This window comes from Bartonella alsatica (genome assembly GCF_013388295.1).
Classification (GTDB): Bacteria; Pseudomonadota; Alphaproteobacteria; order Rhizobiales; family Rhizobiaceae; genus Bartonella; species Bartonella alsatica.
Window position 1 is genome coordinate 1467400 of the sequence record NZ_CP058235.1, and the last position, 191718, is coordinate 1659117.

General features: G+C 36.6%; 158 protein-coding genes, 8 tRNA genes and 6 pseudogenes (1 of these 172 only partly in view). 103 read left to right on the forward strand and 69 right to left on the reverse strand.

The window, feature by feature from the left end; all coding sequences use genetic code 11:
- The 10 genes from HWV54_RS05980 to panB form a co-directional block, all read left to right on the forward strand.
- A protein-coding gene (locus tag HWV54_RS05980) for a RelA/SpoT family protein (protein ID WP_005865720.1) crosses the window boundary here: on the forward strand, positions 1-1176 show its 3' portion. Its footprint begins 1050 nt before the window's first position; only the last 1176 of its 2226 coding nucleotides appear in the window; its start codon lies off the left edge, out of view; it ends in the stop codon at positions 1174-1176.
- Positions 1177-1192: 16 nt separating this feature from the next.
- The gene (gene pyrE, locus HWV54_RS05985; protein WP_005865718.1) at positions 1193-1771 is read left to right on the forward strand and encodes an orotate phosphoribosyltransferase; all 579 of its coding nucleotides are present in this window, start codon (positions 1193-1195) and stop codon (positions 1769-1771) included.
- A gap of 94 nt (positions 1772-1865) precedes the next feature.
- Positions 1866-2468 (forward strand): DUF2062 domain-containing protein, encoded by a 603-nt coding sequence (locus HWV54_RS05990; RefSeq protein ID WP_005865717.1) that lies wholly within the window; start codon positions 1866-1868, stop codon positions 2466-2468.
- Positions 2465-2866, forward strand: a complete 402-nt coding sequence (gene acpS / locus HWV54_RS05995) for a holo-ACP synthase (protein WP_005865715.1) — start codon at positions 2465-2467, stop codon at positions 2864-2866. The genes HWV54_RS05990 and acpS overlap by 4 nt, the downstream gene beginning before the upstream one ends.
- An 81-nt stretch (positions 2867-2947) precedes the next feature.
- A complete protein-coding gene (lepB, locus tag HWV54_RS06000; protein WP_005865713.1) occupies positions 2948-3760 on the forward strand; it encodes a signal peptidase I in 813 nt (270 codons plus the stop codon).
- Positions 3741-4448: a ribonuclease III gene (gene rnc, locus HWV54_RS06005; RefSeq protein ID WP_005865712.1), complete on the forward strand. Its 708-nt coding sequence runs from the start codon at positions 3741-3743 to the stop codon at positions 4446-4448. The genes lepB and rnc overlap by 20 nt, the downstream gene beginning before the upstream one ends.
- A complete protein-coding gene (gene era, locus HWV54_RS06010) occupies positions 4441-5346 on the forward strand; it encodes a GTPase Era (protein ID WP_005865710.1) in 906 nt (301 codons plus the stop codon). The genes rnc and era overlap by 8 nt, the downstream gene beginning before the upstream one ends.
- Position 5347: 1 nt before the next feature.
- The gene (gene recO, locus HWV54_RS06015; protein WP_005865708.1) at positions 5348-6067 is read left to right on the forward strand and encodes a DNA repair protein RecO; all 720 of its coding nucleotides are present in this window, start codon (positions 5348-5350) and stop codon (positions 6065-6067) included.
- 51 nt (positions 6068-6118) lie between these two features.
- Entirely contained in the window at positions 6119-6988 is an 870-nt protein-coding gene (gene panC / locus HWV54_RS06020; protein ID WP_005865706.1) for a pantoate--beta-alanine ligase, read from the forward strand.
- Positions 6975-7793, forward strand: a complete 819-nt coding sequence (gene panB, locus HWV54_RS06025; protein WP_005865704.1) for a 3-methyl-2-oxobutanoate hydroxymethyltransferase — start codon at positions 6975-6977, stop codon at positions 7791-7793. The genes panC and panB overlap by 14 nt, the downstream gene beginning before the upstream one ends.
- 448 nt (positions 7794-8241) lie before the next feature.
- Here the strand turns inward: panB and HWV54_RS06030 are convergent, their stop codons facing one another.
- Together HWV54_RS06030 and ygfZ are read right to left on the reverse strand one after the other, a co-directional pair.
- Positions 8242-8853 carry a YfbR-like 5'-deoxynucleotidase gene (locus HWV54_RS06030; protein ID WP_005865702.1) on the reverse strand — a complete coding sequence of 204 codons (612 nt, stop codon included), beginning with the start codon at positions 8851-8853 and terminating at the stop codon, positions 8242-8244.
- Positions 8853-9719 carry a CAF17-like 4Fe-4S cluster assembly/insertion protein YgfZ gene (gene ygfZ, locus HWV54_RS06035; protein WP_005865700.1) on the reverse strand — a complete coding sequence of 289 codons (867 nt, stop codon included), beginning with the start codon at positions 9717-9719 and terminating at the stop codon, positions 8853-8855. The genes HWV54_RS06030 and ygfZ overlap by 1 nt, the downstream gene beginning before the upstream one ends.
- A gap of 62 nt (positions 9720-9781) precedes the next feature.
- On the opposite strand from ygfZ, the gene HWV54_RS06040 reads away from it, so the two are divergent.
- Positions 9782-11110, forward strand: a complete 1329-nt coding sequence (locus HWV54_RS06040; RefSeq protein WP_005865698.1) for a dihydroorotase — start codon at positions 9782-9784, stop codon at positions 11108-11110.
- Between the two features lie 191 nt (positions 11111-11301).
- Here HWV54_RS06040 and HWV54_RS06045 read toward each other — a convergent pair whose 3' ends face one another.
- Entirely contained in the window at positions 11302-11673 is a 372-nt protein-coding gene (locus HWV54_RS06045; RefSeq protein ID WP_005865696.1) for a TIGR02301 family protein, read from the reverse strand.
- Positions 11674-12160: 487 nt separating this feature from the next.
- Here HWV54_RS06045 and cysS point away from each other — a divergent pair, with 487 nt between their 5' ends.
- The 5 genes from cysS (at position 12161) to pssA (ending at position 18046) form a co-directional block, all read left to right on the forward strand.
- The gene (gene cysS, locus HWV54_RS06050) at positions 12161-13669 is read left to right on the forward strand and encodes a cysteine--tRNA ligase (protein WP_005865694.1); all 1509 of its coding nucleotides are present in this window, start codon (positions 12161-12163) and stop codon (positions 13667-13669) included.
- A gap of 42 nt (positions 13670-13711) precedes the next feature.
- Complete coding sequence (locus HWV54_RS06055; protein WP_005865692.1) at positions 13712-14383, forward strand: DUF421 domain-containing protein; 672 nt, start codon at positions 13712-13714, stop codon at positions 14381-14383.
- Positions 14384-14501: 118 nt separating this feature from the next.
- Positions 14502-16385, forward strand: coding sequence for an ABCB family ABC transporter ATP-binding protein/permease (locus HWV54_RS06060; RefSeq protein ID WP_005865690.1), 1884 nt, complete (start codon positions 14502-14504; stop codon positions 16383-16385).
- A 114-nt stretch (positions 16386-16499) separates the two neighbouring features.
- A complete protein-coding gene (locus HWV54_RS06065; protein ID WP_005865688.1) occupies positions 16500-17198 on the forward strand; it encodes a phosphatidylserine decarboxylase in 699 nt (232 codons plus the stop codon).
- An 8-nt stretch (positions 17199-17206) separates the two neighbouring features.
- A complete protein-coding gene (gene pssA, locus HWV54_RS06070) occupies positions 17207-18046 on the forward strand; it encodes a CDP-diacylglycerol--serine O-phosphatidyltransferase (RefSeq protein ID WP_005865686.1) in 840 nt (279 codons plus the stop codon).
- A gap of 75 nt (positions 18047-18121) precedes the next feature.
- On the opposite strand, the gene HWV54_RS06075 is transcribed toward pssA, so the two are convergent.
- The 9 genes from HWV54_RS06075 to rpsF all read right to left on the reverse strand — a co-directional run bounded on the left by HWV54_RS06075 (position 18122) and on the right by rpsF (position 26979).
- Positions 18122-18871 (reverse strand): SDR family NAD(P)-dependent oxidoreductase, encoded by a 750-nt coding sequence (locus HWV54_RS06075; protein WP_005865682.1) that lies wholly within the window; start codon positions 18869-18871, stop codon positions 18122-18124.
- A 2-nt stretch (positions 18872-18873) separates the two neighbouring features.
- The gene (gene purF / locus HWV54_RS06080; protein ID WP_005865680.1) at positions 18874-20367 is read right to left on the reverse strand and encodes an amidophosphoribosyltransferase; all 1494 of its coding nucleotides are present in this window, start codon (positions 20365-20367) and stop codon (positions 18874-18876) included.
- Positions 20368-20453: 86 nt separating this feature from the next.
- A complete protein-coding gene (locus HWV54_RS06085) occupies positions 20454-21023 on the reverse strand; it encodes a CvpA family protein (RefSeq protein ID WP_005865678.1) in 570 nt (189 codons plus the stop codon).
- Between the two features lie 124 nt (positions 21024-21147).
- Complete coding sequence (radA, locus tag HWV54_RS06090; RefSeq protein WP_005865676.1) at positions 21148-22542, reverse strand: DNA repair protein RadA; 1395 nt, start codon at positions 22540-22542, stop codon at positions 21148-21150.
- A gap of 6 nt (positions 22543-22548) precedes the next feature.
- Positions 22549-24039 carry a replicative DNA helicase gene (locus tag HWV54_RS06095; RefSeq protein ID WP_005865674.1) on the reverse strand — a complete coding sequence of 497 codons (1491 nt, stop codon included), beginning with the start codon at positions 24037-24039 and terminating at the stop codon, positions 22549-22551.
- 538 nt (positions 24040-24577) lie between these two features.
- A complete protein-coding gene (rplI, locus tag HWV54_RS06100; RefSeq protein ID WP_005865672.1) occupies positions 24578-25162 on the reverse strand; it encodes a 50S ribosomal protein L9 in 585 nt (194 codons plus the stop codon).
- A 25-nt stretch (positions 25163-25187) separates the two neighbouring features.
- Positions 25188-26168, reverse strand: coding sequence for a hypothetical protein (locus tag HWV54_RS06105; RefSeq protein WP_005865670.1), 981 nt, complete (start codon positions 26166-26168; stop codon positions 25188-25190).
- 155 nt (positions 26169-26323) lie between these two features.
- Positions 26324-26572 carry a 30S ribosomal protein S18 gene (gene rpsR / locus HWV54_RS06110; protein ID WP_005865668.1) on the reverse strand — a complete coding sequence of 83 codons (249 nt, stop codon included), beginning with the start codon at positions 26570-26572 and terminating at the stop codon, positions 26324-26326.
- On the reverse strand, positions 26572-26979 hold the full coding sequence (rpsF, locus tag HWV54_RS06115; RefSeq protein WP_005865666.1) for a 30S ribosomal protein S6: 408 nt from the start codon (positions 26977-26979) through the stop codon (positions 26572-26574). The genes rpsR and rpsF overlap by 1 nt, the downstream gene beginning before the upstream one ends.
- A 344-nt stretch (positions 26980-27323) precedes the next feature.
- On the opposite strand from rpsF, the gene HWV54_RS06120 reads away from it, so the two are divergent.
- From HWV54_RS06120 to gmk, 7 genes are all read left to right on the forward strand, one after another.
- Positions 27324-27911, forward strand: a complete 588-nt coding sequence (locus HWV54_RS06120; RefSeq protein WP_005865664.1) for an undecaprenyl-diphosphatase — start codon at positions 27324-27326, stop codon at positions 27909-27911.
- 77 nt (positions 27912-27988) lie between these two features.
- Positions 27989-28933: an ACP S-malonyltransferase gene (gene fabD / locus HWV54_RS06125; RefSeq protein WP_005865662.1), complete on the forward strand. Its 945-nt coding sequence runs from the start codon at positions 27989-27991 to the stop codon at positions 28931-28933.
- A 19-nt stretch (positions 28934-28952) separates the two neighbouring features.
- A complete protein-coding gene (gene fabG / locus HWV54_RS06130) occupies positions 28953-29690 on the forward strand; it encodes a 3-oxoacyl-[acyl-carrier-protein] reductase (protein WP_005865660.1) in 738 nt (245 codons plus the stop codon).
- 238 nt (positions 29691-29928) lie between these two features.
- Positions 29929-30165, forward strand: a complete 237-nt coding sequence (locus HWV54_RS06135; RefSeq protein WP_005865658.1) for an acyl carrier protein — start codon at positions 29929-29931, stop codon at positions 30163-30165.
- Between the two features lie 100 nt (positions 30166-30265).
- The gene (gene fabF, locus HWV54_RS06140; RefSeq protein ID WP_005865656.1) at positions 30266-31528 is read left to right on the forward strand and encodes a beta-ketoacyl-ACP synthase II; all 1263 of its coding nucleotides are present in this window, start codon (positions 30266-30268) and stop codon (positions 31526-31528) included.
- Positions 31529-31642: 114 nt separating this feature from the next.
- Positions 31643-32752 (forward strand): endolytic transglycosylase MltG, encoded by a 1110-nt coding sequence (mltG, locus tag HWV54_RS06145; protein WP_005865654.1) that lies wholly within the window; start codon positions 31643-31645, stop codon positions 32750-32752.
- A 57-nt stretch (positions 32753-32809) separates the two neighbouring features.
- Positions 32810-33475, forward strand: coding sequence for a guanylate kinase (gene gmk, locus HWV54_RS06150; RefSeq protein ID WP_005865652.1), 666 nt, complete (start codon positions 32810-32812; stop codon positions 33473-33475).
- 47 nt (positions 33476-33522) lie between these two features.
- On the opposite strand, the gene rsmA is transcribed toward gmk, so the two are convergent.
- The 6 genes from rsmA to lptF all read right to left on the reverse strand — a co-directional run bounded on the left by rsmA (position 33523) and on the right by lptF (position 41065).
- Positions 33523-34353: a 16S rRNA (adenine(1518)-N(6)/adenine(1519)-N(6))-dimethyltransferase RsmA gene (gene rsmA / locus HWV54_RS06155; RefSeq protein WP_005865650.1), complete on the reverse strand. Its 831-nt coding sequence runs from the start codon at positions 34351-34353 to the stop codon at positions 33523-33525.
- Entirely contained in the window at positions 34344-35357 is a 1014-nt protein-coding gene (gene pdxA / locus HWV54_RS06160; protein ID WP_005865649.1) for a 4-hydroxythreonine-4-phosphate dehydrogenase PdxA, read from the reverse strand. Before pdxA ends, rsmA begins: the two co-directional genes overlap by 10 nt.
- Entirely contained in the window at positions 35357-36313 is a 957-nt protein-coding gene (locus tag HWV54_RS06165; protein WP_005865647.1) for a SurA N-terminal domain-containing protein, read from the reverse strand. Before HWV54_RS06165 ends, pdxA begins: the two co-directional genes overlap by 1 nt.
- Positions 36314-36425: 112 nt before the next feature.
- Positions 36426-38786, reverse strand: a complete 2361-nt coding sequence (locus HWV54_RS06170; protein ID WP_005865645.1) for an LPS-assembly protein LptD — start codon at positions 38784-38786, stop codon at positions 36426-36428.
- Positions 38787-39878 (reverse strand): LPS export ABC transporter permease LptG, encoded by a 1092-nt coding sequence (gene lptG / locus HWV54_RS06175; RefSeq protein WP_005865643.1) that lies wholly within the window; start codon positions 39876-39878, stop codon positions 38787-38789.
- Positions 39875-41065 (reverse strand): LPS export ABC transporter permease LptF, encoded by a 1191-nt coding sequence (gene lptF / locus HWV54_RS06180; RefSeq protein ID WP_005865642.1) that lies wholly within the window; start codon positions 41063-41065, stop codon positions 39875-39877. Before lptF ends, lptG begins: the two co-directional genes overlap by 4 nt.
- 387 nt (positions 41066-41452) lie before the next feature.
- Here lptF and HWV54_RS06185 point away from each other — a divergent pair, with 387 nt between their 5' ends.
- Together HWV54_RS06185 and HWV54_RS06190 are read left to right on the forward strand one after the other, a co-directional pair.
- Entirely contained in the window at positions 41453-41899 is a 447-nt protein-coding gene (locus HWV54_RS06185) for a DNA polymerase III subunit chi (RefSeq protein WP_040296450.1), read from the forward strand.
- Between the two features lie 159 nt (positions 41900-42058).
- On the forward strand, positions 42059-42322 hold the full coding sequence (locus tag HWV54_RS06190) for a hypothetical protein (RefSeq protein WP_005865638.1): 264 nt from the start codon (positions 42059-42061) through the stop codon (positions 42320-42322).
- Here HWV54_RS06190 and HWV54_RS06195 read toward each other — a convergent pair.
- On the reverse strand, positions 42319-43608 hold the full coding sequence (locus HWV54_RS06195) for an MFS transporter (RefSeq protein ID WP_005865636.1): 1290 nt from the start codon (positions 43606-43608) through the stop codon (positions 42319-42321). The genes HWV54_RS06190 and HWV54_RS06195 overlap by 4 nt on opposite strands.
- Before the next feature lie 1259 nt (positions 43609-44867).
- On the opposite strand from HWV54_RS06195, the gene bafA (HWV54_RS06200) reads away from it, so the two are divergent.
- From bafA (HWV54_RS06200) to ndk, 4 genes are all read left to right on the forward strand, one after another.
- Positions 44868-47426, forward strand: a complete 2559-nt coding sequence (gene bafA, locus HWV54_RS06200) for a BafA family autotransporter (protein ID WP_005865633.1) — start codon at positions 44868-44870, stop codon at positions 47424-47426.
- 426 nt (positions 47427-47852) lie between these two features.
- Positions 47853-48170: an AIDA repeat-containing protein gene (locus HWV54_RS07100; RefSeq protein ID WP_005865631.1), complete on the forward strand. Its 318-nt coding sequence runs from the start codon at positions 47853-47855 to the stop codon at positions 48168-48170.
- Between the two features lie 287 nt (positions 48171-48457).
- Positions 48458-50221 (forward strand): BafA family autotransporter, encoded by a 1764-nt coding sequence (bafA, locus tag HWV54_RS06205; protein WP_425483881.1) that lies wholly within the window; start codon positions 48458-48460, stop codon positions 50219-50221.
- Positions 50222-50635: 414 nt separating this feature from the next.
- Positions 50636-51058 carry a nucleoside-diphosphate kinase gene (ndk, locus tag HWV54_RS06210; protein ID WP_005865627.1) on the forward strand — a complete coding sequence of 141 codons (423 nt, stop codon included), beginning with the start codon at positions 50636-50638 and terminating at the stop codon, positions 51056-51058.
- 103 nt (positions 51059-51161) lie between these two features.
- On the opposite strand, the gene pgsA is transcribed toward ndk, so the two are convergent.
- From pgsA to HWV54_RS06225, 3 genes are all read right to left on the reverse strand, one after another.
- Positions 51162-51743: a CDP-diacylglycerol--glycerol-3-phosphate 3-phosphatidyltransferase gene (gene pgsA, locus HWV54_RS06215; RefSeq protein ID WP_005865625.1), complete on the reverse strand. Its 582-nt coding sequence runs from the start codon at positions 51741-51743 to the stop codon at positions 51162-51164.
- Positions 51744-51817: 74 nt separating this feature from the next.
- Positions 51818-53803 carry an excinuclease ABC subunit UvrC gene (gene uvrC / locus HWV54_RS06220; RefSeq protein WP_005865623.1) on the reverse strand — a complete coding sequence of 662 codons (1986 nt, stop codon included), beginning with the start codon at positions 53801-53803 and terminating at the stop codon, positions 51818-51820.
- Positions 53804-54221: 418 nt separating this feature from the next.
- The gene (locus HWV54_RS06225; RefSeq protein WP_005865621.1) at positions 54222-55070 is read right to left on the reverse strand and encodes a 23S rRNA (adenine(2030)-N(6))-methyltransferase RlmJ; all 849 of its coding nucleotides are present in this window, start codon (positions 55068-55070) and stop codon (positions 54222-54224) included.
- A gap of 1628 nt (positions 55071-56698) precedes the next feature.
- Here HWV54_RS06225 and tatA point away from each other — a divergent pair.
- The 9 genes from tatA (at position 56699) to HWV54_RS06270 (ending at position 65023) form a co-directional block, all read left to right on the forward strand.
- On the forward strand, positions 56699-57010 hold the full coding sequence (gene tatA, locus HWV54_RS06230; RefSeq protein WP_005865619.1) for a twin-arginine translocase TatA/TatE family subunit: 312 nt from the start codon (positions 56699-56701) through the stop codon (positions 57008-57010).
- 56 nt (positions 57011-57066) lie between these two features.
- Positions 57067-57507 carry a Sec-independent protein translocase protein TatB gene (gene tatB / locus HWV54_RS06235; RefSeq protein ID WP_005865618.1) on the forward strand — a complete coding sequence of 147 codons (441 nt, stop codon included), beginning with the start codon at positions 57067-57069 and terminating at the stop codon, positions 57505-57507.
- Positions 57504-58286, forward strand: a complete 783-nt coding sequence (tatC, locus tag HWV54_RS06240) for a twin-arginine translocase subunit TatC (RefSeq protein ID WP_005865616.1) — start codon at positions 57504-57506, stop codon at positions 58284-58286. The genes tatB and tatC overlap by 4 nt, the downstream gene beginning before the upstream one ends.
- 60 nt (positions 58287-58346) lie before the next feature.
- Positions 58347-59624 (forward strand): serine--tRNA ligase, encoded by a 1278-nt coding sequence (gene serS / locus HWV54_RS06245; RefSeq protein ID WP_005865614.1) that lies wholly within the window; start codon positions 58347-58349, stop codon positions 59622-59624.
- 131 nt (positions 59625-59755) lie between these two features.
- Positions 59756-60415, forward strand: coding sequence for a protein-L-isoaspartate(D-aspartate) O-methyltransferase (locus HWV54_RS06250; protein WP_005865612.1), 660 nt, complete (start codon positions 59756-59758; stop codon positions 60413-60415).
- A gap of 168 nt (positions 60416-60583) precedes the next feature.
- On the forward strand, positions 60584-61753 hold the full coding sequence (locus HWV54_RS06255; protein WP_005865610.1) for a M23 family metallopeptidase: 1170 nt from the start codon (positions 60584-60586) through the stop codon (positions 61751-61753).
- Positions 61754-62093: 340 nt separating this feature from the next.
- Positions 62094-62546, forward strand: coding sequence for a preprotein translocase subunit YajC (gene yajC, locus HWV54_RS06260; RefSeq protein WP_005865608.1), 453 nt, complete (start codon positions 62094-62096; stop codon positions 62544-62546).
- Between the two features lie 481 nt (positions 62547-63027).
- Positions 63028-63414, forward strand: coding sequence for an Mth938-like domain-containing protein (locus tag HWV54_RS06265; protein WP_005865606.1), 387 nt, complete (start codon positions 63028-63030; stop codon positions 63412-63414).
- A 742-nt stretch (positions 63415-64156) separates the two neighbouring features.
- Complete coding sequence (locus tag HWV54_RS06270) at positions 64157-65023, forward strand: phytoene/squalene synthase family protein (RefSeq protein ID WP_005865602.1); 867 nt, start codon at positions 64157-64159, stop codon at positions 65021-65023.
- 678 nt (positions 65024-65701) lie between these two features.
- Here HWV54_RS06270 and HWV54_RS06275 read toward each other — a convergent pair.
- Entirely contained in the window at positions 65702-67591 is a 1890-nt protein-coding gene (locus HWV54_RS06275; protein ID WP_005865600.1) for a peptidyl-prolyl cis-trans isomerase, read from the reverse strand.
- 155 nt (positions 67592-67746) lie between these two features.
- Here HWV54_RS06275 and tpiA point away from each other — a divergent pair, with 155 nt between their 5' ends.
- The 13 genes from tpiA to HWV54_RS06340 all read left to right on the forward strand — a co-directional run bounded on the left by tpiA (position 67747) and on the right by HWV54_RS06340 (position 81850).
- Positions 67747-68520: a triose-phosphate isomerase gene (gene tpiA / locus HWV54_RS06280; RefSeq protein ID WP_040296390.1), complete on the forward strand. Its 774-nt coding sequence runs from the start codon at positions 67747-67749 to the stop codon at positions 68518-68520.
- 89 nt (positions 68521-68609) lie between these two features.
- Positions 68610-69065 (forward strand): preprotein translocase subunit SecG, encoded by a 456-nt coding sequence (secG, locus tag HWV54_RS06285; RefSeq protein ID WP_005865596.1) that lies wholly within the window; start codon positions 68610-68612, stop codon positions 69063-69065.
- Positions 69066-69192: 127 nt separating this feature from the next.
- Complete coding sequence (gene pyrG, locus HWV54_RS06290) at positions 69193-70821, forward strand: CTP synthase (RefSeq protein ID WP_005865594.1); 1629 nt, start codon at positions 69193-69195, stop codon at positions 70819-70821.
- A gap of 35 nt (positions 70822-70856) precedes the next feature.
- Positions 70857-71696: a 3-deoxy-8-phosphooctulonate synthase gene (gene kdsA, locus HWV54_RS06295; RefSeq protein ID WP_005865592.1), complete on the forward strand. Its 840-nt coding sequence runs from the start codon at positions 70857-70859 to the stop codon at positions 71694-71696.
- Between the two features lie 65 nt (positions 71697-71761).
- A complete protein-coding gene (gene eno / locus HWV54_RS06300) occupies positions 71762-73030 on the forward strand; it encodes a phosphopyruvate hydratase (RefSeq protein WP_005865590.1) in 1269 nt (422 codons plus the stop codon).
- Between the two features lie 95 nt (positions 73031-73125).
- Positions 73126-73533, forward strand: coding sequence for an NINE protein (locus HWV54_RS06305; RefSeq protein WP_005865588.1), 408 nt, complete (start codon positions 73126-73128; stop codon positions 73531-73533).
- 910 nt (positions 73534-74443) lie between these two features.
- Positions 74444-74761 (forward strand): FtsB family cell division protein, encoded by a 318-nt coding sequence (locus HWV54_RS06310; protein WP_005865586.1) that lies wholly within the window; start codon positions 74444-74446, stop codon positions 74759-74761.
- 140 nt (positions 74762-74901) lie between these two features.
- Positions 74902-75942 carry a pyruvate dehydrogenase (acetyl-transferring) E1 component subunit alpha gene (gene pdhA / locus HWV54_RS06315; protein ID WP_005865584.1) on the forward strand — a complete coding sequence of 347 codons (1041 nt, stop codon included), beginning with the start codon at positions 74902-74904 and terminating at the stop codon, positions 75940-75942.
- A 16-nt stretch (positions 75943-75958) separates the two neighbouring features.
- Entirely contained in the window at positions 75959-77323 is a 1365-nt protein-coding gene (locus HWV54_RS06320) for a pyruvate dehydrogenase complex E1 component subunit beta (protein WP_005865582.1), read from the forward strand.
- Positions 77324-77337: 14 nt separating this feature from the next.
- A complete protein-coding gene (locus HWV54_RS06325) occupies positions 77338-78663 on the forward strand; it encodes a pyruvate dehydrogenase complex dihydrolipoamide acetyltransferase (protein ID WP_005865580.1) in 1326 nt (441 codons plus the stop codon).
- A 224-nt stretch (positions 78664-78887) separates the two neighbouring features.
- Positions 78888-80348, forward strand: coding sequence for a dihydrolipoyl dehydrogenase (gene lpdA / locus HWV54_RS06330; RefSeq protein WP_040296389.1), 1461 nt, complete (start codon positions 78888-78890; stop codon positions 80346-80348).
- Between the two features lie 75 nt (positions 80349-80423).
- Positions 80424-81386: a lipoyl synthase gene (lipA, locus tag HWV54_RS06335; RefSeq protein ID WP_005865577.1), complete on the forward strand. Its 963-nt coding sequence runs from the start codon at positions 80424-80426 to the stop codon at positions 81384-81386.
- A gap of 2 nt (positions 81387-81388) precedes the next feature.
- A complete protein-coding gene (locus tag HWV54_RS06340; RefSeq protein WP_005865575.1) occupies positions 81389-81850 on the forward strand; it encodes a type II toxin-antitoxin system RatA family toxin in 462 nt (153 codons plus the stop codon).
- A 92-nt stretch (positions 81851-81942) separates the two neighbouring features.
- Here HWV54_RS06340 and HWV54_RS06345 read toward each other — a convergent pair whose 3' ends face one another.
- From HWV54_RS06345 to rirA, 3 genes are read right to left on the reverse strand one after another with little or no spacing between them, the layout of a single operon-like run.
- A complete protein-coding gene (locus tag HWV54_RS06345; protein WP_005865573.1) occupies positions 81943-82431 on the reverse strand; it encodes a CinA family protein in 489 nt (162 codons plus the stop codon).
- The gene (locus HWV54_RS06350) at positions 82428-83621 is read right to left on the reverse strand and encodes a bifunctional 2-C-methyl-D-erythritol 4-phosphate cytidylyltransferase/2-C-methyl-D-erythritol 2,4-cyclodiphosphate synthase (RefSeq protein ID WP_176953571.1); all 1194 of its coding nucleotides are present in this window, start codon (positions 83619-83621) and stop codon (positions 82428-82430) included. Before HWV54_RS06350 ends, HWV54_RS06345 begins: the two co-directional genes overlap by 4 nt.
- Before the next feature lie 21 nt (positions 83622-83642).
- Positions 83643-84089, reverse strand: a complete 447-nt coding sequence (gene rirA, locus HWV54_RS06355) for an iron-responsive transcriptional regulator RirA (RefSeq protein WP_005865570.1) — start codon at positions 84087-84089, stop codon at positions 83643-83645.
- A gap of 176 nt (positions 84090-84265) precedes the next feature.
- Between rirA and HWV54_RS06360 the strand changes: the two genes are divergently transcribed.
- From HWV54_RS06360 to HWV54_RS06395, 8 genes are all read left to right on the forward strand, one after another.
- The gene (locus tag HWV54_RS06360) at positions 84266-86521 is read left to right on the forward strand and encodes a sensor histidine kinase NtrY-like (RefSeq protein WP_005865568.1); all 2256 of its coding nucleotides are present in this window, start codon (positions 84266-84268) and stop codon (positions 86519-86521) included.
- Positions 86522-86530: 9 nt separating this feature from the next.
- On the forward strand, positions 86531-87889 hold the full coding sequence (gene ntrX / locus HWV54_RS06365) for a nitrogen assimilation response regulator NtrX (protein WP_005865566.1): 1359 nt from the start codon (positions 86531-86533) through the stop codon (positions 87887-87889).
- Between the two features lie 4 nt (positions 87890-87893).
- Positions 87894-89270 (forward strand): Trk system potassium transporter TrkA, encoded by a 1377-nt coding sequence (trkA, locus tag HWV54_RS06370; RefSeq protein ID WP_005865564.1) that lies wholly within the window; start codon positions 87894-87896, stop codon positions 89268-89270.
- A gap of 10 nt (positions 89271-89280) precedes the next feature.
- Positions 89281-90090, forward strand: a complete 810-nt coding sequence (locus HWV54_RS06375; RefSeq protein WP_040296387.1) for a glycosyltransferase family 32 protein — start codon at positions 89281-89283, stop codon at positions 90088-90090.
- A 140-nt stretch (positions 90091-90230) separates the two neighbouring features.
- Complete coding sequence (gene clpP, locus HWV54_RS06380; protein ID WP_005865559.1) at positions 90231-90854, forward strand: ATP-dependent Clp endopeptidase proteolytic subunit ClpP; 624 nt, start codon at positions 90231-90233, stop codon at positions 90852-90854.
- Between the two features lie 207 nt (positions 90855-91061).
- The gene (gene clpX, locus HWV54_RS06385; RefSeq protein WP_005865558.1) at positions 91062-92336 is read left to right on the forward strand and encodes an ATP-dependent Clp protease ATP-binding subunit ClpX; all 1275 of its coding nucleotides are present in this window, start codon (positions 91062-91064) and stop codon (positions 92334-92336) included.
- A gap of 178 nt (positions 92337-92514) precedes the next feature.
- Positions 92515-94938, forward strand: a complete 2424-nt coding sequence (lon, locus tag HWV54_RS06390; RefSeq protein ID WP_005865556.1) for an endopeptidase La — start codon at positions 92515-92517, stop codon at positions 94936-94938.
- Between the two features lie 232 nt (positions 94939-95170).
- A complete protein-coding gene (locus HWV54_RS06395) occupies positions 95171-95449 on the forward strand; it encodes an HU family DNA-binding protein (protein ID WP_005865554.1) in 279 nt (92 codons plus the stop codon).
- Positions 95450-95975: 526 nt separating this feature from the next.
- On the opposite strand, the gene trmFO is transcribed toward HWV54_RS06395, so the two are convergent.
- Positions 95976-97370 (reverse strand): methylenetetrahydrofolate--tRNA-(uracil(54)-C(5))-methyltransferase (FADH(2)-oxidizing) TrmFO, encoded by a 1395-nt coding sequence (gene trmFO, locus HWV54_RS06400; protein WP_005865552.1) that lies wholly within the window; start codon positions 97368-97370, stop codon positions 95976-95978.
- A gap of 164 nt (positions 97371-97534) precedes the next feature.
- On the opposite strand from trmFO, the gene HWV54_RS06405 reads away from it, so the two are divergent.
- From HWV54_RS06405 to HWV54_RS06430, 6 genes are all read left to right on the forward strand, one after another.
- Positions 97535-97617 (forward strand) — tRNA-Leu (locus HWV54_RS06405).
- A 129-nt stretch (positions 97618-97746) separates the two neighbouring features.
- Positions 97747-99174, forward strand: a complete 1428-nt coding sequence (tig, locus tag HWV54_RS06410) for a trigger factor (protein WP_005865550.1) — start codon at positions 97747-97749, stop codon at positions 99172-99174.
- A 125-nt stretch (positions 99175-99299) separates the two neighbouring features.
- Positions 99300-100799 carry an Asp-tRNA(Asn)/Glu-tRNA(Gln) amidotransferase subunit GatB gene (gatB, locus tag HWV54_RS06415; protein WP_005865549.1) on the forward strand — a complete coding sequence of 500 codons (1500 nt, stop codon included), beginning with the start codon at positions 99300-99302 and terminating at the stop codon, positions 100797-100799.
- A gap of 187 nt (positions 100800-100986) precedes the next feature.
- Complete coding sequence (locus HWV54_RS06420) at positions 100987-101385, forward strand: NADH:ubiquinone oxidoreductase subunit NDUFA12 (protein ID WP_005865547.1); 399 nt, start codon at positions 100987-100989, stop codon at positions 101383-101385.
- Positions 101386-101465: 80 nt separating this feature from the next.
- Positions 101466-101891, forward strand: coding sequence for a DUF2155 domain-containing protein (locus tag HWV54_RS06425; RefSeq protein ID WP_005865545.1), 426 nt, complete (start codon positions 101466-101468; stop codon positions 101889-101891).
- 586 nt (positions 101892-102477) lie between these two features.
- Positions 102478-103200, forward strand: a complete 723-nt coding sequence (locus tag HWV54_RS06430; protein WP_005865543.1) for a rhomboid family intramembrane serine protease — start codon at positions 102478-102480, stop codon at positions 103198-103200.
- Between the two features lie 3 nt (positions 103201-103203).
- Here HWV54_RS06430 and HWV54_RS06435 read toward each other — a convergent pair whose 3' ends face one another.
- Positions 103204-104034: a TrmH family RNA methyltransferase gene (locus tag HWV54_RS06435; protein ID WP_005865541.1), complete on the reverse strand. Its 831-nt coding sequence runs from the start codon at positions 104032-104034 to the stop codon at positions 103204-103206.
- Positions 104035-104240: 206 nt separating this feature from the next.
- Here HWV54_RS06435 and HWV54_RS06440 point away from each other — a divergent pair.
- The 12 genes from HWV54_RS06440 to rpoC all read left to right on the forward strand — a co-directional run bounded on the left by HWV54_RS06440 (position 104241) and on the right by rpoC (position 118317).
- Positions 104241-104324, forward strand: a tRNA-Tyr gene (locus tag HWV54_RS06440).
- Positions 104325-104351: 27 nt separating this feature from the next.
- Positions 104352-104425, forward strand: a tRNA-Gly gene (locus HWV54_RS06445).
- Positions 104426-104608: 183 nt separating this feature from the next.
- Positions 104609-105784 (forward strand): elongation factor Tu, encoded by a 1176-nt coding sequence (tuf, locus tag HWV54_RS06450; protein ID WP_005865050.1) that lies wholly within the window; start codon positions 104609-104611, stop codon positions 105782-105784.
- Between the two features lie 45 nt (positions 105785-105829).
- Positions 105830-105905: transfer RNA gene (locus HWV54_RS06455), tRNA-Trp, on the forward strand.
- A 205-nt stretch (positions 105906-106110) separates the two neighbouring features.
- Positions 106111-106323: a preprotein translocase subunit SecE gene (gene secE, locus HWV54_RS06460; RefSeq protein ID WP_005865539.1), complete on the forward strand. Its 213-nt coding sequence runs from the start codon at positions 106111-106113 to the stop codon at positions 106321-106323.
- A 20-nt stretch (positions 106324-106343) separates the two neighbouring features.
- The gene (nusG, locus tag HWV54_RS06465) at positions 106344-106874 is read left to right on the forward strand and encodes a transcription termination/antitermination protein NusG (RefSeq protein WP_005865537.1); all 531 of its coding nucleotides are present in this window, start codon (positions 106344-106346) and stop codon (positions 106872-106874) included.
- Positions 106875-107004: 130 nt separating this feature from the next.
- The gene (gene rplK, locus HWV54_RS06470) at positions 107005-107433 is read left to right on the forward strand and encodes a 50S ribosomal protein L11 (protein WP_005865535.1); all 429 of its coding nucleotides are present in this window, start codon (positions 107005-107007) and stop codon (positions 107431-107433) included.
- Between the two features lie 4 nt (positions 107434-107437).
- On the forward strand, positions 107438-108136 hold the full coding sequence (gene rplA, locus HWV54_RS06475; protein WP_005865533.1) for a 50S ribosomal protein L1: 699 nt from the start codon (positions 107438-107440) through the stop codon (positions 108134-108136).
- A gap of 368 nt (positions 108137-108504) precedes the next feature.
- Complete coding sequence (rplJ, locus tag HWV54_RS06480; RefSeq protein ID WP_005865531.1) at positions 108505-109023, forward strand: 50S ribosomal protein L10; 519 nt, start codon at positions 108505-108507, stop codon at positions 109021-109023.
- Between the two features lie 100 nt (positions 109024-109123).
- Positions 109124-109495, forward strand: coding sequence for a 50S ribosomal protein L7/L12 (gene rplL, locus HWV54_RS06485; RefSeq protein WP_005865529.1), 372 nt, complete (start codon positions 109124-109126; stop codon positions 109493-109495).
- Between the two features lie 286 nt (positions 109496-109781).
- Positions 109782-113933 (forward strand): DNA-directed RNA polymerase subunit beta, encoded by a 4152-nt coding sequence (gene rpoB / locus HWV54_RS06490; RefSeq protein ID WP_005865527.1) that lies wholly within the window; start codon positions 109782-109784, stop codon positions 113931-113933.
- 172 nt (positions 113934-114105) lie between these two features.
- Entirely contained in the window at positions 114106-118317 is a 4212-nt protein-coding gene (gene rpoC, locus HWV54_RS06495; RefSeq protein ID WP_176953567.1) for a DNA-directed RNA polymerase subunit beta', read from the forward strand.
- Between the two features lie 1965 nt (positions 118318-120282).
- On the opposite strand, the gene HWV54_RS06500 is transcribed toward rpoC, so the two are convergent.
- The 4 genes from HWV54_RS06500 to HWV54_RS06515 all read right to left on the reverse strand — a co-directional run bounded on the left by HWV54_RS06500 (position 120283) and on the right by HWV54_RS06515 (position 123530).
- A tRNA-Thr gene (locus HWV54_RS06500) sits at positions 120283-120358 on the reverse strand.
- A 184-nt stretch (positions 120359-120542) separates the two neighbouring features.
- Complete coding sequence (gene accC, locus HWV54_RS06505; protein WP_005865523.1) at positions 120543-121901, reverse strand: acetyl-CoA carboxylase biotin carboxylase subunit; 1359 nt, start codon at positions 121899-121901, stop codon at positions 120543-120545.
- Positions 121902-121915: 14 nt separating this feature from the next.
- Positions 121916-122404, reverse strand: coding sequence for an acetyl-CoA carboxylase biotin carboxyl carrier protein (gene accB, locus HWV54_RS06510; protein WP_005865521.1), 489 nt, complete (start codon positions 122402-122404; stop codon positions 121916-121918).
- Positions 122405-122657: 253 nt separating this feature from the next.
- Positions 122658-123530: a DsbA family protein gene (locus HWV54_RS06515; protein WP_005865519.1), complete on the reverse strand. Its 873-nt coding sequence runs from the start codon at positions 123528-123530 to the stop codon at positions 122658-122660.
- Positions 123531-123855: 325 nt separating this feature from the next.
- On the opposite strand from HWV54_RS06515, the gene glpD reads away from it, so the two are divergent.
- The 3 genes from glpD to cobT all read left to right on the forward strand — a co-directional run bounded on the left by glpD (position 123856) and on the right by cobT (position 128516).
- Positions 123856-125388 carry a glycerol-3-phosphate dehydrogenase gene (glpD, locus tag HWV54_RS06520; RefSeq protein WP_005865517.1) on the forward strand — a complete coding sequence of 511 codons (1533 nt, stop codon included), beginning with the start codon at positions 123856-123858 and terminating at the stop codon, positions 125386-125388.
- Between the two features lie 753 nt (positions 125389-126141).
- Positions 126142-127122, forward strand: coding sequence for a tRNA dihydrouridine(20/20a) synthase DusA (dusA, locus tag HWV54_RS06525; protein ID WP_005865515.1), 981 nt, complete (start codon positions 126142-126144; stop codon positions 127120-127122).
- A 386-nt stretch (positions 127123-127508) separates the two neighbouring features.
- Entirely contained in the window at positions 127509-128516 is a 1008-nt protein-coding gene (gene cobT, locus HWV54_RS06530; RefSeq protein ID WP_005865513.1) for a nicotinate-nucleotide--dimethylbenzimidazole phosphoribosyltransferase, read from the forward strand.
- 32 nt (positions 128517-128548) lie between these two features.
- On the opposite strand, the gene HWV54_RS06535 is transcribed toward cobT, so the two are convergent.
- From HWV54_RS06535 to topA, 6 genes are all read right to left on the reverse strand, one after another.
- Entirely contained in the window at positions 128549-129028 is a 480-nt protein-coding gene (locus HWV54_RS06535; RefSeq protein ID WP_005865511.1) for an Lrp/AsnC family transcriptional regulator, read from the reverse strand.
- A 19-nt stretch (positions 129029-129047) separates the two neighbouring features.
- On the reverse strand, positions 129048-129683 hold the full coding sequence (locus HWV54_RS06540) for a uracil-DNA glycosylase family protein (RefSeq protein ID WP_005865509.1): 636 nt from the start codon (positions 129681-129683) through the stop codon (positions 129048-129050).
- Positions 129684-129707: 24 nt separating this feature from the next.
- Positions 129708-130262 (reverse strand): thermonuclease family protein, encoded by a 555-nt coding sequence (locus tag HWV54_RS06545; protein WP_005865507.1) that lies wholly within the window; start codon positions 130260-130262, stop codon positions 129708-129710.
- A 322-nt stretch (positions 130263-130584) separates the two neighbouring features.
- The gene (rpmG, locus tag HWV54_RS06550) at positions 130585-130752 is read right to left on the reverse strand and encodes a 50S ribosomal protein L33 (RefSeq protein WP_005865506.1); all 168 of its coding nucleotides are present in this window, start codon (positions 130750-130752) and stop codon (positions 130585-130587) included.
- A 1315-nt stretch (positions 130753-132067) separates the two neighbouring features.
- Positions 132068-134356, reverse strand: coding sequence for a ribonuclease R (rnr, locus tag HWV54_RS06555; RefSeq protein ID WP_005865504.1), 2289 nt, complete (start codon positions 134354-134356; stop codon positions 132068-132070).
- A gap of 3 nt (positions 134357-134359) precedes the next feature.
- The gene (gene topA / locus HWV54_RS06560) at positions 134360-136948 is read right to left on the reverse strand and encodes a type I DNA topoisomerase (RefSeq protein WP_005865502.1); all 2589 of its coding nucleotides are present in this window, start codon (positions 136946-136948) and stop codon (positions 134360-134362) included.
- 262 nt (positions 136949-137210) lie between these two features.
- Between topA and HWV54_RS07105 the strand changes: the two genes are divergently transcribed.
- Complete coding sequence (locus HWV54_RS07105) at positions 137211-137417, forward strand: hypothetical protein (protein ID WP_005865500.1); 207 nt, start codon at positions 137211-137213, stop codon at positions 137415-137417.
- On the opposite strand, the gene dprA is transcribed toward HWV54_RS07105, so the two are convergent.
- Genes dprA through HWV54_RS06580 form a run of 4 tightly spaced genes read right to left on the reverse strand, consistent with a single transcriptional unit; the run spans position 137347 to position 141443 of the window.
- Positions 137347-138579, reverse strand: a complete 1233-nt coding sequence (gene dprA / locus HWV54_RS06565) for a DNA-processing protein DprA (RefSeq protein ID WP_005865499.1) — start codon at positions 138577-138579, stop codon at positions 137347-137349. The genes HWV54_RS07105 and dprA overlap by 71 nt on opposite strands.
- The gene (gene plsY, locus HWV54_RS06570; RefSeq protein ID WP_005865497.1) at positions 138551-139171 is read right to left on the reverse strand and encodes a glycerol-3-phosphate 1-O-acyltransferase PlsY; all 621 of its coding nucleotides are present in this window, start codon (positions 139169-139171) and stop codon (positions 138551-138553) included. The genes dprA and plsY overlap by 29 nt, the downstream gene beginning before the upstream one ends.
- Positions 139172-139188: 17 nt before the next feature.
- Positions 139189-140484, reverse strand: coding sequence for a dihydroorotase (locus tag HWV54_RS06575; RefSeq protein ID WP_005865495.1), 1296 nt, complete (start codon positions 140482-140484; stop codon positions 139189-139191).
- The gene (locus HWV54_RS06580; RefSeq protein ID WP_005865494.1) at positions 140481-141443 is read right to left on the reverse strand and encodes an aspartate carbamoyltransferase catalytic subunit; all 963 of its coding nucleotides are present in this window, start codon (positions 141441-141443) and stop codon (positions 140481-140483) included. Before HWV54_RS06580 ends, HWV54_RS06575 begins: the two co-directional genes overlap by 4 nt.
- Before the next feature lie 125 nt (positions 141444-141568).
- On the opposite strand from HWV54_RS06580, the gene HWV54_RS06585 reads away from it, so the two are divergent.
- Positions 141569-143197 carry an acyl-CoA dehydrogenase family protein gene (locus HWV54_RS06585; protein ID WP_005865492.1) on the forward strand — a complete coding sequence of 543 codons (1629 nt, stop codon included), beginning with the start codon at positions 141569-141571 and terminating at the stop codon, positions 143195-143197.
- Here HWV54_RS06585 and ruvX read toward each other — a convergent pair.
- Entirely contained in the window at positions 143182-143661 is a 480-nt protein-coding gene (gene ruvX / locus HWV54_RS06590; protein WP_005865490.1) for a Holliday junction resolvase RuvX, read from the reverse strand. The two genes, HWV54_RS06585 and ruvX, sit on opposite strands and share 16 nt — an antisense overlap.
- A gap of 139 nt (positions 143662-143800) precedes the next feature.
- Between ruvX and gatC the strand changes: the two genes are divergently transcribed.
- Together gatC and gatA are read left to right on the forward strand one after the other, a co-directional pair.
- Positions 143801-144088, forward strand: coding sequence for an Asp-tRNA(Asn)/Glu-tRNA(Gln) amidotransferase subunit GatC (gatC, locus tag HWV54_RS06595; protein WP_005865488.1), 288 nt, complete (start codon positions 143801-143803; stop codon positions 144086-144088).
- 31 nt (positions 144089-144119) lie between these two features.
- Positions 144120-145604 (forward strand): Asp-tRNA(Asn)/Glu-tRNA(Gln) amidotransferase subunit GatA, encoded by a 1485-nt coding sequence (gene gatA, locus HWV54_RS06600; RefSeq protein ID WP_005865487.1) that lies wholly within the window; start codon positions 144120-144122, stop codon positions 145602-145604.
- 77 nt (positions 145605-145681) lie between these two features.
- Here the strand turns inward: gatA and HWV54_RS06605 are convergent, their stop codons facing one another.
- From HWV54_RS06605 to HWV54_RS06625, 5 genes are all read right to left on the reverse strand, one after another.
- Positions 145682-146392 carry an ABC transporter ATP-binding protein gene (locus HWV54_RS06605; RefSeq protein ID WP_005865485.1) on the reverse strand — a complete coding sequence of 237 codons (711 nt, stop codon included), beginning with the start codon at positions 146390-146392 and terminating at the stop codon, positions 145682-145684.
- Complete coding sequence (locus HWV54_RS06610; protein ID WP_005865483.1) at positions 146379-147161, reverse strand: ABC transporter ATP-binding protein; 783 nt, start codon at positions 147159-147161, stop codon at positions 146379-146381. The genes HWV54_RS06605 and HWV54_RS06610 overlap by 14 nt, the downstream gene beginning before the upstream one ends.
- Complete coding sequence (locus tag HWV54_RS06615; RefSeq protein WP_005865482.1) at positions 147158-148216, reverse strand: branched-chain amino acid ABC transporter permease; 1059 nt, start codon at positions 148214-148216, stop codon at positions 147158-147160. The genes HWV54_RS06610 and HWV54_RS06615 overlap by 4 nt, the downstream gene beginning before the upstream one ends.
- A complete protein-coding gene (locus tag HWV54_RS06620; protein ID WP_005865480.1) occupies positions 148217-149293 on the reverse strand; it encodes a branched-chain amino acid ABC transporter permease in 1077 nt (358 codons plus the stop codon).
- Between the two features lie 119 nt (positions 149294-149412).
- Positions 149413-150546 carry an ABC transporter substrate-binding protein gene (locus HWV54_RS06625; protein ID WP_005865479.1) on the reverse strand — a complete coding sequence of 378 codons (1134 nt, stop codon included), beginning with the start codon at positions 150544-150546 and terminating at the stop codon, positions 149413-149415.
- Positions 150547-150864: 318 nt separating this feature from the next.
- Between HWV54_RS06625 and HWV54_RS06630 the strand changes: the two genes are divergently transcribed.
- The 4 genes from HWV54_RS06630 (at position 150865) to HWV54_RS06645 (ending at position 153831) form a co-directional block, all read left to right on the forward strand.
- Complete coding sequence (locus tag HWV54_RS06630) at positions 150865-151440, forward strand: cold-shock protein (protein ID WP_005865477.1); 576 nt, start codon at positions 150865-150867, stop codon at positions 151438-151440.
- 257 nt (positions 151441-151697) lie between these two features.
- Positions 151698-152222 (forward strand): DUF192 domain-containing protein, encoded by a 525-nt coding sequence (locus HWV54_RS06635; protein WP_005865475.1) that lies wholly within the window; start codon positions 151698-151700, stop codon positions 152220-152222.
- Positions 152219-153004 (forward strand): alpha/beta fold hydrolase, encoded by a 786-nt coding sequence (locus tag HWV54_RS06640; protein ID WP_005865473.1) that lies wholly within the window; start codon positions 152219-152221, stop codon positions 153002-153004. Before HWV54_RS06635 ends, HWV54_RS06640 begins: the two co-directional genes overlap by 4 nt.
- Positions 153005-153618: 614 nt before the next feature.
- Positions 153619-153831: a DUF3126 family protein gene (locus tag HWV54_RS06645; RefSeq protein WP_040296449.1), complete on the forward strand. Its 213-nt coding sequence runs from the start codon at positions 153619-153621 to the stop codon at positions 153829-153831.
- A gap of 47 nt (positions 153832-153878) precedes the next feature.
- Here HWV54_RS06645 and radC read toward each other — a convergent pair whose 3' ends face one another.
- The 3 genes from radC to sfsA are packed head-to-tail and all read right to left on the reverse strand — an operon-like array spanning position 153879 to position 156231.
- Complete coding sequence (gene radC / locus HWV54_RS06650; protein ID WP_005865469.1) at positions 153879-154673, reverse strand: RadC family protein; 795 nt, start codon at positions 154671-154673, stop codon at positions 153879-153881.
- Between the two features lie 17 nt (positions 154674-154690).
- Positions 154691-155521 carry a type I methionyl aminopeptidase gene (gene map, locus HWV54_RS06655; protein WP_005865467.1) on the reverse strand — a complete coding sequence of 277 codons (831 nt, stop codon included), beginning with the start codon at positions 155519-155521 and terminating at the stop codon, positions 154691-154693.
- Between the two features lie 8 nt (positions 155522-155529).
- Positions 155530-156231, reverse strand: coding sequence for a DNA/RNA nuclease SfsA (gene sfsA / locus HWV54_RS06660; protein ID WP_005865465.1), 702 nt, complete (start codon positions 156229-156231; stop codon positions 155530-155532).
- Positions 156232-156537: 306 nt separating this feature from the next.
- On the opposite strand from sfsA, the gene HWV54_RS06665 reads away from it, so the two are divergent.
- The 4 genes from HWV54_RS06665 to ttcA all read left to right on the forward strand — a co-directional run bounded on the left by HWV54_RS06665 (position 156538) and on the right by ttcA (position 160116).
- The gene (locus HWV54_RS06665; RefSeq protein WP_005865463.1) at positions 156538-157374 is read left to right on the forward strand and encodes an RNA methyltransferase; all 837 of its coding nucleotides are present in this window, start codon (positions 156538-156540) and stop codon (positions 157372-157374) included.
- A complete protein-coding gene (murI, locus tag HWV54_RS06670; protein ID WP_005865461.1) occupies positions 157367-158188 on the forward strand; it encodes a glutamate racemase in 822 nt (273 codons plus the stop codon). The genes HWV54_RS06665 and murI overlap by 8 nt, the downstream gene beginning before the upstream one ends.
- A gap of 174 nt (positions 158189-158362) precedes the next feature.
- A complete protein-coding gene (gene rpsD, locus HWV54_RS06675) occupies positions 158363-158980 on the forward strand; it encodes a 30S ribosomal protein S4 (RefSeq protein WP_005865459.1) in 618 nt (205 codons plus the stop codon).
- A gap of 257 nt (positions 158981-159237) precedes the next feature.
- On the forward strand, positions 159238-160116 hold the full coding sequence (ttcA, locus tag HWV54_RS06680) for a tRNA 2-thiocytidine(32) synthetase TtcA (RefSeq protein WP_005865458.1): 879 nt from the start codon (positions 159238-159240) through the stop codon (positions 160114-160116).
- Between the two features lie 40 nt (positions 160117-160156).
- On the opposite strand, the gene rimO is transcribed toward ttcA, so the two are convergent.
- On the reverse strand, positions 160157-161470 hold the full coding sequence (gene rimO, locus HWV54_RS06685) for a 30S ribosomal protein S12 methylthiotransferase RimO (RefSeq protein WP_005865456.1): 1314 nt from the start codon (positions 161468-161470) through the stop codon (positions 160157-160159).
- A 228-nt stretch (positions 161471-161698) separates the two neighbouring features.
- Positions 161699-162412, reverse strand: coding sequence for a transcriptional repressor LexA (lexA, locus tag HWV54_RS06690; protein ID WP_005865454.1), 714 nt, complete (start codon positions 162410-162412; stop codon positions 161699-161701).
- 815 nt (positions 162413-163227) lie between these two features.
- Between lexA and HWV54_RS06695 the strand changes: the two genes are divergently transcribed.
- Positions 163228-163303, forward strand: a tRNA-Lys gene (locus HWV54_RS06695).
- A 60-nt stretch (positions 163304-163363) separates the two neighbouring features.
- Here HWV54_RS06695 and HWV54_RS06700 read toward each other — a convergent pair.
- From HWV54_RS06700 to HWV54_RS06710, 3 pseudogenes are all read right to left on the reverse strand, one after another.
- Positions 163364-164420: pseudogene (locus HWV54_RS06700) on the reverse strand (tyrosine-type recombinase/integrase).
- Positions 164421-164422: 2 nt separating this feature from the next.
- Positions 164423-164663 (reverse strand): annotated as a pseudogene (locus HWV54_RS07210) (hypothetical protein).
- Between the two features lie 111 nt (positions 164664-164774).
- Positions 164775-165278 (reverse strand): annotated as a pseudogene (locus HWV54_RS06710) (lambda exonuclease family protein); the annotation flags it as partial.
- On the opposite strand from HWV54_RS06710, the gene HWV54_RS06715 reads away from it, so the two are divergent.
- The 4 genes and pseudogenes from HWV54_RS06715 (at position 165255) to HWV54_RS07115 (ending at position 167384) form a co-directional block, all read left to right on the forward strand.
- The gene (locus HWV54_RS06715; protein WP_040296385.1) at positions 165255-165596 is read left to right on the forward strand and encodes a hypothetical protein; all 342 of its coding nucleotides are present in this window, start codon (positions 165255-165257) and stop codon (positions 165594-165596) included. The pseudogene HWV54_RS06710 and the gene HWV54_RS06715 sit on opposite strands and share 24 nt — an antisense overlap.
- Positions 165597-165800: 204 nt before the next feature.
- Positions 165801-166115 (forward strand): annotated as a pseudogene (locus tag HWV54_RS06720) (hypothetical protein).
- Between the two features lie 14 nt (positions 166116-166129).
- The gene (locus HWV54_RS07110; RefSeq protein WP_005865449.1) at positions 166130-166432 is read left to right on the forward strand and encodes a DNA adenine methylase; all 303 of its coding nucleotides are present in this window, start codon (positions 166130-166132) and stop codon (positions 166430-166432) included.
- 584 nt (positions 166433-167016) lie between these two features.
- Positions 167017-167384 (forward strand): annotated as a pseudogene (locus HWV54_RS07115) (XRE family transcriptional regulator).
- Positions 167385-167476: 92 nt separating this feature from the next.
- Here the strand turns inward: HWV54_RS07115 and HWV54_RS06730 are convergent.
- From HWV54_RS06730 to HWV54_RS06740, 3 genes are all read right to left on the reverse strand, one after another.
- Positions 167477-167551 (reverse strand) — tRNA-Val (locus tag HWV54_RS06730).
- A gap of 97 nt (positions 167552-167648) precedes the next feature.
- Positions 167649-168011 (reverse strand): cell cycle two-component system response regulator CpdR, encoded by a 363-nt coding sequence (gene cpdR, locus HWV54_RS06735; protein ID WP_005865448.1) that lies wholly within the window; start codon positions 168009-168011, stop codon positions 167649-167651.
- 794 nt (positions 168012-168805) lie between these two features.
- A complete protein-coding gene (locus HWV54_RS06740; RefSeq protein ID WP_005865447.1) occupies positions 168806-169723 on the reverse strand; it encodes a serine aminopeptidase domain-containing protein in 918 nt (305 codons plus the stop codon).
- A 278-nt stretch (positions 169724-170001) separates the two neighbouring features.
- On the opposite strand from HWV54_RS06740, the gene HWV54_RS06745 reads away from it, so the two are divergent.
- The gene (locus HWV54_RS06745; RefSeq protein WP_005865446.1) at positions 170002-170460 is read left to right on the forward strand and encodes an Hsp20 family protein; all 459 of its coding nucleotides are present in this window, start codon (positions 170002-170004) and stop codon (positions 170458-170460) included.
- Between the two features lie 549 nt (positions 170461-171009).
- Here HWV54_RS06745 and HWV54_RS06750 read toward each other — a convergent pair.
- A tRNA-Pro gene (locus tag HWV54_RS06750) sits at positions 171010-171086 on the reverse strand.
- Between the two features lie 495 nt (positions 171087-171581).
- Between HWV54_RS06750 and HWV54_RS06755 the strand changes: the two genes are divergently transcribed.
- Positions 171582-171959 (forward strand): iron-sulfur cluster assembly accessory protein, encoded by a 378-nt coding sequence (locus HWV54_RS06755; RefSeq protein WP_005865445.1) that lies wholly within the window; start codon positions 171582-171584, stop codon positions 171957-171959.
- A 62-nt stretch (positions 171960-172021) separates the two neighbouring features.
- On the opposite strand, the pseudogene HWV54_RS06760 reads toward HWV54_RS06755, so the two are convergent.
- From HWV54_RS06760 to HWV54_RS06795, 8 genes and pseudogenes are all read right to left on the reverse strand, one after another.
- Positions 172022-172443: pseudogene (locus tag HWV54_RS06760) on the reverse strand (MazG nucleotide pyrophosphohydrolase domain-containing protein).
- 27 nt (positions 172444-172470) lie between these two features.
- On the reverse strand, positions 172471-173400 hold the full coding sequence (locus tag HWV54_RS06765; RefSeq protein ID WP_040296384.1) for a lipid A biosynthesis lauroyl acyltransferase: 930 nt from the start codon (positions 173398-173400) through the stop codon (positions 172471-172473).
- A 6-nt stretch (positions 173401-173406) separates the two neighbouring features.
- A complete protein-coding gene (locus HWV54_RS06770) occupies positions 173407-174435 on the reverse strand; it encodes a zinc-binding dehydrogenase (RefSeq protein ID WP_005865442.1) in 1029 nt (342 codons plus the stop codon).
- A gap of 68 nt (positions 174436-174503) precedes the next feature.
- Entirely contained in the window at positions 174504-175778 is a 1275-nt protein-coding gene (locus tag HWV54_RS06775) for a beta-ketoacyl-ACP synthase (protein ID WP_005865441.1), read from the reverse strand.
- A 14-nt stretch (positions 175779-175792) separates the two neighbouring features.
- The gene (locus HWV54_RS06780) at positions 175793-176968 is read right to left on the reverse strand and encodes a beta-ketoacyl-ACP synthase (protein WP_005865440.1); all 1176 of its coding nucleotides are present in this window, start codon (positions 176966-176968) and stop codon (positions 175793-175795) included.
- 10 nt (positions 176969-176978) lie between these two features.
- Complete coding sequence (locus HWV54_RS06785; RefSeq protein WP_005865439.1) at positions 176979-177263, reverse strand: acyl carrier protein; 285 nt, start codon at positions 177261-177263, stop codon at positions 176979-176981.
- A 186-nt stretch (positions 177264-177449) separates the two neighbouring features.
- The gene (locus HWV54_RS06790) at positions 177450-179777 is read right to left on the reverse strand and encodes an NADP-dependent malic enzyme (RefSeq protein WP_005865438.1); all 2328 of its coding nucleotides are present in this window, start codon (positions 179775-179777) and stop codon (positions 177450-177452) included.
- Between the two features lie 615 nt (positions 179778-180392).
- Positions 180393-184955: a coiled-coil domain-containing protein gene (locus HWV54_RS06795; protein ID WP_005865437.1), complete on the reverse strand. Its 4563-nt coding sequence runs from the start codon at positions 184953-184955 to the stop codon at positions 180393-180395.
- A 709-nt stretch (positions 184956-185664) separates the two neighbouring features.
- Between HWV54_RS06795 and hfq the strand changes: the two genes are divergently transcribed.
- The 4 genes from hfq to HWV54_RS06815 all read left to right on the forward strand — a co-directional run bounded on the left by hfq (position 185665) and on the right by HWV54_RS06815 (position 190429).
- On the forward strand, positions 185665-185904 hold the full coding sequence (gene hfq, locus HWV54_RS06800) for an RNA chaperone Hfq (protein ID WP_040296383.1): 240 nt from the start codon (positions 185665-185667) through the stop codon (positions 185902-185904).
- Between the two features lie 54 nt (positions 185905-185958).
- The gene (gene hflX, locus HWV54_RS06805) at positions 185959-187302 is read left to right on the forward strand and encodes a GTPase HflX (protein WP_005865435.1); all 1344 of its coding nucleotides are present in this window, start codon (positions 185959-185961) and stop codon (positions 187300-187302) included.
- A gap of 142 nt (positions 187303-187444) precedes the next feature.
- On the forward strand, positions 187445-189214 hold the full coding sequence (locus tag HWV54_RS06810; protein WP_005865434.1) for a GumC domain-containing protein: 1770 nt from the start codon (positions 187445-187447) through the stop codon (positions 189212-189214).
- 138 nt (positions 189215-189352) lie between these two features.
- Complete coding sequence (locus tag HWV54_RS06815) at positions 189353-190429, forward strand: COX15/CtaA family protein (RefSeq protein WP_176953568.1); 1077 nt, start codon at positions 189353-189355, stop codon at positions 190427-190429.
- A 20-nt stretch (positions 190430-190449) separates the two neighbouring features.
- Here HWV54_RS06815 and argC read toward each other — a convergent pair whose 3' ends face one another.
- Positions 190450-191385, reverse strand: coding sequence for an N-acetyl-gamma-glutamyl-phosphate reductase (gene argC, locus HWV54_RS06820; protein ID WP_005865432.1), 936 nt, complete (start codon positions 191383-191385; stop codon positions 190450-190452).
- Positions 191386-191718 lie beyond the last annotated feature (333 nt).

Consider the following 191718-nt stretch of genomic DNA (forward strand, 5'->3'; position numbering starts at 1 on the left):
TCGAGGTTATCAAACGAAACCAATGCCTATGCATGGCTACGACAAACGATTCAATCTTTATCAGATGGAGACAATCCAGAAGAATTTTTAGAACATACAAAGCTTGAACTTTTTCAAGATCAAGTTTTCTGTTTTACTCCAAAAGGCCGATTGATTGCGTTTCCAAAAGGTGCAACACCTATTGATTTTGCTTATGCAGTCCATACTGACATTGGTGATTCTTGTGTAGGAGTAAAAATCAATGGTCGCATTATGCCTTTGATAACTAAATTAAAAAATGGTGATGAAGTTGATATTATACGTTCACAAGCTCAAGTTCCGCCAGCAGCGTGGGAATTTCTGGTTGTAACCGGGAAAGCACGTTCAGCCATTCGTAGAGCAACTCGGGCAGCAGTACGTAAGCAATATTCAGGTTTGGGATATCGTATACTCGAACGTTCGTTTGAATATATGGGAAAACAATTTTCAAAAGATATTGTGAAACAAGTTTTGCCGCGTTTGGCACGCAAAGATGTAGAAGATGTATTGGCCGCTGTTGGGCGTGGTGAACTACTTTCAGCTGATGTGATGAAAGCGGTTTATCCTGATTATCAAGATCATCGTATAGTACAAAAGTCGACTTTTAAGTCTGGGGAAGAAGGCTGGTTTAACATTGAAAATGCACAAGGTATGATTTTTAAAGTTCCAGAAAATGAAAAAGAGGCAACTATGGTGAAGCATCAATCCAAAGCATTACCTATTCGAGGAACCCGTGGAGATATTCCTGTGCAATTTTCTCCTGAAGGAGCAGTACCCGGAGATCGAATTGTTGGCATTATGCAACCAGGAGCAGGGATTGTTATATATCCAATACAGTCTTCAGCTTTGATGGCGTATGATGATCAGCCAGAACGATGGATTGATGTCCGTTGGGATATTGATGCTCAAATGAGTGAACGTTTTCCTGCTCGGATTAATATTTTGGCTGTCAATAACCCTGGCTCTTTAGCTGAAATTACACAAGTAATTTCTGCCAATGATGCTAATATCCAAAATTTATCTTTTGTCCATATAGCGCCAGATTTTACAGAAATTATGATTGATCTAGAAGTTTGGGATTTAAAACATTTGAATCGTATTTTTTCTCAATTAAAAGAGGCTGGTTCGGTTAGTGCAGTACGGCGGGTTCATGGATAAAAAGAGAGATTTTGCGATGAATACACAAGATGTAATTGATATTTTTAAGCAAGCAGATGCTATTTTGGAAGGGCATTTTATTTTAACATCAGGCCGTCATAGTGCTATTTATATGCAAAAGGCGAAAGTATTCATGCATGCTGACTTAACGGAAAAGTTATGTTGTGGATTGGCTGAAAAAATCAAAAAATCTATCACGGGAAAAATTGATTATGTAGTTGGTCCCGCAATTGGAGGCCTTATCCCCTCGTATGAAACTTCACGTCACCTTGGTATTCCTTCTCTTTGGGTAGAACGTGTAAATGGTGTATTTCAGTTACGACGTTTTGAAATTAAGAAAGGTGCGCGGGTTGTGATTGTTGAAGATATTGTAACGACAGGGCTCTCCATACGTGAGACAGTTGAAGCTTTAGTTGCAGCAGAAGCAGATGTGGTAGCAAGTGCGTGTATCCTTGATCGTTCTGGCGGTAAGGTTGATGTCGGAGTTCCATTGATTGCACTTGCTGAATATGAGATAGCATCTTATGCTAGTGATGCACTCCCTGCTGAACTTGCTATGCTTCCGGCGATCAAGCCAGGAAGTCGAAATATTTAATTGTTTTTCTGTTTTTTTTTGTGCAAAAGCTTGGGGAAATTAATTTGAATCACACGGATTATTTCATTATCACAAGATGTATGTTGAGAGTCATATGCTTTTTCGTCGTCGAGAACCAGTAGATTTTATAAAGCGTATTCGACTTTGGTTATGGCCACGTCGTTCATTGTCTCGTTCATTTTGCTATATACGTAAACGTATTTTGCGTATATCAGCAACACCGCATAAGGTTGCATTAGGTTTTTCTATCGGTATTTTTTTAGCTTGTTCACCTCTCTTTGGGATGCATATAATTTTAGCAATATTTTTTTCTTGGATTTTGCGTGGGAACTTTGCTGCAGCGATTATTGGAACGGTTTTTTCTAATCCACTTACATTTTTGCTGATTATTATGGCCGATTATAAGATAGGCTATTTCTGTTTATCGCTTTTTAGTAATGTAAATGAAATTTCTCTTTCTCAAATTCAAATTTTGTTTAGTGGCTTGACGTTGTCAAATGTATCACAGCTTTTTAAAGGTGCATGGGACTCCATTATGAAACCAATGATTTTAGGTGGTACTCTTTTGGGTTTTATTTTTGGTGGCTTATCTTATATAGGTGTCTACAGGGCTATTGTCCGTTTTCAACAAAAGCGGTATCAAAAGATTATTAAAAAAAAGCGTTTGGGGCAAAGAAATTCAGGTGATGTCTTATGATTATTGGTCTTGGGAATGATCTGATTGATATAAGACGCATTGAGAAAATGTTGATTCGTTATGGTGACCGTTTTGTTCAGCGTATTTTTACCGACATCGAGCAGATCAAATCTACAAATCTTCAAAAAAGATCTTCTTCTTACGCTAAAAGATTTGCTGCCAAAGAAGCATGTGCTAAGGCTTTGGGAACAGGAATCGCTTGTGGTGTAGGTTGGAAAGACATGGGAGTAGTCAATTTACCATCCGGAAAACCAATCATAAAACTAACAAATTGTGCGCAAATGCACTTACAAAAGTTATTGCCTCCTTATTATGAAGCCATCATACATTTGAGCATAACGGATGATTTTCCTTGGGCGCAGGCATTTGTTATTATTGAAGCGCTTCCGCGTGGATAGATATTATGGAAGATTGTGCTTTTGTTATTTGAACATTATGATAAAAAGTGAATTATATCTGTGATGGGAAGGTGCTCTATAATGATCCAGAAAGAAAAAATGCATAAAAAGGAAGAAAAAGGCGGAATTTTTGAATTTATTTTAGTTTTGATACAAGCTTTGTTTTTAGCAGCGCTTATTCGTACACTTTTTTTTCAGCCTTTCAGTATTCCTTCCGGTTCTATGCGTCCTACTTTGCTTGTGGGAGATTATCTGTTTGTTTCTAAATATGCATATGGATATTCTCGTTTTTCCATTCCCTTTTCTCCTCCTATTTTTTCGGGACGTATTTGGGCATCTCAGCCTCAACGTGGGGATGTTGTAGTGTTTCGTTTACCGAGTGATCCGAATATTGATTATATAAAACGCGTTGTTGGACTACCAGGTGATCGTATACAAGTTCGTCAAGGTGTTCTTTATATTAATGATGAGGCTGTTTCACGCCACTTTATGGGGAAGATTGATAATTCTGATATAACAGAGATTAATTACCCTGTTAACGTTTATCGTGAGACTATGCCGAATGGTGTTAGCTACGATACACTTGATTTAGCGTTTATTCCGCAGGTTGATGACACAAAAGTCTTTGAAGTTCCATCAGGTCATTATTTTATGATGGGGGATAACCGCGATAATTCAGACGATAGTCGTTTGGATGTCGGCTATGTGCCAGAGGAGAATCTTATTGGTCGAGCAAGTGTAATCTTTTTCTCTATTAGTAATGGTTCAAGTGCTTGGCAGATTTGGCGCTGGCCATTTGATATCCGTTGGAACCGTTTGTTTTCTTTTATCAATACTGTTCATGATTTGCCGCTTATCAAGCAAGGAATCAATAATGAAGCGTCCAATGATTGATCAGCTTGAGAAGCTGACGGGGCATCGCTTTAAAGATGAAGAGAGATTAAAAAGAGCATTAACACATTCTAGTGTTCAAGATTCGGAACAGGGGAATTATGAGCGACTGGAATTTTTAGGTGATCGGGTTCTGGGACTTTTGATTGCAGAAATGCTGTATCAATTTTTTCCGCAGGCAAGTGAAGGTGAATTGTCGGTACGTCTAAACGGTTTGGTGAATGCCCGGACATGTGCTGATATTGCACGAGAAATGGGTTTGTCTGATATGATCTATGTAGGTTTTGAGATGAAAAGCTTCGAAGGGCGTCGACTCATTAATATGCATGCTGATGTGGTAGAAGCTTTGATTGCTGTGATGTATCTAGATGGGGGGTTGGAGAGCGTTCGACCTTTTATTCAAAGATATTGGCAAAATCGGGCAAAACAAATGGATGCTGGTCGACGTGATGCCAAGACAGAGTTACAGGAATGGGCTCATATGCAAGGCAATGCGCAACCATATTATCGAGTTATAAATCGTTCCGGTCCAGATCATGATCCTGTTTTTATGGTAGAAGTAAGCATTGCTGGTTTTGCTCCAGAAATTGGGCAAGGAAGTTCTAAAAGATACGCCGAAAGAATAGCAGCTGAGAAAATTTTACGACGAGAGGGTATATGGGAAACAATGGAAAAAAGTGATTATGAATGACGTTATTAAAACGCGTTCTGGTTTTGTTGTACTTATTGGGATGCCTAATGCTGGAAAATCAACATTAGTTAATCAGTTAGTTGGAACAAAGGTCTCAATTGTAACGCATAAGGTACAAACGACACGAACTTTGATCCGTGGTATTGTCATTCATGATAATACGCAAATTGTATTAGTAGACACTCCAGGTGTTTTTCGTCCTCACAAGCGATTAGAACGTGCGATGGTATCTATTGCTTGGAAAAGCGTTAAGAATGCTGATGTTCTTTTAGTTTTGATTGATGTTCAAAGTGGTCTTTCGGATGATGTTTACACAATGTTAGATATTGTCAAAAATGTTAAACAGGATAAGATTCTCGTCCTTAATAAGATTGATACAGTTGCTAAAGAATCTCTTTTGGCATTAACCGCAAAAATTAATGAGCGTGTAAAATTTTTACATACATTTATGATTTCTGCTCTAAAAGGTTCTGGTTGTAAAGATTTGCTTTACGCGTTGAGTACAATGATGCAGAAGGGGCCATGGTATTATCCAGAAGATCAAATTTCAGATATGCCCATGCGCCATCTCGCTGCTGAAATTACGCGCGAAAAACTTTTTCTTCGCCTTCACGATGAACTCCCTTATTCTTCGACAGTTGAAACAGAGAACTGGGAAGAACGCCGAGATGGTTCAGTTAAAATTAATCAGGTTATCTATGTAGAGCGTGATAGCCAGAAAAAAATTGTTTTAGGAGCAAAAGGCGATACAATTAAGGAGATTGGTCAGGCAGCACGTAAAGAATTAATGGAAATCATGGATCAGAAAGTTCATCTTTTTCTTTTTGTAAAAGTGCGTGATAATTGGGACAGCGATCCGGAACGTTATCGTGAAATGGGATTGGATTTTCTAAAATAAAATGAAATGGAAAGAACAAGCCATTATCCTTGGTACACGCCAATATGGTGAAACAAGTGTTATTCTCGAAATTATGACGCGTCAGCATGGCCGTTATATGGGGATAGTAAAAGGGGGACGTTCACGTCGTATGGCAGCTCTGCTGCAACCTGGAAATTTTGTTGAGGCTGAATGGTGGGCACGTTTAGATGAACATTTAGGACTTCTTCGACTGGAGGCACTTGATTTTCATGCGGCACGATTAATACTTTTACCAGAGGCGCTTTATGCTTTGCAGTTGATAGCGTTCCATTTGCGTCTTCTTCCTGAGCGTGATCCACATCCCTCTTTATATGATATTTTACATCTTTTTATGCAGAGTTTTGATGAGCGATTTGTAAACGCTGAATTACTTGTACGCTTTGAAATGCGGTTTCTTGAAGAACTCGGTTTTGGCCTTGATTTATCTCGTTGTGCTGTAACAGGAAGCCTGGAAAAACTTTGTTATGTATCACCAAAATCAGGGCGTGCTGTTTGTGAGGAAGTGGGGCGTCCTTGGAAAGAAAAGCTTTTAATTCTACCACAGTTTCTTGTGCAAAGAACGACTCGGCCTGTAGATTTTAGTGACGTAATTAATGGTTTTGCTTTAACAGGATTTTTTTTAATGCGTCATGTCTGGGAACCACGGGGTATAAAACAGCCATCAATTCGCACTAATTTGATAGAATTGTTTGAGCGGTGATTTTAGATGCAAGCATAAATTTGTTAATTTAATTATGAAAAGTATATAAAAATGCGAATCTTGAAAACGATTTCTGAAGTACGCCAATATATCGCCGAAGAACGACGTTTAGGATTTTCAATTGGTTTAGTTCCCACTATGGGAGCGTTACATGAAGGTCATCTCGCCTTAGTAGAGCAAGCAAGGATAATGTGTGACCGAATACTGGTTTCTGTTTTTATCAATCCGAAGCAATTTAGTTTTCATGAAGATTTTGATAAATATCCAAGAGATTTAAAGGGCGATTGTGCTTTGTTGAAAAAAGCAGGTGTTGAATATGTTTTTGCACCGTCTGTAGAAGAAATGTGGCCACCAGGAAATGAGACAATTGTGAAGGTGGAAAAATTGTCACGTATATTAATCGGAAGATTACGTCCAGGGCATTTTTGTGGTGTGACCAGCGTTGTTGCTAAACTTTTTAATATTGTGCAGCCAGATAAGGCTTTTTTTGGAGAAAAAGATTTTCAACAAATCTTTATTATTCGTCGTATGGTTGAGGATTTAGCTTTTCCTATTGAAATTATTGGTGTGCCTATTTTACGCGATTCAGATGGTGTAGCTAGCTCTTCACGTAATCGGCTTTTAACATTGGAAGAACGCAAGGCGGCAAAAATTATTCCCGAAAGCGGTCAAGCTGCTGAAAGGCTTTATCGCCAAGGGGAACGTTCTGTTAATAAATTATGTAAAATTGTTCGTGATATTTTACAGCGTGAATCACGTGCAATTATTGAAGCAGTGGATTTAAGGGATTTGGAAACATTATGTGTTGTTCGGGGGAAATTGAATAAACCTGCAATTTTGCTTCTAACTGTCCGTTTTGGAGCAGTGAGGCTTATTGATCAATATATATTGCAAGAGAAGGTTGAAAATGAGTACACATAATCAAACCGTAAAGCGTATAACTTCTGCTGAAATACGATCAAGAAAAGGGCAACAGCCAATTGTTTCTTTAACGGCTTATCAGGTTTATACTGCACGGATTGCTGATCCCTATTGCGATGTACTTTTGGTTGGTGATAGTGTTGGGATGGTGGTATATGGGTTTGAGACAACTCTTCCTGTGAGTTTAGATATGATGATTTTGCATGGCCAGGCGGTTATGCGTGGATCTCAAAAGGCCCTTGTAGTTGTTGATATGCCTTTTGGTTCTTATGAAGAAAGTCCAGAACAGGCTTTTTCCAATGCGTCACGTATTCTTGCGCAAACAGGGTGTGGTGCGATTAAGCTTGAGGGTGGTATTTATATAGCGGAAACGATTGATTTTTTGTGTAAACGCGGTATTCCGGTTATGGGCCATATTGGTCTCACACCTCAAGCAGTGAATCGTTTTGGTGGCTTTAAAACGCAAGGACGCGATAAAAGTGATTGGCAACAGATTGAAGCGGATGCAGCAGCTATTGAAGAAGCGGGGGCCTTTGCTGTTGTTTTGGAAGGGATCGTAGAGCCATTAGCAGTGAAGCTCACGCAGATGCTTTCTATACCTACTATTGGTATTGGGGCATCTAGTCAGTGTGATGGGCAGATATTGGTGATGGAAGATATGTTAGGTTATGGAACTTGTATCCCTAAATTTGTACGCCGATATGGTATTCTTGAACAGGAAATGAAGACAGCGATCAAAAACTATGCAGCTGATGTTAAATCACGTGCTTTTCCATCTGAAGCAGAAGTTTATAAACTTAAATAAAGGTCAGGAAAAATCAAAAGCTCTATACATCTATAATAAATGCTTGTTACTGGAGATTAATATAAATTTTTTATGAAAAAATTTTGTTTTTATCGGATTCTATCTTATAAATCTAAAAAACAGAATAATATTTGGCTCAAACATTTGCTCAATAATGCCACGAAAACATTGTAATCTCATTGATCATATAACTAATCGATCAGATTGAATGTGCTAAAAATACGTATAAAGAAATATTCGTTGTCGGAGAGTAATGTATAAGGATAACACTTTTTATGTTTTTTGAATATTATTGCTTGTAGGGGTAAAATGATATTCTTCTAAAGTTATAGATAATTGCATGATGTGTCTTTTTATCCTTATAAAGGAAGAACAATTCTAAAGTGAAAACGTTGTATGTTTTTTAGATATGACAAAGAGTAAATGACCAAAAAAATTGTTAATAGAGTTACTGAATATCGATCTCCTTAAAACGAATTAAAAAGGCTTTTTCAATTTGTTGTGTAGAGTATGGTTGCAAATTAAGATCATCGCGTAAAATATTATTCGGAGAACCAAAATAGCGAAGAGCTTCTTCTGTATTAAATCCAGCAAGTGTAATAGCTTCGTAAAATGCTGCAATCCGATCAGCTTGTTTAATTTTTTTTAAGAGCTTTTGAGAAGGATCAACCGGAAGCGCAAAGCGCATATGGATAGCATCTTGTATGCGTTTTTCAATGATTTCATATTGTCTTCCTATGACAGCTTTAAAGGGTGAAATGATATCACCAATAACATATTCTGGTGCATCATGAAGAAGAGCACATAGGCATTCACAACTACGTGATTGAGGATAAAGCTTCTGAAATATTTGTTCTACCAATAGTGAGTGTTGTGCAACAGAATAGGCGTAGTTTCCGTGTGTTTGACCGTTCCAACGAGCAACACGGGCAAGTCCATGGGCGATATCTTCTATTTCGACGTCAAAAGGAGAAGGATTTAGGAGATCAAGCCGCCGGCCAGAAAGCATTCTTTGCCAAGCGCGTGTTTCTCCATTTTGTGATAATTCAGCTTTAGCCATTAGTGAGTTTCCACAGGACTTTTAGGAAAGGTAAAATTCATATTTTCAGCAATGCTGATTGTGACGGGAATATTTTTTACTGTAAACGTGATATTGTTATCCATTGCATCTTTGACATGGTCAATACGCATTAAAGCTAAAGCTTCCTTCGCAGCACATGTTCCCAGGTAACCAAGTACTTTGGTTCCTGCTTCAACGCTGGATTTTGAAGTGAGTTCATGCTGGCTTTTTACAAGCAAAATACGGCGACGTGCTATGTGACGGTGATGCATTCGCGAAACAATTTCTTGTCCAATATAACATCCTTTATTAAGTGCTAATCCGTTGATTTGATCATAATTAATATCATGGGGAAAAACTTTTCCTATTTCATAGTCTTTATTGCTTTCTGCGATTGCATAACGAATACGCAATCGGTCCCAATTATCATGATATTCAGGAGCTGGAAAGGACGTTTTCCCATAGATTCGTATTATTTTTTCATTTTGTGGAAAGCGCTTATCAATAAAACTTGAATCAGAATTTAAAGTATCTGATTTATTATTCCAAGAAACTGTAACAAGTTCTTGTAATGGTTTTGTAATTTCTACTTTTTTATGTAGCTTATAGAGGAGCAGGCGTTTGTAGAGAGTATCAGCTAAAGATACAACGATATCAATAAAATAACCGTTATCTATTTTGCCAATAAGAAAATCAGTAATAATTTTTCCTTGTGGGGATAAAAGAGCTCCAGGGAAAATTTCTTGTGGGCCGATTTTGGTCACATCTGTTGTAATAAGAACCTGCAGAAAATGTGTTGCTTCTTCACCAATAACTTTAATAATTCTACGGTTATTAAAAAGAATAGCATTTTGTTTTTCAATCATGGTTCTTGCCTTTCTACACGAAGTTACATAATCGATAAAAAAGATATGTAAGGAGTACGGCTATGTCTAAAATATTTGATACAATTTTAAAAGGTGCAACATTGGTTAATCATGATGGAATAAACAAACGTGATATTGGTATTACAAATGGCCGTATTGCTGAAATTGGGAATCTTACATGTGCATCTGCTGGGGAAGTAATTGATTGTACAGGACTGCATATTTTGCCGGGGATTATCGATAGTCAAGTTCATTTTCGCGAGCCCGGCAGTGAACATAAAGAAGATTTAGAAAGTGGCTCCTATTCTGCGGTTTTAGGGGGAGTTACGGCAGTGTTTGAAATGCCTAATACCAATCCATTAACCACATCGGAAGAAGCATTGTTTGATAAGGTAAAACGGGGATTTCATCGCATGCATTGTGATTTTGCATTTTGGGTTGGAGGAACGCGTGAAAATACAAATGAATTGGCTGAGTTAGAAAGATTGCCTGGTGTTGCTGGAATTAAAGTATTTATGGGGTCATCTACCGGGAATCTTTTGGTAGATGATGATGAAAGTGTGCGTCTTATTTTGGAGAACATACGCCGTCGTGCAGCTTTTCATTCTGAAGATGAGAAAAGGCTCAGAGAGCGTAAAATATTACGTATTGAAGGAGATGCATCATCGCATCCAATTTGGCGTGATGAGATTACAGCATTAAAGTGCACACAACGCTTGGTGAAAATTGCGCATGAAACGAAGGCACGTATTCATATTTTACATCTTTCTACTGCGGAAGAAATTGATTTTCTGAAGAAACATAAGGATGTCGCAACAATTGAAGTTACACAGCATCACTTGACTTTAACTGCTGATGCTTATCAGCGTTTTGGTACATTGATTCAAATGAATCCACCGATCCGCGAAAACCGCCACTGTGAAGCTCTTTGGTATGGTATCCAGCAAGGTATTGTTGATGTGTTAGGTTCTGATCATGCTCCTCACACGCTTGAAGAAAAACTTCAACCTTATCCCGCTTCACCTTCAGGGATGACAGGTGTGCAAACAACAGTAGCAGTTATGCTAACACATGTAAATGCAGGAAAGTTATCTCTTGAACGCTTTGTTGATCTCACATCGCATGGCCCTAGTCGCATTTTTGGTATAAGCTGTAAAGGACGTATTGCTGTTGGATATGACGCTGATTTGACCATTGTTGATCTTAAACGGGAAGAAATTATTACGAATGCATTGATTGGTTCGCGTGCAGGTTGGACTCCTTATGATGGTAAAAAGGTTAAAGGTTGGCCTGTTGGGACCATTATTCGTGGTATGCGTGTTATGTGGGAAGGTGAAATTGTCACACCTTCCCAGGGTGAGCCTGTTAGATTTATAGAGGCTTTGGTGTAACCAAATAAAATTATAAAATAGCTTTATTTATGCTAAAGTGTGCTCATGGTGATTTTATCGGACGAAGATAAAAGCGTATTGAGAGGTTATTCTTAAAAAATTGCCATATTTATATCATAGCCAATTTATTGATTTATCCATTTTTTGTCAGTGGGATAGCTCAAATTGAGGATTTAATACTTTTGTACAGTTTAATTGTTATAATGCGCGAGAAGGCTTTCAGATAAAGCTCTTCCTTCTTTAATATATCTTTGATTTGCTTCAATTGCCGATTGTGTACAATGATGATAATTGGCTGAAAAAGCACGGTATGCTTCATTAAACGCTTCGTAAAAATAAGCACGTCTTTGAGGCATTGGATGTTCTGCCTCAATCATTGCATTCATGTAATCATACCATTGGTTTGTGGGGGTACTGCAAAGATTTTGTAAAAAGTGCAAAGATCCCAAAATTTCTGCTAGCCGTATCAATTTTGTTTCATAGGGTGGTAATTGTCGTGCAAATGTTGATGTCAAAACTAAAAAAAATATTAAAAAAGTGTTTTTTATCAAAATATTACGCATTAATTTGTTTTACTTCCTTTTAATAAGTTTTGGGACGATTACAATCGCCGATAAAGTGGTACCGATAAAATAGTTTTTTGCATCATTACCAACAGTAGGCATGTTATAAAATTTAGGGCATGAAAGATAGTAAGGAAAGCGTCATAGAGATATTGAAAATTCTCATAAAGATTTGTGTGATTAAAAATTTCAAATTTTCTGTATACTATCTGTTTTTTGTATGAATTTACATTGTATTGAGCATTTTAGGTTTTTTATCTGTGATAATTTTCTCATAAAGGAAAAGCATGTATCGATAGAATACTCTTCCAATCAAATAAAATGGATTGTTTTTGTAACAGAAGGTGGGTACAGCTTAGATGAAATGGGGGAGCTATGGGAATCTTACATAAGCTATACGAAAGTTTTAATTAAATCACATAGTACAATGATTTTGGTAAGATTCACCTTGAGAAGCGGCGAGTCGTATCGTTAACGGAGTATAATGATGAGTGAGTTGCGATTTTATAATACGCTTACACGTAAAAAAGAGAATTTTATACCGATAGATGCGACGAAAGTACGTTTATATGTCTGTGGTCCGACGGTTTATGACTATGCACACATAGGTAATGCACGCCCTATAATTGTTTTTGATATTTTATTTCGCTTATTACGATATATTTATGGCAATGATCATGTTATATATGCGCGTAATATTACAGATGTAGATGATAAAATTAATATACGAGCAGCCTGCGAGTATCCAGAGTTATCACTTAATGAAGCTATTCGTCGATTGACGGAGCGTACATATTCTCAATTTCAACAAGATACAATAGCACTTGGATGTTTATTGCCAACCAGTCAACCACGCGCGACTGATCATTTAGAGGAAATGCGCAATTTTATTGAAAGGTTGCTTGAAAAGGGGCACGCTTATAAAGCGGAAAATCATATATTATTTTCTGTGAAAAGCATAAAAAAACATCCTTATTATGGAGAATTTGCAAACCGTTCATTAGATGAAATGAGAGCGGGTGTACGTGTCGATGTTGCTACTTATAAAAGAGATGAGATGGATTTTGTTTTATGGAAGCCTTCTACGGAAGGAGAACCAGGTTGGGCATCACCGGCAGGAATTCCTGTTTTGGGCCGTCCAGGTTGGCATATTGAATGTTCTGCAATGTCGATGGCAAAGTTATTAGCTCCCTATGGTGGTGGTTTAACCTGTGATAATCCGACAGCAAATATTTTTGATATTCATGGCGGTGGAATTGATTTGATTTTTCCTCATCATGAAAATGAAATTGCACAAAGTTGTTCAGCTTTTGGGACTGAAAGAATGGTTAATCTTTGGATGCATAACGGTTTTTTGCAGGTTGAAGGTAAGAAAATGTCGAAAAGCCTGGGTAATTTTATTACTATTCGTTCTGTCTTAGAAAGTGATTTTAGAGAGTTTAATAGTAGTTTAACAGATGAAATGAAACAAAATTGGGCTGGTTTGTCTGCGCGTTTTTCGATGTTACAAACGCATTATCGTGAACCATTAAATTGGACAGCTCAACGTTTAACACAATCTAGTAGAGAATTATATCGTTGGTATGAATTGCTTCGTTGTGAAAGCAGATGTTTAGAGAAAAAAGAAGCTCTCGATGAATCTTTCATAGATACATTAAGTGATGATCTTAACACTGCCAGTGCACTTACTCTTTTAAGGCAATTTTATAAAGCAGGGAGAGCTGCTGCTCTCGCAAATGGAATGAATTTATTAGGGTTACTACGGCAAGAGTGGGTTAAGGAAGTAGAATGTCCATTATTTATGTGCAAAACTTCCCTTGATGAAAAATTTATTGATCAGTGCATTGCCGAAAGGCTGCGACTTATCCATAATAAAGAGTGGGCAGCTGCGGATATAATTCGTGATGATCTTGCCGCCAAGGGGATTATCTTAAAAGATAGCAAGGATCCACAAACTGGTGAGCGTATAACCGTATGGGAAATAAAACGGTTCTAATTCCCGTATTCCAGCAGCTTTCATAACTGAGGAGAAAGTTTGATGGAATTTTTATCTTATTACGGATATGTTGCACTTAAATTGATTGTAGGCCTTATCGCCTTCCTCTTAATTTTAAGAACCACAGGGCGTGGTAGTCTTAGTCAAATGACACCAGTTGATTTGGTAAGCAATTTTGTGATGGGGAGCATCATTGGAGGTGTTATTTATAATCAAAATATCAGCAGCATTCAATTATTGCTTGTCTTATTCATTTGGCAAACTTTAATTACTTCTTTTAATTTGTGTGCACGCCATTCGGTCTTTTTTCGGCATCTTGTTATGGGGCGGAGTGTTGCATTAGTTTTAGATGGTGTTTTTCAAATGGATGAAATTAAGAAGTTGGGTATCAGTGTAAATGATTTAATTACAATGTTGCGTATTAAAAGCTGTAATTTACATGAAGCAGCTTTTGTTCGTTTAGAGACCAATGGCGATTGTACTGTTATTAAAAAAGAAGAAGGAAAAAAAGCTACTATTTTAGTGCAAAGTGGAGAAATTATTGATGATGGTCTTAAAGAAATTGGTAAATCAAAGAAATGGCTTCAAACCGAATTGAAAAAAAAGCATATAAAGGTTGAGAATTTATTTGCAGCAGAGTGGTATGAGAATACAGACCAGAATAATAAGTCTTATAGTGGATTATTTCTTGTTCCTTTTTCAAAAACAGTCTAACTTTAAACTACAAATAATGTATAGGCTTACTGGAAGCTTAGAATAGAAGTCATATGGCCTGTAAATAACCACAGGGGTATTTAATTGGTTGAGTGGATGATAGAGAAGTAAGAATTTTATGAAACACAATGAGATGATAAAAACTGTATCGTCAGATGCAGGGCGAACTCTATCTACACTTTACAATTTATGGCCTTATATGTGGCCCAAAGATCGGCACGATCTAAAAATGCGTGTACTATGGGCAATATTTTATCTTGTTTTAGCCAAGCTGATTCTCATTTCTGTACCATATTTCTTTAAATATGTTACGAATGCGCTTGATGTGAATGTTGAGCTACCCACATGGCTTCCATCCAATTTAGTTGTTCCTATTATGCTAGTTTTAGCCTATAACACCGCACGTATTGTTCAAGCTGGATTAAATCAGTTGCGTGATTCCCTTTTTGCAACTGTTGGGCAGCATGCTATTCGCCAATTAGCCTATAAGACTTTTGTACATATTCACGAATTATCTTTGCGATTTCATTTGGAAAGACGAACTGGTGGACTTTCTCGTGTGATTGAACGTGGCACAAAAGGAATTGAAGCTATCGTCAGATTTTCAATTCTGAACACAATACCAACGATTTTAGAATTTTTTTTGACAGCATTTGTATTTTACATCAACTATGGATGGTATTATTTATTTATAGTTATAATAATAGTTGGTTTATATACTTGGTTTACAATCAAAGCGAGCGATTGGCGCATTCGTATTCGGCAAAAAATGAATACAGCAGATACTGAAGCTAATACACATGCTGTTGATTCTCTTTTGAATTTTGAAACGGTTAAATATTTTTCTAATGAAATTCTGGAAGCGCGTCGGTTTGATTCTTCTATGGCAAGTTATGAAAATGCCGCAACGAAAATTTGGACATCATTAAGCTGGCTTAATTTTGGTCAGGCTCTTATTTTTGGTATTGGAATGACTATTCTAATGTTGATGTCAGCGTACGAAGTTTTTCATAAGACCCAAACTTTGGGGGATTTCGTGTTTATTAATGCACTTTTAATACAGCTTTCTATTCCGCTAAATTTTATTGGTTCAATTTATCGTGACATTCGACAAGGATTAACCGATATTGAAGCCATGTTTGATCTTTTAGATGTTCAGCAAGAAGTCGTTGATAAATCAGACGCCAAATCATTGGTGGTAGGAAGTGGTACTATTCGGTTTAATCAGGTAAATTTTTCCTATGATTCAACTCGACAGATTCTCAAAGAAGTTGATTTTGAGATTCCTGGCGGCAAAACAGTTGCAATCGTCGGTCCATCAGGTGCTGGTAAATCGACTATTTCTCGATTACTTTTTCGATTTTACGATGTTGATTCAGGATCTATTACGATTGACGGACAAGATATCCGTGATGTAACGCAAAAAAGTTTGCGTGAAGCTATTGGCATGGTACCGCAGGATACGGTGTTATTTAACGATACGATTGCTTATAACATTTGCTACGGGCGTCCAAGTGCTACGGATGAAGAAATACACAAAGCTGCTGAAATGGCACAGATCTTAAAATTTATTGAGATGCTTCCGGAAGGTTTTCAATCTATGGTAGGTGAGCGTGGTCTCAAGTTGTCAGGTGGTGAAAAACAACGTATAGCTATTGCGCGTACACTGTTGAAAGCTCCGCCACTTCTTATTCTGGATGAAGCAACAGCCGCTCTTGATACGGCAACAGAGCAAGAAATTCAACAAGCATTGGATATTGTAAGCCGTGGACGCACAACATTGATAATTGCTCATCGTCTTTCTACTGTTATAAATGCTGATGAAATTTTGGTTCTCAAAAATGGACGTATTATTGAAAATGGGACGCATGCAGAGCTTTTATACAAGAAAGGTCTTTATGCTTCAATGTGGAATAAGCAGCTTGAAGCATCAAAAGCGGAAGAAAAGTTACGTAAAATACGTGAAGAAGATGAGTTGGGTGTTGTTAATCGTAAAAAATGAGCTGCACAAATGTGGTATGTATCTATATAAAGTGATTAATTAAGTGACGTAAACGGACACGAAGAACGAAGAAATTTATTACTGGTTTAAGTTATACTATGAATAGGAAATTATATGAGTATTTTACAATCTGTCCATAATAGCTTTGTACCAATTCATAAAGAGGGTTACCCTTTTATTGTAGTATTTTTTATTATTTCACTCATTTTGGGTTGGGTATGGAGTCCATTATTTTGGTGTGGTCTTATTCTCACTGTATGGTGTATATACTTTTTTCGTGATCCAGATCGTGTAATTCCTTTGAATTCAGATTGGATTATGTCGCCTGCTGACGGGCGTATCTCATTCGTTGAACCGTGTATTCCTCCTGAAGAATTAGGATTAGGTAAAGAAGAAATGATCCGTATTTCTGTGTTTATGGATATTTTTTCATGCCATATCAATCGTATTCCTATAAGTGGTACAATAGAGTCTATTATTTATCGCCCAGGTCAGTTTGTTAATGCTGAGCTTGATAAAGCTAGCCAGTTTAATGAGCGTAATAGTATCGTAATTGACAGCAAACATGGTAAAATTGGTATGGTACAAATAGCCGGTATGGTTGCTCGCCGGATTGTTTGTTGGTCAAAAGAAAATGATTCCGTTATTACCGGAGAACGATTTGGGTTGATTCGGTTTGGTTCTCGTCTTGATATTTATATACCAACTGCAGTGAAATTACGTGTTGCAGTTGGCCAGAGAGCAATTGCAGGAGAAACAGTTTTAGGTTCTTTTAATGATAAGAGTGCTACAACTGACTTCAGATTTGATTAGGACGGCCCATGAAAAATTTTTCGTTATTTTCGTCATTTAATCCTGAAGGACAGCATGATGATGCTGGAAATCGGTGGCGTTCACCCACGCCTATGCGATATGTTATTCCCAATATCATAACGGTTTTAGCAATTTGCGCAGGAATGAGTAGTATTCGTTTGGCTTTTGAGCATCGCTATGAGGCTGCTATTTTAATGGTACTTTTGGCAGCAATCTTAGATGGAGCTGATGGTCGTATCGCTCGTTTAATGGATGGGAGTTCATCTTTTGGAGCACAGATGGATTCTCTTGCTGATGTGGTTAATTTTGGTGTTGCACCTGCGCTTATTGTTTATTCCTTTGTTTTGAATCAAGCTCACCAAGTTGGTTGGGTTGCGGCACTTGTCTATTGTGTTGCTTGTTGTTTGCGATTAGCACGTTTTAATGTGATGTTGGATAATGCTGATATACCAAAATGGAAAAAAAATTATTTTGTTGGTGTGCCCGCTCCAGCAGGAGCATTATTGCTTTTATTGCCTATGTATTTAGGAGCTCTTGGTTTAATACCAAGTTGGAGTTGGGCGTTATTTTTTAGCCTTTATACTGTAATTATTGCTTTTCTTTTGGTTAGTCGTTTACCGGTATGGAATGCAAAAACGATTGATCAAAATTTGAGGCGTGATATCGTTGTACCGTGCATGTTGGGTGTTGTTATTTATGTAGGTTTTCTCGCCACTTACACATGGTACACTTTATTGATCACAGCTGTTTGCTATATAATTTTTCTCCCCTGTAGTTTTATGGCTTATAATAAACGAGTTGCTTTGGAAGAAAAAAAGATCAATTCTGAAGCTGTTCAAGAATCATAGAGATTTATATTTTGTTTCTTTGGAAGAAAAGTAGAAGTAGAAAGAAATTTAATTCTACCTCTTCTATGTTTATGATTAATTAGGTACATGATAATCCATAAACCGATTTTTACGGACATTAAAGAGTTTTCCTGTTTCTTTTAAATCAGGAGAGAATAGATGTACTATCTTTGCTGCTACTTGTTGTGGTAAAGGAAGAGTTTGAGGATCTTCATTAGGCATGGCTTGTGCACGCATGGCAGTGCGTGTTGCACCAGGGTCAACACAATTAATTTTGATAGAGGTTTGCTTTAGTTCTTCTGCCCAACAACGGGCAATAATTTCTAAAGCAGCTTTAGAGGCTGCATAAGGTCCCCAGAAAGCTCGTGCAACATGAGCAACGCTTGAGGATAAAAAAATCGCCCGTCCAGCATCAGATTTACGCAGTAAAGGTTCAACGATTTTCATTAAGCGCCATTGGCTTATGAGATTTATTTGAAAAATATCTTCAAAAACTGTGTTTTCGATATGAGCTATTGGTGAAAGTGTTCCAAGAATTCCTGCATTTGCAACCATAATATCGAGTTTTTCCCAGCGTTTGGCAATAGCAATACCAAGGGCATTAATATTTTCCATATGCTGTAAGTCGAGTGGAACTAGGGTTGCATGAGCACCTTTTTTTCGAATTTGATTATCAAGTTCAGTGAGTCCATTGGTTGTTCGTGCAATAGCGATAATGTGAGCGCCGCGTGCTGCAAGCTCTAACGCTAAATGATAGCCAATTCCTCTTGAAGCACCGGTAACGAGTGCAACGCGACCAAAGAGATTAAAATCAATTTTTTTCATCCTTAATCTCTTGTTTTAAGGACAGATGATTGATGAATTTTAGGAATATTTTTTTGATCAATCAGTTGTGTAGGATAATGTCCGGTAAAATAATGGTCAGTGAATTGGGGATCAGCGTTATTGCGTTTTTCTCCTGCTACAGCGAGATAGAGCCCATCCGTTGAAAGAAATTCTAATGAATCAGCTCCCACAAAATTGCACATAGATTTTAAGTCTGGATATTGATTAGCTAGTAGGCTTTCAACAGTAGGTGTATCAATACCATAAAAATCAGGATAAAAAATCATAGGGCTAGAAATGCGCATATGGACTTCTTTTGCTCCTGCATCTCGGAGCATCCGTACGATTTTAACGGATGTTGTTCCACGTACAATCGAGTCATCGATCAAAATAACGCGTTTTCCTTTGATGACAGAACGATTCGCAGAATGCTTTAATTTTACTCCAAAAGCACGAATTTGTTGTGTTGGTTCGATAAAAGTGCGACCAACATAGTGATTACGAATAATACCAAGCTCAAAGGGAATTCCAATTTCTTGTGCATAGCCAATTGCAGCGGGTGTTCCACCATCAGGAACGGGAACCACAACATCACCTTCACAGGGAGCTTCCTGCGCTAAACGAATCCCCATGTTTTTACGTACCGTATAAATACTACGTCCTCCAACGATTGAATCAGGACGCGCAAAATAGACATATTCAAAAAGACAAAGTTTTTCTGGTTTTCCATTCACTGGTTTTATAATTTTTTTAGTAATTTCTCCGTTTTTTTGTATTTCACATATAATAATTTCTCCATTTTTAACGTCGCGGACATATTTTGCTCCAATAATATCAAGTGCACAGGTTTCGGAACAAAAAATTGGTTTACCATCAAGTTCACCCATCACGAGAGGTCTAATACCTGTTGGGTCGCGTGCAGCAATAAGTTTGGTGCGTGTGAGTGCCAACATAGCATATCCACCTTCCACTTGTCGAACAGCATCAACAAAACGATCAGATGACGATTCATAACGTGAACGAGCAATAAGATGAAGAAAAACTTCTGAATCTGATGTCGATTGACAAATAGCACCTGAGGCAATAAGTTCGCGGCGTAATGTAAGACCATTGGTAAGATTACCATTATGAGCAATAGCAATACCTCCAGCTTTTAATTCAGCAAAAAGAGGCTGAACGTTACGTAATGCTATTTCTCCAGTTGTTGAATAACGTGTATGTCCGATAGCACGATTTCCTGGTAAACGAGCAAGTGTTGCGGGGGATGTATAGTGATCACCGACAAGACCTAGATGCTTTTCTTGATGAAACATTTTATTATGATAAGAAACAATCCCAGCTGCTTCTTGCCCGCGATGTTGAAGTGCGTGGAGCCCAAGAGCTGTTAATGTTGCTGCATCCTCATGTCCAAGAATACCAAAAACTCCACATTCTTCATGCAGGGTATCATCATTCAATAAAAAATCCTGACAGGAAATGTCGTTTTTTGTCATCATATTCTTTCAGTTGTGATATGAAGGGTAATTATATCATACTTACACGTTATTGGGAATTTTTTGCTCATGACGAACTATTTCCTATTTTACTGAATTACCTTTTCATGAGAGTGCTTATCCTGTGTATGAGCATCATCTTTTTTAAAGATTTTTTCTGCTTTTTCGAGAACAGTATCAAGATTTTTGGGGACGCTCTCCCAAATTTTTTGTCCCAATGAATCTAAGATGGGTTTTGTTGTTGCATTTTTTAACCAGTTTGCTTGGTTCTCAGGTCTAATAAGCGCATTAATAAGCAACACGCCAATAACCATGATGAATAAACCGCGAAGTGCTCCAAAAACAAAACCGATACTACGATCAAGGATGCCAATTCGACTATCAATAATAAAATCAGAGATTTTCATTGTAATGATTGAAGTAATAATGAGAACAATAATAAAAATCGTGACTAACGTTGTAATCAATGCAATCATTTTATTAGAGAGATATTGCTCAAAAAAGGGCAATACAGGTTTGAATAAAAACAGCGTAGCGCCAGCTGCGATTACCCAGGAAGCCAACGACAGCACTTCACGTGAAAATCCTCGGAGCATAGCGAGAAAAGCAGACAATAGAATGATTGCCACGACAATTCCATCAAGGACTGTTATGATCATTTGTTTTTTCCTTATACATAAAGTTGTGTTTTTTGAAGTTAGTATACAAATGCACTTCTTGTTATGCCATTTTTTATTCTTATAGCAAGGGTCTTTTGTATTTTGTAGAATTTTTTCTATATTATTATACGTATGGAACAGAACGTTTTTTACCTGCGGTAAGAGTGGCAACAAGCTCAGGAAGGTCAGAGAATGTTTTTTGTTGAAAATTGAGCAATTTCATTATTTCAGTTGTTCTAGTTGGTTGGACAGCCCCTTGAAAACCAAGCTTTTTTGCTTCATTGATACGTTGTGCTGAATGTGCGACAGGACGGATAGCTCCTGAAAGGCTGATTTCACCAAAATATACATAATCCGTTGGGAGAGGAATGTTTTCATGAGAGGATACCAAAGCTGCTGCAACGGCTAAATCAGCGGCGGGTTCTGATATGCGATATCCGCCTGCAACGTTAAGATAAACATCGTGTTGTCCGAAGAGCATACCGCAATGAGCTTCTAAAACAGCAAGTATCATGGAAAGACGATTTCCATCCCATCCCACAACAGCTCGCCGTGGTGTTCCAAATGAAGAGGGAGCAACCAGTGCTTGAATTTCTACTAATATCGGGCGTGTTCCTTCCATTCCTGCAAAAACAGTAGATCCAGGTGCGTTTTCATTTCGTTCACCTAAAAATAGTTCAGATGGATTAATTACTTCTCGTAATCCTTTATCAGACATTTCAAAAACACCAATTTCATTAGTTGCTCCGAAGCGATTTTTTACAGTTCTAAGAATTCGATAATGATGTCCTCCTTCACCTTCAAAATAGAGAACACCATCAACCATATGTTCGACAACTCGAGGACCGGCAATTTGTCCATCTTTTGTCATATGACCAACCAGGATAACAGCTGCTCCTGTTTTTTTTGCAAAGCGGATCATTGCTTGAGCACCGATGCGCACTTGTGTAACAGTACCGGGCGCTGAATCAGCTGAGTCTGACCATAAAGTTTGAATGGAATCAACAATAACCATATCAAGGTTCTTATGTTTGCTTAAGGTTGCAAGGATATCTTCAACATTAGTTTCAGCAGCAAGTTTAACCTCTGTATCAGCAGCCCCAAGCCTTTGTGCACGTAAACAAATTTGTGTAATAGCTTCTTCACCTGAAACATAGACAACGTTATATCCTTTTCGTGATAAAGCAGCTGCTGTTTGAGTCAACAATGTTGATTTTCCAATACCTGGATCTCCACCAACAAGTAATGCAGATCCACGGACAAAGCCTCCGCCAGTAACACGATCAAGTTCAGTAATGCCAGAATGGATACGTGGCGCATCTTGAAGATCTCCAGAAAGAGACATTAATGCGACAATACGTCCTTTACGAATATTTTGCGTAGGGCCACTTCCAATACCACTATTCAAATTTTCTTCAATAAGGGAATTCCATTCGCTACAAGAACTACATTTTCCAGCCCAACGCGAATGGATTGTACCACAATTTTGGCAAATAAACTGAATACGGTTGCGAGCCATTATTATTTAACCGATTTGTTCTGGAAGATAATCACTATCTGCCAGATCACTAAAGCGTGTAAAATCAGACTGAAACGCAAGATGGACGGTTCCTGTTGGTCCATGGCGTTGTTTTGCAATAATAACGTCGGCTTTTCCAAAAGCTTTATCCATCGCATTTTGCCATCTTTCATATTCAAGAGTACCTATTTTGGGTTCTTCATTTTTGAGATAATATTCTTCACGGTACACAAAAAGAACAATGTCTGCATCTTGCTCAATCGAACCAGATTCTCGCAAATCTGAAAGTTGTGGACGTTTATCTGTCCGATTTTCGACTTGGCGCGAAAGTTGCGAAAGAGCGATAATGGGAATATTCAATTCTTTCGCTAATGCTTTTAATCCTGTGGTAATTTCTGTAATTTCTTGAACACGATTTTCAGATGAACGTTTTGAATGGCTTGTCATTAACTGGATGTAGTCAATAATCAAGACATGCAAACCATGTTGCCGCTTGAGACGTCTTGCGCGGGCTGCCAATTGCGTGATTGATATACCGCCAGTTTGATCGATATAAAGCGGTGCTTTTTGTAAGCGATTCATAGCACGAATGATTTTGGAAAATTGCTCTTCTGAGATATTCCCCCGTCGAATATCAGAAGAAGAGACCTCTGTTTGTTCAGAAATAATACGGGTTGCAAGTTGTTCTGATGACATTTCAAGGGAGAAGAAACCAACAATGCCTCCTTCATTTTCTTGTGTTTTAGCATTATAATTGCAAGCATTAGCAATTTTAAAGGCAATATTGGTTGCAAGTGAAGTTTTCCCCATACCAGGGCGTCCAGCGAGGATAATTAAGTCAGATTTTTGTAATCCTCCCATTTTTTCATCAAGTGTTTTAATATGAGTAGCTATTCCTGATAAGCGTGATGAACGCTTTTTGGCAGCACTTGCCATGTCAACAGCTTTTTTGACAGCCTCATTAAAATTTTCAAAACCTCCACCATATTTGCCTTTTTCAGCTAGTTCAAACAGATGTTGTTCAACCATTTCAATTTGTTTGGCTGGCGTAAACTCTAGTGGAGCCTCAAAGGCTGTATTGACAACTTGAGTTCCAAGATTAATTAGGGAACGTCGGATAAAAAGATCATAAATGACCCGTCCATAATCCTCAGTATTAATGATTGTTATCGCTTCTTTAGCTAAACGAACAACGTAAGTGTATACAGTGATATCACTAATTTTTTCGTCGGCTGGAATAAAGGGCTTAATGGTAACCGGATCTGCAACTTTTCCTTTTTCGATAAGGTGAGATAAAACATCGTAAATTTTTTGATGTAGTGGTTCAAAAAAATGTTCTGGTTTAAGAAAATCTGAGACGCGGTCGTGAGCATCATTGTTAATGAGAAGTGCACCGAGCAATGCTTGTTCAGCTTCAATATTGTGCGGTAGTTGTTGAAAAGAAGAAGGATCTTCTTTTTGTGAAGAACTGAAATTGACAATGCATGTTTCTTCCATAACAGTTTTTTCCACTAAATTCACTTTAGCTATTTTAGATAATCGATTGAACACTGTATATTAAAAAGTTAGGAGGCAAAACCACCCTTTTCAGTTAAAAACATATTTTCAATTTTTGAGACTCTTTTCAATTGCTGGTTCATCATTATTTGTATGCAACCCATTCCTTTACATTTTATTTTATAAATGGAAATTTTAGAAAATATATAAATTTTCCAAATTGCACTTTTTATGTTCGGGATTATTTCAGCTAAATTGAGGATATAATCAATTTACCAATTTTAATAGATACTACTTGTTTTACAGAATAAAGACTTAAGAAATTTTTTAGCAGAACAACATGAGGGAAGTATTTTCGCTTATTATATCTATAGTTTCTAGAATATAACATTTTTATACAATATACGAGATACAGCTTTTTGATGATAAAACACTCAACTTTTTAAGCTGAGTGTTTTTGTAAATGTTTCACTTTATTAAACGATGAAAAAATAAAAAATGCAAGATAAGTAATAAAAATAGTAATTAAGCCTCTTTATTAATTGCCATTTGTATCGTTTTCATTATTTTCTTTTGCTAATAACTCTTCCTGTTTGTCTTCTAATAACTCCTCTTGAATATCATATATTGCTTCAGTAGAGGTTAAATTTTCACCTTCTGCTTGGCGTTGTGCTTCACTAGCCGAACGTGCAATATTAATGATCACAGAAATTTGAACTTCAGGGTGTAGGCTAAGAGTGATATTATGAAGGCCGATAGTTTTTATTGGATGGTTAAGTTCGACCTGATTTCTACTAATGGAAAAACCCTCATCTGTAATAATTTGAGAAATATCACGTGTTGATACAGATCCGTAAAGTTGCCCTGTTTCACCAGCTGAACGGATGGCAACAAATGATTTACTATCAAGTTTTTCAGCAACTTTCTGTGCTTCGCTTTTGCGTTCAAGATTATACGCTTCAAGTTGTGCACGTTGTGTTTCAAAATGTTTTTTATTAGCTTCATTCGCGCGTAAAGCTTTACCTTGAGGCAAGAGAAAATTACGTGCATAACCATCTTTAACTGAGACAATATCGCCCATCTGACCAAGACGAGGAATACGCTCAAGTAGGATAATATCCATAGTTTTTCCTTTCGAACAAATAAATTTAATGAAGTTTTTTGCGTGATTGAAAGTTGTATTGAATAGCTGCCCAAATACCCATTAAAAGCATCATGAAAGAAATAGGTGGAGCAAAAACGACGGTTAAAATAGCAATATAAACAAGAGAAAGTATAATAATCCGACCGTTGATTCCTTTCGTAATATTATGGAGATATGCTAGACCACTGATTGATATGATAACAGTATATGCAGTACTAAAGACACGCGTGCTCAAATTAACAGTAGTACTGAATTCAACCATTGATGCTATGCAAACAACAATGAAAATAAAAATTCCAGAGATTGGAAGGCGAAGAGTTTGGCTCCAATCATCCCGGGGCCTTTTCAGCCATTTCATATGTTGTGCTGTTATCATCGAAAAATAAAGATTACCCATGAGAAAAATCAAACTATAAATAGTCAAAGCAATAGCAGTCAAAGTTGCTGCATGGGTCATTAAAAGCTCAGTAAACGTGCGTATATCAGTTTCCTTTATTGACTGCGATTGTTGCATAGCTTGTGCTATGTTATCAGTGATTTTTTTCGCAATGAGAGGTGTGGATGGACGGGTTTGAACATAGAGACCGATGAAGGTTGCTATGAGAGCGATAAAATTGGTTAAATGAAAAATAACCGATGATAATGGATACCATGTCAGTGTGTTTTCCTGTTGCGTTGGTTGCGCAAGCCCAAGGAGCCAAGAAGCATAGACCGCCGGAAGGAAAAATAATAACGTAAAACCAAGAGCAATATAAATATTAGTGGTAATTACAAGAACAACAGGGGCAATTATTAAGGCAACGAGGCTAGCTAATGTTCCTTGACCAAATGCAACAATAAAAATTGGGAATGAAAGAAAGCAACCAAGAAGAAGAGAAAAATAAGGTGCAATATTCGCAACGCTGATAATTGCCATTCCTATGACAACAGTAAATAACCCCGCTAAAATACCAGTCATTATTTTATAAACATGAAAGTTTTTCATTTATCGCTGTCCTGCCTTCCGCAGTTAGAGGGATCCAACACCTCAACTTTTAATATATTATACATCTTAATATAGTCTACAATTAACTATATCACGCAATTACACAAGGAAAAGCAACTGGGGAGAGATTCCCCAGCTGCTTAGTTACTGATAGTTTATCTTATAACGTATGGAAGCAAGCCTAGAAAACGAGCCCGTTTAATGGCATTAGCCAATTCACGCTGCTTTTTTTGACTAACGGCTGTGATTCGAGAGGGAACGATTTTACCACGCTCTGAAATATAACGCTGCAATAATTTGACATCTTTATAATCAATTTTAGGAGCATTGGCACCTGAAAACGGACATGTTTTACGACGGCGGTGAAAAGGACGACGTGCTGCAGTTTGATTGATATCAGTCATCATTCTACTCCTTCTATGGCAACTTCACGTTGACGCCGTGGAGAACGAGAACGCTCTTCATCTTGATCAATATGATCATTACGATCAAGGCGTGAAAGCACAACAGATTTCCCTTTTTCGTGTTTTTCTACGCGAATAGTCATGTAACGCAAAATATCCTCATTGATGCGCATTTGACGTTCAACTTCAAAAATTGCTGCGGCTGGCGCATCGATATTAATCAGTATATAATAAGCCTTACGGTTTTTGCGAATACGATACGCAAGGGGACGAAGACCCCAATTTTCTATACGCCCAACTTTTCCACCATGCGCTTCAATGACACCTTTGTAAACATTCAAAAGTTCATCAATTTGCTGCGGAGCCATATCCTGTCGGGCAAGAAACATGTGTTCATAAAGAGCCATTGTTTTGCCTTTCTTCAATTAAACTTTACCGATTTTAGCGCAAAGCCCCTGCGACTTGTCTTTTTTGGAAAACCAAAGAAGAAAGGACGCGTTTACAATTCGAGACATCCGAGAGTGGAGACACAGGAGGTCGAAAACATTATGTTCTCTACTAATTATTTTTCAGTCCTCCGTTCAATCTCCAGCTAAATTACCGGTAACGAACGTTTGACATTTACAGCTTATCTTTAGAAATAGCAAGTTTGTGCGCATAAAAAATGTAATTTTAAATATTATCTTTTTATTATGTTTCATTTTTTTACAAAGAGATAATATTGTAAAGCTATAAGATGAAGGAGAGAAAAATGATTTTTTTAAACCAGATTGATGCTGCGCTTTTTGAAATGTTTGCTGGCAATCATCAATCATGGTCGCTTTTGGTTTTGTTTAGTATTTTTTGCGCAAAGTTTTTGATTTATATCGTTCCTATACATCTTTTTGTGCTATGGTTCTCTGGTGGAGAGATGGAACGACGCGTAGTGCTGAGCATTTGCGTAGCAATTTGTGCGGCTCTTTTTATAGGTTATCTCATTTCTCTTATTTATTTTCATCCACGCCCGTTTGTTATGGGGTTAGCAACACCGTTAATTAAACATCATGCGACAGCTTCTTTTCCTAGTAATCATGCCTTAACTATTGCATCTTATATGGCGAGTCTTTATTTTTACCGATACAAAATTGCTTTTAAGTTTGCAGCATTATTTGTATGCTTGATCTGTTGGGGGCGCATCTTTGTTGGTGTACATTATCCCTTTGATGTTTTAGCGGGTACAATTTTAGGAAGTCTGATAAGTTGGGGCGTTATTCAGTTTTTAGCACCGTATTTCCCTAAGTTTTTATATCAAATTCCGCCCTTAAAATATAACCTTAAGCGAGATACCCGTTCTAAATAAGTTACTTTATCTTGATTTATGCTTATGAATAAGATCAAAAGAAAGCAATTTAATTGCACAATTCTAGGAGTCGATTGATGGTGGCAGCTTTTACTTTTCCAGGGCAAGGAAGTCAGATTGTTGGTATGGGCAAAGTACTTACAGAGCAATTTGTTGCGGCGCGGATGGTTTTTGAGGAAGTAGATGATGCTTTAGATGAGAAATTATCAGATATCATCTTTGAAGGGCCAGTAGATGTTTTAATGTTAACAGAAAATGCGCAACCAGCATTGATGGCCGTATCCATAGCTATTATTCGTGTAATGGAACAGTTAGGCTTTAATATGGAAACAAAGGTAAAATTTGTTGCAGGTCATTCTTTAGGTGAATATTCGGCTCTTTGTGCTGCTGGTACATTTAGTCTTACTGATACTGCAAGGCTCTTAAGGATTCGTGGAAAGGCCATGCAGGCTGCTGTTGCTGTTGGTAAAGGCTCTATGGCAGCACTTATTGGTTTGGATGAGAAAGATGTGGAAAAAATTTGCAGAATTGTTTCTGGAGAAGGATTATGCCAAATTGCTAATGATAATGGTGGCGGGCAGATTGTAATTTCAGGTACAGCAAAAGCAGTTGAAGTAGCAGTAGAGATTGCATTGAAAAAAGGTGCTAAACGTGCACTTCTTCTTCCAGTTTCTGCACCCTTTCATTCCTCATTAATGCAACCTGCTGCCGATGCTATGAAGAATGCATTTTTGTCTGTTAATGCGGTGGCTCCTATTGTTCCTCTCGTTGCCAATGTTTCTGTTACACCAGAGAGTGATCCAGAGCGTATTGTTACGCTTCTTGTTCAACAAGTGACTAGGAGAGTGCGATGGCGTGAAACGATAGAGTGGATCGGAACCAATGGAGTTGATACGCTTTTTGAAGTTGGTTCTGGTAAAGTATTAACAGGTTTAGCACGCCGTATTAATAAGGATATAAAGGGATTATCAATTGGGACAGCTGAGGAAATAGAAGCAGCATTACGGGTACTCGGCGTTTAATCTATAAGGAGTCTGAAAAATGTTTAAATTAACAGGTCGTAAAGCTCTTGTGACGGGAGCATCTGGAGGAATTGGTGAGGCAATTGTGCGTTGCTTCCATGCGCAAGGAGCAATTGTTGGGCTCCATGGAACCCGTGAAGACAAGCTAAAGGAAGTAGCTGCAGATTTGGGACAAAATGTTTTTATATTTCCAGCTAATCTTTCTAAGCGTCAATCAATTAAGCAATTAGCTGAAGCAGCGGAAAAAGAAATGGGTGGTGTAGACATTCTAGTTAATAATGCTGGAATCACTCGAGATGGTCTCTTTGTACGTATGCAGGATCAAGACTGGGATGATGTTTTAGCTGTTAACCTAACAGCTGTTTCTACTTTAACACGTGCATTGACACATTCTATGATGCGGCGTCGCTATGGAAGGATTATTAATATAACATCTGTTGTTGGCGTTGTCGGAAATCCTGGACAAACGAATTATTGCGCTGCAAAAGCTGGTTTGATAGGCTTTTCTAAAGCATTGGCGCAAGAAATTGCTTCACGAAACATTACTGTCAATTGTATTGCTCCAGGATTCATTAAGTCTGCAATGACCGACAAACTTAACGAAAAGCAAAAAGAAACCATTATGACGGCGATTCCAATGAAGCGTATGGGAATAGGGGAAGAAATAGCTTTTGCTGCTGTTTATTTAGCAAGCGATGAAGCATCATATGTGACAGGTCAAACACTACACGTCAATGGGGGGATGGCAATGATCTGAGTATTTGCTTTATTCCACATTGATTTATAAGTCGTATTATTTTAGATAGTAACGAATGAAATGGAAAGATGCATCCATTTCTTTAATTTATGGGTTAGCCAATTTATATCGGAGAGTCAGATTATAGGAAATGTTCACGGAATGTTTTACTTTAGAAGTAATCCATCTATTGCTTGATTAGAGGACCCGATATAGCTAACAAAATTATAGGAAAATAATTAAATTCGAGGATTTCATTATGAGTGATACAGTAGAGCGCGTTAAAAAAATTATCGTGGAGCATCTTGGTGTTAATGCAGATAAGGTTGTAGAAAATGCAAGCTTTATCGATGATCTAGGAGCAGATAGCCTTGATACGGTTGAGCTTGTTATGGCTTTTGAAGAAGAATTTGGTATAGAAATTCCAGATGAAGCTGCTGAAACAATTTTTACAGTTGGTGATGCAGTAAAGTTTATCGATAAAGCTTCTGCCTAATAATTGAAAGGCAAAAGTGTAAAATGCTTTTGCTTTTATTTGAGGGACTATTTTAAGAATAGAACGTTGAGAGGTGAATCTCAATTCAAGGTTAGAAGTTATGAGACGTGTTGTTGTTACTGGTTTAGGGTTGGTATCTCCATTAGCTGGTAGTGTTGAATATAGTTGGAAACGCCTTCTTGAGGGAAAAAGTGGTGTTCGACGCATCACTGAATTTGATGTATCTGATTTGTCATGCCAGATCGCTGCTCGTATTCCTTTGGGAGATGGAACAGATGGTACATATAATGCTGATTTGTATATGGATCCCAAGGAACAGCGTAAGGTTGATGCATTTATTGTTTATGCAATGGCTGCTGCTGGACAAGCACTTTCAGATGCTGAATGGTTTCCAAAGAGTGATGAAGATCAGATTTGCACAGGTGTATTAATTGGTTCGGGGATTGGTGGTATTGAAGGGATTGTTGAGGCTGGCGATACACTTCGTGATAAAGGTCCACGGCGTGTTTCTCCTTTTTTTATTCCAGGACGTTTAATTAATCTTGCTTCTGGTTATGTTTCTATTAAGTACGGTTTGCGCGGTCCCAATCATTCGGTTGTAACGGCTTGTTCTACAGGTGCGCATGCAATTGGGGATGCGGCGCGTTTGATTGCATTGGGTGATGCAGATGTAATGGTGGCAGGCGGCACTGAATCTCCGATAAATCGAATATCTCTTGCTGGTTTTTCTGCTTGTAGAGCTCTTTCTACTTGTCGTAATGATGATCCTGAACGAGCATCACGTCCTTATGATACTGATCGTGATGGTTTTGTGATGGGGGAGGGAGCTGCGGTTGTCATTTTAGAAGAACTTGAACATGCAAAAAAACGCGGTGCTCGTATTTATGCTGAGATTATTGGCTATGGTTTATCTGGTGATGCTTACCACATTACTGCGCCTTCAGAGAGTGGTGAAGGTGCACAGCGTAGTATGATGGCTGCTCTTAAGCGTGCGCAAGTGAATGTAAGCGATATTGATTATATTAATGCTCATGGAACTTCAACGATGGCCGATGTCATAGAGTTGGTGGCTGTTGAGCGTGTTTTAGGTCATTATGCGTCACAAGTATCTATGTCATCAACAAAATCGTCTGTGGGGCATTTACTTGGCGCAGCTGGTGCTGCTGAGGCTATTTTTTGTATTTTAGCTATACGAGATAATATTGCTCCAGCTACACTTAATCTTGATAATCCCTCAATTGAAACGAAAATTGATCTTGTTCCGCATAAACCGCGCGAACGAAGGATTGATACGATTCTTTCCAATTCCTTTGGGTTTGGTGGAACAAATGCGTCTTTGGTTATGCGGCGTTTTGGAGAGTAATAATTATTTTTATTTGTTCTTCTGTTTCTGAGTTTTCTACTTTATTATAAAATTATAAGCGTTGAAGTGAGGAATTATAGTTGTAAAACCTAAAAGTTGCTGAGGGTGATAGTTATGTCCGATGTGAAAAATGAAAATCCACTAGCGGACGTAGATGATATCTCTTCGAATCATATGGTAAATAATAATGGTGTGTTAGCACTTAAGAAACGAAAGAAGTCATTTATCGTACGTAATCCGTTGGTTATTCTCGGTCATTTTTTTCTGATGCTGATTGTGGTTATTATTTTGGCCATAAGTATTCCTCTTTATATTGGAAAAAGTATTTTTGAAGGAAAGGGGATGGCTGAGGAGGAGCAAGTTGTTCTTATTTATCCTGGAACAGGTATTCGTGAAATTGCTTCACTACTTGAAAAACGTGGTCTCATTCGATCATCTGACGTTTTTGTTTATGGAGTTGGTTATCATCAAAAAACAACACATCTTAAGGCTGGTGAATATTTAATTCCAGCACACGCCTCGATGCGGGATATTATGGATATCCTTGTGAAAGGCAAATCTATTGAATATACGTTTACAGTACCGGAAGGTTTGACGGTTCAACAAGTTTTCGATCGATTAGCTGCTAATAAAATTTTAATTGGGGATCTTCCAAAAGTTTTGCCTCCAGAAGGCAGTTTGATGACGGATACTGTTCATTTTATTCGAGGAACAACGCGTAAAGAAATTATAAACAGATTGCGCAAAGGACAGGAAAAATTAATTCATGCTATATGGGCTACGCGCTCACCTGATTTACCAATAAAATCCATCGACGAATTTGTCATATTGGCATCAATTGTTGAAAAAGAAACAGGAATTGCAGCAGAAAGACCCAAAGTTGCTGCAGTGTTTTATAACCGTCTTGCAAAACGTATGCGCCTTCAATCTGATCCAACGGTAATTTATGGTCTCTTTGGTGGAAGAGGATTGCCTTCAGGCCGTGCAATTTACCGTTCAGATCTTGAGAAGGAAACACCATATAATACTTATAAAATTGATGGTTTACCACCAACAGCTATTGCAAATCCAGGCCGAGATTCTTTGAAAGCCGTGGCGCATTCACCAAGAAGTGATGTGCTCTATTTTGTAGCTGATGGTTCTGGAGGGCATGTTTTTTCTAGAACTTTAGAGGAACATAATATAAATGTGCGCAAATGGCGTGCATTAAAAGCAACCCATTGATTTTGAGGAACTGTAGAAAATCTATTATTGAAGTTTTGAAGAAAGTAAAACAGTAAGATGATATTCTTTGAGGAAGAATTGTGTGCTAAAAAAAGAAATCAACGACGCGGTTTTTTATTTATTCTCTCTTCACCTTCAGGAGCTGGCAAATCAACTATTTCACGGTTACTTTTGAAAGATGGGCAATTAGAACTCTCTATAAGTATGACGACACGGCAAAAACGTCCTAGTGAAGTAGATGGCCTTCATTATCATTTTATTTCAAAGAAAGAGTTTGAACGCAAGCGTGATGGTGATGAGTTTATTGAATGGGCACAGGTTCATGGAAATTATTACGGAACTTTACGTGAAAGCGTTGAAAATGTGTTGAGTGCTGGTCGAGACATGTTATTCGATATTGATTATCAAGGCACTGAACAGCTACAAAAAAAGATGCCAGGTGATACTGTATCTGTTTTTATTCTTCCACCATCAATGAAAGAGCTCATTTCGCGTTTAAATTGTCGAGCAGAAGATAGCCAGGATATCATCAATTTACGATTGAAAAATGCACGAATGGAAATGCAACATTGGCATTCTTACGATTATATTGTCATTAATGAGGATTTAAATCAGTCCATCTTGCTTATTAAATCGATTTATTTAGCTGAAACAGCAAAACGTGAGCGATGTTCTTTTCTTGAATCTTTTATTGATGGGCTTATTGCTGAAAAGATTGGATAATGTCTTTATTGTTTTGAAAAAGAGTAATAAGTCAAAAGTTATGTTTTTTAGATCACCAAATTAGTTAACGTCACAAATTCGGAAATTGAAAGTGTTTCAGCACGGCGTGTTCCATCGATCCCAGCTTTTTCTAAAAGCATTTCACCTCCAAGAGTTTTAAAGTTTTGACGAAGCATTTTTCGTCTTTGTCCAAAAGCGGTTTTTGTTATAAAGCTTAATTTTTTTGCGGAGCAGGTAAGAGGTTGCGGTCGAGGAATGATATGAACAACGGAAGAGGTTATTTGAGGAACTGGTGTGAAGGCTTGAGGAGGCACATCAAAAGCAATTTTAGCAATAGTACGCCAGCCAGTTAAGACACTAAGGCGTCCATAGTGGGCAGATCGAGGCTTAGCAGTAATACGTTTTGCAACTTCACGCTGAAACATCAATGTCATTGATTCATAAAAAGGAGGCCATGGTTCAGCCAACAGCCAATTTAATAAGAGTTGTGTTCCGATATTATAGGGAAGATTTGCAATAATGCGTGGTTTTTCTGGAGATATTTCAAAAAGTTTTGAAAAATTTTGCTGCATCGCATCATTACAAATAACTTTTAATTTTTTTGGGTAGTGTTTTTCTATTTCTAAGAGAGCTGGTATAAAACGCTCATCACGTTCTATCGCTATTACTGTGGCACCCTTTGCAAGTAAGGCACGTGTCAAACCTCCAGGGCCTGGACCTACTTCAATAACAGGTTTTCCTTCTAGATTTCCTGCTTGAAGAGCGATTTTAGATGTCAAATTGAGATCAAAAAGGAAATTTTGTCCCAATGATTTATGAGCTTGCAATCCATACATATCAATAACCTCACGCAGAGGAGGTAAATTATCTATTGGCATGATATCAAACTATTTTCTGCAAGGTAGTTTGCAAGTTTAAGGGCAGCAATAAAACTTTTTGGAGAAGCTATCCCTTTATCAGCAATATCAAAAGCAGTTCCATGATCTGGAGAAGTGCGAATAAAAGGTAACCCTAACGTGACATTAACAGTGGAGTTAAAGTCTAATGTTTTTACAGGAATAAGGGCTTGATCATGATACATGCAAAGAGCAACATCATATATTTTTCTTGTTCTTTCATGGAACATTGTATCAGCAGGCAATGGACCTACAATATTAAGACCTTTCTTTTTAAGATATTCAATAGCAGGAGTAATAATTTCAATATCTTCTTTCCCCATTGCACCTTTTTCTCCAGCATGAGGATTAAGTCCAGCAACAGCTAGTCGGGGTGAAGTTATTTTAAATCGCTTTCTTAAATCGTGTTCAGTAATGAGCGCCGTTTGAATGATTAAATGACGTGTGAGCTGTAAAGGAACTTCCTTGAATGGAACATGAACAGTAATGGGTACCGTTTTTAAACGAGGACCGGATAACATCATTACTGGATGATAACATTTATTGGAGGTTTGATGGGCCAAATCAGCTAAAAATTCTGTATGACCTGGAAATTTAAATCCGGCATCGTAAAGATTCTTTTTGGCAATAGGACAAGTAACCAATGCAGATGCATGCCCACTTTGAATCAATTGAACACTGCGTTTAATGGCCTCAATTATTCCAGCAGTATTTTGGGGAGAAGGTAGACCTCGTTGATCACTTTGTCGATTTTCTAATGGTATTATGGGAAGAGCGGTTTGAAAGTTTTTTATAGGATTATTGATGAAGACAGACTCTACTTCAACGTCTATCTGTAAAAAACGAGCACACGAGCAAATAATATCTGGATCAGCAAGCAGAACAAAAGGTGGAACCTGATGAGTAACACGCAAACTCCACGCTTTTATAGCTATTTCAGGACCAATTCCGGCAGGATCACCACCACTAACAACAAGTACAGCCATTATGAGTTTTGAATACGCGCTATCTGACGCAATTCTTCTAAATACTTTTCACTTAATTTTTCAAGTGACTGAGAATTTTTTTGCTTATTATCTTGAATGGAAAATATCAGCCGAGCAACATAATCATCAGAAACTCTTTTTATTTTGCAGACAGCAAGCGCTTCAATCCCATCAGATGTCTCTTGAAATCGAGTCATTTTTCCGGCAGGTGTTGCGAGGATATCTTGTTCCCATGCACTAGGAAGTTGGGGCTCGAGAAATTTTCCTAAATGACGGATAGTAACATCTAAAATACCGCTTGCTTGCTTTTGGGAGTTAGCACATCCCTGAAAATGAGCGCGAAAATTGTTTGCTTCTCTCTGACGTTTTTCAAAAATTTCTGAACGCCGGTGTGCAGGAATGACAAAAATAATTCGCTGTAGTGTATATTGATTAGTTGAAGGTTTTACGCCACCATTTTTTAATATTCTGCGCACGGCTTCTTGTTCAGTAATCATACTCATTTCAGCTTGATAACGCGCATGAACAAGACGACCCCATCCTATTTGTCCACGGATGTAATTTTTAAAGTGTTGCACTGTGATATCATTTTGAGTCAGAATTTGATTAAGCTGATCAATTGTCATATTATTTTGCGTTGCAAAATTCTCAAAAGCGCTCTCAACTTCACTATTGCTCACTTCAATATTCCGGCGCTTTATTTCAGTATCTTTAAGAGCCTCATTGATGAGCTCATTTTTAGCTTGCTCAACAAGATTGCCCTGCTTTTGTTGCAATTTGAGGAAAGCAGCGCGCCTTTGAATATCGTAATTTGTGATAGGATTACCATTGACTGTAATAACAATGGCAGTTTGTGCAAAGACCGGTGAAATTAAAAATTCATTTACCAGCAGGTTATTTACATTCAAAGATGCAACACAAGATAAGGCAAGAATACACTTTTTCAATTTATTCATGTAAATAGACCTTCGCATTGTTATTTAATTTTTTCAACTAGCATAAAATATACGTTTTTTTTCATAAAAACAATGATAAGTTAAATTGCCTATAATATTCTTTTTATGAATATCAGTTTATCTTTTTTCCAATATCTGCAATTGTACGCAGTGAAAGAGAGAAATTAAAGTTTTGCAAAGGTGTCTTTTTTCCTGGGTCAGTTATCTGCTGATAACCGAGTGTTAGTCCAAAACATTCATCTATATAGTTCAAGCTAATTCCTCGTTTTATGAATGTGTTGGATACTAGATCATAACTGGCATTGCTGTTAACAGACCAATAGTTAGCTAATTTAATATCCGTTTGAAAAGAAATTTCTTGGCGCTCTTGTGGATATTCATAATTGGGTTGACTTGCTATGTAAGCATATTGTACAGCTACCCCGAAATTTTTCCATTTCTGTGATGCTTCAATTTCGCTGCGGCGTATTTTCCCTGTTTTTTTATCAAAACGTCCACGGGATTCTAGGGAAAAACCATTCTTGTGGTTTGCACTAAAAAGTGCAACATAGTCTGAACGTGTTGCTTCAAGGCTGGAATGAATACCTACATTAGCAAAATCTTTTTCTGCAAAAGAATTTTTGCCTGCAAGATGAAAAGATTGTCCCAAAAGGCTATAAAAAGACCAATTACTGTTAAAATTTCCAGAATATCTTAAACCGATATTAGCTCTTGTTCCACCTTCTATGCGGTCATAACCAGAAAACTTATCACGTTGAAAAAGGGTATTTGCATCAAATATGAAGCTTTGCGCATCTTCATTCGGGATTTGTCCGATATATCGTTCATTATTGCGTATAAAAATTTGTGCGATCGGTTCCACAATATGTGTAGAATTTCCCAATGTAATGAGCAAAGGATACCGTAATTCTAAACCAGCAGTTGCCATACCCCGAAATGCTGAGCTACGAAGAGTAGATAAGAAGTCATTCATTATATGAGCAGTATTGTTTTTGTGCACATTTGTTGTAAGGATATCAGTACGTAAAGAGAGAAGAGGGGTTAATATGAATCCATTGCGCATGTTAAAGCGCTTTTTCCACTCTAGCTCGTTTGTTAAACGGAAATTATTTCCAGCAATACCAGAAATCTTAGCAGCATTGAGAGGGGTTTCATTCCAGTCAGTAGAACTAAAGTCAGTATGACGACGATAAATTAATTGGATATTGCTATGAAAAGTAAGTTCTCCATTATAAATTGGTTCATTTTGAGTAAAAAAGTAATCAATCCGAGGGAGAACAAATGCTTGCCGGGAGTGACGTTCATAGAGATCATTCAATATAAAATCTTGAATTTTGAAATGGTAAAAACGCATATCAAAATAGTTTTTCTCTGCAAGACCATTCAAAAAAATCTGAGAAAGTTGTGTAGGATTGTTATAATTTTCGAGTTTATAAGCACGGCTGAAATATCGATCAGACTGTGCAAGAATATCCCATCCATAAGTCCAGCGTGAGTTAATACGAAAATTACCCTTGGTTGCTAGCATATAACGATTTCTATGTTGTGCATCAATTGTATCATTATCAAAATTATGCGGTTTCATTTGATATATATGTGCAAAACGTATGTTATAACTGCCTGATTTAAAACGTTGACGCCATTCACCTTCAGTTAAAAGCCCTTGTTGGGTATAGACAGTAGAAGAAAGTGTAAAATCATAATGAGGTGCAAGATTCCAAAAGTAAGAATTTTTTATACCCATACCGAGATAGTCGGCATAAAAAAAATGAGGAGTAAGGAAACCGTTAGCACGTTTCACAGTTGGATCGTTAAGCTCAAAAGTTGGAAATTGTAGAATCGGTACACCAAAAACTTGAAAATAGCTGTTTTCAAAACGAATTTTTTTGGTAACGCTATTCCATATGATCTTTCTTGCTTTAATCTTCCAGAGGACTTCTTTATCTGGTTTATAAGAGCAAGGTTCACAAGCTGTGTAGGTGGCATTATCGAAGATTGTTATTTTGCTGTTGCTGCGTATAGCTCTTGCGGCTGCAAAATGGACATTATTAGCGGTATCAATGCGTAAGGCATTTACGAATCCTTCGCCGAAATCTTTAGTCATATCAATTTGGTTAGAATATATTTTATTACCATCTTTTTGAACGACTTCAACATTTCCTTGTGCTATGATCCGCCCTGTTTTTTGATTATAGGTAACTTTTTGGGCGATGACTTTATTGCCATCATATTCGATTTGGACATTACCTTGTGCAGAAACAGTATTTTTATCATGATTATAGATGAGTTCATCTGCAGAAAGCAAGAGAGAATTTACCGGATTTGGGATATGGTTTTTGGAAAAAAAAGTAGGATTTTTGGCTGCTGCAGAAGAACAAAATAAAGATATACCCAAAACACAGCCCATAATGCTTTTAAAGGTAAGTACGTTTAATTCTGTCAAGATCACTCGCTTACTTATTGATGCTTTCACTTAGCCATCCTCTTTATGCAATAAAAAAGAGATTCCCAAAAATAATGCAATAATAACTGGTGTCCAAGCTGCAATAATTGGTGGAATATATCCGGCGTTACCAAAGGTCTGAACGAGTACGGAAATAATATAAAGCACGAATCCTGCTAGTACACCACCAAGAATCAACATTCCAGATTGTCCAAAGCGTGTGAAGTTTAAAGAAACAGTTGCTGCAAGGAGAGTCATTGACACAAGCAGAGCAGGTAATGCAATTAAGGATTGTAAATACATATCAAAATTATTCGCAGAATAGCCAAATGAACGTGCAATCATAATTTTTTTTGGCAATTGGTAAAATGGGATAGTCGCTGGATTCACTAAACGTTCAGTTAAGAATTCAGGTTTTAGATTGGTTTTTATTTGAAATGTAGTAAACTTTTCAGGGGGCTGCCCTATTTTATAGATTGTTCCATTTGTTAACAGCCATGCGCCGTTTATCAGAGTTGCTTTTCTGGTGTTAATCCAATTTTTAACTGTTGCATTATCATTGTATTGTACAAAGGTTGCGTTGATAAGAGAAAGCCCTTGATCGGTGATAGATTTAGCACCAATAGTCGTTCTAACTGAATTGGTATGTTGTGTTAACCATGGGATACGCGTGTTATGAAGAGATATTAATGCATTGTTACTACGCCATTCAGTCATTATCTTTTCTGCTTGAGAAAATCCCCATGCGGCAAGAGGGTTAATGAGAAAAATTGAAAATAACCCAAAAAGAAAAGCTCCTAAGCAAGCAGGCGTGAGAAATTGCCATGCAGATACGCCGATTGAGCGCGCTACAACAAGTTCAAATTTTCGATTAAGTGAGATTAGCATTACCATTGCAGAAAAGAGTGCAATAAAAGGAATGAGTTGTTGCATGATAAAAGGGATGCGTAAAACGGAGATGGCAAAAGCATCTTTTGCGGTATAATGAGGAAGGTGGGATAGTCGACCAGAATTTTCTGTAAAGTCGATCAAGAGAGCAAGAATGAAAATACCCCCGAAAAAATAACAGGTTGTTTTAAGATAGCGTATAAAAAAGTATTGTCCAAGCGTCCATCCAATCATGATGGCTCATCCGGAGGATATTGAGATTTTCGATGTTCAAATTTACTTATCATTTTTTGAAAAACAATTTGAATAACCTCGTTAAGTTTTGTCGGGATACTAATTGTATGATTTGTTAGGAGCATGAGAAAAACGAGCATACTCATTCCTATGGGAGTAATATAAAGAAGAGGAACGTATGCAAAATTGCTTTTTGCTTTTTCGGCGAAAAAATATCCCATCCAATACACTAGTAAAGAGAGGATAATTGCAGAGATGTTTGCAGAGTTACATGCTTGTCGATATGAGCGTGTTTCTCCTGCCGCTGCTAATGCAATTAATGAAAAAACAATTGGGTAGAGCCATTCAGTAAGTCTACGGTGAAATTCAGCTTTATACTGGAGTGGTTTTCGCTGATAGTAGGAATCTTCCGGGTCAGGGCTTAGTAAATAAGAAAGAGTCCGGTCTTTTGGGTAAAGTGTGGGTGCTTTATCATTGGGGATGAATTCACTTAAGCTAAAGATATACGAGCTGAATTGAACGATCGAAACACTGTCATTTTGATGGTTGATTCTTTCTATCTCACCGTTATTAAGGACTAGAAAATTACCGCTTTTATTACTTACAATTGATGCGTCTGTGGCATAATAAAAAAGATCAATTTTAGGATCACGCTGGTCGGCAATGAAAAGACGCCTAAGTGTTCCGTTTGGATTCCGTTCACCAATTTCTATATAAAGATTATTGGCTAGTTTTTGGAAGCTACCTTCACTAATAAAGGAATTAATAAGATCAAAATGGGCACTTGCTAGCATTTGTCGCATAGTAAGACGTGCTTGAGGAACAACAAAATTAGCTATAAAAAAAGAGGCACATGATGCAACAATAGCGAGAAGAAGAATTGGTTTCCAAACACTGCTTTTGGGAAAACCAGAGGCGCTGATGATCGCGAGTTCTGAGTCTTTATTCATGGCTGAAAGAGTGCTCATAATTGCAATCAGTAATGCAAATGGAATGACAAGAAAAATAACAGAAGGAACTAATGAGAGTGAAAATTGCAACAGAGTTAGGAGTGTTTGTCTACTTGTTGTTAGAAAATTTATCCTTGCAAGGATTTGCACTGTCCAACTGATACTAATTGCTGCACTCATGACAGCGCTAAACAGGATAAGAACACGTTTTAGGATGTAAAACTCAATAATACTCATAAATTGGATAACATCCTCATTCTTTAACTAGAAAATAGATATTCTGTATTGCCTTAACTTAAAAATGTTTTATACCTATTGTGCATCTTTACTAAATAAATAGTATAGGGCAATTAGCTGACTTCAACCTATTCTGCCTACATTATATTTTATTTTCAATGGTAGTCTACAGGGAAACTAGAAAATGAACTGAGACAACCCTTTTTATGAACTTAAGGAATGACAATTTTTCTTTTTTCTCTTTAAGTACATATGAAAAAATAAGTAATACACACAATAGAAAAAAGAGAAATTGTTGTGTTTTCAATGAGTTTCTTTTATGTTGAAGATGATAGAAGGTTCTCCTTAAGGGGGGGATTTATTTAAAGAGCTATGAAGGCTAAGAATGTGGATATTTTATTCTATCATTTGACGCAATCAACATTGGGAGATATTTTGCCAACGCTTGTGGAGCGTGCTCTAGCTCGTTTTGGTAAGGTAACAATACAATGTGTGAGTAAAGAGCAATGCGATGCTATGGATATGCGTTTATGGGTTTATGCTGATGAAGCATTTATTGGACATGGAACTGAAAGTGATAAATATCCAAATTTGCAGCCTGTATTTCTTACCACAGGGCAGGAAAATCCGAATGATTCAAAGATACGCTTTCTCATAGAGGGAGCAATTTGTTCAGATGTTGATGCTTATCAACGGCTTGTAGTGATATTTGACGGTCGAAACGATGAACAGTTGAATCTTGTTCGTGCTCAGTGGAAAAAATATAAAACGGAAAATCATAATTTAACTTATTGGCAGCAGACTGAAGATCGCTGTTGGGAAAAGCAGGTTTGATGCGTTTAGCGTCTGTTATTTTTATAGAATTGATAGGAATGATGATCTTACACTCTTTATAGTGAAAGTATTGGGGCGGAGCATTAGGTTTTATTATGATTTTTCTTTTGGGAACACACAAGATATGGTCTATAATCAAAAAAAATAAACGGCATGATAATGATTGTTGATCGAATTTTGGTTGTTATATGGGCTGTAGTATTAGCTTTCTTTTGCGTTTCATGGTTGGGTACAACGCATATTATCTCGCGAATGTTTACTGTGGCTTGTATTAGCAATATTGCAGATATTTTATTCTTTTTTTTGAGCGCCCTATTTGCTGGAATATTATGGTGGAGTGTACCTCAACCAATGTCTTGGAAAATGAAACTGGCGGCATTTCTACCGCCAGTGTTTATTTTATTCTTTTTCATTGCATTTTAATTGGAAATTTCATCCTCTGTAAATCCAACAAAGCAAATTAGTGAAATAAAAGAAGCAAGAAGCAAATAATAACCGATATAAGAAGTATCAAAATGTTGCACCAGATATTCTGCAATATAAGGTGCAAGGGATGCTCCTACGATACCAGATAAATTGAACGTTATAGAAGCACCAGTGTATCGGATTGCAGTTGGATATGGTGAGGCCAAAACAGCACCAAGAGGACTATAAACCATTCCCATGATTGATAAGCCAATGGTAGACATAGCAAGGACTCCTATAATTCCAGAATTTAAGAAATAAGGAATTGCAAAAGAATAGATACCGGTAATTATTGTGATCAAAATCATCAATGTTCTCCGCTTAATGCGATCGGCAAGTTTTCCGGTTAAGATAGTAAAAATTCCGCAAAAAACAGCCCCGATGACTTCTACTTGAAGAGCTTGATAAAATGTCAATTGTAAATGGTTTGTCGAGTAACTTAACAAATACGCAGTAACCAAATAAAATAAAACAAATGTCGCTATACCAGAAAATGTTCCAAGAAATAAAATTCGTGGGCATTTTAAGAAGACATCTATTATAGGGACGCGTACACGCTCTTTACGCTCAAGCGTTTTTTTAAATTCAACTGTTTCATTAATTGAAAGACGAACCCATAATCCCACAATCATGAGAAAAACTGAAGCTATAAAAGGAATGCGCCACCCCCATGCTAAAAGTTCGTTGTGATCAAGAAAATGCAACAGACCTAAATAAACAACAATAGATAAGAACAAACCGATTGGTACGCCTAATTGAGGAAACATTGCATACCATCCCCGTTTTTCTGGAGGAGCATTTTCTGTTGCGAGCAAAACAGCTCCACCCCATTCGCCTCCTAATCCCATTCCCTGTCCAATACGACATAGGGTCAAGAAAAATGGTGCCCACCATCCAGCTGTTTCATAAGTAGGAAGAAAACCGATAATGACTGTTGAGAGACCCATTGTGAGAAGAGCAGCAATAAGTGTGGCTTTTCGTCCAATTTTGTCTCCAAAATGTCCAAAAACAACTGACCCAAAAGGGCGTGCAAAAAAGGCTGCACCAAAGATCAAGAAAGATTGCAAAATAGCAAGTTGATCATTTTGCGTTGGGAAAAATAAATGAGGAAATATAAGAGCAGCAGCGGTTGCAAAGACATAAAAATCAAAGAATTCAATTGTTGGGCCAATAAGACTTGCAAATAAAATTCGACGAGGAGAATTTCCTTTGCTTATACCTTGTATTTCTGCGTTTATAGACATGAACAAAATGTCCCTTTCAGTATATGATAAATCAAATTATGAAACTACCCCCTTATTTATAAAAATTTCAAATCAGTGTCGAGTCGATATTATGATTCTTCCATGTATAGAACAATGATTATGGCATGGTGAGCATAGATAGTTATCCTGATATATATCCAAATTAAATACAATAAAGATAGCATTTAAATGGCATAGAAGATGGAAATATATTTCCATAAATAATAATGTATTTCATCAATATCTTGTGCTGTTTCCTTTAAAATACAGACGTTATTTTAGTCTATTTAGGAATCAATCTGAATTTTAGACTAATGTTTAGTATCTTAAAAATATTCAAAATTTTTTTATGGCTGTAATTAAAATACTTTTAGATACATTATTTTTAGGTGCATTAATTAAAGTGCTTTGATCTTTTGGTTGTGTGTGGATTTTAAAAGATACAGTGGGGTATTTGATTATATTGATTGCTGCCTATACGATGATATGCCTTCTTGATAACACGAGATTAGGCAAGGGCGGTGCGATGTTTTATGCGTTTTTTCTAACTATACGAAATTTTTATTTGAAATATATGGAATGTAGTTAATACAAATAAGTTAAAGCTAAGTTTTGGGGCATTAATGACCAGTGGTTTTCTTGTAAAGATTACCCGATGTAGATGGAATAGCTGGGCTAGGAAAGACATCTTTAACATCAGTAGGCATAAGTGAACATCTAGAAAAAAGAGGAATTATTATCAAAAGTGAAGGGATTAATAGGAAAAGGAGAGAATTCGAAAAGCATACTAAAGGAATACAGAGCAGAAGGAGATGAGTAGCTTGAGGATCAGGAAAGGAGAAAAAAGTCTTTTTTATGCTACTAACAAATTCAAGAATTAATAAGGGTACTACTGTTTATATTACCGACCATGATTCTGAGGATTCTGATAAAAAAGTAAATAGCTTTAACTATAAAAATGTAAGGGTGTTCTATTATACGGATTAGAATGGAGGAAAACTCTATATTGATGAAGCGAGTGTCAGTAAGGATACTACAATTGAGAATGGTAGTATTGAGTTTGTCCAAAATCTGAGTAATTCGGAATATGCTATTGTTAAAAAGGGTGGGAGACAAATTATTGAGAGTAGTGCAAAGAACAATTTTTACAATTTTAATAAAGTGTTAAGGCTTTTTTTTAAAATTTTAGATTGAAAATAAAATTTGCAGAGCTAATTACGTTTTATATTTGCTAAGCCATGAAGGGGGAGGATATAGTTATGCAATATAAGTGGAGACCAAGTTGTTGGGTGCTCATGATTAGCAGCTGTTTTATTCAGGCAGCTGTTGCAGATGAGGGCGGGGGGCGATTCTTTTGTCAGCCTTCAAGCTATAGTGGAAATGAGAAAATATTCCGTGATCAATACAATGAGGATGTGGGGACAGGGAAATGCATACTTGGAACATCTAACAATCATGCTCTCGTAGGAATGCGTAGTGAGTTAGGCTCTTTTGAAAAGCTTAGAAAGGAAAAAGGTATTGGTATATTGGCTAGCAAAATGCAGGATTTTGATAGCGAGAGTGAAGGTAAGGCTAAGCAGTATGTGCAAGGAAGAAATATTGCACTTTTTAAAAAATCTGAACTCATATTTATTAATGATGGAGCATTTTTAAAAAATTTTGTACTCGATAATAATGGTAAAGCTTACTTTTCAAATGATGGTGAGAAAGATAATCCAGGGCAATCCATTAATAACACAGTGAGAGATGGAGCAACAATTTACGTTTATGCGGGAGGTTTTAGTAAAAATAGCAAAGTTGAACGTGGTGGAACTGAAAGTGTTTATGCTGCGAAAGGGAAACAAGGCTTTTCAAAAAATGCTGTAGTTAAGGTAGGTGGACAGCAAAATGTTGGGAATGGAGGGAAAGCAGAGGGGACAGAAATTTTTGGTGGTAAACAGCTTGTTTTTGGGGAAGGGGAGGTTGGAGGAAAAATTAAAGGGAGTCGTGCTTCAGATACTGTAATTCATGGTCAAGGCGAACTACTAGGGTTGCAGGAAGTGTACGATGGGGGAATAGTTTGGAATACGAAAGTTATGCAAGGAGGTATACAAAATGTTACGAAAAAGGCTCAAAGTGCAAAAAATGGTGGTTTTGCGTTTGAAACACAAATCTTTGGTGGCGGTAAACAATATGTTTTAGAAGGAGGAAAAGCTATTGGTGTCTCTTTAAATGAGACTGCTATTCAGGAAATACATAATGATGGATATGTAAAAAATCTAACAATTAATAACGAATCAAGTTCATGGGTGCATGCTGGGGCAACATTAGAAGGTAAGACTCTAGTGAATCATTCTGGACAACTTCATCTTTATGCAGGAAATGAACAATATCGTACTACAGTAGAACACATTATTTTAAATGGACGAGATACAAAACTGTACTCTATCACTGATGAGTTTGATGGAAAAAGCTCTCTGATCCAGAAATTAAGCGGTGAGGGGAGTGTTATTTTTACGTTTACTGGTTCTGATCCGTATTACTCTCAACTTCATGTTAATAATCTTTCAGGAAGTTTACATTTTGAATTCAATACCGCTATTGCACATAATCGTGGTGATTATCTCTTCGTTGAAGATGGCAAAGGTAATCACACAATAAGCGTTGTTGATTCTGGAGTTGAAATTACCAATCCTTTTTCAAATAAGCGTGATTTAATTACTGATCAAAGCGGTGGAGCTCATTTTACTCTGGCAGATCTTTCTGGTGAAAAAATTAACGCTATCGACGGTGGAACCTATATATATGATTTAAAACAGAGAAATGACGAAAATGGAAAAGTTTGGTTTTTGTCTTCCGATCGTATCAATGGATCAGAACCTTCCATTTCTGCTCCGATAGATCCGTTGTTTCCTGGGAGGCCGTCAATTACTCCTTCAACTGACGCTGTGCTGTCGACAGCGGCGGCTCCTGGGCTTATTTTTCATAATGAACTGCAAATGATACGTTCTGGAAGGGGGATTCTGGACAAAAATCGGAAAGATACAGATCTATGGGCTTATGCAATTAAGAACAGAGAACGCGTTGCTACAGATCACACACATTTTAAGCTTGAGCAGACAGGTCTAGTATTTGGTGCTGATGAGTTGAGTGAATTAACGCATGGAGATTTGTATGTTGGTGGTTTTGGCAGTTATGACCAAGCACGTGTTATTCATGCACGAGGCAGTGCTAGCAACCTGAACACTTATAGCATTGGAACGTATGCAACTTATTTTGATAACCGTGGATGGTATCTGGATGGTGTTTTGAAATATAATTATTACAGAGATAATCTAAAAGCTGTTTCAACGAATGGTTTAGCCATTCAAAGCGATTATAATCAGTGGGCGATAGGTGGGGCATTTGAGATTGGTTGTCATTTTGAGACGGCACAGAGAAGCTGGATGCAACCTCATATCAAAGTAACAGGAGTGCAGGTTGAAGGTAAAAAAATCAAACTTTCCAATGGAATGACAGGTGATATAAGTCCATTAACTTCATTTCTTAGTGAAGTTGGATTAACAGCAGGGCATGAATTTATTGTTGATGCAGAAACTTCATTAACAGCTTACATTACAGCAGCTTGGTTACGTGAGAATATAGATGATAATTCCACAACGATTAATAACCAGCATCAGTTTATTATGGACTTGTCTGGAAATGCGGGTAAATTGGGAATTGGTTTGAACAGTTTTATCAATGACAAATTAAAGCTTTATGTAGAAGCTCATTATCTTAAAGGACATAAGATTAAGCAGTCACTTCAAGGTAGTTTAGGATTACGCTATAGGTACTAAATAATACGTTTGTGTGCTGATTAATCTTAGTAATTTACTTATTTGTGTGGCTAAACATCCAATGTTTATATACTCTTAGGAGTGTATAGACATTGGGGGGTATCATACGCCTTAGTCAAAGGCGATGACATTTTTTCATCTATTACAATCTCAGATTAAAAGCTTCTTTGTTGATTTATTGTCACAATTTTTAGTTGTTTTTAAAATAATACACTATAAAAATGTATTTAGATATAAATAAAACACATTACGATACATTTTGCAGTGAGTTTACCCGCTATAGTTGTGTGGCGTTTATCTAATGATTGATATTGCAGGGTTGATGATGCAAAATAACTTCAAATTGAGTTTTTTAGTGTTAATGTTAATAGCTGTTTCGTGCAAGTTGCAAGCGCGGTAGAGAATAGGAATGAGTCACTAACAAGTATGACGAATATAAGAAATGGGGGAAGTATATCAAAAGGATTTGCACTGATTACTAAAACTCCTATTCCTAGTAACAATAGTAAAATTAAGGATGGCGGTGTAGAGATTGTTGAAAATGGTGGAAGTTCGATAGGTTCTACTGTTGAGAAAGGTGGAATACAGATAGTTACGCGTGCAGGTACTGCAATAAATACTAAAGTTAGTGGTGGTAAACAGTTTGTTTTCGAAGAGAAGAGTTTTGTGAATCTTAAAAACATGGAAAAATCAAGCAGTGTTTATGATTCTATAGTTTCTGGTGTGGATGGAGCAGTAGGATAGAAGAATGTATAATGATGGAACGTGGGTTTGGAATACAAAAGTTAAGAATTGGGGAGAACAAATATTTATGCAGAAAATAAAAAGTGGGGTGGTATTGCAGAGAATAGCAGCATAATTTCTGAGAATGGTAGGCAGCATATTTTAGCGCGAGGAGAAGCTATATCTGTTTGCTGCTGTGATGTTACAAATCATATTAAAAAGGAAAAATTCTCTGTGATAGGGTGAGTTGATGAAGAATTATTTTTTTTTGTGAGGGGGAGGGTAACAGGCAAAGACTGCAGATTAAGATTGAGAGTTTAAGTGGGAAGGGGAGAACTGTTATTTTTACTTCTATCCCATATGATTCATGCCATCTTTCATTTCATGTTGATGAATTTTCAGGTAATTTACAATTTAATTTTAATGTAAGTATTATGGAAGAAGACCATAGTAGCAATTACTTATCAATTGATAATGGTGCAGGGAAACATAAAGTAAGTGTTGCTGATTCTGGTGTTGAAATCACAGGTTCTTTTTTACAAAAAAATGGTCTTATCACCGAAATTAATTTAATTACCGATAAAAGCGGAGAAGCTAGTTTTACTCTGGCAAACCATTCTGGTGATGAAATTGAAGCTGTTGATAGTGGAGCCTATATGTATGGTTTATATAAGAGAGAAAGAAGTGCAGAGTCTAATGGTGATACCACAATTTGGTATTTGGGCAGGGAAACTGGTAGATCGGGATATTCGGATAATCGCTTTCAACGTACGAGCAGGAAACAAAAGGTTGCTGTTTCGTTAATTGCTTCATTTACTGATGCAGATATTAATAAAACATCTTTCTTTCGGAGCCAAGTTTCCGTTCTTCGTAATGCTAGTAGCATGGGAAATCGTCAGAAAACATCCAGCTCACGACTTCCTCGGCATTTGCACGAGAAGCAGAAGGATTCTGTTTTTTCAGTTCCGTTATTTATAGAACGTCAACCTATTGGGTTGTCACGTCCAGAAGTTAGTCATTATCATCCTTCTGATGAGCAACAGCAGCTTGTTATTTCTACAAATGCTTCGTTGTTAGCTGATCAAATGATTTTGCGCCTAAATGATCCAGCTCAACCTTTTCCAGAGTCGAAGCAAGAATTGTCAGTTTCTAATTTTTTGACCACCCCCTCTACGGATGCAGTGTTATCTATGTCAGTTACTCCAGGACTTGTTTTTCACAATGAATTACAAACTGTGCGTTCTGGAAGGAGAATTTTAGATAGAAATAAAAAAGATACTGCTCTATGGACATATGCGATCAAAAGCAAAGAAAGTGTTGCAACAGATCATACAGATTTTAAGTTTGAGCAAACAGGTATAGTATTAGGTATCGGTGGTGTAAGTGAACTGGCGGATGGAGAGTTTTATATTGGTGGTTTCGGCAGTTATGATCAAGCACGGGTGATACATGCACGAGGTGGCATCAGTGGCATAAATACATATAGTATTGGAGCTTATGCGACTTATTTTGATCATAGTGGATTGTATCTAGATGGTGTCTTGAAATACAATAGTTATCAAAATAATCTGAAGGCTGTTTCCACGAACGGTTTAGCCATTGAAGGAAATTATAATCAATGGGTGATGGGTACCTCATTTGAAGCGGGTTATTGCTTTAAGATGGCCCAAAACAACTGGTTGCAGGCTTATGCGCAATTAACGTGGTTGCAAGTTGAAGGTAAACAGGTAAAGCTCTCGAATGAAATGATCGGTGATATAAACTCCTTTACTTCGTTGCGCAGTGAGGTTGGGTTATCTTTAGGGTATGAATTGGGGTCGGATATAGATACTTCATCTCTGGCTTACATTAGGGCTGGATGGTTGCGTGAGAATAAAGATAACAACCATACAACAATTAATCAACAGCATAAATTTACCACAGACTTGTCAGGAAATGCCGGTAAAATAGGGGTTGGTTTAAGCAGTTTACTGAATGGAAAATTAAAGCTTTATGCAGAAGCATATTATTTTAAAGGACATAAGATTAAGCAATCACTTCAAGGTATTTTGGGTGTACGTTATAGCTTTTAAGTTTTTTAATAAGTCTTGGTGTACGGGGTGTTTTTGCAAGCTAGATATTTGATGGTCAGAGAATATTTTTGAGAAGCGTTTGGCTTTTTATAAAGCGTGTATATGTTGCTGTATTTTGGATTTCCTCTTACATCTTTTTCTTTCTTTATCAGTAATTTTAAGAAGGGAATGTTTAGTATTATGAAAGGAGATTTACTCTTGTAGGAGAGAGACTATAACAATATAATGAGAGAGATTAAGGATCGCGAGTATTGTGTTTTTTATCGAGTTTCTTCTACAATTCATGTAATATGCATTTTTGTATTATGTATTTTTGAGAATTGCTGCGGATTTTTCCATAATCCCTTGGCAGAAGGTTGCTTGCTCGCTATAGATCTGCCAGATAATGTTATACAATGAAATAAAGGTGGTCAAATGGCTGTAGAGCGTACTTTTTCAATGATTAAACCAGATGCAACGCGTCGTAATTTGACAGGAGCGATTACGAAAATGCTTGAAGATGCAGGTTTACGTGTGGTTGCATCTAAGCGTGTGTGGATGAGCAAGCGTGAAGCTGAAATGTTTTATGCAGTTCATAGAGAACGTCCATTTTTTAGTGAATTAGTTGAGTTTATGTCTTCTGGTCCAACTATTGTGCAAGTTTTAGAAGGGGAGAACGCCATAGCTAAAAATCGTGAAGTGATGGGTGCTACAGATCCGATGGATGCAAAGGAAGGAACAATCCGTAAAGCGTATGCTTTATCGATTGGTGAAAATTCCATTCATGGTTCAGATAGCTCTGAAACTGCAAAAACAGAAATCACTTTTTGGTTTTCTGAAGTAGAAATTGTTGGTTAATAAAAACATATATTAAACATAGAAAATCCTGAAACAGCTGTTTTGGGATTTTTCTTATAAAGTTGCGGATTTCTCTGAAAGGACATGTGGAGCTTACTATTGTTCATGTAATGACGTGTTTTAAGCCTGCACGAAAATAATCCCATCCTGTCCACAATGTGAGGAGAGCAGAGATCCACAGCATAGTAATGCCAAATTCCACGGTATAAGGGAAAATTTTATTACCAGATGGTCCTGCTAAAAGAAAAATAATGGCTATCATTTGTACAAAAGTTTTCCATTTAGCAAGACGAGAGACAGGAACACTGACTTTTAATTCAGCCAAATATTCACGTAATCCTGAGACAAGAATTTCCCGACAAAGAATAATAATGGCTGCCCATAGTGTCCACCCAGCAATAGTACTGTCTGCGGCAAGCAAGAGCAGACAGGCAGATACAAGAAGTTTATCTGCAATTGGATCTAACATGCGACCGATATTGGATGTTTGTTCCCAAATACGGGCAAGATAGCCATCAAGAAAGTCTGTAATGGATGCAACTATAAAAATGGAAACGGCAATCCAACGTGCGATATCACTTGATTGTAGTCGTCCTTCTAAAAAAAAGCATGCAACAACTATTGGTACTGCAACAATTCGTGCATAGGTCAGAATATTGGGAAAAGAAAAAGTATGATTTTTCATAGAGCTATTTTCAATTCTTTATAAAAAATGATTTATTTCATAAAAGTAACAAGGCAAAGATTATGAAACAAGTCTTATTTTGCATTAAAATGAGTATGAATTTTTTGTGCAATTCTAACAGAAATTCCTGAAACTTTTGTTAGATCTTCGAGTGAAGCACTGGCAATAACTTTAGCACTTCCAAAATGGTGAAGCAACGCACGCTTTCTTGTCGGGCCAATATTTTCGATTTTATCAAGTGGATTTTTAAATGCTTCTTTTTTGCGTTTTTTTCTATGAGTCCCGATTGCAAAACGGTGTGCTTCATCACGCAGGCGTTGCAAAAAATAAAGGATAGGGTCATGCGGAGGTAGAGTAAAGGGCGTCTTGCCTTTTATACAAAATCGTTCACGTCCCGCTCTACGGTCAACACCTTTGGCTATGCCAACAACCGTGATGAAATCATCTAATTTTAATTCAGATAATATTGTATGCACACTGTTTATTTGTCCTGCACCACCATCGATTAATACAAGATCAGGCCAAATAGGAAGAAGATCATTGTCTTGATTTTTTGTATTATTACTTTTATTGGGCAGACCATTCTCCTTAATAAGACGTGAAAATCTTCGTTTAATGACTTCTTTCATCATGCCAAAATCATCACCGGGTGTGATATCGGTCGAGCGAATATTGAATTTACGATATTGATTTTTAATAAATCCCTTTTGACCTGCAACAATCATCACGCCTACCGCATTTGTTCCCATAATGTGAGAATTGTCATAAACTTCTATACGGCATGGTGTGTGGGACAGTTGGAATATTTTAGCAAATCTCTGAAGTAATTTTGTATATGTAGTTATTTCAGCCAGCTTCCGTCCAAGTGCTTCATGAGCGTTAATAGAGACGTATTTAACGAGATTTTTTCGTTCACCTTTTTTGGGAAAAGAGAGCGATATTTTACGATTCGCTTTGAGACTGAATGCCTCCGTAAGAAGTGTTTTTTCTTCAATTTCTTCAGATAAAAGGATGAGTTTTGGCAGAGATTTATCATCATAGAATTGGGCAAGGAAACTCGCTAAAATTTCAGCACTAGAAAAAGATGGATCTGCTTTAGGAAAATACGCTCGGTTTCCCCAATTTTGTCCCATGCGGAAAAAGAACACCTGAATGCAGGACACTCCTTCTTGTTGCGCAATTGCAAATACATCTGCTTCTTTTATCGTTTGAGGGTTAATGCCTTGATGGCTTTGGATATGAGAGAGGGCTGATATGCGATCACGATAGGCTGCTGCTTGTTCAAAATTAAGATTTTCTGCGGCTTCATGCATAGCTTGAACCATATTATTTTTAACTGATTGGCTTTTTCCAGAAAGAAAAGCCTTTGCATTTTTCACCAACTCTCTATAATCACTATCACTGATTTTCTGTGTACACGGTGCAGAACATCGTTTGATTTGATAAAGCAAGCAGGGTCGTGTACGGTTTTTAAAAACTGAATCGGTACAGGTGCGTAAGAGAAAGGCACGTTGTAAAACATTTATTGTTTGTGTAACCGCCCCTGAAGAAGCAAAAGGACCAAAATAATGTGCTTTTCGTGTACGGGTACCACGATGTTTATAAAGTGCTGGTGCCAAATGATCATCAGTAATAACAATATAAGGGAAACTTTTATCATCACGTAGTAACACATTAAAACGTGGATGCAACCTTTTGATGAGATTAGCTTCTAAAAGGAGTGCTTCTGTTTCTGTTTGAGTGACAACAAATTCCATATGAAATGTCGCACGAATCATACGGGCAATACGATTATTGTGTCCATGTTCACGAGTGTAATTTGAGACGCGTTTTTTGAGATTACGTGCTTTTCCGATATAGAGAATATCACCGTTCTCAGCAATCATCCGATAAACCCCTGGTTTATGCGGAAGATGTTTGACAAACTCTTGTATGAGTTTGGCACCTTTAAATTGATTTTTATCATTTTCTTGATTGGCATTGTCCCATGTAATATGTGAGAGAAAAGAGAGCTTTTCTCTTTTATTTTTGGGGCAAGCTATGTTATTTTTCAGGATCATTCAGTTTATCCGGAAACATTTTATATTTTTCAGAGAAAATGCTCTTATCCAATACAATATTATTATTTATGTAATGATAGTTATTTTTTCTATAAATAACACATTATGTCATAAGATCATTCAATTTTGGTGTTATTGCTTTCCATAAAAAATGGGGTCGGCCTCTAAAAACAGTTTTACGAGTTTACTAATGTAGTTATTAATGATGAGAATTCACATTAAAATAAAGTTTGTTTAAAAAATAGAGTCTGTATTGCTAACTAAGATATGTATTCTAGGGTGAAATGATTTAAAAGGCTAAGAAAAAACTTAACTTAAGTATTGCGATATTTTTAAGCACCATAAGATTCTTGATTCTTACAAAAAAATTGATTTAATGTGGATAGTAGATGAAAAAACTAACATAATAAAATAAATGTTATTTTTGGATCCATTTATGAATTATTTGTGCGTTTTTATCTTGTCCAAGACGATTTATAAGAAACGGACTAAGTTTTTTAATTTCTTCTTCCAAAAGATAGGGAGGATTGATAACAATCATCCCACTTCCATTCATTGTAGGTAATATTGAACTTTTTCGAACACGCATTTCGAGTTGTAAAATTTTAGGAATCCCTGTTTGATAAAGTGCATGAAGAAAATTTTCAATTTCTTTATCATATTTAACAGGATACCATAAAGCGTAGATTCCTCCAGGAAAACGGCGATATGCTTTCATCAATCCTTCAATGAGTCGGGAAAATTCACCAGGTTTTTCAAAGGGAGGATCAACAAGGGTAAATCCACGTTTTTCTTTTGGTGGCAAATGCGCATTTAAAGTAAGCCAACCATCCAAATGCAGTACTTTTGTTTGATAATCACCAGCAAAATTTTTTGCTAAAATATGATAATCTTCATCATGCAATTCAATTGCGGTGAGTCGATCTTGTTTACGTAATAATTGACGAATAATAACAGGAGAACCAGGATAGAATAGAAATTCTTTTCTCCCTGCATTAAATGAATCAATAATGTTACTCCATGGACAAAGGAATGTTTTTAAATCTTCTGGGATAGGAGCTGAGAAAAGCCGTTGGATGCCTTCGCGCCATTCTCCTGTTTTATGTGCCTCTAAAGAAGAGAGATCGTACATGCCGATACCAGCATGCGTATCTATAACTCGAAAAGCTTTTTCTTTACGTTTGAGATATTCCACAATGCGGGTGACAATAATGTGTTTAAAAACATCAGCAAAATTGCCAGCATGATAAATATGCCGATAATTCATCAGTAAATTCTACCATCTATATGACTACTTGCTAAATTTTTCTATTAACATGGAATAATAGTTTTATATCAACAAAAAACTTTTTGTAGAGATCAAACAATTAAAAAAATATATACATCTATTAGGAAAACTAATAACACGGTTTTACAATTAGTTGCTATAATTTATATGCGTAGATCAATAACCAAAATTTCTTATCTTTTACCAGAGCAAAGATAAGAAGAGAGAAAAAGCTTTAATAGAAGCATTTATCATTTATTTTTATAAAAGAACTTTTTTAATTTCACCACCTTAAAAAGAAAATCATAGGCGATGTAAAATAACTGAATCACTAGTGAAAATCACTAAAAATTTGTAAGATAAATTTTTACATTAATCTATTAGATTTATCAACAATTTGAAAATTTATATATTTCAAGTGCCTAATAAAAATACTGTTAAATTGAAGGATTTCTTTCTTTAACAAAGTCGCTATGAAACTATGAAAAAGAACATTAAAAACGTTACCGTGATATGCAGATAGATTTTCATTGTGAGCGTTTAATAAAGTTTTTTTGAGGTTAGAGCACAAATTTCATATTTATGTATGAAATGACGAGGTTGTTATTTATGATATTAGCATATCATTTTTAAAAAATTGCATGAAAATATATAAGCTATGTTTGATAAATAGCACAAATATATTGCTATAGTTTTAGAAATAAAGGCTATGGTTATAGATATTTCTGTATTGTTTTAAAGAGATGAAGCAAAAGCGTTGGGTTTTTATTTTGTTTACGCGCGATATAGAGGTGACAAATGATGTCAAGGCGCTTACCACATCTTTATGAAAGGTAAATGAACGTGATAATATTTTTTAAATCAAGAGGGAGGAGAGTACAACATTTGCTTCTGTCTCTGCTACCTCGCTATCCAGTAGCTGAACATTGAGAAATTTTATAAATGGATCAAAATAAGAGAGCACCTGAAACATGGAGTATGTCTCTACTTCATGCTGTTAATTTAATAAAATTTGGCTGATTTATCAACTGCAATAACTAGTATATATTGTCTATGAAGCAATTGATGGTAAAATTCCTGTAATGTTGTATAAGAGAGTTCGTGAGAATGTTATTCGTAAAAGATGGATTTTAATGGGCTTTTAACGTCAGAGGATGTATCAATGAAAACTCTTTCAAGGATACATTTTCGGAGAATTTTTTAGATTTAACACGTAAAATCTTTGCGGTGGATTGTAATATTGTTCTTTACCGTAGCAGTGATTTACAAGAGATGTGCATAATTGCACAGGTAGCGTCATTTTAAAAAGGTAAAGCATTAAAATGTATCATAGTTCTTGCAGGAGGGTTTCACAATCCGATAAAATAGGAGGGACTGCTTGAAGAGAAAAATTTTCAGGTCTTTTGAGTTTTGTTTGAGGCGGTTTGTCATTTTTAACTTATCTACGTTTCTTATAACACACTAAGAAAAAGAGAAGAGAGGTTAAAAAGTTAGTTTACAATAAAAGGCATGTGATTGTCTTTAATTTGAGAAAAAAATATACGAGTAAGATATGATTATATTTGATACATTTCTTAAGAGTAAGCATAAATAAATGAACTAAACTTTAAAAGCAGTGAGAGAGAATAATGGGTAATATTTTTTCACCAACACATTTAATTATAATTTTATTGATTATCCTTGTGCTTTTCGGGCGTGGCAAGGTTTCTGAATTAATGGGTGATGTTGCTAAGGGGATTAAAGCTTTCAAAAAGAATATGAAGGAAGAAGAAGATAGTGTCGAGGTTAAGTGCGAAACGCCTGATATTTCTAAAACGATTGATGTTGAACCTCAACAATCTGAATTATTATCGGTGAAGTGTGCTGCAGCAGGCAGAAAAGCTTCTTCCTCTTCTAAAGGAGAAAAGACATCTGTTGCTAAAAAACAGCGTGTAAAATAATAAAGACGTGGTCATAATTGTACATTATTTTTTAATGAGAAAGTCGAGTATAAGCGATGTTTGGGATTGATGGACCAGAGTTTCTGGTGATTTTACTTGTTCTCATCGTCGTAGTTGGACCAAAAGATTTACCTAAAATGCTAAAGACAATGGCAAGGGCAATAGCTTATGTACGTTCAACAGCGAATGAGTTCCGTTATCAGTTTGATGATGCAATGAGACAAGTCGAGTTTGATGATTTACAAAAAACATTGTCGGATAATAGTGATCTAAATCTAAACAAGGAGTTGACAAGGATTTTTAATCCCATTCATGATATAGTAAGGGGGATCGGCGATAATTCTGATGTAAAGACATTACACCATAAAACAGAAAAAGATAAAGAAATATTGGTATGTGATCAAAATGGAGTCAATGAAGATTTAACTGTATCCGATAATCCTCATAGTTCTGGGAGTATTTCTTTAATTTCTAAAGATAGAGAAGGTGCTTCATGAATGTTAAGAAAGATGAAGTTGACGCCAATATGGCTCCACTTCTAGAGCATTTGATTGAACTTCGTCAGCGAGTTATTGCTACTCTGATCGCATTTTTGATAGCTTTTATTATGTGTTTTTTTGTCAAAGATTATATCTTAAATCTTTTGATATGGCCTTATCAATGCGCAATGAAAATATCAGGTGGTAATCCTGAAAGTATTCGTTTGCAATCAACACAGGTATGGGAAACTTTTTTAACGAAGATGAAACTTGCTGCTTTTGGAGCAGTTATTTTATCTTTTCCCTATACAGCTTTGCAGTTTTACAGCTTTATTGCACCTGGACTTTATAAAAATGAGCGTATGGCTTTTCTGCCATTTTTGATTGGTGGACCGATTTTATTTTGTATTGGGGGGGCATTTGTTTATGCACTGTTAGCACCAATAATACTTTGGTTTAGTCTTTCTCAGCAATTTCTTCCAGATGTTTATTTAAGGATAGAATTTATCGTCCGTATTTCGGATTATTTGAGTTTTATGACATCATTTATTTTAATTTTTGGTTTGATTTTTCAATTACCTCTTGTAATTAGTCTTTTAACAAAAATGAGCTTTTTAACTTCTCATGATTTGGTATCTAAACGAAAGTGGGCTATCCTCATCTCTTTTATAATTGCAGCGATAGTAACTCCATCGGATTTTTTTACTATGTTTGCAGTAGCCTTACCAACGATAGCTCTTTACGAGATCTCAATTTTAATTGCTTACTGTATAGAAAAGAGAAAAAAATCCTCTTAAAAGAAATTTATATCTTATGTGATAGGAAACGAACAGAAACGATGAAAATAAGGAATCTTGATGCTTGATATTAAGTGGATTCGTGAACACCCTGAGAAATTAGATAAGGCGCTGGAGAGTAGAGGTATTGAGCCGCAAGCGGAAAGCTTAATAAAGCTTGATCTTGAACGTCGGTTGCATGTTGCTAAAGTGCAGTCAGCGCAGGAGCGCCGCAATGTGATTTCAAAAGAAATAGGGCAAGCTTTAGCTGCGTGTGATCAAAAAGTGGCTGAACATCTTAGAGCGGAAGTTGAAGAGATTAAAGCCTTTCTTTCTTCTGCTACAGTGGAAGAAAAGCAGTTGACCGAAAACTTTGAGAAGGCTCTTTCAGCTCTCCCGAACATTCCATTGGATGATGTCCCAAGAGGTAAAGATGAAAGTGATAATGTTGTTATTCGGCATTTTGGAACACCTCCAACATTTGATTTTACACCAAAGGAGCATTTTGATCTTGGCCAAAATCTCAAACAGATGGATTTTGAGCGAGCAAGTCGTTTATCAGGGACGCGCTTTACAGTACTTTCACAAGAATTGGCACGGCTTGAACGCGCATTGGGCCAATTTATGCTTGATATGCATGTTGATGAGCATGGTTATACAGAAATTTCGGTGCCTCTCCTTGTTCGTGATGAGGTTGTTTACGGAGCAGCCCAGCTGCCGAAATTTGCTGATGATCTTTTTCGAACAACAGATGGTCGTTGGCTTATTTCAACAGCAGAAGTGCCGTTAACCAATTTGGTAAACAGTGAAATTCTTGAGATATCAGATTTACCCCTGCGTTTTTCTTCTTTAACTCCTTGTTTTCGCTCCGAGGCGGGAGCTGCAGGACGTGATACACGTGGTATGTTGCGTCAGCACCAGTTTTGGAAGGTAGAAATGGTATCCATTACCACTGAAGAGCAGTCTTTAATGGAGCTGGAACGTATGACAGAGTGTGCAGAAGATGTCTTGAAACGTCTTGATTTACCTTTTCGTACGGTAGTACTTTCTACAGGTGATATGGGATTTGCTGCACGTAAAACTTATGACATTGAAGTTTGGCTTCCGGGGCAAAGATGTTATCGTGAAATTTCCAGCTGTTCAGTTTGTGGAGATTTTCAAGGACGACGAATGAATGCACGATATCGTAAAGAAGGTGATAAAACATTGCATTTCGTTCATAGTCTTAATGGTTCTGGTACGGCTATTGGACGGTGTCTTATTGCTGTTCTTGAGAATTATCAGCAAGCTGATGGATCAATTGTTGTTCCAGATGTTTTACGACCCTATATGAAGGGCGTACGTTGTATTACTGCTTAATTTTATAAAAGGAAAAACCGATATACGTTATTGCTGAGAGATAATGACGTGCAAACACAAAGCTTTTCCATTTTAAAAAATGAGTTGTACGTACGATAAGGATGCCACTTCATTGGAGAATGAATGACACTATGGGGCAAAAGGGTATTTTACGATTTCGTGAAGAATTGGCAAGTCTTGTGCTGAAAATGCGTAGCAAAGGAATTGATGATGTTCGTTTTTTTTCAGCAATTGAGAAAATTCCGCGTCAACAGTTTGTTGCTTCTTCTTGGCTCAACAGTGCTTATGATAATAAAGTTATTCCTATTGAGTGTGGTGAATATATTGAGCGTTTAGAAGAGCAGCTTTTGATTCTTTCTGCATTATCGTTGAAAAAAAAGCATCGTGTTCTGGAAATTGGTACAGGATCTGGTTTTTGTACTGCTCTTATGGCGTGTCTGAGTGGTCGCGTAACAACAGTTGATCGTTATAAAACACTTGTTGATTTGGCACGCCAGAAATTTCAAATTTTGGGGCTTGAAAATATTGTTATACGGCAGCTTGATGGAAGCTGTATGATTACAGGTTTTGGGTCATTTGATCGTATTCTTATTTGGCCATCACGTTCCGATGAACCAAAGGAATTTTTAGACATTTTAACTGAAAATGGGATTCTCATTCAAGCTATAGGGCCTGATGAAGGGGTGCAAACGATGACGCGCTATACGAAAATTGGCAATCGATTTGAGTGTTTAGAAATGTTTCAAGTACGTTATCAGCCTTTTATTAAAGGTGTTGCAGAAATACTTTAATTTTTGAGATTTAAGGTATTTTCAAACTATTTTACCTTTTTATTTTATGATGAATTCATTTTGATTTTATTATAAAGATATTTATGAATAAAATGTCTAATTTTAACTCTTAGGTAATATTAGAAAGCTTTAATAGAGTGAGTTGAGTATTGACGAGTGAGCAAAACTATGTGTTTAAAAGTTTTGAGTAATATTTTTCAGCGTAATTTTCATGGAATGGCTTTTTTAGCGGTGATAACAATTTTTTCAGGGTGTAGTTCCAATACTCAGCGCTTCACTAATATTTTCTCTCATCATGCGGTATCTACCCGTTCAAATATGTCTGCAACTATGCCTACAGATTCGCAAATGCTATCATACGGTGGTATGATAAAAAGTACTGAATTGCCACCTATGGATCCGAGTAATGATTCATGGGCAGATGACGATAGTTCGTATATTTCCCAACGACAAGGTGGAGCTTCTCTTGATAGCCGGATCATGGGAACACCGCCACGCAATCTTGGAACCCTGTCTCGTTCACAAATGGATAATTCTCCTATTTTTCGACGAAACTCTTATATTGTTCAGAGTGGAGATACTCTGTTGAGTATTGCACGGCAAATTGGAACCAGTGTTGAAGCGTTAAAATTAACAAATGGTATAAGCAATAATTCCATCTATATTGGTCAGGTACTTATGATCCCTCAAAAGCGTACAGCAGCAACTTCAAATGTTCACAATGATGATCGGGTTGCATCAACACCAGAATCCTCATATCAGTTTCAAATCAGATCTTCCATAAAACACAAGAAGGATCTACCTTATAAAAATCCTATAACATCCGTACCTTCTGTAAAAATTAATAAGCCAAATGTTATGCAGAATTCTTCCAGTCAGATGCCCTCACGGAGCTATGAAACAACTGCATTAGATACGGCGATGAATACGGATAATATTGTTACTCCGCAAGCCACAGGTATTGCTAAGATGCGTTGGCCAGTACGAGGACGCTTATTAAGCCAGTTTGGTCAAAAAAAAGGAACAGCAACTAACCGCGGATTAGATATTGCTGTGCCTGAAGGTTCATCGGTAAAGGCAGCAGAAAATGGTGTCGTTATCTACGCTAGTGATGGGTTAAAAGAGCTAGGCAATGTTGTTATGATTCGACATGAAAATAATATTATTACTATTTATGGATGTAACAGTAAGCTTGTTGTTAACAAGGGACAAAGAGTGCGACGTGGAGATGAGATTGCTAAATCAGGTGTTTCAGGGAATGTTAAAACTCCACGCGTTTATTTTGAGGTACGTAAGAATTCATTACCTGTTGATCCTATAAAATATTTAGAAAACTAATTTATGATAAATTTATTTTAAAAGCTTGTAGTTTATGTGGATTTTAGGCAAGCTTGAATACATAGTATGTCAATAGAAAAAATTGTTTTGTATCATTAATTTTTCCAGTTAGTAAGGACATTTATGTTTATAAAATATAGAAAGAGAAATAAATCTGTTTCTTAAAAGTTTTTTCTTATTGCCTTCTATTTCTTAAGGATTTATCTCTTTATCTATAAAGCTGTGATTACATTGTGTCGTTGTCACTTTGTATGACAGATTCTCTAGGAAAGTTTTTTGAGCCGAAAGTTTATTTTAGTAGAGTGGGAAATACCTAAAGATTAATCTATAGGAGATAGAAATGTTTATTACTAACGCTTATGCTCAAGTCACAGGCGGTGTTTCTAATGGGACCTCACTTATTAGCTTTGTCCCGTTGATTTTGATTTTTGCAATTATGTATTTTTTTATCATTCGCCCCCAGCGTGCGCAGATAAAAAAGCGTCAGGAAATGCTTAATGCTGTGCGGCGTGGTGACACAGTTATAACGGGTGGTGGTATTATCGGCAAGGTTACGAAAGTTTACGATGAGAGTGGTGAATTAGAAGTTGAAATTGGTGGTGATATGCGTGTTCGCCTTATACGTTCAACGTTAACTGATGTTCGCGTTAAAGGAGCACCCATTGTAGAAAAAAAATCAAAACCCAATACTAAACCAAGAACACCACAAAAATTTAAATCTAAAAATAGAACAAAGGAAAGTGTAAATATATCTAAAGAGAAAAAAGCTGTATCAAAGGAAGACCAATCTTAAACTATAGTTTTAGTTTATTACATTATTTTACAAAGTAATTTGATAGGAATGATTAGCTCTTATGAAGATATTCATTGGAGAGAGGGTAGTCGATAAAAGAACATGATTTCTTTTATTTCCTGCAAACTATTAAAAGCAGTTACTTTTGTAAAGAATGATAACGGATTCTACTATCTTTTGAACAAGCTTGCTATTTTATGCATCAGAGGTTGCCTGTTTTTAATCAATAGGCTCGAGATAAGTTTCTCGATAAATATGTTTAAACGAATCAGATATTTGACAACATCTTACTACAACTTTTTTATAATATCTGAAGCAGATTTGCAATCTATTGCTTGCTGTGTTGTCAAAGCAGTACTTTGTAGGAAAGATTTTGCATCAATATTGCTATACGGGTTATGTTTATTATAGATCTTTTGCTGATTTTTAGAGAGGGAAGAAAAATGCAAATTGGGTTTTCAAAAATAAAGGATGCTTATTAATGTTTCATGCAATTCAAATTCGTGAAGCGCATTTTCCAGGACGTGCACCTATTGATGCTTATGGAAATGGTGGATTTCGTTTTGCTGATATGTCACATAGAGGGTCTATTATTTGTGTACCATCAGGTATTTATGGTATTGATATGGTAGGGCCTATTCCTACTCAAGAGGATATAGCTCGTATTTTAGAAGAATCATCTGAGATTGAAGTTTTGTTAATAGGTACTGGAGTTCAATTATTGCGATTACCTGAAGAGTTACGGGTACTTTTATGGGAAAAGCGTATTTCAACAGACACAATGAGTACAGGAGCAGCAGTGCGTACATTTAATGTTTTGTTGGCGGAAGATCGTGCAGTTGCTGCGTTATTGTTTGCGGTAGAATAATATTTTATTTAATAAAATCATTGTTTTTTTTAACATAAAAGAATCCTTATAATTATTGGTTCTATTCAATTTTTTATTCCAATTCCTTATTTTAAAACTTTTTTACCGTTTCTATAGGCTGATCTTCGATCAGTATAACGCACGCTGCTCATTTATATTCCTCTACTACGTTTTTACCTTACACGCATCGTATTTGAATTGTTCTAAACCAACAGGAAATGGCTATCAAATGTCTAATATCTCTAACAGCGCATCAGTGTTTTCAAATATTTTACTTTTTCTCTCATTGAGTTCGTTTATAGTTTAGCACATGTGCTATTGAATATTTAAATATTGAAAGACAAACAGCTCTCCTTACTTATACGTAAAAGTGCCATACGCATGAGATTTGAGTACTTATATCCCATACAGTTCAAAGTGATTATTACCTGATTTTTCATTTGAGTAGGAATGTGTGTACGAAGGATGTACTTTCATGGTCATTTTCTCATTTATTAACTTTATTCTCAAGTGGTTGCATTGTAGATTGTAGTCAACTTTTTAGAGAATAAAAATGCTTTTGGTGTTTGGTACGGATAAAAACATACCTAGAAAAGAGTTTTTAGTTTATAATAATACATTTGATAGAGACACATTTAAAAAATTTATTTTCTTAGTTGTATTTTTTCGCTCTCCACTTTTAAATATGAATAAAAATAGAATATGAATTGCTAAAAAAGGAAGTTAAGTAAGTGTTTATAAAATGGTAGATTTTCTTCCTTATTATTTTGATATTTTACGTGCCACAGATCGTGATCGTTATATGTCGGTTTTATTCGCACCTAAAAAAAAGCGCAGGGCATTGGCAGCTCTTTACACTTTTAATGTAGAAGTTTCTCGTATTCGCGAAACTGTCCACGATCCGCTTATTGGTGAGATACGATTACGCTGGTGGTATGATTGTATTGCTCATGGTGAAATGAAAAAGAGTAAAAATAATCCGATTTTGGAAGATTTATTTACAGCAATAACTCTTTTTAATCTACCTAAGACAGCTTTTTTACGTTACTGCAATGCACAGATTTTAGATCTTTATCACAATCCAATAGAAACTCTTCATGATCTCAAATTCTATTGTGGTGAAACAGCGAGTATAATTTTACAGCTTTCTTGTCAGATATTGGATCCTGATGTCGCACAAGATTTTACAGATGTTTATAAACATGGAGGGATTGCTCAAGGATTAAGTGGTGTGTTACGTTTATTATCATTCATGCAATCTCGATATCAATATTATTTACCTGCTGATATATTAAAGGCTGTAGGTGTAGATAGGAGAGATTTGGAGTCTTATCGTGTCAATAACGAACAAAAATGCCACATTATTGAAGCTATGGTAGCGTTATCACGAGATCATTATATTAAGTTTTATGAATATTCTGGAGCTTTGCCTAGAATGCTTAGACCAGCATTTCTTCCATTAGCAATTATACCAGCTTCTCTTCAAAAAGCATTGCAGTTAGGAGCTACAGTTTTTCAAGAAAACGCAACTTTACCACTGATTCGTCGCTATTGGTTGATAACAAAAGCAGCGATAAGCGGTGATTTCCCAAAAATATTATTAGGATAAAAGAATATTATTTTAGAATAGCAGAATCAGTAAAGCTCTTGAATGTAAGCGTATATTATGAATGCAAATCTTTTTTCCCATTTTGGCAACACTGCTAATGCGTAAATTCAGATGGTTTTCGAGCAGTTAAAAATTAGTTTATGGTGGAGAAGATGAAGTGGATTCTTTGCAGTGATTCTTCATTTTATTTAGGATTGTCCATTAGTATATGATGTAGAGTATACAAAAAGTAAGATCAAATTATAGAAATATATTAGCTGTTTTTTTATTGATAGTAGGATTTTAATACTCAGCGCTTAAATATATCTGTGATGTATCATTTTCCAATGCAGTATAATTTCTTTTTTATGAGCAAGACTATCTCTAATTGTTAAAGAAAACTGTAGTTGAAGATAGATATTCCATATATAAATTATAAGATTATAAATGATTACATTCTGTTATGAAAACATTTATAGAGTGGCCTACACGGGTTATATTATTGCATTAAAAAACTATTCTTAAAATCATATTCACTACTTTTCTACAAATTTTCAAACTTACAAAAAACATTATTGTTTTTACAGACATTATTTACCCTTGTACTACAAGAAAAAGAAGCTCACATTGCTTTTTTAATATAGAAAAAGCTCTGTTTGCACTTTTGTCACCTAAATATCAAAAAACAGTTACTACATTTTACTGGAGAGCGTTAAAGATTTGATGATAAGCAGTGCTATTAATTTCTAAAGGGTGTTCTTTATTGGCAACTTGTAGCATTTCTAGTTTGATATCTTCTCTTATCATCATATCTATATTAGCACGAATATCAGGTGAAAGAGTATGAGGTGTAATGTCTTTAGGTATGGTTACAGTCTTTATTTGATATACAATACGGTTTGTTGTAACTGGACCTTTTACTATGCCATAATGACCTTTTGGAGCAGAAAATAATGCTTTAACTCCTTCAACTCCGAAAATTTCAGACGAGTCTTGGCGCCGTAGAGCTTGTGTTGTTTGTTTAGAGACGCCAAGTGTATGGGCAAGAGAAACAAGACTTTTTCCTTCAGTAAGTTGTTTGAGAGCATTTTGAGCTTTTTTATCAAGAAGACTTTGAATTTTTTCACTCTTCCATCGAAGAAGTACATCTTGCTTAGCTTCTTCAAGTGTTCTATCACGAGCAGGGATAATTTTATCTACTTTATACCAGAGGTAGCCACCTTTGGGGAGAGATAGGGGATCAAGATCGATACCTTCATTTGATTGATAAATAGCATTCAATAAAATATCTTTCTGGGGTAAATCTGTGAGTATTGTACCTTCAATTGTTTTACCTGTTTTATCAATGGTGATTGTACGGAGAGGTAAGTTATATTGGTCAGCAAGCTCTTTGAGAGAAGCTCCCTCAAAACGGGCATTTTCGATTGCTGTATAATTATTACGTATATTATCTATAGCACGACTTTGAGCGAGTGTTTGTCGAATATTTGTTTCTATCTTTTCAAAGGGAAGAGAAACTGAAGGTTCAATATGTGTTACACGGATGATTACAGGACCTTGTAAATCATTGATCACAGCGCTGATTTGCCCTTGTTTAAGATCAAAAATCTCAGATGCTAGATTATTAGGAAGGTCACTTTTTGTTAGAGGCCCTTTTTTTATGCCATTGAGAGTTTTGTTTTCAGCTTTAACTAACGCGTCAAAACTCAATCCATCAGCTATTTTCTTTGCCGCATTATCAGCAGCTTCGCGTGTAGGGAAGCGCAATTCTTCAATTGTGCGTTTTTCAGGAGTCATAAATCGTGAAGCATTTTGGGTATAATAAGCTCTCGCTTCATCTGCTGAAATATCTTCGGGTTTTACAGTCTCAGCTGATGTCATAGATAATAAAGAAACCATGCGATATTCGGGGGTACGAAATTCATTTCTATGAGTTTCAAACCATTTTTGCAATGTTTCTTGACCAGGGGCAGAGATTGTTTCCTTTTCTTTTAAATCAACAATGAGATAGTCGGCAATACGGGTTTCTCCCTGATAAAGAGCAAGCGCTTTATAAAAAAGATCTGGTGCTTTCATTCCGGATAGCGAAGCTGAAATGAGCTGTTTACGCTTCTCTTTTTGGGTGTAATAATCAAAAAAATTACTTTCGCTGATATGCAAATACTGAAGATAGTTACGAAACAAATTTAGGTCAAAGACTCCATTTTTTTGAAACATATTATCAGCACTAAGAATGCGAGCTATTGCATCTTTTGAAAGATTAATTTTCATTTTACGCGCTTGTTCATCGAACAATACATTATGCTGTAACTGTTTGAAAACAAAAGCAGGGATTTCATATTGCTGTATTTCATTTGGTGTAAACATTCGTCCAAGATGAGAGGCGAGTGCTAATCGTGAGCTTTGATCGGCTAGTGCAAGACGATAATTATCAATAGTTATTATGGACTTTCCAGAAGTAATAAGATCTCTTTCGCTCTTTGTGTGTAGCTGTGGTATTCCCCATAAAAGGATGAAGCATAAGAGTAAAATAGCAAGGAAAATCCTGGAAACCCAAGAATTTGAAGCATTTCTTATGATGTCAAGCATCGTTCAATTCCATTTTTCAGCACGAGTTATTATCAAAGCAGTAATGGAATTTGCAATAAAGTAATGAAAGATGCAAGCTTAAAGACTTGCTTTCGTTTTATAATTTGATACTTAAGAGATGAACAATGTATTATAATAGCTCTTAAGATGAAAATATGCACCCCAATATTAGACCTTTGATTGCTGGAAATTGGAAGATGAATGGGACCGGTGAATCACTCGGAGAATTACGTGCCATTTCTGCAGGCATTTGTTCTGATTTAGGTCGTTTGTTTGAAGCACTTATTTGTGTTCCAGCAACACTTTTATCGCGTGCTTTTGAGACGTTGAGCAATGAAAACCTCCTTTTAGGGGGGCAAGATTGTCATTTTGATGACTATGGCCCTTATACCGGAGATATTTCAGCTTTTATGCTTAAAGAAGCAGGAGCGAGTCATGTTATTATTGGCCATTCAGAACGTCGCACAGTTTATCAGGAAAGTGATGCAATTGTTTGCACTAAAGTACAAGCGGCTTGGCGAGCAGGTCTTGTTGCTCTTGTTTGTATTGGTGAAACATTGGAGGAACGTAAAAGTAATAAAGTGTTGGATGTTCTTACGCGACAGCTTAGGAGATCTTTGCCAGACGGTGCAACAGCAGAGAATGTTATTATCGCTTATGAGCCTGTATGGGCTATAGGTACTGGCAATGCAGCTACTTCAGCAGATGTCGCAAAAGTGCATAATTTTATTCGTGATGAGATGTGCTCTCGTTTTGGTGACGAAGGGAATAAGGTGCGATTACTTTATGGTGGGTCAGTAAAGTCATCTAATGCATTTGAGCTTTTGAGTATTAGTCATGTTAATGGTGCTCTGATAGGTGGAGCAAGCTTAAAAGCAATTGATTTTTTAACTATTTGCGATGTTTATCGTAGATTATATTTGCCGTAGATTATAATAGAGGAATCTCGGTTTCCTCTTGAGATTATATGTTATTTACGTGTAAATAGCCATGAACATTTATTTGAAGAGCAGGGTTTATGCAAACAGTACTTATTATTATCCATTTTTTAGTTGTTATTACTTTGGTTAGTGTTATATTAATTCAACCTTCAGAAGGTGGCGGGCTTGGTGTGAGTAGTGGTTCTGGGTTAATGAAGATGCGTGGGTCCAGAAATCCGTTAACACGTTTGACCGCTATTTTAGCATGTTGCTTTTTTTTAGTGTCCGTTAGCCTTATTGTTGTGGGGAATATATCGAACTCCAATTCTGATATTCTTAAACGTATCCCAGCTAATTCAGAACAGAATTCTATAACTAAAGGGACTTCTAAAACGGCTCCATTATCAGATGGTGAATCACGGCCTTCTATTCTTGAACAACTAGAAAATGTTCCGATTTCACCGCAGGAACAGAAACAATCTACATATCCTGAAACTGACAATCCAGTTCCACTGATTCTTGAAAATCCAGTTCAGGATAACGGTACAAAATAGCCTTTTTAAGAGAGTATAAATTTTAAAAAAGGTGATTTTTTCACCTTTTTTATTTTATAGAAGAAAAATTGTTTCTTTTTGCATTTTTTGCTGGAAAAATCGTTATAAACTGCTTATCACCAAGCCCATGGCACGTTATATTTTTATTACTGGTGGGGTGGTTTCTTCCCTTGGAAAAGGCATCGCAGCAGCGTCATTAGCGGCATTATTGCAGGCACGTGGCTATCGTGTGCGGCTTCGCAAACTTGATCCTTATTTAAATGTTGATCCAGGTACGATGTCACCTTATCAACATGGTGAAGTGTTTGTGACCGATGATGGTGCAGAAACTGATCTTGATCTTGGGCATTATGAGCGTTTTACTGGACGTTCTGCGAATAGCCAAGATAATATCACAACAGGACGTATTTATCGCAATATCATTGAAAGAGAACGACGTGGTGATTATTTAGGGGCAACCGTTCAGGTTATTCCTCATGTTACCGATGAAATTAAGAGCTTCATTACTACCGGAAATGAAGAATTTGACTTTGTTTTGTGTGAAATAGGTGGAACCGTTGGTGACATTGAAGCAATGCCTTTTCTAGAAGCAATTCGTCAGCTTCATAATGAATTACCAAGACATAATGTTGTTTATGTACATCTTACATTAATGCCTTATATTTCTTCGGCTGGTGAATTAAAAACAAAACCAACACAACATTCCGTCAAAGAATTACAATCAATAGGTATTGCTCCTGATATTTTGTTGGTGCGTGCAGATCGTCCTATTCCAGAAACAGAGCGATGCAAATTATCACTTTTTTGTAATGTTCGTTCGAGTGCAGTTATTCAGGCATTGGATATGCCAACGATTTATGATGTTCCCATAGCATATCATAAAGAGGGATTAGATTCAGAAGTTCTTTCTGCTTTTAGAATGAATCCAATACCTAAACCAAAAATGGATCGTTGGGAAGATATTTCACATCGTATTCACCATCCTGAAGGGGAAGTGACAATTGCTGTTGTTGGGAAATATACAGGATTAAAGGATGCTTATAAATCGCTAATTGAGGCGATTGCACATGGTGGTTTAGCAAATAAAGTAAAGGTTAATATTGAATGGATTGATGCGGAACTTTTTGAAAGAGAGGAACCTACATCCTATTTACAAAAAGTCCATGGAATTTTGGTTCCTGGTGCTTTTGGGGCACGTGGTGCAGAAGGAAAAATTCGAGCAATTCAATTTGCGCGGGAGCGTAAAGTTCCATTTTTAGGTATTTGTTTTGGAATGCAATTGGCCTGTATAGAAGCTGCACGCAATATTGCGCAGATTGAAAGTGCTTCATCAAGTGAATTTTGCGAAACAAAAAATCCGATAGTAGGTTTGATGACAGAATGGCTCAAAGGAGATGTTCTTGAGAAACGTACACAATTTAGCAATCTTGGTGGCACAATGCGCCTTGGTGCTTTTGTGGCTGAATTAAAAGAAAATAGCCATATTGCTAAAATTTACGGAATGACAAGGATTTGCGAGCGACATCGTCATCGTTATGAGGTAAATATTGATTATAAAGACAGATTAGAACAGTGTGGTTTAATTTTTTCTGGTATGTCTCCGGATGGTATTTTGCCAGAGATAATAGAATATGCAGATCATCCATGGTTTATTGGTGTTCAGTATCATCCAGAACTTAAATCACGTCCATTTGATCCACATCCACTTTTTTCTTCTTTTATTGAAGCCACTGTAGAACAAAGTCGTTTGGTTTAGATCATAAATTGGATTATTTACTTTTGAGGGATAAAATGTCTGAACCAAATGCTGTTGTGAAAGTTGGGAATGTTGTTTTTTCAAATGAAGCACCATTTTCATTAATTGCGGGGCCATGTCAGATGGAAAGTCGGGATCATGCCTTTGAAATGGCAGGTCGGATTAAATCAATTGCGGATCACGTTGGTATTGGGTTTGTTTATAAATCGAGTTACGATAAAGCCAACAGAACGTCCTTGAGTGCAGTACGTGGTATCGGTCTTGAAAAAGCAATGGCTATTTTTTCTGATTTGAAGAAGGAATTTGATTGTCCAGTGTTGACTGATGTGCATACAGAAGAACATTGTGCTGCTATTGCTTCAGTGGTAGATGTTTTGCAAATACCCGCTTTTTTATGTCGACAAACAGATCTTTTGGTAGCAGCGGCCAAAACGGGACGTGTTATCAATGTTAAAAAAGGTCAGTTTTTAGCTCCATGGGATATGGAGAATGTTTTAAGAAAGATTACACAAAGCGGTAATCCAAATGTTATGCTTTGTGAGAGAGGCACTTCATTTGGTTATAATCGTCTTATTTCTGATATGCGTTCATTACCTATTTTGCGTTCATTGGGGGCTCCTGTTATTTTTGATGCAACGCATTCTGTTCAGGAGCCAGGTGGTCAAGGTAGTTCATCTAGTGGACAGCGTCAATTTGTTGAAGTTTTGGCACGTGCAGCTGTTTCTGTTGGGGTAGCTGGTATTTTCTTAGAAACGCATCAGGATCCAGATAATGCACCTTCTGATGGACCTAATATGGTTAAAATTGACAATTTACAAACACTACTTGAGACTTTAATGGAATTTGATTATCTGTCAAAAAAGTGCATTAAATAAAGAGAATATTCCGTCATTACGGCGTAAAAAATAAATCGAAGTTTTTGTTGGTTGAGGAAACATACATGGCTGTAATTGTCGATATCATTGGACGTGAAGTACTTGATAGCCGAGGTAATCCAACGGTAGAAGTCGATGTTCATTTGGAAGATGGAGCTTTGGGTCGCGCTCTTGTTCCTTCAGGGGCATCGACAGGAGCTCATGAATCTGTGGAGCTTCGTGATGGTGGGGTGCGTTATCAAGGAAAAGGCGTTGAGAAAGCGGTTGCTTCAGTAAATGGTGAAATTCTTGAAGAGCTTTGTGGGCAAGACGCAAGAAATCAAATCGCCATTGATCAAGCGATGATTGCTCTGGATGGAACACCAAACAAAGCGCGTCTTGGTGCGAATGCTATTCTTGGTGTTTCTTTGGCTGTTGCAAAAGCGGCTGCGGAATCATCAAGTTTGCCTTTGTATCGTTATATTGGTGGTGTACAAGCGCATGTTCTTCCAATACCTATGATGAATATCATTAATGGTGGTGTTCATGCTGATAACCCGATCGATTTTCAAGAATTTATGATTATTCCTGTAGGAGCATCTACAGTGAAGGAAGCAGTTCGTTATGGTAGTGAAGTTTTCCATACGTTGAAAAAACGTCTAAAAGATGCGGGCTATGAGACCAATGTTGGTGATGAAGGTGGTTTTGCACCTCAATTTAAAAGTGCTGAGCAGGCAATTGATTTTATTATGGAATCTATAATAGAATGTGGATATAAACCAGGTAAACAGATTGCTCTGGGTTTAGATTGTGCTTCAACCGAACTTTATAAAAATAGTTTGTATTTTTATAAAGGTGAGGGGAGATGCCGTAATGTGCAAGAGCAGGTAGATTATTTGGCAAGACTTGTTGAAACTTACCCCATTATTACAATTGAGGATGGGATGGCTGAGGACGATTGGGAAGGCTGGAAGTTACTCACTAATTCGATTGGTAAAAAATGTCAGCTTGTTGGAGATGATTTGTTTGTAACAAATTCTGTGCGTTTGCGTGATGGTATTAAAATGAGAGTAGCTAATTCTATTCTTGTTAAAGTTAATCAGATTGGCACGTTGAGTGAAACGCTTGATGCTGTGGAAACAGCGCATAAGGCAGGTTATCGTGCCATTATATCTCACCGTTCAGGTGAAACAGAGGATTCTTTTATTGCAGATCTTGCCGTTGCAACAAATTGTGGGCAGATTAAAACGGGTTCGCTTGCACGTTCGGATAGATTAGCAAAATATAATCAGCTCATTCGTATTGAAGAAATGCTCGGAACACAGGCATGTTATGCTGGTAATTTGCATCGTTGATAGTGATGAGTGTAAAATTTTAAATTGTGATATCATTGAGTTTGTAAGATTTAACTGTAAGACATGTGCGCAACAATTTTATAGGTGTTAAAAAGATGAGAGGTATAATTATTAGTCAGGATCAGGGGACTTATCTCGTCTCTGGCGATGATGGTAAGCGTTATCAGTTTGCGACTTGGGATTGGTTAGGAAAAAATCCACCCAGGGTGGGAGATACCGTTGATTTTATGTGTGAAGGGGATACTGTCAATTCTGTTTTTCCATTGTTGCAACAAGATTCAAATTCTTCAAAAGTAATGTTAGCACTCATTTGTTGGTTCACTGGTATATTTGGTGTTCACCGTTTTATGGTTGGTAAAGTTAGAACTGGTGCTTTAATGCTTATTCTATCTTTAACACTTGCCGGAGTGATGATTACAGGGATTTGGACAATTGTTGATTTTATAGTTATTGTTGCTGGGAAGTTTACTGACAAAGATGGGAAGAAAATTACACATTGGTAACATGTTTTCCATTTCAAATAAAATGTAAAGAGTAAATAACATCATTATTTTTCTGTGGTTAATTTATTAAGTATATAATAATAAATTGCTATGATGTGTGTATTGAATGTTAAGGTATAATTATGCACAGTTGATTAAAAATATCAAAAAAAGACTGTGCTATTTTCTATGAATAAAACGAGTATGCTAATTGTTTAAGCATGCTTTCTATTACCGCTTATAACGATGGAGAATTTTAAATTACTGGGATAATCCCAAGCTATTTTAATTATCACATTTATTCTTGTGGATACGGATTGTATTTATCCGTTAATTTTACCCATATATTATCAAGTCAGCAAAAATTTCCTTATACGTAAGTAACAATTTTATAGGTAGGTAGTAAGGAAGAAAGGTAAAATTATTGATTAGGATTAAGAGGCTTATTTTGTTTCGAGTAGCGATGGTAAACGCTATTAATTCGCAGCTTGAGATTGGTTAGAAAAAATACTCTGAGATGTGTGATGCCGTTGATTTTGTATATAAAGGTGATACTATTAATTTTGTTGTTTGTCTTTTAGTGTATTGGAGATCACCGCTTTATAATTGGTAAAATTGGAGTAAGTGTTTTGATGCTTAGTTCCATCTTTATCAGTTAGTGGGGGGCTGAGAGGTAGATCTTGCAAGTTATTCGTCACTTATTTTAATAGGGAAATTTACTGACAAAAATGGATATAGAGATACAAAATAGTGAATATCGAATATTATGATATAACAAAGATGATATGACATGGCTTGTTAGAGCGGGAGTATTCAGTGTATAATAAGAAAGTGTTTACGTGTATGAATTTAGTAATGAGGTATTAATCAAAATTATGCATAGTTTGGCAGGAATATTAGGATAATTATACTGTAAAGACTGTGCTATTTTATGTGGACTAAGCAGAAACGCAGATCACTCAAAATGTACTTTGTACTACCACTTATGACAGTGGGAGTTTTAGGCTATTTCAGTTATCACATTTATCATGGTGAGTACGGGCTGTATTCACGGAGTGAAGTAAATCAACATATCGTCGAATTAGAAGAAGAACTTCATAAAGTAGAATCTGAGCGGATATCTATTGAAAAGCGTATTTCTCTTTTACGCAACGGACATATTGAAAGAGATATGTTGGATGAATATATTCGGAAGAATTTAAATTTTTCAAAGGCGAATGAACTGACAATTCTAATTCCTTGTAAATAATATTAAAAGTAAATGAAAGATAACGTAATTTTAAAATGTTTTAAAACAACAGCCCTATGATAACGTTTGAGTTTTTTGATAATGCTTGTAACTTTTGTTCGTAAAGGTTATTCCTAAATAATCATAAAAGGGAGTTTAGTATGGCAGAAAAATCTAAAAAAAGTTCTGCATCAACGGTGCACACTGCATTATCACACATCACAAAGAGAGCACCAATAGCGCATTTTATAAAAGAAGAAGAAATAGATGCTTATCGTAAGATGCTTTTAATTCGTCGCTTTGAAGAAAAGGCGGGGCAGCTTTATGGTATGGGGCTTATTGGTGGATTTTGTCATCTCTATATTGGGCAAGAAGCTGTTGTTATTGGAACATTGAAGGCAGCAAAAGAAGGAGATCAGGTTATCACCTCTTACCGTGATCATGGACATATGTTGGCAGTCGGTATGAGTCCGCGTGGTGTTATGGCAGAACTTACAGGACGTCGAGGTGGATTTTCTAAAGGAAAAGGGGGGTCAATGCATATGTTTTCTAAAGAAAAGAATTTTTATGGTGGGCATGGCATTGTTGGTGCACAAGTTCCGATTGGCTCCGGGTTAGCATTTTCGAATCAGTATCTTGGTAACGATAATGTGACACTGGTATATTTTGGTGATGGTGCAGCCAATCAGGGGCAGGTTTACGAGAGTTTTAATATGGCTTCGCTTTGGAAGCTTCCTGTTGTTTATATTATTGAAAATAATCAATATGCTATGGGAACATCAGTTGCGCGTGCGTCTGCAGAAACTGATTTTTCTCGTCGTGGTCTTTCTTTTGAAATTCCAGGTATTGTTGTTGATGGCATGGATGTTCGAGCCGTAAAGGGAGCAGCTGATGAAGCAATTTCTTGGGCGCGTTCGGGTAAAGGGCCTATTATACTTGATATGCAGACCTATCGTTATCGTGGTCACTCTATGTCTGATCCAGCGAAATATCGCTCAAAGGAAGAAGTTCAGAAAATAAAAGAGGAGCATGATCCAATTGATCAGGTAAAGAATCGGCTTCTTGAACAAGGTTGGGCAAGCGAAGATGATTTGAAGTCTATTGATAAAGAAGTACGTGCGATTGTTGCAGATGCAGCAGATTTTGCACAAAGTGATCAAGAGCCAGATGCTTCTGAGCTCTATAGTGATGTTTTAGTTTGATACGAGGGAAGCGAGTATGTCTATTGATATTTTGATGCCTGCGCTTTCACCAACGATGGAAGAAGGTAAATTATCTAAATGGCTCAAGAAAGAAGGCGATAAAGTTAGTTCTGGTGATATAATTGCTGAAATTGAAACAGATAAAGCGATGATGGAAGTAGAAGCTGTCGATGAAGGCATTCTTGGTAAAATTTGCGTATTTGAGGGTTCTGAAGGTGTGAAGGTTAACAGTGTTATTGCGGTATTATTGGAGGAAGGAGAAAGTGTTGAAGATATTTCACAAACTACCGATTCTTTAACGCATAAAAAAACTGATGACAGATCTTTTTCTTCATCAAAACCAGAGCCTCTTGTTTTGAGTACTATTCCTGATTGTGATATTTCAGCGGGGACACAAATGGTTACGATGACAGTACGTGAAGCGCTTAATCAAGCTATGGCTGAAGAGATGCGGCGTGATGAAACAGTTTTTCTTTTGGGGGAAGAAGTAGCGCAATATCAAGGTGCTTATAAAGTTAGCCAAGGCTTGTTAGAAGAATTTGGTGCGCGTCGGGTTATTGATACACCAATCACAGAACACGGTTTTGCAGGTTTGGCTGTTGGTGCTGCGTTTGGAGGGTTACGTCCCATAGTCGAGTTTATGACATTTAATTTTGCTATGCAGGCGATTGATCAAATTGTTAATTCTGCAGCGAAAACCCGTTATATGTCTGGTGGGCAAATGACTGTTCCTATGGTTTTTCGTGGACCTAATGGTGCGGCTGCGCGTGTAGGCGCTCAACACTCTCAGTGTTATGCTGCATGGTATAGTCATGTGCCAGGTCTTAAAGTTGTTATGCCTTACAGCGCTGCAGATGCAAAAGGTTTACTGAAGGCTGCCATTCGTGATGATAATCCTGTTATTTTCCTTGAGAACGAGATTTTGTATGGACACCAATTTGAAGTTCCTAAGATAGATGATTTTATTTTGCCTATTGGTAAAGCACGGCTTCATAAGCTTGGTCAGGATGTAACAATTGTTGCTTATGGGATTGGGATGCATTATGCGGTTCAAGCGTTACCAGAAATTGAGAAACTTGGTATTGACGTTGAGTTAATAGATTTGCGGACTATTCGTCCGATGGATCTCTCGACAATTCTTACTTCTGTTAAGAAAACGGGTTGTTTAGTAACAGTTGAAGAAGGTTATCCTCAATCATCTGTTGGAACTGAGATAGCAACGCGGGTTATGCAGCAGGTATTCGACTATCTTGATGCACCAGTTATTACTATTTCTGGCAAAGATGTTCCCATGCCTTATGCTGCTAATCTTGAAAAACTGGCTTTGCCCAATATTGCTGAAATTGTCGAAGCTGTTAAGGCTGTGACTTATAGAGCATAACGGAGGAAAGCACTATGCCCATTAAAATTACAATGCCTGCGCTTTCTCCTACGATGGAAGAAGGGAATTTATCAAAGTGGAATGTCAAAGAAGGAGATAAGGTTTCCTCCGGTGATGTTATTGCTGAAATTGAGACGGATAAGGCGACAATGGAAGTTGAGGCTGTTGATGAAGGAACAGTTGCTAAGATTGTTGTTCCTGCTGGAACGCAAGGTGTTAAAGTGAATACTTTAATCGTCGTTTTAGCAGAAGAAGGTGAAGATTTAGCTGAAGCAGCAAAGGTTGCAGAATCTTCATCCTCTTTTGCAATAAAAGAAACAGTAGAGGAAAAACAGACAGTTTCAAAGACAACACAGATATCTGCTATATCATCTACTCAGAAAGCAATACAGCAGGATAAAAAGGACATACGTCTTTTTTCTTCTCCTTTGGCGCGGCGCTTAGCAGCTCAGGCTGGTCTTGATCTATTATTTGTTTCTGGGAGCGGTCCTCATGGACGTATTATCAAGCGTGATATAGAAAGAGCTGTTAATAATGGTACTTTTAGGGATTCTTGTTCATTACAAAACGAACGACTTACAATAGCAGGTGATTCTGACAAACAGATATTGCAATTGTTCAAAGAAGGTGAATACACATTTACACCTCATAGTAATATGCGTAAAACAATTGCCAAACGTTTAGTTGAATCAAAACAAAAAGTTCCACATTTTTATGTGACGATAGATTGTGAACTTGATGCGTTATTGGAACTCCGTACGCAATTGAATACTGCTGCTCCAATAGTTAAAACCCAGGAAAGCTCCAAGCCTGCTTATAAGCTTTCCGTTAACGATATGGTGATTAAAGCTGTAGCACTTTCTTTAAAAGCGATTCCCGATGCTAATGTATCTTGGCTTGAAGGCGGAATACTTCATCATAAACACTGTGATATTGGGGTGGCTGTTTCTATTGCAAATGGTTTAATTACACCAATTGTTCGCCATGCAGAGGAAAAATCTTTGTCGATTATCTCCAATGAGATGAAAGATCTTGTAAAGCGTGCACGTGAACGAAAGTTAAAAATGGCAGAATATCAAGGAGGAACAACAGCTATATCAAATATGGGAATGTATGGTGTGAAAAGTTTTTCTGCTATTCTTAATCCGCCGCATGCGACGATTTTTGCAATTGGTGCGGGAGAACAACGTGCGGTTGTTAAAAATAATGCATTAGTGGTTGCGACAGTTATGTCGGTCACACTTTCTGCTGATCATCGTGCTGTTGATGGTGCATTAGCAGCAGAGCTTGCGCGGACCTTTAAAAATATGATTGAAAATCCACTGGCGATGTTAATTTAAACTGTTAAAAGTATTTCACCTCAATTGTGTGTGAATATAGTATGTTAATATTAAAGAGGCGGATAAAGAAAGCTTGAATGGCGATATTGTGGCCTTTTCTGATCTGATAAAGATGTGTGTGATAAGTTTGGAATGAAAGATACAAGAAGATTCTGTTATGTTGTTTTTAGTTTTGAGCTTAGAGAATGCATATCTATTTTGTGTATATCCATGGAGGAATTACTGTGGCGAATCTTTATGATGTGATTGTGATTGGCTCTGGGCCTGGTGGATATGTAGCTGCAATTCGTGCGGCGCAGTGCGGCTTCAAAACTGCGATTGTTGAGCGTGAACATCTCGGGGGGATTTGTTTAAATTGGGGTTGTATTCCAACCAAGGCACTTTTGCGTTCAGCGGAAATAAAGCATTTTGCTGAACATGCGAAAGATTATGGATTAAAAATTAACGGTTCAATTGAAGCAAGTATCAAGGATATTGTAGCACGTTCACGGGGAATTTCAGCGCGTTTAAATACTGGCATTGGTTTTTTGATGAAAAAAAACAAAATCGACATTATTTGGGGTGAAGCAAAATTAACCAAGAGAGCAAAAGGAAGCCAGCTTGCCGAAATTAAGGTTTCTTCATCGTTGAAAAAGATTATGCAACCACAAAATCCAGTACCTAAAGGAACATTAGGAGAAGGAATTTATCAAGCAAAGTACGTTGTTATTGCAACTGGTGCACGGCCTCGTTCTCTTCCTGGGATTGAGCCAGACGGAAAGCTGGTTTGGACTTATTTTGAAGCTATGATTCCATATACTATACCGAAATCGCTTTTGGTAATGGGGTCAGGAGCAATAGGTATTGAATTTGCTTCTTTTTATCACGATATGGGAGCTGAGGTGAGCATTGTTGAAATGATGCCTCATATTATGCCAGCCGAAGATGTTGAAATTTCAATATTTGCCCGTAAACAGTTAGAGAAAAAAGGTATTCGCATTCTTACTGAAGCAAAAGTCACAAAGGTTGAAAAAGCTTCTGATTCTATCACTGCGCATATTGATGTGGAGGGTAAGATAGAAACAATCACAGCTAATCGGCTAATTTCAGCTGTTGGAGTTCAGGGTAATATTGAAAATCTTGGATTAGAGGCATTAGGTATAAAAACTGATCATGGGTGCATTGTAACTGATGAATGGAGTTGGACAGGTGTGGAAGGTATTTATGCTATTGGTGATGTATCCGGTCCTCCTATGTTAGCACATAAAGCAGAAGAAGAAGGGGTGATATGTATTGAACATCTTGCAGGTTTGAAGAGTGTTCATCCGCTTGATAAAAGGAAAATTCCAGGATGTACATATTGTACACCACAGGTAGCTTCTATAGGCCTTTCAGAAGTGGCAGCGAAAGAAGCTGGTTATGATGTATGTATTGGTCGTTATTCCTTTTCAGCTAATGGTAAAGCGATAGCTTTGGGAGAAGATCAGGGATTAGTTAAAACTATTTTTGATAAAAAAACGGGACAGCTTCTTGGTGCACATATGGTAGGGGCAGAAGTAACAGAATTGATTCAAGGTTTTGTTATTGCCATGAATCTTGAAACAACCGAGGAAGAATTGATGCATACCGTCTTTCCACATCCGACATTGTCGGAAATGATGAAAGAAAGTGTATTGGATGCTTATGGGAAAGTTTTAAATGCTTAATAGCTAATTGTATGAAAAATCTTATATTTTGTGATTTTTCATCGGCGTTCCATTATTTAAAAGGCAGAGGCTTAAATGGTTACGGTTGTTGATAGAGTTACAAATAGACATCTGCGTCATCCTGAAAAGGCGCATCGTCCGAACACAAGCATTCAAAAAAAACCAAATTGGATTCGTGTAAAAGCACCAACATCACAGATATATAAAGAAACGCATAATATTGTGCGCGTAAATAAATTGGTGACTGTATGTGAAGAAGCGGGGTGCCCGAATGTTGGTGAATGTTGGAGTCAGAAGCATGCTAGCTTCATGATTTTAGGTGAGATATGTACGCGGGCGTGTGCTTTTTGCAACGTTGCAACAGGTATTCCGCTTGCAGTTGATGATAATGAGCCAGAGCGTGTGGCGGATGCTGTTGCACAGATGGAATTAAAACATGTCGTGATTACATCTGTTGATCGTGATGATCTTGCTGATGGTGGTGCAGAACATTTTGCGAAAGTTATTTATGCTATTCGGCGAAAAACTCCCAAGACAACAATTGAAGTTCTTACACCTGATTTTCGCCATAAAGATGGAGCTTTAGAAACTGTTGTTGCTGCTAAACCGGATGTTTTCAATCATAATTTAGAAACAGTTCCTTCTAAATATTTAAAAGTTCGTCCAGGAGCGCGTTATTTTCATTCGATTCGGTTATTACAACGTGTTAAAGAACTTGATCCTACAATTTTCACAAAATCAGGAATTATGGTTGGGCTTGGGGAGGAGCGAAACGAAATTCTTCAATTGATGGATGATTTGCGTTCTGCTGATGTCGACTTTATGACAATTGGACAATATTTGCAGCCTACACGAAAGCATCACCCGGTTATCCGTTTTGTGCCTCCTGAAGAATTTGAGTCTTTTGCCAGGATTGGTAAAGTGAAGGGTTTTTTACATATGGCTTCTACTCCTTTGACGCGTTCATCTCATCATGCGGGCGATGATTTCGCGATTTTGCAAAAAGCGCGTGATAAAAAATTTTCCTTACAGAGATAGTTATGCCGACTTTTACAACACATCGGCATATAGCTCATAGTGCTCGTGAAATGTTTGATCTTGTTTCAGATATTGAGCGTTATCCTGAATTTTTGCCAATGTGTGAAGCTTTAATAGTCCGTTCTCGCAAAGAATGTGAGGGAAAGATATTGCTTCTTGCTGATATGACTGTTGGCTATAAGGTTATCCGAGAAATTTTCACGACCCAAGTATTTCTTCAGCCAAAGAGACATTTAATAGAGGTTAAATATATTGATGGTCCATTCAAATATCTTGAAAATCGCTGGGCCTTTCATGATATTGAGAATATCAATGCATGTAATGTAGAGTTTTTTATTGATTATGAATTTAAAAGCAAAATGCTTGGATTATTGATGGGATCAATGTTTGATATCGCTTTTCATAAATTTACTGATGCTTTTGAAATGCGTGCTCATCAGATTTATGGCTTTCCGGTAATATAATTTATTTAGTTGACGTTTTTGCATGATACCTATTGTAAGTTATGGGCAGTAATTATAGTAACATGAAATCTGGAAATTAGATATGGGGAGTTTCATTGCAGAGATTTCAAGATCATTTTAAAAGCATTTTCAACGGTTGCATAGCGGATAGCTTTGCGGTCAATATTACCAAATCGCATTTCTGTGTGTAGAGTTTTATGATTTTTGTAAGCAACTGCAAAATGCACAAGCCCCACAGGTTTATCGAGACATGCCCCTCCTGGTCCAGCAATTCCTGTTACAGAGACAGCAATTCCTGCGTGTGAATATTTTAACCCACCTTCGGCCATTGCAAGAGCAACTTCTTTTGAAACGGCACCATAGGATTTGATAAGTTGAGCGCATACACCAACAAGGCGTGTTTTAGCTTTATTTGAATAAACAACGAATCCACAATCGAGTACATCAGATGATCCTGCAATATTAGTGAGATTTGCAGCAATAAGTCCCCCTGTACAAGACTCGACAGTTGTTAAAAGCAAACCTTTCCTGCGACAAGCAGTAAGGACTTTACGTGCTTGTTTTTCACAAAAATATGTCATTTGGGAGTTTCTCCTAGATAAAGAACGCTTGCTGTTGCGAAAGCCGCAATGCCTTCGCCACGACCAATAAATCCAAGCTTTTCATTTGTTGTTGCTTTTATGGAAATTCGATCGGATGAAATTGTGAGCATATTCATGAGATTTTCTATCATTGCATGACGATAGGGGCTGATTTTAGGCTCTTCGGCGATCAGTGTGATATCAACATTGGCAATACGACCACCTGCTTGTTTAATAATATTAAGAGCATGACGTAAAAAAAATTCTGAAGATGCATTTTTCCATTGAGGATCAGAAGGGGGAAAATGTGTGCCGATATCCCCCGCTCCTCGTGTAGCGAGAAGGGCATCTGTTAATGCATGAAGAGCGACATCAGCATCGGAGTGTCCATTTAATTTTTTATGAAAAGGAATTTTTATGCCACATAATATAAGAGAAGTTCCTTCCTCGAAAGAGTGAACGTCATAACCATTGCCAATACGAATATCAGGAAACATTTGCATTTTTTTTTGGAGATATAAATGAGCGGTATCAAAATCTTCATGCCATGTAATTTTTATGTTGCTAGGATCTCCAGGAATGGTACGCATGGGAATCCCAAACCATTCGGCAATTGCAGAATCATCAGTAAATTCTTTTTTGCAAACTTGTCTTGCTTTTTCATGGGCAGCTAAGATGTATTCGAAGGGAAAACACTGTGGAGTTTGTGCACTATAAAGATGAGTGCGTGGAACTGTTTCTAAAACATAATGTGCGTTATTTACGTGTTTGAGGGTGTCAGAGACAGCGAGAACGGGGAGAATACCTTCTTGGGGGGTTATTGTGGTATGAATTTTCTCGAGGAGTTGGTTTTCGATAAAGGGACGTGCACCATCATGAATATGCACATATTGAGGCTTAAAATTTTTGAGTGCATGAAGTCCATGTAAAGTGGATATTTGACGCGTATTACCACCATCAATGATGATGAGGTGTTCTTTAAAATCAACAACAGCTTGCTCACAGATTTTATGGTCTTCTGGATGAATAACAAGAACAATTGTTGTAATAGCTGGATGCTGTAAAAAACAGCGCACAGTATGACAAATCACCGGCTCTTGGCCTAAAAGCCGATATTGTTTTGGAATTTTTTGTAGAGATTCTGCTCTTTCACCGCGTCCGGCGGCTAATATTATCGCTGCAATAGAAATACTTAATCTCCTTTTATTATTTTAGTTTATTGTTTTATGATCGTCAATTTTTAATTGTTTTTGAAAAGTTGGGCGTTGTAAATCAGCAAGAGATATCACTGATAATACATCAAAAAAAGCGTTTAATGCTTTTTGAAGTGCGGTATTTAAGCCACAGAAATCTATCAATGGACAATTAGATTCTGTGGTATCGAAACATTCTGCCATGGAAAAATTGTCTTCTGTTACTTTCACAACATCAGCCACCGAAATCTCTGCTGCAGGTTTAGCCAATTTAACACCACCATTGCGTCCGCGTACTGTTTTTATAAATCCTGCTTCAACAAGTGGTTGGAGGATTTTAAATAAAAAAAGCTCGGAAACCGCATATGCCTTAGCAATTTCTGGAATACGACTGAGAGATTCCTGATTATCTGCACAGTACATAAGCATCCGGAGTGCATAATTTGTCTGTTTGGTTAACCGCATCTCATCTCCTCTGTAAACTATCACTGAACATGCTTTATTTTAAAGATATTTTGCAAAATGTAGAAGTTTTTTCTTTATTTGATCAATTGATTTTAGTTTAAATGAGGTATTGGTATTGTCAATTTTTGTTACAAGAGGTTATATGTGGAAAATGGGATAGGTAATGTAAGCTAATCATGAATACAACATCTGTGACGAATCTCCAAGATATAGGTCAAAATACTTATAAAGATGAGTTGTATCGCTTAAGTAAAGTGTATATCTTTTTAGGTATTACAATTATTGTGCTGGCTTTATTAACAGCATCTGTTTCGTTTATTCTTCTTATTGGGTTAACTCCTGTTGTTCCCAGTAGAACTGTAACCCTTATTCTTATAGGGATTAATAGTATCTGGGTTTTAGGGCTTGTGATCATTGTTTTTTATGAGATGATCCCCATTATTCGTGCATGGCGCTCCAGGCGTGCAGGTTCCCGTCTTTATGTGCGTCTTGTTTCGTTGTTTGCACTTGTTGCCACAACGCCAGCTGTTGCTGTAGCTCTTGTATCGGGGCCTGCGCTGAATTTAGGGCTTGATCGATGGTTTGATACGACAACACGGCAAATTGTTGCTTCTTCTATCGATTTAGCGAATGCTTATGCGGATGAAATGCTACAAAATTTGAAAAATTTATCTTATGCTATGGCTTTTGCACTTGATAATAAAAAGCTTTTAGAGCGTAATCCAGCTGAGTATAGAGTGCAATTGACGCGTCATGCTATAGGACGCAATTTGCGTGGTGCATTTTTGTTAAGTTCAAGCGGAACTGTTTTTATATCAAGCAATCTTGGTGATGAGGATAAATTGCCGATTCCTCCCTCCGATCTTATTGAACGTGCAACCAGGGCGAGGCCTTTTTCTTTTCAACCGGGGATTCATGATTATTTTGGCATTATTTTAAGATTTACCAATATCCCAAACACATTTTTGTATTTGGTGCGCGACGTGGATAAAGGAGTTTTATCTGCTTTGCGTTTAACGGAAATCAATACAGATCGTTATCGTGATTTAAATGAAAATCGTCTTTTAACGCAAATAGCATTTGGTATGCTTTATCTGTGCCTTTTTTTTAGTTTATTCTTATCAGCTATTTGGGCTGGTATTGCTGTTGCTGATCGTTTAGTACGTCCTATACGTCTTCTTATTGCTGCTGCTGATGATGTAGCTTCTGGAAATATGGAAGTTTTTGTGCCAGTACGTGCGAGGGATGGGGATATTGCGCAGTTATCGAAAACTTTTAATTATATGGTCAGTGAACTGAAAAGTCGGCGCAATGAGTTGATTGCAGTTCGTGATCAAATTGATGAGAGACGACGTTTTTCTGAAGCTGTTTTGTCTGGTGTAACAGCAGGGGTGGCTGGTATTGATGATAATGGAGATATTACAATTATCAATCGATCTATGGAAACAATGTTTAATATTCATTTTGAACAAGTTATTGGGCACAGTCTTTTATCGTTAAGTGCTGAAATTTGGCAAGTTTTTCAGTTTGCGCGTTCTTTAGAACGTAAAAATCATCGTGAACAAGTAACTTTAAGTGTGGCAGGACAAGAACGCGTTTGTAATGTGCAAATTACAATGGAAGAAAATGATGGACAAGGTCAATCTTGGGTTCTAACGATTGATGATATTACAGACCTTGTTGCAGCACAACGCACATCGGCGTGGGCAGATATTGCACGCCGTATTGCACACGAAATCAAAAATCCACTTACACCCATTCAGTTATCGGCTGAACGTATTCGTAAACGTTATAACAAAGTTATTACACAGGATCGAGAAGTCTTTGAGCGATGTATTGATACAATTATCCGGCAGGTTGGAGATATTGGGCGTATGGTTGATGAGTTTTCTTCTTTTGCGCGTATGCCTAAACCGAAAATGAATGTTTTAGATATACGCGGATTACTGCGTGAAGCATGTTTCTTGATAGAGGTTACGCGACATGATATTCATTTTGAGCAAGATTTAGGAAGTACACCGCTTGTGGGAGCATTTGATAATCGCCTCATTGTGCAAGCTTTTTGCAATGTTATCAAAAACGCGAGTGAATCTATAGATTCAGTTTTACGAGAAGAGAATATCCGCGGGCACATTCTTGTTCGTTCTTACTATCAAGAAGAATGTGTGATTGTGGATGTTATTGATAACGGTAAAGGGCTTCCTAAAGAGCAAAGGCAAAAATTATTAGAGCCTTATATAACAACACGAGAAAAGGGAACAGGACTTGGATTAGCTATTGTGCGCAAAGTTATTGAAGATCATGGTGGTTCTATGGAGTTGCATGATGCTCCGAGGAACTTTTATGAAGGTCGTGGTGCAATGATCCGTTTGATATTTCCGGTGGATGGAGCTAGGCAGGTAGTATTGCACCAGCCACAAGTCGTAAGATAGGGGACTAGAATGGTATCAGATATCTTAATTGTTGATGATGAAGCGGATATTCGTGAACTTGTTGCTGGTATTTTGAATGATGAAGGCTATGAAACACGTGTTGCTTGTAACTCTGATGAAGCCTTAACTCAAATTAATGAGCGTATTCCAAAGCTCATTTTTTTAGATATTTGGTTACAAGGAAGTCGTCTTGATGGTTTGGCACTGCTTGATGAAATTAAAACGCGATATCCTGCTCTTCCCGTGGTCATGATCTCTGGTCATGGTAATATTGAGACGGCTGTTTCTGCTATAAAACGAGGGGCATATGATTTTATTGAAAAACCTTTTAAAGCTGATCGGCTTGTTTTGGTTGTGGAACGCACTCTTGAAAACTCAAGTTTAAAACGTGAGCTTTTAGAATTACGAAGGCGCTCGAATGAGACATTGGAACTTCTTGGAACATCGTCTGTTATAAAAAATTTGCGCCAAATCATAGAAAAAGTAGCACCAACAAATAGTCGCATTATGATTACGGGTCCTTCGGGAGCGGGAAAAGAGATGGTTGCACGTTCTATTCACGCACTTTCAACACGTTCGAATGGGCCATTTGTTACAATAAATGCCGCAATGATTACTCCGGAAAGAATGGAAATAGAATTGTTTGGTAGCGAAATGGAGGGAGGAGTACGCAAAATCGGTGCATTAGAAGAAGCTCATGGTGGAATATTATATCTTGATGAAATTGCTGATATGCCACGTGAGACTCAAGGTAAAATTCTTCGAGTTTTGACGGGGCAGACATTTGAGAGAGTTGGTGGTACGAAACGTGTTAAGGTGGATGTTCGCATCATTTCTTCAACGGCACAAAACCTTGAAAACCTGATTTCTGATGGGCGCTTTAGGGAGGATCTATTTCATCGTCTTTCGGTTGTTCCTGTTACTGTTCCATCATTATCAGCGCGTCGTGAAGACATTCCAGAACTTGTGCGTCATTTTGTTAAAACAATATCGCAGCAGGTTGGTATTAAGCCACGTGAGATTAGTGATGATGTGATAGCTATTTTACAAACGCATGCTTGGCCAGGTAACGTACGGCAATTACGCAATAATATTGAGCGTCTTCTTATTCTTGCGCGTGACGGTGATGGTCCAATAACAGCGGAGTTTCTTCCTAGTGAAGTGAGCGATTCTTCGCCACGCATTCAGATGGATTCAGATGAGAGTATAATGGATTTACCGTTGCGTGAAGCACGAGAATTGTTTGAAAAGAGGTATTTAGTAGCGCAGATTGGGCGTTTAGGTGGCAATATATCACGTACAGCTGAATTTATAGGTATGGAGCGTTCAGCGTTGCATCGTAAGCTTAAAGCGCTTGGAGTTTCTTAAGATTATGCGTGTTATTATTTGTGGAGCAGGACAGGTCGGTTATGGAATAGCAGAGCGTCTTGCTGCTGAAAATCACGATGTTACTGTTATTGATATTGAAACAAGATTGATTGAAAAAATTCGCGATTCATTAGATGTAAGAGGTTTTGTTGGTCACGGTTCTCGGCCTGAGGTCCTTTTGGCTGCCGATGCAGACAAAGCTGATATGTTGATTGCAGTAACTTTATTTGATGAAGTTAATATGGTAGCTTGTCAGGTGGCACACTCATTATTTAATGTTCCAACAAAAATAGCACGTATTCGCTCGCAATCTTATTTAGAACCACGCTATAAAACGCTTTTTTCTCGAGAGAATATTCCAATTGATGTAGTTATTTCGCCAGAAGTTGAAGTAGGAGAAATGGTTCTACGTCGTATTGCTTTACCTGGTGCAATAGATGTTCTTTATTTTTGTAATGATGATATTGTTGCATTAGCTTTAGAATGTATGGAAGATTGCCCAGTTATTAACACACCTTTGCGTCAATTAACGGAGCTTTTTCCCGATCTTCGCACAACAGTTACCGCTATTAAGCGTGGCTCAGAATTATTAATTGCACATTCAGAGACGCAATTACGTGTTGGCGATGTGACCTATCTTGTTGCTGCTCGTGATCAGATGCGTCGTGCAGTTGGGCTTTTTGGTCATAAAGAACAAGATGCTCACCGCATGATTATTGCAGGAGGTGGTCATATTGGTCTGTATGTTGCTCAGGCTATTGAAAAGCGCCTCCATAAATTAAGATTGAAGATTATAGAATCGCAGAGAGAGAGAGCACTCACAATTGCTGATCAGCTCAACAAAACAACTGTTTTATATGGAAACGTATTAGATCCAATGATTCTTCAGGATGCTAGAATTGATCAGGCTGATTTAATGATTACATTGACCAATCAGGATCAGGTCAATCTCTTAAGTGCTATTATCGCTAAAAGATTGGGATGCAAAGCCAATATGGTGTTAATCAATAATGTTGCTTACCAGGAGTTTAGCCGTGCAGTTGGTGTGGATGCATTCCTGAATCCACACAGTGTTACGATATCAAGAATTTTGCAACAAATGCGCCGTGGTCGTATTCGTGCTGTTCACTCAGTTTTTAATGGACAGGCAGAAATTATTGAAGCTGAAGTAATGCAAACGTCTTCATTGGTTGGTAAGTCGTTATCAGAGCTAGATTTATCAGATGGTTTAAGAATTGGTGCAATTTATCGCAACAAGACAATAATACAGCTTTCGGCAGATACGCGTATTCTATCTGGTGATCGGATAGTGATTTTTTCTCTTATCGAGTATGTTCGTGATGTTGAACAGCTATTTCGTGTAAGCTTAGAATATTTTTGATATATTGCCTATGGATATTTGCACTTTTTGGTATAGGGGAAAATTAAGATTGATTGATAGGCTTTGTTTGTCTTCAATGGTTAAAACTGGGCAACGTGTTAAGCTTTTCAGTTATGATAAAAAAATAGATAATTTACCTGCTGGTATTGAGTTGTATGAAGCCGAATCAATTCTACCGCACTCAGCAATTTACCGCCTTGACCCTAATTTTTCTGATGATAAACCAGGATGTACAATTGTTCAGTTTTCAGATTTTTTTCGTGTTATGTTGATGAAATATCAACAAGGTGTTTGGTTAGATACAGACGTTTACCTAGTTAAACAATTTCATCCAGATGAGAATAAAGTTTGGCTTGCAAGAGAAAATGCTATAAGAGTGGGCGTTTCTGCACTTTATTTTCCGTTCGATAATCCTATTATAAAAGCATTTGAAGATTATTGGGCAGGTACAGAAATGGTTCCTAATTGGCTTGGGTTTAAACGTCGTGTTTGGAAACCATTCTGGTTAAAGAGGAAAAAAAAGCCGATTTTACCAGGATATCTTGGAGTCACAATATTTGGCAATGATGGGATTTCACGATTAGCCAAACGGTATGGTTTCTTTCATGAAGCAAAGGAAAAGGAAACTTTTTATTATTGGACGGGACACAAAACTGAATACATCTTTGATCCAGTTTTTGGCGTTGAACCACTGGCAGATCCACGTTTGATAGGATTTCATATTCACAGAAAGACGAAGACCACTCAAAAACCTCAGAAAGGAAGCTTTTACCATTGGGCAGTATCTCGTATTCCTAATGCACATGATTTGTTCAGGTAGAGTTATTATTGCTATTTTAACCACTGGGATTTTAATCTTGCTTAAAGAGCATTGATTATGGCTTGTGTAAGAGGGTAATGTTAGCCTAAAGAACATTCGATGCGTAAAAAGCAATTGTTATATAAATGGAAAGTTAAAACATGAGTGATCTAATAAAAACAGCATTAAGCCTTGTGCCTATGGTTATTGAACAAACTAATCGTGGAGAGCGGGCCTATGATATTTTTTCTCGTCTTTTAAAAGAGCGGATTGTTTTTATTAATGGTCCCGTTGAAGATGGTATGGCGATGCTTGTTTGTGCACAATTGCTTTTTTTGGAAGCGGAGAATCCTAAGAAAGAAATTAGCCTTTATATTAATTCGCCTGGTGGTGTCGTAACATCTGGTATGGCAATTTATGATACTATGCAGTTTATCCGCCCCCCAGTTTCTACACTTTGTATGGGGCAAGCTGCATCTATGGGATCATTACTTTTAACAGCTGGAGCGAAAGGTCACCGTTTTACATTGCCTAATGCACGTATTATGGTACATCAACCATCTGGTGGTTTTCAAGGTCAGGCTTCAGATATTGAACGGCATGCCCAAGATATTATAAAAATGAAACGGCGTTTAAATGAAATTTATGTTCAACATACAGGTCAGGACTATGAGGTTATTGAGAAAACTCTTGATCGGGATCATTTTATGACAGCGGAGGAAGCTAAGCAATTTGGCTTGGTTGACGATATTATACAATACCGTGCAGAAACCGAAAAAGGTTAAGAGTTTTTATAGAAAAAAGAACTACTTTAATAGAAAGATTTTTGTAAAATTTAATAGAAAGATTTTTGTAAAAGTATCGCGAAAATAAGAGAAAAACATCTAAAGGTATTGTGGCACGCAGTTTTTTATATGTCTTATAGTTTTCTTTATGAAAAACTTTCTTTGAAAAGACGAAGTATTCATATATCGTGGTGAAAGGAAAGAGAAATGAGCAAAATTGGCAATAGCGGGAACGAATCAAAAAACACTCTCTATTGCTCGTTCTGCGGCAAAAGTCAACATGAAGTGCGTAAGCTCATCGCGGGGCCTACTGTATTCATTTGCGATGAATGTGTAGAGCTTTGCATGGACATTATTCGTGAAGAAAATAAATCTTCTGGGATTAAGGCACGTGATGGTGTTCCTACTCCACAGGAAATTATAACAGTTCTTGATGACTACGTTATTGGTCAGCAATATGCAAAGCGTGTTCTTTCGGTTGCTGTCCATAATCATTATAAGCGACTTGCGCATCAGTCTAAGAGCAATGATATTGAGTTAGCAAAATCGAATATTCTTCTTGTTGGTCCAACAGGGTGTGGTAAAACTTATCTAGCACAAACATTGGCGCGTATTATCGATGTGCCTTTTACTATGGCAGATGCAACTACTTTGACTGAAGCGGGATATGTAGGTGAAGATGTTGAAAATATTATTCTAAAGCTTCTTCAAGCTGCTGATTATAATGTTGAACGTGCACAGCGTGGTATTGTTTATATTGATGAAGTTGATAAGATTTCTCGGAAGGCTGACAATCCTTCTATTACAAGAGATGTTTCAGGGGAAGGTGTTCAGCAAGCATTGTTAAAAATTATGGAAGGTACGATTGCTTCTGTTCCCCCTCAGGGAGGGCGTAAGCATCCACAACAAGAGTTTCTTCAGGTTGATACTACAAATATTTTATTCATTTGTGGGGGCGCTTTTGCTGGTTTGGAACGGATTATTTCAGGGCGGGGTGAAAAAACTTCTATTGGTTTTTCTGCTACTGTTAAAGCGCCTGATGAACGTTGTGTTGGTGAGATTTTTCGTGATTTAGAACCTGAAGATCTTATCAAATTTGGTTTGATACCAGAGTTTATTGGCCGTCTTCCTATTGTAGCTACTTTAGAGGATTTAGATATTAATGCCCTTGTTCAAATTTTATCACAACCAAAAAATGCGTTGGTGAAGCAATATCAGCGTCTTTTTGAGATGGAAAATGTCGAATTAGCATTTCATGAAGATGCTTTGCGGATTATCGCTAAGAAGGCGATTGAGCGTAAAACCGGTGCGCGTGGTTTACGTTCTATTATGGAGAAAATACTTCTTGAAACGATGTTTGAACTGCCAACTCTTGAAGGTGTTCAAAAAGTGGTCATTTCGAGTGATGTAGTTGATGGAAAAGCACGTCCTCTTTATATTTACTCAGAACGTGCAGAAGATAAGGAAAATGTATCAGCTTGACGTTATGCGATATGAGAGGTGGTAATGAACACCATTTGAGGATGGATGTTTCTAGATATTATAGTCGTAATGCTTGATTTATATATACCCAGTTACCACTTCATGTATTGTGTAAAGCTAAGGTTTTCTAGGGTAGGCTTATGTAGTGGATAGATCATAGGCTCCAGAAAGGAGAATTATGCAATATATTGATGAAAAGACAGATGAAGTAAGAGAAGAGATTTACGCTGTTTTGCCTCTTCGTGATATTGTTGTCTTCCCACATATGATTGTTCCACTTTTTGTGGGCCGAGAAAAATCAATTCGTGCTCTTGAAGAAACGATGGCTGTTGATAAACAAATACTGTTGGTTACACAAAAAAATGCTTCTGATGATGATCCAAAATCAGAAGATATTTATGATATCGGTACTTTTGCTAATATTCTTCAACTTTTAAAGCTTCCTGATGGAACGGTAAAGGTTTTAGTTGAAGGCACTGCACGTGCAAAAATTAGCCGATTTGCTGCGAGTGGAGATTATCATCAGGCTCTTGCAACTGTTACAGAAGAGCCTAGAGAGAATGATGTTGAGATTGAAGCTCTTTCAAGATCAGTGATTGCTTATTTTGAAAATTACGTAAAACTGAATAAAAAGATTTCTCCTGAGGTTGTCAATGCTATTGGCCAGATTGATAATCCTTCTAAACTTGCCGATACAATTGCTTCTCATTTGATGATTAAACTTTCAGAAAAGCAGAAAATATTAGAGCTATTACCTGTACGCAATCGTCTTGAACGCGTTCTTTCTTTCATGGAAGGAGAAATTTCTGTTTTACAGGTTGAAAAGCGTATTCGTTCGCATGTTAAACGGCAAATGGAAAAAAACCAACGGGAATATTATCTCAATGAGCAAATGAAAGCTATTCAGAAAGAATTAGGTGCGGGTGATGATAGCCGCGATGAGCTCTCTGAATTAGAAGAACGTATTAATAAGACAAAACTTTCGAAGGAAGCATACGAAAAAGCTGGGGCAGAATTGAGAAAATTGCGGAATATGTCTCCTATGTCTGCGGAGGCGACAGTTGTACGTAATTATCTTGATTGGTTATTAGCAATGCCTTGGGGTAAAAAGTCGAAGATTAAAAACAATTTGGAATTTGCTGAAAAAGTTATGAATAATGAACATTTTGGTCTTGAAAAAGTCAAGGAACGAATTGTTGAATATTTAGCAGTACAAAGTCGAGCATCAAAGATAAAAGGCCCCATTATTTGTTTATTAGGTCCTCCAGGTGTAGGTAAGACATCATTAGCGCGCTCTATTGCAAAAGCAACGGGGCGTGAATATGTTCGTATTTCATTAGGAGGGGTACGAGATGAAGCAGAAATTCGTGGACATCGCCGAACATATATTGGCTCTATGCCTGGAAAAATTATTCAGTCTATGAAAAAAGCTAAAAAATCTAATCCACTTTTCTTGCTTGATGAAATTGATAAAATGGGGCAAGATTTCCGCGGAGATCCTTCATCAGCTTTATTAGAAGTACTTGATCCTGAACAAAATGGTACATTTATTGATCACTATTTAGAAGTCGAATATGATCTTTCCGACGTTATGTTTATAACAACTGCGAATACACTTAATATTCCAGGACCGTTAATGGATCGGATGGAAATTATTCGTATTGCGGGTTATACTGAATATGAAAAAATGGAGATTGTTAGGCAGCATCTTTTACCAAAAGCATTAAGAGATCACTGTTTATCTAAAAAAGAGTTCAGCGTTTCTGATGGTGCAATAAAGTCGATTATTCAATTTTATACACGTGAAGCGGGAGTACGTAACCTTGAACGTGAATTAATGAAGATAGCACGTAAATCAGTTACAAAAATTCTTAAAACGCATCAAAAATCTATAAGGATTACAGAAGATAATATTAATGATTTTCTGGGTGTTAAACGTTATCACTATAATCAAATTGAAGGAGAAAATCAGATTGGTGTTGTTACTGGGCTTGCCTGGACAGAGGTTGGAGGGGAGTTATTGACCATTGAAGGAGTTATGATGTCAGGTAAAGGAAAGATGACTGTAACTGGAAATTTGCGCGATATAATGAAAGAATCAATTTCGGCAGCAGCATCTTATGTACGTTTTCGTGCAATTGATTTTGGTATTGAACCTCCGCTTTTTGATAAACGTGATATCCATGTTCATGTTCCAGAGGGAGCTACACCAAAAGATGGTCCATCAGCTGGAATTGCAATGGTGACAGCAATTGTTTCAGTATTAACAGGGATAGCAGTGCATAAAGATATTGCAATGACTGGTGAAATTACTTTACGTGGGCGTGTTTTACCAATTGGTGGATTGAAAGAAAAATTGCTTGCAGCTCTTCGAGGGGGTATAAAAAAAGTACTTATCCCTGAAGAAAATGCAAAAGATTTAATTGATATCCCCGACGATGTGAAAAATAATATGGAGATTATACCAGTAAATCATGTAAGTGAAGTTCTTAAGCATGCCTTAGTTCGTTTCCCTGATCCTATTGAATGGACAGAGTCTCCTACAGTACCTGTACCTATTAGGACAGAAAGCGATAGCGAAGGAATACAGATTGCACACTGATTCATTAAGCTCATTTGATACGGTATTTTCAAAGCAGCAGAAGGCATTTTGGTAGCTGTTTTTCCATTTATTTTGAATAAAAAACGAAAAATTCCGTGAATAACTGTGTTTATTGATAAAAAAACGATGTTTTGGATAAAAATAAGGCTTCTGTTTGCTGTACTTTTTAATAAACTGACCGATAACACGGTTAAGTTGTGTTATCCGGTAATATAGGGAAAGGAAATATTTCATGAATAAAAGTGAATTGGTTAACTCCATTGCTGAAAAGGCTGGTGTTTCGAAAGCGCAAGCAGGTTCTGTTGTAGATGCTTTTATTGCCTCTGTAACAGAGGCTTTGGCTTCAGGAGGAGACGTTCGTCTTCCAGGTTTTGGTTCTTTTGAAGTTTCTCATCGTGCTGCCACAAAGGGGCGTAATCCTTCAACTGGCGCTGAAATTAATATTCCAGCGCGTTCTGTGCCCAAATTTTCTGCAGGGAAAAGTTTAAAAGAAGCTGTTAATAAAAAATAATTTGAACAACACTAAAAAAAACCCAGTTTTACTTATAACCGGGTTTTTTTAGAAGTATTCTCTTTTAAACTTCTCTACCTGAAGGATTACTATTATGTGTCGACTTTAAGGGCTATCGTTCTTTTAAAAGATCATTTTAGAGTTTTATAAAGCATTGGCGCGTAAAATATGTTTATTTGAATGCTTTCAATAAAATATTACAATATAGAGATTTCTGTAATTTGTAAAGATTATCTTAATCTCATTTTGGCAGCACATTACGGTGTTTTTGCAGAGTGAAAGCGATTAGAAAACTTATTATCAAGTATCTAATATAGATTCAGTTTTTCTTAGTTACTATGACAGATTTTATGTTGGTACTTTTTTATACGCAATAAATAATTAGAAGATAGCATAGTGCTTATATGGCAGAGCAGTATCATAAAAAGAATTTAAGATGGTTTTTGTACGAGAATCAGCGCGACTTATTAAGTTCTTTTGAATAAGTTTGGAAACAAATAGTATATTTTCATAAAAAAGGATTATTTTATTCTCTCTCTGCTAACCATTGAATACAATCATTTAGAGCTCTAGCCGTTATGGCTTGTTTTTTTGCTATTTTTTTTTCTTTGCTTGGCAAGTGTTTTCCTAAATACTTAATAGAATCGATAGGGGGAAAAAGTCCAAAATTGATATTCATTGGTTGAAAGGATTGTCTGTCTGTTTCTTCTATTACGATATGTCCACCTGTAATATGATTCAAGAGAGCTCCAAATGCTGTTGTTAATGGTGGTAAAGAAGGGCGATTATGGTAGTATTCAGCAGCGGCAAAACGTCCAGCGAGAAGCCCTATCGCAGATGATTCTACATATCCTTCACATCCAGTAATTTGTCCTGCAAAACGCAGCTTAGGTCTTTTTTTCAAACAAAGGGTCTGATCAAGAATGATTGGTGAGTTAAGGTAGGTATTGCGGTGAAGACCACCAAGGCGCGCAAACTCCGCTTTCTCAAGACCGGGGATCATTCTAAAAATGCGAATTTGTTCACCATATTTTAGTTTTGTTTGAAAGCCGACCATATTATAAAGGGTTCCAAGCTTATTATCTTGGCGTAATTGGACAACGGCATAGGGTTTAACTTTGGGATTATGGGCATTAGTTAATCCCATAGGTTTCATAGGACCATATCTAAGGGTTTCAAGTCCGCGCTCGGCCATAATTTCAATTGGTAAGCATCCATCAAAATAGGGAGTTTTTTCAAAGTCGCGGAATTCTGTTTTTTCCGCATTTTTTAATGCTTGAACGAATGTTTCATATTGTTCTTTATTAAGGGGACAATTCAAGTAATCCTTTCCTGTTCCCTTAGGTCCTATTTTATCATAGCGAGACTGATACCAACAAATGTCTAAATCTATACTATCAGTATAGACAATAGGTGCGATAGCATCAAAAAAAGAAAGAGCTTCTGTTCCGGTTATTGTTTGTATTGCTTGAGTGAGTGCTGGTGAGGTAAGAGGACCAGTTGCAATGATAATATGATGCCAATCCTCAGGGAATTCTTTGATTTCCTCACGTTCTATTGTTACAAGAGGATGATTTTCGAGTGCTGTCGTAATGGTTTTTGAAAATTCATCACGGTCAACAGCAAGGGCGCTTCCTGCTGGTACTTTATTGGCATCTGCAGCCTTCATAATCAGCGATTTTGCCAGCCGCATTTCAGTATGTAAAAGTCCTACAGCATTTGTTGATGAATCATCGGAGCGGAATGAATTCGAACAGACAAGCTCTGCAAGCTTATCGGTTTTATGAGCATCAGATTTTTTTTGGGGTCGCATTTCATGCAAAATAACGGGGATTCCTGATTGGGCAATTTGCCAGCTTGCTTCACTGCCTGCAAGACCACCTCCGATGATATGGATTGGAGTATTGAGTATATTTAACATAATTTGTTTTTAGCGGAAGCTGCTCTGTATGAAAAGGGTGGATTTTTTTTTGCATCATTAAGAATAACATGTATTTTGATTTTTAAATATATTTGTTTGCTTTTGTTCTTTAATTAATGGTATAGAAACGCCGCTTATATAAGGTTGCTAGTTTATAAGTTTGAGCGGATGTGGCGAAATTGGTAGACGCACCAGATTTAGGTTCTGGCGGGTGACCGTGGGGGTTCGAGTCCCTCCATCCGCACCAAAGGAGTTTCTTGAGCACTGGAGGTATCTATGTGTCTGGAATTCCGCTTCGGTGAAACACCCAAGTGCTAGAATGTGATTATTATCAGAGTGGGTTTATCCCTCTCCTCAGGAAAATAAAGGTTGTTTAATGCAGGTTACCGAGACGCTTAATGAAGGACTGAAGCGCGAAATTAAGATCGTAGTTCCGGCGAGAGATTTAGAAGAAAAATTGAATGAACGATTGGATCATACCAAAGATAAGGTCAAGCTTAATGGTTTTCGTCCTGGTAAAGTACCAGCTGGATACCTACGAAAGATATATGGTAAGTCTTTTATGGCGGAAATTCTCAATGAGATTGTTAGCGATGCATCTCGTTCTATTTTAGCTGATCGCAATGAACGTTCGGCGATGCAACCGAAAATTGATATAGATGAAGATGAACAAATTTTGGATGGAAAAGCCGATTTTGTTTTTAGTTTAAAATATGAAGTTTTACCAAAATTTGAAATTAAGGACTTTGAACATATTGAAATTATCCGTGAAATTGCAGCTATTCCTGAACAAGAGGTTGATGATCAAGTAAAGCGTGTTCTTTCTTCTACGCGTAAGTATTCACTAAAGAATGGTTCTTCTGAAGAAGGTGATCGTATTACAATAGATTATCTTGGTAAACTTGAAGGGGTTCCATTTGATGGTGGAGCAGATAGTGATGCACAATTGGTTCTAGGATCGAAGCAATTTATTCCTGGTTTTGAAGAGCAATTAGTTGGTGTAAAAGCAGGTGATAAGAAAACAATTTCTGTTAAATTCCCTGATAATTATAGTGCAGTGCATTTAGCTGGTAAAGAAGCAGAATTTGATATCACTGTTAAAGCTGTCTCTCAATCAGACGAGCTAAAAATTGATGATGAAGCAGCACAAAAAGTCGGTTTGGAATCTCTGGATCGCTTACGTGAAGTTGTTCGTGGACAGATTGAAAGCCAATACGGTTCAATGACACGTCAAAAGGTTAAGCGTCAGATTCTTGATGCTTTAGATGCTGATTACAATTTTGAGATTCCTGAAGGACTTTTAGAAATTGAATTTAACAATATATGGGCTCAGGTTAATGATGATTTAAGAAAAGCTGGACGCAGTTTCGAAGATGAAGGGGTTACAGAAGAGCAGGCCCGGGAAGAATATCGTGTGCTTGCACAACGTCGTGTTCGTCTTGGTTTGGTACTTTCTGAAATTGGAATGAATGTTGGTGTTAAAATAAGTGAAGATGAGTTAAAAGCAGCGGTGTTTGATCAGGTGCGCCAGTATCCTGGACAAGAGAAAGAAATTATGGATTTTTTCCGTAATACTCCAGAAGCAGTTGCAAATCTACGTGCTCCAATTTTTGAAGAAAAAGTCATTGATTATTTGCTGGAACGAATAAAGGTTATAGATAAAGAAGTGACAGTTGAAGAGTTAATGAGGGAATATGGTGAAACAGATTCAACGATAAAAAAGCCGGCAAAGAAAAAATCTGAGGTAAAAGAAAAAGCCGCAAAGAAAGTTCCAGTTAAGAAAAAGGTATCTAAAGAAAGTTAATGTTTATCCAAATAAAAAAGCCCGATGAAATCGGGCTTTTTTATGAGTTTGTATTCTAAACTTGCACATAGAGTGGTTTTAGATTAGCCGTCAAGTATATTTAAAATGTTGATAGTGGATTGATAATGGGCATCATTGATACGCGCACTCCTGATTCTAAACGTTTCATTTCTGGAGTTACAGGTGATTGGGAAGTCATCATTGGCATGGAGGTTCATGCACAAATCATATCAAATTCAAAACTTTTTTCAGGTGCATCAACCAAGTTTGGTGCTGAGCCGAACAATCATGTATCGCTTATTGATGCAGCTATGCCTGGTATGTTGCCTGTTCTTAATCAGGAATGTGTTCGTCAAGCAGTCCGAACTGGTTTGGGATTAAAGGCACGTATTAATTTGAAATCTGTTTTTGATCGTAAGAATTACTTTTATCCAGATTTACCGCAGGGATATCAAATTTCTCAATTTCATTATCCAATTGTAGGAGAAGGAAAGATTATTATATCAGTTGGTCCGGATTCGAATGGTCAGTTTGAGGACATTGAAATTGGGATTGAGCGGCTGCATCTTGAACAAGATGCAGGAAAATCAATGCATGATCAGCATCCATCAATGTCTTTTGTGGATCTCAACCGTTCTGGTGTCGCTCTTATGGAAATTGTTTCTAAACCAGATATGCGCTCATCAGATGAAGCCAAAGCTTATATGACAAAATTGCGTACAATTGTTCGTTATTTGGGGACGTGTGATGGTAATATGGATGAAGGTTCTATGCGTGCGGATGTTAATGTATCAGTTCGTCGTCCTGGTGAAAGTTTTGGAACACGCTGTGAGATCAAAAACATAAATTCTATTCGCTTTATTGGTCAGGCGATTGAGTATGAAGCACGTCGTCAAATTGCGATTTTGGAAGATGGTGGTATCATAAATCAAGAAACTCGGCTTTTTGATGCTGCGAAAGGCGAAACCCGGTCTATGCGTTCAAAGGAAGAAGCGCATGACTATCGTTATTTTCCTGATCCTGATCTTTTACCATTGGAATTTGATCAAGCCTTTGTTGATTCTTTAGCGGCTAAATTGCCCGAATTGCCTGATGATATAAAAACACGTTTTGTTGAAGAGATGGGATTGACAGCCTATGATGCTTCTATTCTTATCACGGAAAAAGCCATTGCTGATTATTTTGAAAAAGTAGCACATGGGCGTGATGGGAAAACAGTTGCCAATTGGGTGATTAATGATCTTTTGGGTGCTTTAAATAAAGTTAATCGTGAGATTGAAGAGACACCGGTATCACCAGATCAATTGGGAGGCATTATTGATCTTATTAAAGAAGGAACTATTTCTGGAAAAATTGCTAAAGATCTCTTTGAAATTATTTGGCATGAAGGTGGAGATCCACGTCAGATTGTAGAAGAACGCAATATGAAGCAGGTAACAGATATAAAGGCTATAGAGAAAGCTGTAGATGAAATTATTGCCAATAATTCTGATAAAGCTGCACTAGCAAAGCAAAAACCTGCTTTAGCTGGTTGGTTTGTGGGACAGGTTATGAAAACAACAGATGGTAAGGCAAATCCTCAAACTGTTAATGAATTGGTTAAAACGAAGCTTGGCATAGATTAAGTTTTAAAGGAGGTAGAAGTAAGTTCATAAATATGATACTTTTATAGTTAAGAAATAATGAACTCATCTACGAAATGAAATTGCCAGTATCGTTACCAGTAAAATTTTTTCCCAGTAATTTCGAATATCATGGCAAGTTTATTCTAGCGATTAATCTCGTAATCATACTAAAGAAATGGACTAAGAGATGGCTATTTTTTTGAAGCAAATTTTTACATGGTGGAATGGTAATACCATAAATACACGTTTCTTCACATGGTGTAAAGGAAAACGGATAGGGGAAGATCAGTTTGGGAATGTTTATTATGAGGGAGGCACTCATAAGGATGGTTATCCGCACCGTTGGGTCATTTATAAAGATTATTCTGAAGCGTCTACTATTCCACCAGGTTGGCACGGCTGGATCCATCATCGCTATGATATTCCACCAACACAGGAGAATTATAGCCCATATAAATGGGAAAAGCCACATGTTGCTAATATGACAGGGACAACGGAAGCTTATCGTCCAAAAGGGGCAATTCCTTATAGCGGTGAGTGTTTTTGTGTGCATGAAGATTATGATGCATGGACGCCTAAAAAATAAAATATTTTGATGTATGTGCATTTTTTCTTATTTCGCTATATTTTATACATAAATTTTTTAGATTTGATTGATTTGATGTGATGAGAGTTTTTTTACTGTTAGGATTAGGGCGTTTTTTTTGTGCTTTTTTCATGGGAGTTGTAATAGTCTTTTCCAAAGTTTGTGAAGTGCAGGCGGAACGTATTAGCAATAGAATTGCTGTTTTTTCTGGACTTGATAAAATTACTGGTCGGACTACTCGTTTTGAGGTTTCTCTTGGAGAAGTTTATCAATATGGTGCTTTACAGGTAACTCCTCGGGTGTGTTATACGAGCTCCAAGGATGAACCAACCCGTACAACTGGTTTTATTGAAGTTAATGAGATTACATTAGATAAAAAGGTACGCCGTATTTTTACAGGATGGATGTTTGCAGATAGTCCTGGTTTAAATGCTATCGAACATCCTATCTATGACGTGTGGTTAAAAGATTGCAAACAGGGTTCTCAGAATCTGTCCATTCAATGATCTTTTGTATAAGAAGACAAATTATTGTTTTTTATTTTATAATATTCTTAGGCAGCTAAATATCGTTCTTAGAATGAGAATGGTTAGATGCCGAAAGTGGGGTTTGTTGGTGTTTTTACTTTTACATTTAAGAAGTAAATCATCTATTTTGCGTTTATAATATTTTTGTAAAAATGTTGACTATCAAATTGCTAAACTACAAGGCATCATTATACTACAGAGAGAGTATACGTAAATTTATGGGATTTTTCTCCCATGATGATAGAGCCTTTTCTTTTTGATTAAGCAACATATTAGATAAATGAATAATCAAAATTATGTTATCACCATAATAGAGATTTCTGTTGATTTAATGATTTCAATTTAGGTTTAGTATAGTGCAGTGATTTTATGAATGATGTTCTTAATATTCATTTTTAAAAATATTTTGTACAAGATACAAGCATTTTCAGAGATATTTGGAGTTTAGGAATGGGAACAGAAAAGGGTTGAGTTTAAAGCTTCTTCATTATCTAAATTGATATATCTATTTTGTGCAAAGAGCTATCAATTCTGTAGATTTATAGAGAGTATGAGATTTTATACAATGAAAGATGCCGGTCACCGATATAATAATGTATTATTTTCTCCAAAACAATTTAAAGAACCATTAGTGAATGTCCCATTTATTATAGTTATTTTTATCACACTTTGTGTTTGTATTTATGTTGTTCCTCAATATTTTTTTTCTCGTCAACTCTATATTAAAAGCTTTGGTTTTTTTTCATTTACACCAGTATTATTTAAGGCTGAACCGTTAACATTTTGCTATACCATTATTAGTTATTCGTTCATGCATAGTAGTTTTCAACATGTTGCTGTTAATATGGCTTGGCTTTTGGTTTTTGGGTCTCCTTTAATAAGGCATTTTGGTGGATTACGTTTTTTATTTTTTTGGATATTAACAGCCATTCTAGCTGTCTTGACTTATTTTGCATTTCACCAAGATAGTGCGTTATCACTTGTTGGTGCATCGGGTGTAGTGTATGGAATGGTGGGTGCTATTGCACGTTACGGTTTTCCTTTGAGCTATTTGGGGAGCAGTCCACAGAATGAAAGATTTTTAGGTCCTTTATTGTCTATCAAAAAAGCACTACGTTCAAGGAGTCTTGTTTTTGTAAGCGTATGGCTGGGTATTGATTTTATCATAGGCATTTCCTCTTTTTTATTTGAAGGCGATAGTGTTTCAATTGCGTGGGAGGCTCATATTGGTGGTTTTCTTTCAGGCTTTTTGTTGATTGGTTTTTTTGATATTTCACGGAAAAATTAAAAACTACGATCTAAGATATTTATGAGCTGCATAAAGCGCTATCGTTGCTGCGTTTGAAACATTTAATGATTTAATATTTCCAGGCATATCAAGGCGTGTTAATGCACAGACGGTTTCACGTGTTTTTTTACGTAAACCTTTTCCTTCTGCGCCTAAAACAAGAGCAATTTTTTCGCCTGTTAATACAGTTTCTAGAGGAGATTCGCCTTCGGAATCGAGTCCAAAGCTGATAAAACCTGCTATATGAAGTTCTCGAAGTGTTTCGGCGAGGTTTTGTACGGTGATGTAATTAATCAATTCCAAAGCTCCAGATGCGGCTTTAGCAAGAACTCCACTTTCTTTGGGTGAGTGACGACAAGTAGTGATAAGAGCTTCAGCTTTAAATGCAACGGCAGAGCGCATAATCGCACCGACATTATGTGGATCGGTAATTTGATCCATTACGATGATAAGATCGGTATTTATTAGTTCAGACAGTTGGCATGGTTTGAGGGGTTCGGTTTCCACAACAATTCCTTGATGAACTGCATCATTTCCAACAAGCGCATCAAGTTGTTTGGGTAAGCATAATGTAACAGGGCAAGGTAATTCTGATTCGGGTATATTTAATCGTTTTAAGGCATTGGGTGTAACATAGAGAGATCCAAAAATTCTTTTTGGGTTTTTTAAAGCGGACTGAACTGCATGAATACCATAAAGATAGATTTTTCCTTGTTGCAAGGGAGCAGCTTCCTTTTTCAGGCGCGTGGTAGGTCGAGAAGAGAAGCATTTAGTGTCGCGATATCGGCGACGTAAATGAGCATAATAAGAATTTTTCGATATTTTGTCTTTCATAGCTTCTTTATAGCGTTTTAGTTGCAGAAATAGATAAAAAAAAACTGTGATTTAAAAATTATTAGCAGGAAATTTGTACAGAATTGTATTTATTCTGTTGACAGATACGATAGTAATCGTCATAACCGCCCCGCAGCCCATTAAATTGAATGGGTGATGAGAGTTGGTTGTCATGATGCCTCGTCGCGCAACTTTGCCGATGTAATGGAGGGGTGCCCGAGTGGTTAAAGGGGGCGGACTGTAAATCCGTTGCGTATGCTACGTTGGTTCGAATCCAACCCCCTCCACCATTTATCGTAAGGAGAGTTAATACGTATGCGGGTATAGCTCAATGGTAGAGCAGCAGCCTTCCAAGCTGAATATGCGGGTTCGATTCCCGCTACCCGCTCCAAATAGTTGCTGTTGATTAGGCGAGTGAGTATGATGGAAGGATATGTTCATCACAATGGGGCGGGGTTTCCCGTCTTAAGAGTTGTGATGGTTGGGCTGATATAGCAGGTCGGTTTTAATTCAGTTCTACAGGCCTGCTCTTAGTATAACAAAACAAAAGAACAAAAGTAAGAGATTAATAGAGATGGCAAAGAGCAAATTTGAACGTACGAAGCCGCATGTTAATATAGGAACGATAGGTCACGTTGATCATGGGAAGACCTCGTTGACAGCAGCGATTACGAAATATTTTGGTGAATTTAAAGCGTATGACCAAATTGATGCTGCACCAGAGGAACGTGCACGCGGAATTACCATTTCTACAGCGCATGTTGAGTATGAAACAGAGAAACGGCACTATGCACATGTTGATTGCCCTGGGCACGCGGATTATGTAAAAAACATGATCACAGGAGCAGCGCAGATGGATGGAGCGATTTTGGTTGTTTCTGCTGCTGATGGTCCGATGCCTCAGACACGTGAACATATTTTGCTAGCACGTCAGGTAGGTGTTCCGGCGATTGTTGTTTTTCTTAATAAGGTTGATCAAGTTGATGATGCTGAGCTTTTGGAGCTTGTTGAGCTTGAAGTGCGTGAGCTATTGTCAAAATATGACTTTCCCGGAGACGATATACCGATAGTAAAAGGTTCTGCGTTAGCAGCTCTTGAAGATAAAGATAAAAGCATTGGGGAAGATGCAGTTCGTCTTTTGATGAGTGAAGTTGATAATTATATACCGACACCTGAGCGACCAGTTGATCAGCCATTTTTAATGCCGATAGAAGATGTTTTTTCAATTTCAGGCCGTGGGACGGTTGTAACAGGTCGTGTTGAGCGTGGTGTTATTAAGGTTGGTGAGGAAATCGAGATTATTGGCATACGTCCGACTTCTAAGACGACGGTTACAGGTGTTGAAATGTTCCGCAAGCTTTTAGATCAAGGTCAAGCAGGAGATAATATTGGAGCACTGCTTCGTGGGGTTGATCGTGAAGGGGTTGAGCGTGGACAGGTTTTGGCAAAGCCTGGTTCGGTTACTCCTCATACAAGATTTAAAGCAGAGGCCTACATTTTAACAAAAGATGAAGGAGGGCGTCATACTCCATTTTTCACGAATTATCGACCTCAGTTTTATTTCCGTACTACGGATGTGACGGGAATTGTTACACTTCCAGAAGGAACGGAGATGGTTATGCCTGGTGATAATGTTGCGATGGATGTCTCTTTGATTGTTCCGATTGCAATGGAAGAGAAGCTTCGCTTCGCTATTCGTGAAGGTGGTCGTACTGTTGGTGCAGGTATCGTTTCTAAGATCATTGAGTAAATAAAGGTTAGTGAAAAGTGCCTTTGCTGTTAAAGGTGTAGAGTTAGGGGTATAGCTCAGTTGGTAGAGCGGCGGTCTCCAAAACCGCAGGTCGCGGGTTCAAGTCCTGCTGCCCCTGCCAGAGAGGGGTAAGATCTTAGCTGTGAGGGAGTAGGTTTTTAACTACTTTTTCGCTTTTTTTGGTCTGGGGCTTGTTTTTTTGTGCGTGAATCGGTATTGAGTAGAAGATGAAGAAGTTGCATAAGGCTGAAGATTGGCTTTTCGCGTTTTTATCCTATTTATTTTTTGTAGATTACAATAAGGTTAGAAAGAGTGTAGAGTAACTGATGGCATCCAAAACCAATCCAATTACATTTTTAAAGCAGGTTTATGCAGAAACAGTTAAAGTGAAGTGGCCTACACGACGTGAGACAGTAATCTCGACTGTGATGGTGCTATTGGTGACTACATTAGCTTCAGCTTTTTTTTTCATTGTGGATCAGGTTATGCATTTTGGTGTTTGGCGGGGTATTGATCTTCTAAAATATCTTTTTAGTTGATAGTGCAAGGAAGTGTGACTGTGGCTGCTCGTTGGTATATTGTTCAAGCATATTCAAATTTTGAAAAGAAGGTAGCGGAAGCTATTGATAAGGAAGCAAAGCAGAAGAAGCTTGATCATTTGTTTGAAAAGATTTTTGTTCCCACAGAACGTGTTGTAGAAGTTCGTCGTGGGCGTAAAGTTGATACTGAGCGGAAATTTTTTCCTGGTTATGTTCTTGTTTGTGCTGAGTTGACAGATGAGGTTTATCATCTCATTAAGAATACTCCTAAAGTGACAGGTTTTTTGGGAGCAGAAGCGCGTCCTGTTCCTATTTCTGATCGAGAGGTTGAACAAATTCTTAAACAAGTCCAAGAAGGGGTTGAATCTCCAAAGTCTTCTGTGTTGTTTGAGGTAGGAGAGCAAGTTCGCGTCGCTGACGGTCCTTTTATTTCGTTTAATGGAGTTGTGCAAGAGGTTGAAGAAGAGCGCTCTCGTCTTAAGGTAGAGGTGTTAATTTTTGGGCGTCCTACGCCTGTTGATTTAGAGTTTAATCAAGTTGAAAAACTCTGATTAAACTTAAATTAAGTAGTGGGAGGTGATTTATGGCTTTTGTCGTCTTAAAGATCCGAACCACTTCACTGCAGCGGGTAGCGGGCAAGATGAATTGTCAGCATACCAGTAAAATTAAAGGCAGATTGTTATGGCAAAGAAAAGTATAGGTCAGCTCAAGTTACAGGTTCCTGCAGGGGCTGCTACTCCATCTCCACCGATTGGTCCAGCTCTTGGTCAACGGGGTATTAATATCATGGAATTCTGTAAGGCGTTTAATGCGGCTACACAGGAAATGGAGAAGGGAGCACCGATCCCAGTAGTTATCACCTATTATCAAGATAAGTCTTTTACCTTTTCTTTAAAGACGCCTCCTGTATCGTTTTTTTTGAAAAAGGAAGCAAATTTGAAATCTGGCTCAAAAGAGCCTGGTAAAGTATCTATAGGAAGCATTTCTCGTGATAAAATTCATTCAATTGCACAAGCAAAGATGAAGGACCTTAATGCAAATGACATTGAATCAGCAATGCGCATGATTGAAGGTTCTGCTCGCTCTATGGGCTTGGAAGTGGTGGGCTAATATTATGGCAAAAATAGCAAAGAGAATAAAAAATATCCGAAAAGATATTGATTTTGATAAACTTTACGCTTTAAAAGATGCAGTTTCGATGGTTAAAGAGCGTGCAGTTGCTAAATTTGATGAAACAATTGAAATTTCAATGAACTTAGGTGTTGATCCTCGTCATGCAGATCAAATGGTTCGGGGTGTTGCTCATTTGCCTAATGGAACAGGGCGGAATATTCGTGTTGCCGTTTTTGCACGTGGGGATAAGGTTCTTGAAGCTAAAGCTGCTGGTGCTGACATTGTGGGAGCTGAAGATTTGTTTGAAAGCATTAATGGAGGGACGATAGATTTTGATCGTTGTATTGCAACACCGGATATGATGCCTCTTGTCGGTCGTCTTGGTAAAATTTTGGGGCCGCGGAGTTTGATGCCGAATCCGAAAGTCGGTACAGTGACACTCGATGTTGCTGGTGCTGTTAAGGCTTCTAAAGGTGGTGCTGTTGAATTTCGTGTTGAAAAAGCTGGTATTGTACATGCTGGTATCGGTAAGGCTTCTTTTGGGGTTGAGAAAATAGTAGAAAATATTAAAGCTTTTGCGAGTGCTGTTGTTAAAGCTAAACCGCAAGGTGCAAAGGGTGAGTATATTAAGCGTATTGCAGTTTCTTCGACCATGGGGATTGGAATTAAAGTCGAACCTTCAACTGTTCGTTCAGAATAGGTTTTGACAGATTTATGATTTTATTTTGGGGTATGTAAATATCGAACTTGTATTTTAAGGTATCGATTTTTTATTGGCAGTGAGTTATCTAGGCTTTATCAAGCTTAAGTTATACCGGAAGAAATTCCGGAATATCCTGTCCGAGATTGTGGGTGATACTATTTGAAGTATCTTAATCGAAAAAAACCCGCATGAGACTGGGGTAAAAACTGAGAGTTAAAAGACTTAAAGGGTTTGAGCCAGGGTTGCCTTTGATCGCTGTGCGTGAAAAAGGGGACAGGAACCTCATCGATAGCATAAGGTATTTTATGTTATCAAAGGTAACCAACAGGTTTGTTAAAAGCAAATCTGTTAAATGGAGAGAGACAGTGAATAGAGCGGAAAAACGCGAATTTGTTACATGGCTTAACGAGGCTTTTCAAAAGTCTGGTTCTGTTGTTGTTGCACATTATTCCGGTCTGACAGTTTCACAGATGAACGATCTTCGTTCGAAAATGAGTGAAGCTGGCGGGGCCGTTAAAGTCGCCAAAAACCGTCTTGCTAAAATCGCTCTTCAGGGCACGGAATCTGAATCTATAGCGAGTCTATTTACTGGACAGACGCTTATCGCTTATTCAGAAGATCCAATTACAGCACCGAAAGTTGCTGTTGATTTTGCGAAAAGCAATGACAAATTTGTCATCCTAGGCGGTTCAATGGGTGCAACAAGTTTAAGTGTAAATGCTGTGAAGTCATTGGCTTCATTACCTTCACTAAACGAATTGCGAGCAAAACTTTTAGGTGTAATTTCTACTCCTGCAACCCATATCGCACAGGTTGTTAATGCACCTGGTGGTCAGGTTGCACGTGTCATTGGGGCATATGCTCAGAAGAATAAGGCGGCTTAAGGCTGTTTTGTACTCATGTATGGAAGAGCTTTGGTGCTTTTCTATTTTTTGAATAAGTTTAAAACAATGGTTCAAATCTTTTAATTGAAGGAATTTTAAAATGGCTGATCTAACGAAGATCGTTGAAGACCTTTCTAATTTGACTCTCTTGGAAGCTGCAGAGCTTTCTAAGTTGCTTGAAGAAAAATGGGGAGTTTCAGCTGCTGCTCCTGTAGCTGTTGCACCTGTTGCTGGTGCTGCTGCTCCAGTTGCTGAAGAAAAAACAGAATTTGATGTTATTCTTGTTGAAGGTGGTGCACAAAAGATTAATGTTATTAAGGAAGTTCGCGCCCTTACTGGACTTGGACTTAAAGAAGCTAAAGATTTAGTTGAAGGAGCACCTAAACCTATTAAAGAAGGGGCTTCTAAAGAAGAAGCAGAAAAGATTAAATCTCAGCTTGAAGCTGCTGGTGCTAAAGTTGAACTTAAGTAAATTTTATTCTATCGGCGGGCATTTATGTTCGCCGATTTTCTTTCTCTTGAAAAGAAGGAAGATAATCAATGAAAAACTTTTCCCAACAGTTCTGTAGTTGTTGTGGATGTAGGTTTTATTCTAGTTTTCTCATTGTAGAGCTCAATAAATGGAAGGCTTGTATTATGGGAAAAATTGATGGTGCCTATTAATCGGGTATCAAGTGAACTGGTCTGCATGTGCAGGTTAATGACATAAAGCTTTCAAGGTTTAGTTTACCTTGAAGAGTAAAAATCAAGGAGCGACGATGGCTCAGACCCTAGCGATGATGTCTCAATTCAATGGTCGTAAGCGCGTACGCAAATTTTTTGGTAAGATTCCTGAAGTAGCAGAGATGCCGAATCTTATTGAGGTTCAAAAAGCGTCATACGATCAGTTTCTTATGGTTGAGGAGCCGAAAGGTGGACGACCAGATGAAGGTTTGCAGGCTGTTTTTAAATCGGTATTTCCTATTTCGGACTTTTCCGGTACAGCTATGCTCGAGTTTGTTGGTTATGAATTTGATTTACCAAAATTTGATGTTGAAGAATGTCGTCAACGTGATTTGACTTATGCTGCACCGTTAAAGGTAATATTACGTTTAATTGTTTTTGATGTTGATGAGGATACTGGCTCGAAGGATATTAAAGATATTAAAGAGCAGGGTGTTTATATGGGCGATATGCCTTTAATGACGTCGAATGGTACCTTTATTGTTAATGGTACGGAACGTGTTATTGTTTCACAGATGCATCGTTCTCCTGGTGTCTTTTTTGATCACGATAAAGGTAAGTCACATTCATCAGGAAAGTTTCTTTTTGCTGCTCGTGTTATTCCTTACCGTGGCTCTTGGCTTGATATTGAATTTGATGCTAAGGACATCATTTATGCCCGTATTGATCGGCGACGTAAGATTCCTGTTACGAGTCTTTTGATGGCATTAGGTATGGATGCATCAGATATTTTATCGACGTTTTATAATAAAGTTACTTATGAACGTGATGGAGATGGATGGCGTATTCCTTATTCTGTTGATCGCTTTAAGGGAGTGAAGCTTGTTTCTGACCTTATAGATGCAGACAGTGGTGAAGTTGTTGCTGAAGCCGGTAAAAAGCTAACGGTTCGTGCTGCAAAGTCTTTAGCTGAGAAAGGTCTCAAGGCGGTTAAAGTTAGTGAGGAAGATTTATTAGGGTGCTATCTGTCGGAAGATATAGTTAATTACCAGACAGGTGAGATTTACCTTGAAGCTGGTGATGAAATTGATGAGAAAATATTAAAGATATTGCTTGATGTTAATGCAAATCAAATCAATATCCTTGATATTGATCACATGAATGTTGGGGCATATATCCGTAATACTTTAAAAGTGGATAAAAATGAAAGTCGACAGGATGCATTGTTTGATATTTACCGGGTAATGCGTCCAGGTGAGCCACCAACAATGGATACAGCAGAAGCTATGTTCCATTCATTATTTTTTGATCCAGAGCGTTATGATCTTTCCGCTGTTGGGCGTGTTAAGATGAATCTGCGTATGGATCTTGATTGTCCAGATACGGTTCGCACTTTACGTCAAGAAGATATTCTTGCTGTTGTTAAGATGTTAGTTGAGTTGCGCGATGGTCGTGGGGAAATTGATGATATTGACAATCTTGGTAATCGGCGCGTTCGTTCCGTTGGGGAATTGATGGAAAATCAGTATCGCATTGGTCTACTTCGTATGGAGCGTGCAATAAAAGAGCGTATGTCATCGGTTGAAATTGATACAGTCATGCCACAGGATTTGATAAACGCAAAACCTGCCGCTGCAGCAGTTCGTGAATTTTTTGGATCATCGCAATTATCGCAGTTTATGGACCAAACCAATCCGTTATCAGAGATCACCCATAAGCGCCGTCTTTCTGCTCTTGGACCAGGTGGTTTGACTCGTGAACGTGCAGGTTTTGAGGTTCGTGATGTACATCCTACGCATTATGGTCGTATTTGTCCGATTGAAACGCCGGAAGGTCCTAATATTGGTTTGATTAATTCCTTAGCAACATTCGCGCGGGTTAATAAATATGGTTTTATTGAAAGTCCATATCGTAAGATTATTGATGGTAAAGTGACAACAGAAGTTATTTATCTGTCTGCTATGGAAGAATCAAAGCATTATGTAGCTCAAGCTAATTCTTCATTGGATGTTGAAGGACGTTTTACAGAAGAGTTTGTTGTTTGTCGTCATGCAGGTGAAGTTTTAATGGCGCCGCGGGATCATGTAGATTTGATGGATGTTTCACCCAAACAGTTGGTCTCGGTAGCAGCAGCCCTTATTCCATTTTTAGAAAATGATGATGCGAATCGTGCGTTGATGGGATCAAACATGCAGCGTCAGGCAGTTCCGCTTATACGTGCTGAAGCACCATTTGTTGGTACGGGAATGGAATCAATTGTTGCTCGCGATTCAGGTGCAGCCGTTAGTGCAAAGCGTGGCGGTATTGTTGATCAAGTTGATGCAACCCGTATTGTTATTCGTGCGACAGAAGATTTAGATCCTTCAAAATCTGGTGTTGACATTTATCGTTTACAGAAGTTTCAGCGTTCTAATCAATCTACTTGTATTAATCAGCGTCCTCTCGTACATGTTGGAGATCGAATAGAGAAGGGAGATATTATTGCAGATGGGCCCTCTACGGATCTTGGTGATTTAGCTCTTGGGCGGAACGTTCTTGTGGCTTTTATGCCTTGGAACGGATATAATTACGAAGATTCCATTTTGTTATCTGAACGCATTGTTGCTGATGACGTCTTTACTTCGATTCATATTGAGGAGTTTGAAGTTGCAGCACGTGATACAAAACTTGGTCCTGAAGAAATTACACGAGATATTCCTAACGTTTCCGAAGAAGCTTTAAGGAATCTTGATGAAGCTGGTATTATCTATATTGGAGCTGAGGTTCAGCCTGGTGATATTTTAGTGGGCAAGATTACACCAAAAGGTGAGAGTCCTATGACACCGGAAGAAAAACTTCTGCGTGCAATTTTTGGGGAAAAGGCTTCAGATGTTCGTGATACTTCTATGCGAATGCCTCCTGGGACTTTTGGGACTGTTGTTGAGGTTCGTGTTTTTAACCGCCACGGTGTGGAAAAAGATGAACGTGCGATGGCAATTGAACGTGAAGAAATTGAGCGTTTAGCTAAAGATCGTGATGATGAGCAGTCAATTCTTGATCGTAATGTTTATGCACGTCTTGCAGATATGTTGATAGGTAAAATTGCCGTAGAAGGTCCAAAAGGCTTTTCGAGCAATAAGGAGCTTGACAATGCGATAATGGAACGTTACCCGCGCTCGCAATGGTGGCAATTTTCTGTTGAAGATGAAAAGCTTCAAAGTGAAATTGAGGCTTTGCGCAAGCAATATGATGAATCAAAAGAAGCATTGCAACGACGCTTTATGGATAAAGTTGAAAAAGTCCAAAGAGGCGATGAAATGCCACCTGGTGTTATGAAAATGGTGAAAGTTTTTGTAGCTGTGAAGCGCAAAATCCAACCAGGTGATAAAATGGCAGGGCGTCATGGTAACAAGGGGGTTGTATCACGTATTCTTCCCGTAGAAGATATGCCATTTCTTGAAGATGGAACTCATGCGGATATCGTATTAAACCCGCTTGGTGTACCTAGTCGTATGAATGTTGGTCAAATTCTTGAAACACATCTTGGTTGGGCGTGTGCAGGTATGGGCAAGAAGATTGGAGATTTGATCGAGGCTTATCAAGAAACTGGTGATATACTTCCTTTGCGTCAGCGGATTGAAAATTTTATTCCTGATAATGGACGAAATGAGCCAATACGTCAGTATGACAATGAAAGTCTTTACAAATTAGCGCTACAGATGAGAAAAGGAGTTTCAATTGCAACGCCTGTTTTTGATGGGGCCCATGAAGCTGATATCAATACAATGTTGGAAGATGCAGGTTTGGATAGTTCAGGACAGGTTACGCTTTATGATGGTCGTACTGGTGAGCCTTTTGATCGTCCGGTGACGGTGGGGTATATTTACATGTTGAAATTGCATCACCTTGTGGATGATAAAATTCATGCACGTTCAATTGGGCCATATTCGCTTGTTACACAACAGCCATTAGGTGGTAAGGCGCAATTTGGTGGTCAGCGTTTTGGTGAAATGGAGGTTTGGGCACTTGAAGCTTATGGTGCTGCATACACTTTACAGGAAATGCTTACAGTGAAATCGGATGATGTAGCTGGTCGAACAAAAGTTTATGAAGCAATCGTGCGCGGTGACGATACGTTTGAAGCGGGTATACCGGAAAGCTTTAATGTGTTGGTAAAAGAAATGCGTTCATTGGCTCTTAATGTAGAACTTGATGATGCACGTGAACTTATTGCAAGGCGGGCATTATCTGATACAGCAGAACAATAATTTAAAGAGCGCACTAAAAAAGTGCGCTCTGATTATCTTGAAAAACTAAATCAAGAAACTTCTATAAGATAGCGCAGACAATTTAAAAAGTAAAAATAGGTTTTAAATAAGATCTGTGATAAAACTAATGAGATATTACAACAGGTTCTAAGAATCTTTGAAGGAGAACAGCATGAACCACGAGGTCATGAATCTTTTCAATCCTCAAGCACCAGCACAGACATTTGACTCTATTCGTATTTCCATTGCGAGTCCTGAAAAGATTTTATCTTGGTCGTATGGTGAGATCAAGAAGCCTGAGACTATTAATTATCGGACTTTTAAGCCGGAGCGTGATGGTCTTTTTTGTGCACGTATATTTGGCCCGATTAAGGATTATGAATGTTTATGCGGTAAATATAAACGCATGAAATATAAGGGCATTATCTGTGAAAAATGTGGTGTAGAGGTTACTCTTTCGCGCGTACGCCGTGAGCGTATGGGACATATTGAGCTTGCGGCACCTGTGGCTCATATTTGGTTCCTTAAATCGTTACCAGGACGCATTTCTACACTTTTAGATTTGACTTTGAAGGATATTGAGCGAGTTCTTTATTTTGAAAATTATATTGTAACAGAACCAGGGTTGACATCTCTTAAGCTTCATCAGCTTCTTTCTGAAGAAGAATATATGCTTGCTATTGATGAGTTCGGGGAAGATCAGTTTACTGCTATGATTGGTGCTGAGGCTATTTACGAACTTTTAGCAAGCATGGAGTTAGAAAAAATCGCGAACGATTTGCGTGTTGAATTATCTGAAACAACTTCGGAATTAAAGCAGAAAAAATTAATCAAACGACTTAAAATTGTTGAGAATTTTCTTGAATCTGGCAATAAACCAGAGTGGATGATTATGAAAACAATTCCAGTTATTCCACCGGATTTACGTCCATTGGTTCCACTTGATGGGGGGCGTTTTGCGACGTCAGACCTGAACGATCTTTATAGGCGGGTTATAAATCGTAATAACCGATTGAAACGACTTATTGAGTTGCGTGCTCCTGGAATTATTGTGCGCAATGAAAAGCGTATGGTGCAGGAAGCTGTTGATGCATTGTTTGATAATGGTCGGCGTGGGCGTGTAATTACTGGAGCAAATAAGCGTCCGCTCAAGTCTCTTTCAGATATGCTCAAGGGTAAACAAGGACGTTTCCGTCAAAACTTACTTGGGAAGCGTGTTGATTATTCTGGGCGTTCTGTTATTGTGACAGGTCCTGAATTGAAATTGCATCAATGTGGTCTTCCCAAAAAAATGGCTTTGGAATTATTTAAGCCATTTATTTACGCTCGGCTTGATGCGAAAGGGTATTCGTCAACTGTAAAACAGGCAAAGAAGCTTGTTGAAAAAGAGCATCCGGAGGTTTGGGATATTTTGGATGAAGTTATTCGTGAGCATCCTGTTTTGCTCAATCGTGCACCAACATTGCACCGTTTAGGGATCCAGGCTTTTGAACCTATCTTGATTGAAGGCAAAGCTATCCAGCTTCATCCGTTGGTGTGTACCGCTTTTAATGCGGATTTTGATGGTGATCAGATGGCGGTTCACGTTCCACTTTCTCTTGAAGCACAGCTTGAAGCCCGTGTTTTGATGATGTCGACCAATAATATTCTTCATCCAGCCAATGGTGCCCCAATTATTGTTCCATCACAGGATATGGTTCTTGGTCTTTACTATCTTTCGATCGTGACTGAAAAAGAACCGGGAGAGGGGATGGCTTTTGCCGATATGGGTGAGCTCCATCATGCTTTGGAAAATAAGATTTTAACTCTTCATACGAAGATTAAAGGCCGTGTTAAAAATATGGGTAAGGATGGAAAAGAGGTTTCTAGACTTTACGACACAACACCTGGCCGTTTGATTATTGGAGAACTTTTGCCGAAAAACCCCAATATTTCATTTGATATTGTCAATAAAGAAATGACTAAAAAGAATATTTCTAAAATGATTGATCAAGTTTATCGGCACTGTGGACAGAAAGAGATAGTTATTTTTTGTGATCGTATTATGCAGCTTGGCTTTTCGTATGCTTGTCGTGCGGGGATTTCATTTGGCAAGGACGATATGGTTATCCCTGATAGCAAGTCGCGTTTGGTTGCAGAAACGGAAGCTTTGGCTAAAGAATATGAACAACAATATAATGATGGCCTGATTACGCAAGGTGAAAAATATAACAAGGTTGTAGATGCGTGGGGTAAATGTACGGATCGCGTTGCGGATGAAATGATGAAACGTATTCAAGCAGTTGAATTTGATCCAAAAACAGGACGTCAGCGTCCAATGAATTCAATTTATATGATGTCACATTCTGGTGCGCGTGGTTCTGCTAACCAGATGAAGCAGTTGGCAGGTATGCGCGGATTAATGGCAAAGCCATCAGGTGAAATTATTGAAACCCCAATTATTTCAAACTTTAAAGAAGGGCTAACAGTTAACGAATACTTTAATTCGACTCACGGTGCTCGAAAAGGGCTTGCTGATACTGCGCTAAAAACAGCTAACTCTGGTTATTTAACACGGCGTCTTGTTGATGTTGCCCAGGATGCTATTATTTCAGCGGTTGATTGTGGTACTGCAAAGGGGCTAACTATGCAGCCGATTGTTGATGCAGGGCAAATTGTCGCATCTCTTGGGCAAAGAATTCTTGGTCGCACAGCGCTTGTTGATATTTTGCATCCAGTCTCTGGAGAAGTTATCCTTGAAGGTGGAGCAATGATTGAGGAAGCTGATGTTGCTAAGATTGAAGAAGCCGGAATTCAGTCAGTTCAAATTCGCTCTGCTTTAACATGTGAAACACGTCTTGGTGTTTGTGCTAAATGCTACGGTCGTGATTTGGCACGTGGGACACCAGTTAATCAGGGGGAGGCAGTTGGTGTTATTGCTGCTCAATCCATTGGTGAACCGGGAACTCAGCTTACTATGCGAACCTTTCACTTAGGAGGAACGGCGCAAGTTGTTGATTCATCTCATTTAGAGGCTTCTTATGAAGGCATCGTAGAGATTCGTAATCGCAATGTAGTTCGTAATTCTGAAGGTCATTTGGTGGTCATGGGACGTAATATGGCTATCCTTATAAAAGATGAGGCTGGAAAAGAGCGTGTAGTGCATCGTGTTAGTTATGGTGCGCATATTTTTGTTGATGATGGTGACGTGGTTAAATGTGGCCAACGTATAGCAGAATGGGATCCCTATACACGTCCGATTTTAACTGAAGTTGAGGGGTATGTAGGCTTTGAGGATATGATTGATGGTTTATCAGTTACTGAAACAGCCGATGAATCTACAGGTATTACCAAGCGTTTGGTGATTGATTGGCGTGCTAATCCGCGTGGCGCTGAGCTAAAACCAGCCATTATTATTCACGCAGATAAAAAGGGTAACACCATTGCTAAATTGCATAAGGGAGGTGAAGCCCGTTACATGATGTCAGTGGAAACTATTCTTTCTGTTGAGCCTGGTTCTCATGTTAAAGCCGGTGATGTTATTGCTCGCTTGCCGATGGAAAGTGCTAAGACAAAAGATATTACAGGTGGTTTACCACGTGTAGCCGAGCTTTTTGAAGCGCGGCGTCCAAAGGACCATGCTATCATTGCTGAGGTCAGTGGTACAATACGATTTGGGCGTGGTTATAAAAATAAACGTCGTATTATCATTGAACCAAATGATGAAAAGTTCGAGTCCGTAGAATATTTGATTCCAAAAGGAAAATTGTTTCATTTTCAAGAAGGTGACCAGATTGAAAAAGGAGATTATATCCTCGATGGTAATCCGGCACCTCATGATATCTTAGCAATTAAAGGTGTTGAAGCTTTAGCATCTTATCTTGTTAATGAAATTCAAGAAGTTTACCGTTTGCAAGGTGTTTTGATTAATGACAAGCATATTGAAGTGATCGTTCGTCAAATGTTGCAAAAGGTTGAAATTACTGAATCTGGAGATTCTGGTTATATTCCAGGTGATAATGTTGACCGTATTGAATTAGATGAGATCAATGATAATTTGATTGCAGAAGGGAAGAGACCTGCATCTGGTAATCCTATCCTTCTTGGGATTACAAAAGCTTCTCTTCAAACTCCCTCTTTTATTTCGGCAGCATCATTTCAGGAAACAACAAGGGTGCTTACGGAGGCAGCAGTTTCTGGTAAAATTGATACTTTGCAAGGTCTTAAGGAGAATGTTATTGTCGGTCGTCTTATTCCTGCAGGTACAGGTGGTACGATTGCTCAAATTCGTCGTATCGCTGCAGTTCGTGATGATTTAATTGTAGATGAACGACGCAAATCTAGCAATAATGAGATAGCTAAGGCTATGTTGACAAATATGGTAACTGAAACAGTTTCTGAATAATTTGAGCTTGTGCTAAAAAGAGTATGAAGAAAACGCTCGAATTTTAAATTCGGGCGTTTTTTAGAACTCAGAAGAAAATGGTTATATTTTTAACATTCTTGATAGCTTATTGTATCTTTTTTATAATGATATTCATTTTTCCTTTGTTTAATTTATAAAATTTCTTATTTATGCTATTAAATTAAAGAGTTCATTTTCAGGACATTTAAAGCTGAAAATTGCCTAAGGTAATAGGTAGCGATGGTTTAAAGGAGAAGAGTAACTTATCTGAAAAATGAGGTAACAACTTGTTTTGAATGTTTTTTATTGATGTTTTCTATAAAGCTTGAAAAGGCATCATAAGAAAAGATCAAAAATCTTTTTTGTAATCCAGAAATTGAGTTATTTTTACTATACAATGTTTAAGTAAAGAGAAAGCTTCGTATTTCTTTATATTTAAAAGTTCAGGAAAGTAGAGTGTAAAATACTAACTAAAAGTTTATAGAAAACAGATATATTTCTAATAACGGTATGGTTTATAAAAATAAAATGGGAAAGTGTATGAATATTATTCAATTGGTTAATTGACACGTGAATTTTCAATACATACTCTGTCTTTGCGTTATTATGGAGAAAAGGGGTTTTTGTGTCTTTCTAGCGTGGTGACACACGGCTTAAATGTCTCCAAGCCGTTTAGCTAGAGTTTAAGCATTATATGGGTGGTATAATGCAACAAAGTAAATGCGATGTCGAGAAAACATCGCCAAAAATGTCTTAGATTACAAGAAAAAACTTGATTTGGAGGCATGACAAACAAAGTCCACTATTATAGGGCTTTATCATCCTTATCAATAAATCAAGATAGAGAACGCTTATGAGAAAAGATGTTGGATAAGCAATCATCTCCCTTAATCGTAGTATATTGCAGCCCACTAAGCTATGATATAACTGGACGTAATAACCGGTTGAGGTATATTACATAATTATTAAGACTATGATAAATGAATTATCAGACAAAAAGTTTGAATATTTCCAAAACATTCTTGAAACTGCATTTTTCGTAAAGCATCCCGTAGGCACAGTTAATCAGGTGTGTGAAAGCTTATGGGAATAAATTTTGCTCATGAGGAGAAAGTTTTATATGAATAATATTTCCATGAAAAATGGTGGGAAACACTATTTACATTCCCAAATCGTACCAATTTTAAACGGCATTGAATATTAAATTTATGCTGAATCTTTTTTAGATTCTAATATTATTTTTTTAACAAAAACCTGCTAAATATTCAATTATTAATAATCTAAATGGTGAGATTACGAACCTGTTTTAACATGTTTAAAATCATTTTAGTGATTAAACCCAAAAACTAGAATAGTTTGTTTGTTCGAGACTTTTATTTTTTTAACTTGCGGCTATTGAAACTCGAAGTTTGTTCAAGGTTGAAAGAAGCTAGCAAGGTTTTTATTTCTATAATATTGTGTCATGTATGATTTAAATGATTATAGATCTTTTAACTTTGGAAGAAAAATGCCTACAGCTTTTAATCTTGATAAGCCTTTAGCAAGAATGAGGCGTATTGGGCAGAAATTTCTTGATATGACTATATAAAACTTTTGATGTTTCAGACAGTTTATTTTATTTGAACTCTTTTTATCTTATGAAGAAAAAGTGTTATAGTTTTGGAAATTATATTGAAGGTGATTTTGTAACAATGGAAAAGATCTTTAAAAATATCCAAAGCAGATTTGTCTTGAGTCTGAATGATTGTGATTTGGTGCGAGAGACCTTTTAAAGATTCCGATTTTTAAAAAGTAGAGATATTTTAAGCATCTGATACGGTTAAAAAAATATCTCGAATAAAGGTTCTGATTTGTAGTAATTGAAAGACATATTTGGGAATCCTATTCCCCTCTTGCTTATTTAAGAATCCTTCATATTTAAAAATTCTAATAAAAATAACAGGCTATGCGCAATATAAAAGCGTATGGTGCCCCCAGAGAGACTCGAACTCCCGACCCCCTGATTACAAATCAGGTGCTCTACCAACTGAGCTATAAGGGCATAATAACCACGTAGGGAGTAGCACAAACTCACAAAAAGGAAAATAGAAAATTACCAATTTTTTAAAACTTTTATCACAAATTATAAAATAATCAGTTTCTTTATTTTCTACCATACTTTACAGTAGTATTGTTATAATACTTCATAGAGAAGCGTTAGTAAGAGTTATCATTTTGTGATCGGATCACGAATTTGAAGAAGTTGGTTGCTTAGATAGATATTTTTCTAGCCAATGAATATTATAATTGCCATCTGTGATATCTTGATTGTTAATGAGATCGCGAAAGAGAGGCAATGTAGTTTTAATCCCATCTACTACAAATTCATCTAAAGCACGTCGTAAACGCATCATGCATTCTAAACGAGTTCGTCCATGAACAATTAGCTTTCCAATCATACTATCATAATAAGGAGGAATTCGATAACCTGAATAAGCGCCTGAATCAACGCGAATCCCTAAACCTCCAGGTGTATGAAAATGTGTGATGATTCCTGGTGACGGTGTAAAGGAAAGAGGATCTTCCGCATTAATACGACATTCAATAGCATGACCAGAGAAGCAAATGTCTTGTTGTGCAACTGACAGTTTTCTGCCTGATGCAATATGAATTTGTTCATGGACTAAATCTATGCCTGTAATTGCTTCAGTTACAGGATGTTCGACTTGTAAACGTGTATTCATTTCAATAAAGTAGAATTCACCATTTTCATAAAGAAATTCAACAGTACCAGCTCCACGATATCCGAGTTGTGCACAGGCAGATGCGACAATATCACCAATTTTTTTTCGTTCAGTTTCATTAAGAGCAGGTGATGTAGCTTCTTCCCATATTTTTTGATGACGTCGTTGAAGTGAACAATCGCGTTCTCCTAAATGAATAGCATTCCCTGCTCCATCACCTATAACTTGAATTTCGATATGACGGGGCTTTTCTAGATATTTTTCAATATAAACTGCATCATCACCAAAAGCTGCTTCTGCTTCCGAGCGGGTTGTTTTGAGAGCTAAAGAAAACTCTTGTTCAGAGTGAACAACTTTCATACCGCGTCCACCACCACCGGCAGAAGCTTTAATAATAACTGGATAACCAATTTCATGAGCAGTGCGTAAAGCGTCTGCTTCTTCAGTGACAGCTCCATTTGAACCGGGAACTACAGGAATTCCGAGTTTTTTAGCAGTTTTCTTTGCTTCGATTTTATCACCCATAATTCGAATATGCGCAGCTGTAGGGCCGATGAATATAATATTATGGGCTTCTAGAACATCGGCAAATTTTGCATTCTCAGAAAGAAAACCATACCCGGGATGAACAGCATCAGCTCCTGTAATTTCGCACGCCGCAATAATTTGATGAACACTTAAATAAGAATCACGTGCTGGGGGAGGACCAATACAGACACTTTCATCAGCAAGACGAACATGCATTGCATCAGCGTCAGCAGTGGAATGAACGGCTACGGTTTTTATACCTAATTCTTTGCAAGCTCGCAGAACGCGAAGAGCAATTTCTCCCCGATTAGCAATGAGGATTTTTCGAATCATAGTTGTCTCTCGCTTTATTCAACAATAATAAGTGGTTCACCAAATTCAACGGGTTGGCCATCTTTAACAAAAATAGTGGTCACCGTTCCTGAGCGTGGTGATGGAATTTGATTCATCATTTTCATTGCTTCAATGATGAGTAACGTTTGTCCTTCAGAAACATTTTGTCCTATTTCTACAAAAGGCTGTGCACCTGGCGAAGGTGCAAGATAGGCTGTTCCGACCATTGGAGATGTTATGGCGTCTTTAGATTTGTCTTCTTGTATAGGAGCTGCAGTCGTTTGGGCAGGGGAAGAAGTTAGGGCAACACTAGGGGAAAGAGGCGTATAAATTGTTTGTTCAGGAGTAACTGAAGCATTTTGACGTGATACACAGATACGAAGCCCTCCCTGTTCAAGTTCAATATTCGTTAAGTTTGTATCATTTAAAATTTCAGCAAGGTCACGAATAATTTTTGTATCAATTGCATTATATTTTGCCGCTTCCATTTTTTTTATTGCCATTTTATTTCTAACTCCTTGATCAATGAAGATCGTCATTATTTAATTCTTATGACTGAATATCTCTAGACTACGGATGACCCTTAAAGGCTTTTATTAAAAGCTATTTACTTTATTTAAATTATACTCTGCAATCTTAAGTCAGTATCTGTTATACGAAATTGCATTTATAAGTCTGTTATCAAAAAAGAGAAAGCATAAAATCATTTCCTTGACGGTATTCTTCAATAAAGTTGACGAGGTAAAGAAAAGATATTCACTGTATATTTTCTATGGACTCTTTTAATATATCTTGGCTCACAGCTCCGATGAGCACTTTATCACCAATGATATAAGAAGGTGTTCCTGTAATATTAAGTTGAGAGGCGATTTGAATATTCTCTTTAAAGGCATTTTGAAGATTAGAATCTTTTATTGCATTGCGCAGTCTTTTTTCATTTGCTCCTAATGAAACTGCTATTTCTATGGCTTTAGCTTCATTCGCACGACTCTTATTATTTAAGAGCGCTTTATAAAATTGAGGATATTTCTCTGGAAATTGTTTTCGAAAAGCATAAGCAACAGTGTGCGCTGCCATAGAATCAGGACCTAGAACTGGTAAATCTTTGATGATAACTCGTAGATCTGGGTTCTCTTTTATTAAGTTTTCTATGTATGAATAGGATATTTTGCAATATCTGCAATTATAATCGAAAAAATCAACCAGCATTCTTTTACCATTTGGATTTCCAAAAACAGCATCATGAGGGGAGTAAAAAATTTCTTTTTTTAACGAATTAATAATTAAAGTTTGGTTTTCGGAATTTTGCTTACTTCGCTTTTCCAGCTTTTCTTGAAGGATCAGCTGCATTTCAATTATAATTTCTGGATTAGTGAGTAAATAATCTTTTATAATTTTTTTAATATCATGATCATCGATATATGGTGTAATCTTCTTCTTGAGTTTAAGTAAAAAAGCAGGATCTTCCAAAAGCTGTTTCTTAAGATTTTCCAAGTTCAGATAATTTGCTGTTTTTTCATTTGATATCGCATTTGATAAACAATATGAAAAGAATACAGTACTCAATATAACTATTGCTAAAAATTTTGCAATGAGCGTTGTTTTTGAGTGTTGAGATTGATAGATCATTTATATGCCTTTATATTGCTATTGTAGGATTGAGTGAACTATATGAAAACTCTTGCTTATATGCAATAAAGCATTTATCTATAGTGTGTATTTAGTCGTTTACAAAGAAAACATTAATTTTTTTCTTTAAGAAGATTTCATAATGATGCATATTTGCGATGATTATGTTCTTTAACGGCTGAAATATGCTGTTTTCATTTATGAGATATCCAAAATATTTTTATATATTTATTATGGAAAAAAGTACGTTAATAATCCAGTTAAGAACACTTGTATTGACTTTTTACTGTTATTTTATTGATTACAGTAAAACAAATTAAATTGAATGATAAAAAGTAAAATTATGAAAAGCACAACGCATTATGATCTGTTTATCATTGGTGGAGGGATAAATGGGTGTGGGCTGGCAAGAGATGCAGCTGGACGCAAGTTTAAGGTGGGGTTGGCGGAGAAGGATGATCTTGCCTCTGGGACATCAAGTGCATCGACAAAGCTTATTCATGGCGGTCTTCGTTATCTTGAACACTGTAAGTTTAGATTGGTTCGCGAAGCATTAAAAGAACGCGAGATTATTTGGCGTATGGCTCCACATATTGTGCGTCCTTTGCGCTTTCTTCTCCCTTATCATAAAGGGTTGCGTCCTGTTTGGATGTTGCGTTTTGGACTTTTTCTTTATGATTATTTAGGCAATTGGAATCAAAAGCTATGGCGTAGTAAAACAATTAATTTTTCAAAAAGTTTTCACTCTATACTTAAGGAAGAGTATCGTAAAGGTTTTGAATATTCTGATGCAAGAGTAGATGATGCGCGTTTGGTTATTGCTAATGCTCGTGATGCAGAAAAGCAAGGTGCTGATATAAAAGTACGAACAGAAGTTCTCTCTTTAAAGAGAAAAGAAAAAAAATGGTTTATAATTCTTCGAAATAAATTAAGTGGTAAAGAATATTGTGTCACGGCTTCTTATGTTGCAAATATGACGGGCCCTTGGATTAATCATATTTTGGCAAACGTATTAGATTGTAAAGAGAATCCCCCCGTACGACTTGTCAGGGGATCTCATATTCTGGTTCCCAGGCTTTATGCCCATGATCGTGCTTATGTTTTTCAAAATAGTGATGGACGTGTTCTATTCTCCATTCCCTATCAAGAAGAGTTTACATTACTTGGAACAACAGATTGCGATCATCAAGATGATCCTGCTACAGTTCATATTACGGATGCTGAGATTGATTATATCTGTACGGCAGCGAGTGAATATTTTATACAACCCATATTGCGTGAAAATGTTGTGTGGGCTTATTCTGGTGTTCGTCCACTCTATGATGATGGATCTTCAAAGGTACAAGAAATTACACGTGATTACGTTTTGAAAGAAATGGGTACGGGAAATGTACCACGAATTCTTAATCTTTATGGTGGTAAAATTACAACTTATCGCAAGTTAGCTGAAGATGCGATGAAATTTGTTGAAAGGGCGCTTGGAAAGAGGGGGACACCGTGGACAGAAAACTCAACACTTCCAGGGGGGGATTTTCCATATAATAAGCTGGATACAATTGAAAATAAGATAGCTCTTTTGATTCCAGATTTAGATGCTTTTACATATCGCAGACTTGCACGCTCTTATGGTTCGGAGGCGTTGATGATATTTGCAAATGGTAAAGCGGATAAAGGAAAAGATTTTGGACATGGACTCTACGAAATAGAAGTCAAATGGTTAATAGAAAAAGAGTGGGCTAAAACCTGTGAAGATGTATTGTGGCGCCGTTCAAAACTTGGGCTTTTATTTAATGAAAAAGAGATTAATATTCTTTCTAATTATATGAAAAGCCAAAAAGAGATAAAACAAAATTTATAATAATCTCAATTTGTTACAAAGCTTATCTGAGTACTGAAAACATCTTCCTTTGGGATGATGGTATAAGAAACATTTATGCGTGTTAAAAGTAAAATAGTCATCTATGTCTGTTTTTCGTTTTCTTTTGTATCACCCAAGAATAGAATATTGAAATTATACGAAATATTTGTGGCAAGACTTTTCTGTAGATTTTATAAAATGAAATAAATGGTTAGTAGGAAAAAGCAATTTGATTATAAAATGTGTACGGGAGAAGTGTTTTCATCCTTTGGATGATAAGGAAGCCAAAATATCTTAGGGAGCATCTATTTGTACAATAACCCAATGAATTGAGAAATGTTGAAGGAAAAGAAGCTATAATGATACGTTTGTATAATATTTTCGTTTATTATATGTCATCTTCAAAATATCTTAGAGACTATGTTGGATAATACAGCTATAGCTTAAAAGATCTTGTGAATAGTAAAGAGAACCATTCAAATAGATCTTTTATGTGACCACTTTCATATCTCTTATAGTATCAGATGCTTGGAGTATAATATCTGGAAATCATTTATTAAAAGCAGTGTATTGTATTTTTCTTTTATATTGGTTTTAGCAAAAGTTTTACAATAGGAAAGGGAAATTAGATAGAAAGTTGTTTCTACATTTTTAAGTGGAGGTAAAGAGAATAAAACTTTCTATGTAGCAAAAAAGTGGAAACTTTGTCTTATAATAGGAAGCGTTTAATGGAAATGGGTGAGTAATCTTCTTATGATATTTTATGGTTCTCCATCATCAGTAAAATTTGCAGTAGCTCCAATGTTGGGCTGGACAGATCAGCATTGCAGATTTTTTTATCGTCTTTTAACGAAAAAGGCACTTCTTTATACCGAAATGATTGTAGCCGATGCTGTAATCCACGGTGTTCGCGAACAAATGTTGGCTTTGAGTCATAAGGAACATCCAATTGCCTTGCAGTTAGGAGGGGCAGATTCGAAAAAATTAGCAGAGGCTGCGCGAATTGCTGAAGAATTTGGTTATGATGAAATAAATCTCAATGTTGGTTGCCCTTCAAATCGTGTTCAAGCGGGTGTATTCGGTGCTTGTTTAATGTTACATCCTGATACTGTAGCAAGTGCTGTAGAAGCTATGAAACAAGTGGTTACTATACCTGTAACTGTCAAATGTCGTGTAAGTGTGGACGAGCAGGATGAAGAATTAGCTTTAGATCTGTTAGCTGATAAAGTTTGGAACGCTGGGTGTGATGCACTTTGGGTTCATGCACGCAAAGCGTGGTTACAAGGGTTAAGTCCAAAAGAAAACCGCAATATTCCCCCACTGAGTTATGAAAGAGTTTATAGATTAAAACATAAATATCCTCATAAATTCATTGGAATAAATGGTGGAATTAAATCGATTGATGAGATCAAAGAGCATTTGACTTTGTGTGATGCTACTATGGTTGGTCGACAAGTTTATCATAATCCAACTTTATTAAAATATATTGATTTTGAAATATATGGTGGACCACAATGTGATCTAAGTGATGCTGATCTTATTGAAATCATGTGTGATTATGCAGCTCGACATATCGCATTAGGAGGGCGGCTCTCTCATGTAACACGTCATATGATAGGTTTATTTCATGGACGAGATGGGGCACGTCGATGGCGTCAAATATTATCAAATGATGCAACAAAAATTAATGCGGGAACACATGTTTTAAAAGAAGCTTTTTCTGCTCTCATTTAACCACAGTTTACAGATTAATTTATATTAGAGCTTAAATTCCCTAAAGTTTATTTCTTTACGAAGATTTTTAACAATCTAGATTTTTGAATTTCGGAAAGCTATCACTTTGATAAAGGAGAAAATTTTCGTGCTAAATATTTTAAATATGTGTGATGACGATGCTACTCAATATGGAAATAGCTTAAGCTTATAATAAAAAATAAGAGGCTCTTAATATTATATTTAAAATCAATAGAACAGCCACTTTGTTAGAAATAACGTGCAAAAACAGTTTCACTCATAATGTTAGTGTTTTTAAAATACTGTTAAAAAAACAAGAAATTATTCATATCCTATATATATGACGAGATTCTCATTAAACATTGTAGATTTTTAAAGGTATCTTCATGACCGTTAGTCCATTTGATGATTTTCGCGCTTTACTCACAAATTTACCTGTTGCTGATGCGTTTTCTATAACATTGGCAAAAAAACGGCAAGAAAAATTAACAAAAGTTCAAGGAACTCTGGGAAAATTGGGAGATATTGCAGTTTGGTATGCAGGATGGAGAGGCGCAGAAAATATCATAAAACAGCCTTTGGTTGCTATTTTTTCTGGGAATCACGGCGTTACAGAGGAGAATATTACACCATTTCCACAATCTATGACACAAAAGATGGTACGAAATTTTGCAACTGGTGATGCTGCTATTAACCAAATCTGCATAGCTTATGATCTTGGATTGAAGATATTTGATTTAGCACTCGAATATCCTACAATGAATATTACCAAAGACGCAGCAATGGATGAGCGTAGTGCAGCTGCTACAATGGCATTTGGAATGGAGTCCATTGCTGGTGGAACAGATCTTTTGTGTATAGGTGAAATGGGCATTGGAAACACAACGATAGCTTCAGCTTTATGTTTAGCATTGTTTGGTGGGGATGTTGAGGAATGGACGGGTAGTGATATGGGATCGGAGGGAGAATTTTATCAGCGTAAAATTGCAGCGATCAAGACAGCAGTTTCTTTACATAAGAATCATTTTAATGATCCTTTTGAAATCATGCGTCGTCTAGGAGGGCGTGAAATTGCTGCTATGATTGGTGCCATTTTGGCAGCAAGAATGGAAAAAGTTCCTGTTATTTTAGATGGTTTTGTAGCAACAGTGGCAGCAGCAGTCCTTTATAAAATGCACCCAAGAGCTCTTGATCATATTCTTGTTGGGCATGTTTCTTCTGAGACGGTACATCGTAAACTGTTAAAAAAAATTGGCAAAGAACCGCTTTTAGATCTGAAAATGTGCTTTGGCGAAGGGACAGGTGCGGCCATGGCAGCTGGTATTGTCAAAGCTGCTGTTTTGACTCACACAAAAATGGCGGTTTTTGAACAAGAAGATTTAATTAAAGGATAATAACGGGTTGAAAGAATCCTTTAAGAGCTTTACTAACTCGTTTTTTCTTGTAGTTTTATGTAATTGAGTGGAAGTTCTGTTGTATATTTAATCTGTTCCATTGCAAAAGAAGATGAAACATCACGGATATCAATTTTAGTAATTAATTTCTTGTAAAAAAGATCATAAGCTTCAATATTAGGAACGACAACACGCAATAAATAGTCAATATCTCCACTCATTCGGTAAAATTCAATAACTTCACGAAATTCTCGCACAATTTTTGAAAAACGTTTAAACCATTCATGGCTGTGTGTGCTTGTACGAATAGAAACAAAAACAGTAACGTGGGCATTTACTTTTTCTGGAGAAAGTACAGCAACACGACGCTGAATAACACCATCCTCTTCAAGTTTTTGAATTCTACGCCAGCAAGGAGTTGTTGAAAGACCAACTCTTTTTGCAATATCAGCGACAGAAAGTGTCGCATTTTCTTGTAAAAGATGTAAAATTTTCCGATCAAGACGATCCATATTTTTTCTCAAATTCACTTTATAAAAATTTACGTACTAAACTACGCAGATGTATAATTAGCTCATCTCTAAACCATGGATTTTTTTGTAACCAAGAAGTGTTACGCCATGAGGGATGAGGTAAAGGCATTACATTATAGCCTCGAGGTTGGCGTATGGAAAGAATATTTCTCCAATCATTAACGGTTGCTGAAACAGTTTTATGTTTTAATTCTGTAATATGCCATTTTTGTGCATAACTTCCAATAGCAAGGACAAGCTTTATTTGCGGCATTGCTTGAAATACTTTCTCATGCCATATTTCACGACATTCACGTCTTGGTGGTAAATCAGATTTATTTTTGTCGTAACCTGGAAAACAAAATCCCATAGGAACAATGGCAAAGAGAGATCTATTATAAAATTCTTCTTTCGTGACATTTAACCAATGACGCAATCTTTCGCCAGAACGATCATTAAAAGGGATAGAAGTTTCATGGACACGCAACCCAGGTGCTTGACCTGCGATTGCAATGGAAGCTGTATCAGATAAATAAACTACCGGTTTTGGTTCATGAGGAAGAGGAGGGAAATAACATGGTTTCTGGATACAAATGCGACAAGAATAAATTTTCTTTTCGAGTATTATAATTTGTTTACAGTGTGATTGCTTCATTGGAAAGTAGGAAATTAAAAAATATTATTCTGTTCGTGGATGTGCTCTTCGCCATGCTCTCGGTCGTTGAAAACTTGATTGCCATATTCCTTTTTTTTTCTTTCTGGCTTCTTGCTCTTCTTCAGGATAATCATAATAATTTATAGCCCAACCATTACGTACAAGCATTGCGTTGATATTGCTTATTTTTTTTGTTTTGCATGTTGCAAGAATGCGGCGATATTTATCTTTTTTATGCCAGTAACATGTAACCGGTTGATTTGCTATGAGTTGTTCTAAATATTTTTTTGCCTCAAGCCCACATGGATAGCGTGTCTCCTTTTTACCACAGAATTGATGAAGTTCAGGAGCATCAATTCCTGCAAGCCGGATCATGACAGAAGAAATCATGATTGAGTCACCATCAATAATAAATGCGTAATCTTCGATAACTGTTTGAGAAGAAAAAAATTCTTTTTGAGATAATATTTGAGTGTATTTAAAATAAACTATAATAATTATAGTAGTAACAAAAATACTAAAACCAATAACCTTTAGCTTAAAACTCTTTTGATAAAAATAGAAAAAATCTTTTTTCATGAAATTAAAGAAACTGCTACTATAATATATCTTATTTATTGAGAATTGCTATAATTTTTGCAAAAAACTTTCATTATCCTTGATAAAAATAGGATTCCATTTTAATAATATATCAAAATAGATCATATACAATATCATAGTAAGACTTATGAATATGAAAGCAATCAAAAATAAAATAACCCATTCCTAAAAAGCACACAGATTACAAATACACAATTTTCTTTAACTAAAAAAAACACTCTTCAAAAAATAATCCTGAAGAGCAAAATCGTATTTAAAGGGGGAGGGAATGCAGAAAATACTAGTTAAACAACATAGCTCATTATTTAATTTTTGTTTCTTTAAATTCAACGTGTTTTTTTATAATTGGATCATATTTACGTTTGCTCATTTTATCTGTCATTGTACGACTATTTTTCTTTGTCACATAGAAAAAACCAGTATCTGCAGTTGACAAAAGCTTGATCTTAATAGTTGCTGCCTTAGCCATAATTTAAGATTCCTATTTATACCGAAAACAATATTTTTTGCTAAAAATCTATTTTTAATGTAATCAGATTTTATAGCAACACTACGGATGTTCTAAAAAAAGTCAAGGGCTGATTAATTTTCTCGTAAGCTGCACAAACATCAAAATCATATATAAGCTAAAAACAAAGTCATAGCTGCTGAGAAAACAAATGGTTTTAAAATATCTAGGTCTGAACAATAGTAGTTGATCTATTAAGTATACTGATTCCATATCAAAAAGTAAAAGCAACATTAGCACTAGAAAGTTCATATTCTTTGAAATGTACACCTAGATATGTGAGCTCGATTGTATAAAGAACAGCAGGTACATTTCTCAGGAAACAGAGATCAAACATCAAAAAATATTGGTGTTTTATTATTCATGGTAACATGAAAATTCCCACAAAACTTAAGATAGTCCAGCTCATAAGAGAATAACGTCGATTTTTTGTTTAATTGCTTATAAAACTAGTAGAGGTTAAGAGGAAATATTACCAAGTGTGTGTTGCCATAAAGGGTGCAGCCTCTTATTATATTCAATGGATGAACTAAAAGAAGTTATAAGGGGTAAAGTTTCCATTTAGAACAGCAGCGTAGACAAGATCTACTATCACTGAGCTAAATATGAAAGAAATAGGGAACAAATAGCATATACTACTTCTTTTGAAGTTCTGAACTGAATTTCCAAGCTACGAGAATTGTCATAGAAACAAACACAACTCCTTACAAAAGTTATGAAATCGTGTATTCTTACTTTTTCTAATAGCATGCAATCTATCGCAAATCTTAATCGTAATATGATAGCATAAATAGAAAAAATTAAACTACATTTTTTAGGTGGTGCACAATTGTTTAATCAAAAACTCTAATAGGATAAACAGAATTTTATAGTGAAACGTATAATATAAATATTTAAATGACCCAAATCCATATTAGTTCAAAAAAATGGAATCTTAGAAAATTTAAATACTTTATCATTATCAATATTGCTTGAGCAGTATCTAGGTAGATATAAAGCGAATTGAACAGTAAAAATCGTTTCAACGATTGCACGCAAAGAATTATTTTAAGAATTCAAAGATTTTTTAACATAATTAATGATTAATTGTATCGTTATTTATTATGTTAATAAAAAATTAAATTAATATGAAATAAATACAAACACATACCTTGTATATTTTCTAATTCATTTAATAAAAATCTCTTCTAAATTACTTTATTATATTCTAATATACCATAAATAAAAATTAATTAATAAAAATTGTAATAAGAATTTTAATTTTTTCTTTTTAGTTTTAGTTAATATTTCTTCTTCCATAAAAAGCATATTTTTGTTTTTTTGTTATAAATTTGTTTTTATGGTGGCATCTAGATGAAAAGGTTTTTGGAGAAGGTTCTGTTAAGAGCTCAAAGCATAAAGCACCAGCAAAAGGCTGTACTGTTATAAGCTTCACCTTTACGATATCACTTAGTTGATAACCTTTATGACTGCGTTTTCCAACAAGAGTATGTTTTATTTCATCGAAATAATAATAATCATTTTTAAGTGTAGAAATATGCACAAAACCATCTGTATTAAGTTTGTCAAGTGTAATAAAAAGCCCTGCTTTTGTGATTCCAGAAACACGACCTGTAAAAGTACAGCCTATTTTGTTGGTTAGATAGTGTGCGACAAGCCGATCAATGGTTTCTCTTTCAGCCATCATTGCACGGCGCTCATATAAGGAAATTTGTGTGGCAATTTCCGCAAGATTTTGTTCTTGTATCTCTGTTAATGGGTCATTTCCCAATTTTAGGGCTTTAATAAGTGCTCGATGAATAATAAGATCAGCATAACGACGTATTGGTGAAGTAAAATGTGTATAGTTATGTAAGTTCAAACCAAAATGACCAATATTTTTGGGATTATATTCTGCTTGAGATTGTGTGCGTAAAATAACTTGAGTGACCAATTCTTGTTGTTGGGTATTCATGGTTTTTTCTAAAATGCTATTAAGGCGTGCTGATGTAAGCTCTGCACTCCGAGAGAGTGGTATCCCCAAACTTTGAAGAAAACTTCGCAGTATTTCCTGTTTTGCAAGAGAAGGTTTATCATGGATACGATAGATGAGTGGTTGATGATGTTCTTTTAATGTTTCAGAAGCTGCAATATTTGCTTGGATCATGAATTCTTCAATCAAACAATGTGCTTCTAGGTGTGGTTCACTCATAACATCTTTGATGCATCCATTTTGATCGAGGATAATCTTTTTTTCTGCTATTTTAAATTCTAGCGGTTGTCGGCGATTCCGTGCGATTTTGAGACACTCATAAGCTTTCCATAAGGGTTGCAAGACACTCTCGAAGAAGGGCGCTATTTTTTCATTTATATTTCCCTCAATTGCTAATTGTACTTCTTGATAAGAGAATTTAGCGACTACACGCAGCATAATACGATGAAAACTATGTTTTCGTTTGTTACCGTTTGCATCAAAAACCATACGAACGGCTAATGCTGGCCTTTCTTTGCCTTCACGCAGAGAACATAAATCATTAGAAATATGTTCTGGTAGCATTGGCACAACATGATCAGGAAAATAAATTGAGTTTCCTCGTTTTAATGCTTCTTTATCTAAAGCGCTTCCCGTTTTAATATAATAAGAAACATCTGCAATTGCGACGATAATAATCCAACCGCCACGATTGGCAGGGTCTTCATCTTTTGTTGCATAAACTGCATCATCATGATCTTTTGCGTCTGATGGATCAATTGTAATAAGTGGTAATTGCCTCCAATCTTCACGATTTTCTATGTTGGCAGGTTTTATGTGCTTTACTTGCTCAAGGACATCTTCGGGAAAAATATAAGGAATTCCCTTTGAAAGAAGAGCAATCATTGACAATGTTTTTTCACTTTCAATATGTCCTAAAACGTTCTTTATTTGTGCATTTTTCAGTCCATAACCAGTATTTTTTTTAATTTCAACTTCAACAAGATCACCAGATTTTATTTTCATTTTTGAAGATGTATTAGAGGTATCAATGATGAGTTTGTTCGTTTTTCTATCTATAGGGTCAAGCCGCCATTGATCAGTTTTTAATTTTTGTACAATACCAAATATGCTTTTGGGTGATATATCTATTTTACGGATAATTCGTCCTGTATAAGGGTAGTTTTGTGAAGTTTTATTTCTAAAAATTTTTACAAGAATATGATCTCCAATACCAATGTTTGCTCCTTTTATACGATGAGAAGAGTGTATTTCAATATTTGGTTTTGAATCATCTTCCCACTCAAGAGGTTGTGCGATCAAATCACCGTCTTTGTCGTGCTCGGTAATTTTTACCACAACAACTGGTGGTAATTTTCTTTTGTTTGTTGCTCTTTTATGCTGTTTTAATATAAGATTTTCTTTTTTTAGTTCACGTAATATATTTCGTAACCAGATATAAGAATTTCCTGTTAAGTTAAAAGCCTTGGCGATTTTGCGTTTACTTAATTGGTTAGGATTTTTGTTAATAAAGGAGATAACATCGGCTTTGTTTGGTAGCCGCTCCATGTTAATTGATTGAAAATATTTTATTTTTTTTTCGCCTTTAGCCAAAATTTATGTCTCTTTTCTTTTGGAAGGAGCTCTTTTTGTGGTTACTTTTTTACTGGAAGCTTTACCGGTTGCTTTTTTACGTGATGCTTTAGCCGATATAAGTTCTAATGCTTCTGAAAGTGTTACACTAATTGGTTCTTTATCTTTTGGCAATGTTGCATTAATTTTGCCCCAATTAATATATGGGCCATAACGTCCATTGCGTATGGTGATAGTTCCTCCATCAGGGTGATCTCCTAATGTGACAAGTGCTGTAGATGCTGTTTTGCTTCGCATTGTTTTATTTTCTTGTTTTTCGGCAAGTACTGTGACAGCACGATTGATGCCAATATCAAAAACTTCATCTGCATGAAGAAGAGGAGTAGACGTACCGTTATGCGTGAGGTAGGGACCATAGCGTCCAATAGTAGCTGTGATCATTTTGCCTGTTTCAGGATGTGTGCCAATTGCACGGGGTAGGGATAGTAAAGCCAAGGCTTTATCAAGAGTTATATTCTCTGCTTGCCATTCTTTTGGTAGCCCTACACGCTTGGCTTCTTTACTTTCACCAAGTTGAATGTAGGGCCCAAAACGTCCATTGCGAAGAGAGATATCTTTTCCTGTTTTAGGATCGACACCAAGCATAATAGGTTCGTCATTACGTATGACTTCATTTTCTTCTCCAACGTCTGTTCCAAGTTGGCGTGTATATTTGCACTCGGGATAATTAGAGCAGCCAACAAATGCACCATAACGCCCTAGCTTTAATGATAATTTACCGTTTGTACAGAGAGGACAAGAACGGACATCACTTCCGTCTTCACGTATAGGAAAAGCGAGAGGTGCTAATGTCACGTTTAAAACGTCAAGAACATTGGTTATACGTAATTCTTTGATATTGGTAATAGACGCATTAAATCCATCCCAAAAATCGCGCATTACATCTTTCCAAGAAAGTTTTCCATCTGATATAAGATCCAGTTTTTCCTCAAGATCTGCTGTGAATCCGTATTCTACATAGCGATTAAAGAAATTTTCCAGAAAAGCTGTAACGATACGCCCTTTAGCATCAGGAATAAGTTTTCGTTTATCAATTATAATATATCCACGATCACACAGTGTGGACAATGTAGATGCATAGGTTGAAGGACGACCAATCCCTAGCTCTTCAAGTTTTTTAATTAAGGAAGATTCAGAATAACGAGGAGGTGGTTCTGTGGTATGTTGTATAGCTTCAACTTTTTCTTTTTTAAGCACTTCACCAGCGTTCATTTGTGGCAAACGTGTTGTTTCGTTTTCTTCATTGTTTTCTTCCTCTAGCTGATCAGAGTAAATAGAAATAAAGCCATCGAAACGAATAACAGAACCTGTCGCCCGTAAATTTGCAAGATTCTCTCCTTGCTGTGCTTCAATTTCAACAGTTGTGCGTTCAATTTCAGCAGAACACATTTGACTAGCAAGGGTGCGCTTCCATATCAGCTCATAAAGCTTTGCCTGATCGTTGTCGAGAAAATTTCGTACTTGATTGGGAGTACGTTGAAAATCTGTTGGACGGATAGCTTCATGTGCTTCTTGCGCATTCTTTGCTTTTGTTGAATAAAGACGTGGTTTTTCAGGAATATAATTACTGCCAAAAGATTCATGAATCACTTTTCGTGCTGAATCAATGGCCTCTGGTGCTATTTGCACACCATCAGTACGCATGTAGGTAATAAGCCCTGCCATTTCACCATTAATTTCAACACCTTCATAAAGCTTTTGAGCAATTTGCATAGTGCGAGAGGCTGAAAATCCTAGTTTTGAAGAAGCCGCTTGCTGTAAAGTGGATGTTGTAAACGGAGGAGAAGGATTCTTCTTTATAGGCTTTGCTTCAACACTGAGTATACGATATTTTGCTTGCTCCAATATAAGGCAAATTTGATCTGCTTGTTCTTGAGATTGGATGTAAAGTTTACCAATTTTTTTTTGATTAAGCATTGTTAATTTTGCTTTAAAACCATCATTTCGGATAGTTTTAAAGTGTGTTATAATAGACCAATAATCTTCTTTAATAAAATGTTCTATTTCTGATTCACGATCACAAATAATACGCAAAGCAACGGATTGAACGCGACCAGCCGAACGTGCACCGGGAAGTTTCCGCCACAAAACAGGTGAGAGTGTAAAACCGACGAGATAATCAAGAGCGCGCCGTGCAAGATAGGCATCAACAAGTGATGTATCAATATCGCGTGGATTGTTCATGGCATCAAGTACAGATTTTTTGGTGATGGCGTTGAACACAACCCGTTTAATAGGTTTATTCTTTAAAACTTTTTTTTGACGAAGAACATCCAGAATATGCCATGAAATAGCTTCTCCTTCTCGATCAGGGTCAGTTGCTAAGATGAGGCTATCAGCTTCTTTGACGGCTTTTGCTATTTCATTTAAACGCTTAGCAGCAACAGAATCAATATCCCATTTCATAGAAAAATCTTGATCAGGCAGAACGGAGCCATCTTTTGCAGGCAAATCACGAACATGTCCAAATGATGCTACTACTTTGTATTGAGATCCGAGATATTTGTTAATTGTTTTTGCTTTTGCCGGAGATTCAACGATAACGATATTCATAATTTTACCCGAATGTTGAAATAAAAACTTTTTTATAAGCTCCTTTTACGCGAATAGCTAATGGCAATTGGTTAAGAGCACATAAAAAATATTAGTCATATAAAAAACATTAATATTGTACAACTTGTGATTGTTATTGTTAAAATACACCCTATATAAAGTTATATTGCTTATTTTTCCACTGTTAAAAAAAACATACGGCGAAATACTAAGATAACATCTATTGAGAAGTAGGAGGGGAAATGCTCAAAGGTAGAGGATTATGTTTATAAATCATTTAAAAATTATCCAATATATTACAGATATGTCAAAACAAATGAATCAAATGGCGCGTCAGGCGCATAGCCCACTTTTAGCATTGCTTTTGGATATGGTTGCCAAAGAAGGACAAAGCATTATTAATAGTGCTGAGACTCTTGGGGAAGATCCAAACTCGACAATGACACATAACCATCAGAGTGTCGAATAAGCTTTCCAGCAAGCTCAAGCTCCACCAGCAAGAGGTAGAGGTTTGGGAGTGAAACACCTGAATGGGTGCAGAGTGTGTCTAAATCAATTGGTGTTGTTGAAAGGGCTGAGAGCACAGCCACAAGTTCTGCGTCATCTTTAATTGAAGGGGGCTGTGAGGTTTTTTCATCAGGTGAACTAAAACTTTTCTTTCCAGGTTGAGGAGTGCTTGGTTCCTCAAAAAAGTTGAGTTGACAATTAAGAGCAGTCGGGGTTAAAGGGGTAAGTGTTTCTATGATGTCAGAGGGGTGAGTGGTTAGTAGAGCACCATCCTTGATGAGGTTATTTGTACCAACGGATCTTGGATCAAGTGGGGATCCAGGAACGGCAAAAATCAATCGCCCTATTTCGGCAGCTTGGCGTGCGGTAATTAAGGATCCTGATCGCAGCGCAGCTTCTACAACCAAGAGTCCAAGTGATAGACCAGCAATAATGCGGTTTCTTCTTGGAAAATCGATAGCGCGTGGCTTCCATGTAATCGGCATTTCACTGACGATTGCTCCACCGTTAGCGATAATATCCTCGTGCAGTTTTTTGTTTTCAGGAGGATAGATGTGATCAATTCCACCAGCCATTACTGCGACTGTACCTGTTAACAGACTTGCTTGGTGTGCAATGCTATCAATTCCACGGGCTAATCCGGAAATAATTGTAAAACCAGCTTCTCCAAGAAAACGAGCAAATTGAGCGGTAAGTTTTTTGCCAGCTGCCGAAGCATTTCGAGATCCTACAATTCCAACAGAAGGTTTCTGAAAAACAGAAACATTACCTTTTATGGCAATAAGTGGCGGTGCTGCTTCTGTGACTTTAAGAAAAGCTGGATAATCGGGCTCTCCTATACCAACAAACCGAATACCTAATCTTTCGGCTTTTTGCATTTCTTTTTCAGTATCTTCTAACGTTGCTATTCGGATAGGTGTATAAAGGCCGCTCTTTTTACTGAGTTCAGGAAGTGCTGCTAGAGCGTTTTCTGCTGTTTTATAATGATCAATAAGGTTACGAAAACTTACTGCTCCAATATTTTCGCTACGTAACAACCGTAACCAGTTCAGACGCTGCCGATCAGTGAGCAGAATCCCTTTATTCATCTCCGTTTTAAGTGCCAATCTTGTTTTCTTTCCCAATTAATAACCTACCGATATTTGCGTGATGCTTTATAACCACTAATATGCTCATCGCGCTCAGCATCCAATGAGCATAGAGAGAAGTATAAGAGAAATAAACAAATACTGGAGTCATAATAACAGCAATGAGCGCGGATAATGAAGAGTAGCGTGTGAGTAAAAAAAATATCATCCACACAATAATGAAAACAATTGCTGCTGGCCAGTAAAAGGCAAAACACACACCCAAATAGGTAGCAACACCTTTACCACCTTTAAACTTAAGCCATATGGGAAAAAGATGTCCCAAAAAGACAAAAAAACCAGCCAGTAAAACAATGGTACTGTTTTCTGTCGGATCACTTAAAAATTTTATAACAAGAACAGCAACAGCTCCTTTTAATATATCGCAAAGAAGCGTGAGAGCCGCAACTTTTTTATTTCCTGTCCGCAGAACATTTGTAGCTCCAATATTTCTCGAACCAATTGTTCTTATATCGCCAAGTTTGGCTAATCGCGTAAAAAGTAGGCCAAATGGGATAGAACCAATTAGATAAGATATTAGAAAGAGAAACCATGGATAAAACTGTAAAAGTGTTTCTATTTTATTCATTAAAAATCTCATTAAGTTTATTGATCAAGTTTAAAAATTGATTGTCCCTTAACAAAGGTCTGAAGAACGCGTCCTTGAAAGCGTGCATTTTCAAAAGGTGTATTTTTTGAACGTGAATACAACTTCTCTGTAGAAACTACCCATGGTTCATCAAGATCAACTAAAATAAGGTCTGCATAAGCACCTTTTTGGAGTGTTCCTGCATTGAGTCCAAAGAGTTTTGCAGGCGTCGTTGACAAAAGTTCAGTTAATCGTAGAAGAGATATGGCTTCATTATGATAGAGACGCAAAGCAGCACTTAATAAAGTTTCCATGCCAATAGCACCTGCAGCTGCTTCATTAAATGGTAGATGTTTTTTATCAATGCCCTGAGGATCATGAGAAGAAACAATAATATCCACTGTTCTATCTTTTATTGCTTCAATCATTGCTATACGATCTTCTTCTGTACGCAATGGTGGCATGAAACGGAAAGAAGTACAATATTCACCAATGTCATTTTCATTAAGAGATAAATGATGGATGGATACACCAGCTGAAATTTTCTCACTGCGTTGTTTAAATAGACGAAGCGTATCAGTAGACATTGCTGTCGATATTTGTGCAGCATGATAGCGTGTCTGTGTTAATACTGCTAACCGCAGATCCCTTTCGAGTGGGATGACTTCTGCTTCGCGGGGAATGCCAGGAAGCCCTAGCCAACTCGCTAAAAGCCCTTCATTCATTACACCTTTTCCTGTAAGGTCCTTATCTTGTGTTTCATGCATCAATGGAACATCAAAGTCGCGAGCATAAGTCATTGCCCGTCGCATAATAGATGAACTTTGAAGTGTTTTTTTTCCTTCACTAAAAGCAACTGCTCCTGCATCTTTTAACAAGCCAAATTCGGTTATTTCTTGTCCGTTGAAGCCTTGAGTGATGGCAGCGACAGGATAAATATTGACTGATGACATTTCCTGTGCTGTACGCGTAATAAATTTAACAAGTGCTACATTATCAATGATTGGATGCATCTCTGGCATCATAAGAAAGGAAGTAATACCACCTGCTGCAGCTGATTGACTTGCTGTTGCAATGGTATCACAGTATTCACTTTCTGGTTCTCTGACAAAGACACGTGCATCAACAAGTCCGGGTAGAATTGCTTTGTTTTGTGCATTAATAATTTCTGCCTCTTCGGGGATTCCTTGATTTAAGGCCTCATTTCCTGCAGCTGTAATCCGTCCATTTTCAACAATAATTGTGCCAATTTCATCGATTGTGCGTGAAGGATCAATAATACGGGCATTTTGAAAGACGATAGGCTTTGTCATATTTTTTCTCCACTTTGAGATCGTGAATCCAATAAAGCCTCCATGACAGCCATACGCACAGCGATTCCCATTTCCACTTGTGTATGAATCATACTTTGTGGTCCATCTGCTATATCAGATGCAATTTCTATACCTCGATTTATTGGGCCAGGATGTAGAATCATGCAATCGTTTTTGGCATAAGCCAAGTTTTCTTTATGCAAGCCAAAATAATGGAAATATTCACGAATGGAGGGAATAAAGGAACCTGTCATACGTTCATGTTGTAAGCGTAACATCATGATAACATCAGCATTTTTAAGACCTTCTTTCATAGTGTTAAAAACTTCAACACTCATATCAGCAATTCCTATGGGTAAAAGTGTAGAAGGAGCAACAGCACGAACTCGGGCTCCCAAAGTGTTAAGACTTAAGATATTAGAACGCGCAACACGTGAGTGTAAAATATCTCCACAAATTGCAACAGTTAATCCTTCAATACGCCCCTTTGTCCTTTTAATAGTTAAAGCATCTAATAAAGCCTGTGTTGGATGTTCATGGGCACCATCACCTGCATTAATGACACAACAATTAACTTTTTGGGCTAACAAAGCAGCTGCTCCAGCGCTACTATGGCGAATGACGAGTATATCTGGTTTCATTGCATTGAGGGTTGTGGCTGTATCAATCAATGTTTCCCCTTTTTTTATAGATGAATTGCCAATAGCCACACTCATTACATCTGCTCCTAACCGTTTTCCGGCTAATTCGAAAGAGGACTGTGTACGCGTGGAAGCTTCAAAGAAAAGATTAATTTGAGTACGCCCATATAATATAGATTTTGTTTTATCAATTTTTTTAGAAAGAGTAACATTTGCATCTGCACGATCAAGCAATGTAGTTAGGTCTTGGGCACTCAAACCTTTAATACCTAAAAGATGTTGGTAGGGGAAAAGGGGAAAAAAAGTATTTTGAGTCATAGCATTCTTTTTTATCTCTCTCTAAACAGATTAAACAAGCATTTATTTGAATATGATAAATGTTTTTTAACTGCAAAAAGACAAATAGTCTATGATATGAATAATTTGAATAATGGAATATGCCTATGAGTGCTGTGTCTACGCAAAATGCTCGCCGAAAAAATGCATTTCTTAGTGATACACTTATGTTTCGTATTGCTTCTACTTTGCCTAAGTTTTTATTAGCAAGTTTTGAAGAAATAGGAGATTTTGTAGCAAGTCGTGAAGCATGGGAGCACTCTTCTTTAGCGAATCGTTACCGACCAGTACTACGCTATAACGATGAATGGGGGCAGTTAACGGAAAAATTAGAGATACATTCTTCTTATCAGGTTCTTCAACAATATTCTAGACAAGCTGGTTTAGCGACTTCACTTTGGGAAAATACCATCTCAGAAAACGGGGTACGTTATCAAGCGCGTGCTATTCGCTTGGCTTTATCTGCTAGTTTGGAGACAGGGCATTTGAATGAGGTTATTATAACAAGTGCAGCTATTGCAGCCTTAATTAGTGATGTTGAGCTATACAGAAAGTGGCAAAATGTACTCTTATCACGCCAATATGATTTATCATCTAAGCCTATTAATAACAAAAAAGCAGCTTCACTTACCTGTGCTTTTGATGATGTTGAACAACGCGAAAAATACTCTTTCAATTTTCCCAGTGTTAAAAAAATTTCTTTTGATGAAAAAATGGGGCGTGATCTGTATCGTCTAAATGTTATAAAAACCAATGTTATTAATCCTGTAGCTGATGGATACCTTATTAGTGCAGAGTTAGATGGCCATTTAAGCTGCTTTTTAGTTCCACGTATACAAGAAAATGGTGCATTAAATGGTATAATATCGATTCGACATTTGGTGCAGCGTTCCGGAGAATCTTTAACTCCAGAAGGTGTTGTTGATTTTCAAGGTAGTTATGGTTGGCTTTTAGGAAGTGTTGGTGAGGGGCTTAAAGTTATCAAAGATATCGAAACAATGATGCGTTTTGATCAATCTGTTATATCGGCAGGAGTTCTGCGGGCTGCACTTCAATTTGGCATGGATTTTTTTCGGCAAAAAATGCTAGATAAGCCTTTACCACCACTTACAGAACGTATTTTTGCAGATATTGCACTAGATATTGCTGCCGCACAAGCATTGGTTTTACGTTTAGCACATGCATTTGACAATGCAGCAAATGATCGTTCTGAAGCAGCTTTTGCACGAATCATGACACCTATTATTGCTTATCATGTGAGCCAACTCGTCATGCCTATTATTAGCGAGATTATTGCACAGCTTGGCATTGAAAGTTTTGTAGAGGGAAATCCATTATCGCAAATGTTGTGTAATGGCCCTGCACGGATTGTGAGAAATAGTTCTGCTAATCAATTGGTAAAAGATGCAATCCTCATCGCTGAGAAAGCACCAGGATTGTTTCAGAAATTGTTAGAAAAAATTGCTATTGATATTGGACCAGCGGGGCCGCGAGCAATTGAGATTATTAAGTCTGCTGTAGAGATGGCATTGGCTAACGAAGGAGCGGGAAGATTCTTTGTTGAACAAGTAGCGTACGCAGCTGCAGCTGCATCGTTACGTTCTACAGATATAGAGAATGTGGCAAATGCTTATATGGAAAGCCGTCTTGGAGGACAATGGAGATCTTCTTATGGAATGCTCATTGCACGATATAATGCAGGACATTTGTTAAATGTTCTTTATCCTTCGATATGATGAAGATTTTGGATTCTGTTGAGAGCACCTTGTAATATGAAAGCGGCAGCTGCCGAATCAATGCGGGTTGCTCTTTTAGCACGCGATACATCCATTTCTAGGAGAGAGCGTTCTGCGGCAATTGTTGATAAGCGTTCATCCCAAAAAACAAATGGAATTTCTGTATATACTTTCATATTACTCACGAAAGTTCTAGTTGCTTGAGCACGAGAACCACTGCTTCCGTTCATATTAAGAGGTAAACCAATAATAATAACTCCTACGTTTTCACGATCAAAAATTTTTATGAGTTTATGGGCATCTTCCATAAATTTTTTCCGTTGAAGTACAGGACGCGGATTTGAAAAAGCAAGTCCAATATCAGATACTGCAATTCCAATAGTTTTTTTACCTAAATCTAAACCTGCTATTGTTTGCCCAGGCAAAAGATGTATCATAACTTCGTTTATATTAATAATAGCCATAGAGTCTATAATTTAAGTCTTTTAGTGTTTTAGGTTTATACTTATATTATTTATTCACGTATCAATATTCTTGCACTTGCAAACGCAGCCTTGTATAGCCAGTAATGAATATAAAAAATAAAAAGCGGAAAGGCATAGTATGTCTGTTGATCAAGAAACAGTCAAGCGGGTAGCACATTTAGCGCGTATTGCTGTCCATGGTGATGAAGCAGAACGCATAACAAAAGAACTCAATGCTATTTTAGGTTTTGTAGAACAATTGAGTGAAGTTGATGTCAGTAACGTTGAACCATTAACATCAGTGATGCCAATGGCATTACGAATGCGTGAAGATATTGTTGCAGATGGTGACATAGTAACAGATATCGTAGCAAATGCGCCTATTATGGAAGAGAATTTTTTTCTTGTCTCAAAAGTCGTTGAGTAATTTTTGGTATTTTAAAAGTTTGAGAACCAATATGACCGATTTAACAACCTTCACAATTGCACAAGCGCGTGATGCTCTCATAAAAAAAGAGTTCAAAGCAATTGAATTAACAGAAGCTTATTTAAAAGCAATTGAATTGGCTAATTCAACTTTAAATGCTTATGTGACAATAACAGCAGAACAAGCAAGAAAAATGGCTGCTGAATCAGATGTTCGTTTATCGAAAGGGAAAGGAAGGCTTTTAGAAGGAATTCCACTAGGAATTAAGGATCTTTTTGCAACACATGGTGTTCATACTCAGGCCTGCTCACATATTCTTGATGGTTTTAAACCTCACTATGAATCAACTGTGACCGCTAATTTATGGCAAGATGGAGCCGTTATGCTAGGTAAGCTTAATATGGATGAGTTTGCTATGGGGTCTTCAAATGAAACATCATATTATGGTCCAGTTATTAGTCCTTGGAGAAAAAACGGCTCCAATGAAAAACTTGTGCCTGGTGGTTCTTCAGGTGGTTCTGCAGCTGCTGTTGCAGCACAGATTTGTGCTGGTGCAACAGCGACAGATACAGGCGGCTCAATACGCCAACCAGCAGCATTCACTGGAACAGTAGGGATTAAACCAACTTATGGACGTTGTTCTCGGTGGGGTATTATCGCTTTTGCCTCATCACTTGATCAAGCTGGGCCTATCGGAAAAAATGTTCGCGATTGTGCTATTTTACTTAAATCGATGGCTTCTTTTGATGAAAAAGATTCTACTTCTGTTGATATGCCCGTTCCTGATTATGAAAGTTATCTTGGTCGATCAATCAAAGGAATGAAGATTGGTATTCCAAAAGAATACCATATGGAAGGGATGTCTTCTGAAATTGTCGAGCTTTGGCAAAAAGGAATAAATTGGCTAAAAGAAGCAGGTGCTGAAATAAGTTATATTTCTTTACCGCATACCAAGTATGCTTTGCCTGCTTACTATATTGTAGCTCCTGCAGAAGCGTCTTCTAATTTAGCGCGTTATGATGGTGTTCGTTTTGGTCTCCGCATACCAGGGAAAGACATCATTGAAATGTATGAAAAGACTCGTTCAGCTGGGTTTGGTGATGAAGTTAAGCGGCGTATTTTGATTGGAACTTATGTTCTCTCATCAGGTTATTATGATGCTTATTATTTGAGAGCTCAAAAAGTACGAACATTAGTAAAACATGATTTTGATCAATGTTTTGCTGCTGGGATTGATGCTATTCTCACACCTGCAACTCCAACACCCGCTTTTGGCATTGCTGATGAAAAAATAAAAAATGATATGGTGGCAATGTATCTTAATGATATTTTTACTGTACCAGTTAATATGGCTGGGTTACCAGGGATCTCTATTCCTGCTGGTCTTTCATCAAATGGTCTACCACTAGGATTGCAATTGATTGGTAAACCTTTTGCTGAAGAAGTTATTTTTCAAATAGCATACATTATAGAACAAGCAGCTGGAATGTTTAGCCCTGAAAAATGGTGGATATAATAACAGAAAAGCATTTCTCTCATACCAGAGAGATGCTTTTAGGAAGTATAAACCATTATGTTCATACTGTGTGGTTTTTATCCACCAAGGTATGCTTCTTTAACACGTGGATCAGAGAGCATGGCTTTGCTTTCGCCATGAAATAAAACATGCCCCACCTCTAAAATATAAGCATAGTCTGCAATGGAAAGTGCTGCAAATGCATTTTGTTCAATGAGAAGAATAGTTTTTCCCATATCGTTAATTTTTTGGATAATCGAAAAAATTTCTCGAACAAGAAGTGGTGCTAATCCCAAAGAGGGTTCATCTAATATTATCATGTCAGGATTACTCATGAGTGCACGGCCTACAGCGAGCATTTGTTGTTCACCACCTGACATTGTTCCTCCTAACTGTTTTGCTCTTTCACGTAGGCGTGGAAAGAGTTCAAATACCCATTCGATATCGCGGGCAATCCCTAGCTTATCATGACGGATATAAGCCCCTAAATATAGATTTTCTAAAACAGTGAGATGAGGCATAATGCGCCGTCCTTCAGGACTGAGAGCAATACCTAATTGCAAAATTTTTTCTGGTGACTTTTTGATAATTGATTCGCCTTTATAGGTAATTTCTCCATAAATAGATCGATTAAGTCCTGTAATAGAGCGTACAATGCTGCTTTTTCCCGCACCATTAGCACCTATTAAAGTTACTATACTTCCTTTTTTGATAGACATAGAAAGGTTTTGGATAGCTTTAATGGCACCATAATGAACATGAAGATTTTTGATTTTAAGAATATTCATAGAAATCTCCACCAAGATAAGCTTCAATAACTTTAGGGTTTTTACGAATTTCATCTGGTGTGCCATTGGCAATGCAACAGCCATATTCCATTACCCAAATATAGTGGGAAAGCTCCATAACAACTTTCATATCGTGTTCAATAAGCAGAATTGTAAGATCAAAGTCTTTTTGCACTTTTGCTATGAATTTTCTAAGATCTTCACTCTCTTGTGCATTCATACCAGCAACAGGTTCATCAAGAAGAAGTAATTTAGGTTCTGTTGCTAGAGCGCGCGCGATTTCTAAACGTCTTTGTATACCATAGGGTAGAGTTATTGCAGATTGATTGGCGAGGTGATCAAGTTGTAGTCGCTCAAGAAGCTCCATTGAATTTCTATAGACTTCTTTTTTCTCTTTCATTGCTTTTGGAAAAAAAAGAGCTGAAGAAAACCATGGATGCTTTTGTCTAATATGAGCTCCTACCATAACATTTTGTAAGACTGTTAACCCTGAAAAAAGGCGAATATTTTGAAAGGTTCGTGCAATGTGACGTCTACAGATAATATAGGGAGGAGCTCCAGAAATTTTTTGTTCATCAAAAAAAATGCTCCCACTGGTAGGGGTATAAAATCCGGAAATCATATTAAAAACAGTTGTTTTTCCAGCACCATTTGGACCAATTAAACCAGTAATTGTTCCTCGTTTGATTGCCATATTAATATTATTTACAGCAATCAATCCGTCAAAACGCATCACGATATCATTGAGTAAAAGGATGGTATCGTTCATAGCTTTTCCCCAGTATTAGAGAACTTCTTACGTGACAAAAAGCTATAAATCTTATTCCATGAAAATTCATTTTGTCCCAACAAACCTTTTCTCCAAAATAAGATAATAATGAGCAATAGAAGAGAAAAAACAACCATTCTGAGCCCTGGTGTTTCTGGGATATGTATAAAACCTAAGTTAAATGGACTTTCAATAATACGAAGCCATTCAAGCATGACTGTAATAATAATGCTACCAATAATGCTCCCTGTAATTGAACCAAGCCCACCAGCAACAACAATCATCAAAATATTAAAAGTTAGCAAGAAGTTGAACATTTTAGGGTCAATTGTTGAAATAAGAGAAGCCATCAATGCTCCCCCTATACCTGCAAAAAATGCACCAACAGTAAAGGAAAAGCTACGGTAGAAAAAAGCATTAATCCCCATTATTTTTGCAGCAATTTCATCATCACGAATAGCACGCAATACGTTACCCGTGTTGCTTCGCAATAAGAGAATAATAAAGATAACTGTGAATGCTAACCAACCATAGTTCCACCATAATGTCGCATTTTGAGGTATTCCTTTAATTCCTAAAGAGCCATTTGTTAAGGATGTTGTGTTTGTAATAACAATGCGAATAATTTCTGCAAAACCCAATGTTGCAATTCCAAGATAATCACCACTAAGTCGTAAGATAGGAAGTGCAATCAATAAACCTACAACTGCAGCACACAAACCACTTACAATAACGGCTAGAAAAAAAGGTAATTGCAGATGATGCAACGGTTCAGCTATAGGTTCAAGAATCCACATCATTTCTTTTTGTTCAGGAGAGAGAAGTAAAATTGCGCACACATAAGCACCAACGGCCATGAAGCCAGCATGTCCAAGAGAAAACATACCCGTAAAACCGTAAATTAAATTAAGGGAAATGGCTAATATCGCATTAATAGCAATAAGATTGATAATACGAAGTGTGTAATCATTAAAATGGTTATCAGCATAAAACAAGAGGCCTATAAAGACTAAAATACTGATACACGATAGAAAAGTTGTAGTGGATTTTACCATTTAAATTTTCTCCTGACTTTTTTTGCCCATTAATCCTGTGGGCATTATCAATAAAATCAGAATTAATAAAATAAAAGCAAAAGCATCTCGATATCCAGATAATGCGGGAAAGAATGCGATAATCATAATTTCAATGAATCCAAGTAACACCCCCCCAAACATTGCTCCTGGAATTGAGCCAATACCTCCAATAACGGCAGCGATAAATGCTTTGAGTCCAGGAAGAACGCCCATATAAGGATGGATTTGAGGATAACGTAGTGACCACATAATACCCGCGATAGCTGCAAGTGCTGAACCTATCCCAAATGTAAATGCAATGACTTTATTGACAGAAACACCCATCAAACGCGTCGTTTCAATATCATAAGAGATTGCACGCATAGCAAGACCAGGTTTTGTTTTATGGATAATCCATAGTAATAAAATAATGAGAATAAACGAAACAATAGGAACAATCAGAGACATGGGAGCAATTCTAATGATTTTATCCGTTCCTGCTTCTAAATACCATAAGAACGGTATTACAAGAAAATCTGGCTGTTTTACACTTTTCGGGACACCGCTAAAGAGTACAGTAGCAAGATTTTCAATAAAAAAGGAAATTCCTATCGCACCTATAAGCGCTGAAATACGCGGAGCATGGCGTAAAGGTTTATAAGCAAATTGATCAATAGTAATTCCCACAGCACTTGTAATAAAAGTTGAAAAACAGAGAGCTAAAATCCAAATCGGTGTAAACTCTTGTGGAGAAATTTTAAAATAATAAATGAACCCTAAAATAAGAATTAAAAAAGCAGCAATCCAATAAACTGGAGGATATTTTTTGAATCCTATAAACACCGAATAATAAATGAGAACAGCGAGTAATAAAAGAAGGATAGCAGCCCAAGCAGGCATAAAGCTAATTGTGGAAAAGAAAACAAAATACGCTCCCAACATAAAGATATCGCCATGAGCAAAATTAATGAGTCTCAGTATACCATAGACCATAGTGTAACCAATAGCGATAAGTCCATAAAGAGATCCTAATGCTAGTGCATTAAAAAAATACTGGATGAACATTTCAGTGCTCATCTTTCATCCTTCCACATTTGTTAGTTCACATAGGATAAAATTAAAAAACCACTAAATTTTAATTGAGATAAGAATCCTTAACTAATTCTTGTATTTTGATTAGCACAATCTCTAACTTTTTAAAAAGCAGGTTTGACTTCATCTAAATAGACACGTTTCCCGTTCTTTATTTCAATTATGCCAATAGGAATTTTAGGGTTATGATTTTCATCCATGGACATATCACCAAAAGGGGTTTGAAAATCTTTTAATTGGCTAAGTGCAATAGTGATTTTTTCACGATCAGCACTATCAGCATTTTCAATAGCTTTCATAAACATCATATAACTCGTATATCCCAAAACAGAATTGATATTTGGTTCTTTATCTGGATAGGCTGCTTTCCATTCATTAGTGAATTCTTTTGCAGCTTCTGACATATTCGGCATATTTTCACTGTAGGGAAGTGTTGTATGTAAGAAGCCTTCTGCGGCTTTTCCTGCAATTGCAATGGTCTCTGGATTATCCATGGCATCTCCACCCATAATTTTAAACTTTGCACCTAACTCACGTGCTTGTTTCATAATGATGGCACCTTCAGAAAAGTAAGATGGAATAAATAAGATATCAGGTTTTTGCGCTATAATCTGTGTAAGAACAGCAGAAAAATCCTGATCTCCAGAATTATAGTTTAAATTTAAGATAACTTCACCACCTAATTTTTTGAAAGCACGCGTAAAATAACTTGCAAGACCAATTGCATAATCGTTTGATATATCTTTAAGGATAGCTGCTTTTTTTGCGTGTAAAGTTTGACTTACATAGGTTGCAATCCCTATACCTTGATAGGAATCAATGAAGCAAGTACGAAAATAATACTTTTTACCCTGTGTAACAAGCGGATTTGTTGAAGACGTAGCAATGCTTGGAGTCTTTGCTTTTTCAGATATTTCTCCACCAGCCAACGAGAGTGAAGAGCCATAACTACCGATGATTCCATTAACTTTTTCACTTGCAGTTAAACGCATAACAGCATTAGCAGCTTCTACCTTATCAGATTTATTATCAATAATAATAAGTTCCACTTTGCGCCCCAATATTTCTGGGACTTTTTTATGTGCCAATTCTATGCCTCTAATTTCAAGTTGGCCTCCAAATGCATTTTGACCACTTAACGGAAGATAAACACCAATTTTGATAGGTTCATTCGCATAGACATTTACTACAAGTGCTATGACAGCTGTGAGTATAATAAGAACTCTCTTCAATTGCATTGCGCACTTTCCTTAATTTAGTTGCGATCTCTGCACCTTATCTTGAACTTCTTTATCATGCAAGTTATGCATTAGTGAAAATATTATTGTATGAAGAATCTTTTATATTTTTTCGGTACTTTCGGTACTTATTGTACGGTTATATAGAGCATACGATCAAACATTTTTGTAAATATTCGTGTTGTTACTAAAACAAGGAGTTACGACAATATGGGGAAATCTTAATCTTGGGGCTTGCGTGTTGGTGCAAGAGCAATGTTTACTTAAGCATAGAGAATCAATGTCGTACAATTTAGAGCTACAGGGTCACATTTTATTATGACGAGTAAGGATATATTAAAGGATTGTTCCCTATCTGAGGATAGTGTAGGTACTTGTGGTGAGATTATTGAAATTAGTGGTGTCATTAAATGGTTTGATGGCAGTAAGGGATATGGATTTATTGTACCTGATATGCCTAATTTCCCTGATATATTATTGCATGTCACGGTGATGCGTAGGGATGGTTTTCAAACAGCTTTGGAGGGTGCTAAAGTTATCTGTGCTGTGGAAAAAACTGAACGCGGGTTAAAGTGCGTTCAGGTGAAATCTATAGACTGTTCTTCAGCGATTCATCCATCAGAAATTCCAGCACGTACACATGTTGTTGTTGCTCCAGAAAGTGGTTTAGAGCGTGCAATTGTCAAATGGTTTAATCGCGATAAGGGATTCGGTTTTCTTAGCCGCGGGCAGGGAACAGAAGATATTTTTATTCATATGGAAACATTGCGTCGTTTTGGTTTAGCAGAGCTTCGTTCTGGTCAAGTTGTTCTTGTCCGTTTTGGAAAAGGCGAGAAAGGTTTGATGACAGCAGAAATTTATCCGGATATAGGAATTCCTTTTACTACGCATTGAATTGCACTTTTAAAGTTACATATCTTCTTTATTTTTTAAGAGAAGAGGGGGGGGGGGGCAAGCGTAAGCAGAATTAGCTATTGGACCAACAAGTTCAAGAAGAAATCTATCTGTAAAGCCGTAAATCAGATGAAACAGATTGCAAATATTGCATTAAGGCCAATAAGAAGATAATTCTCTTAAGTTTTTACTTTTTAAATTCTGATACTTTTATTTTATTCAACAAAGTTGAAGCGTTTTCTATAGTGGAGATAAAAATGTTAAAGCCTTTTAGAAAAGGGCGTAGTGTTGTATTGACGCTGGTTTTTATGTTAGAAGTAAATATAGCTGTAGCAAGGAAGCCCGTAGAGTTCCCTATTCATCCCGTCCCTTTAAAAATACAGACAAAGCAGGGTATGATCTCTTACAGAGTAGAGATTGCTTTTACGCAGTCTCAGGCAGCTGCTGGTTTAATGTATCGCACTGATTTTCCACGTGATCGCGCAATGCTTTTTAGACAGCAGGAAAGTAAGCAGCTAAAGGAAAAGGATACGCAGGAATTTTTTATGTGGATGGCAAATACACCTTTACCCTTAGATATGATTTTCTTGAATGCTGAGGGAATTATAGTATCAATTGTCGAAAAAACGTCCCCATTTTCCACGGATACTATTTCATCGGGAGTACCTGCAACTTTTGCTCTTGAGGTTAATGCTGGTGAGATTTCTGAAAAACAAATAGAAAAGGGACAGAGAGTTTTTCATCCCGCTATTTGTGGAAAATGTGAAGGTGATGCAAAATGACAGCAGAAGATATTCGTTTTTTTGAATATGATGGTTTGCGATTTGCTTATCGAGAAGAAGGACAGGGGGCGCCTATTTTGTTGATTCATGGTTTTGGGTCTTCTGCACGTGTGAATTGGTATGCAACTGGTTGGTTTCGCACCCTTACTGAAGCAGGATATCGTGTTATTGCTCTTGATAATCGCGGACACGGAGATTCAACTAAAAGTTATGATCCTTGCTTTTATACACCTCAAGCTATGGCTAGCGATGCGGTTAGATTGTTGCAACATTTGGAATTATCTAGAGCACATGTTATGGGATATTCTATGGGAGCTCGAATTAGCGCATTTATGGCTCTTTTGTATCCGACATATGTACACAGCGTCATTTTTGGTGGCTTAGGTATTGGTATGGTGACGGGAGCAGGGGATTGGGAACCTGTTGCTGAGGCTCTTTTAGCAGAAGATATTTCTACTATTACCAATCCGCGTGGTATGATGTTTCGGAAATTTGCAGATCAAACTAAAAGCGATAGGCGTGCTCTGGCTGCTTGTGTGGTAACATCAAAACAAGACTTAACAGCATCTGAGGTTTACAAAATAAAACAACCTGCGCTTGTTGCTGTTGGTTCATTAGATGAAATTAGCGGTGAAGCAGAACCGTTAGCAGCTTTATTGCCCTTTGGCGAAGCATTATCAATTCCTGGGCGAGACCATATGCTTGCTGTAGGAGATAAGGTTTATAAAAAAGGCGTTATCGATTTTCTTTCTCGTTATCCTATTGTTGGAAACTATTCATAAATTTTAAAATTCACAGAAATATCCAATGTTTTTTATCTTGGATAAAATGAAAAGCTTATTCAGAGGTTTGGCTATTATGGTGTGAATTTTTATGAAAAGATATGAAAAATAACAATAAAGTTTATTAGCGTAGCTTACGTTTTGTATATGGGTGAACTTTCCTTTTATAGGTTAACCGAGTATACTTTAGAGATAGTTAGAGAGGATTATTTAAAAATTATTGGCAATAGAATTGTTCAATAAACAAAGTAGTTTTACAAGAGAAGAATGCTTTTGTTTTATAAAACCATATTTTTAATAGACAAAAAATATAAGTGATTTGTCAATATTTTATCAGAATATGCTTGTATATGCGATGTTGAAATTGGGGATAAGATGAAAATTATTTAGAACTTACATTTTTCTAACTATTTTTTTACTTTTGAATCTATACGATTATATTTAGTAATGGTAGACCATTTTTATAAAGGTACTTTAATAAATGTGTTAAGATAGTGTTATTTTGTGTATAGGTAATATAAGTAAAAATTGAAATTAAAATTTACTATATCTTAGGACTGCCTTATTTACCCTCCAGGATTTAAATTAAGAGTCTCAAAAGACAGGAGAGCATGGTGAATGCTGATGAAATAAGAAAACTTGATAGTTATTTTAAAAACATATTCCAAAATTCAGCATTGCAAGTAAGAGCACGGCCTAAAAAGGATGATTCTTGTGAGCTTTATATCGGGAATGAGTTTTTAGGTATTATTTATCGAGATGAAGATGAGGACGAACTATCCTACAATTTCTCAATGGCTATATTAGATATTGATTTAGGAAACTAATTCGTTGTGAATAGTTGGATAAAATATTTTTGCAATTGAATTAAGTTTCATATGAGTTTTAATGCCTTAAAGCTCGTATGATCATTTCGTGCAATAATAAGGTGGTCATGAATAGTAATACCTAACGCATTTGCTGCATCTTTTAATATATGTGTCATTGTTATATCTGCTTTAGAAGGTTTTGCATCACCAGAAGGATGATTGTGTACTAAGATGAGTCCTGCTGCGGATAATTCTAAAGCTCGAGAAATGACTTCACGCGGATAGACAGGAGTGTGATCAATGGTTCCAGTTTGTTGCACTTCATCAGCGAGTAAACCATTTTTTTTATCAAGAAATAAGATACGAAATTGTTCACGTGTTTCATGAGCCATAACGGCTTTACAATAAGCTAATACTTTATCCCATGAAGAAAAAATATCACGTTTAAACAATTCTGCACGAGCAAGACGTCCAGCAACATCTGAAATAATTTTTAAGTCAATTGCAGTTGCCGGACCGCATCCTTGAATCTCTTGAAGTCGGTGAATATCAGCACCCAATACTTCTGCTAGGGAGCCAAAACGCGCTATCAAGTTTTTGGCTATTGGTTTTGTATTCGCTCGAGGGATAGTGCGAAAAAGTAATAATTCAAGGTATTCATAATCTTCAATTGCATTTCCTTTTGACTTTAAATAGCGTTTACGGAGACGTTCACGATGTCCTTGGTAATGCTTATGTGTTTGTGAATTTTTCTGAAGCTTTTCACTTTTTATTTCCGGTATTGGACTAAGTGAGAGATTTGGTGTCAATGCAAAGTGATTACTTTGGATATCTCCCTTTTTATTTATTTTTTTAGCCATAGCATTTCTACATTTATTTAAGCATTTAAGCTTGAAATATAAAAAATATTTTTAGGAGATTGTGTAAAAATTTCGCATCCTTCATTTGTTACGCCAATTGTATGTTCATACTGTGCGGTAAGAGATCGATCACGTGTAACGGCAGTCCAACCGTCAGATAAAATTTTAACCTGTGGTTTCCCAAGGTTGATCATCGGCTCAATTGTAAATATCATACCTTGTTTTAGTTCTATTCCTTCCCCAGGATTTCCATAATGAAGTATATTGGGTGCATCATGAAAAAGCTGTCCGATTCCATGTCCGCAAAAATCTCTTACAATTGAACATCGTTCAGATTCTGCATAATTTTGAATGGCTGCACCAATATCACCCGTAGTTGCACCCGGTTTGACTACAGAAATTCCTCTCATAAGACTTTCATATGTTATTCTTAGAAGACGTTCTGCAGCACGTCTGATTTTTCCAACAGGGTACATGCGGCTTGAATCTCCGTGCCAACCATCGTGAATAAAGGTCACATCAATATTAACAATATCACCTTCTTGCAAGGGTCTGCTATTGGGGATTCCATGGCAAACAACATGATTGATGGATGTACAGCATGAATGACTGTATCCATGGTAATTCAGGTCAGCAGGAAGAGCACCTTGTTTAGCACCAAAAATAAATACAAAATCATCAATTTCTTGCGTAGTTACACCAGGCTTAATAATATCCGTAAGTGCATCAAGACATTCCGCAGCAATGCGACCGACTTTACGCATTTTAGCAAAAGCATCTTCGTCAAAAATACGGATCTGTCCGTTAAATTTTAAGGGTATTTTATTATATTCAATATAATCAGTCATTGCTTTTTCTATATTTCTATTTTCACTCTATGAATCGGAAAAATGCCTTCTGCACTTACGTGACATTTTATAGCGTAAAATTCTACTCCTGATTTTAATGCTAAATCAAATGTACGTCTATAGATTGGATCAAGGTCATCGCAGATTGTAAAAGCTGAACAATCCTCTCGTTGAATTATATAAAGCATAGCGGCTCGTTTTCCTTGTTGCACAACTTTTATGAGCTCTTCAAGATGACGTGTGCCACGTTTTGTTACAGTATCAGGAAACTCTGCTAACCCTTTTTGGCGCATAAAATGGACATTTTTGACTTCTAGATAACAGTCAGGAACGATGCCATCACACAGAAGAAAGTCGATCCGTGATTGTGTTCCATAACGTTGTTCTTTCAAAGTGGTTTTGTATTTACTTAATTCGGGTAATAATCCATTTTGAATTGCTTCTAATGCAAGTCTGTTTGGTAAAGCCGTGTTGATGCCAACTAAAGTATTATTTACTTCAATAATTTCTAATCGATATGCGTATTTTCGTTTGGAGTTGTTATTATATGAAAGCCAAATATTGGTGTTTGGAGTTATTAATCCAAGCATCGATCCTGTATTAGGGACTGACACGGTAAACATGTGTTGGTTATCCCATTTAACGTCAGCAAGAAAACGTTTATAACGACGGATAAGCTTTGCAGGAAAAAGTTTTGGAATAAAGAGCATATTCCTCTCTTAAAACGCATAGTTTTATAATTCAACTCAGATTGTGTTTTGTAAAATATTATATGTTAAATAATCCATGGTTAACATTAAAGTGATCTACATAGTCGCTCTAAGATTTAAAAACTAAATTTTGTTTTTGCTTTCATAATTTATTGTTAATATTTTTCATCATGAATTTTGAATGAGAATATAATATTGACTATAATTTGTTATTAAAAAGGTTATTTCTTGGAATATTCTCTTTAAAAGATTGCGTTTAAAAAAAAACAACGATAGGAGCATAATATATAGAATTAGGTAGAATTAATGGCCGGAACCAATAAGAATCGTAAAAATTTAACAGATGGTCCAATTATTATTTTAGTCGAACCGCAGTTGCCTGAGAATATTGGTATGGTAGCAAGAGCTATGGCGAATTTTGGGCTTTCTAAGCTTCGGTTAGTCAAACCTCGAGAAATATTTCCAAATGAAAAAGCCAGGGCTGCAGCAAGCAAAGCAGATCATGTCATTAATGAGGCAATAGTTTTTGATACATTACGTGATGCGATTGCGGATTTGCATTATATTTTTGCTACAACGGCACGTGAAAGATGTGGTTTTAAGACCGTCAAAAGTGCTGTTGAAGCAGCGAGTATGCTACGTCAGCGTGAGAGGATTGGGCATCAAACGGGTATTTTATTTGGAAGAGAAAGGTGTGGATTAGAAAATGATGAAATCAGTCTTGTTGATGAAATCATCACTTTTCCAGTTAATCCTGCTTTTGCATCACTCAATATTGCGCAAGCGGTTTTGCTTATATCTTACGAATGGATGAAATCAGGTTTAGAAAATGTGAGCGATACGGCTTTTCGTACTGTAGAGATGGAGCCGGCAAATAAAGCAACGTTTCATGGTTTTTTATCTCAATTAGAAGAAGCTTTGGATATTCGTGGATATTTTAGGCCCCGAGAACGCAAAGAAGTGATGCTTGCAAATCTACGTTCTGTTTTTACACGTGCTAATTTTAGTGAATCTGAGGTTCACTTGCTACGAGGGATTGTCTCTTCATTGGATCATTTTTCTCCTCAATTACCGCGGGGAAGCGGTGCACCCGTAGATCGTGAACGTAAAAAATTAAAAACAAGTGTGAAATCCAATGAATAAACGGCCTGTTCTTTTTTTTGATAGTGGCATTGGTGGTTTAACAGTATTGAGGGAAGTGCGCGTTCTTGTTCCTGAAATGCAATTTATTTATGTTGCTGATGATGCGGGATTTCCTTATGGGAATTGGAAAGAAAATGTTCTGAAAAAAAGAATTTTAAAGATTTTCACAAATCTTTTAACACTCTATAATCCCGCCTTATGTGTAATTGCTTGCAATACGGTTTCTACACTAATGATGACTGATTTACGAGAGAAATTTCCTCATATTCTTTTTGTAGGAACAGTTCCCGCAATTAAATCAGCAGCTGAACAAACAAAATCTGGTTTTATTTCAGTATTAGCCACTCCTGGAACAGTGAAGCGTGCTTATACTTATGAATTAATCAATACTTTTGCTGCTCAATGTCATGTTCAGCTAGTTGGAAGTGAAAAACTTGCTGGATTTGCTGAAGATTATTTACGTGGAAAGCCTATAGATTTGGAAGAATTACGTCACGAAATACTTCCGTGCTTTGTTGAGAAAAATGGCAAATATACTGATATTATTGTTTTAGCTTGTACACATTACCCTTTTTTGATGAAATTTTTTCGTAAACAAGCTTTATGGCCAGTTGAATGGATTAATCCAGCAAAAGCTGTAGCCAAACACACAAGAACATTATTACCGAAAAGAGAGAATCGCCAAAACATAAAGAAGCATAAAGATTTTGCTTTATTTACATCGCAAAATGTAACCCCTTCAACAGAGCGTTTATTAAAAGGATTTAGCTTAAATATTGTGAAAGGAGTTGACTTTGCAGTGCAAGATCAATAAAATCCTCTCCAGCTTTCTCTTTCGAGAAAATGGCATTAATTGACGTGTCCCGTGGATAATTTTGCATGTTATATGTTAAAGAGTCCTGTCAGTCTTTTGATTTGAAGGCAAAGGAGGGCGCGTTTCCTTGAGATCTTACTGTAGGATCTTATTTCTGTTTTTAAAGGAAATGCGATGAGCAAACGCGAAACAACGAAGTATAAAATTGATCGCCGTATGGGAGAAAATATTTGGGGGCGACCGAAATCTCCTGTGAACCGTCGTGATTATGGTCCGGGTCAGCATGGACAACGCCGTAAAGGAAAGCTTTCTGACTATGGTGTGCAATTGCGTGCTAAGCAGAAATTAAAAGGATTTTACGGTGATATCTCAGAAAAACAATTCCGTAAAACTTATGAAGAAGCTGCTCGTCGACGTGGTGATACTGGTGAAAATCTTATCGGGCTTTTGGAATCACGTTTAGATTCTGTCGTCTACCGTGCGAAATTTGTGCCTACGATCTTCGCTTCTCGTCAATTTATCAATCATGGTCATGTCAATGTAAATGGTCGGCGCACGAATATTCAATCGTATCGTTGTAAACCAGGTGATGTTATCGAAGTTCGTGAAAAGTCAAAACAGCTTGTTTTGGTACTAGAATCTGTGCAGTTAGCAGAGCGTGATGTGCCTGAGTATATTGATGCAGATCATAATCAGATGAAAGCGACGTTTACGCGTGTTCCTGCTTTTGCAGATGTTCCTTATGCTGTGCAAATGGAACCCAATTTGGTTGTTGAATTTTATTCTCGTTAAATTCTTTATAGGGGAGTTTTACTCTCTGTCGTTTTATTATACGCCAGAAGTGTTGTTTTGCTTTATAGTGTTTAAAGCTAACAAGTAGTTTTTGTGAATGGCATTATATCAAGTTTATTGTTATATTTTATAACAATATGGCTTGTATAGGTCTGTTTCTTTTCTCTGTGGATCAATGGAATATCTCGTTTAAGCTGTGTGACGTCTGTTGTTATCTTTGTCATTTTTGCAGAACAAGCTATTTATTGTGCAGAATTATGGATAATATTTCACTCGGATATCAAGCAATGGGAGAGAATATAGAGAAAACTGATTCTTTTGTGAAAGAAACTGATAATTGTCATCCGATATTTCGAGTTGCTCCTTCAACTGTGGAGTTTCATAAACTGCGTAAACGGCTTTTACGTCATATACGGCAAGCATTAGATGATTTTTCCATGCTTTCTTCAGGAAAAAAATGGCTTATTGCTTTATCAGGTGGAAAGGATTCTTATGGCCTCTTAGCGCTTCTTTTAGATTTAAAATGGCGCGGTCTTTTGCCTGTTGAAATTCTAGCTTGTAATCTTGATCAAGGGCAACCAGGCTTTCCAAAATATGTTCTTCCAGACTTTTTAGATTCTTATAATATCCCATATCGTATTGAGTATCAGGATACTTATTCCATTGTTACAGATAAATTGGCACATACGCAAACATATTGTTCACTTTGTTCGCGATTGAGACGTGGTAACTTATATCGTATTGCACGTGAAGAGGGATGTTCTGCATTAGTTCTTGGACATCATCGTGATGATGTTTTAGAAACATTTTTTATGAATTTGTTTCATGGTGGACGATTAGCAGCCATGCCTGGAAAGCTTATAAACGACGAAGGAGATCTTTTTGTTTTGCGTCCTCTTGTTTACGCTGCTGAAGAAGATATGGAAAAATTTTCACAAGCAATGCGGTTTCCTATCATTCCTTGTAATCTTTGTGGTAGCCAGGATGGTTTACAACGCTATGCAATGAAAGAAATGCTAAAGGATATCGAAAAAAGAATGCCAGGACGTAAAGATACTATGATTCGCGCCTTAACAAATGTCCGCCCAAGCCATTTGCTCGATAAAAAAATTTTTGATTTTGGAAGCTTATTATAAAGCTGAGTTATTTAAGTACAGGAAGTTTAGCCTTATATTTTCAAACTGCTATTCCATAAAGATCATAAGCATCTGATTTTTCGATTTTTACGGTAACAAATTCGCCGACACGTAGCGGTCGTCGTGATGATATATGTACAACACCATCTATTTCCGGAGCATCATATTGACTACGACCTTTAGCAATTTTTCCTTGACTTTCATCAATGAGAACTTGGAGTCTTTTTCCGATTTTTTTCTTTAAAAGATGAGTAGAAATTTGTTGTTGTTTTGCCATAAAGCGATGCCAGCGGTTTTCTTTTACTTCTTCAGAAATGTTTCCTAATCCCAAATCATTTGCAACAGCACCTTTTACTTCTTCATATTTAAAGCATCCAGCTCGTTCAATTTTTGCTTCTTCTAGCCATTCAAGGAGTATATTAAAATCTTCATTTGTTTCGCCTGGAAAGCCGACAATAAATGTTGATCGTAAGGAGAGATCCGGACAAATTTTTCTCCACTTTTCAATTCTACGATTTATTTTTTCCATAAGAGCAGGACGTTTCATATTGCGTAAAACAGTTGGTGAAGCATGCTGAAAAGGAATATCTAGATAAGGAAGAATTTTTTTTGCAGCCATAAGTTCAATAACTTCGTCAACATGAGGATAAGGATAAACATAATGTATGCGTATCCAAATACCCATATTGCCTAGTTCACGACAAAGATCAAAAAATTTTGTTTTTATTGTACGCTCTTTCCAAGAGCTTTCGAGATATTTAATATCAATGCCATAAGCACTCGTATCTTGTGAGATAACTAAAAGCTCTTTTACACCGGCCTGTACAAGTTTTTCAGCTTCGCGAAGAACATCATTAATAGGACGCGAAGTAAGATTACCACGTAAAGTAGGAATAATACAAAAACTACATCGATTAGAACATCCTTCAGAGATTTTTAAGTAGGCATAATGACGAGGTGTTAAACGAATGCCTTGCGGGGGAACTAAATCGACAAAGGGATCATGACGTGGGGGAATTGCTGTATGAACAGCTTGTATAACACTTTCATAGGCTTGTGGTCCTGTAATGGCTAATACACTAGGATGTGCTTGACGTATAACATCAGGATCAGAACCAAGACAGCCGGTTACAATAACTTTTCCATTTTCTTTGAGGGCTTTATTAATATTAGCTAATGATTCACGTCTAGCAGAATCAAGAAAACCACAGGTGTTTACAATAACGACATCAGCACCTCGATGATTATGTGAGATTTCATAACCTTCAGACCGGAGTCTTGTAATAATTCGCTCAGAATCTACCAGTGCTTTTGGACATCCAAGTGAGACAAAACTAATACGAGGTGCTACCATGATAAAACCTGCAACTTTAATAACGATTAAATTTTATTTGCTATTTTAAATTCATTAAGAATGAAAGTGCTCTTTATTTTTGATACATATGCAATAAAATTTTTTACAAAGTTATCTGTTTTTAGCTAAAACACTTTATGACTACATATGTCATTATTACTGAATGTGGCATAACACGACAAAAATACCAAATAATTTTTTACTAAATCTATGAATATTCTAGGCATTCTAATATTTACGAATGAGTCCAATAAGTTTACCTTCTATTTTTACACGCTCGGATCCATATATACGTGTTTCGTAGTGAGGATTTGCTGCTTCTAATGCAATAGAGGCTCCTTTGCGTCGATAACGTTTTAAAGTTGCTTCCTTTTTATCAATAAATGCAACAATAATTTCACCTGTTATTGCTGTGCTCTGGCGTTTAACAATTATAATATCTTTATCAAGAATACCAGCTTCAATCATAGAATCATCTCTGACTTCTAAAGCATAGTGTTCACCCGAATTAATCATATCTTGTGGTAAAGAAAGCGTATCTGTTTGTTGTATTATAGAGGAGATAGGTATACTTGCACCAATGCGGCCCATAATAGGAATAATGACATTCTCTTTCTTTTCTACCTTAAAGTTACCAAGATCACCAAAGTTTTTTGATATTTTTCTTTTATTTTTCTCTATCATATTAGGAGAAATTTTACGAGCTAAAGAAAGATTAAATGTTATTTTATCTGGAAGTCGAATTATCTCCACTGCGCGAGCACGATTCGGCAAGCGGCGTATAAAACCTCGTTGTTCTAAGGCTATCATTAGCTTATGAATGCCAGACTTTGAAGAAAGTTCCAATGCAGTTTTCATTTCATCAAAGGAAGGAGGAACACCAGTTTCTTTCATATGATTATGGATGAACAAGAGTAGCTCATATTGTTTACATGTTAGCATTCAATATTCCAATCACAAGAATCAAAAATAAGAAAAAGTATTAAATAAAATATAATTATTTTATAAATATTATAAATTTTTTTTGATATAAAATAAAAATATTTACTTTATTATTATTGAGTTATAATTATTATAAAGTAACAATTATTTATTTGCATTAATAAATAATTACATGTTATAATATAAATTTTAATTTTAGTTATGTATTAAGATATTTTTATATATATAATATATTAAATAATGTAGTAAATAATTTTTTATTAATAATTATTTATGATATAAATTAACCATTTAAATTTTACTGTAATTAATATTTATTTATAAATAATAATATTTATACTTTGTAAGACTATTGTACATTATTAAAGTCGCACTCATATTGAAAAGTGAGAAAAAATATTTAAAGATATAAAAATGGGCAACTATATTTTTAGGAAATTGATATAATACCTAATTTCCAATAAATGTATTTTTTTATTGACTGAACTCAACAACGGAGCATCTACTGGTTTGTTTGTTATTTTCTGCGATTATATATTAATCCCATGTTACCGTTTTTATGTATTTCCTGCTCTTTTTATAATTTTGAAATATGTGTTCTTTCATGTTTTCGAAGTTATGATGCATTTTATGTTGAAATTCTTTCTTTCATTCAAACTCAAAATACAGAAAAGCCTGTATCTACAGTGATGAGAAAAGAGAGAAAAGTATTGATAACTAAACCGAATAATAATATTTTTTTCGAAAGGTGTTGACCAAATGAAAAGTCAACCGTATGTTCCACTCACTTTCTACAAGAGAAATGGCTTGTGTGGGAGCGCGTAGCTCAGCTGGTAGAGCAACTGACTTTTAATCAGTAGGTCCAGGGTTCGAATCCCTGCGCGCTCACCATATTTAAATAAAATCAATGGCTTATACAAAAGTTTTAGAATTTTTGTTTCTTTGATTTTGTTAGGTTATTTTCTGTATGTCTTGAACCTTTTTGAAGTTTTTCATTGATTCTATTGCTAAACGTTTTCTATCGGCTGTTTTAATATAAAGTGATGCCATGCTGTCTTCTATCCAACCGAAAAGTGCTTTAAGTTGTGATACTGTAGCTCCTGCGTTTGCTGCACGTGTTGCTGCTAACTTTCGCAATTTATGTGCTGGTTTTTTATTTTAGCTGTATTACATGATTCGCGAAATATGGTACCAAAGCTTTCTTTAACAAGCTTATTTCTGCTTTTACCACAAATGAATGTTTCATCACCAATGGGACAAATTTCAAGTGTTGTGGCTAGTTCCGGTAAAATAAGAAGAAAAACATCAGTTTTAAATAGACTTTTTTCTGCTTTGAGATGAATGACGTTATCTTTGACGTCTTTCCAACCAGTGCGAACGGCATCACCACGACGCAAGCCAGTATACAGAAGGACATTAATCCAAACACACTCGTGCGTGTCTAGCTGCCAGCAATGGTAGTAGTGGTCGATATTTTATTCTGACCAAGGTATAAAGCCTTCTGCATTAAAGGATTTTGGTGCTTTTATATTAAAAGTAGGATTTCTATTTAAAAGGGCATTATCAACCGCCCAATTGAAAAGATCATTTAAAGCCGTTAAGAAGTGTCTTGCTACTGTGGGTGTTGCACGTCTTCTTTCTACGGTATCAAGTATATGTTTTTTTCTATACTTTTATAAGCGCAATCACCAATATATTTAGAAATATGGTTCAGAATTTTATACTTAACTTTTTATGTTGATTCTAATTGATTATGCCATTGCATGCTTTGTAAATACTGATGCCAATAACCAATCGAAAGATCCTTCTGTAAGCTTGGTACGTTTTATAGTCTTCGAAGAGCCATTTGCGCTTGTTTAATAACCAGCGTATAATTGTCAATAAACCCTTGCGTTCCATAAGTTCCTTCAATCCGAAACCGTGGATCATGAACAATACGTACATACCATATAATTTTACCATGGCGTGTGCGCTTACGAACAAGATGTGGTGGACGACGTTTTGGCATGGCTAAAATTTTATGTCATCAACAGGAGGGCAGGACGGGTTTGTACTATATTCTTCTTGTTCATTTTCAAGTGAAAAAAATCATTGACGCTATAAACATTACTTGTTGTTGATACTATATTTATTGAGATGAATGAATAAGTTCCCTGTAGGCTTAATTTCTATTAATTCGCGTCCTTGTTTTTGCTTCTCTTAAAGCACGTGCAATAGCAGGTAGTGTTATGGTAGGAAGGTAGTATGCCATGCCTATTCCCCTTATATTTGCATGCAATTCACCTATGACGTGAATTACGCATTTATTAAAAGTTATTAGGAAAGAGTGGGGGTGCTGGGAGGAGAAAGCATCCCTATAACGTCAAGCGGCTTTTGTCAAAATTTTTTGCCTCTCTTGTTTCTATCTCCCCTACAAAGATTTCGACTGCTTGATTGATTTGTTCAATTTGTTTTTCGTCGCGGTTGACGCGTTTAATTTTCATTCTCAAACTAGTAGATTTGCTACAAAGTTTGGAATATATCTAATGAAATGACACCATTTGCGTCCAGTACATGCCATTTGGAATTGCATTTGTGCGTGATATTCAGGCTTGATTTCATTATCCATAAAGAAACGTAGATGAGCTGTTGATTGTGGACATTTGACTTCAACTAAACCATCCTCTCCAATGAATCTATCAAGACTTGCACCAGACATTTGGATTGTAGGATGTCGGATGAAACCACATTTTATGACTTCAGTGTCATAAATGAATTCATATTCTTTCAGTGCATTCTCTTCGTGTTCAATGCCCCATTGCATAGCAGGCGTTGTATTAGATGGGCTTATTTTTCCTGTTAAATGCTCTGTCATAAGCTTTTCCTTTCAAGTGGTCTCAAAAGCCAATTGGAAGCAGACACAAAGTCTACAGCGCTTGCGTATCTTTACACTCTTGAAGGTGTGAGTAGCTGGGTATTGCATACAGCAACAAAGAACGCTTTGAAACGAAAAGAAGAGGGATTAAATCCAACATTTATGCCGTCAACAGCAGATTTTTATCGTTATTGCGAAAAGCTTGAAAGCGATATTCGCTTTCGTGCAGATCGTCTTCTAAAGAACCTTGAAAAGCCTGAAAGAACGGAAAAAGCACAAGAGGCACCGTTAACATCAGTCCGCTTGGAAAAGCTTCAAAGAGGTCTTTAAGAAGTTTTAAAGGACATTGAAGGAAAACAGCAAAATAGTGAGAAGTGCTGATCATTTTATGATTGGATATGCATTTAAATCGACAAAAAGGCACCGTACAGAGCGATTTAAAGATTTTACGATAAAACTATTTGAAATACAAACTACCCTGTACGGTCAAATTTGAGGCAAATAAACCAGTTGGTAAAATTATGGACTAAAAGCATGAGAATATTAAAAGATCTGTTCTTAAAAAACCGTAAACAGCTAATACAAAAAAGTTTGTTGCAACAGCTGTTTGTTATGTCCTTCGGGGAGATGGAGAAGCCGAATATTTTTACAATCTCTGACGAATACGAAGATAGTAGGAGAGAGTGTGAAAAGTTTGATGGCGATCGATATTACACCATACCAGAAAAGGCAGATTTTAGTGCAAAAGCCTAAGTAAAAGCGTGGGTTTACGGTGGTAATGTTCCTAAAAGTATTCTGTATTATGAGTCCCTCATAAATGAAATAAACAAAACATCAAAAAATCATTGAAAAGGCGTGTAACAATGACTCATGTCTGCTCACCATTGAGATATCCAGGTGGTAAAGCTATACTCTATGAAAAAGTCAAAGAGATATTTGAAAAAAATGCATTAAATGGATATTCTTATAGGGAGCCTTTTGCTGATGGATGTGAGCTTGCTCTAAAGCTTCTTTTAAAGAATAATGTTAAAGATATTCACATTAACGATATTGATCCATTTATTTGGAGCTTTTGGTATTGTATCTTGCACAAAATCGAAGAATTAATAGAAAAAATTAATACAACGACCGTTAGCTTAGAAGAATGGTATAAACAATTCTTCTGAAGACGCAAATGTGCTTAGCGTAGGATTTGCTACACTCTTTTTGAATCGTACGAATAGTTCTGGAATTATTAAAAATGCTGGTCCAATTGGAGAAAAAGGACAAGACAATAATTATAAAATAGATTACTGATTTAATAAAGAGAATATAATTGAACGCATTCTTCGCATAAGTTTAGAAAAAGATAGGATAAATTGAACACGGTTAGATGCACGAGAGTTTTTGCTACACTATGGGACAGATAAGGATGAAAACATCTTCTTTTATATGGACCTTCCTTATTTTAAAAAAGGAAAAGGACTTTACACTTGGTTTTACAAAGCTAATGATCACTACAATTTAGAGAATGTCATCTCCCAACATGTGACGGCACCTTGGCTAATTACTTATGACAACGTTGGAGAAATTAAATCTTTTATAGGCAAGATCCTTCAATAGAATTTAGCTTACAATATACTCTAAAGGCAAGCTACCGAACTGATGTTTTTTTCACCTAAAATCAAAATACCTCAATTTTCAGAAAAAATATAGGTTCACTTCTCAAAGCAGCTTGATTACAGATTGCATTAATAGGAGCTTTAATCGAATGCTTACATCATTTGACAAAGCCTTACGAAAACTCCTATTGATCGGACAGAACGTTTATTAGATATAGCTAAGAAATTAGGCGTATCTATAGCGTTTTTATCTTCTGTAGAAATTAGTAAGAAATCCGTTCCAGTAGGAAAGGAAGAAAAAATCATAGAGTTTTATGGCTTAGATAAAGCTATTGGCTTCTCTCTTAAAGAAAGCAGCCAATATGTGTCGTAAGAGTTTCACAATCAAACCTTCTACTCAGTTGCAACACGAAACTGTTATTGCGTTTATGAGACTTTTAAATGGACTACACCAAGATGCTTTAGCAGATTTCAAAAAAAATTAGAAACATTGTGCAAAGCATGCTTTACAGAGTAATATTAGAAATATTCCCTAACCTTTATTTTCAAATCCCGCACCTTAAAAAAACATATATAAAATCAGTATGTTATATTTATATACAAGGCACCTGGTGGGCGTGACAGGGATTGAACCTGTGACCCCTACGATGTCAACGTAGTGCTCTCCCGCTGAGCTACACGCCCATTTAATGACGTTGCATACACCACATAGAATTACAAACGTCAATGCCTAATTTAATTTTTTATTTAATCAGACAGGAATAACTTGGAACAATATCCTTTAAGCAGCTATAAGTATTTTTTCAACCTCATTCACAAGCTCACGCAAATGAAACGGTTTAGAAAGTACTTTTGCATCAGGAGGGGCATCGCTATTTGGATTAAGTGCAACTGCTGCAAATCCTGTAATAAACATTACGCGTAAATCAGGATCAATTTCAGTAGCACGTCGTGCTAGTTCAATTCCATCCATTTCTGGCATTACAATATCAGTAAGAAGAAGGGAAAATGGTTCTTCTTGTAAACGTTCATATGCGCTAGCTCCATTATCGAAATCGGCGACTTCATAGCCAGCACGTTCTAAGGCTTTTGCTAAAAAGCGGCGCATATCGTTATCATCTTCTGCAAGCAGGATTCGTTTCATGATTATGTTCCAATGGCTCCATCGTCAGAGTTTTTTGCCACATCAGTTATACAATATAGAGTATTTATATGAAAGATGATAAAATGCTCATAATTGGAATGAATGGCAAAATGGTTAATTCTTACATTTTTATCAAGAATACAGCATATTAGTTGTGAGTTAGTTAAATTCGAAATGTATGTGATATGTAAAGGAGAGAGCCGTGTCTGAATTTAAGTGCGATCAATTACGGTTTCTGCTTCTTTTAAATCTTTTGTTGGTCAAAGTTCCTTATGAAAAAGGGAGGGGAATATGATTTTAGAGACTGCCTATATTGAAAAATTAGAGAAAACTTGTGTTGATTATCTGTTTTTTATTTTGAGAAGATAGAACAAAGTAAAGTTTTTATTTCCTTTCCGCATAGTTTGATGGATATATTGCATTTGCAAAAAATCGCATGCACTTATTTACAAGTTTCAGTAACTCAATAAAAACCGTTCTTATTTCTTTAAAATAATGTAAAAAAGAATTTAATAATAAGAAATACAGTTTGAGGTTTTATTAAGAATATTATATCGTATCATTTTAAGGTTTGTCCTATGGATTACTTTCATTATTTGTAAATTGATGTTATTTTACAGAACAATATTTCAAATAACCATTTTGTTTCCAGCTCTGCAGTAAGACCTTTTGGAGTTCTTAACCGCGCAAACGAAATCTTATAAAAAATTTCATGGACAAAGTGCTCGTATTTCTACTTTTAAAATCAGCACATTTTGCATTGTGACATTAAATTATGGTTTTATTGAGAAATATTACCTTATAGATATGTCAGAGGAAATAAATGCATCAAATGCAGCCCAGAACTGTTTATTGTAACCTTCTTCATGCATGATTGTATCAAGTTCAGCACCTGTAATGGTGATACTGTCTGTCAAACATGTATGTTGGCATAATTGTCGTACCTCAATGTTGTTTGCAATATTGTTTTGATTGGCTAAGATAAACAGTGTTGGAATTTTTAAATGCCCCTGGCGTATATTTTCTTTCATAAAATCTATGGCATTAAGTACCGATGCTAGCCATTGGCATGTTGGTGGCTTGATAGAGGAAAAAGCTGCTTTATTAGTGCGCCTCAATTGCGTACTGTTTTGTTTCATTTGTTTGAGCTTTTTCCTACCTTTAGTTGGTAAGAAGCCAAGGCCTATATCAGAAAGAAGTTGTGTTAATTTATGTTGAAAGCCATTTGTTTTATTACCAAAAGGAGCGAAAAGAGGAGAAACGCAGAGCATTTTATTGAACCGACGGTTAAGGAGATCCAATCCGCTAAGTGCTATCAATCCACCTATTCCATAAGCTAACATATAGTAAGGTGGTGGACAAACAGGATAAACTATTTTTTTAAGAAATTCATCTAGGTCATTAATATGATCATTAATATTGAAATAATTATTTCGAATCTTTTTTTTTGCATTGAATGGTACTTTTTCTCGACCAAACCAGTCAAATATTGCTGTATGAAAACCCCGTTTAGAAAGTTCATTCATTGGTAAAAAATATTCTTCTAAGGTGTTTGCATAGCTTTCTAGAATAATGATTGTTCCCTTGGATTTTTCTATTTCGGGAGATGTTATCGCAAAACGAATTTCGCGATCCATGGCTATTTTAAGGTAGCTATTACGGATATTGGTAGGAGTAGAATCCCAATTTTGTGGATAAAGAGTTTTTTCCAATTGACATCCTTTGCAGTGTATTTTGCAACTTAGTGCAAGGTGAGATAACGAGAAGTCTAATGTTTATGTAATGGTAAAGAAGAGTTAAGAAACAGTTATATCGCTTTTTACGTATTTGTATGAATTCAAGCATGAAAGAGTTGAAATAAGATAGAACGATTACCAGATAAATAGTGCAGTCGCTATAATGGGACTGTGGATTCACGGGAAAATTTGCCATTTGGAAATTTTGTGAGTCAATTATAAATTTATAGTCGCTCTAAAGGAGGGCAATGTTTATGCGTCAAGTAGATTTTTCACCATTTTATCGTTCCACAGTAGGTTTTGATCATCTTTTTAACTGGTTTGATTCCAGGACACAACCCGATGATGTCTCTTCTTATCCACCATATAATATTGAACGTTTAACAGAAGATTCTTATAGAATTTCTATGGCTGTTGCTGGTTTTTCTCAAAATGAAATCGATATCGAAACGCATTGTAATCAACTGATCATTAAGGGTGAAAGAAAGCCTGAAAACGATGAGGAAGAACGGGAATTTCTTTATCGAGGTATTGCTTCGCGCGTTTTTGAGCGGCGTTTTCATTTGGCTGATCATGTTAAGGTTATTGGTGCAGAACTTGCTGATGGCCTTCTTCATATTCAACTTAAAAGGGAAATGCCTGCGGAGCTAAAACCTAAAAAAATAATTGTGCAGACATCATCATCTGCTATGAAAAATGATACCAGTTCATAATAGCCGTAACGCAAATTTATAGGCTAAGAAAGATGAATTATTGTTGATAACGAAGCAACGCGCGATAAAGGTTTCGCGTTGCTTTGTATCTTTTATCAAAAGAAAGCCTTTTTTAATAAAAATTGTTCTTCTATTTTTATTTAAATAATTATGCTATCATATATTACTGTAAGTTAAGGCAATGGAGTAGATTTTTGAAACTTCATATCTGCATAATGGAAAAATAATTTAATTGTAGTTTGGATAAGATTTTATACTAAGTGGGAAAGAGGTGGGATTAGGTAGGAATACGTGATAATTCATTGTTTTTATGTCTATTTTTTATCAGTAAGTGCTTATTTATCGAAATGGATTTTGATATATCACAATCGAGAAAAGAGCAAAAAATTGCAAGAATCAGAATTTGATAGCAAAAAAGGTAAAAGGTTTTTGAAGATCCTTTAAGACTCCCCTTTAAAATTCTGTAAAAAAATAAATTAGTACAAAATCTAATGATAAGCTACAGAGTTACACTACAATAGTAGCAAGCTATCCTACAACTGAAAAAAGTGGTCGGAGCGGCGGGATTTGAACCCACGCCCCCTTGACCCCCAGTCAAGTGCGCTACCAGGCTGCGCTACGCTCCGAACTGTGTAAAACGACTAAACGACTGTTTCTGTAAAGGCAAGGGAAAAAATAAATAGAGTAAAATTTAAAATACTCTTGCACTTTTAAAGAGAGTTTATACTCGCAAAAAGAAATTTTACCTTTAAATATTTCTTTGTTCATTAACTAAATAATTAAACCGTTCAGTTCTTAGTTTCGTTGATTTTATAACTGTATATGTATACATATTCATTTATTATTTTATGCGGATTGTGAAGACATAAGATAAATTTTTTGTTCTTCTAAACGTATTTATTTTTTCTAGCACTTAATAGATGTGGAGAAAAATGATACTTTTAAGAGTTTCTGTTTGCGTGATCACAAATCCAAATTGTTGGATATGAGTTTTTATTCCGATGAAAAAAGATCAAAACATTTCAATTTATAGCTTGTTGTTTTTTTTGATATACCAGATAAATAAAAGTGTCGAAGATGAAACACTTTCAAAATGTTATTGAGCAAGAAAAGAGTAAATGATGAGCCGTTTTTCGGTAATAAATTTGACGGAAGCTGCAGTAAATCGTGTTAAAACGATTATGGGAGAAAAAGATGCGCTTGGTATTCTTATTGGTATCAAAAAAGGTGGATGTGCTGGGATGGAATACACCATTACCCTTGTAAAGAAAGAGGTTTTGGATGCAGATGTTGTTGAAGTAAACGGCGCTCGTGTTTTTATTGCACATGATGCAGTATTATTTTTATTAGGAACACAGGTGGATTATGAAGTGACAACACTTCGTTCTGGTTTTGTATTTAAAAATCCTAATCAAGTTTCAGCATGTGGGTGCGGTGAATCGGTAGAACTTCGTCCTGTCTCGCAAAAACAGTTAAATGAAACATATAAAGCCAATTGAGCTTCATGAAGTTTTTTTGAGGGATTATTGATTTTTTAGGTTGATGTAATATGGAATTTTTCTTATTTCCTACGTTCAGCTTTATTCCAAAGATCTTCCATTTCATTTAAAAACACGTCAGCCAGTATTTTAGATTGCATAGATAGATTTTCTTCAATATAGGTAAAGCGATTTCGAAATTTTATATTCGTTTCTTTTAATGCTTTTTATGAGTCAATATTCAAGTGGTACGCAAGATTAAGCCACTTTCTTCTTGTGCAATTGTAGCATGATAGATGACTTGTAAAAGAAGATGATCGAGTTTGTTGCAAAGATTTATACGGTTTTCCCGTTTAATAGCATTGATAACTTCGTAAACTTCTTCAATCATATAGGGTATCAGCGATTCAAATATTTGTTTTGTATTCCAGACACATCCGCTATCACGATTTCGTAATGCTGCCACAATTGCGATAAGATCATTAATATTTTTTGAGGCGATCATTTATGTCTATAAGTATTTATAGATATGTCAGTCATCCCAACGTTTATGTAACCACGTCCATTGTCCTGGATATTCACGTACCCAACTTTCAACAATGTCATTTAATTTTTGCATAGAAGCGGTTATATCGATTTCTTTTTTTTCATTAAGTGGAAGCTCTACACGTTCATATAACTCTAAACGATGACGTCCTCCAGCTAGACGGATACAACGTGCTGGGTAAATATCACAATCATATTGTCGTGCAAGTTTTATAATTAAGGGATTAGTTTTAAGTGGTCTATTAAAAAATGTTCCTAAAACACCTCGGCGAAATTTTTGATCAACGAGCATGCCAATATTTTTACCCTCTGCTAATTTGGTTGCTAATGCCCAAGCTGCACCGGCTTTAGATGGGACGAGATGCCCCATGGAAGTTTGCCGAGTTTTATGGACTTGTTTTGCAATATATGGATTATTGGGAGGTCTAAATAATACTGTAATATTAAGACCAAAACTTTGAGCGCATATAGGGAGAAGCTCAAAATTTCCAGTATGAGCTGTGAAAAAAATATGCGGTTTTTTTTCATCTTTTAATCGCTGAAATATTTCAGCACCTTTAACTTCAATAAAACCTGGCTTATCTGCACAAGGATCAAAATCAAAAATTTTATCAAGAAAAGTATATTCAGCCAAAAACTGTCCTATATTCTCCCACATTTCTATTGCAATTGCTTGGAGTTCCTCTTCGTTTTTTTCTGGATAAGCGGCTCTAAGGTTTGCAAGAGCAATTTTATGGCGATGCAAAAGGGGACCAAATGTTTTTGCCAACCACGAAAAGAAAGAAAATCCTATATTGATAGGAAAATATTTTAAAATAGATAAAGAACCAATGAGTAGATATCCCCAAAAAAAGTAAAATAATTTTTTTGGTATAACTTTAATATGATAAATAAAATTTTTAATATAAAACTTCATCATAACTTAATCGATTTTAAGAATAATTTTACCAAAAATATCACGGTTTTCCATTCGTTTTAAAGCTGTATCAATTTCATCAAATCCAACAATTGTATCGATGACAGGATGTACAAAGCCTTGTGCCATTTTCTGCATAGCATTTTGCATATTTTCTATGCGACAACCAAATGAACCAAATATTTTCAGTTGTTGCTGGAATAGATGCATAAGATTTAATGGTGCTGTAACTCCAGAGGTAGAACCACACGTTACTAAGCGTGCTCCTCGTTTCATACATAACAGAGAACCTCCCCATGTATCGGCTCCTACGTGCTCAAAAACAACATCAACACCTTGTTTGTGAGTTAATTTACGTACAATGCCTTCAAAACGATCTTTACGGTAATTAATAACGTGATCTGCACCAAGAGATTGTGCTTTTGCAATTTTTTCATCTGAACCTACAGTTGTGATAACTGTACATCCTTTCTGTTTTGCAAGTTGAATGGCTGCTGAACCGATACCAGAACCACCCGCTTGTATCAGAATTGTTTCACCTGCTTCTAGTTTAGCATTATCGAAAAGCATATGTTCTACAGTGCCAAAAGTAATTGGAGCGACAGCTGCTTGCAGTTCATCACATTTGGGAGGAGCTGGGACCAATAGATGTGCTGGTAAATTAACAAATTCACAGGCAAATCCATCAAGATGAAAACCGTAGACACCTTTTACATGATTGCAAAGATTATCACGTCCTTCACAACAAGCTTGGCATATTCCACATGTTTGAGCACCATAGATTGAGACGATTTGTCCAAGTTGTAAATTTTTAACATTACTTCCTAGTTGAATAACTTTACCAGAAGATTCTGCACCAATTATGAGTGGCATTTTTCTTTTAGCAAAAGCCATACCCCGCCAACCCCAAACATCGATATGATTAAGAGCAACAGCTTTAATACGTATTGTTACTTCATCGGGGAGAGGTGGAGGTGGCGGGGCAATATCAGTGATTTCAAGTTGACGTTCATTTAATAGTTGTAGTGCACGCATTATTATCCCCCTTGAGTATATATAGCTATTATGTGAAGTATAACCAAGTTTGATGAGTATTGAGAGGATTATCCTTTATAGGCTGTGATAACAAGACTGGTATTTTGACCCCCGAATCCAAATGAGTTTGACAAAACAGTATTGACATAGGCTTTACGGCTATGGTTAGGAACAACATCTAAAGGGATAGCAGAATCAGGATTATCATAATTGATTGTAGGGGGAAGTATTCCGGTTTGAATAGTTAAAAGCGAAAAAATAGCCTCTATAGCACCGGCAGCAGTTAACGTATGGCCAATCATTGATTTATTAGAAGAAACTGGAATATGTTCTAAGATATCACCAAAGACTGTTGATAATGCAAGATACTCCATCTTTTCATTTTCGGGTGTTGAGGTTCCATGTGCATTAATATAGTCTATTTCATTAATGGTTATTTTTGCATCATCTAAGGCCTTGCGAACGGCTTCAATTGCTGGAGATGCATTGGGTTTTGAACGCGTCCGGTGAAAATCATCTGCTGTTTCTCCACAACCAGCCAAAATTCCTAAAACTGTTGCATTACGATTTAGTGCGCTTTGGAGAGATTCAAGAACAAGAGCACCTGATCCTTCTGCCATAACAAAACCATCTCGATCACGACTAAAGGGTTTTGCTGCTTTTTCTGCAGGATCGTTCTGAGTTGAAAGAGCAGATAATAATGAAAAGCGGATAAGGGATTCTGCTGAAACTGAACCATCTGTAGCAATTGTGAGTGCACGATTTGTCTCTCCCCGCCGAATAGCTTCAACACCTAATTGAATCGCTGTTGCTCCAGATGCACAAGCAGTGGAAAGTGTAATAGGAAGTCCCTTAGTTCCAAATTTTTTTTGAAGTTTTTCTGCAATTGCACCAAATTGTGTGGTTTCAAAGAATGTCTCGTGAAGATTATGACGGCAAACTTCAAGAAGATGTGCATAGGAAGGCTCACCAATGCATGTCTCCTTTTGATCAAGAGTAAAGCGCGCTGTCCATTCAAGCTCAACAGGGGGAGCTGCTAAAAATAATGGTCCATTGAAATTTGTTTTATCAAGAGCTGCTTGTTCTAAAGCTTCTTCGGCAGCAAGATCAGCGAGTTTTTCAGAAAGAGCTGAAGCACCAAGCGAACTTTCTTTAAGAAAATCAACTGTTCCAGCAATACATGTATTTAGTCCCTCAATAGGAAAACGTGTTATTTTATGGATGCCACTAGTACCACTTGTTAATTTTTGCCAATTTTCGTGTTTTCCTTGTCCTAGTGATGTTACAATTCCTGCACCGGTTATTGCAACAAGTGGACGCTCAAAATGATCGTTATATTTCACTATAGAAATTCTCCTTAAGCATTAGTTAGGCGGACTATACCTTCAGCTCTTTTTATGCCAATGGTTGTCACAAACGCTTCATGTACTTCTTTAGAAAAAGGTTTTTCATGAACACTTAATGCTGAAAAACTGCGTTTTTTGTTAACAGTGATAGCAGCAAGTGCAAGTGCTAAAGGAAATTGCGCTTCGCGCATATAACCAAACAATGTTGTAATACCACGGTAATACATATCAGTAGCTTCAAGAGCGTTTTGTTCTGCTTTGGTTACTTCATGAAATCCTGAAGCAGCTGAAATGGCTAAAGTAGATTTAGCTTCCATTGTTTTCAACATAGATACAATTGATTTTTCAAGTGGGACTTTTGTTCTGTCTGTTTGATCCGTGATAATCTGGCTAATTTCAGCATAAACACGTGCATTACGTTTTCTTGCGTGTTCCCCATTTTCAAGGACTAGAAAGATACCTCCAGAACCCGTTATAACACCACCACCAGGATAATTTTTACGGTCCCATACCGGTGTCCATCCACCTCTAGTTAAGAGACCTCCAAGTTCATGGGCCAATAACATATCATAACTTTGTGTGTTATAAGAGCTTCCTACCAGTGCATGGGTACTTTGACCTGATCGAATACGAGCTACAGCAATTTGAAATGCAGAAAGCCCACTACCTTCTTCTCCCATAAACGTGCGAGAAGACCCTGTTACTTTATGAACAATTGAAATATTTCCAGCTAAAAGATTTGAGAGTTGTGCCAAAAATAAAGTTGGACGAAGTTCAGTCGAAAGAACTGAATTTAACATGGAAGTATAATTAGCTGTTGTACGTGCTTTAGAAAGAATTTGTGTATCAACGACAATATCACGTTCTCCTCCACTTGCTGCAACGATCATATCCATTGTCGAAGTTAATTGTTTATTATTTTTTATGCCTGCATCATCAAGAGCGAGGCCAGCTGCATAGGTACCAAGACGTTGCCACATCCCCATTTGCCGTTGATCACTTTTTTGGGGAATTTGTAAATTCCAATCAACTTTAGGTAATTTATGGACAGTGTAGGGTGAAAAAGTTGTACAATCAAGATTTGGTGTAGCTGTAGGATTATTCAAGTATTCCCAATGACGATCAACTCCTTCACCTAAAGAGCTTATAAGTCCTATACCAGTGATAAATACAGCTTGATTATGCATAGTAAAAAAATTATTCTGCCTGTTTTAAAGCAACGAGTTCATCGATTTTTGCACAAAGATTTTTAAGAACAAAATATTCTTCTGTTGCGACTGCACCTTCGTTGACTTCCTGAGTCCATTGTTCTAATGGGATTTTAATTCCAAAAGCTTTATCAATAGCAAAAACAATATCTAGAAAATCTAGGCTATCGGTTCCCAAATCATCAATGATATGGCTTTCAGGTATGATTATACTGCGATCAATTTCACTGATTTCTGCGATGATATCAGCAACTTTATCAAAAGTAGAGGGCAATGTACGGTTCCTTATTATAGAGTTGGTAAATTTAAAATATACTTAATGCTATTCTTCTAGCCTTTTTTTCCCTTAAAAAAAAGACGTAATCTAGAATAAGTCGTTTTTATCATAAGGAAAACGTGTTTGTAGTGTATGAAATGCTAGGCTTCAGGATTTTGAAAAACTTTGAATTTTATTGTCATTTTACTTATTTTCACTTATTTTAGAGCTGTTTCTGTTTGCAGCAAGAACTGCAAGAGCTGTCATATTAACCACTCCGCGTGAAGTTACTGAAGGTGTCAGAATATGTGCAGGACGTGAGGCTCCGATCAAAATAGGGCCTACATGAAGTGCATTAGTTAGATTTTTTACGAGATTGAGTGTTATATTAGCTGCATCAAGTGTTGGAAAGACAAGTAAATTAGCTTCCCCTTTGAGACGTGAATCAGGAAAAACACTGTCACGAAAAACTGTAGAAAGCGCAGCATCACCGTGCATTTCTCCATCGGCTTCTAAATTGGGATGTAATTTGGCAAGAATTTCGGTTGCACGGCGCATTTTACGTGCACTTTCTGTATTTTTTGAACCAAAGTTTGAATGTGATAATAATGCTGCCTTTGGTGTTATACCAAATGCTTCAATTTCTTGCGCTGCCAATACTGTCATTTCTGCTATTTCTTCTGCAGAAGGATTTTCATTGACATAAGTATCTGTTAAAAAAAGAGTACGATGTGGAGAAATAAGTAAACTCACAGCTGAAAAATGACGAACATTTGAATTAAGTCCAATAACTTGTTCAATTAATTCAAGATGACGTTCAAAACGTCCTTCTAAACCGCAAATCATTGCATCAGCTTCTTCGCGCATTACGGCGAGGGCTGCAATCGCTGTTGCAGATGTTCTGACAATTGTTTTTGCAACTTCGGGTGAAACACCACGTCTTCCTGTATAGCGGAGAAATAAATTAACATACTCACGAAAACGCGGATCACTTTCTGGATTTGTAAGTTCAAAATCTATACCAGGGCGAATTCTTAAACCGAAGCGCTTTAATCTTGCCTCTACGACATGTGGGCGGCCGATAAGGAGAGGAATTGCAGTTTGTTCTTCAAGAACAATTTGTGCTGCGCGAAGCACCCGTTCATCTTCACCATTAGCATAAATTACGCGTTTACGTTTTGCTGTTTTTGCTGCTGCAAAAACAGGCTTCATTGTTAATCCAGAACGAAATACGAATCTATTGAGGATATCATAATAGGCTTCCATATTTTCAATTGGTCGAATCGCTACACCAGTTTCCATTGCTGCTTTAGCAACAGCAGGAGCAATACGTAGTATTAAGCGCGGATCAAAAGGGGAGGGAATGAGATAGTCTGGTCCGAAACTAGGGGGGGGCTTTGAGTATGCACGTGCTGCGACATCTGAAGTTTCTTCACGAGCGAGAGCTGCAATCGCATGAACTGCGGCCATTTTCATTTCTTCATTAATTGCAGTAGCACCGACATCTAATGCACCACGAAAGATATAAGGAAAACAAAGAACATTATTGACTTGATTGGGATAGTCAGAACGTCCTGTGCAGATCATTGCATCTGGCCTTACAGCATGTGCTTTTTCTGGCATAATTTCTGGTATTGGATTAGCAAGCGCTAAAATTAATGGATTCGGAGCCATTTTTTTTAGATATTCAGATTTTAAAACACCTCCCGCTGAAACGCCTAGAAAAATATCTGCATTGTCAATAATCTCGGATAATGTCCGTGCATTCGTTTTTTGTGCATACTTGATCTTCCAACGATCCATAAGAGTCGTGCGTCCTTCATAAACTACTCCTTCTAAATCGCTGAGCCAAATATTTTTAACTTTTGCTCCAAGACGGACCAAAAGGTTAATACAAGCTAGAGCTGCGGCACCTGCACCTGAAACAACTATTTTTGCATTTTCAATTTTTTTTCCTGAAAGATTTAATGCATTTAATACAGCCGCAGAGACAATAATGGCAGTTCCATGTTGGTCATCATGAAAAACCGGAATATTCATTTTAGAACGAAGCTTTTCTTCGATTTCAAAACATTCAGGAGCTTTTATATCTTCAAGATTAATACCACCAAAAGTGGGTTCTAAAGCAGATACAGTCTCTACCATTTTTTCGATATTGGAAGCATCGATTTCAATATCAAAAACATCAATATTCGCAAATTTTTTAAATAAAACAGCTTTTCCTTCCATAACAGGCTTAGAGGCGAGAGGACCAATATTTCCCAATCCAAGAACAGCAGTTCCATTTGATATAACGGCAACTAAATTAGAACGGGAAGTGTATTGAGCAGCAAGATTGGGATCTTTATGAATTGCAAGACATGGAGCTGCAACACCTGGAGAATAAGCAAGAGCTAGATCACGCTGATTGTCAAGAGGTGTTGTCGCTTGTATTTCCAATTTTCCGGGTTTGGGATGTTGGTGATAAAAAAGTGCGGCACTATCAAGTTCAGCTTTTTGTAAACTGAAGTTACTATTTCGTTCTATAGACATTATTTGCGGTATCCAGGTTAGTGATGTTTATGTAAGATATTCCTATTACGGTAAGTTTTTTCTACTGTTAAATCCTAATTTTTCTGAATATAAAAATGTGTAAGCATAAGAAAATTTTCTTGGATCATTAAATCAGTTTGATGTTTCTTTGTATTTGCGCTTATTAATAATTTCATTGATATCAGCACAATTAATCTTTTCTCCTTAGAAAAAATTCGCAGAAGTTAAGCAGTTAAAAAAACGAGTAAAATATTACTTAGAAATTATATACCAAGCAGTTATTTTTTTTGCAATGCTGGTGAGAAAGGAAAGAATAAAAGAAAATTATTTGTTCATTGATCATAATTGTCATAAGCATATGCTTTATTCACGTTTTTATAAATGGATATAGAATTATAGATCATTATTATTTGTATTATTGAAGAGAGTATACAAGGGAAATAACGAAGGGATATCTTATTGTATTATGCTCTCTGGTAATTGATTATACGTATTTCAAATGAAATTATTGCTTAGGATATCATAGAAAATTCAATGCTAATCATCTATTCACTCTTTTATACACCAGGAAGAGGAAAAAGTGGGAAAAAACGTTTTCTCCACTTTTATTATTGTCTATTGGATACGGTTACTAGCATGAGCGAGAAGAGTGTATACTTTTCCAGTATCCGATATCAGATATTTTCGAGCTGAGTTAGAAGAACCAGAACTGCGAGAAACATCGCGTAATAATTTTTCAAAATCTGCAATATATTGATTAACGGAATTTTTAAAATTAATATCGCTCATATACTTTTTTCTGACCGTTTCAAATATTGCTTTTCCATTTAAGGTATAAAGGCGTTCCGTCACAATGTTTTTTTGTCCACGCTGGTAATTATTCCATAGCTCAACGACAGCATTGTGGTTAATGGCTTGTACTATACCCGCTGCTAATGAATTAAGTGATCCATTTACAGAACGTGGTTTTGTTTGTACTGGTACAAAAACAGCTTCGTTAGGTGTTTCATCACACAAGTTTTCTTCGCGCGAAGCTCTTTCCAAAAGACTTGACACCCATTTATTTTGCCTTTTTTTACTTTGATCCTGTTGTCGAATAGGTTTAGGCGGTACTATTTTTTTGATGATTTCAGGAGAGATGTTATTACTTTTGTTAAGCGGCGATAATGTAGGAGTTGCTGGTATTAATTTTTCTTTTGTGCTACTTTGATCGCCTTTTTGTATAACGCTTACCAAATCTTTTAATGCTGTAATTTGTTCATTTAAAGCAGAACGAATTGTTTGCGTTGTTTCTTTTGTCTTTTCTGGCAACTTTTGAACATTCTCATTAATATCGTTATTAATTTTCGAAAGTTCTAAACGAATTTCTTCAGCCGAGCGACGTATATTTTCTGCTGCTCCTGAAAAACGTGTGGAGGCTTCATTAATAAGTTGATTAAGTGATTGTTGGAGTGAATGCGTCGAATTACGTGTATTTTCATCAGTACGTTCAAATGCTAAACTAATAATATTTTCATAATGTTCAATTAACTTATTAATTTCATTTGATTTTGAGACAAGAGCATTACTTAACGCAGAAAGCGTGTTATGTTTTTCTTCAAGTGTGGTACTAAGTGAATTTTCAGATTGTTCGAGAACGTGGATGGTTTTAGAAAGTGTTTTAGCATGTTCACTGAAATTGTTTGTTATATGGCTAATTTTTTCAAATATGTTTTGTGAAAGTCCTTGTAGAACCTCAACATTATTATTAAGCACTTGATTTGAGGCTGATAAATGCTCTGTCACTTGATGAGTGTTGCGGAAAAAATTATTTGCACTCTCATTAAACTGTCCATCAATATTTTGAATTGCTGATAATAAAACATTACTGTTTTCGTGGAGAGTGTAAATTGATGTATTCAATTGCTCAATGATGGATGAAATATTCTCGACAAGATCTTCCTTTATAGCAGTTACGGTTTGAATAGTTTCAGAGTTAGTTTGTGTCAAACTATTTACTAAAATTTCATTTTGTGCAAGAATTCTCTGTTCAGCATCTTGGGTTGAGAGAGAGAGCTGTTCACTAATATGCTGTGTTAAATAATCAATTGACTCGGTTGTATTTTGCGCAGCTTGATTTAAATAATTTGTTAATTCCGTAAGTTTTCCAACATGTCCTGAGATTTGAGTCTCTGTCTGACTTCTTGCTTCTTCTAAACGAGTGCTTACGTCATAAAGTTGATTCCCTAGATTATTTTTAAGATTCTGCATAGAGTGATGAAGAACATTGCAACGTTCACTGAGTACTTCTTCAAGCGCTGTTGCTGAAGTATGAATTGTTTCATTCAACAATGTTTGTGCATTATGACTTGCCATTGTGAAAGCTTCAGCAGTACGAGCTGTTTGCTCAGACAGAACAGAAAGAACTTGTTCACTGGTATCATAAATTGTTTGTTTGACGTTTGATACAATACGATTACTAGACTCCGAGAGAATATTTTCTGCTTTTCCAGTAACATTAGCAACAGACGAAACTATTTGTTCACCCGTAGAAAAGAGAACATCAGAAGCTTTTATAATTTTATCATGTAGGTTGTCGGTAACTGTATTAACAGAATTCTCTAATGTGATTCGTATATTATCGACACTTGTTTCTAGCGCTTGTTGGATTGCTTGATTTTGTTCGTTATTACAGATGATAGATGTTTGTAATATATCAGAGCGTTCTCCAAAAGCAGATGTTTGTGTTTCGATAGTTTCGCATACTTGGCTAATTTTTTCGGATAATGTTTCTTCTAATGTGGTAGCACATTCAAAAATTTTACGTGCACGAACTTCTAGATTTGTATCGAATGATTCTATGTGTGTTTCAAGAGCTTCAAAAAATTTACCGTTGGATTGAGAAAGAGTATCCTTTAGAATTTCGGCATGACCTTCAAGGTTTTTTATATGGCCTTGAACAGTTTCAGTAATGTTCTTGTTATTGGCAACAATTGCATTCTCGACTAAATCTATTTGTTGCTTTAACGCGATATCAACGCGTATATCGCTTTTTGTGATAAGATTATGGAGTGTTTCCATCCGTTGTTCAAGTGTGCGTGCCTGATCTGCAAGAACTTCATTGAGAGAAAAACTATTAATAGCCAAAGAATCACGTAAAGCTTCAGCTCGTATATCAATATTTCTAGCTTGTGTTTCTAAAGCATCTTTAGTTGTATTGCAGCTTTGCGTGATAACCTCTTGTAGCTTCTCTGTGCACTGAGCTATATTTGCCATATGGGTTTCAGTATGCTGGTCAATGATTTGAACATTATCAATCAGAACTTTTTCAATATTTGAAGCATTGTGGGCTAAGACATCAATCTGATTTTTTAATGTTGCGGCGATTTTATTCTTTTCGCTGTCGAGCACATCTGCCATCATATCTCGTTGATCAGAAAGTTGCTGTTTAAAATCTTGTGAGCGTTCTTGTATGATATCAACAATTGCATTATCAACATTTTTAATCTCTTCTCTTAGCATTTCTTTGCTTTTGTCGATTGCAGAAAGAATATTGTCGTGTCCAATTGTAAAAGCGTTGGTAATATCAGCTGTTCTTTCTTTGAGGCTTTCATTAATTTGTAAGGTATGGGATTCTAAAAAATTGCCAAGCTTTTCAGCATTATTTTCTAGAGTTTGAGTGCGAGCAATGAAAGACTCGATTATAGAATCACCTTGTTTTTTTAGAGAAAAGTCGACAGTCGCTAAACGGTTTTCAAAGGCTTCAATTGCTTCCGAAGTTACGTTATCAAATTTAGAGGAGAGTTTATATGCTTGCTCATCGAGTTGCATGATTTTCTCATCAAAATTTTGTAAAGATTGATTATTGCGATCAATAATAGCTTCATCTAACGTTTTGAATTTTTCATCAATACTGTGTAGAGTATGATCTGTCGCTTCTTGTATATGTGTAGCAATTTTAGCCATATGCGCTTCAGCTTTAGAAGCTACTTCATTAAAGGTTCTCTCTATTTGTTTTTCATTGTTATCAAAACGTTCTGAGAAACCATCAAAATTCTTTCCTAATTCGTGAAAAAACTTTGAGTTTTTTTGCTGCATTTGCGTTGTGGTTTCATTAAATTTTTCAACGAGCTGATTCGTTATGCCATCACCGGCATAACAAAGTTTCTCAATAAGAGCTTCTCCCTGTTTCTGTAAAGTCTGCGAAAGAGTTTGCGCGAGCTTCTCAACATTGGTTACAATTTTGGAGGTAACCAAGCCAAATTCATCACTCAGTTGTTCCTGTGTTCCTTTAATTGTAGATTGTACGCGGTCAGCATGATTTAAGATGGCTATGCGTTCATTACTCAATTCTTTAATTAATGTATGAATGCGGGATTCATTTTCAGCATAAGCTTGTTCTAGATTATGAACTTCTCCTTGTATAATCGCTTCAAGTTCGACAGCACGCCCAAGAGTACGTTCAATCCCTTCATTCATGGCTGTTACTTCTTCACGGATGGTCCGTCCTATAGCGATAGCTTGTTTTTCAGGTATATGTTGTGGTTCATTAAGACGTTGTGCAGCATTTGTCATAAGAAGAGCAATATTATGCAATTCATTTGAACGCTTTGTTAATTGGGCAAACCCCCAAGATATAAGGATAGGAATTACCGTTCCCGCTGCTATAGCTAGTCCTGTTGGGGATGTAACAAAGGTGATTATATTCGATAAAGAACCGAGTCCAGCAGGAGCTAACTTATGAGCAATAACAGCACCTCCTGTTACCCATAAAGCACTGAGCGCTGTTGTACACCAATAGATTCGAGAGTTAGAACGTTGTTTTAATAATTCAAAATCTGAAGGAGTTGTTATATCATCATTAGCAGGAAGAAGTTGAGTAGACAACAATCGATTATGAACAGTTCCTCCTGAAAGTTCAGATCCAGATTTTGGGATAAAAAGCTGTTCAACAACGGTTTCATCAATAACGGCACTATCATGAATATTTGAGACAAGAGTTGAAGTACTATTTTCAGCAAAAACTTCCTCTTCTGCCATTGCAATTGTTTGAATTAACTCATCTACATTAATGACATTTTCAGGATTATGGAATGATACTGTTTCAGTCGCCGTGTCATCAAAATCAAAGTTCATAGCTTTTGAGAGAGCTTCTTCAACTTCGGCTTCAAATGTTTGTAACTTGGTTCTGCGTGCCATACTCGCCTCATACTCTTACAAACGGAAAAGGGATACGTCCTTCTCCAAAATATTCCGATATACTAGCTTTTAATTATTTAGAAAGGAATATGTCTAAGGTAAAATTTTGAAAACTTATCAAGATAAAGTTAACGCGCTTTTTTTAACTTGTTCAAAAATAGTATAAAGTACAATAAAAACAAAGTATTATTTTATTATGTTAAAAATAAAAATACTGTTTACAACTTGTGCTTATAGATAAAGTTACGAGCCTGTTATCTTTGAGTAAGGACAATTTAATGACAGTTCGGCAGTGTTAAAGAAACTGCGGTGAGCAGATGCATTTGTAGATATGCGTCTATCATTTTTTATCGATGACAAATTAACGAATCAAACTGTTGCTAGGTAATCTCTATCGAGAGAAACTAGCTATTATGCTTCTTTAAAAGGTGTGTGATTTAAAGTGTATGACATATATAATGTTTTTGAGGTACAAAATACAAAGTTCAGCTTTTACAGTATTTATAAAAAGTAAACGTGTGGGAGAAATTGCGTATTTTGTGATGAGGTTTTATAGGTTCTTGGGCTCTTTGCTTTAAAACGTCGTTTTTTCTCAATATTAAGTTGTCTTTTGCTAATTTTTGAATCTCCTACATTGACAATTGGATATTTTTCAGTCGATATGCATGCACGAATATTTTATGCAATTCGAGATAAAGGTGTAAGAACAATGGCAGAACGATCACAACACCTGCAAGATGTATTTTTAAATACGGTGCGCAAGCAAAAAATTTCTCTTACAATTTTTCTTGTAAATGGCGTTAAACTGACGGGTATTGTAACTTCGTTTGATAATTTTTGTGTCCTTCTACGTCGTGACGGACATGCGCAATTGGTTTATAAGCATGCTATTTCTACAATTATGCCCGGTCAATCTGTGCAGATGTTTGAAGGCGAAAATCCTGAATAAACAAGTAACTTTACTTTAGACCTCTTATCCCATTTTTAAAGGGCTTAGATTGCCATGATAAATGAAAATGAGAGATTTGGGGAATTTCCTTCACAGGTTTTAAAACAGGTACGTGCTATTGTTTTGGTACCGATTTATCAGGAAAGCAAAAATAATAGTACTTTACGTGGGTGTTCTGTATCTTCTCGAGTTAAGGAGGCATTGGGACTAGCGCGTGCTATAAATTTGAAAATTGTTCATTATGAAACAGTTAAGATTGTTACGCTCCGTCCTGCAACTTTGTTTGGAAAGGGTAAAGCAGAAGCACTTGCTCACTATATAAGTGAGTATAATATTGAACTTGTGATTGTAGATTATTTTTTAACGCCAGTGCAGCAGCGTAATTTAGAAAAATTATGGAATTGTAAAGTTATCGATAGAACGGCTTTGATTCTTGAAATTTTTGGAGCGCGCGCACGAACAAAAGAAGGGATTTTGCAAGTTCAATTAGCGCATTTATCTTATCAAAAAAGTAGGCTTGTACGTAGTTGGACGCATTTGGAAAGGCAACGTGGTGGTCGTGGTTTTTTAGGGGGACCTGGTGAAACTCAAATTGAAGCAGACAGGCGGCTTTTGCAAGAGAAAATTATTTGTATCCGTCGCGAATTAGAAACAGTTATTAAAACACGTGCTCTTCATAGAGCTAAAAGAAAGAAAACATCTCATCCTGTGGTTGCTTTAGTTGGATATACCAATACAGGAAAATCAACTCTTTTTAACCGTTTAAGTGGTGCGGATGTATTAGCAAAGGATATGTTGTTTGCAACTCTAGATCCAACTTTGCGCAAAGTTATTCTTCCTCATGGAAAAACTATTCTTTTGTCTGATACTGTGGGTTTTATTTCTAATTTACCAACACATTTGATTGCAGCATTTAGAGCGACTCTCGAAGAAGTAGTTGAAGCTGATCTTATTCTTCATGTGAGAGATATGTCAGATTCTGATCATTATGCGCATGCCAAAGATGTTTTAGAAGTGCTTTCAGGTCTTGGTATTAATATTAATGATACAGAGCATATCATAGAAGTTTGGAATAAAATTGATCTCTTGGACGAGCAGACATTGAATGTTTTGAAAACAAGCGCAAAAACACGATTAAATCCTGCGATAATGGTATCAGCACTTATGAGTAATGGGCTAGATCAATTATTAACAACGATTGAAAAGCGAATTTTTGGAGAAATGCAAAAGGTTGAATGTCTTTTAAGACCTCATGAAATGCTGCTTATTCATTGGTTTTATAAAAACTCTAGTGAAATAGTGCAGGAAGGACATGATGATGGTTCCGTTACTATTAGAGCAATACTTACTTCTGAAGCAAAAAAACATTTAGATCACCTCAAAAAAAATATGAATTAAAGTTTTTATTAGATATTAATGAGATTTTTGCTTACGATTTATATTTTTCTTTATCTCAAAATAATATGACTTCAAGTTAAGAGGATAGTTACTACTTTCTCTTAAATAAAAAATATGAAGTATTTTTCTGGTTGAAATAAAGATGATTTTTAAATGCGATAGAAAACCGTTGGTACGCACAGTATTACAAAATATTTTTGTTGTTTTGCTATTAGCAGTGTTATGTGCATTTTTGATTTCTTTGTATTGTTTTATTCAGCCACGGGGTTATCGAGCAACCTTAACGTTTTCTTTATCTGATACTGTTGGAAAACCTTTGCCAATTGATAAACAAAATAATGTTATTGCTCTTCTATTATCACAGCCTATATTTTTTAACGATTTAATCTTACGTAATCTTTCTTTTGAGAGGCACTTAAAGAAAGATTTTCATGAAAATATTCGTTTATCTCGCAATGGTGATTTTATCGATCTTATTTTTGAAGCAAAAACATTTGGAGCTGCTCAATACGGATTAGAAACCTGGTTTTCAGCATTTTCAAAAATAATCAGAAAACAAAAACAAAAATTATTGTTAGGGGAACGGCAAATTACTCAACAATATGATAAAACTGCGATATTCAATATAGTTCAGGAGTTTCGTTCATCAGTTGATTCTTTCATTTACCACAATATAAAACAAGCAGAGCTTAATGATCTTTCTGTGCAATTAACGGAAACAACTTTAAAGCGTATTCATTTAACGGTTTTAAACTCTACTGTTAATATGATGCGTGAAAGTGGACAGTCTTTACTGTCTTTATCATTTATTGCAAGAAATCCAATGATTTCTACACTAGAATCTAGGCGTGATCTTTTGGAGACGCAAAGAGCACATATGATCACACAATTAGGTTGGACACATCCTCAGATTAAGGCAATGACTGCTGAATTAGAAGCAGTTTCTCATCAATTAGAAAATAAAATTTTGCAGATTGTTCACCAACTTCATGCTGATGAGGTTATTGCAATGGAATTTGAAAAACAACTAAAAAAAAGGGTTAGCTTTTTTGTAAAAGATCAATTCCAAGCTTTGGATCAAATGTTTAACGAGCTCGAAAATAAAATAAGAACAATAGTAGACGTGCAAAACGAAGAGCTTAATGAGGATTCTTCTCTTCTAAAAAATATAAAGATTCATGTAGTTGTACCAACAACGATAAAAGCAATTTCTTTTATGACTCTTTACGAAAAAAATGTTATTATTAGTGCTTTTACAGGCTTAGTCATTCTTTTAGGAGGGGGAATATTGTTTTGTCTATACTATGCTGCAAAAAAAAACAAGCCAAGAGAAGATGGTTTAAAAGGTGATGAGAAGAGTGCCTTAGTATTTGAAGGAATAAAAAAACTTGAGTCTTTTATTACATTAGAAAGATTATCTGATTTTTTAAAATGTCGCGCTTCAATGATTGTTTCAATCATTGGGCCAGAATCTGCCCGAACGGCAGCAAAGTTCTCTCTTCATCTCATAAAAGAGCGTAAAACAATTTTGTTGGTAGATATTTCTGGTCAACAAATAGAGAAAGTCATTGGTCCACATCGAGGATTGAGCGATATTTTAACAGGGAATGCCCAGTTGCAGGATGTTATTTATCGTGATTATGATACGGGGGTTGATATTCTTCCCCAGGGGTTAACGAACACTATTTCTGCACAAGATTTTTCAGCTAATCTCCCTAATTTATTGCAAGAATTTAAAAAAGATTATGATTTCATAATTTTAGAAATGGAGAGTGAACCAAAATATGGATTTGAGCAATTTGCAGAGCTAACAGATTATTATATTTGTAGTATTGCTCTTAATGAACAAGATTGGATTCTGCAAATGGTGAGTAGGTTTCCGAAAACTGTTTTCCGTGTGGTTGCATCATAAACATCACAGAGTATTAATCGTGTGTTATAGTGATACTTTGTCTTGTGTTAAATTGTAGTACATATTAAGAATAACTAATATTTATATATTTAAGTTTTGAAATGAGTTATGGTTGGAGAAAGGCGTGGGGAATCAGAGATGACAGTAAAGAGTTTGAATGATAGCATTTTGACACCATTGCAGAAAAAAAATCGAAAACAAATTCGTATATGGCTTTATTTTATTTTATTCCTTTGTTTGGCGATTGTTTTAGTGGGAGGTGCTACCCGCTTGACGGGATCAGGGTTATCGATAACTGAGTGGAAACCAATTCATGGAGTCATTCCACCAATTGGTGTGGAGCAATGGCAGGAAGAGTTTTTAAAATATCAACAGATAGCGCAATATAAGTTGCTTAATCGCGATATGACGTTAAGCGCGTTTAAAGTAATTTTTTGGTGGGAATGGGTGCATCGCATTTTAGGTCGTCTTGTTGGTTTTGTGGCTTTGTTAGGTTTAATTTGGTTTTGGGCGACCAAACGTATTGAAAAAAATATCTTGCTTCAGCTTAGCATTGTGCCAATTCTTATCGTATTTCAAGGAGTGATTGGCTGGTGGATGGTGGCTTCAGGTATTGGCCAAAGTGATTTAACAAGCGTGAGCCAATATCGTTTGGCATTCCATCTTATAACAGCATGTTTTGTTATTATTTTTGTTACTTATTTATCGCGAGGTTTTGCGGAATATTCAGAAAAACCAGCTAATCAAAGAATTCAATACTTTGCTGGATGCTTTGTTGTTCTCATTTTGATTGAGATTTATTTAGGTGCTTTGGTTGCAGGACTTCATGCTGGAAAAATTTATAATACATGGCCACTTATGGATGGTCAGATTATTCCTGATGGATTATTACAGCATGAGCCTATTTGGCTTAATTTATTCGAAAATCCTTTAACGGTTCAATTTGTTCACCGTTTTTTTGCTTATTTTTTGTTAGTCGCAGCAATTATTCATGCTTTATATCTACAAAAAAATGTTCCAAACTCAACCCATTCTCGTCGTGCGTTTTTTGTGTGTATTATGGTCATAATTCAAGCATTTTTGGGTATTCTCACGTTGTTATACGAAGTTCCCATAAGTTTGGGGCTTCTTCACCAAAGCGTTGCATTAGTGATTTTGTGTTTTTCAGTCGTACATTGGCGAGCAACAAAAGGAGCGTATCGTACTATTGAATAAAGGTTTTTTTCTAGAGAAATTTAGCTTTCTGAAAGCATTAAATCGAGATTTTGAATAGCTGCTGAGGATGCGCCTTTACCTAAATTATCGAATATAGCACAGAGATTGAAAATTCCTTCGCGTTCATTGCCAAACACGAACAATTTCATTCCATCTTTATGAGCTAAGCATTCTGGGTTAAGTTTAGTAAGAGCATCAGTTTCTTCTTGTGATGCAATTGTTATGATATTTTGTCCATTGTAATGGTTTTCAAAAATTTCACGCAGATCAGAACAGTTTGCTGATTTTGTAAGTAAATGGCGATGTAGTGGAATATTTACAATCATTCCTTGGGAAAAACGACCAACACTTGGTATAAAAATGGGAGTTTGGCTGATTTGTCCATAGAGTTTAATTTCTGGAACATGTTTGTGTTTAAGATTAAGACCATAGATAAAATAATTTTCTCGAATTTCATTTTGTCGAGATCGGTTTTCCATTTGTGCAATCAATTGTTTTCCTCCACCGGTATAACCGGATATTGCATTAATTGATATCGGATAGTCTGCATCTAGCAGGCCTGCTTCACGGAGTGGTCGAATCAAGCTAATTGCACCGGTAGAGTAACACCCGGGATTAGTCACGTAGTGTGCCGCTTGGATACGTTTTTTTTGTCCCGCAGTCATTTCAGGAAAACCGTAGACCCAATCTGGTGCAATACGGTGAGCTGTTGAACTATCAATAATTCTAATTTTTTTATTATTTTTAAGCCAGTTAACCGTTTCTCGCGCAGCATCATCTGGAAGACACAAAATAGCAATGTCGGTTTGATTAAGAAAGTCTCGCCGAATATCAATATTATGTCGATCTGTATGAGAAAGAGAGAGTAATTTAAAATCCGAACGCTCTGCTAGTCGTTTTTGTATTTGTAATCCGGTTGTTCCATATTCACCATCAATAAAAACTTTTGTTGCCATTCTATTTGCCTTGAATTAATTTTTTTATGCCATATTTCGGTTGTCGCAATTATAAATTATTTTAAATTATTACCAACTTAAATTGTTGAATTTCTTAAGATTATGGATTGTTTTTCTTGTAAAAAATGCAACAAATAAAAATGCGTGAAAAGAAGTTTAATACTCACTTGACACTATTTTTCTGGGGGAAGAGTTTGTGTTTAATGGCAAAGGAAATAAAATAAATATTTATTTGCTCCATTTTTAAGTAAGAATGGTTTAAAATGTTTGGTCTGCATGGTTCGCTGTGTTATCGTTCCATGACTTTATTTTTTTGATGTTAGGAACGTGTTT

Bases quoted from the DNA above. Each gene is read 5' to 3' on its own strand.
- HWV54_RS06815 (WP_176953568.1), top strand. From the start codon at position 189,353: ATGACAGTAAAGAGTTTGAATGATAGCATTTTGACACCATTGCAGAAA.
- HWV54_RS06250 (WP_005865612.1), top strand. From the start codon at position 59,756: ATGGGGCAAAAGGGTATTTTACGATTTCGTGAAGAATTGGCAAGTCTT.
- HWV54_RS06640 (WP_005865473.1), top strand. From the start codon at position 152,219: ATGACAGCAGAAGATATTCGTTTTTTTGAATATGATGGTTTGCGATTT.
- rpoC (WP_176953567.1), top strand. From the start codon at position 114,106: ATGAACCACGAGGTCATGAATCTTTTCAATCCTCAAGCACCAGCACAG.
- HWV54_RS06625 (WP_005865479.1), bottom strand. From the start codon at position 150,546: ATGCAATTGAAGAGAGTTCTTATTATACTCACAGCTGTCATAGCACTT.
- HWV54_RS06665 (WP_005865463.1), top strand. From the start codon at position 156,538: ATGGCCGGAACCAATAAGAATCGTAAAAATTTAACAGATGGTCCAATT.
- accB (WP_005865521.1), bottom strand. From the start codon at position 122,404: ATGGCAATAAAAAAAATGGAAGCGGCAAAATATAATGCAATTGATACA.
- HWV54_RS06190 (WP_005865638.1), top strand. From the start codon at position 42,059: ATGATTGTTGATCGAATTTTGGTTGTTATATGGGCTGTAGTATTAGCT.
- HWV54_RS06795 (WP_005865437.1), bottom strand. From the start codon at position 184,955: ATGGCACGCAGAACCAAGTTACAAACATTTGAAGCCGAAGTTGAAGAA.
- HWV54_RS07110 (WP_005865449.1), top strand. From the start codon at position 166,130: ATGACTCATGTCTGCTCACCATTGAGATATCCAGGTGGTAAAGCTATA.
- acpS (WP_005865715.1), top strand. From the start codon at position 2,465: ATGATTATTGGTCTTGGGAATGATCTGATTGATATAAGACGCATTGAG.
- tatA (WP_005865619.1), top strand. From the start codon at position 56,699: ATGGGTAATATTTTTTCACCAACACATTTAATTATAATTTTATTGATT.
- HWV54_RS06305 (WP_005865588.1), top strand. From the start codon at position 73,126: ATGAGAGGTATAATTATTAGTCAGGATCAGGGGACTTATCTCGTCTCT.
- rpmG (WP_005865506.1), bottom strand. From the start codon at position 130,752: ATGGCTAAGGCAGCAACTATTAAGATCAAGCTTTTGTCAACTGCAGAT.
- HWV54_RS06745 (WP_005865446.1), top strand. From the start codon at position 170,002: ATGCGTCAAGTAGATTTTTCACCATTTTATCGTTCCACAGTAGGTTTT.
- bafA (WP_005865633.1), top strand. From the start codon at position 44,868: ATGCAATATAAGTGGAGACCAAGTTGTTGGGTGCTCATGATTAGCAGC.
- HWV54_RS06095 (WP_005865674.1), bottom strand. From the start codon at position 24,039: ATGGAAGAAACATGCATTGTCAATTTCAGTTCTTCACAAAAAGAAGAT.
- ygfZ (WP_005865700.1), bottom strand. From the start codon at position 9,719: ATGATTGAAAAACAAAATGCTATTCTTTTTAATAACCGTAGAATTATT.
- HWV54_RS06195 (WP_005865636.1), bottom strand. From the start codon at position 43,608: ATGTCTATAAACGCAGAAATACAAGGTATAAGCAAAGGAAATTCTCCT.
- recO (WP_005865708.1), top strand. From the start codon at position 5,348: ATGAAATGGAAAGAACAAGCCATTATCCTTGGTACACGCCAATATGGT.
- cobT (WP_005865513.1), top strand. From the start codon at position 127,509: ATGACCGTTAGTCCATTTGATGATTTTCGCGCTTTACTCACAAATTTA.
- HWV54_RS06105 (WP_005865670.1), bottom strand. From the start codon at position 26,168: ATGAAAAACTTTCATGTTTATAAAATAATGACTGGTATTTTAGCGGGG.
- lipA (WP_005865577.1), top strand. From the start codon at position 80,424: ATGGTTACGGTTGTTGATAGAGTTACAAATAGACATCTGCGTCATCCT.
- dusA (WP_005865515.1), top strand. From the start codon at position 126,142: ATGATATTTTATGGTTCTCCATCATCAGTAAAATTTGCAGTAGCTCCA.
- rirA (WP_005865570.1), bottom strand. From the start codon at position 84,089: ATGCGGTTAACCAAACAGACAAATTATGCACTCCGGATGCTTATGTAC.
- era (WP_005865710.1), top strand. From the start codon at position 4,441: ATGAATGACGTTATTAAAACGCGTTCTGGTTTTGTTGTACTTATTGGG.
- rpsR (WP_005865668.1), bottom strand. From the start codon at position 26,572: ATGACTGATATCAATCAAACTGCAGCACGTCGTCCTTTTCACCGCCGT.
- HWV54_RS06620 (WP_005865480.1), bottom strand. From the start codon at position 149,293: ATGAGCACTGAAATGTTCATCCAGTATTTTTTTAATGCACTAGCATTA.
- HWV54_RS06345 (WP_005865573.1), bottom strand. From the start codon at position 82,431: ATGACATATTTTTGTGAAAAACAAGCACGTAAAGTCCTTACTGCTTGT.
- HWV54_RS06270 (WP_005865602.1), top strand. From the start codon at position 64,157: ATGGTAGATTTTCTTCCTTATTATTTTGATATTTTACGTGCCACAGAT.
- HWV54_RS06630 (WP_005865477.1), top strand. From the start codon at position 150,865: ATGACGAGTAAGGATATATTAAAGGATTGTTCCCTATCTGAGGATAGT.
- gatC (WP_005865488.1), top strand. From the start codon at position 143,801: ATGTCTGTTGATCAAGAAACAGTCAAGCGGGTAGCACATTTAGCGCGT.
- ntrX (WP_005865566.1), top strand. From the start codon at position 86,531: ATGGTATCAGATATCTTAATTGTTGATGATGAAGCGGATATTCGTGAA.
- HWV54_RS05990 (WP_005865717.1), top strand. From the start codon at position 1,866: ATGCTTTTTCGTCGTCGAGAACCAGTAGATTTTATAAAGCGTATTCGA.
- cpdR (WP_005865448.1), bottom strand. From the start codon at position 168,011: ATGAAACGAATCCTGCTTGCAGAAGATGATAACGATATGCGCCGCTTT.
- HWV54_RS06275 (WP_005865600.1), bottom strand. From the start codon at position 67,591: ATGCTTGACATCATAAGAAATGCTTCAAATTCTTGGGTTTCCAGGATT.
- rplI (WP_005865672.1), bottom strand. From the start codon at position 25,162: ATGGATATTATCCTACTTGAGCGTATTCCTCGTCTTGGTCAGATGGGC.
- HWV54_RS06375 (WP_040296387.1), top strand. From the start codon at position 89,281: ATGGATATTTGCACTTTTTGGTATAGGGGAAAATTAAGATTGATTGAT.
- tatC (WP_005865616.1), top strand. From the start codon at position 57,504: ATGAATGTTAAGAAAGATGAAGTTGACGCCAATATGGCTCCACTTCTA.
- plsY (WP_005865497.1), bottom strand. From the start codon at position 139,171: ATGAATAAAATAGAAACACTTTTACAGTTTTATCCATGGTTTCTCTTT.
- lexA (WP_005865454.1), bottom strand. From the start codon at position 162,412: ATGCTAACATGTAAACAATATGAGCTACTCTTGTTCATCCATAATCAT.
- HWV54_RS06225 (WP_005865621.1), bottom strand. From the start codon at position 55,070: ATGAATTATCGGCATATTTATCATGCTGGCAATTTTGCTGATGTTTTT.
- HWV54_RS06395 (WP_005865554.1), top strand. From the start codon at position 95,171: ATGAATAAAAGTGAATTGGTTAACTCCATTGCTGAAAAGGCTGGTGTT.
- HWV54_RS06780 (WP_005865440.1), bottom strand. From the start codon at position 176,968: ATGCATAATCAAGCTGTATTTATCACTGGTATAGGACTTATAAGCTCT.
- tig (WP_005865550.1), top strand. From the start codon at position 97,747: ATGCAGGTTACCGAGACGCTTAATGAAGGACTGAAGCGCGAAATTAAG.
- clpP (WP_005865559.1), top strand. From the start codon at position 90,231: ATGAGTGATCTAATAAAAACAGCATTAAGCCTTGTGCCTATGGTTATT.
- HWV54_RS06430 (WP_005865543.1), top strand. From the start codon at position 102,478: ATGAAAGATGCCGGTCACCGATATAATAATGTATTATTTTCTCCAAAA.
- pdxA (WP_005865649.1), bottom strand. From the start codon at position 35,357: ATGGCTGTACTTGTTGTTAGTGGTGGTGATCCTGCCGGAATTGGTCCT.
- gatA (WP_005865487.1), top strand. From the start codon at position 144,120: ATGACCGATTTAACAACCTTCACAATTGCACAAGCGCGTGATGCTCTC.
- yajC (WP_005865608.1), top strand. From the start codon at position 62,094: ATGTTTATTACTAACGCTTATGCTCAAGTCACAGGCGGTGTTTCTAAT.
- tuf (WP_005865050.1), top strand. From the start codon at position 104,609: ATGGCAAAGAGCAAATTTGAACGTACGAAGCCGCATGTTAATATAGGA.
- pgsA (WP_005865625.1), bottom strand. From the start codon at position 51,743: ATGAAAAATCATACTTTTTCTTTTCCCAATATTCTGACCTATGCACGA.
- pyrE (WP_005865718.1), top strand. From the start codon at position 1,193: ATGAATACACAAGATGTAATTGATATTTTTAAGCAAGCAGATGCTATT.
- HWV54_RS06610 (WP_005865483.1), bottom strand. From the start codon at position 147,161: ATGAACGATACCATCCTTTTACTCAATGATATCGTGATGCGTTTTGAC.
- HWV54_RS06575 (WP_005865495.1), bottom strand. From the start codon at position 140,484: ATGACAAAGCCTATCGTCTTTCAAAATGCCCGTATTATTGATCCTTCA.
- radC (WP_005865469.1), bottom strand. From the start codon at position 154,673: ATGGCTAAAAAAATAAATAAAAAGGGAGATATCCAAAGTAATCACTTT.
- HWV54_RS06770 (WP_005865442.1), bottom strand. From the start codon at position 174,435: ATGCGTGCACTACAACTATTAAATGAACGTCAACTTGAAATCACTGAT.
- panC (WP_005865706.1), top strand. From the start codon at position 6,119: ATGCGAATCTTGAAAACGATTTCTGAAGTACGCCAATATATCGCCGAA.
- lepB (WP_005865713.1), top strand. From the start codon at position 2,948: ATGATCCAGAAAGAAAAAATGCATAAAAAGGAAGAAAAAGGCGGAATT.
- kdsA (WP_005865592.1), top strand. From the start codon at position 70,857: ATGTCTGAACCAAATGCTGTTGTGAAAGTTGGGAATGTTGTTTTTTCA.
- HWV54_RS06535 (WP_005865511.1), bottom strand. From the start codon at position 129,028: ATGGATCGTCTTGATCGGAAAATTTTACATCTTTTACAAGAAAATGCG.
- HWV54_RS06165 (WP_005865647.1), bottom strand. From the start codon at position 36,313: ATGAATAAATTGAAAAAGTGTATTCTTGCCTTATCTTGTGTTGCATCT.
- pyrG (WP_005865594.1), top strand. From the start codon at position 69,193: ATGGCACGTTATATTTTTATTACTGGTGGGGTGGTTTCTTCCCTTGGA.
- secE (WP_005865539.1), top strand. From the start codon at position 106,111: ATGGCATCCAAAACCAATCCAATTACATTTTTAAAGCAGGTTTATGCA.
- HWV54_RS06425 (WP_005865545.1), top strand. From the start codon at position 101,466: ATGAGAGTTTTTTTACTGTTAGGATTAGGGCGTTTTTTTTGTGCTTTT.
- HWV54_RS06120 (WP_005865664.1), top strand. From the start codon at position 27,324: ATGATTTTTTTAAACCAGATTGATGCTGCGCTTTTTGAAATGTTTGCT.
- HWV54_RS06580 (WP_005865494.1), bottom strand. From the start codon at position 141,443: ATGACTCAAAATACTTTTTTTCCCCTTTTCCCCTACCAACATCTTTTA.
- hfq (WP_040296383.1), top strand. From the start codon at position 185,665: ATGGCAGAACGATCACAACACCTGCAAGATGTATTTTTAAATACGGTG.
- HWV54_RS06325 (WP_005865580.1), top strand. From the start codon at position 77,338: ATGCCCATTAAAATTACAATGCCTGCGCTTTCTCCTACGATGGAAGAA.
- tatB (WP_005865618.1), top strand. From the start codon at position 57,067: ATGTTTGGGATTGATGGACCAGAGTTTCTGGTGATTTTACTTGTTCTC.
- rsmA (WP_005865650.1), bottom strand. From the start codon at position 34,353: ATGCCAATAGATAATTTACCTCCTCTGCGTGAGGTTATTGATATGTAT.
- purF (WP_005865680.1), bottom strand. From the start codon at position 20,367: ATGATGACAAAAAACGACATTTCCTGTCAGGATTTTTTATTGAATGAT.
- panB (WP_005865704.1), top strand. From the start codon at position 6,975: ATGAGTACACATAATCAAACCGTAAAGCGTATAACTTCTGCTGAAATA.
- pssA (WP_005865686.1), top strand. From the start codon at position 17,207: ATGAAAAATTTTTCGTTATTTTCGTCATTTAATCCTGAAGGACAGCAT.
- gatB (WP_005865549.1), top strand. From the start codon at position 99,300: ATGGGCATCATTGATACGCGCACTCCTGATTCTAAACGTTTCATTTCT.
- fabD (WP_005865662.1), top strand. From the start codon at position 27,989: ATGGTGGCAGCTTTTACTTTTCCAGGGCAAGGAAGTCAGATTGTTGGT.
- topA (WP_005865502.1), bottom strand. From the start codon at position 136,948: ATGAATATCGTTATCGTTGAATCTCCGGCAAAAGCAAAAACAATTAAC.
- ttcA (WP_005865458.1), top strand. From the start codon at position 159,238: ATGGATAATATTTCACTCGGATATCAAGCAATGGGAGAGAATATAGAG.
- HWV54_RS06515 (WP_005865519.1), bottom strand. From the start codon at position 123,530: ATGATCTATCAATCTCAACACTCAAAAACAACGCTCATTGCAAAATTT.
- HWV54_RS06540 (WP_005865509.1), bottom strand. From the start codon at position 129,683: ATGAAGCAATCACACTGTAAACAAATTATAATACTCGAAAAGAAAATT.
- radA (WP_005865676.1), bottom strand. From the start codon at position 22,542: ATGGCTCGCAACCGTATTCAGTTTATTTGCCAAAATTGTGGTACAATC.
- HWV54_RS06615 (WP_005865482.1), bottom strand. From the start codon at position 148,216: ATGGTAAAATCCACTACAACTTTTCTATCGTGTATCAGTATTTTAGTC.
- HWV54_RS06085 (WP_005865678.1), bottom strand. From the start codon at position 21,023: ATGATCATAACAGTCCTTGATGGAATTGTCGTGGCAATCATTCTATTG.
- ndk (WP_005865627.1), top strand. From the start codon at position 50,636: ATGGCTGTAGAGCGTACTTTTTCAATGATTAAACCAGATGCAACGCGT.
- gmk (WP_005865652.1), top strand. From the start codon at position 32,810: ATGATATTCTTTGAGGAAGAATTGTGTGCTAAAAAAAGAAATCAACGA.
- HWV54_RS06030 (WP_005865702.1), bottom strand. From the start codon at position 8,853: ATGGCTAAAGCTGAATTATCACAAAATGGAGAAACACGCGCTTGGCAA.
- HWV54_RS06790 (WP_005865438.1), bottom strand. From the start codon at position 179,777: ATGTCTATAGAACGAAATAGTAACTTCAGTTTACAAAAAGCTGAACTT.
- HWV54_RS06585 (WP_005865492.1), top strand. From the start codon at position 141,569: ATGAGTGCTGTGTCTACGCAAAATGCTCGCCGAAAAAATGCATTTCTT.
- rplA (WP_005865533.1), top strand. From the start codon at position 107,438: ATGGCAAAAATAGCAAAGAGAATAAAAAATATCCGAAAAGATATTGAT.
- fabG (WP_005865660.1), top strand. From the start codon at position 28,953: ATGTTTAAATTAACAGGTCGTAAAGCTCTTGTGACGGGAGCATCTGGA.
- rpoB (WP_005865527.1), top strand. From the start codon at position 109,782: ATGGCTCAGACCCTAGCGATGATGTCTCAATTCAATGGTCGTAAGCGC.
- HWV54_RS07100 (WP_005865631.1), top strand. From the start codon at position 47,853: ATGACGAATATAAGAAATGGGGGAAGTATATCAAAAGGATTTGCACTG.
- HWV54_RS06635 (WP_005865475.1), top strand. From the start codon at position 151,698: ATGTTAAAGCCTTTTAGAAAAGGGCGTAGTGTTGTATTGACGCTGGTT.
- murI (WP_005865461.1), top strand. From the start codon at position 157,367: ATGAATAAACGGCCTGTTCTTTTTTTTGATAGTGGCATTGGTGGTTTA.
- trmFO (WP_005865552.1), bottom strand. From the start codon at position 97,370: ATGTTAAATATACTCAATACTCCAATCCATATCATCGGAGGTGGTCTT.
- secG (WP_005865596.1), top strand. From the start codon at position 68,610: ATGCAAACAGTACTTATTATTATCCATTTTTTAGTTGTTATTACTTTG.
- HWV54_RS06545 (WP_005865507.1), bottom strand. From the start codon at position 130,262: ATGAAAAAAGATTTTTTCTATTTTTATCAAAAGAGTTTTAAGCTAAAG.
- pdhA (WP_005865584.1), top strand. From the start codon at position 74,902: ATGGCAGAAAAATCTAAAAAAAGTTCTGCATCAACGGTGCACACTGCA.
- HWV54_RS06045 (WP_005865696.1), bottom strand. From the start codon at position 11,673: ATGCGTAATATTTTGATAAAAAACACTTTTTTAATATTTTTTTTAGTT.
- HWV54_RS06605 (WP_005865485.1), bottom strand. From the start codon at position 146,392: ATGAATATTCTTAAAATCAAAAATCTTCATGTTCATTATGGTGCCATT.
- rimO (WP_005865456.1), bottom strand. From the start codon at position 161,470: ATGGTAGCACCTCGTATTAGTTTTGTCTCACTTGGATGTCCAAAAGCA.
- ruvX (WP_005865490.1), bottom strand. From the start codon at position 143,661: ATGGCTATTATTAATATAAACGAAGTTATGATACATCTTTTGCCTGGG.
- hflX (WP_005865435.1), top strand. From the start codon at position 185,959: ATGATAAATGAAAATGAGAGATTTGGGGAATTTCCTTCACAGGTTTTA.
- tpiA (WP_040296390.1), top strand. From the start codon at position 67,747: ATGCACCCCAATATTAGACCTTTGATTGCTGGAAATTGGAAGATGAAT.
- HWV54_RS06265 (WP_005865606.1), top strand. From the start codon at position 63,028: ATGTTTCATGCAATTCAAATTCGTGAAGCGCATTTTCCAGGACGTGCA.
- HWV54_RS06755 (WP_005865445.1), top strand. From the start codon at position 171,582: ATGAGCCGTTTTTCGGTAATAAATTTGACGGAAGCTGCAGTAAATCGT.
- argC (WP_005865432.1), bottom strand. From the start codon at position 191,385: ATGGCAACAAAAGTTTTTATTGATGGTGAATATGGAACAACCGGATTA.
- sfsA (WP_005865465.1), bottom strand. From the start codon at position 156,231: ATGCTCTTTATTCCAAAACTTTTTCCTGCAAAGCTTATCCGTCGTTAT.
- HWV54_RS06060 (WP_005865690.1), top strand. From the start codon at position 14,502: ATGAAACACAATGAGATGATAAAAACTGTATCGTCAGATGCAGGGCGA.
- rplL (WP_005865529.1), top strand. From the start codon at position 109,124: ATGGCTGATCTAACGAAGATCGTTGAAGACCTTTCTAATTTGACTCTC.
- HWV54_RS06360 (WP_005865568.1), top strand. From the start codon at position 84,266: ATGAATACAACATCTGTGACGAATCTCCAAGATATAGGTCAAAATACT.
- map (WP_005865467.1), bottom strand. From the start codon at position 155,521: ATGACTGATTATATTGAATATAATAAAATACCCTTAAAATTTAACGGA.
- serS (WP_005865614.1), top strand. From the start codon at position 58,347: ATGCTTGATATTAAGTGGATTCGTGAACACCCTGAGAAATTAGATAAG.
- eno (WP_005865590.1), top strand. From the start codon at position 71,762: ATGGCTGTAATTGTCGATATCATTGGACGTGAAGTACTTGATAGCCGA.
- HWV54_RS06255 (WP_005865610.1), top strand. From the start codon at position 60,584: ATGTGTTTAAAAGTTTTGAGTAATATTTTTCAGCGTAATTTTCATGGA.
- HWV54_RS06420 (WP_005865547.1), top strand. From the start codon at position 100,987: ATGGCTATTTTTTTGAAGCAAATTTTTACATGGTGGAATGGTAATACC.
- rpsD (WP_005865459.1), top strand. From the start codon at position 158,363: ATGAGCAAACGCGAAACAACGAAGTATAAAATTGATCGCCGTATGGGA.
- rplK (WP_005865535.1), top strand. From the start codon at position 107,005: ATGGCAAAGAAAAGTATAGGTCAGCTCAAGTTACAGGTTCCTGCAGGG.
- mltG (WP_005865654.1), top strand. From the start codon at position 31,643: ATGTCCGATGTGAAAAATGAAAATCCACTAGCGGACGTAGATGATATC.
- HWV54_RS06065 (WP_005865688.1), top strand. From the start codon at position 16,500: ATGAGTATTTTACAATCTGTCCATAATAGCTTTGTACCAATTCATAAA.
- HWV54_RS06135 (WP_005865658.1), top strand. From the start codon at position 29,929: ATGAGTGATACAGTAGAGCGCGTTAAAAAAATTATCGTGGAGCATCTT.
- rpsF (WP_005865666.1), bottom strand. From the start codon at position 26,979: ATGGCTCTTTATGAACACATGTTTCTTGCCCGACAGGATATGGCTCCG.
- HWV54_RS06340 (WP_005865575.1), top strand. From the start codon at position 81,389: ATGCCGACTTTTACAACACATCGGCATATAGCTCATAGTGCTCGTGAA.
- HWV54_RS06075 (WP_005865682.1), bottom strand. From the start codon at position 18,871: ATGAAAAAAATTGATTTTAATCTCTTTGGTCGCGTTGCACTCGTTACC.
- lon (WP_005865556.1), top strand. From the start codon at position 92,515: ATGCAATATATTGATGAAAAGACAGATGAAGTAAGAGAAGAGATTTAC.
- rnc (WP_005865712.1), top strand. From the start codon at position 3,741: ATGAAGCGTCCAATGATTGATCAGCTTGAGAAGCTGACGGGGCATCGC.
- lptG (WP_005865643.1), bottom strand. From the start codon at position 39,878: ATGATTGGATGGACGCTTGGACAATACTTTTTTATACGCTATCTTAAA.
- HWV54_RS06055 (WP_005865692.1), top strand. From the start codon at position 13,712: ATGGAATTTTTATCTTATTACGGATATGTTGCACTTAAATTGATTGTA.
- HWV54_RS06320 (WP_005865582.1), top strand. From the start codon at position 75,959: ATGTCTATTGATATTTTGATGCCTGCGCTTTCACCAACGATGGAAGAA.
- trkA (WP_005865564.1), top strand. From the start codon at position 87,894: ATGCGTGTTATTATTTGTGGAGCAGGACAGGTCGGTTATGGAATAGCA.
- HWV54_RS06310 (WP_005865586.1), top strand. From the start codon at position 74,444: ATGTGGACTAAGCAGAAACGCAGATCACTCAAAATGTACTTTGTACTA.
- cysS (WP_005865694.1), top strand. From the start codon at position 12,161: ATGAGTGAGTTGCGATTTTATAATACGCTTACACGTAAAAAAGAGAAT.
- HWV54_RS06715 (WP_040296385.1), top strand. From the start codon at position 165,255: ATGCTCTGTCATAAGCTTTTCCTTTCAAGTGGTCTCAAAAGCCAATTG.
- HWV54_RS07105 (WP_005865500.1), top strand. From the start codon at position 137,211: ATGTTTATAAATCATTTAAAAATTATCCAATATATTACAGATATGTCA.
- glpD (WP_005865517.1), top strand. From the start codon at position 123,856: ATGATAAAAAGTAAAATTATGAAAAGCACAACGCATTATGATCTGTTT.
- HWV54_RS06765 (WP_040296384.1), bottom strand. From the start codon at position 173,400: ATGAAGTTTTATATTAAAAATTTTATTTATCATATTAAAGTTATACCA.
- accC (WP_005865523.1), bottom strand. From the start codon at position 121,901: ATGATTCGAAAAATCCTCATTGCTAATCGGGGAGAAATTGCTCTTCGC.
- HWV54_RS06435 (WP_005865541.1), bottom strand. From the start codon at position 104,034: ATGAAAGACAAAATATCGAAAAATTCTTATTATGCTCATTTACGTCGC.
- fabF (WP_005865656.1), top strand. From the start codon at position 30,266: ATGAGACGTGTTGTTGTTACTGGTTTAGGGTTGGTATCTCCATTAGCT.
- lptF (WP_005865642.1), bottom strand. From the start codon at position 41,065: ATGAGTATTATTGAGTTTTACATCCTAAAACGTGTTCTTATCCTGTTT.
- HWV54_RS06810 (WP_005865434.1), top strand. From the start codon at position 187,445: ATGATTTTTAAATGCGATAGAAAACCGTTGGTACGCACAGTATTACAA.
- uvrC (WP_005865623.1), bottom strand. From the start codon at position 53,803: ATGATCCTGAAAAATAACATAGCTTGCCCCAAAAATAAAAGAGAAAAG.
- clpX (WP_005865558.1), top strand. From the start codon at position 91,062: ATGAGCAAAATTGGCAATAGCGGGAACGAATCAAAAAACACTCTCTAT.
- HWV54_RS06040 (WP_005865698.1), top strand. From the start codon at position 9,782: ATGTCTAAAATATTTGATACAATTTTAAAAGGTGCAACATTGGTTAAT.